The following is a 230,686-nucleotide window of genomic DNA, read 5'->3' as shown; positions in this document are numbered from 1 at the left end:
GGGCGGGTGTCGCCCAGGTCGGCCAGCAGCTCACGGAAGCGCCGGGGGCCGCCCTCACCGTGGACGTGCAGATTTCCCACGTACCCCGCGACGAGGTCGGGGCGGCCGGTCCGCCGTGCGCGCAGGTCGAGCGTCTCGCCGGCGTCGCCGCGGGACCCCTCGACCAGGATCGCGCCGGACACCGCGGTGCCCGCCGCCGACGCTTCCAGGTCCTCGACGCGGAACGCCCGGTGATGCGGGCTTCCCGGGCGGATCCACGGGAATCCGCGCGCGGGGTCCCACAGGTGCACATGGCAGTCGATCACGGCCGGGATCCTCCTGAGGTGCCGTTCCCGAGTATTGACAGGCCGACTCGTGCCGGTGAGTCTAACCATCGGCTATCGATGGTCGATTGTGAAGGGCGGATGTTCTTGATGTCCAGGGACCGACGGACCAGTGGCTCGAACTCGGACGGAGAGGTGGGGCGATGACAGCCGTCACCGTGCCCGGTCCCGGTCTCCGGGCGACCCGCACCCTTGCCGAAGTGCCCCTCTGGGCTTCTCTCCAGCGGGAGTTGTTCGCACGTCAGGACAGAGCGTGGCGGCTCTTCTCCGACCGCTACACCGAGGGCGACGGCCGCCTCGTCTTCCGGGACACGCTCGGCGTGGGCCCGGACGGCCGCGACGGCGTGGACGACTTCTACGAGCCGTTCTTCAACTGGCCCACGCTGTACGTACTCGGCGGCAGCCCCGATCTCCTGGCGGCGGCACGGCGGCACTGGAGCGGCGTGTCCGCGCAGCTCACCGAAATGGGCATGCTCCAAGGCGGGTTGGAGCGCGGCTACGACTGGTTCCACCAGGGCGAAGGCCTGTTGCTCTTCTACGGCCTGTGCCTGGCCGACCCCGGCGACCGCCGGCTGCGGCAACTGGCGAACGTCTTCGCCGACTTCTATCTGCCCGGCGGACCGAACTACGACCCTCGGCACCGGGTCGTACGCGCACCGCACAACGGATCGGCGGGTCCACGCGAGGGGTTCAGCGACGAGGAGCCGTACTTCCCGTGGAGCCTCGCCCTGCGCCCGTACGGGCTGCCGCTCGACGCGATGGACGACGTCACGTCCTTCGACCGGCTCGCGGCCGACCCCGAGCGCGCCCGCTCCTACGGCCGTGCGATGTGGGACCGGATGGGCCGCGGTGACACGATCGTCAACCTGGCCGCGACGGGGCTGGCCACGAACGCCTTCCTCCTCGGCGGCGAGCAGCGCTACGCGGACTGGGTGGCCGAGTATGTCGGCGCCTGGCGGGAGCGGCTCGACGGACACGACGTCGTGCCGGACAACGCGGGCCTCAGCGGCAAGGTGGGCGAGTACCTGGGCGGCCGGTGGTACGGCGCGCACTACGGCTGGTCCTGGCCGCACGGCCTCTCCCCGGTGGGCAGCGCCACCCTCGTCGGAGCCTCGAACGCGGCCCTGCTGACCGGCGACCCGGCCTACCTCGACCTGGCCCGCAACCCGCTCGACGCCGTCCTGCGGCAGGGCGAGCAGCGCGGCGCCGACGGCCGGGGCACTCTGGGCGAACGCTGGGATCCGCATCTGGACGCGATGGACGCCGACCGCACGCTGATGGTCCCGCAGCGGCACAACGACGAGGGCTGGTTCGACTTCACGGTGATGCCCGGCCAACTGCCTCTCGCCCTATGGCACTTCAGCCGGGAGGACGCGGATCAGGAACGTATCGAGCGGCTGCGCGCCGGCGCCAACTGGGACTGGACGGCGGTGCACACCCAGCGCATCAAGGACGAGGCAGGCCACGAGGAACCGTGGTACGAGTTCCTGCAGGGCCGGAATCCGGGCTTCCCCGAGCGCATGCTGCGCAGCGCCCTCGACTCCTGCGCCGCACGCGTCGAGGCCATCGAGAACGACCCGGTGGACCCGGCGGTGGGCCCCGGCGTCCTCGACATCCACCACTGGCAGAACCTCAACCCCGTGGTCACCGAGGCGCTGCTGCAGCTGACCACCGGCTCCCCCCAGGTGCTCTACAACGGGGGCCTCACCCACATGCACCTGCGTTACTGGGACGCGGCCGGACAGCGCCCCGGCCTTCCCGAGGAGGTGGCGGCCCTCGTCTCCGACATCCGCCCCGAGCGCACCGTCGTGGACCTGGTCAACCTCGGTGGTACCGCGCGCTCGCTGGTGGTGCAGGCGGGCTCCTTCGCCGAACACACCGTGCACACCGCGCAGGTCGACGACGGTCCCGTCGAGGAGGTGGGCGGCCCCCACTGCCGCGTGGAACTGCCCGGAGGCACCCAGGTGAGGCTGACGCTGACGATGACCCTGCGCGGCGCCCGGCCCACCTGCGGCACTCCGTTCCGTCAGGAGGCGCGATGACCGTCCGGCTGCCCTTCGACCTGCCCCGCCTGGGCATCGGAACCGCTCCGCTGGGAGGCCTGTTCGAGGAGGTGTCCGAGGCGGACGCGGCGGCCGTGCTGGAGGCCGCAGCCCGCGAAGGAATCACCTACTTCGACACGGCACCGCGCTACGGGCATGGCCAGGCGGAGGACCGGCTCGGCCGCCTGCTGGCTCCGGCGGGCGTCACGGCGCCGCTGATCTCCACGAAGACGGGCTGGCTGCTGCGGCCGAACCCCGACGGTTCGCCGGGCGAGGTCGTCACGGACTGGACGGAGGCCGGTATCCGCGCCTCCCTGGAGTCGAGCCTGGACCGCCTGGGCCGTTCGTCGGTCGACGTGCTCTATCTGCACGACCCCGACGCCTTCCCGGACGAGGTCCGGCGCACGGCCTACCCGGCGCTGCGCCGTCTGCGGGACGAAGGACTGGTACGGGCGATCGGGTTCGGCATGAACAACAGTGCGCCGCTCGCCGCGTACGTGACGGAGTTCGAGGTGGACGTCGTCCTCGTCGCGGGCCGGTTCTCGCTCCTGGATCACGACGCGCTGGGAACACTGTTGCCGCTGTGTCTGAGGACCGGCACCTCGGTGGTGGTCGGCGGGGTTTTCAACACCGGTCTCCTCGCCGACCCCTCCCCCGGCGCGATGTTCAACTACCGTCCCGTTCCGGAGCCGGACCTGGCCCGTGCGCGGCGGTGCCGCGACCTGTGCGCGGAGTACGGGGTGCCGCTGGCCGCGGCCGCGGTCCAGTTCCCCTTCCTGCATCCGGCCGTCGCGTCGGTCGTCGTCGGCTGCCGGTCGGCCGCCGAGGTCACGGCGAACGCGGCGGCGTCGCGGTTCCGGGTCCCGGACGCGCTGTGGCGGCGGTTGGGTGAAGCAGGTTTCGTTCCGCCGGAGTTGGTGCCCGACGGGGAGTGAACCGTATCGGCGCGGCACCGCGGCGGAGGATTGCCAGGCCGACGCCCTTCCGGAAGGTTTCCGACCGCTTTCCTGATGGCTCCCCTAACCCTTCCTTAAGAGAGTCGTAAGCATGTTCCAGAGAACGGCTCCGGCCCCGGAATCGGCTTTCCGGGCGGCTAGTTTGCTGCTCACGGCGCCGGGCCCGCCCCGCTGGTACATCCCCGCGAACAGGGCCGGCCGCGTACCGACCGGGCCTCGTGCCCTCCCCCCTGTTCGAGGAGAACTGCCACCATGGGTTTCATCCCGACCGCCGCCCGCGCACTCACCCCCACGTTCGCCCGCCGGGTCGCGCCCGTTCTCGCTCTCGGCGTCGCCCCCGTCACCCTGACGGTGCTCCTGGCCGGCCCCGCCGCCGCGCACGGCACACTCACGGACCCGGTCAGCCGGGTCTCCGCGTGCTACGCGGAGGGGCCGGAGAACCCGAAGTCCGCCGCCTGCAAGGCCGCCGTCGCGGCCGGTGGGACGCAGGCGCTGTACGACTGGAACGGCGTGAACCTGGCCGCGGTGGGGGGCAGGCACCGGGAGGTGATTCCCGACGGGAAGCTGTGCAGCGCCGGCAACGAGAAGTTCAAGGGGCTCGATCTGCCGCGCGCCGACTGGCCTTCCTCGCCGATGAGTTCCGGCAAGCACACCTTCGCGTTCCGGGCCACCGCGCCGCACAAGGGCACCTTCTCGCTCTACCTCACCAAGCCAGGTTACGACCCGACCAAGCCGTTGACCTGGGCGGACCTTCAGGACAAGCCGTTCGCCACCGCGACCGACCCGCAGTTGACGGACGGTTCGTACCTCTTCGACGGGACCGTGCCGCAGGCGTCCGGGCGGCAGTTGATCTACACCATCTGGCAGCGCTCGGACTCCACCGAAGCGTTCTACGCCTGCTCGGACGTGGTGTTCGGCGGGGAGAGTTCCAGCGGTGGCGCCGCCGCCCCGGCCGCCTCCGCCCCGTCGGAGGCGGAGATCGAGGCCGGCGCCGAGCACTCGTCCGTGGAGCACCAGGGCCACGGGGACGACGACGCGGCCACCAACGCGGAGGCGACCGGGGCGCAGCCGGCCGCAGGCACGGGAACCGGTACCGACACCGGTGCCGTTGCGCACCATGGTGGGAGCACGCCCGCGGCGACCGCCGCCGCGGCGAGCCCGGCCACCGACGCCACGGCCTCCGAGGCCGCCGCAGCCCCCTCCGGTTCCGGTCCGGCCGGGGGGTCGGTCGCCGGCGAGGCACTCGCCTCGACCGGTGGGGACAGCCGTACCCCGTACCTGGCGATCGGCGGGGCGGCGGCCGTGGCCGTCGGCACCAGCGCGTTGTTCGCCTCTCTGCGCCGCCGCTCGAACCGTGCCTCGTTCGGGCGCTGAACCTCGGGCGCTGAATTTCGGTCGCTGAACTTCGGGCGATGAACGAGGCGTTGAAAAAGGCGTTGAAAAAGGCGCTGAACGAGGCGCTGAACCGGGCACTGATCCGGCTCCTTGAGGGGCCGTGCGGTCGCCGGTGACGGACGGGCCCCGGCCGGGTGTCCAGCACCACCTGGCCGGGGCCGCTGGGCTCTGCGCTCCTGTGACGGGGCGCAGAGCCCGGACTTTTCCCGGCGGTTCACTCCGCCGAGGGCCGCGGGCGCGGGTCAGTAGGTTCCGACGTCCACCGACGGCGGTCCGTCGTGCCAGGTGCAGATCACCGATACGTGTTCGGCGCCGGAGGTGAATTCCACCCGGATCCAGTCGGCCGTTTTCCAGACCTGCATCGACCAGCCCGTCCGGGGAGCCGCGGACACGAGCGTCGCGGAGGTCGTACCGAGGTCGAAGACCGCCCGGCCACCGGCCGTTTCGTATCCCTTGATCCGCCCGTCGGCGGAACCGGCCGACGGGGTGGGCGCGGTGACGGGAGGTGTCACGTCGGCCGGCTCGGGCGTGGTGGTCCGCCGTGGCGTCGCGGAGACCCGCGGGGAGGCCGGGGCGGAGGCGGGCGCGGAGACCGGCGGGAGGGTCCGGGGCGGCGGGGGCACGGTCGTGGCCGCCGGACTCGGGCTCGGACTCGCCGACAGGAACGGCAGGGCTCGCGGGGGTGCGAGGGCCGGCTCCGTCATGACCGAGTGCACCCCCCACCATGACAGCGTGACCGCGCCCCCGGTGCCGACGATCCAGACCAGAGCGTGCAGAAGTGCCTTGTGCATGGCGGGTCATGATGCCCCACCAGGACGCCTGGCGTACCACGGACAGGCGTTGCATCCGTATTGTCCGGCAATATCTCCTGCCGAGCGGCGGCGATGACGGTTCGTCGACTACGGTGCCGCCCATGGCACGTGTGCTCGTCGTCGAGGACGACCCCTTCGTCCGTTCGGCCCTCATCCGGCATCTGACCGACGCCTCCCACACCGTACGCAGCGTGGGGACGGCCCTTGAGGCGCTGCGCGAAGCCGCACACCAGCCCTTCGATCTGGTCATCCTCGATCTGGGACTGCCGGACCTGGACGGCGGGGAGGCGCTGAAGATGCTGCGGGGCATCACCGACGTACCGGTGATCATCGCGACCGCGCTGGACGACGAGGCCGAGGTCGTACGCCTGCTGCACGCGGGGGCCAACGACTACCTGACGAAACCGTTCTCCTTCGAGCACCTCTCGGCCCGGATGACCGCCGTTCTGCGGCGCGCCAGGCCGGCCGGCGGGGACGGCCCGGAGCCGGGCCCCCTCCGGGTCGGCGGCCTGAGCGTCGATCCCCCGCGCCGGGTGGCGCAGCTCGACGGCGTACCGCTGGACCTGGCCCGCCGGGAGTTCGACCTGCTGGCCTACCTCGCCCGGATGCCGGGGGTCGTGGTGTCGCGCAGGCAGCTCCTCGCCGAGGTGTGGCAGCAGGGGTACGGCGACGACCAGACCGTCGACGTGCACCTGTCGTGGCTGCGCAGGAAGCTGGGCGAGACCGCCGCACGGCCCCGCTATCTCCACACGCTGCGCGGGGTCGGCGTGAAACTGGAGGCGCCCGGCGCGCAGCAGCCGGGGTGAGGTGGGCACTGGCGAAGGTGGCACTCGCCGTCACGACCATGGTGGCGGTGGCGTTCGCGGTGCCGCTCGGCCTCGTCGTACGGGAGATGGCACGCGACCGTGCCTTCTCTGCCGCGGAACGCGAGGCGGCGGCCGTGGCCCCCGCGCTCTCCATCACCACCGAACCCGACCAGCTCCGCCGGGTCGTCGCCGCCGCCGCTCCGCGCTCCGCGGTCGCGGTGCACCTGCCGCACCGTGCGGGGAGCGTGCCCGCGGTCATCGGCGACGGACAGGCGGTGGACGCCGCCGTCGAGGCGACCCGCAGGATCGGCCGGGCGTCCACGACGACGGTCCCCGGTGGATTCGCCCTGCTCCAGCCGGTGGCGGTCAGCACCGGAGAGATCGCCGTCATCGAGGTGTACGTCTCCGCTTCCGACGTCGGCAGAGGGGTCACCAGGGCATGGGTGGTGCTCGCCGCGGTCGGCGTGGGGCTCGTCGCCGGCTCCGTGGTGGCCGCCGACCGGCTGGGGGTGCGTACGGTGCGTCCCGCGCGCAGGCTCGCCGAGGGCGCCCGGGGACTGGGCGCGGGTGACTTGGACATCCGTATTCCGGAGGAAGGGCCGGGCGAACTGCGCCTGGCGGCCGCCGCGTTCAACTCGATGGCCGGGCAGCTGACACAGTTGCTGGCCGGGGAGCGGGAGCGCGCCGCCGACCTGTCCCACCGGCTCCGTACGCCCCTGACCGTGCTGCGGCTGAACGCCGCTTCGCTGGGCGAGGGCCCGGCCGCCGAGCAGACCCGGGCGGCGGTGGCGCAGCTGGAACGGGAGGTGGACACCATCATCCGTACCGCCCGGCAGGCCGCCGCCGCGCCGCGTCGGCCGGCCGGGCAGGCAGCGGGGTGCGACGCGGCCGACGTGGTCAGCGAGCGGATGGCGTTCTGGTCGGCCCTGGCGGAGGACCAGGGCCGTACCGCGAGCGTCGCCGGAATCGGCCTGCCGGTGCCCGTCCCGGTGTCCCGCGCCGACCTGGCCGCCGCCCTCGACGCGCTGCTCGGCAACGTCTTCCGGCACACGCCGGAGGGCACCCCGTTCGCCGTCGACGTGCACAGCGGGGACGACGCGGTGCTCGTCCTGGTCTCCGACGCCGGCCCCGGCATCCTCGACCCGGCGGCGGCGCTGGAACGCGGCAAGGGGTCGGGCAGTGCGGGCTCGACCGGCCTGGGCCTGGACATCGCGCGGCGCCTCGCCGAGTCGACGGGCGGCGACATCCGGGTCGGGACGAGTGTGCTGGGCGGGGCCGAGATGCGGTTGCGCATACAGCGGAGCGGCACGGGGACCGGGCACGGGGGCCGGAGCAGCGGAAGGGGCAGGCGGCGCTCGTCGGCCGGGCGGGGTGCGGGTTCCCGCTGGGGCGTCGTCTCCCGCCGGGTGTCCGGCAGGACCGTCCCGAAATCCCGGTGACGGCACGCGAGGACGCCCCACACCGGCCCGCACCCGCACCCTCCAGCCGCGCCCGCACGCACGGTCGACGGCCGCTCGGATCAGGTGTTCTGGCCGCGTGCTCGGGTCAGCTGCTTCAGTTCGACGATGGTCGCGACGGCGCGCAGCCAGGTCGCCGCGGTGTCGTCGGCGGTGATCCCGCCCGCGAGTTCGGCGCCGGTGCGCAGCCACTCGTGTACGAGGACGGCCGCCTCCCGGCCGGGCACGGGCTCGGGCAGCTCCGCGGCGCGGGCGAGTCCCCCGGCGCGCACGGTGTCGGCGAGGAAGGCGACCGAGCGCGGCTCGGTGCCGAGGCGGTCCAGGACGACGGCCGCGGCCGCGGCGCCGTCGCCGATCAGGGCGGTGCGCCGGGGACCGGGCCCGGCGGTGAGGCCGTAGCGGAGCAGGACGGTGATGTCGAGCCGGGCCAGCTCGTCGTCGTCAAGGTTCGGCGGGTGCGGTGCGTCGTTCATGGCGGGGCCTCGGCTATCTCGTCCCAGCTGGCTGGTCCGCTGCGGTTCAGTTGACGGTGACGGTGTAGGTGATGCGTTCGGGAGCCGGGGAGGGGGACGAGGAAGGAGAGGCCGTCCCCGCGGTCGGGGTGGCGGAGGGGCCGGCCGACTCCGGCGGCTGCGTGGAGGTGTTGCCCCGGCACGTGGTGAACGTGCAGTGCAGCAGCGTGAACCGGGTGGTCCCCCTGGCCTTGGCCTCGAAGGTGAAGGTGAGCTTGCCGCCCGCGCCGGCCGTGGCCCCGTCGCCGGAGTCCGACGTGTACTCCTTGCCGCGGTCGGCCAGCACCGCGCTGTCGGGCCCGGGGTCGACCAGGTACCAGTACTCGCGGGTGGAGGCGTTCTGGTCGACGGTGAGCGAGAAGCGCTCCCCCGGCTCGGCCGTGATGCTGGTGTCCTTCACCGAGTGGCTCGTGACGCCCGAGGAGCCGCCGCCCGTTTGGTCGCCGCCCGAGTCGCATCCCGAGGCGGCGAGGGCGAGGAGCGCGACGGCCGCGACCGCGGCACCGCCCCGGTCACCGCGGAAGATAGACGCTGTACGCATTGGGGAGATCACTGTTGGAAGCCTTGCCCATGTGGCCGTTGATGAAGTCGTCCTCGCTGACCCAAGTGGTCTCGCCCCAAGGGTTGTACACCTGAAGCATGTCACCTTCCTGGGCGATGATGGTCATCGCGTGGGCGCCCTCCTTGCCCGAAACGTCGACCGGCACCGGCCGGCCCTGCGCAACCGACTTCTCGACTTCGGTGAGGGCCGCTCTGCGGTCGGTGGCGTTGTCCAGGTCCTCGCGCTGGTAGTCGGTGCCGGTGGCCCGGCCGACGGTGGAGTCGTTGATCCGCTCCTGCCCCTCGGGCCCCATGCCGCCCCATTTCTCGCCGCCGTCGCCCTCGGTGTGCAGCCGGTGCTGTTCCTCCACCAGCCGTTGCCGGAAGGCGTCGGGGTCGTCCTGCTGCCCGTCGGGGCCGCCGGTGAGTTCGAGCGCGTACAGGGGGTCGACCATGGCGCGGGAGGTGACGGTGGACGAGGCCACGCAGGTGCCCTCGGAGCCGTCGCCGCCCTGGATCCACAGCTGGCCGTCGAACGCGACGGAGTCCTTGTTGTTGTTCGAACCGTCAGGTGCCAGGCCCTCGTCGTCCATGCTGTCCCCGGCGGTGACCACCGGAGTGAGGTGGCGGCGCATCCAGTCGGGGTCCTTGCCGTGGATCTTGTCCTGGAACCTCTCGATCTCGTCGACGCTGTGGCCCGCGGCCAGGGCCTTCATCAGATAGGCCCGTTCCTGCGGGCTGTCCGAGTTCGCCAGCATCCGTTCCATGGCGGTCTCGTCGTCGAGGCTCAGCTGGTCCATCCGGGTCGACGCGCGCTCCAGGTCGCCGGCCGTGAGGATCTCGTTCAGCTCGGTGTCGGCGCCGGCGACACCGGTGTCGGCGAGCATCAGCTTGTCGACGGCGGTGAGTTCGCTGGTCCCCATCTTCCCGGCCCGTGCCTCGGCGGCCCACTTGTTCAGGTCCCGGGCCGCGACGCGGGTGGCCTCCTGCGCCTCGGAGACGGCGGCGTGCATCAGGTCGACCGCGTAGGAGCCGAAGTGGGCGGCGTTCTTGCGGTCCCACTCCTCGTCGTCGTTCTCGTGCAGGTTGTCGAAGAACCCGTCCTTGCCGCCGAGTATCCGCTTCTGTTCCAGCAGCTGCCCGCGGCCCTGCTCGTCCTTGCGCTGCGCGGCGCCGATCGCGTCGGCCAGCGTCAGCAGGATCGTCGCGCAGCCGTGGAACGCCTCGCTCATCTGGGTCACGGCCCGCCCGGCGGCGTTCACCGCGTCGGAGGCGAGGACGCTCGTGTCGCCGACCCAGACCTCCGGTATGCCTTTGCGGCCCACCCGGTCGACCCGGTCGAAAACACTGCTGAGGGGCCCCACTTGGCCGCGGTAGAGGTTCGCCAGTCCCTCCAGCGTGCCCGGGTCTCCGCCCGGCTCGGGCACCGAGAGGGCCTGGCCGATCAGGTCGAGGACCTCGTTCTTGCTCCCGGCGGCGAGCAGCTTCTTGGACAGGCCGGCCAGCGTCGCGAGGCGGACCGAAGGGGAGTCGAAAGGAGAGGGGAAGAGAGACACCGGCCCGACCTCAGTAGCTCGACAGGGACGAGGCGTGGCCGCCCTGCGCAGAGGGGCCGGTCGTGCCGGTCGCGCCGTCGGCGGGGACGCTGTCCATGCGCGTCTTCACCAGGCCTTCGGCACCGTTGTAGGACTTCTTGGCCAGCTGCACCTTGCCACCGAGCTCGTGCAACGCCGACGCCAGGTTCTTGGACTCCGCCTCCCACGCCTTGGCGAACGCGTTGAGCGCCGACGCGGCGTCATTGCCGCCCGCGTCGTCGTACGCGTACGTCGTGCGGGCCTTGACGGCCGAGCTGACGCCGTCCATGTCCGTACCGGCCAGGTCGAGTTGCTGCGCCTGGCCGGTCATCCCCGCTGTGACCTGGTAGCCGTCGAACCCCACCGCGTCTCCCCCGTACATGTTCGATTGTGACCCGCAGGCAGGCTAACACCCGCCGTGCGGGGGAAGGCCGCCTCCATCCCCCGCACACAGCTCCTCGACATCACCCACTCCGCGGCATACGTGGGTGGAAGGGGCGGGACAGCCCTCAGCACGCCTTCCGCCACACCCCCAGTTCGAGCTTCTTCTCCATCGAGGACAGGCCCAGTCGGCGCGAGTCGGCGCAGAATTCCGCCGCGGGCACCTCGTACTCGACGTGGAACACCGCCTTGCCCGCCCGGACGAACGGCGTCAGCTCGGCGCACTCGTCGAACTCGGCGCACTCCTCGTTGACCGCGAAGTCGAAGTCCTTGAGCAGCGCCGGGATCTGCGGCAGATCGTTCTTCAGGCCCACGGCCATGCCGCGTTCGTGCGCCAGCTTCGCGATCATCCTGTTGTACGCGAGCTGGTCGCCGGCGGTGAGGTCGAAGCCGCTGTCGTTGTTGTACGCCTCGACGAGGTCCGGTTCCACCGCGTCGAACCCCTTGGCACGGCACATGTCGAACCGCTTGGCCATGATCGGCCGCAGCACCGCGATCTGCCGGACGTCCAGCCAGCGTTCGCCGTCCCAGTCGTCGCCGGAGCCCAGCACCGACGCGGGGAAGGCGGCCTTGTCCGGCCGGAAGTCCTCCCAGGCGCCGACGTTGATGTAGCAGATCACCTTGCGGCCGGCCCGGTGCAGGCGGTCCACGTCGGCGGCGGAGTTCTCGAAGCCGTCGATGTCGTAGACGGCCACGTCCACCGACTGGTCCGCCCGGCCGTCGAGCTGCCACTGCCAGTCCAGTCCCGGCTTCGGACGCCACCAGCCGGCGGGCCGGGCGGAGCCGGTGGAGCCGCCCTTCCCGGACGCCGAAGGGGTGGGCCGTCCGGGCTTCGGGGAGGCCGAGGGCGGCGCGGGCGACGGCCGGTGGGTCGCGGTCGTCGTGGGTGTCCGGGAGGCGTGCGGGGCCTGCTCGGACGCGTCCGTACCGGATGAGCCGGGCCGGTCGCCCTCTCCCCCGGCCCGGTCCTCGTCCGTCGATCCGCCGCACGCCGTGAGCGCCGCCGCCGTCAGCAGCGCCACGAGGGCCGCCCGCCAGGTCGCCGTGGTGGTGTGTCTCATCGTTCCTTCCCGGTCAGTGCGGGCGACAAAGCTGCCCAGGGGTTGGGCAGTTCGCCCGTTACGGGCCCGCACACCGTGGCCCCCCGCTCGGTGGCGGTGCGTACCGCGAGGGGCACCAGGGCCTCCGGTACCCCGTAGACCAGATGACAGAGCCGGTCCGTGGTTTCCTTGCCCGCCCTGGGCGGCCGGGTGAAGGCCGAGACGTACGTCGACCATGGCCCCTCGAAGGTGACGGTGAGGTCGGCGAGCCGGGTGTAGCCGGGGGCCGGCTGGACCCCCGGGTTCAGCACCACCGTCCGCGCCCCGGCCCGTCTGACCCGGCGCACCAGCCGGCGGCACGCCGACAGGTCCTCCGAGGTGGAGGTCACCTGGTCCAGGAAGCAGCCGTCGACCCCGTACCACTCGCGGTGGAGGTCGAAGTCGGCGAGGATCAGGTCCGGTTCGCGGGTGCCGTAGTCGGTGTCGACATAGCCGAGGAGCAGTGCGCCCGCCGCGCGCAGCGCCTCGGCGGCGGCGGCGAACGCGGGGTCCGGCGCGGTCCCGGGGCCGCTCGCCGGGTTGAGCACCACGCCGTAGGTGCGGTCGGCGGCCGTGATCAGCCGGTGCCAGGCGCCGGGGTCCTCGGCGGGGTGCACGTACAGGGGGACGAGAAGGCTCACGGCGCGCTGTCGCCCTCGCCGTGCGGCGCGGTGGCCGCCCACAGGTCGGCCAGCGAATCGCCGAGTGAGTGTGCGGGCCGCCAGTCCAGTGCCGAGGCGGCCAGGGAGATGTCGGAGCACTGCCAGGACACCGCCGCGGAGCGCGTGGATCCGTCGGAGCTCTCCTCCGTACGCCCCTGGAATCCGGCCAGTTCGGCCAGTCGGCACACCAAGGACCGTACCGGCACGGCCCGTCCGCCGCCGATGTTCAGCACCGGCGGCAGCGGCCCCTCGGCGATCACCGCGAGGCCGACGGCCCGTGCCACGTCCCGGGCGTCCACGAAGTCGCGGTACGCCGACAGGTCGCCCAGCGGCAGCACCGCGCCCCGGTCGCCCTCGGCCGCCCGCAGCAGGGCGGCGATCCGGCCGGGGAGTCCGGCCAGCGGGGCGCGGGCGCCCACCGGGTTGCCCACCCGCAGGACCACCGCGTCGAGCCCCGAAGTGGCCACGGTGACGGTGGCGGCGAGCTTGGTGGCGCCGTACGGGGAGAGCGGGTGGGTGGGGGCGGATTCGGTGACGGAGACGTCCGGCGTGCCGGGTCCGTACTCCGCGGCCGATCCGAGGTGTACCAGCCGGGCGGTCGGGGCGGCGAGCTGCATCGCCGCGCACAGGGCGGCGGTGCCACGGGAGTTGACCTCCGCGAGGGTGACCGCGTCGCCGCCGGTGGCTCCGGCGCAGTTGATCACGGCGTCCGGTGCCGCCGCTTCCAGGGTCTTCGCCAACCGCTTGACGCTGTCGCCGGCCAGGTCGAGATCGAACTCCGCGGCCTCGGAGCGGCCCGCGCCGAACACCCGCACACCCGGGAGGGTGCGCAGGTGCTCGACGACGTGGCCGCCCAGGAAGCCGGTGAAGCCCAGGACGAGAATGCGCATGGCGGGGGTCAGGCTCCCTTGAGCAGCAGCGACTTGCGGGTGGTGAATTCGGCGTTGGCCCGGTCGTAGTCGTCCGGGCGGCCGATGTCCAGCCAGTATCCGTCGAACTCGTAGGCGTGCGGCGGATTTCCGGCCTTCAGCAGGTCGAGGACGAGTTCGTCGAAGCCGAGCGGCAGGCCGGCGGTGTAGGTGTCGAGGGTCGACCGGGACACGCCGTAGACACCCATCGAGACCCGGTAGTCCATGCTGGGCTTCTCGGTGAAGGCGACGACCCTGCTGTCGTCCGTGGTCAGGACACCGAAGTCGATGTGCACCTTGCGGGCGTAGGTGGCGATGGTCAGCGGGGCGCCGGCGGAGCGGTGGGTGGAGAGCACCTCCGCGTAGTCGAGGTCGGTGAGGACGTCGCCGTTCATCACCAGGAACGTCTCGGGCAGCCGGTCGCGCAGGTTGAGGAGCGGGCCGATGGTGCCCAGCGGGCTCTCCTCGGTCGCGTAGTCGATCCGCAGGCCCCACTGGGAGCCGTCGCCGACATAGGCGCGGATGATCTCGCCGAGGTGGCCGATGGCCAGGGTGCAGGAGGTGAAGCCGGCGTTGGCGAGCTGACGCAGCACGATCTCCAGGATCGTGTGCTGGTCGCCTATGGGTACCAGCGGTTTGGGCAGCGCGGTCGTGTAGGGCCGCAGCCGTACACCCTTGCCACCGGCCAGGATCACGACGTGCATGGTGTTCCCCCTCATTCTCTTTGTCGGACGTTCTTGTCGTCGGACGCGTGCTCTCCGTCGGACGCGTTCACGTCGTCGGAGGCGCGTTCACGCCTTCGGACCTGACGATGAGTCAGATGTTGTAGATGCCGGTCTTGTAGCGGGCCAGGTTGGCCGGTTCGCGGAAGAACTCGACGGTCTGCGCGATCCCTTCCTCCAGGGTGTGCGCGGGCCGCCAGCCGGTGGCCTCGCCGAGCCGGCTCGCGTCGGCGACCAGGCGCATCACCTCGGAGTTGGCCGGCCGGATACGGGCGGCGTCCTCGCGGACGTCGAGCGGGACGTCCATCACCTTGCCGATCAGGCCGACCAGGTCGCCGACCGAGATCTCCCCGCCGGTACCGGCGTTCAGGGTGCGGCCGACGACCTTCTCGGCGGGGGCGGTGCCCACTGCCAGGAACGCCTGGGCGGTGTCCTTGACGAAGGTGAAGTCGCGGGTGGGACGCAGGTCGCCCAGCGTGATGGTGGTCTCGCCGGCGGCGACCTGGCCGATCACGGTGGGGATGACCGCGCGCATCGACTGGCGCGGGCCGAAGGTGTTGAACGGGCGCAGCGTCACCACGGGGGTGTCGAAGCTCGCGTAGTAGCTGTCGGCGAGACGGTCGCCGCCCGCCTTCGACGCGGCGTACGGGGACTGGGTGTTGATGGGGTGGTCCTCGGTGATCGGCACGGTCTGCGCGGTGCCGTAGGTCTCGCTGGTGGAGGTGTGCACCAGGCGGGGCGTACCGAGGGCGCGGACCGCCTCCAGCACGTTGAGCGTGCCGGTGACGTTGGTGTCCACGTAACTGTGCGGCGCCCGGTAGGAGTACGGGATCGCGATGAGCGCCGCGAGGTGGAAGGCGAGGTCGGCGCCCTCCAGGAGGCCGCGGACCGAACCGGGGTCGCGGACGTCGCCGAGGACGATCTCGACCTGGTCGAGCACGTCGGCGGGGAGGGTCTCCAGCCAGCCGTACGAGGAGAAGGAGTTGTACTGCGCCATGGCTCTCACCCGGTACCCCCGGGCGACCAGCGCCTCGGTGAGGTGGGAGCCGATGAATCCTTCGGCGCCGGTGACGGCGGCGAGTGGTGCGGAGGTCAACTGAGTGTTCCTTCCGGTGTGTCGGGTCGAGGTGTCGGTGGTGGTGCGTCGTGGCGGTACGTCGTAGTGGTGCGCTCGCCGGTGGTGCGCCACGGTGGTGCGCTGCGCGGTGGCGGCACGGGTCGTACGGACGTGCCGGACCGGCCGACGGGCCGGCCCCGGCGGCAGTGGGGTGAGGCGGGCCGTCAGGCGTGGGGCGACGGGCGGCCGAGCATGCGCAGGACGCACACGATCAGCAGGAGCGCGGCCGCGCTACAGCTCAGTGGCAGGATCGCCGCGCCGGGCGACAGTCCGAGCCGGGTGACGAACGCCGCGGTGGCGGCCGCGAGGACGCAGATCGTCGCGGCCGGCCAGGCCGCGCCGAACGCCTGCAGCAGCAGGGCGGTCCACAGCGTGGCCGCGAGCGTGAGCAGCGTGGCCGGATCCGCGTGGCTGAGGAGCGCGGCCGGGTACAGCGGCCCCAGGTAGACGAGCAGGCACACGCCGAGCACGCCGGTGGAGCGGAGCAGGAATCCGGCGGGCGTGGCCGCGGCGCGCAGCGCGTTCACCGACATGCCCCGGTAGCGGTACAGCAGCCACTCCGCCGGGCCCATGCTCACCGTCAGCACGATCACGGCGTACGCGTTGACCGTGCCCTCCAGCAGCACCAGCGTGCCCGCCGCCAGGCCGAGCAGACCGTACGGCAGCGACCACACCAGCTTCGGACGGCGCCCCGTCGGCTCCGGCGGTGTGCGCAGGCAGCCCCGCAGCGCCACCCCGCACACCACCAGCGTGGCCAGCAGCGCCAGCAGCGGCAGCCCGGCCCGCAGTTCTCGCCCCGGTTCCCACCAGGGCAGGGCGACCGCTCCCGCGATCAGCGGGCTCAGCGCGGCCAGCAGCAGCCGCTCCCGGCCCAGCACCAGCAGCACTCCGGCGGCGGCGAGGTACACCGACTGCGCCCCCGCCACCAGCGTCACCGGGCCGAAGCCGTCCGGAACACCGGCCGCGGCCGTGGCCAGTACGGCCCCCAGAGGCGCGCCGAGCAGCAGGGTGCGGCCCGCCTCGCGGCGGCCGGTCGCCATCCGCAGATGCGCCCGGTGGCCGAGCGCCTGGCCCCAGGCCCAGGAGAGCAGACCCGCGACCACCAGGACCGCGGTGTGCCCGCCCGCGTCCCACAGCGGCGCGGTCAGCAGGAACGCCAGACCGGGCAGCGCGAAGAGCGCGCCGCGCAGCAGACACCGCAGGGTGTCGGGCCGCCACGGGTCGTCCGGCAGGGCCGGCTGCGGGAACGTGCGCGGGACCCGTTCGTACAGCGCGGTGGCCAGCGAGAACAGGTTGGGATGGCCGTAGCGTTCGTGGATCAGCGAGGCGGTCAGCCCCTCGGACTCCAGCAGCGCGGCGACCTCGTAGGGGTGCACCGCGGGCCCGATCCGGTCCGCGAGGTCGGCCGCGAGCATGCTGACGGCCTCCTCGTCGGGCTCGAAGGAGAGGATCCGCAGGGCCATCGTGCGGTCGTGCGAGACGCGCCGGGCGATCCGGCGGGTGTCGAGGAGCATCGTGTGGTCGTCCGACACCTTGCGGGCGCTTCGGCGGGTGTCGGCCAGCCGCAGGGCGAGGGTCTCCTGCTCGGAGCCGCCCGGTTCGAGGGATATCGGCCCGCTCATCCGGCCATGCTCCTCGGTCCGGCGGGGACGGCGGCGTGGCTGCCCGTCGCGGTACGGCGGTGCGCGCCCCGCGCGCCCTTCGGCCGGGCTGCGACGGCCTCGCCGGCGTCCCGCTGGTGCCGGCCGAGGGTCGGCAGCTCCAGGTAGATCGCGCGGAAGGTGTCGACGGTCTGCCGCAGGGTGAACTGTTCGACGACCCGGAGCCGGGCCGCCTCCCCCATCGTGCGGCGCCGGCCGGGGTCGCCCAGCAGTTCCAGTGCGGCCGCGGCCATCGCGGCGGGGTCGCGCGGCGGCACCACGAGTCCGGTGTCGCCGACCGCCTCCCGTACGCCGCCCACGTCCGTGGAGACGGTCGCCCGCCCGCAGGACATGGCCTCGATCAGGGTGAAGGGGAAGCCCTCGCTGATGCTGGAGAGCATGACGACGTTCCCGGCCGCGTAGGCGTCCGTGATGTCGTCGACGCGGCCCTCGAACACCACCGCGTCGCCCTGGCCGAGTTCGGCGGCGAGCGCCTGGCACCGTTCCCGGTACGCCTCGCCGCCGCGCGGGGTGCCGCCGAACAGCCGCAGCCGGGCGTCCGGCATCCGCTCGCGGACCAGGGCGAAGGCGCGGATCAGCGTCTCCAGGTCCTTGATCGGGTCGACTCGTCCGGCCCAGCTCAGCGTGGGCTCCAGGGGCTCCGGTCCGGCCATCGGGAACGCGGCCGGGTCGACCCCGTTGTAGACGGTACGGATGGACTCGGGGGCCGCGCCGCCCTGTTCCTCCCAGAGGCGGTTGTACCGGTTGCCGGGCGTCACGAGGGAGGCCCGCCGGTAGGTCTCCTCGGCGAGCAGCCGGAAGAAGCCCAGCACGACGGCCTTCACCGGCCAGCGGTAGGGGGCGGTGCGGTAGCCGAGGTAGCGCTCGCGCAGATAGACGCCGTGCTCGGTCAGCAGCAGCGGGACGCCGTGCCGTTCGAGGGCGGCGAGGCCGGGCAGGACCGCCACTCCGCCGCTGACCGCGTGGGCCACCCCGTGCTCGGGGGGCTTCGCGGACAGCGGGCGCAGCGCGTGTTCCAGGAGCGACACGGCGGTCAGGGCGTCGTGCACGCTCGGTTCGGCTTCGCGGATGGTGAGCCCCGGGCGTTTCCACACCGACGTCAGGACGCCGATGGCGGTGTCCCCGCGCAGGAACGGGCTGAGCATGCCGGCCGAAGCGGCCCGCGCCATGGTGTAGAGGGCGGGTGCGAACCCGCTCTCGGCGGACGGGTCGACGAGCGCGGTCAGGAACCGCTCCCATGCCTCGGAGAGCCGGGCCCGGGCCCGGCCGCGCGGGGCCTGTCCCTGCGGCGGCTCTCCCCACATCGGGACGGAGTCGACCCGCGCCACCTGGGTGGGCAGGTCCCACACCAGCGGTTCGCGTCCGGTGCCGGTGACGGCTATGACGTCGAAGTCGATGTCGGGCATTCCTTGGACGAGCTGGTCGCACCAGACACTGACGCCGCCGTGACTGTGCGGATAGGTGCCTTCGGTGAGCAGGGTGACGTGCGTCGCGCCGGTGCGGCGCCTGCCCTGTTGTACGTGCATCGCTGGGGCTCCACGGCCGAAGAGTGGGGTGGGGCCGGTGCCGGATCGCACCGGCCCCACCGGGGACGTACGCGATCTATTCGGTGACACCCGGGGGGATCGTCGTGTCGGGGGCGGTGGACGTGGTGTCCGCCGGACCGGCCGGGGTGGGCGCCGTGACGGCCGTGGAGGGCAGGGCCAGGGCGAGCGCGGTGCCCGTCGACGCCGTCCAGCCGGAGCGCTCGCCGGCGTAGGCCGTCCCGTACGCGGAGCCGTCGAGGGTGGTGCCGGTCGGCACGGTGACGGGGACCCGGGTGCCCGAGGGCGCCTCGACGGTCACGTCGTCACCGATGCGGTACGCGGTCACCGTGTCGGCGGACAGGGCGCTCTTCCAGGCGGCGCGGCGCTGGAGCTCGGCGCCGATGTCCTTCTGACGCAGGTTCACGACCGGTGCGCTGTCCGCGTAGAGCGCCCGGTACTGGGAGAGCACGGAGGTCAGGACGGGGTAGAGCAGCCGGTCCTCGGTGAGGTTGGACTGGTGCACGTAGTGCGGCCGGGGGTCGTTGCCCAGGACGTGGCCGAGGGCCTGGCGGCTCTCCAGCGGCACGATGTAGTCGTCGAAACCGGTGGTGGTGGACAGCGGGGACGCGAGGCAGCTGGTGGTGGCGGGGTTGTCGTCGCAGATGCCGCTGCCGCCCTGGGCCCGGCTGCCGTAGATGTAGTTGTACTCGTCGACCTCGTCGGCCTTGGTGCCCGCGTTGTAGTAGATGTTCAGCGGGTAGCGGGGCACGGTGAGCGCGGAGCCGACCTGGCGCTGCTGCGGGTCGCGGGAGTTGTCGGAGCCGGCCCACTGGATGCCGTTGGCCGTGAAGGCGGGGGCGAGGTTCGGGTTGTCGACCGGCTGCTGCGGGGTGACGAAGAAGCCGGAGTGCTCACCGGTGATCAGCTCGGAGGTGTCGATGGGCAGGCCCTTCGCCTGTCCCCAGGCCGCGTTGGTCGAGATCTCGCTGGAGATCTGTGCCTGGGAGACCCACTTGGTGGAGCCGTCCCAGTTGGTCGCGCACACCCAGGGGACGACGGTGGTGTTCTGCACGCAGCCGAGGAACTCGTGCGAGTAGGTGTGGTTGACCCACCGGAAGTCGTTCTTGTCGGCGACCAGGGAGGTGAGCAGCGGATCCTGGCCGTCGTGCTCTTCCTTGTAGTCCTCGCTGCCGAGGGCGTTGTAGGCGAGGTCGAGGGTGAAGCCGTTCGTCTCCTGCCAGGACGTGGCGTAGTCCACGTCCGCGGGGGTCATGCGGATCGTCGACTCGGTGGCGCCGGGGACGGAGCAGTCGACGTCGCCGGGCGTGCAGTTGTACGTGCTGTTCCAGCGGTCGTCGGAAGCGAAGATGTCGTCGACGTGGACCGCGAAGTAGTTGTGGGACGCGCCGAGGTGGACGCCGTCCGTCATCCAGTCCACGATGCCTCGGGCCAGCAGCTTGAACTGCTGCTGGTACTGGTTGTAGACGAAGCCGACGACCAGTTCGCGCCGTCCGTCGTGCCGGTACTCGCCCACCAGGGAGGCGCGGCCCGTCGAGCCGGGCACGGGGGCGTCCACGTAGGTGGTGAAGTCGGCGCCCTCGACGGGAACCGCGAGGTATCCGTAACTCTCGCTCACCGAGGCGTCGTTGTCCTCGAACGGGACCGATCCGTCGAGGTAGCCGAACGGGCCGTCGCCGCCCGCGTCGGTCACCCCGGCGGTGACACCGTCGAGGCTGCCGGCGTAGCCGCCGTAGACGTAGTACTGCAGGCCGACCTCGGGGCGCGCGTAGGTGTAGGCGTCCACCTGGGGGATCGCGTAGGTCTGCTCGTACGTGGTCAGCGCGGCCATCTCCGCCGAACCCGTGGCGAACGGGTTGTCGTTGGGCAGCACGACTGCCTGGAATTTGGCCCGCGGGCGGCCGTCCACCGTGTCCGAGAGGAACGCGGCGTCGATGACCGGACGGGACGCGGAGTTCAGGTCGACCTCGGTGTACGGCGTTCCCTCGCCGTCGAGTTCGGCCTCGATGGCCTCGGCCGCCGGGCCGCCGTCGGTGACCACGAGCACCCTCAGGTCCACGCGGGGTGTGGCCGTGTCGGCCTGCGCGACTCCGGCCGGCAGGCCGAGCGCGGCAATGAGCGCGCCGGCCGTGAACGCGGCCGTGCGTATGGTCCGCTTCATGCGGTTGTGTTTCCCCTCCTCGTGCAGGGGTGGATACGGCTCCGGGCACAGCCGTGGAGCGGACGCACCCCCTGCCGCGACGCCGGCGTCCCCCTCAGAGGCCGGTCGTCACGCATCCGTCGCACTAATGGTGAGGGATGTGTGTAGCTTTCGTGACCATGCTGCGGCACTTGGCGGAAAAATGCCGACACCCGCACGCCCGCAATCGCCCCCTTCAACCCCTTCCACGGCCACCCGGGAGACAGTTCCCGCTGCCCGTGAAAGCGCTGTCGGCCGTGCAGGGCAGGGGTCGGCCGCCATACGGAAGACATCAGTCCGCCTACGCCACCGCCAGTGGACTAGACCTGTACGGAACGACGGGTCGTCGATTTTCGGCCAGCCTCAAAACTGCCTCCAGAAACGGAAGTTACTATTCCGCGCCGGGCAGGCGTTCTCCAGGGGTACGAAATCGCACGCCCGAGGGCTACGCCTCCCGCGCGCGGCGGAGGAAGCCGCCGGGGTGGCCGAAGCCTTTCGGCCACCCGCGCGGTGACTCACCCCGCACCCTTCGGCGCCGCCCCTCCGGCGCCGCCCCCTCCGGCACCGCCGCGAGGTGTGCCCCGTATACGCCGGAACCCACGCCGGGGCGGCCCTTGCGGGCGAAACGATCAAAGGCGCCGCGGGACCTTGACACCCGGGTGCGGCAGGAGGAGCATCCTCCCGTCGTTGACAACGTTGTCGGGACAGGTTGGCCCGTGCAGGCAACGGTGCTCCCGCTCCCGCCCGTTGACCGTCCGTCACACACGAAGGGCAGGATCGGTGTCAGACACGCACAACCGTCGGACGCACCCCGGGCTCAGAGCTTCTCGCTGCGTCGCGGTGACCGCCATGGCCGCTCTGGGGCTGGCCGTCACAGCCATCCCCGCATCGGCGGCCTCCTCGTACGACACCGTCAAGGACCCGGTGTCGTACGTCCACCCGCTGATCGGCACCGCGAACGCGGGCAACACCTATCCGGGCGCCGTGCAGCCGTTCGGCATGCTGGCCTGGAGCCCGCAGAACTCGCGGGGCAAGCAGGTCTCGACACCCGCTCCCGGCGGTTACCAGTACGACGCGACGAAGATCCGCGGCTTCAGCCTGACCCACCTGAACGGCGTCGGGTGCTCCGGGGCGAACGGCGACATCCCGATCATGCCGTACGTGGGTGACGTGGACACCTCTCCCACCTCGGACGCCACCGACGCGAAGTACGCGAGCAACTTCTCGCACGCCGACGAGACTTCCACCCCCGGCTACTACAAGGTCGGTCTGGCCAGCGGCGCTTCGGCGGCGCTCACCACGACCGCCCGTACCGGCACGGGGCAGTTCGGCTTCCCGGCGGACAAGCCCGCCACCATGCTCTTCCGCACCTCGAACTCGGAGAGCGGCAGCACCGCGGCCACGGTGAAGATCGACAAGGCCGGGCGGACGGTGACGGGCTCCGTCACCGCGGGCAACTTCTGCGGCCCGCAGAGCGCGAACAACCGCAAGGACCTCTACACGCTCTACTTCACCGCCCACTTCGACAAGGACTTCGCGAAGGTCGGCACCTGGACGGACGACACCGTCCAGCCGGGCTCCACCTCGGCGTCCGGCGGTACAGGGTACAGCTCCTCCGGCAACCCGGTGGCGGGCAAGGGATCCGGTGCGTACGTCACCTTCGCCGACGGGACCACCGAGGCCGAGGCCAAGGTCGCCGTCTCCTACGTCAGTCCGCAGAACGCGGAGGACAACCTGCGCGCGGAGAACGGGCGTCACAAGACGTTCGACTCCGTCAGGAAGCAGGCCGCCAAGACCTGGAACAAGGCGCTGAAGACGATCGAGGTGGGCGGCGGCACCGACGCCCAGCGGTCCACCTTCTACACCGCGCTCTACCACTCGATGCTGGAACCCACCCTGACCAGCGACGTGGACGGCCGCTACCTCGGCGCCGACCTCAAGCCGCACAAGCTCGCCAAGGGGCAGAAGGCTCAGTACGGCACCTTCTCGGGCTGGGACCAGTACCGCGCGCAGGTCCAGCTGATGACCCTGATCAACCCGCGGGCCGGCAGCGACTACGCCCAGTCCCTCTACAACTACGCGAGCCAGCGCGGGGGCGAGTGGGACCGCTGGCTGCTGGAGAACGGCAAGACCAGCGTGATGTCGGGTGACCCCTCCGCCGCGGCGGTCGCCGGGATCTACGCCTTCGGCGGCCGTGACTTCGACGTCAAGGGGGCGCTGAAGTCGCTGGTGACGGCGGCCACCGTGCCGACGGCGAACGACTCCGACAGCTCGGGCTGCAACGTCGAGTGCGTCGGCCAGCGGCCCGCGCTCGACAAGTACCTGGAGCTCGGCTACGTACCGGCGGACGGCTGCCACTGCTGGGGCGGCGCCGCCGAGACGCTGGAGGACGCGGCGGCCGACTACGGCCTGTCCGAGCTGTCCCGGCAGACCGGGAAGAACGCGGACGCGAAGAAGTTCCTGGCGCGCTCCGGCAGCTGGTCGTACGTCTTCGACGCCAACGCCACCCCCGCGGGCGGCTACATCCGTGACCGCAAGGCCGACGGCACCTGGGTCGGCACCTTCACCCCGGGCACCGGCACCGGCTTCGTCGAGGGATCCAGCGCGCGGTACACCTGGATGGTCTACTCGGACATCGCGGGTCTCTCCGCCGCGATGGGCGGCAACGACACGACGGTGAAGCGGCTGGACGCCTTCTTCCGTACGCCGGACGGGAAGTTCGACTTCACGGCGAAGGACGCCACCCGGTACGACCCGACCAACGAGCCCGACATCAACGCCCCGTACCTGTACAACTACCTCGGCACCCCGTACAAGACGCAGGAGACGGTCCGCGCCGAGGTGGACCAGCTGTGGACCGACACCCCGGGCGGCATACCCGGCAACGACGACGCCGGCACCATGTCGTCCTGGTACGTGTTCTCGGCGCTGGGCATGTACCCGCAGAACCCCAGCCGCGCCGACCTGGTCCTCACCGCTCCGCTGTTCCCGCACGCGGTGGTGCACACCGGCCACGGGAAGACCATCACGATCAAGGCACCGGCCGCCTCGTCGGCCAACTCCTACATCCACGGCCTGAAGGTCGACGGCAAGAAGACCGAGAAGACCTGGGTCCCGGCCTCCTTCGTCACCCGCGGCGGCACGCTGGACTACACGCTCGGCGCCACCGCGGACACCTCCTGGGGCAGCGCGGCGGCCGACGCCCCGCCGTCCTTCCCGGGCGGCGGCGTGAAGTACTTCACCGGCGCGACTCCGGAGCAGGTGAAGATCGAGCCCGGCTCGGGCAGCGCGGAGACCACCGTCAAGGTGCAGACCCTGGAGACCAAGGCCACCTCGGTCCACTGGACGGCGACGGCTCCGGCCGGTGTCACCGTCACGCCCTCGGCAGGGAACTTCACCGTCCCGGCGGGCGGTTCGGTGAGCGCGAAGCTCTCCGTGTCGGCCGCGGCGGGCGCGACCGAAGGTCACTACACGATCCCGGTGACGCTGAAGTCGTCCGACGGCGCCGAGCTCCCGAAGACCTCGGTCGCGGTGACCGTCGCCGAGAAGAACGGGGTGCTGTGGAACCGCAACAGCACCGGCATCTCCACCGACGACACGAACCCGCAGGCCAACTTCGACGGTGAGGGCTGGAGTTACTCGGCCGCCGCGCTCGCCGCCGCGGGCACGACGCCGGGCGGTACGGTCTCGTCCAACGGCTTCGACTTCACCTGGCCCAAGGCGGGCGCCGGCGATCCCGACAACATCGAGGTCACCAGCACCACCCCGCAGGTGCTGAACGTCCCCTCCGCCGAGGGCGACACGAAGCTGAGCCTTCTGGGCAGCGCGGCCGAGGGTGCGGCCACCGGCAAGCTGACGCTGACGTACACCGACGGCACCACGCAGCAGGCCGACATCGGCTTCAGCGACTGGACGCTGGGCGGCGGCTCCCAGCAGCCTTCCTACGGCAACACGGTCGCGGTCCACACCGCGTACCGCGACGTCCAGGGCGGCGGCAAGGACCCGGTGGGCACGGAGGTCTTCTCCTCCGCGCCGATCGCGCTCCAGGCGGGCAAGCGGCTGGCGAGCGTGACGCTGCCCTCCACCACCAACGGCGGCATCATCCACATCTTCGCGGTGGCCACCGCCTGACCCGTCCGTCCTGAAGGACCGACCACGCCCCCGGGGCCGGTCCCGCCGCTCGCGCGGTGGGACCGGCCCCGGGGTGCGTCGAAGGGCTGGGCGACACACGGCCCGGCGGACGGACCGGCAGGCGCGGGCCGCGCACGACGTCGCCGGTCCCCGCGAACCACGAGCTCAGCAGAACACCTCCCAGGCGTTGTTCGCGTCCGTCCCCGTGGAGGCGAGAGGTTGTCCCGCGGCGTCGCGGACGACGGCCATCACCGTGATGCAGGTGGCTCCCGGAGCGAAGACCTGCATGCCGAACGAGCTTCCGGCGGCCGGGTCGTACTCGTAGTTCTCGTAGAACCCGAGCCAGCCGCCCTGCCCGTCCGGCTGGCTGGAGAAGCGCCGGATTCCCTTGGTGACCGTGTTCGCGCTGCTCGTGGCGGTCATGACGGCCCGCACCCAGTTGGTCTGGCAGCTCGGCGAGTAGCGCACCTCCATGGTGCCGAACACGGCCTGCGGGCTTCTTATCTGACGTGTGCCGATGGTGATCGCGTCGGCCGCGCATCCGGTGGTGTACGGATTCGACCCTGTGTAGGGGTCGTACGGCGCCGCGGTGGCCTGCGTGGCCGTCAGCAGGGCGGCGCTCATGACGAGCGCGGATACGACCAGGGCGCGCTGTCCGGTTCTTCCCATGGACCCTCGATTCGGTAGGCGGTGCCCGTTTTGGTTCGAGCCAGACAACAGCGAACCCCGCACGGCGGGAAAGGGCTTTTCAGGCCGTATGCCAGAACTGGGGCGAACAGCCCGTACGGGTCACCGCACCGGTTTCCGTTCGCCGCGCCCCCGTCCCGGCCGGGCCCCGCCCCCGCACCCGCGCGCACGCGGCACGTCCTCGGCGTTTCGGCCAACTCCGCTCCGCACAAGGCCCCTTGCCGCGTACGGGTGGATGTAACCGGCACGCTCGTACCACCCCCGCGCCCCGGGAACCGGGCTCGACCGAAATACACGCGTTCGAAGTTCCACCCCTGTCGTTAGGGCGTGTGTCGAACGTGGCGCCGTCCGCCCGGAGGGCGGGCGGGACTTTCGACACGAACCCGGCCGGACGACCACCGAAGGGGACTCCCATGACCCTCGCACGGCATCGCCACCCACTGCCCTCGGCTTTCGAGCACACCCCGCCCGCCGCCCCCGGACAGCTTCCCGGCACGGGGGCGCACCGCACCGCCCCCGGTTCCGTACGCGTGGACACGAGGTGGGCCGCATGAGCGAGTCTGCCGACGCGTCGAACGACGGCGTCCCGGGGCCGCGTACCACCCACCGGGCCCCTACCGCACCACCGCCCCCGGCGGCCGACGCCCCCGCGAGCACGGCGGTCGCCGAGGAACCGCAGATGCGGTACGTCGACCTCACCGGCAGCCGCGAGGCGGCCGGGCGCTCCATCCGGATGCGCGACATGGCCAGACGCCTCCCCCAGCTGGTGCGCCGCTCGCTGGCCCTCGCCTGGCGGGTGGACCGGCGGGCGACCACGGGCCTCCTGCTCTGCCAGGCCGCCGCCGGAGTGCTCCAGGCCCTCGGCCTGGTCGCCATCAGCGGCACCCTCACCGCGCTGCTCACCGGCGGGGACGTCTACGACAGGCTCGTCGAGGCGTGGCCGTCCGTCGTCCTGCTGGCCGGTACGGCGGGGGCCCGCGCCCTCCTGGGGATCACCGTCGCCTGGCTGTCCTCGCGCCTCGGCCCGCTCATGTCGCGCGAGGCGGAACAGATGCTGCTCACCGGGTGCGCCGAGGTGGAGCTCCGCGCCTACGACGAACCCGACTTCAACCGCGACCGCGAGGCAGCCGACCGGGGGGCGCAGGTCACCGGCGACCTGATCGACGAGGGCCAGGACCTCATCGCCTCGGCCGCCAGCTTCCTCGCCGGGGCGATCGTCCTGGCCGGGGTGCACTGGATCCTGCTGCCGCTCCTCGTCGCGGCGAGCCTCCCCCAGGCCCTGGCCCAGGTCAGCGCCGCCCGCGTGCGTTACCTCGCCAACCTCCGCAGCAACGGCGACCAGCGGATGCTGTCGGTGCTGCGCTGGCACATCTACACCAAGGACGCCGCCGATCAGATCCGGGCCGGCACCATGGGCGGCTTCCTCTCAGGCCGCTACCGCCACACGGTCGCCCGGATCAACCGCGAGGACCGGGCGGCGGCCGACCAGGGCGCCCGTATGTCCCTGGTCGGCGCGGTGTGCGGCGGGCTCGGATCGGCGGTCGTGTGGGCGGCGGTCGGCTGGCTGCTGACCGCGGGCCACATCACCGTGGGGCACGCCGGAACGGCCGTCTTCGCCCTGCAGACCGTGGGCCAGTCGGTACGCGGCCTGGTGGCCGTCGGCGCGCGTGCCGTACGCACGGGTCTGTACATGGACGACTGGAGCGGCTTCCTGGACAAGGCGGGCGGCTACCGCATGCGCCGGGGCTCCCACCGCCCGGAACCGCCGAAGACGATCGAGATCTCCTCGGTCACCCACCGCTACGCGGGCAAGGACCGCGACGCGCTGTCCGGGGTCTCCCTCACCCTGCGGCGCGGCGAGGTCACCGCACTGGTCGGGTTCAACGGATCGGGGAAGTCGACGCTGTCGAAGCTGGTCAGCGGGTTGTATCTGCCGACCGACGGACAGGTGCTGTGGGACGGTACCCCCACCGACGACGCCGATCCCCAGGCGCTGTGGCAGCAGGTCGCCCTGGTGCCACAGGACTACGCGCACTGGCCGCTGACGGTGCGGGAGAACGTGAATCAGGGGCAGCCCACCGCACGGGGCGACGCGGCGGTGCGCGAGGCGTGCGAGGCCGCCGGCGCCGACGAGGTCGTCGACAGACTCGGCGCGGGCCTGGACACCCTCCTCGCCCGCGAGTGGCTCAACGGGGAGGAGCTGAGCGGCGGCCAGTGGCAGCGCATCGCCCTCGCCCGGGCCTTCTTCCGCGAGGCCGGGCTGCTGGTCCTCGACGAGCCGACCGCGAACCTCGACCCCCGGGCCGAGTACCGGATCTTCCAGCGGCTGCGGGACCTCGCCCGGGACCGGGTGGTGCTGCTGGTCACCCACCGCATCACCAACGTGGCCGTGGCCGACCGGATCGTGGTGCTCGACGAGGGCCGGATCGTCCAGGAGGGTACGTACTCCGAACTGGCCGGACAGCCCGGCCTGTTCCAGCAGTTGCTCTCCTACCAGGTCACCTCGGAGGCGGACGGCGAGAAGAGCGGTACAGGCGTGTGAGCCCCGGGTCCGGTGCCGGAATCCCCCGCCGGTGCGGCTGAGCCCCTCCGCCGCGGAACATGGCACCGGAGGGCACCGGCTCGACGCCGTCGAGGTCCGCCCCGACGCGTCCCGGCACCCCCGGCGCGTCCCCGACCCGGCCTGCCCCGGCGCGCGGACGGCCCTCCCCCCGCCCCGTCACTCGTTCGTGTGACGGGGCGGGGGCGTACGCCACGACCGCGCTCGGCACCGGTCCGCTGCGACCGACACGCCGGAGGTGGCCGCCACCGACCGCATTTCGGCCACAAACGGGCTCCGGCCAAACGGAGTCGGCGCCACCGGCAGGTGATCCCGGTGCCGGCCGTACAACCCGGTGCCCCTCGGCGGCCGAGGGGCGCCCCATCCTGGGCGGCACACCGGACGGGCGCCGTCGTCGACCCGGCGGGCGGGCGGCACACCGGGTGCGGAAACCAGCCCCCGTGGTGTCCGCAGGTTCGCTCCACGGACCCGCTTCAGGCGACAGAACTGGACAAAAACCCTTGGACCCGGTGACGACGGCTGCGGGAGACTCCGCTCTGCTCATTCACCACAGGACGAAACGGGTCGCGATGGGATCAAACAATTCGGGCGAAGGCCTACCGAGCAAGGGCTCGGTACTCCTCGCCCTCCGCTACTACACCCGGGAGCTCTCCCGGCTGCGACGGGTGGCCGCACCGGCCCTGCTGCTGCCGGCTCTGGGCAACATCGGCCTCTACTACATCGCCCCGCTGATCGTCGCCAAGCTCGTGGGCCACGTGGCGGGGAAGGACGGGGGCGACGTCGGCGTCGGCCCGATGCTGCCGTACGTCCTCGGGTTCGCCGGGGTCCTGCTGTTCTCGGAGACGCTGTGGCGGATCGGACTCCACTGCCTGAACCGGGTCGAAGGCCGGGGCATCGCACGCCTCTACGTCACCGGTATGGATGAGATCTTCGTCAAGGACTCCGCGTTCTTCCACGACAACTTCGCCGGATCGCTGACCAAGCGGGTCCTGAGTTTCGCCACCCGCTTCGAGGAGTTCGTCGACACGCTGACGTTCTCCATCATGGGAAACCTCGTGCCGCTGGCGTTCGCCTCGGTGGTGCTGTGGAGTTACGACCCGCTGCTGGTGGTCGGGCTTCTGACGCTCATCGCGCTCACCGCGCTGATCGTGACGCCCCTGATCCGGCGCCGTCAGGCGATCGTCGCCGAACGCGAGCAGGCGATCGCCCGGGTGTCGGGCCACGTCGCCGACAGCCTGACGAACATGGAGACGGTCCAGTCCTTCGCCGCCGAGGACCGCGAGGCCGCCGAACACCGCTCCCGGGTCGGCGAGTTGCGCCGTCTCATGGTGCGTTCGTGGGACTACGGCAACCTGCGCATCGACACCCTGGTGGCGCCGCTCTCCGTACTGACCAACGTGGTGGGCCTGATGCTCGCCATCACTCTCGCGGGCGGGGACCTCGGGGTGGAGGCGATCATCGTCGCCTTCACCTACTACGCCAACGCCACCCGGATCATGTTCGAGTTCAACCAGATCTACCGCCGTCTGGAGAGCTCGATGACGGAGGCCGCACAGTTCACCGAACTGCTGATGGAACCACCGACCGTCCTCGACCCCCCGTCCCCCGAACCGCTGCGGAACGACGGATCGGACGTCCGCTTCGAGAAGGTGACCTTCGCCCACTCGGGCGGGAAGCCGCTCTTCGACGGCCTCGACCTGGACGTCGCCGGAGGGACGAAGATCGGTCTCGTCGGCCGGTCCGGCGGCGGCAAGACCACGCTCACCCGGCTCCTGCTGCGCATGGCGGACATCGAAGGGGGCCGCATCCTGATCGGCGGTCAGGACATCAGCAAGCTGCGCCGGGCCGACCTGCGCAGCAGGATCGCGTACGTCCCGCAGGACCCGGCGATGTTCCACCGCACGCTGCGGGAGAACATCGCCTTCGCCCGGCCCGGCGCCACCGAGGCCGAGATCCGCGTGGCGGCCGAGGCGGCGCACGTCACGGAGTTCGCGGACGCGCTTCCGGACGGTTTCGACACCATGGTGGGCGAGCGCGGGGTGAAGCTCTCGGGCGGCCAGCGCCAGCGGGTCGCTCTCGCCCGGGCGATCCTCCGCGACGCGCCGATCCTGCTGCTCGACGAGGCGACCAGCGCGCTGGACTCGGAGAGCGAGATCCTGGTGCAGGACGCCCTGTGGCGGCTCATGGAGGGACGGACCGCTCTTGTGGTGGCACACCGCCTGAGCACCGTCGCCACCATGGACCGGCTGGTGGTCCTCGACCGGGGCCGGATCGTCGAACAGGGCACGCACCAGCAGCTGCTGACCGCGGAAGGCGCCTACGCCAAGCTGTGGCAGCACCAGTCCGGTGGGTTCCTCGACGAGTCCGCCGTCACGGAACCGGGCGCGGAAGCCACCGGGGAATCCCTCGCCGGAGCCGCCGTGGAGGCTTAGGCGGTGTCCGACCATTCCCGTCGGGCGGGGACGGCTGCCTGTTACCGGCGCCGCCCCCGGACCGCCCGATCCGCCCGGAATCGGGCACGGCCGCTGCCCCCGGACCGCCCGATCCGCCCGGGATCGGGCACGGCCGCCGGGCCTCCGCCCGGCTGATCACCGCTGCCGCCTGCGTGTACAGCGGGAGTCGCGGACCGTGCGCGTTCTACCGTTCACCGATGCGATATGTCCCCTGGTGGGTCCTCTTCTCCTCGGTGTGCGCCCCGATCCTGCTCGTCGGCGGCTGGTCGGTCTCGGCGGAGCTGGAGGGACCCCGTTACGACCCTGCCTCGACCACCATCAGCATCCTCGCCGCCGACGGGACGCGCGGGTACTGGGTGATGACGACGGCCCTGGTCGCGCTGGGCGTCTGCCATGTGGTCACCGCCTGCGGGCTGCGGCCCGCCGCGCCCTTCGGCCGGCTGGCCCTGGCGGGCGGCGGGCTCTCCGCGATGCTGCTGGCGTTCTTCCCCGCACCGGTCAGCGGCGGATCCTTCGCGCACGGGGTCGTGGTGACGGTGGGGTTCTCGCTGCTGGCGCTGTGGCCGGTACTGGCGGCGCGACGGGAGGCGCAGCGCCCGCCGGGCCGGCTGGTCCCGGTCTCCGGAGGAACCGTGCCGTGGGGCCTGCGGCCCGGTCCCTCCGTGGGTGCGACCACCTTGATGTGGCTGGGCGGGGGGTGGTTCCTGCTCGCCCTCTTCGTACTCGACATCGCGGGGGCGGCCGAGCGTGTCATCACGTTCGTCCAGTCGTTCTGGCCCCTGGTCGTGGTCCTCTCCTGCGCCCGGCGGATCGGCGGCCAGGAGCCCGGCCGTTGACCTGGGGCGCGGCGGTCGCCGCGGGTGTCCGGAACCCCTCCGCCCGAACAGAGGGTGAATCGATTCAACGTGCGGCGGGGCACGGCCCCGGGCCGTGTCCGGCTCCCCGCGCCGACCCGGCAACGCCCGCTCCGCCCGCTCCGCCCGCTCCGCCCCTGGTCAGCGCGGGATGAGGGTCGACTGACGCACGACCAACTCCGGTTGGAGGACGACGTGTTCGTGCCGGTGGGCGAAGGCCTCCTCGGCCGACTCCCGGAGCAGCAGCTCGGTGGCCCGCGCGCCGATGGTCAGTGCGGGCTGGCGCACCGAGGTGAGCGGGACCGTCGCCGCCGCGGCGAACTCGATGTCGTCGTACCCGACGATCGCCAGGTCTTCGGGGACCCGGACCCCGGCCGTGTACAGGGACTGCAGCACCCCCAGCGCCAGCAGGTCGTTGGCGCAGAAGACACCGGTGGGACGCTGGGCGAGGCCCAGCAGCCGGGCTCCGGCGTCGCGTCCCGCCGCGACGTCGAGACGCGCGGCGGGGACCTCCCGCATCGCCTCGGGAGGGAGGCCGGCCTCGGCGAGCGCGGCGAGGGCTCCGGTGCGCCGGTCCCGTACCTGGTTCAGGTGGTCCGGCCCGCTGACGTAGGCGAGGGACCGGTGTCCCGCCGCCGTCAGGTGACGGACCGCCAGGGCGCCGCCCGCGACGTCGTCGACGGAGACGGAGCAGCCGTCGTCGTCCCCGGCCACGCGGTCCACGAGGACGAAGGGGATGCCGTGGCGCCGGAACTCCCGGAGGTTGCTTCCGTCGGAGTCGGCCGGAGTCACCAGCACTCCGCGGACGCGCTGTTCGGCGAAGAGGCCGAGGTAATCCGCCTCGTCCTTCGGGTTCTGGTCGCTGTTGCAGACCATGACCCCCAGGCCGGCGGCCCGGGCCGCGCGTTCGGCTCCCCGGGCGATGTCGACGAAGAAGGGGTTGCCCATGTCGAGGACGAGCAGCGCCATGATGCGGCTTCGGCCGGCCCGGAGTTGCCGGGCGTGCTCGCTGCGTACGTATCCCAGGTCCGCGATGACCCGTTTCACGTGCTTCCGGGTCTCCTCGGACACGCGTTCCGGCTGGTTGATCACGTTGGAGACGGTGCCCACCGAGACGCCCGCCTCGCGTGCCACGTCCTTGATGCTCACCGCTCTTGCGGCTGCCGCCACCGGTCCCACCCGATCCTTCGTTTCGCGTTCTCCCCTCCTGGCGGTGTCCCGCCGGGAGGGCCACCCGGTCCTCAGACGAGGTGGAAGACCTCCGTGAGCGGCCGCATGGCCGCGTCGGGTGCCTGTCCGTCAAGTGCCTCGAAGAAGTCCGCCATCTCCGCCTGCCAGCGGGCGTTCACCTCGGTGGCGTCCATGGCGGCGCGGGCCTTCTCGAAGTCGGGGGTCTCCAGGTAGCCGACCAGCAGCCCGTCCTCGCGCAGGAAGAGCGAGTAGTTGTGCCAGCCCGCCCCGGTGAGAGCGGCCCGCATCTCGGCCCAGACGGGCTGGTGCCGGCGGCGGTACTCCTCGATCCGCTCGGCCCGGACCTTCAGCAGGAAGCAGACGCGCTGCACGGTGACGCCTTTCTCGGACGGGGGTGGGGCCGCCCCGACGGACGGTCGCGGCCCCACGGTCGGTGCGGGGATCAGAACTGGAACTGGTCGATGTTGTCCTTGGTGAAGACGGTCGGCGCGCCGAGCGAGACGACGCCGTCCTTGCCGATGGTGAACGACCCGAGGTCGCCGGCCTTGAAGGTCTCGCCCTCCGCGCCGGTGATCTGCCCCGACTGCAGGGCGACGGCCGTGTGGGCGGCGAGAGCGCCGAGCTTCGCCGGGTCCCACAGCTCGAAGCCGTCGACGGTGCCGTTCTTGACGTACGCGCGCATGTCGTTGGGCGTGCCCAGGCCGGTCAGCTTGACCTTGCCCTTGTACTTGGAGCCGGACAGGTACTGGGCGGCGGCCTTGATGCCGACGGTGGTGGGCGAGACGATGCCCTTGAGGTTCGGGTGCTCCTGGAGGAGGCCCTGGGTCTGCTGGAAGGACTTCTGCGCGTCGTCGTCGCCGTAGGCGGTCTTGACGAGCTTGATGTCCTTGTACTCCGGCTTCTTCAGCTCGTCCTTCATGAAGTCGATCCAGGTGTTCTGGTTGGTGGCCGTCTGGGCCGCCGAGAGGATCGCGATCTCGCCCTTGCCGCCGATCTGCTTCGCCAGCAGCTGGATCTGGGTGCGGCCGAGGTCCTCGGCGCTGGCCTGGGAGACGAAGACCTGGCGGCAGTCGGCCTGCGTGTCGGAGTCGTACGTGACGACGCTGACGCCGTTCTTCATGGCCTGCTTGAGGGAGGTGCACAGGGCGCCCGGGTCCTGGGCGGACACGGCGATGGCGTTGACCTGCTGCTGGGTGAGGGTGTTGACGTAGCTCACCTGGCCGGAGGTGTCGGTGCCGCTGCTGGTGCCGACCTCCTTGTACGTGGAGCCGAGCTCTTCCAGGGCCTTCTTGCCGCCGTTGTCCGAGGTGGTGAAGTAGGGGTTGTTGACCTGCTTGGGCAGGAAGGCGACCGTGAGGCCCTTCTTGGTGGCGCTGTTGGGGTCGGCCTTGCCGGTGGCGGCGGCCGGGCCGGCCTCCTTGCTCGCGGAGTCCTTGGTGGTGCCCGAGCAGGCGGCGGCGCCGAGGGCGAGGGCGGCGGCGGTGGCGAGGGCGGCGGTCAGCCGGACGCTTCTGGCGGTGGCGGAGAACATGGCGGTTTCCTTTCGCTGCCGCGAGCGGCAGGGGATGCCGGGCGGTTGCCCGACGGTGACGGGGTGCGCAGGGCTGAGTACGCCCGGGACGGCGAGGGCGTATGGACGTGCGTGGGTGAGGTGCGGGAGGGTCAGGAGGTGCCGGGCGCGGGCGTGGCGGCCGTTCTCCTGCGGGCCCGCGCCTGGGCGACCTGGCGGCCGACCCGGGGAGCCAGGACGGAGATCACCAGCAGGACGCCGGTGACGACGATCTGGGACTGGGCGGAGACGTTGACCAGGCTCATGACGTTCTGCAGGGTGCCGAGCAGCAGCACACCGGCGATGGCGCCGCCGAGCGTGCCCTTGCCGCCGTCGAAGTCGATGCCGCCGAGCAGCACGGCGGCGATGACGGAGAGTTCGAGCCCGGTGGCGTTGTCGTAGCGGGCGCTGGCGTAGTGCAGGGCCCAGAACACGCCGGTGAGCGAGGAGATCACGCCGGTGGTCACGAACATCGAGAGCTTGAGGCGCTTGACGCGGATGCCGGCGAACCGGGCCGCGTCCTCGCTGGAGCCGGTGGCGAAGAGCGAGCGGCCGACCGGTGTGGCGTGCAGGACGAGTACGGCCACGACGAGGAGGACGACGAAGGGGATGGCGGCGTACGGGACGAAGGTGTCGCCGATCCGGCCGGCGCCGAAGTCGAGGTACTGGGTGGGGAAGTCGGTGACCGAGTCGGAGCCGAGGATGATCTGCGCGATGCCCCGGTAGGCCGCCATGGTGCCGATGGTCACGGCGAGCGAGGGCAGTCCGAGCCGGGTGACGAGCAGTCCGTTGACCAGGCCGCAGACGACGCCGAGCACCAGGCAGAGCGGGATGATCGTCTCGATCGCCATGCCGTTGTTCCAGAGCGCCCCCATCACGGCCCCCGAGAGACCCGCGGTGGAGCCGACGGAGAGGTCGACCTCGCCGGAGACGACCAGCATGGTCATGGGCAGGGCGATGAGCGCGATCGGCAGGGTGTTGCCGATGAGGAACGACAGGTTCAGCGCGTTGCCGAAGTTGTCGACGAACGAGAACGAACAGATCAGCAGGGTCAGCAGCAGCGCACCGACCGCGGTGTCCCAGCGGACCGCCTGGCCGAGGCGGGCGAGGGCCGGGGGCTGGGCCGAGGCGTTCTTGATGGTGTCAGACATGGCGGGCGCTCCTCATCTGTGCGGCCTTCTTGCGCAGCCCGGCGGCTACCCGCAGGGCCAGGATGCGGTCTGCGGCGATCGCGAGCAGCAGCAGGATGCCGTTGATCGCGGTGACCCAGACGGAGCTGACGCCGATGGCCGGGAGCACGCTGTTGATGGAGGTGAGCAGGAGGGCGCCGAGGGCGGCTCCGTAGACCGTGCCGGATCCCCCGGTGAAGGCGACGCCGCCGACGACGACGGCGCTGACGACGGTGAGTTCGTACCCGTTGCCGGTGGCGGAGTCGACGTTGCCGAAGCGGGCGAGGTAGAGCGCGCCGGCGAGTCCGGCGAGCGCGCCGCAGAGCACGTACGCCGTCATGATCCGGGCCCGGACCGGGATGCCGGCGAGCCGGGCGGCCTCGGGGCTGGAGCCGAGCGCGTAGAGGTCGCGTCCGCTGTGGTAGCTGCGCAGGTAGTAGGCGACCGCGACCAGCACGACGACGGCGAGCAGGGCGAGGTAGGGCAGCACCCAGATCCCGTCGTGCCCGAAGCCGACGAAGCCGTCGGGCAGGGCGTCGGCGGTGATCTGGCGGGAGCCGACCCAGATGGAGTCGATGCCGCGGACGATGTAGAGGGTGCCGAGGGTGACGACGAGTGCGGGCACCTTGCCGAGGCTGACCAGGGCGCCGTTGAGGACGCCGAAGAGCACGCCGAGGGCGATCGCGATCAGGACCGCGATCAGGGGGCTGCCGCCGTCCTGGAGGTAGAGGCCCGCACCGAAGGCGGAGATGCCGAGGACCGAACCGACGGAGAGGTCCACGTTGCGGGTGATGACCACCACCGCCTGGCCGACCGCGACGAGGACCAGGATGGTCGCGTTCAGCATCAGGTCCTTGATGCCCTGTTCGGACAGGAACTCGGTGTTGGTCAGCTGGGTAACGCCGAGCATCACGACGAGGACGAGGGCGACGGCCAGTTCGCGGGCCTTGAACACCTTGTCGACAAGTCGTCGCGAGGCGACGGACTGGGGTGCGGGCTCGTGCCGCACCGGCTCTGCAGCCATGGTCATGCCGCGTTCCTTCCTCGGGCGGCGCGGCCGGTCGCCGCCGCCATCACGGTCTCCTCGGTCGCCTCGGACCGGGGGATCTCGGCGGTCAGCCGTCCTTCGTGCATCACCAGCACCCGGTCGGCCATGCCGAGGATCTCCGGGAGGTCGGAGGAGATCATCAGCACCGCCACGCCCTCGGCCGCCAGGGAGGAGAGCAGCCGGTGCACCTCGGCCTTGGTGCCGACGTCGATGCCCCGGGTGGGTTCGTCCACGATCAGCACCTGCGGGCGGGTCGCCAGCCACTTGGCGAGGACGACCTTCTGCTGGTTGCCGCCGGAGAGGGTCCCGACGACGTCGGCGAGGCGGGCGTACTTGACCTGGAGCTTGACCGCCCAGTCGACCGCCCGGTCGCGTTCGGCGCCGCGGTTCATCAGTCCGGCGCGGGTGGTCTCGGCGAAGCCGGTGAGGCCGATGTTGCGTTCGATGGACATGTCCATCACCAGGCCCTGGGCCCGGCGGTCCTCGGGTACGAGGGCGAGGCCGGCGGCCATCGCCAGGCTCGGGGCTCCGGGGTTCAGCTTCTTGCCGAGGACCTCGACCTCGCCGCCGTCGAAGCGGTCGACGCCGAACACGGCGCGGGCCACCTCGCTGCGTCCGGCGCCGACCAGTCCCGCGAGGCCGACGATCTCGCCGCGGCGCACGTCGAAGGAGACATCGGTGAAGACGCCTTCGCGGGTCAGCCGACGCACGCTGAGGGCGACTTCGCCGATCTCGGTGACCTGCTTCGGGTAGAGCTCGTCCAGATCGCGGCCGACCATGCGGCGGACCAGGTCGTCCTCGCTCAGACCGTCGAGCGGTTCGCTGGAGATCCAGGCGCCGTCGCGAAGGGTCGTGACACGCTGGCAGAGCGCGAAGATCTCTTCGAGGCGGTGCGAGATGAACAGCACCGCGGCGCCCTGCGCGCGGAGCGCCCCTACGACGCCGAACAGCCGGGCGACCTCGCTGCCGGTGAGCGCGGCGGTCGGTTCGTCCATGATCAGGACGCGGGCGTCGAAGGACAACGCCTTGGCGATCTCGACCAGTTGCTGGTCGGCGATGGAGAGGCCGCGGGCCGGCTGGTCGGGGTCGAGGTCGACGCCGAGGCGGGCGAAGAGGTCGGCCGCCGCCTGCTTGACCGCACGGTGGTCGACCCGGCCGAGGGAGCGGCGGGGCTGGCGGCCCACGAAGATGTTCTCCGCGACGGACAGGTCCGGGAAGAGAGTCGGCTCCTGATAGATCACCGCGACTCCCGCGTCGCGGGCGTCGGCCGGACCGTGGAACTCGACGGGCTCGCCGTCCAGCAGGACGGTGCCCGCGTCGGGGCGGTGCACGCCGGCGAGTGCCTTGATCAGGGTCGACTTTCCGGCGCCGTTCTCGCCGGCGAGGGCGTGCGCCTCTCCGGCGTACAGCCGCAGCGACACGCCACGCAGGGCCCGGACGGCACCGAAGGACTTGCTCACCCCCTCCAGTGCGAGCACCGGAGTCGTCTCCGGTTCGGGGTGCGTCATGGATTTCTCCCGTGCTTGTGTCGGACGGCAGGCCCGACATGAAATGTTTCAGTGGAGTTGCCGGGAAGCTAGCCCCGCCCCGTCGAACACGTCAAGGGGTGTTCCGCGCCGAACACCACGAAACATCCCGCACAGTCGGTGGCTCCACCAACCCTCGGGCCTGCACTGCGCATGCGGGAGCAGCGAGGCAGTTGCGGCCAGAGCGAAGACACGATCCGGTAACGCGCCGGCCACCTCGCCGGAACTCTTGACGACCCTCACGCGGGCGACTAACTTCTCCCACACAATGAATCGATTCATTGCATTCTTCCCGGCGGCTGCTGCTCGGGCCGCCCGCACATCCCGAGGTGGACATGCCTGACATCGCCGCAGTGAAGGCCGCACTCACCAGCCAGCGGATCGAGACACCGTCCTGGGGCTACGGCAACTCAGGTACGCGTTTCAAGGTGTTCGCGCAGGCCGGCGTGCCCCGGAACCCGTACGAGAAGCTCGACGACGCGGCGAAGGTCCACGAGTTCACCGGGATCGCGCCCGTGGTGTCCCTGCACATTCCGTGGGACCGGGTCGACGACTTCGGCGCCCTGGCCGCGTACGCCGAGGAGCGCGGCCTGGAGCTGGGTGCGATCAACTCCAACACCTTCCAGGACGACGACTACAAGCTCGGCAGCGTCTGCCACCCGGACGCGAAGGTCCGCGCCAAGGCCCTGGGCCATCTGCTGGAGTGCGTCGACATCATGGACGCGACCGGCTCGAAGGATCTGAAGCTCTGGTTCGCGGACGGCACCAACTACCCCGGCCAGGACGACATCGCGGGCCGTCAGGACCGGCTGGCCGAGTCGCTGGCCGCGGTGTACGAACGCCTCGGCGACGACCAGCGGCTGCTGCTGGAGTACAAGTTCTTCGAGCCCGCCTTCTACACGACGGACGTTCCCGACTGGGGCACCGCGTACGCGCACTGCCTCAAGCTGGGACCGAAGGCGCAGGTCGTCGTGGACACCGGGCACCACGCCCCGGGCACCAACATCGAGTTCATCGTCGCGACGCTGCTGCGCGAGAGGAAGCTCGGCGCCTTCGACTTCAACTCCCGCTTCTACGCCGATGACGATCTGATGGTCGGCTCGGCGGACCCCTTCCAGCTCTTCCGGATCATGCACGAGGTGGTCAAGAACGGCGGGCTGGATCCCGAGACCAACGTCAACTTCATGCTCGACCAGTGCCACAACATCGAGGCGAAGATCCCGGCCGTCATCCGCTCGGTGACGAACGTCCAGGAGGCGACGGCCAAGGCCCTGCTCGTCGACACGGACGCGCTGACCGCCGCCCAGCGCGCCGGGGACGTACTCGGCTCCAACGAGGTACTGATGGACGCCTACAACACCGATGTACGCCCCCTCCTGCGCGAACTCCGTGAGGAGCAGGGCCTCGCACCCGACCCGGTCGCCGCCTACCGCACGTCCGGCTGGCAGGAGAAGGTCGCGGCCGACCGCGTCGGCGGCGATCAGGCCGGCTGGGGAGCCTGACACACGCCGCAAGGCCGTGTCCGACCAACCCCTCCCGCTGTCCCGCACCCCCAGATCCCGAAGGATTCCTGCCATGGCCTCCGCCATCCACACCACGGCCGCCGCGCTGATCGCACGTTCCCGCCGTCTCGGCTCCGACCCGCGCAACACCAACTACGCGGGCGGCAACACCTCCGCGAAGGGCACCGGGACCGACCCGGCGACCGGCGCCGACGTCGAACTCCTCTGGGTCAAGGGGTCCGGCGGCGACCTCGGCACCCTCACCGAATCCGGCCTGGCCGCGCTCCGGCTGGACCGGCTGCTCTCCCTCAAGGACGTCTACCCGGGGGTCGAGCGCGAGGACGAGATGGTCGCCGCCTTCGACTACTGCCTGCACGGCAGGGGCGGTGCGGCCCCCTCCATCGACACCGCCATGCACGGCCTGGTCGACGCCGCGCACGTGGACCACCTCCACCCGGACTCGGGCATCGCCCTGGCCTGCGCCTCGGACGGCGAAAAGCTGACCGCCGACTGCTTCGGCGACAAGGTCGTCTGGGTGCCCTGGCGCCGCCCCGGTTTCCAGCTCGGACTGGACATCGCCGCGATCAAGGAAGCGAACCCGCGGGCCGTCGGCTGTATCCTCGGCGGCCACGGCATCACCGCCTGGGGCGACACCTCCGAGGAGTGCGAGGCCAACTCGCTCTTCATCATCCGCACCGCCGAGGAGTACCTCGCGCGCAAGGGCAAGGCCGAACCCTTCGGCCCGGTACTCCCCGGGTACGAGCCGCTGCCCGAGGCCGAGCGCCGGGAGCGCGCCGCCGCCCTGGCCCCGGTGATCCGCGGCCTGGCCTCCCAGGACCGCCCGCAGGTCGGCCACTTCGACGACACCGGGGCCGTACTGGACTTCGTGTCCCGGGCCGAACACCCCCGGCTCGCCGCATTCGGCACCTCCTGCCCCGACCACTTCCTCCGTACCAAGGTGCGCCCGCTGGTCCTGGACCTGCCGGCCGACGCCCCGCTGGACGAGGCGGTCGCACGGCTGAAGGAACTGCACCAGGAGTACCGGGCGGAGTACCGCGCCTACTACGACCGGCACGCCACCGCCGACTCCCCCGCCCTGCGCGGTGCCGACCCGGCGATCGTGCTGGTGCCGGGCGTCGGCATGTTCTCCTTCGGGAAGGACAAGCAGACCGCCCGGGTGGCCGGGGAGTTCTATCTCAACGCCGTCAACGTGATGCGCGGCGCCGAGGCGGTCTCCACCTACGCCCCCATCGAGGAGTCGGAGAAGTTCCGCATCGAGTACTGGGCGCTGGAGGAGGCCAAGCTCCAGCGGATGCCGAAGCCGAAGCCGCTCGCCACCCGGGTCGCGCTCGTCACGGGTGCCGGCAGCGGCATCGGCAAGGCCGTCGCGCACCGTCTCGTCGCCGAGGGCGCCTGCGTCGTCGTCGCCGACCTGAACGCGGAGACCGCCGCGGCCGTCGCCGAGGAACTGGGCGGCCCCGACAAGGCGGTCGCCGTCACGGTGAACGTCACCTCCGAGGAGGAGATCACCGAGGCGTTCAAGGCCGCCGCGCTCGCCTTCGGCGGCGTGGACCTGGTCGTCAACAACGCCGGGATCTCCATCTCCAAGCCGCTCCTGGAGACCACGGCCAAGGACTGGGACCTCCAGCACGACATCATGGCCCGCGGCTCGTTCCTCGTCTCGCGCGAAGCCGCCCGGGTGATGACCGCGCAAGGGCTCGGCGGCGACATCGTGTACATCGCTTCCAAGAACGCCGTCTTCGCCGGACCGAACAACATCGCCTACTCCGCCACCAAGGCGGACCAGGCCCACCAGGTCCGGCTGCTCGCGGCCGAACTCGGCGAACACGGCATCCGCGTCAACGGCGTCAACCCCGACGGGGTCGTCCGGGGCTCGGGCATCTTCGCCGCGGGCTGGGGCGCCCAGCGTGCCGCGACCTACGGCATCGAGGAGGAGAAGCTCGGCGAGTTCTACGCCCAGCGCACCCTCCTCAAGCGCGAGGTGCTTCCCGAGCACGTCGCCAACGCGGTCTTCGCGCTCACCGGCGGCGACCTCACCCACACCACCGGGCTCCACGTCCCGGTCGACGCGGGAGTGGCAGCGGCTTTCCTGCGCTGACGAGCGGCCGGGGGTGTCCGCCGGGCTCCGGCCGGACATCCCCGGCATCCGTCCCCTGCTCCCCACACGCTTCCTGCTCGTTTCCCCTCGCTCACCTGATCCACGATCAGCCGTTCGCCGCGGAGGCAATTCCCGTGACCACGACACCGCCCTCCTCGGCCTTCCGTTCCGCGTTCGCCGCGGTCGACCTCGGCGCCACCAGCGGACGGGTGATCCTGGGCCGGGTCGGCCCGGACAATCTCGACCTCACCGAGGTGCACCGCTTCCCCAACACTCCGGTGCATCTGCCGGACGGACTGCGCTGGGACGTCCTCGCCCTCTTCCAGGGCGTGCTCGACGGGCTGCGCGAGGCGGCCAGGTCCGGCGGCATCAGCTCCATCGGCGTGGACACCTGGGCCGTGGACTACGGGCTCCTCGACGCGGACGGCGCCCTCCTCGGCTCGCCCCACCACTACCGGGACACCCGCACCGACGGTGTGGCAGAGCGGGTGTGGGCCACGGTCGGGCCCGAGGAGCTGTACCGGATCACGGGGCTCCAGCACCTGCCGTTCAACACCGTGTTCCAGCTCGCCTCCGCCGCCGGGAGCGCCCAGCTGGGGGCCGCGCGCACGCTGCTCCTCGTGCCCGACCTGCTCGTCCACTGGCTGACCGGCTCCGTGGGCGCCGAGGAGACCAACGCCTCCACCACCGGGCTCCTCGACGCCCGCACCGGCGGCTGGTCCGAGGACATCCTCGAACCGCTCGGGATCGACCCCGCTCTGCTGCCCGTGCTGCGGGCGCCCGGCGACCCGGCCGGCACGCTCCTGCCGCATGTCGCCGCGTACACCGGTCTGGACCCGCGTACCCCGGTGACCACCGTCGCCTCGCACGACACCGCGTCCGCCGTCGCCGCCGTCCCGGCCACCGGGCCGGACTTCGCGTACATCTCCTGCGGCACCTGGTCGCTCGCGGGCCTCGAACTCGACGCGCCGGTACTGACGGAGGCGTCCCGGGCCGCCAACTTCACCAACGAGCGCGGTATCGACGGCACCATCCGCTATCTGCGGAACATCATGGGCATGTGGCTGTTCGAGGAGTGCCGGCGCACCTGGGAGCAGCAGGGGCTGCCCACGCACATCCCCACCCTGCTCGCCGAGGCCGCCCGCGCGACGCCGTTCGCCTCGCTCATCGACCCGGACGCCCCCGCGTTCATGGCCCCCGGCGACATGCCCGGCCGTATCCAGGAGTACTGCCGCCGCACCGGCCAGCCCGTCCCCGACGGCCAGGGGCCGCTGGTCCGCTGCATCCTGGAGAGCCTCGCGCTGGCCCACCGGCGTACGCTGCGTCAGGCCGCCGAGCTGGCCGGCCGCGACCTCACCCGTGTCCACCTCGTCGGCGGGGGCTCGCGCAACGACCTGCTCTGCCAGCTCACCGCCGACGCCACCGGACTTCCCGTCGTCGCCGGGCCCACCGAGGCCACCGCGCTCGGCAACATCCTCGTCCAGGCCAGGTCCGCCGGACTCGTCGGAGACCTCGCGTCGATGCGCCGCCTCGTCGCCGCCACCCAGCATCTGCGGCACTACCGCCCCCGGGGCGACGCGGCCGCCTGGGACGCGGCCGCCGCCCGGCTGGACGGCGGCGGCGCCGGCGTGTGACCCCTCGTCCCACGCCGTGCACGGCGGAGTCGGCGCAGGCCGGCCGGAGCGCGGGGCCGCCGGGCAGTTCGCCTTCCGGGCGACGGCCTCGCAGCGGGACCGCTCAGCCGATCCGGGCGGCCAGGATCGCGATGTCGTCCGTCTTGCCCTTGCCGAAGGTGTCCAGCAGGGTGTCGCAGAGCTCTTCCAGCTCCGGCGAGGAGGCCGCGAGGGTGCGGTCCAGCGCGGCCATGCTGTCGTCGAGGTCTTCGCCCGGGACTTCGATCAGCCCGTCCGTCAGCAACAGCAGCGTCGATCCCGCGGGCACCTCATGGGGTACGGCAGGGGCGTGCGGAAGGCTGAGTCCGAGCAGCGGGCCGTGTTCTGTGAGGTAGCGGGTGGAGCCGTCGGGGTGTCGCAACAGCGGTGGGATGTGGCCCGCGTTGGCGATGTGCACCCGCCGGCCGCCCGGCTCCACCAGCACCAGGCAGACGGTGACGGTGATGGACGGCCTCAGGCGGACGAGCAGGGCGTCCAGCCGGGTGAGCAGGGTCTGCGGATCGTGGCCCTCGATGGCGTACGCGCGCAGGGCGTGGCGTACCTCGCCCATGATCATGGCGGCCTTGAGGGAGTGTCCGGCCACGTCTCCGATGGCCAGGAGCAGACCGGCCGGGGTCTCGATGGCCTCGTAGAAGTCGCCGCCGATCTCCGCGAGGTCGGCGGCCGGTTCGTAGCGGACGGCCATGTCCACACCCGGCACGTCGGGCAGCCGGTCCGGCAGGAACGTGCGCTGGAGCGCCAGTACGAGGGCGTGTTCCTCGCTGTGGCTGCGCAGCGCCTCCAGGGCCAGGGCACACGCCTGGGCCAGCTGGGAGAGCAGCTCGCGGTCGTCGGCGCCGACGAGTGTCGAGGCGTCGACGGCGAGCGCGACCGGCGGGCGGCCCCGCTTGGTGCGGGCCAGGACCAGCGCCACCCGGTCGGGGAAGACGTCGGAGTGGCTGTTTCCGTCCCGGCAGGCGGCTTCCTTCCACTCGGCGCCCGACAGGACGGCGATCTCCGTGCCGGTGCCGTCACCGAGGGCTTTCTCCGACAGGAGGTCCAGCAGGCGGAGGTCGCCGTGCGCGAGGGCGGCCGGCGGCTCTCCGGCGCCTCGGGGGCGGCCGGTCTGCCGCGGCACCAGGTAGACGGTCTGGCCGTCGGGGCTGAGGGCGACGGCCACGGCGGGCGAGTACATCAGCGCGGCGGCTCCGGCCGCCGCCGCGTGGGTGAAGGACTCGCCGTCCCTCGCCGCGTACACGGCGAGGGTGCTGCTGTTCAGCGCGGCGACCCGGGTCGCGAGCCGCTCGGCACGGCGGCGGGCGCGGGCGTACCGGAGCGCGGCGGTGACGGTCGCCAGGAGTTCGTCCGGGGCGATCGGTTCGGTGAGGTAGGCGTCGGCGCCCCGGTGCAGCCCCTGGGTGCGGTCGCTCACCTCGATCGCCGTGGCGGAGACGTGGATGACGGGCAGATGGGCGGTCCGGGGGTCGGCCTTGATCTGCTCGCACACCTCGAATCCGCTCATGTCCGGCAGTTTCACGTCGACGATCGCGAGTTCGGGCAGCAGTGCGTCGGGGGACTTCGCGAGCAGCGCGAGGCCTTCGGTACCGTCGGCGGCCTCCACGACCGTGTGTCCGGCGCGGCGCAGCCAACTTCCCACGATGTAACGATTGGTGTCGTTGTCGTCGAGGACCATGACCGTGGCGACCGCGCTGTCCGCGTGGGGAAAGGGACTCATCCCGTGCCGCTCCCTTCGGCCCCGTGGGGAAGTTCGTCCGGGGCCGGGGTCTGCTCCGGGAAGGTCCCGAACGCGTCGGCCAGCCGGGCCAGGTCCAGCGTCGACTTGTCGAGGACGGCCCGTGCGTGGCTCAGACGTTCGTGGTCGAGCGTCTCGTCGGCGGCCGAGGTGATGACGGTCACCGGGATGCCGGACAGGTCGCTGTCGCCCGCGAGTTCCGCCAGTACGTCGTAGCCGTCCATGTCGGGCATGTGCAGGTCGAGCAGGACCGCGTCCGGGTGTTCGCGGCGGATCGTGTCGGCCGCCCGGCCGCCCTCGCCCACCTCGACGACGCGGTCGGCGAGTCGCGCGAGTACGGGACGCAGGGTGCTGCGGAAGACCTCGTCGTCGTCGACGGTGACGAGGAGCGCCAGCTGTGCGGGGGCGAGGTGCCCGGCGTGCGCGGTACGGGCTCCGGGCGGAGCGGCGGGAAGCCGCACGGTGACCTCGGTGCCCTGTCCCGGGGTGCTGACGAGGACGAGGCTGCCGCCGAGGAGCTCGGTGAGGCGCCGCGCGTAGGGCAGCCCGAGTCCGGTCCCGGAGCGGCCGCGCTGGTGCGCTCCGCGCACCTGGTAGAACTCCTCGAACACCTGGTGCTGTTCCTCCGCCGGGATGCCGACACCGGTGTCGGTCACGGTGAACACGACCTCCGCGCCGTTTTCGCCGTTACCGGCCGCCACGTCGAGCCGGACGGTTCCCTCCTCGGTGAACTTGAGCGCGTTGGTCAGCAGGTTGCGCAGAACGCGGGTGAGCATGACCTCGTCGCTGACGAGGGTGGCGCCCGGGTGGGGGTCGGCCACCGAGAGCGTGACGCCTTCCCCGGTCGCGTACCCCCGCAGGGTGCCGTGGAGTTGACCGAGGGTGGCACGCAGGTCGACGGGCTCCCAGTGGGGTTCCAGGCGTCCGGATTCGGCCTTGGCGACGTCGAGCAGTTCGTCGACGAGGGCGAGGAGGGTGGCACCGGAGGCCGAGATCATCGAGATCCGCCTGCGCTGCTCCTCGTCGAGGCTCTCCCCGTCGATGTCGAGGAGCAGTCGGGCCAGGCCGACCACGGAGTTCACCGGGGCGCGCAGTTCGTGGCTGACGTTGGCCCAGAACCGGGTCTTCGCCTCGCTCGCGTCGCGCAGCTGACTCGACTTCTCTTCGAGTTCGGCATAGAGCGCCACCACGCCGCGGTTGGTCTCCTCGAGTTCCTCGGACAGTTCGGAGTAGAGGGCCACCACGCCCCGGTTGGTCTCCTCCAGCTCTTCGTTGAGGCGGCGGAGATCCTCGCGCTGGGCCCGTGACTCCTCCAGCGCGGCGATCAGGTCGATGGTCTGCGCACGGGCGTCCTCCAGCTCCGTCGGTCCCCGGTGCGCGACGAGAACGTCCTGGGCCCGCCGGAGGCTGTCGGGGGTGGTGGCGCCGGCCGAGAGCTGCTGCTCGATCGTCACCGCCCGTCCCACCGGGTCGTGCAGGGTCGGTACGAGCCGGGAGGCGGCCTCGATCGACTCGCGCCCCGGGCCCGGCCCGTCCCGCCAGAGAACGGCGACCCGCAGCACCGGGGACGCCCCCGGTACCGTGCCGAACGTGACCCTGAGTCCGGACGAGCCCAGGACGTCCCGGCCCAGTTCGCTGAGGGCGGTGGCGAGGCGTATCTGGTCCTGCCGTTCGACCCCCAGCGCTTCGGCGACCGCCTTGCCGCCGCGCCGGAGCACGAAGATGTCCTGCTCGGTGACGAGCGTGATGGTGGCCAGAGGGACGGCACCTCCGGCGGTGGGAAGCGTCACCACGCCCCCTTCGCGACCGCTACTCCGGCGTCGTCGCGGCGTACTCCGGCCTCGCGCAGCAGTTGGGCCGCGGCGACGAGCGGGGAGTGTGCCAGCAGGCCGGGCAGGGACGCCGGCTGCCAGCGCTCGGTCAGCCCGTCGGAGTGCATGATCACGCCGCTGCCGCGGGGCAGTTCCTGGCTGACCGTACGCAGGGTGGGGAGCTGGTGGCCGACGATGCCGGGCGCGGACAGCAGGGAGCGGCGGGTGTTCGTGGCCGGGTCGACGACGAAGGTACTGACGTTCCCCACCCCGCAGAAGGACAGGGTGCGCGCACCGGGTTCGATGCGCACGACGGCGACCGCTCCCCCGCGTCCGCCGCGCAGCGCCGTGTGGATCTCCCGGATCACGCCGTCCGGGGTCTGCGCGCGGCCGTCCCTGAAAGCGGTGACGGCGGCGTCGGCCGCACGGCCGGCCAGCGGCCCGTGGCCGAGGCCGTCGCAGAACATGAGCAGCAGCGCGGGATCGTCCGGCGACGGGTCGTCCCGCTGCTCCGCGCCCTTCGGTACGCGTGGCATCGCGGGCGCCGCCGGGGCGTCGGTGCGGGACCTGCCGAATCCGGTCAGCGCGGACCAGTCCAGGGCGTCGGGCATCTCCCGTGCGGCGGTTCGCCGTGCCGGCCGCGGCTCCGGGACCAGGACTCCGACGGGCCGGGCCGCCCAGGCGTCCCCGCATGCTTCTTCGCCGGTGATGGGCCGGGTGAGCCCCGCGACGACGGGCTCCCCCGCGGTCGCGGCCCGCCCGGCCGCCTCCTTCGTCCAGAAGCGGGCGGCCAGCACGGTTCCGCGTCCTGGCACGGAGTGGATGTCCACGGAGTCGGCGAGGCGTGTGATCGCGCCGAGACCGATGCCGAGCGTGCCGGCCGAGGACACGCCGTCGGTCAGCGAGTGGCTCACGTCGGCCATGCCCGGGCCCGCGTCGATGGTGACGACCTCGACGCCCGCGTCGTTCGCCGTACGTACCGCGCGCAGCAGCAGGGTGCCGTCCACGGCGTGCCTGTCCAGGTTGGTCGCCGCCTCGCTCACCGCGAGGGCGACCTCGGCGCAGCGCTGCTCGTCGAAGCCGAGCCGCCGCGCCAGGGTGGACGCGGCTCCTCTCGCGGCGGCCGGCAGGGAGTGGGGGTCGCGGAACCAGGCGATGTCCTGCGAGTCCAGCATGGGCAGGGTCAGCGGGCCCATTTGGTCACCGCGATCTGCGTGCCGCGGCCGACCTCGGTGTCCAGGGTGAAGTCGTCCACCAGCCGGCGTGCTCCGCTGAGGCCGAGGCCGAGACCGCCGCCGGAGGTCCATCCGTCGGTGAGCGCGAGGTCCAGGTCGGGAATGCCCGGCCCGGAGTCCTCGAATACGGCGGTCACGCCGAGGCGGCCGTTGCGGCGGACGAGTCCGGTGCGCATGACTCCGCCACCGCCGTACACCAGAGTGTTGCGGGCGAGTTCACTGGCGGCCGTGACCAGCTTCGTCTGGTCGACCAGCGACAGCTTGCACCGCTGGGCGAGGATGCGCACGAGTTGGCGGGCGCGGACCACGTCGTCGTTCGACGCGACCGGGACCGTCTCGTGCTCGCCCTCCGGGACGGACGGGAGCCCGCTCACGGCCGTGCCGGACGGCGGTGGTCCGAGCGGGCCAGGATGTCCAGCCCCTTCTCCAGGGTCAGGGCCGTGCGTACGCCGCCGAGTGACAGTCCCAGCTCGACCAGGGTGATGGCGACGGCCGGCCGCATGCCCACGACGACGGTCTCCGCGTCGAGCATCCGCGAGATGGCCGCCGTGGTGGCCAGCATCCTGCCCACGAAGGAGTCGACGATCTCCACCGCGGTGATGTCGATGACCACGCCGCTCGCGCCCGTGGCGACGATGCGGGCGGCGAGGTCGTCCTGCAGATCGAGGACGGTCTGGTCCTCCAGGTCCACCTGGATGGACACCAGGAGGACCTCGCCGATCTTCAGTACGGGTACGCGCTCGCTCACGCCCGGCCGCCCGAGGTGGCGAGGCCGTTGTCGGCCCGGCGCAGCGCGTGCTTCAGCGCGTCCGCGAGGGTCGCCTTGGTGACGATGTCGCCGAACTGGATGCCCAGCGCCACGATGGTCTGGGCGATCTGCGGGCGGATGCCGGAGATGGTGCACTCCGCGCCCATGAGCCGGGCGGCGACCACCGTCTTGAGCAGGTGCTGGGCGACCTCGGTGTCCACCGCGGGGACCCCGGTGATGTCGATGATGGCCTGGTCGGAGCCGGTGTCGACGAGCGTCTGCAGCAGCTTCTCCATCACCACCTGGGTGCGCGCCGAGTCGAGGGTGCCCACGAGCGGAACGGCGACGACGCCGTCCCACAGCTTGACGACCGGGGTGGAGAGTTCCATCAGCTGTTCGGACTGGGCGCTGATGATCTCCTCGCGCGCCTTGGCGTAGACCTCGATCGTGTACAGGCCGAGGGCGTCCAGGAGTTTGCCGAACCGCAGGTAGGCGTGAATGTCGGCGGCCGACGTGTCCACGGTCGGTGCGAGGAGCTCCTTGCAGGCGAAGACGCTGGTAGCCGTCTCCGTCGGGGTGAACCCCTGGCGGGCGCGGTTGCGCGACAGCTCGCCCAGGAGCGCGCGGACCTCGGCGAACTCCTCCGCGTGCGCGTCCAGACCGCCCCCGCGCATCGCCTCCACCAGAGCGGTGTACAGCTCGCGCAGTTCACGGTCCAGCTCGGCCAGCGAGACGCGCCCGCGCAGCGTGCGCGAGACCGACTCCACCCAGGCGGCCTCCAGCGATTCACGCTGCTCGGTGAGAAGCGTGACGATCCTCGCCGATATGTCTTGTTCCGCCACCACGGCGATCCCCTCCAGTTCCGTCCCGTCGATACGGGTCGTTCTTCGCAGCGTAAGCCATCGTTCCGCCGCTCCGGGCGTCGCCCGGCTTGCGCCAATTGCCACATTGCGGCTGCTCGTACGAGCACCGCTCGACGGAGGCTCGAACCGCCCTCCGCCCGATCGGGACCCGACGGGAAACATGCCAGGGGCACGCACCCGGAAGCCCGGGAGGCCGCACCCCGCCGGCCCCTCCGTCGCAGGGCCGGCGCAGCCTTCACGCGGCACGGGCTCACGACCCACCGCGCAGACCCCGCCTGCCCGCCATCGCCGACCCCAATCCTCCATAACCCGCCGAAGTCCTTCACACGAGGAGTCCGCAGCCCGGGCGACGGGAACGGTGCCGCCGTCACCACGACGCACCCCCATGTGATTAGGTTAGGCATACCTAAGTTCACGTCCGCTCGAATTCACCGCTCTGGAGTTCCGGTATGCGTACACACAGCAGCCACCCCACCCGGCCGACCCCTGCCGAGCGCATGCGGTCCATCCTCCGGGCCGCCCAGTCGATGACGGTGGTGAGCGACGGCAGGCACCACGAGGTCCACCGGCTCGACGAGGACGGCGGCGCCATGGGGGCCGTCCATCTGCACGCACCCGACGACGGCACCCTCTCCCCTTCGGCTCCGCGCATCCCCGTACGCCTGGAACTCACCGACATCGCCCCCACCTCCGTACGCGAGCGACTGCGGGCCCGGGTCACCCTCACCGGCCTCGTGGACGCCCCCTACGACGACGAGTCACCCGCGTCGGCCTGCATGGAGTTCGGGCAGGCCGTCCTGGAGTGCGACGGGGACCGGCACTTCGTGACGATGGAGGAGCTCGAAGAGGCGGCGGTGGATCCGACCGCCACCAGCGAGGCGGGCATGCTGGTGCACCTCGTGGACAGCCACCAGGAGTTGATCCCCCTCCTGGTGCGCCTGGTACGCCCCCGCCCCGAGCGCGGGATGCTCCGAGCGGTCCCACTGGCGATGGACCGCTACGGCATGACACTGCGGCTGGAGTTCCCCGGCGGCCACCAGGACGAGCGGCTGCCGTTCGCCACCCCGATCACCGACCTCGAACAGGCCGGCCCCCAGATCCACGCCCTCCTGTCCGCCGCCCGCCGCGCGTCCCACCTCGGCCCGCTGCTCACCTGACATCACTGTCGCACTCACACCAACCCGGGCGTAGCGGGTGGGAACTGACGAGCCATCACATCTTTGCGGGGTGTACATCTCCAGGATCGGGTTATCCGGATGTCACACGGAGGAGTACCCCGGACTCCTGACAGAAGGAGACAGCGATGCCGCTCACCTTTCGGAAGAGTTTCCAGATCCTGCCCGGCGTGCGTCTCAACATCAACCGCCACTCCTGGTCCGTCACCACGGGCGGCAAGCACGGCCCGAAGCGCACCAGGAGCAGCTCCGGACGCCGCACCACGTCCATGAACCTGCCCGGCCCCTTCGGCTGGCGCAAGACCCGGCAGGCACACCGGGGCTGACCGCCGCCGCACGGAAGCGGGGACCCGATTCATCACCGGGCCCCCGCTTTCGTGCGTGCGCAGGAGACTCTCGGCCGCCCGCCGGGGAGTCCCGAGGTTCCCGCCGGAGTGGCTGCCACCGTTCGCTCTTCGCGCAAGCAACGCATCGGAAGCCGCTCGCACCCCGACCGGCGCCACCCCCCGCGCCGCACCGGTCACCGCGCATCCGCACCGCCGGGCCGACGGAACGTCAGCAGGCGCCGCACCGGCCGCCGTGGTCGCCGCACCCCGTCCGCTGCGGCGACCCGGCCCCCTCCCCCGGCCGCCCCGCCGAACTGCCCAGCGACCCGCCCGTCGACCCCTTCGGGCGCGCCCCGCGGGGCGATGCGGCACCGAGGACTCCGCATCGCACACCGAGTTGTCCCGAATGCCGCCGATTCGCCACGCGACTCTTCTGTAACACCCTTGACACACAGCACCATTTGCCTCCCTACTGGTCTCCGCATCCCACTTTGACAACGTTGTCCAACCATCGTCCGGGGAGGAATGGCTCGGTATGCAGCCACCACTTGATCTTCGTTTCCACGCGGGTTCGCGTCGGAGACACAGCGTCGCGGCTCTTGCGGCGGCCCTCGTACTGGCCGGTGCGAGCCCCTCACTCGCCGCCGTGCCGCAGAACGGCTCCCACGGTTCCTCGGGCGACCAGACGTTCAGCTCGTCCTTCGAGGCCGACCAGACGCAGCCCGACTGGCGCAGCACCGTGGAGACCGGCCCGGACGGCAAGGACCTCTCGCAGGGCGTCGACGGCGGATTCTCCGGCGGCATCGCGGGCAACGTCACCGACCGGGTGACGGATGTTCGTGCCAGCAACGAGAACACGGGCGGCGGCGAGGTCAAGGAGAACCTGGTCGACGTCTCCTCCGCCACCAAGTGGCTGGCTTTCCAGCCCACCGGCTGGGTCGAGTTCGACCTCAGCGAGGCCACCAAGGTGACGACGTACGCGCTGACGTCCGCCAACGACCACGACGAGCGCGACCCGCAGGACTGGGTCCTCAAGGGGTCGGCCGACGGCCAGACGTGGACGACGCTCGACACGCGCACGGGTGAGAAGTTCGGCGAGCGTTTCCAGACCCGCTCGTTCGACATCGCCGAGCCGGCCGCGTACCAGCACTTCCGCCTGGAGTTCACCAAGAACAACGGCGCCCCGGACGCGACCCAGCTCGCCGACGTCCAGTTCTCCGACGGCAACACCTCCGCCCCGGTGCCGGACGAGATGCGCACCATCGTGGACAAGGGTCCGTCCGGCTCGCCGACGGCGAAGTCGGGTGCGGGCTTCACCGGCACCAAGGCGCTGCGTTACGCGGGTACCCACAAGGACAAGGGCCGCGCGTACTCGTACAACAAGGTCTTCGACGTCAACACGCCGGTGACCCGGACGACCCAGCTGTCGTACCTGGTCTACCCGCAGATGACGAAGACGGACCTGGCCTACCCGGCCACGCACGTCTCGGTGGACCTCGCCTTCACCGACGGCACCTACCTGAGCAAGCTGGGTGCGACGGACACCAACGGCGGCGCGCTGACCCCGCAGGGCCAGGCGGACGCCAAGCGGCTGTACGTCAACCAGTGGAACAAGGTCGCCTCGGACATCGGCACGGTCGCCGCGGGCAAGACCATCGACCGGATCCTCGTCGCGTACGACTCGAACAGCGGCCCCTCGCAGTTCCAGGGCTGGCTGGACGACATATCGATCGCCCCGAAGGCTCCCGCGAAGCCCAAGGCGCACCTGTCGGACTACGCGCTGACGACCCGCGGCACGAACTCCAGCGGCAGCTTCTCGCGCGGCAACAACATTCCGGCGACCGCTGTCCCGGAGGGCTTCAACTTCTGGACCCCGGTGACCAACGCCGGTTCCACGGACTGGATCTACGACTACGCGCGCGGCAACAACGCGGACAACCTGCCCACCCTGCAGGCGTTCAGCGCGAGCCACGAGCCGAGCCCGTGGATGGGTGACCGGCAGACGTTCCAGCTGATGCCGTCCGTCGCCTCCGGTACTCCGGACGCGTCCCGGACCGCCCGTGCGCTGCCGTTCCGTCACGAGAACGAGACGGCGACGCCGCAGTACTACGGTGTGAAGTTCGAGAACGGCCTCAAGGCCGAGATGACGCCGACCGACCACGCGGCCCGCATGCGGTTCACCTACCCCGGTGACGACGCGAGCATCGTCTTCGACAACGTCAACAACCTGGGCGGCCTGACGCTGGACCCGGCCACCAGCTCCTTCACCGGCTACTCCGACGTGAAGAGCGGCGGCTCCACGGGCGCCACCCGGCTGTTCGTGTACGGCGTCTTCGACTCCAAGGTCACCGCGAGCGGCAAGCTCTCCGGTGGCGGCGGTGACAACGTGACCGGGTACTTCCGGTTCGACGCGGGCAAGGACAAGCAGGTCGGGCTCCGTCTGGCCACCTCGCTGATCAGCGTCGACCAGGCGAAGGACAACCTCGCCCAGGAGATCCCGGCGTCGACCTCCTTCGAGCAGGTCCAGAAGAAGGCCCAGCGCGCCTGGGACGACATCCTGGGCAAGGTCGAGGTCGAGGGTGCCACCGAGGACCAGCTGACCACGCTGTACTCCAGCATGTACCGGCTGTACCTGTACCCGAACTCCGGCTTCGAGCAGGTCAAGGGCGTGAGCACCTACGCCAGCCCGTTCGTCTCCAAGACCGGCACGGACACCGCGACGAACACCGGCGCGAAGCTCGTCAAGGGCAAGGTGTACGTCAACAACGGCTTCTGGGACACCTACCGCACCACGTGGCCCGCGTACTCCTTCCTGACGCCGAAGAAGGCCGGCGAGATGGTGGACGGGTTCGTGCAGCAGTACAAGGACGGCGGCTGGATCTCCCGCTGGTCGTCCCCGGGTTACTCGGACCTGATGACCGGCACCAGCTCGGACGTGGCGTTCGCGGACGCGTACGTCAAGGGCGTGGACTTCGACGCGGAAGCGGCTTACGACGCGGCCGTGAAGAACGCCACCGTCGCCCCGCCGTCCTCGGGCGTCGGCCGCAAGGGGATGGAGACATCGGTCTTCACCGGTTACGCCAACACGTCGACGCACGAGGGTCTCTCCTGGTCGCTGGAGGGTTACCTCAACGACTACGGCATCGGCCAGATGGGCAAGGCGCTCTACGCGAAGACGAAGAACAAGCGCTACAAGGAGGAGTCCGAGTACTTCCTCAACCGCGCGCAGAACTACGTGAAGCTCTTCGACAAGGACGCCGGCTTCTTCCAGGGCAAGAACGCGGACGGCAGCTGGCGTGTCCCGTCCGCGGACTACGACCCGCGCATCTGGGGCAACGACTACACGGAGACCGACGGCTGGGGCTACGCCTTCACCGCGGTCCAGGACACCCGCGGCCTCGCCAACCTGTACGGCGGCCAGGACGGCCTCGCCCAGAAGCTCGACTCGTACTTCTCCACCCCGGAGACCGCGGCCCAGGAGTTCACCGGCTCGTACGGCGGCGTCATCCACGAGATGACCGAGGCGCGTGACGTGCGCATGGGCCAGTACGGCCACAGCAACCAGGTCGCGCACCACGTGACCTACATGTACGACGCCGCGGGTCAGCCGTCCAAGACGCAGGAGAAGGTCCGCGAGGTTCTGGGCCGCCTGTACGGGGGCAGCGAGATCGGCCAGGGTTACCACGGCGACGAGGACAACGGCGAGCAGTCCGGCTGGTTCCTCTTCTCCTCCCTCGGCTTCTACCCGCTGGTCATGGGCAGTGGCGAGTACGCGATCGGTTCGCCGCTCTTCACCAAGGCCACCGTGCACCTGGAGAACGGCCGCACCCTCACGGTGAAGGCCCCGAAGAACAGCACGAAGAACATCTACATCCAGGGCCTGAAGGTCAACGGCAAGAAGTGGACCTCCACGAGCCTGCCGAGCGACCTCCTCGCCAAGGGCGGCGTGCTCGACTTCGACATGGGATCCAAGCCCTCCTCGTGGGGCACCGGCAAGAAGGCCGGCCCTGTCTCCCTCACCAAGGACGACAAGGTGCCCGCGCCGAAGCAGGACGTGCTGAAGGGTGCCGGCGCGCTGTTCGACGACACCTCCGCCACGTCGGCCGAGGCCACCGGCACGGTCGAGCTGCCCGTCGCCGAGGCGACGAAGGCCGCCCAGTACACCCTGACGTCGGCGAAGACCGGCGCGGCCCCGAAGGGCTGGGTGCTCCAGGGCTCCTCGGACGGCAAGAAGTGGAAGGACCTCGACAAGCGGTCCGGCCAGACCTTCGCCTACGGGCAGCAGACCCGGGTGTTCTCGGTGGATCGACCGGGCGACTACCAGCACTACCGCCTGGTGCTCGACGGCACGTCGACCCTCTCCGAGATCGAACTGATCTCCTGAGCCGGGGCGGGTCCGTGGGCGGCGGCCCACGGACCCGCGCACGACAGCCTTGAGCGCACGCCGGCGGCCGGCATCCCGAACCCGGGGTGCCGGCCGCCGGTTTTCCGCGTCCTCACGAGACGAGCGGGCGCGTTTCACACGCCGAGGCGCGTCGCGTCGGTGTTCCCGGCGTGCACCTCGGGGGTGATGCCGTGCTGCTCGTCCTCGGGGCGCCCCTTCGCGGGCAGCAGGAACGTGATCGCCAGGAAGGCCGCCAACAGGCCCGCCTGGACGATCAACGCGTGGTGGAAACCGGCGGTGAAGTCGCCGGTCCCGGCCCGGTCGAAGAACACCGACCCGAAGACCGCGACGCCGACCGAGCCGCCGACCGCCTGGACCGCCGACAGGACGCCGGAGGCGGATCCGATCTCGTCGTCGGAGACCGCGGCGAGGACGAAGCTGAACAGGGCCGCGATCACCATTCCGGCGCCGATGCCCGCCACCGCCACACCGGGGGCGATGTCCCACACGGAGAACGAGGCGGCGTCGAGGCCGTCGAGTTCGAACCACAGCAGCGCCGCTCCGGCGAGCTGGACGACCGGCCCGATCTGCAGCACCTTGCGGCCGATCCGGTCGGCGAGGAACGCGCCGCTGACGGCGCCGCCGATCGCGGTGCCCACCGCGAGCGGCAGGTTGCCGAGTCCCGCCTCCCCGGCGGTGAAGTGCCGGCCGATCTGGAGGTAGAGGGTCAGCACGAGCTGGGTGCCGACCAGCCCGCCGAAGAACAGAGCGATGCCGCCGAGTCCGACGGTGAAGGCGGGCTTGCGCAGCAGTGCCGGGGTCACCAGAGGTTCGCGCCCAGTGGCCGCCGCCCTGCGCTGCTCCAGGGCGAACAGGGCGAACCCGATCACCGCGGCGGCCATGGACAGCCAGGTCCACAGCGGCCAGCCGCTCTCCTGCCCCTGGTTCAGCGGCAGGACGAGCAGGGCGCAGGACGCCGCCACCAGGACCGCGCCCGCCGTGTCGACCCGCACGGCGCGATCGCCCGCCTTCTTCGGTACGAACCTCGCGGCGACGACCAGTGCCGCGATGCCGATGGGCAGGTTGACCAGGAACACCGCCCGCCAGCCCAGGCCGAAGAAGTCGCCCTCGATGAGGAAGCCGCCGAGGACCGGGCCGATGATGCCGCCCAGGCCGAGGACGGGTCCGAAGATCCCGAAGACCTTGGTGAGCTCGGGGCCGGAGAAGTTCTCCCGCAGCAGGCCCAGGCCCTGGGGCAGGAGCATGGCCCCGGCGGCGCCCTGCAGCAGCCGGAAGGCGATCAGCGACCCGATGTCCGGTGCGACGGCGCACAGCAGCGAGCTCGCGGTGAAGGCGGTCAGGCCGATCAGGAACATCCGGCGCCGACCGTAACGGTCGCCGAGCCGGCCGCCGAGGATCAGCCCGGCGCCCAGGGTGAGGGCGTAGCCGCCGATCACCCACTGGAGGCCGACGGAGCCGGCGCCGAGGGACCTCTCCAGGTCCGGTCCGGCGACGTTGACGATCGAGGCGTCGAGGAGGTCCATGATCTCCGCGACGAGCATCGCCACCAGGATCAGCCATCGCCACCGGTAGGGCTCGGCCGTCCCGTCGGGGGTCGTCCCGTGAGGGGTGGTGCGGGGATTGCCCATGCCAGATACCTCCATGGTGAAGTAATTCCATGGTGAAGGTAAAGTGAGGGCGGTAGGTTGTCAAAAGCGGGCGACCCCGCGGGCCGCACGGGCAAGGAAGAAAGGCGGAGGGCAGACATGGAGGAAGCCGTGAACGACGGCGTCGCGGAGCGGCGCGAGCGGCTGATGGAATCGCTGCGGGTCTACGGCGGCCACTACACCGAGCTCGGCCGCCGTTTCGCCGCCCGGCTGGGCCTGCACTCCACCGACGCGACCGCGGTCCTGGCGATCGCCGCCGCCGAGGAACGTGGCACCCCCCTCTCCCCCGCCCGCCTGAGTGAACGGATCTCCCTCTCCACGGGGGCCACCACCGCGCTGCTGAACCGCCTCGAAGCGGCGGGGCACATCACCCGTGCCCGCGAGCACTCCGACCGCCGTATCGTCACCCTGCGCAGCGGCGGGCACATCCAGGAGCGCGCGGACGAGTTCTTCGGCCCGCTCGCCGACCGCCTCGACACCACGATGGCGCACTACCCGCCGCAACTCCTGGAGCGATTCGAGGAGTTCATGGCCGACCTGAACGCGACCATGGACACGCACCTCGCACACCAGGACACGGAACCGCCCGGCGCCTCCACCCCCGGGCGCCGGACCTCCTGAGGTCAGGCCGAGGCCCCGGACGGTGCCGTCGCCGGCGATGGGGGCCTCGCCCGCCGCGGTATCGAACCGCCCGGCCGACGGGGGGCGGCTCTGTCGAGCGGTCGAGCGGTTGAGCGCCTGACGTCCCGGCTGAACGGCCGCCGCCTGCACCGAAGCCACGACTGGATCCGCGGGGGCCTGGACGTTCATTCATCGTGGTGCTTCGCACTTCGTTCTTTTCAGTTCTCGCATCGCTCGTGCACGCGGATCAGTCGGGCTCCACAGACGTAGTGGGCATCCCTGCCGGTTGCCGTGCGGGGCCCCGCCACTGTGCCGCGAAGGCGTGGGCGGGGTTCTCGACGAAGATCTTGTGGGCCACGTCGGTACCGATCTCTTGGGCGATCCGAGGGGAGACCCCTTCCAGCAGGTGGCGCATCCCTGGCCCGTCCGCCGACGAGCGGGCCGACGCCACCACGGTGTCGCCGCCGATCAGCACGCGGTCGGTGTGCCCGGCGACGACGAGTGCCGCCACGCATTCCAGCAGGCGGTAGTCGCCGGCGTGATGGGCCCGCGAAGGGCCGTCGAACGCCAGGTACGCCCCTGCCTCCGCGATGCGCAGGTGGACAGCGGGATCGGGGAAGCGGAGGAGGTGGCCCAGGATCACCCGGTGGGCCGGTACCCCGTGGTCCCCGCAGAGGAGTTGGAGGGTTTCCAGGGCTGCGGTGCCGCCCTCGAGGTGAACGCCGATTGGTGCGCCCGTGGCGTGATGGGCGGCCGCCGCTGCGGCCATCGTCCGGCGAGCGTGCTCGTCCAGGCGATGGAAGGCTCCGGCGACTTTGATCAGGCCCGCCCTCACCGGCCCCTGAGTGAGTTCGCGGACGAAGAGGTCGGTCAACTCGTCGACGTCGTGGGGGAACCGGTCGCCTTCGTAGTGTTTCGCCTGATGCAGGCCGGTCGCCGCGATCAGGTGGACGCCGCTGTCGCGGGAGAGCGCGGGAAGGGCTGACAGCCGCCGCCCCATGCCCCAGGGCGTCCACTGCACCATGGCCTGTCCCCCGGCCTGAGCGAAGGAGTCCAGCTCCGACCGTGCCGCTGCGATGTCGTCGAGTTCCTCTCCCGGGAGGCGGGGGCTTCGCAGGAACAGGTGGTCGTGGGCGTCGCAGACGCCCAGATCGCCGGGGGCGATGTCGCCGAGTACGGTTCTGACCGCCCGCTCCGTCATGCGGCCTGCCCCGTCGCTCGCTGGAGGTCGCTCCGGTCCGGTTCGTGCGGGGCCGCGTTCGCCAGCGCCGCGGCGGCGACCCGCAGGCCGGCCAGCGCCTTGGGTACGCCGACGTAGGGAGCCAGATGGACGAAGACTTCGACCACCTCCTCGGGCGTCAGGCCCACCCGCAGCGAGGTGACAACCTGCCCGGACAGCTGCGGATCGACGCCGCCGAGCGCCGTAAGTGCCGCCAGGTTCGCCAACTGACGGTCGCGCGGGGAGAGTCCGGGGCGTTGATAGGTACCGCCGAAGAGGGTGGTGATCAGCAAATCGGGAAAGCCCGGAGCCACATCCTCCAGCCAGGGGAGTGTCGACTGGGTCGCAGGGTCCTGGAGGGCGTCCAGCATCCGATAGCCCTCCTCCCGGTCGAGAACGGCAGCGGTCAGCCTCTCGGAGAGGGGCACGGGGTCGACAGGTCCGGTACCGGCCATGGTCGGTCTCCTCATCAGCGCGTAACGGTCAGGGCGTTACGACGCTATCAGACGTAACGCTTGAGGCGTTACACTCGACCCATGGCAACCGGTGACCTGTACAACTTCCGCTTCGACTGTGGCGCCACTTGGCTCAACCTGCTCGCCACTCGGGGCCGCACCTTCAGCAGCCACCCGGTCGAACGCCTCGACTCTGCGGAACGGCTGGCGGAATGGCTCAGGGAAAGTGAGCTGGCGCCGCGGCTCAAGCCCACGCACGCCGACCTGGAACGCACGTGGCAGCTGCGGGAGTGCCTACGCGCCCTGGCCCTTGCCACCACCGGGAACCGGACACCTCCGGACGAAAAGGTCGCGGAGTTGGGTGACTTCCTCGCCGCCGACGACCCGGTGGCACTCACCGGCGGCGACCGCCTGCGCCGTAACTCGCCGAGCACGGTCGACGAAGCCCTCGTCCGTATCGCCCGGCAGGCCGCGGATCACCTGACCGGCGCGGACCGGGCCGGGCTGAAGGTGTGCCCCGAGGATGACTGCCGTGGCGTCTTCACCGATCCCGCGGGCCGTCGCCGGTGGTGCCCCTCCCCGTCGTGTGCCAGCCGCGGACGGGTCCGCGCGCACCGCGCCCGGCGAGCGACGCCCTGACCCCGGGCGCAGACCCTGCTGAACCGCCACCGACCCCACACTCGGCGTGGGAGCGGCGGAGGCGCCATGGGTCCGGGCCGCGGTCGAGTCGTGCACGGACCCGGCAGTGCGTCCGAGGCCCGAATCAGACAGCTGGACCCGCAAGGATCCGCACGTTCATACCGTGGCGCTCCTTCTTCCCCGAGAGAAGGGGATGGGCGTATGGCACCTTGCCCCAGCAAGAACCTGGGCTGGGCGTCAAGCCGTGCTTTCATGCTGAAATTGGCAAGGTGTTTCGTGAGAACCTCACCGAGCTGCGTACCGTACGGAACTCCACCGCCCGGAAAAGAAGTACGCCCCCCGATCGATGGCCCGGCCCGCGCATTTCCCTCAAAGAGGCGGCTCGGCAAGCAGTTCCCGCAGCCACCGGGCGCTGTGCTCACCTCCTAGGTCTCCCACCGCTCCAGACGTCCCGGGGAAAAGACAGCCCCAGGAGCGGGCCCGGCCGATCGCTCCGAGTCGCCACGCCAGCGCGACGGCACGGCGCAGCTCGGCGGCAGTACGGCCGCCTCCCGTCCACGGTTCGAGGTAGGCGTCACGGAGGCGGGGCAGTGCCTCGGGGCCGAATCTCGCACAGGCCGCACGAACGGAGACCAGCAGGCTGCAAAAAGGGTGCGAGAGCGCCGCGTCGCCCCAGTCGAAGAAGGTAAACCGGCCCGGCTCGGGGATGAACAACTGGCCTTCATGCAAGTCGGAATGGTCGAGGGAGTCGGCGATTCCCACGCCCGCGAGCTCCGCGCACCACTCCGTCAGCCGGGGGCGGAGTTCGCGCAACACCGCGCGGTCGTCCCGCCCCAGAACAGTGTTCTCCTCCACCATCCGGTCGAAAGTCCCCGGAAGGACGGCCAAGCGCCCGTCCGGAACTCCTAGTGCTTCCATTTCTCCGGCGAAGGGCATCAACTCCCGCTGCATTACGGCGTACTGGCGCAGCATGTCCTCCCAATCCGACATGCCCGATGCACCCCGGTCCAGGGCATCCCGGAAGAGCGGCCCTCCGTCCGGCAGGAGCGCCCATCCCCGTTCGGCTTTCACAGCGACAGGCTTCAGCACGTGGCCGGGTACCCAGCGCGCAAGAGCTTCGGCCAGCCCCGCTTCGAACGTGCCCGCCGGCGGACTCGCCTTGAACCACACGGTGCCGTGGTCGTGCACAGGTATCCGTACCACGACGGACCAGGGTCGCAGCCGCACCGTGCGTCGGCCCGTCCCCCGGAGCCCGTGGGCCGCCAACTCGCCCTCGGCCCAAGCGAGGGCGCTCTCCCGCCATGCAGGGGTCTCCCAGGGTGTCACCGCGTCCTGGTAGGAGCCCCGCTCCACCGTCGTCGAGTCGTCGTGCCGCATCACCCCATCCCATCACGGTGCACTCCGTCCGTTCCATGTGATAGCTCCGACCCTGGTGGCAGGGTGCTCCCGCACCAACCGCTGCGCGATCTCTGGACACCGGCTTGTGGTCGTGCTGTCATACCGCCGACATCAATTTTTCCAACGTTGCATAGAAGTTGTCGCACCACCGCACCGGAACGCGACAGCCTCCTTCGCCATGCGCCGGAGCCGTAGTACCAGAGCGCGGAACGAGGCTGCCGCAGAGCAGAAGTGGAGCTTCCACATGCCCCTGAACCGTCGGCACTTCATGACCAGCGCCCTGGTCACCGCCGCCTCGACCGCCGCCATGGGCCGCTGGGCCACCACCGCGACCGCGGCGGGTCACGTGGCGCCGGTGGCGCGCGGCGGCCACTACGCCCCGAACGCCGCCCCGCTGCACCCGACCGCGTTCCTGAAGCTGCCGCCCGGCCAGGTCAAGGCACGGGGCTGGCTCGCCGGCCAGCTCCAGCTCCAACTGGACGGGCTCTGCGGGCGGTACGAGGAGTTCTCGCACTTCCTCGACTTCGACACGTCCGGCTGGGTGCACACCGACCAGGGCGGCTGGGAGGAAGTCCCGTACTGGCTGCGGGGATACACCGACCTGGCGATCGTCACCGGCGACGCGAAGGCGCTCGCCGCCACCCGGCGCTGGATCGACGCGATCCTCACCACACAGCAGTCGGACGGGTTCTTCGGCCCCAAGGCGCTGCGCACCTCGCTCAACGGCGGCCCGGACTTCTGGCCTTTCCTCCCGCTGGTCCAGGCGCTGCGCTCCTGGCAGGAGTACAGCGGCGACACCCGGGTGATCCCCTTCCTCAGCCGGTTCTTCCGGTACATGAACGCCCAGGGGCCGGGCGCCTTCAACACCAGCTGGATCGCGCTGCGTTGGGGCGACGGCCTGGACAGCGTCTTCTGGCTGTTCAACCGGACCGGCGACACCTTCCTGCTCGACCTCGCCGACAAGATCCACCAGAACGGCGCCGACTGGGGCGACAACCTGGTCAACCCGCACAACGTCAACATCGCGCAGGGCTTCCGCGAGCCCGCCCAGTACGCGCTGCGCAGCGGCTCGGCGCAGGACACCAAGGACACGTACGGTACGTACGCCAAGGCGATGGACCAGTACGGGCAGTTCCCCGGCGGCGGGATCGCCGGCGACGAGAACGCCCGCGCCGGGCACGGCGATCCCCGGCAGGGGTTCGAGACCTGCGGCATCGTGGAGTTCATGGCGAGCCACCAGCTGCTCACCCGGATCACGGGCGACCCGCTGTGGGCGGACCGCTGTGAGGACCTGGCGTTCAACTCGCTGCCCGCCTCGCTCGATCCCTCGGGCAAGGCGATCCACTACATCACCAGCGCCAACAGCGTCGACCTGGACAACGAGCCCAAGCGGGACCGGCAGTTCCAGAACGGTTTCGCGATGCAGGCGTACCTCCCCGGCGTGGACCAGTACCGCTGCTGCCCGCACAACTACGGCATGGGCTGGCCGTACTTCCTCGAAGAGCTCTGGCTCGCCACCCCCGACGGCGGTCTGGCGGCGGCGATGTACGCGGCCAGCGAGGTGACGGCGACGGTCGCGGACGGCACCCAGGTCACCATCACCGAGGAGACCGACTACCCCTTCACGGACACGGTCACCCTGACCCTCAAGACCCCCAAGCAGCTGAAGTTCCCGCTGGTGCTGCGCGTCCCGGCCTGGTGCACCGCGCCGGAGATCCGGGTCAACGGGCAGCGTGTCACCGCTCCCGCCGGTCCGGCCTTCACCCGCGTCGACCGCACCTGGAAGAACGGCGACCAGGTCACGCTGCGCTTCCCGCAGCAGACGACCGTACGCACCTGGGCGGCGAACCACGGTTCGGTGAGCATCGACCGCGGGCCGCTCACGTATTCGCTCCGGATCGGCGAGAGCTACGAACGCATCGGCGGCACCGACCAGTTCCCGGAGTACGCGGTGCACGCGACCACCCCGTGGAACTACGGGCTCGTGCTGGACGGGGCGCTGCCCCAGGCGACCGCGGCCCCGCGCGCCCGTGCGCGTGAGCGGTCCGCCCGGCTGGCGGCCGACTCGAACCCCTTCACCCTGGAGGGCACCCCGCTGACGCTGACCGCGCGCGCCCGGCGCATCCCCGAGTGGAGCGCGGACGACGAGCACGTGGTGGCGCCGCTCCAGCAGAGCCCGGCGCGCAGCAGCGAGCCGGTCGAGCAGGTCACCCTGGTCCCGATGGGTGCGGCGCGGCTGCGGATCACGTCCTTCCCGACGGCGGCACCGGACGCGGCGCCCTGGCTGGCGGACCGCTGGTACCGGATCGCCAACAAGAACTCGGGCAAGGTGCTCGGCGTCGACGGGATGTCGACCGCGAACAGCGCCCATGTGGTGCAGTTCGGCGACACCGGCACCGACGACCACCTGTGGCGGCTGGTCGCCAACGGCGACGGCTGGTACCGCATCCGCAACCAGCACTCCGGCAAGGTGCTCGGCGTCGACCTGATGTCCACGGCCAACAGCGCCCACGTCGTCCAGTTCGACGACAGCGACACAGACGACCACCTCTGGCAGCTCGTGCCGAACGGCGACGGCTGGTACCGGATCCGCAACCGGCACTCGGACAAGGTGCTCGGCGTGGATCTGATGTCCCTCGCCGACAGCGCCCATGTCGTGCAGTTCGACGACAACGGCACCGACGACCACCTCTGGCAGCTGCTCTGACGAGCAGCACCGCCGGATCTCCCCTGCACCACTCCGCGCACCACTCCGCGCGCCGGTCCCGGCGCGCGGAGCCCCCACGTGAAGGAGGTCTCAGGATGAAGTCCGCACCCGCACCGCGCCACAGAGCCTGGTGGAGACGGCTGACCGCAGGCACCGGCCTGCTGGCTCTGATGGCCGGCGCACTGGTCGGAGCCGGTACGGCTCCGGCCTCGGCGGCGGCCACCGCCTGGTCGCCGAAGACGGCGCCCATGACGACGCCCTGGACCAACCAGGTCCCGGTCGACCAGCCGCTGCCCGAGTACCCGCGCCCGCAGCTCACCCGCCCGGACTGGGCCAACCTCAACGGCATCTGGGACTTCGCGGTCACCGGTAAGGACGCCGGTCAGCCCGCGTCGTTCACCGAGCAGATCCGGGTGCCGTTCGTGGCGGAGTCCGCGCTCTCCGGCATCCAGCGCAAGATCACCGAGAACGACAAGCTCTGGTACAAGCGGACGTTCACCGTTCCGTCGAACTGGAGCGGCCGGCGGGTGCAGCTCAACTTCGGCGCCTCCGACTGGCAGACCACGGTCTGGGTCAACGGCACCCAGGTGGGCGCGCACAAGGGCGGGTACGACGGGTTCTCGTACGACATCACCCCGCAGCTGAACGGCGGGACGAACACCGTGGTGGTGTCGGTCTACGACCCGACGCAGACCGGCGGCCAGGCCGTCGGCAAGCAGCGGATCAACGACGTGGCCCCGCACTCGGGCGGCGGGATCTTCTACACCGCCGCCTCGGGCATCTGGCAGACCGTCTGGCTGGAGCCGGTGGCCGCCGCGCACGTCACCCGGCTGGACATGACCCCGAACCTCGGTGACAGCACCCTGCGGGTCAAGGTGCAGGCGGCAGGGGCCTCGGGCCGCAGCGCCCGGGTGACCGTCTCCACCGGCGGTACGACGGTGGGTACGGCGACGGGCACGGTGGGCGCCGAGATCTCCGTGCCGGTGCCGAACGCGCACCTGTGGTCCCCCGAGGACCCGTTCCTGTACGACGTGAAGACGGAGCTGCTCGACGGGACGGCGGTCACCGACACGGTGGGCGGCTACACCGGCATGCGGTCCATCGCCGTCGCCAAGGTGGGCAACGTCCTGCGCCCGGTCCTCAACGGGAAGTTCGTCTTCCAGACCGGCACGCTGGACCAGGGCTACTGGCCGGACGGCATCTACACCGCGCCGACCGACGCGGCGCTCAAGTCCGACCTCCAGGCGCACAAGGACCTGGGGTTCAACATGGTCCGCAAGCACATCAAGGTCGAGCCGCAGCGCTGGTTCTACTGGGCGGACAAGCTCGGGCTCCTCGTCTGGCAGGACATGCCCGCGATGGACACCGGCAAGTCGCCGGACAGCGCGGCGCGGACCCAGTGGGAGGCGGAGTACCACGCGATCATCGACCAGCACCGCAGCTCGCCGTCGCTGGTGATGTGGGTGAACGAGAACGAGGGCTGGGGCCAGTACGACCAGGCCAGGATCGCCAACGACGTCAAGGCGTACGACCCGTCCCGGCTGGTCGACAACATGAGCGGGGTCAACTGCTGCGGAGCGGTGGACGGCGGCAACGGTGACGTCGTCGACAACCACAACTACGTCGGCCCCGGCAACACCGCGGCCACCTCGACACGGGCCGCCGTCCTCGGCGAGTTCGGCGGGCTGGGGTACAAGGTCGCGGGCCACGAGTGGTACCCGGGCGGCGGCTTCAGCTACGAGGACCAGGCGAGCCTGTCGGCCCTCAACAACCGGTTCGTGGGGCTGATCGACAGCATCCGGGTCGGTCAGATGCCGGCGGGTCTGTCGGCCTCGGTCTACACGGAGATCACCGACGTGGAGAACGAGGCGAACGGCCTCCTGACCTACGACCGCCAAGTGGTGAAGGTGGACACCGCGCGGGTGAAGGCCGCCAACCAGGCCCTCATCGCGGCCTCGAAGGCGACGACGACCGCGGTGACACTGCCGACGGGGCAGTACAAGTCGCTGCGGGTCACCACGCCCGGCTACACCAACAAGTACCTGCGCCACTCGGAAGGGCTCGCGTACACGGAGGTGGTCGACGCCAACAGCAGCGCGCTACTGAAGAGCGATGCCACTTGGAAGGTGGTCGCCGGTCTGGCGAACAGCAACTGCTACTCCTTCGAGTCCCGCAACTACCCCGGCGAGTACCTCCGGCACGCGAACTTCCGGGTCCGCCGGGACGCGAACGACGGCTCGGCGCTCTACAAGGCGGACGCCACCTGGTGCGCGGTCGCGGGGAGCGGCGGGGTGCGGCTGACCAGCGCCAACCTGCCCGGCAGCTTCATGCGCCACATCAACTCCGAGGTGTGGCTGGCCACTCCGGGCGGCACCAACGCCTGGGACAACGCGGCGTCCTTCACCGAGGACACCACGTGGTCGGTGGACGCGCCCTGGGCGCCGTGAGCTGACCGTGTGAGGTCCGCCTTTCGGTGGCCGGTCCGTCGGAGCACTTCCGGCGGGCCGGCCACCGGTGTGTCCGGGGTGCCCGTGCTCAGGCCGGGCGGGGCCGCGCGCCGTCGAGCACCAGATCGACCAGCCGCTCGGCCAGCTCTTCGTCGAGAGGCGCGTCGCTCACCAGGACGCGGGCGAAGAGGGGGCCGCTGACCGCCTCCACCAGCAGGCGCGGATCGGTGCCCCCGGCGAGTTCCCCCCGCTCGATGCCGCGCCTGACCATGACGGTCCCGCGTTCCAGCCGGTCCTTCCAGTACGGGCCGCGGCGGTCTTCCAGCGTGTCGTCCCGTTCGACACTCAGCCGCAGCAGCGCCTGGCCGTAGGGGGTGCGCAGCAGCCGGACGAGGGAGACGAAGAATGTCGTGAGGTCCTCCCGTACGTCTCCCGTGTCGGGGACGGGTACGGCGGCGTCGAGTTCGGCGACGAGCGCCTCGGCGATCAGGTTCTCGCGGGTCTTCCAGCGCCGGTAGATCGACGTCTCGTGCACTCCGGCGGACCGGGCGACGGCGGAGACGGTCGCACCCGCCAGTCCGTCGGCCGCCAGGATCTCGACGACGGCGGCCAGTACGGCTCTGCGCATGTTCTCCCCGCGTCGGCGCAGCGGCGGGGCGGAGGGGCGGGGCGTGGTCATGCGACCGGCCTGAAGGTCATGCGGCCAGCGTAAAGCAACTCCACTTGCGCAGTGCGTCCGGATCGCCGTACCGTTTAACGCAAGACGACCTGCGTTAGACGGCGGCCGTCGAGGGAACACCGCTTTTGGAGGTCACGTCATGGAGCAGATGCTCGCCGCACGCCTGCACGTCCCGAGCCGCACCCTGCGCGTCGAGGAGGTACCCCGGCCGCAGCCCGGCCCGGGGCAGGTGCTCGTGAAGGTGGAGGCGGCCGGGGTGTGCCTCTCCGACGTGCACCTGATCGGCGGCAGCCTCACCCCGCAGCTGCTGGAGGGCGACACCGTCACCCTCGGTCACGAGGTGTCCGGCACGATCGCCGCGACGGGCGAGGGCGTCACGTCCTGGGCACCCGGTCAGCGGGTGGTGCTCTACGCGGGCGAGACCCGCGACGGCGTCACGTACACCCGGGGCGTCGACTACGACGGCGGCTGGGCCGAGTACGCCCTGTCCGCCGAGGACGCGCTGACGCTGCTGCCCGACGCCATCCCGTTCGACCAGGGCGCGATCATCCCGGACGCGGTGTCGACCCCGTGGGGCGCGATCACCGCGACCGCCGGGGTCCGGCCCGCCGAGGCGGTGGGCGTGTGGGGCGCGGGCGGTCTGGGGGTGCACGCGGTACAGCTGCTGCGCACCGTGGGCGCGTACCCGATCGTCGCCGTCGACCCGAACCCGACCGCCCGGCGGCGCGCGCTCGCCGCCGGCGCGGATCTGGCGCTCGACCCGGCCGCCCCGGACCTCGCGGAGCAGGTGGGCGCGGTCACCGCCGGAGCCGGACTGGCCGCCGCCTTCGACTTCGCCGGGGTGCCCGCCGTGCGCGAGCAGGCGCTGACCGCCCTCGCGAAGGGGGGACGGCTCGTGCTGGTCGGCCTCACCGACAAGCCGCTGACGGTCACGCAGGGCACCCGCTTCAGCTACCTCCAGCAGCGCATCCTGGGGCACTACGGCTCCGACATGCCCGTCGCTCTTCCCCAGCTGCTCGGACTGGTCGAAGGCGGGCGGCTGGACTTCTCCGGCTCGATCAGCGGGACCCTGCCCCTGGCGGAAGCGGCCGAGGCCGTGGCCCGGCTGGAACGCAAGGAGGGTGACCCCATCCGTCTGATCCTGCGTCCCTGACGGACCCTCGGGCCGGGGCCGCGCATGCGGCGCACCCCCCGGATGTGCGGGCGGAATCTCTCCGACCGCACATCCGGGGGGTGTCGTCCGGGCGTCGCTCCGGTGCTGTGAAAATGGGGGCCATGACCTGGGACGAAAGTGCCACCGTGCGGGTGGCGAGAGCGCCGGACGTGTTCGTGATCGGCGTCACCGGCGCGGTCGACCAGGCGGAGCGGGATCTCCTCTCCGCGGCCTGGGAGGAGGCGGCGGAGGCGAACCTGCCCGCCACGGTGGTCGACCTGTCGGGTGTCACCTTCGGGGACAGCGGGCTGCTCAACGAACTGCTGATGGCGGAGCGCGGACACCGGCTCCGGGGGCGGGCGTTCATCATCGCAGGGCCGCTCCGCCCGCAGGTGCGGCGGTTGTTCACCGTGACCGGAACGCTGGACCACTTCGTCATGGTGGGCAACGCCGGGGACGCCCCCGAGCACCGCACGGGCTGACGCGAGCACCGCACTGGCTGACGCTACGTCAACATGCCCTCAGGTGAGCATGGTTGATGCTCATTCCGCCGAGCCGCGCACGACGGGCCCGGCGAACATCCGATGGGCCACCGGGCGGCCGCCCAGTGCGTCCCGCAGCCCGGTGAGCCCCTGGGCCAGCTCCGCGCGCTGCCCGGCGGGCATGCTGTCGATCGCGGTGGTCAGCACCTCGCCCCGCTTCCTGCGCACCTCGGCGAGGTGTGCGTGCCCCCGCGTCGTCAGACTCAGCGTCACCTCGCGTCCGCTGTCGGGGCTGGGCCGCCGCTCGACGAAGCCCACGGACTGGAGCCGGTCGCACAGCCGGCTGAGCGAGGGCGCGGACACGTTCAGTACGGCGCCGAGCGCCCGCATCCTGATGCCGTCCTCGCGGTCGACGGCGTACATCAGGCGGAGCTGGGCCAGGGACGCGGGGGCCGCCCAGCCCCGGTCGCGGGTCCGTTCCCACAGCAGGTCGAGCAGTTCCACGATGTCGCCCGCCGCGGACGCCACGTCGTCGGGGCCCTGAGGCGCGACCTCGGCGTCGGACGTCATGACGTTCCCCCTCTGTTCCCGGTGTCCCGGGGCGGGCCGGGCGCACGGCGTGCGTCAGGCTGTGCCGTCCGGGCCGGCGGGTCGGGCCGAGCGGTGTCGTACGCCCTCGACGGCCGAGGGGACCTCGTGCGCGGACGTGGAGGTGGTCCGCATGCTCTGCCCCGGGGTCCGCTCCGCGTGCGCGGGAGGCGTGGTGAGGTACTCCAGCGTACCCGTGACCTCCAGCAGCCGGTCGAGCGCGGCTCGGCGCCCGTCCAGCACCAGTCGGACGCCCGCCTGGTCGGCCCGTCTGCGGATCATGATCAACGCGGCCAGCCCGGAGGAGTCGATCGTGTCCAACGGGGCACAGTCGAGCCGGAGTTCGCGTACGCCCTGGTGCCCGGCCAACTGCTCCACGACGGTGTCGAGCAGCGTGTCGGCATGGGTGTGGTCGAGGTCTCCGCGCAACTCCACCAGGACCGCGCCCGGTGCGTCGTACCGCGTGCTGAGCCGGAAGGCGTCGGAGGGCGTGGTCGTCATGCGTGCTTCCCGTGGGGGGTGTTCGGACGGAGGCGGGCGGCCGCGAGGCGGAGGTGGTGGGTGGCCCGGGGGAAGTCCCTGAGCTCCTCGCCCAGCACCTCCAGCGCCGGTACGAGGGAGAGCGCGGGTACTCCGCGGGCCGTCAGGATGTCCCCGGTCCAGTCGAGGAATCCGGTGAAGAGCTCCGGGTCGTCGGTGTAGAGGGCGGCGGCGAGGAAGTCGGTGATGTGCGCCACGTCCTCGGCCGTCCGCTCGCGCTGCTCCTCGGAGTAGTCGCGCGCCCCGGGGAAGCGCTCGTCGAGCCCGACGAGCACCGCTTTCACCAGCTGCGCCTTGCTGCGCACCACCAGGGTGTACTCCTGGTCGCCGAGGTGGGGCAGGTCGTCGATGGGCTGGTGGACGCGCGGCGTACGGGGGGTGATGCCCGCCGCCAGGAGACCGGCGGCGGCGCGGGCGTCGGGGGCCCAGGCGTCCGCCCCGAGCAGGCGTGCGTACCTGCCGTCCGCGCCGAACGCCGCGCCTCCGGCGAGGACCGGGGTGCCGGTCGCCTGGCAGGCGGTGATCGCGGCGTGGGCGACGGGCAGCCGGGTGGCGAGGGAGGCGGACAGGGCCACCGCGTCGGCACCGGTGCGGTGCAGATGGGCGATCAGGTGGGCGGTGGGGACCTGGGCGCCGAGGAAGTCGACCCGCAGGCCTCGCAGGGTCAGCACCTCGGCGAGGATGCGGGCCGGCAGGGCGTGCCACTCGCCGTCGACGCAGGCGACGGTGACCCGCCCGGACACGCCGGTGGTACGGGTCCCGCTCGTCGCGTGGCTCCGGGAGAGGGCGCCGACGACCCGGTCGTTGATCGCGGTGGCCGCGTGTTCCTGGGCGACGGTGATGCGATGGGCGGCCCACTCGACGCCGACCATGCCCTGCACGGGCGCGATGACGTCCAGCAGGAGGCTCTCGGCGTCCGCACCGTCGTGGTGGGCGTCCAGCACGAGGCCGGTGGCCGTGTACTCGTCCCCTTCCAGGACGGCGTCCCACAGTGCGTCCCGGAGCTGCGACAGCGAGTGGTCCGGTGCCAGGGTGTGCGTCGTGGTCATGCGGTGAACCTGCCCCGGGTGTGGCCGTCCACCGCACTGAGGTGGTGGGTGCGCGGAGCGGCGATGACCACGACGGCCATGTCGTCGTGGCGTCCCGCACCGACCCACTGGGCCGCGAGCATCTGGATGTGCTCGACGATGGCCTCGGCGGGCATTCCTCCGCACCGCGACAGCGCGCTCCGCAGCCGCTCCTCGCCGAAGAGGGAGTCCCCGAGGGGTCCGCCCCTGGCCTCGGTGATCCCGTCGGTGAACATCACGCAGCTCTCCCCCGGCGCGAGGACGGCCTCCACCGTCTCGGCCCTCGCCTCGGGGAGCGCGCCCACCAGGGTGCCCCGGGTGGCGGCCTCCTCCACCGTCCCGTCCGCGCGGACGATCAGCGGAGCGGCGTGCCCGGCACTGGTCAGCCGCAGCCGGACCGAGGCCGACTCGCGTACCGCGGAGGCGAGTACGAGGGTGGCGAACCGGGCGTGGTGGGAGTTGAGGAGCGCGCCGTTGAGGAGGTCGATCATCCGCTGGTGGTCGTCGGCCATCGGCAGCAGCGCGTGCAGGGTGTTGCGGATCTTCCCCGTGAGGACGGCGGCGTTCAGGCCCTTGCCGCACACGTCCCCGAGCACGGCGAGGGAGGGTTCGCCCTCGACCGCCGCGGGGTGCACGTCGTAGAAGTCGCCGCCCACGCGCTCGGTGTCGCGCGAGGCGCGGTACCCGCCGGCGAACTCCACTCCGGAGACCTGGTGGAGGACCGGGGGCAGGAGTTCGCGCATCAGCGTCTCGGTGATCGACGCCTGCTCGGCGTACATGCGGGCGGCGGACATCGCAGCTCCGGCCCGGGCGGCGAACAGCCGGGCGAAGGTCTCCTCGCTCTGGCTGAACGCATGGTGCTCGCCCCGGCGCAGCAGGATGAGCGCGCCGGCCGGGACGCCGTGGCCGGGCAGCGGGGTGACGACGATGGAGCCCACGTCGTCCGCCATGTCCCTCGGCACCACCCACGACGGGGCGAGGGCCGGGTCCATCCACCGCGACGGCACGGGCGGGAACCCCTGGAGCGCCTCGGCGAGGCCGGGCACCGCTTCGGGGTCGACGCGTTCCCGGGTGAGCGTGGGGGTGCCGTCGCCGGAGCAGCGGGCGATCAGCGTGCCGCCGGTGGACGGGGCGACCACCAGGGCGGCGTCCGCGAGGTGCGCGGCGGCCAGTTGGGCGGTCGCCTCGGCGCACTTGTCGAGGTTGAGCGACGACAGCAGCCGGTTGGACGCCTCGGTCAGGAAGGCGGTGCGTTCGCGTTCCCCGCGCAGCGCCTCGGTGGCGCGCCGCCGGTCGGTGTCGTCCACCAGCCACCACACCACGCCGCCGTCCTCCCGACCGGCCGGGTGCGCCTCGAAGCTGCGGTCGCCGACGGGGCCGGCGGCCGTGGCCGGGCCTTCTCCGGTCCGGCGCACCAGGTGCGCGTCCGCCAGCCAGGACGGGACGGCGTCCGTCAGGGGCGTGCCGGGGCGGGCCTCGGGGAAGAGGGCGGCCGCGGCGTCATTGGCCCGCTCGACCGCTCCCCTCGGCCCCACGACCAGGGCGGGGCAGGGAGCGGTGTCCCAGACCGGTTCGGCCTGAGTGCTCGCACGGGCGGCGGGCGCCCGGTTCGCGGAAGTCACCAAACGAAGAAGGCCCGCTGCGCGAACCCCTCACCTCATCAACTCGACGACAGAATCATTGCCCCCCGGCAACACTCCTCCACCGGAGGCACTCCTGGCAACCCGTCATGGCCCGGGGCACCCCGGCGCGCGGGTGCGACGGGGCGCCCCTCGCGCGCGCGATGTCTTCCTGTGTGAGTTCCGGCACTCGGGGAAAGCGGTCGTGGAGACCCACGCGAAGCCGCGTGCGGGAGGAAAGGCGAGAACATGAGAAATGTCTGGTGCGGCCCTGTCGCGATCGATGTCCTGGCCGGGACGGATCCGACCGAGTTCTCGGTCGAGGCTTCCGACGACACTCTGGGAACGGTGGACCGGCGTTCCCTCGTCCCCGAATTCGACCACCTGGTCGTCGACACCGGTCTGTGGAAATTCGGTCGCAGTACCGCCATTCCCATGGGTATGGTCGCGCGGGTGGATGCCGAACACCGGGTGATCACCCTGCTCTGCACGAAGGAGCAGGTGAAGGGTGCCCCTCGGTTCGCCCGCGACCAGGACACCAATGACCCGGCCTATTTGACGCGCCTCGGCGCCTATTACGCCGGAATCCTGACACCGTGACGCAGATCTCTTCCGTCCGGGCCGCGTACGGACGACCGTCGCCGGCCCGGTACGGCATTCCTCGTCCGTCCTCTCGTACGACTCCGGGGTGAAGCGCCATCAGTGAAATGACCGGGCGGAAGAGACCGGCCAGGGGGACGGCGTTCCTGGTCCGGACGGACGGGTTCACGCTTGTCCGGGTACGGGGCGAGGCCGACGAGAATTCCGGAGCGCCCGAGTTGGCCGAGGCCCTCGGGGCGGCGTTGCGCGAGGGAAAAGAACGTACTGTGGTGGACCTGTCGGAGACGGAATTCGCGGACTCCGCGGTACTGCACACCCTGCTCGACGCCCGCGCACGTCATGAAGCGGCCGGCGTGGGACTGGTGCTCGCGGGCCCTTTCCGCACCGCCGTACGTCGCTTGTTCGACGTCACCGGCACGGCGGGCGCCTTCACCATGGCCACGAGCGTGGAAGAGGCGGCCACATGCTGAAGCCGGCACGACACGCACGGCCCGTCACCGCGACGGGGCCGTGTTCCAGGGGGCGGAGGAGCACGTGAGCAGGGAACATCCGGTGGGCCGCGACGACGGGGGACCCGTCGGCACGGAGCTCGCCCTGCCCGGCGACGCCGCCGCCGCACGCGCCATCGTGCGCGAGTTGCTGGACGAGCAGTTCTGCACGCTGGGGGGCATGGACCCGGACGACGTGGTCATCTCGGACGCGCTGCTGGTGACGTCGGAGCTCGTCACGAACGCCATCCGCCACGGGGGCGGGCTCACCGGGTTCAGTGCCCGGCTCAGCGGTGAGGGGCTGCTGCTGGACGTGGCGGACGCCAGTCCGGCGGAGCCGCGGACCGTGGTTCCGGTTCCCGACACCGTACGGGTCGGGGGCTACGGCTGGCCGCTGGTGCGGCGGCTCTCGAAGCGGGTCACCATCACCCGGCAGGCGCGCGGCAAGCGGATCAGCGTGCTCATCACCTTGTTCTGAGGCGGCCCGTTCCGAAGCGGTGCCTCGCGGCCCCGCCGTCGCGGCCTCCCCGTCCACCGGGCGCACCGGTGGCTTCCGGCGGTTCAGCAGCGGTGGGTGACCCGGGCCACCAGGTCCTTCCAGCCGTCCTCGATGCGTTCGGCCGAGAAACATCGGCCGTTGCGGTGGTGGTTGAGGAACGAGGGGTCCAGGTAGGCGAGCAGCACCTGGGTCAGCATCTCCAGGTCGCCGGTCGCGCCGGCCCGCCGGAGCAGGTCGGTGACGTGGGAGGCACGCACCGTGCGGGCGGGCGCGCTGTAGCGGCGGGTCGGGCAGTTGTCCGCCTCCACGTACAGATCGACGTACTTCATCATGTGGCGGATGGTGTGGACACCGAAGGCCTCCAGCCGCGCCAGCGGCGGTGCGCCGGGGCCCAGCGGCGGCGGTCCGCAGATGACCGCGTTCTGGAATTCCTTCTCGGCGTGGTCGATGAGCGCGTTCATCAGGCCGACCCGGTCGCCGAAGCGCCGGAAGACGGTGCCCTTGCCGACGCAGGCCGCGGTGGCGACGGCTTCCATCGTGACGTGCTCGGCCCCCACCTCCCGGACCAGCCGGGATGCGGCTTCCAGCAGGCGGATACGGTTGCGGGCGGCGTCGGCGCGCTCCTGGGGCTCATGACCGGCCAGGGGCAGCAGCGTGACAGGGCGGGCGGAGGAAGCCTCTTCGGATCCGGTCTGCGCGGTCATCGCACCAGGGTAACGCCCTCCACGCGAAGTGGACCCCGGTCCGCTTGGCGTGCTATACCCATTACCGGACCACGGTCCGGTTACTTTTTCCGCCGCCGAGCCCGGCGCTTTTCACAGGAGTCCCCCATGTCCACTCGCATCGTCGCTCTCGTCGGAAGCCTCCGCTCCGGTTCGCACAACCGTCAGCTGGCCGAGGCCGCTGTGAAGCTCGCTCCCGAGGGCGTGGAGGTCGTGATCCAGGACGAGATCGCCGACCTGCCCTTCTACAACGAGGACATCGACGTCGAGGGCAAGCTCCCGGCCGTGGCCGCGAAGCTCCGCGAGACCGCCAACAGCGCCGACGCGTTCCTCCTCTTCTCCCCCGAGTACAACGGCACCATCCCGGCCGTCCTGAAGAACGCGATCGACTGGTACTCCCGCCCGTTCGGCGCCGGCTCGTTCACCGGCAAGCCGGTCGCCGTCGTCGGCACCGCCTACGGCCAGTTCGGTGGCGTGTGGGCCCAGGACGACGCCCGCAAGGCCGTCGGCATCGCCGGTGGTTCCGTGCTGGAAGAGGTCAAGCTCTCCGTGCCCGGCTCGGTCGTCCGTTTCGCCGAGACGCACCCGGCGGACGACGAAGAGGTCGCGCAGCAGCTCACCGCCGTCCTGGCCGAGCTGGCGAAGGCGGCCACCGCCGAGCCGCAGACCGTCTGAGCACACTAGGCCGTGTGTCGGAAGTCCCGCCTGTCCTGCGACGCCCGGCACGCACGCTCGCCGCGTTGTCGGGATCACCCCGATACATCCAGTATCGGGGTGACCCTCCGCCTTGCGATCGCACGCACCGGACGCCGCAGGACCCGCCCTCCGGGCGGACGGCGCCACTTTCGACACACGCCCTGATACGCCCGTGAGGCGCCGTCCCGTTCCGGCGGGGCGGCGCCTCACGTCGTCATGTCCGGCGCGCAGGGTCAGACCCCGCCCAGGGCCGCGCCGAATGCCCCGTCCTCCTGCGCGACGCCGCTGCAGGAGTCGTCCGCCGCGGTCGTACCGCCTCCGGCGCAGGCCCGGTCGCGGAAGGTGGCCCACAGCGACAGTGCGCCCACTCCGTGTCGCTCGGCGAAGGTCCGCAGCGAGGCCGCGTCGGCCAGGGTGAAGGTCTCCCCCGCCACGTCGTTGACTCCGGCCATCACGGTGAGGTGCAGGGCGTTCCACGCCTGCCCGGAGCCGAGGTCCAGCGCCTTCGCGAGCTGCGTGTGCGCGGCGCGGGCCGCCTGCTCCGCGTACTCCCCCATGTCTCCGTCGTGGGACGTGCTGTAGTTCATCGCCATGATGTCGACCGCCGAGAGCGCGACGCCCTCGGTGACCGCGTCGTCCAGCAACGCCAGCCCGCTCGCCTCCAGGCCGTCCGGCATCACCGGAAGCGTGTACGTGACGTCCAGGTTCCGGGACTTCTGGAGCAGCCGGATCGCCCGGTCCCGGCGCACCACGGACGCCCGGTCGGTGAGCGCGGTCCCCTCGATGTCGAAGTCCGCCTTGTCCGCGCCGACCGCGTCCAGCACCTCCGCGTACGCGTCCGCGAGGTCCTGTGCGCTGTCGCAGGCGAGCGCCAGCTCCGTGCCGGCGGCGCCGCCGAAGGAGACCCGCACGTCCGCCCCCGAGGCGGTGAGTGCGGCGACCCGTGCGGCCACCGCCGCGTCGTCGGCCGCCGCGCTGCCGCCCCAGCTCGGGGTGCAGCCGCCGTCCGCGACGACGAAGGCCAGGTTGTACGTGTCGGGCGAACCCGCCCGGTCGGTGTCCGAGGCCGTGGTCGCGCTGACGTACGGGGTGTACGCGGGCCCCTCGGCCGTGCCGGACGAACCGCTGGGCGGTGCGGGCACGTTGCCGCTCTGGTCGGCGACCGTACCGGTGGCGCATCCGCCGCAGGCCAGCGCGAGGGCGGCCAGCCCGGCGAGCGCCGGACCGACGCGTTTCGACACTTCGCGCACGGATGGTGTTCCAGGCATGGGCACTTGCTCTCTCGTCCGAAGTCCGAAGTCCGAAGTGCGAAGTGTCGCGGGACGGGGGACGGGGACGGGGGACGGGGGCGAAAAGGGGCGGCATTCACCGCAAAGCTCTCACGGTCCGGAGCTCCGCCGAACCGGCGCATCTCACATCCGGGGCTCCGCCGCGGCCGCCGGACGCGCCGGTTTCCGTACGCACAGTGCGAGTTGACCGGCCGTACGGCGCCGCCCGCCGGACCGGACTCTCAGTGGTCCGACAGCTTGGGGGCCCTTCCACAGGGCGCGCCCAGGGTTCTGCCACGGTGCGCACATCGCCGCCCGCCACCATGCGCTCATGCATGCCGACACCGCTCCCCAGAAACCCCCGACGCCGCACGGCCGCCGCCGCAGGCACGCCGGTCCCGCGCGGCCGGAGCCCGGCGAGGGGCCCGTGTTCGTCGACGCCTCGGGGCGCCGGGCCCGGCTGCTGCGGCGCGCCGGGGCCGTGCTCGGGCTCGCCGTCGTCGGGTACGCGGTGGTGCTCGGCCTCGCCTTCATGGGCGGCCTCTCCCTGTCGCCCACACAGCTGCTGCCCTTCGGCACCGGCCGGCCGGCACAGGCCGCCCCCGATGGCGCCGCGCCCCCGGACGGTTCCCCGCGGCCCACCGGCGCGGCGACACCGCCCACCGGCGTGGCCACGCAGTCCGCCGGTGTCGCCGCGGATGCCCGGTGAGCGCCGCCGCACGGCGGCGCCGGGGTTCGGGCCGGGGTGCGCGGCACGCGACTCCGGGCCGGATGGAACGCGTCCGCCGCCAGGCCGTCCCCCGTCCCCGCGCGGTGCTGGCGCTCCTGCTGCTGCTCGGGCTGGTGAGCACCCTCCTGCTGGACGGCTATCTGCGCTCCGAGGTCGGCGGCGACCAGCGGGTGCGCTCGGGAGCCGCCTCGGACGAGGTGCCGCAGAGCGTGCTGGACGGTGGCCCCTTCCTGAGCTTCCGGGACGGGAAGGCGCGCTCGGAGTCCGTACCGGACAAGACGATTGTCCTGACCTTCGACGACGGACCCGACCCGGAGTGGACCGAGCGGGTGCTCGACGTCCTGGACGCCAACGACGTGCCCGGCACGTTCTTCCTGGTCGGTTCCATGATCGCGCGCCATCCGGACGTGGTGCGCAAGATGGTCGCGGACGGGGACGAGGTGGGCATCCACACCTTCACGCACGTCGACCTGTCCTACCAGAGCGCGGGGCGCGTGAAGCGCGAGATCGCCCAGACCCAGCTCGCGCTGGCCGGGGCCGCGGGTATCACCACCAACCTGTTCCGCGCCCCCTACTCCTCCACCCCCGACGCCGTGGACAACTACAGCTGGCCGGTGTACGAGAAGCTGGGGGCGCTGGGGTACACCAGCGTCTTCGTCGACACCGACAGCGAGGACTGGAAGACGCCGGGCGTCGACGCGATCGTGCGGGGCGCCACCCCCGCGAGCGGCAAGGGCGCCTCGGTCCTCTTCCACGACGCCGGCGGCGACCGCTCGCAGACCCTGAAGGCGCTGCCCGCGTACATCAAGAAGATGAAGGCCGCCGGGTACACCTTCACCACGGTCAGCGGCGCCCAGCAGCGGGCCGCACAGGCCTCCGGCACGGCAACGCCGTCCGGCGGCCCCGCCGGCACGTCCGATCCGGCGCAGGCCGTGCACCACACCGCGGACGCGGCCTCCGTCTGGGAGGGGCGCGGGCTGCTCGTGGCCGTCGCCGTGGCGGAGTGGACCGTACCGGCGCTGGCGACGCTCCTCGCGGTGGTCGGTGTCGCCGTCCTCGGCAGGTTCGGGCTCATGTTCTTCTTCGCCGGGCGCCACTACCGGCGGCGGAACCGGCGGCGGTTCTCCTGGGGGCCCGACGTGGTCCGCCCGGTGAGTGTCGTCGTGCCGGCCTACAACGAGAAGGAGTGCATCGCGGGCACGCTCACCTCACTGGCGGCGAGCACCCATCCCATCGAGATCGTCGTGGTCGACGACGGATCGACGGACGGGACGGCGGAGATCGCCGAGTCGCTCGGGCTGCCGCAGGTACGGGTGGTCCGCCAGGAGAACGCCGGCAAGTCCGCGGCGCTCAACAACGGTGTCCGCGCGGCCCGTCACGACCTGGTGGTGATGATGGACGGCGACACCGTCTTCGAACCCGACACCGTGGCGCGGCTGGTCCAGCCGTTCGCCGACCCCGGGGTCGGAGCGGTGGCCGGCAACGCCAAGGTCGGCAACCGCTCCACCCTGATCGGGGCGTGGCAGCACATCGAGTACGTCATGGGCTTCAACCTCGACCGGCGCATGTACGACCTGCTCGGCTGCATGCCCACGATCCCCGGCGCGATCGGGGCGTTCCGCCGCGAGGCGGTGCTCCAGGCCGGCGGGATGAGCGAGGACACGCTCGCCGAGGACACGGACATCACCATCGCCCTGCACCGGGCGGGATGGCGGGTCGTCTACGCCGAGCACGCCCGGGCGTGGACCGAAGCGCCCTCCTCCTTCGGCCAGTTGTGGCGTCAGCGCTACCGCTGGAGCTACGGCACCATGCAGGCGCTCTGGAAGCACCGCCGCTCGGTCACCGACCGTGGACCCTCCGGCCGGTTCGGCCGGATCGGAATGCCGCTGGTGGTGCTCTTCCAGATCCTGACCCCGCTCCTCGCCCCGCTCATAGACGTGTTCACGCTCTACGCGATGCTCTTCGTCGACTTCACGGGCTCGCTGCTGGCATGGCTGGCCGTACTCGGCGTCCAACTGGTCTGCGCGGCCTACGCGTTCCGGCTGGACCGGGAGAAGTACCGCTACCTGCTGATGCTGCCGCTCCAGCAACTCGCCTACCGGCAGATGATGTACCTGGTGCTGATCCACTCCGCCCTGACCGCGCTCACCGGCGGGCGGCTGCGCTGGCAGAAGCTGAAACGCACCGGTGCGGTGGGCGTCCCGGTCTCCCCCACGGAGGCGGGCCGGTGACCGGCACACACCGCAGGACGGCAACAGCGCCCCGGCCCACGGCGGATGCCCCGGCTTCCGGGGGACGTACGGCACGTCGGGCGGCGCGGAACGGGGGACGCGACCCGTACTTCGACGCCCTGCGCGCCCTGGCGCTCGTCCGGGTGGTCACCTACCACACCTTCGGATGGCCCTGGCTGGGGTTCGCCTTCCCGTCCATGGGCGTGATGTTCGCGCTCGCCGGTTCGCTGATGGCGCGCTCGCTGGAGCGGCCCGCATGGTCGGTGATCCGCGGCAGGATGCGCCGACTCCTGGTGCCGGTATGGGTGTTCGGGCTCCTGTTCGGCGCGGCGATGGTGTTGCACGGGTGGGCGCCGGGCCCGGACGCGCTGTACTGGGTGCTGCCGGTGGGCGACCCGCCGGGCAACGCCTGGGGCGAGCAGGGGTGGGCGGTGCTCTGGTACCTGCGGACCTATCTGTGGTTCGTGCTGCTCTCCCCCGTACTGCTGCGCCTCTTCTCCCGGTGGCCCCTGCCGGCCCTCGCCCTGTCGCTCGTCCCGGCGGTACTGCTGGGGACGGTGTGGCAGGTGCCGGACGACCGGCTGGGCAGCGGGATCAGCGATCTGTCGGTCTTCCTCTTCTGCTGGCTGCTGGGCTTCGCGCACCGCGACGGCACCCTGGACCGGCTCCGGCCCGGACGGGTCGCCGTGGTGGCGGCGGGGCTGATGGCCGCGGGCGCCTGGTGGGCGCTGACCCACCGGGCCGACGGGAGCTACGACCTGGACGACATCCCGCTCGCCCAGGCGCTCTGGTCGGGCGGATCGGTCGCGCTGCTGCTCCGGTTCCGCCCCGGCACCTCGGCCGCACCCGGGCGGGGCCGGTTCCTCGGGCGGGTGGTGCGCATCTTCAACTCCCGTGCCGTGACGATCTATCTGTGGCACGAGGTCGCACTGATGCTGAGCGTGGTGGTGATCGACCTGATGTGGCGGGTGCCGTCGATGGAGAAGCATCTTCCGCTGGGGAGCACGTGGTTCCAGTACGCGGTCGCCTGGCCGCTGATCGCCGCCGCCGTCGCCGTGTTCGGCTGGGTGGAGGACGTGGCGGCCAGGCGGTCGCCGAGGCTGCTTCCGTGAGAGCGCGGCCGCTGCCGGGTGAGCACGATCCCTGCCGTGACGGGCGGCCGCTTCCACGAAAGGTGGTCGCTTCCGTGAGAGCGCGGCCGCTGCCGGGGAAAGGCGGTCGCGCGGATCAGTGTGGCGTCGGCGCGGGCTCCAGGACGAAGACGGGGATCACCCGGTCCGTCTTCTTCTGGTAGTCGGCGTAGTCGGGGAACGCCTCGACCGCGCGCTCCCACCACAGGGCCTTCTCGTCCCCCGTCACCTCACGGGCGATCATGTCCTGCCGGACCGGCCCGTCCTGGAGCTCGACCCGGGGGTCGGCGGTGACGTTGTGGTACCAGACCGGGTGCTTCGGAGCCCCGCCGAGTGAGGCGACCACGGCATAGATGCCGTCGTGCTCGACGCGCATCAGCGCGGACTTGCGGATCTTCCCGCTGCGCGCGCCCTTGGTGGTGAGCACGACGACCGGCATGTCGCGCATCGTGGTGCCCTGCGTCCCGCCGGAGCTCTCGTACAACTCGACCTGGTCACGCACCCACTGGGTGGGGCTGGGCTCGTACTCGCCCTTGAGCGGCATGGTGTGTCCCGTCGTCGTTCGGTGCGGCCGTGCCGAACCTTCACCGTGCACGGCCGCGTCCATCATGCAGCGCCGACGCCCCGGCCGCCGCCCGGGAGCCGGTGTCCGGCGCGGCGCGCCACGCCACGCCGCGAGGTGCCGTGCCGGACACCGCCCGCCCGACAGGAATGGTCAGACACGGCCGAGCGCCGACAGGAGGGCGAGTGCCTCGGCCAGGCTGGTGGGGCGCAGCACGCCGTCCGGCTGATGGCCCGCCCAGCCGGGTCCTGCGAGCAGCACGGCCGGGGCGGTGCGGGCGCCGCGTACACCCCATTCGATGGAGGCGATCCGTTGGGCCAGCGGCCGGCTCGCCGTCGAACGGCCTTGCGACCAGAGGACGATGCTGGCCGGACCGGTGCGCCGGGCAGCCTCCTCCAGCGCCTCGACCGGCAGGGCCGCACCGAACATCCTTACGGGCAGGCCGCGTTGCATCAGTCCGGCGGTGAGCGCCTCCAGCGGCAGCGTGTGGTTCTCGTCCGGTGCACAGGCGAGCAGGGTGACGGCGGTGCCGCGTGCGGGAGTCGGGCCCATGGCGACGCGCCGGAGCGCGGTGGAGACGTGCCAGGAGAGCAGGTGCTCCACCTCGACGTACCGCTCGCCGGAGCTCTCCCATCTGCGGCCCACGGCGTTCAGGGTCGGCATGATGACCTCGTCCCAGGCGGCCACGAGCCCGTGCCGGTCCAGAGCGCGGGCGAGCAGCTCCTCCACCGCGCGCGCGTCCAGGCGGACGGCCGCCCGCGCGAGTCCCCGGGCTTCCGTGCGCCCGCGGCCGACCGGGAGGGCGCCGGGGGCGGTGGACGGGCGGGCCGGGGCGGGCCGCGACTGCCCGGCGATAGCCCCCGGGGGTGTACCCGCGGCACCCTGCGCGGCGGCGAGCGCGGCCCGGGCGGCCTCGGCCGGCGGCAGCCCGGAGCTGGTGAAGTCGCACATGCGCATGAGGAGTTCGACGTCGGCCGAGGTCCAGCGCCGGTGCCGGCCGCCTTCGCGTTCGGCCGGCCCGATGCCGTAGCGGCGCTCCCAGGAACGGAGGGTGGTGGGGGCGACGCCCAGCAGCCGCGCGACGGCTCCGGTGGTCAGTCCTCCGTCGTACCCGGCCGGGCGGGGGGCGCCGGCGCCGGGTACGTCCGCGCCCCCGGGGTCCGGCAGGTCCGCGCTCCCGGCTCCCGTCACGTCCGCGCTCCCCGGGTCCGGTGTTTCCGTACGCCCACGACTCGTTGCGTCCATGACCCCACGATACGACGCAGAAACGACGCATGTTGCCGCACCGGTGGGGAGTTGGGTTGTCTGGAACCACGGAACACCTCGGCACCGGCGGGCCGTTGGCGTTCCGGACCGGGTGGCGGTGCGGCCTTGGGGGCCCTCTGCCGCCCGGGCCCTGGGGCTTCCCGGGCTCGGAACCTCCCCGGTCCTGGGCTCCCGGGCTTCCGGGTTCCCGACGAGGAGGGACACCGATGACCGCAGTCGACGTACCGGTGGGGCAGCGCGCGGCGCAGGCGCCGGTCCGCACGCCCGCGCAGGAGCGTAGCGAGGACGAGGACCGCGCCGCAGCAGAACTGGCGGATGGGCTCCTCAGAGGTGACGCCGACTCATTCGCCCGGATCTTCCAGCGGTGGGGCACCCTGGTCCACACGCTGGCCGCGCGCTCCCTCGGCGACGCCCGCGAGGCCGAGGACGTCACCCAGCAGGTGTTCCTGGCGGCGTGGCGGGGGCGCGCGGGGTACCGCCCGGAGCGCGGGCCGCTGCCCGGGTGGCTGGTCGGCATCACCCGGCGCAAGGTCGCCGATGCCCTGGCAGCGCGCACCCGGCGCGGCGAGCTGGCCGCCGCGTCCGCCGCGCGGGAACAGGTGCGCGGCACCGAGGGGGCCGGGCCGGAGACCGCCGTGCTCGACCGGGTGCTGGTCGTCCAGGAGTTGTGCAAACTCCCCGCGGTGCAGCGGCACATCCTCTGCATGGCCTTCTTCGACGACCTCACCCAGGTGCAGATCGCCGAACGGACCGGCCTTCCGCTGGGGACCGTCAAGAGCCACGCCCGCCGGGCCCTGGTGCGGATGCGCCGGTCGCTCACGGCCGCCGCCCCGGAGGCGCGCTGACAAGGCGCCACCCGCCCGGTGTCGTGTCCGCCTTCGCGGAACGGCCGCGGGTGCGTCCGGCGGGCGGTCCCGGGGGGAAGCAGGTCCTGAGGGAGGTGCACATGGCGCACCATGTCCACGAGGACGACCTGACGGAGCTGGCTCTCGGCCACCGGTGCGCACGCGACGGCCCCGCGGTGGAGCACCTTCGCCGGTGCGCGGACTGCCGTGCCGAGTTCGAGGCGCTCGGTGCCGTGGTGGCGGCCGCCCGCGCGGTGACCGCGGCAGACCTTCCCCTCCCGCCGCCGCAGGGGGTGTGGGAGGCGATCACCGCCGAGATCGGCCGCTGAGGGGAAGGGCCGGCGTGCCACGGACGGACCGGGAAGCGGTGTCGCGCGGCCCCACGCCCCTGAGCGCATCCGACGCGCGACACCCGCGCGTCGGATGCGTCCGGGGGGCCTCCGGCTGCGGAAGTATCGGCGGCAGCACCGGCTCGGCCTCGGACGACGGCCCGTACGGCCGGTGCGCCGTGCCGCCACCCGACCGCGGACGGCCCGAGAACACCCGCCCGTCCGTCCCTGCCGGAGGAGGAGAGCGTCCCCCTTGCCGTACGCCGACGTGGTCATCGTGGGCGCCGGAGCGGCCGGCCTGTCGCTCGCGTACCGCCTGTGCGCACCGGGCGCGCGGGTGCCGCTCTCCGTCCTCTTGGTCGACGCCCCGCCGGGGCCGCTCCGGCCGCCGCCCCGCACCTGGTGCTTCTGGGAACCGCCGGGCGGCGAGTTCGACGCGGCGGTGTCCGCGTCGTGGCAGCGGCTCCGGGTGCGCGCCGCCGACGGCTCGGCCACGGTGGCGGTGGCGTCCCCGCTCCGGTACAAGATGCTCCGGTCCGACGCCTTCACGGGGCTGGTGGACCGGAGGCTGGAATCGGCCGGGGACTTCGGGCGCGTGGAGCTGGCCGTACGGGCGGTGCGCGACGCGGCCGGGGGCGGCGGTGAGGTGGTCGGCGAGGACGCCCGGGGCCGCCGTACCGTCGTGACCGGGCGGTACGTCTTCGACTCTCGCCCGCCCGGCCGTATGCCGGCCGCCAGGACCACGCTCCTCCAGCACTTCACCGGCTGGTTCGTGCACACCGGGCGACCGGTGTTCGAGCCGGACACCGCCGATCTCATGGACTTCCGGACCCCGCAGCCGCGCCACGGCCTGTCCTTCGCGTACGTGCTCCCGCTGGACGCGCGCTCGGCCCTGGTGGAGTACACGGAGTTCTCCCGCGCCCCGCTCGAACCGGCCGCGTACGCAAGGGCGTTGGACCATCATCTCCGCGAGGTCATCGGCGCGTCGCCCTACCGCGTGTCCGCCACCGAGCACGGTGTCATCCCCATGACGGACGGGCGCTTCCCGCCACGCGCCGGACGGTCGGTGTTCCGCGTCGGTACGGCGGGCGGTGCCACCCGGCCCTCCACCGGCTACACGTTCAGCGCCGTGCAGCGCCAGACCCGGTCGCTGGCGGCGGCGCTGCGGGCGGGAGAGCCGCCGCGGACGCCGTCCCCCTACCGCGCCCGGTCCCTTGCCATGGACGCGGTCATGCTGCGGGCCCTGGACACCGGGCGGGTGGACGGTGCCGCCTTCTTCACCGGTCTCTTCCGCTCGGTTCCCCCCGCGCGACTGCTCCGCTTCCTGGACGGATCGGCCCCGCTGCGCGAGGAGTTGCTCGTCGGGCTCCGCACTCCGGTTGTCCCGATGCTCCGGACCGTCGCCGAACTCCCCTTCCGTACACGCCGGTTCTCCCCCGAGCCCACCGTCCCCGCCTCCCCCGTCCCCCCGCCTGCCCGATGAGGAATGACCACGCCATGACCCTGCTGCACGACGCCGAGCTGTCCTCCGCGTTCGACCACGCCTCCCTCGCCTACGACCGCCTGGTGGCCGCCAACCCCGGCTACCACGCCCATCTGCGCCGCTCGGCCCGCCGGCTCGGGCTGCCGCACGGCGGGGCGGGGCTCCGGGTGCTCGACCTGGGATGCGGCACGGGCGCCTCCACCGCGGCCCTGCTGGCCGCCGCTCCGTACGCGGAGATCGTGGCTGTCGACGCGTCGGCGGGCATGCTCGCGCAGGCGGCCGCGAAGGAGTGGCCCGCCCACGTCAGGTTCGTGCACTCCCCGGTGGAGGCGCTGGCGGACGGTGCGGGAGCGGGCCCCGGGGGTGCGGTCGGCGGGGATACGGTCGGCGGCGGTGCGGTCGGCGGCCGTTTCGACGCGGTGTTCGCCGCCTATCTCTTCCGCAACGTCACCGATCCGGACGCCGTGCTCCTCTCGGTCCGCGAACTCCTCTCCCCGGGAGGCCGGTTGGCGGTGCACGAGTACGCCCTGTCGGAGGGCCGGACGCACCGGTCGCTGTGGAGCGCGGTCTGCCGCTCGGTGGTGATGCCGCTGGGCCGGGCGGCCGGGGACGGGGAGCTCTACCGCCATCTGTGGCGCAGCGTGCTCGACTTCGACACGGCGCCGGCCTTCGCCGAGCGGATCGGCCGGGCCGGTTTCGAGGGAGCGCGGGTGCTGCCGCTGCCCGGCTGGCAGACCGGCATCACCCACACCTTCGTCGCCCGGGCGCCCCGCCGGTCCGAGGACGCCGCGTGAGGCGGCCGGGAGCCGGGGTGCCGGACGGCCGCCGTGCGCCGGACCCCCGGCGGCACGGCCGTGACCGGCGGGCGGAGGTGCTCCGGGCCCCGGAGGGCCGCGCGCGGTTCGACGGCGGGGCCCCGTCGGTCGCGGTCGTCGGCGGCGGCATCGCGGGGCTCGCGGCGGCGACCCTGCTGGCCGAACGCGGCGCGCGGGTCACGCTCCACGAACGGGAGGCGATGCTCGGCGGCCGGCTCGCGGGGTGGTCCACCGAGCTGGCGGACGGTTCCTCGGTCACCATGAGCCGGGGCTTCCACGCCTTCTTCCGCCAGTACTACAACCTGCGCGGGCTGCTCCGCCGGGTCGATCCCGGGCTGGAGTCGCTCACCGCCGTGCCGGACTATCCGCTGCGGCACAGCGGCGGGATGTACGACAGCTTCGCGCGGGTACCGCGCACGCCTCCGCTCAGCGCGATGGGGTTCGTCGCCCTCAGCCCCTCCTTCGGGGCGCGCGATCTGCTGCGGATGAACCCGCGCGCCGCGCTGCCGCTGCTCGACGTACGGGTACCCCAGGTGTACGAGCGGCTGGACGGGGTCAGCGCCCGCGACTTCCTGGCCCGGGTCCGCTTCCCCGAAGCCGCGCACCACCTGGCCTTCGAGGTGTTCTCCCGGAGCTTCTTCGCCGATCCGGGCGACCTCTCCGCCGCCGAGCTCGTGCTGATGTTCCACATCTACTTCCTCGGCTCCAGTGAGGGGCTGCTCTTCGACGTACCGGCCGAACCGTTCCCGCAGGCGCTCTGGGACCCGCTCCACGGATACCTGGAGAAGCACGGGGTACGGGTGCGGACCGGGTCGGCGGTGGAGAGCGTGACCCCCTCCGCCGACGGCGGGCTCGACGTCACGGCGGACGGCCGGACGGCCCACCGGGACGCGGTGGTGCTGGCGCTCGACTCCGGCGGGCTGCGCCGGCTGGTCGCGGCCTCGCCCGGGCTCGGCGACGGCCGGTGGCGCGGCCGGCTGGCGAGGCTGCGTACCGCCCCGCCGTTCCTGGTGTCACGGCTCTGGCTGGAGCGGCCCGTGGCGGCGGACCGCCCGGGCTTCCTCGGCACCAGCGGGTACGGTCCGCTGGACAACGTGAGCGTCCTCGAACGCTGGGAGGGCGAGGCCCTGCGCTGGTCCCGCCGCACCGGCGGTTCGGTGGTGGAGCTGCACGCGTACGCGGTGGCACCGGACGCCGACCGGGAGTCCGTACAGGCCGAGGTGGTACGCCAGTTGCACCGGATCTACCCGGAGACCTCGGGGGTGCGGGTGGTGGACTCCCGGCACGAATGGCGGGCGGACTGCCCGCACTTCCCGGTGGGCGGCTACCGCGACCGTCCCGCCGTACGCACCCCCGACCCGGCCGTCGTGGTCGCCGGCGACCTGGTCCGTACCGAGCTGCCGGTCGCCCTGATGGAACGGGCCGCCACCAGCGGGTTCATGGCCGCGAACGCCCTGTTGGCCGACTGGGGGGTGCGGGGCCAGACCCTGTGGACGGTGCCGCGCGGCGGGCGATCCGCCCTGCTGCGGCAACTCGCGCGGCTGGGAACGGCGTAGGCCGTGTCCCGCCGGGCGGCCTGCGCCTGCGCCTGGCGGGAATCCGCGGACACCGCCCGGGGAGCAGCCCTCAGGACATTCGGCTGGATCAGGCCGGTCGCAATCGGTTCATGGACGCCCAATGCGGGTCGTCGAAATGCCTTCCGGGACGAACCGTCCCGGAACGTGGGAATCGTGCACCACTTCCCGGACCCACTGCCATCTCCCTCTGGGGACAAACCACTTTGTCGTTAGGATTCGGCAATGACTACCGACTTTCCCCTCTCCCGGACGACGAATCCCACCCCTGAGGCCGAGCGCGCGAACATCCTCGCCGCACCGGGATTCGGCCGTTTCTTCACCGACCACATGGCCTCGGCGGTGTGGACCCCGGCGAGCGGTTGGCAGGACCACAAGATCGGCCCGCTGGTGCCGTTCTCCCTGCACCCCAGCGCGGCGGTGCTGCACTACGCGCAGGAGATCTTCGAAGGCATGAAGGCCTACCGCCACGCCGACGGCAGCGTCTGGCTGTTCCGTCCGGACGCCAACGCGCGCCGTTTCGCCCGCTCCGCCGCTCGGTTGGCGCTGCCTCAGCTGCCCGAGGAGGACTTCCTCGCCAGCGTCGAGGAGCTGGTGCGTGCGGACGAGGCCTGGGTCCCGACGGCCACCGGTGAAGAGAGCCTCTACATCAGGCCGTTCATGTTCGCCTCGGAGGCGTTCCTGGGCGTGCGGCCCGCCGCCCAGGTGACCTACTCGGTCATCGCCAGCCCCGCCGGCCCCTACTTCTCCTCGGGTGTCACCGGCGTCACGCTGTGGATCAGCAGCGAGTACACCCGCGCCGCCAAGGGTGGTACCGGAACGGCCAAGTGCGGCGGCAACTACGCCGCGAGCCTGGCCGCGCAGATCGAGGCGCAGGAGCACGGCTGCGACCAGGTCATGTACCTGGACAGCGCGGGTGAGGACAACCTGGAGGAGTCCGGCACCATGAACGTGTGCCTGATCACCGCGGACGGCCGCCTCGTCACCCCCGCGCTCGGCACGATCCTGGAGGGCGTCACCCGGGACACCGTGCTGAGCCTGGCCGCGGACTTCGGGCTGACCCCCGAGGAGCGGTCGATCAGCCTGGGCGAGCTGAGGTCGGGGGCCGCGGACGGCAGCATCACCGAGGTCTTCGCGGCCGGCACGGCCGCGGTGATCACGCCGATGGTCGGATTCAAGGGCGAGGGTTACGAGTTCACCGTCGGGGACGGCACTCCCGGCAAGCACACCATGGCGCTGCGCGACCATGTCCTGGACATCCAGTACGGTCGCGCCGAGGACAAGCACGGCTGGATGCGGCGCGTGGTCTGAGCCCCCGCACCGGGTGGCGGCCGAGGAGCCCGGACCGGCTCCCCAAGGGCTGTCCCGCAATTCCCGCGATTCCCGACGGGCGCGGAATCACGGGACAGCCCTCAGGAAACGAAGGAGATGGCACCGTTGACCTCGGCCACTCAGGTCGCCCGCACCGCCAGGAGGTTCACGGGACGGGTGTCCGGGGCTCTCGGGCACCCGTCGGCCGCGGAAGGGCCACATCTCTGGTCCCTGAGCGCCGATGACGGACTGATCGACGAAAGCGTGCTGGACGGCGCCGAGTTGGCGCGGGCGGCGGGCATGAAAGGGACGCGGCGGCGGGAGTACCTCGCGGCCCACACGGCCCTTCGCCTCCTGCTGGGCGGGTACTTGTCCATGGAGCCGGAGGACGTCCGGTTCGTCCGGCACAGCTGTCCGTGCTGCGACGGGCCGCACGGCAGGCCCGCGGTACCGGGGGACCCGGTGCACTTCTCGCTGAGCCACAGCTGCGGAGAGGTGTTGCTGGCGTTCGCCGCCGCTCCGGTGGGTGTGGACGTCCAGAAGGTGCCCGGCCTCAGGACGGCCGACCGGACGGCGGATCTGCTGACCCCGCTGGAACAACGCGAGCTGGCCGCTCACGACGCGGCGACCCGCCCGACGGCCTTCGCCCGGGTGTGGGCGCGCAAGGAGGCATATCTCAAAGGACTGGGCACCGGATTCGGCCGCGAGGCGTCGTCGGATCACGTCGGAGCCGGCGAAAGGGCTGTTCCCCCCTTCGGCTGGGCGCTCCATGACATCACGTCAAAAACGGGATATGCCGCTGCGGTCGCCGTGAAACTCTGAGTTCCCCCGGTGAAGGGAACAAGCGGCAAGAACTACTGCTCACCCATGCCTCGACAAGATCGCGCAAGCGCTCCAGGATAGAACCCCGGTGGCGATTCGCCTTCCTGGGAGGGACATTGGACGACATCCGTACTGATCACGTCGCGATCGTCGGCATGGCCGGCAGATTCCCGCAGGCTCCGGATCTGCACTCGTTCTGGGATCTGCTGATCAACGGCCGTGACGCGGTGGGGCAGGTACCGGCGGACCGCTGGGACCCGGCGGACGTGGTCGATCCGACCCGGGAGATCCAGAGCGTCGGCGGCTTCCTCGACGGGGTGGACCTGTTCGACGCGGAGTTCTTCGGGATCTCGCCGCGCGAGGCCGAAGTGCTCGACCCGCAGCAGCGGCTGATGCTCGAAACGGTGTGGCGGGCCCTGGAGGACGCGGGTGAGCCGGCCTCCGGGCTGCGCGGTTCGCGCACCGGGGTGTACATGGGCGGCCTGTGGCACGACTACGAGCTGCTCCGCAAGGATGCCGGGGCGGGTGCGACCCAGCACAGCATCGTCGGCAGTTCGCTCGACATCCTCTCCTCCCGGGTGTCCTACGTGCTCGGACTGACCGGGCCCAGCCTCACCGTCGAGAGCAGTTGTTCGTCCTCGCTGGTGGCCCTGCACCAGGCGTGCCAGGCGCTCCGGTACGGCGAGGTCGACGCGGCGTTCGTCGGTGGGTCCAATCTGATGCTGACGCCGGAAGTGACCGTCGGGCTCACGCACTTCGGCGGCTTGTCGCCGACCGGTCGCTGCCACGCCTTCGGTGCGGGGGCGGACGGCTTCGTCCGTGGCGAGGGCGTGGCCGCGGTGTATCTGAAGACGCTGGACCGGGCGCTGCGCGACGGCGACCGGGTACGTGCCGTGATCGTCGCCAGCGCGGTGAACAACGACGGCGGCGGGGACAGTCTGGTGACGCCGAATCCGGCGGCTCAGCGCGATCTCCTGCGCCGGGCGTACGGCTCCGGAGCGGTACCCCTCGACAAGCTCGCGTACGTCGAGGCGCACGGTACCGGCACGGTGCGGGGCGACACGGCCGAGGCGTCCGCGCTGGGCGAGGTGCTGGGCAGGGCCCGTGAGGCCGGCCCGCTGCACATCGGATCGGTCAAGACCAACATCGGCCACCTCGAACCGGCCGCGGGCCTGGCCGGGGTGATCAAGTCGGTGCTGGCGCTGGAGCACGGCGTCGTACCCGCCAGCCTGCACGCCGAGGAGCTGAACCCGGCCATCGACTTCGAGGGACTGGGCCTCGCCGTCGCCAGGAAGCCCCTGCCGCTCGCCCCGGACAGTCACATCGGGGTCAACTCCTTCGGCTGGGGCGGCACCAACGCCCACGCGGTCCTGACCGGCCCGCCGCCGGCGGCGCGCACCGGACCCGGCCAGTCGTCCGGAGCCGCCGCGTCGTCCGAGCAGGCCCAGCCGTCCGAGCAGGCCCCGTCCTCCGGACCGGCCCCGTCGTCCGAGCCGTTCCTGGTGCCCCTCAGCGCCCACACCGAGTCCGCTCTGGTCCGACGGGCCGAGGACGTGCGCGAGCGGATCGACGCGGGCGTGTCCGCCCGGGAGCTGGCCGGGACGCTGGCATGGCACCGCGACCACTTCGCCGAGCGGCGCGCCCTGATCGGCCCCGAGCTGTTCGAGGCCGCCGCGGGCCGGGCACGGGAGGTCGGGAAGGTCGCGTTCGTCTTCCCGGGACAGGGCGCCCAGTGGGCCGGGATGGGCGCGGGCCTCTACGGGCACGACACCGCGTTCACCCGTGCCATGGACCGGTGCGCCGAGGCGCTCGCCCGGCACGTCGACTGGGACGTACGCGCCCTGGTGACCGGCGCCGACCTCTCGTCGGCGGTGGACCGGGTACAGCCGGCGCTGTGGGCCATGTCGGTCTCGCTCGCCGCCGCGTGGACCGACACCGGGGTGCGGCCCGATCTCGTACTGGGCCACAGCCAGGGCGAGATCGCCGCGGCCACGGTGGCCGGGGCGCTCTCCCTGGAGGACGGCGCCCTGGTCGTCAGTCGGCGCAGTGAACTCCTGCGGCGGGTCGCCGGGCAGGGCCGGATGCTGGCGGTGGACCTGAGCGCCGCCGAAGCGCTGGCCGCACTGGAGGGCTTCGAGGGCCTGGTCGAACTGGCCGTGCACAACGGCCCCCGTTCCTGTGTGCTGTCCGGGGACGCGGACTCCGTCCTGCTGCTCAAGGAGATCCTTGAGGCCGACGAGGTGTTCTGCCGCCTGGTGGATGTCGACTACGGCTCGCACAGCCCGCAGATCGACTCCCTGACCGAGGTGATCCGGTCGGCGCTGGCACCGGTACGCCCCCGCCGCGGGCACCTGCCGATGATGTCGACCGTGGATCTCGCCGACCTCGACGGCACCGAGGTGGACGCCGGGTACTGGGCGAGGAACCTGCGGAGCCGGGTCCGGCTCGCCGAGGCGGTGGAGCGGCTGCTCGACCACGGCGTGACGCACTTCGTCGAGGTCAGCCCCCACCCCGGACTCGGGACGGCGCTGCGGCAGATCGGCGGGGCCCGTGCCGAGCCGCCGGTCGTGCTCGGCACCCTGCGCCGCCGCGAGGGCGGCCACCGGGACCTGCTCCGTGCCTTCGGCGAGGCGTACGTCTCGGGGCTGGACGCCCGCGGGCCGCGGCCCGTGGGCCGTCCGTCGGAGGCCGTACCGCCGTACCCGTTCCAGAGCGTGCGGCACTGGGTGAAGCCGGCCAGGGGGCGTGGCGCGGCGAACGGCCGGCTGGCGCTGTCGCTCGCGCCGTCGACGGCGCACGGCGTGTGGGAGAGCACCGTCCCGCTCGCCGTGGAGGCACACCCCTGGCTGGCCGATCACCGCGTGCACGACCTGGTCCTCTTCCCGGCCGGCGGCTGTCTGGCGCTGCTCCAGCACGCGTTGGCCGGCCAGGCGGACGGACCGGTCCTGCTGCGGGACGTCGAGCTGCCCTCGGCGCTGGTGCTGGGTGACGAGCCCGCCGGGCTCGCCGTCACCTGGCGGCGCGGAGCCGGTGACGCGGGCGTGCTGACGGTGGCGTCCGCCCACGAGACGGGGTGGACCCGGCACTGCCGGTCCCGCGCTTCCTGGGGGGCACCGGCGGAGTTCCGGGCCTTCCCGGAGCATCTGCTCGACGTGGCGGCCCTGGACGCCGACGCGTTCTACCTGCGCTGCGCCCGGCGGGGTCTGGACTACGGACCGGCGTTCCGGTCGGTGACACGGGCGTACGCCGGAGACGGCGAGGCGCTGGTCGAGCTGGAACTTCCGGCGGGAAGCCGTTCCGGAGATCTCGTGGGGGCGCTGCACCCAGTGCTGTGGGACGGTGTCCTCCAGGCTGCCCTCGCGGCCGGTGACGGGCCGTCGGTCCCGGTGGCGATCGGTTCGGCGCTGGTGTCCGCCACCGGCGCGAGCCGGTTGTGGGTGCACGCGCGCCGTCGGGGGGACGGCTTCGACCTCGACGTGTTCGACGCGGACCGCACTCCGGTCGGCCGCGTCGGCGGGCTGGTGCTCGCCGAACTGCCGGTCGAATCCGGGCAGGACGACATCGCCGCGGACATCTACCGGATGGTCTTCGAACCGTGCGAGCGCCGGGAGAGGGACGCACCCGTCGGGACGGTCGCCTGCCGGCGGACGGATCTGCTGCCGGACGCGGTGGGGCTCGACGCCTTGGCCGAGGCCGGCACGGTGGTGTTCGTCGCACCGGAGGACGGGCCGGCGGGCCTCGTCGAGCTGACCGCTCTCATCCGGAGGTGCCTCGACGAGAACCCGTCGGTCCGGCTGGTCGCCGTGGTGCGCGAGGGCGATCCCGGAGCCGGTCTCTACCCGGGCTTCCTCGCCGTCGTCCAGGCCGAGTACCCGCAGCTGGGCGCCCGGTTGATCGAGGTGGACCAGTTGTCGCCGGACTCGGCGGACGAGCTGGCGGAGGAGTTGGCGGCGACCGAGGACAGGGTGCGCCTGCGCAAGGGCGAGCGGCTGGTCGGACGGCGTTCGCAGGGCGGCCCGCCGGAGACCCCCGCGCCCTGGCGCACCGGTACGGGTACCCAGGCGTTCCGTCTGGAGGTGGCCAGGCCGGGGAGCCTCGACACGCTCCAGCGCCGGCCCCTGGACCGGTCGGCCCCGGCCGCCGGGCAGGTCGAGATCGCGGTGGAGGCGGCCTCGGTCAACTTCATCGACGTGATGAAGGCGATGGGCGTCTACCCGGACGAGTCCGCCGACCGCGAACTGCTGGGGCTCGACTGCGCGGGCACCGTGACGGCCGTCGGCCCTGAGGTGACCGGGATCCTGGTCGGTGACCGGGTCGTCGCGGGCGGCTTCGGTTCGCTGGCCAGCCACGCCACGGTGGACGCACGGCACGTGGTGCCGCTGCCCCCGGGGCTGAGCCCCGTACAGGCGGCGGCGCTGCCGATGGTGATGGTGACGGCCTGGCACGCGCTGATCGACGTGGCGCGGATCGAGGCCGGGGAGACCGTGCTGATCCACTCGGCCACAGGCGGGCTCGGCCTCGCCGCCCTGCAGGTCGCTCGGTCGGCCGGAGCCACCGTGATCGCCACGGCGGGGACCGAGGAGAAACGCGCCCGCCTGCGTGGACTGGGCGTCGAGCACGTCTTCGACTCCCGGGGGCTCGACTGGGCCGACGGGGTGCGTGCCGCCACCGGTGGCCGGGGCGTGGACGTCGTCCTCAACTCGCTGGCGGGGGCCGCCATCGCGGTCGGGCTGGAAGTCCTGGCGGAGGACGGCAGGTTCGTGGAGGTCGGCAAGCGCGACATCTACGCGGACACCTCCGTCGATCTGGGCGCGTTCGCCAAGTCGCTCGCTTTCACCGCCGTGGACATCGCCGGAATGCTGCGCCGGCGTCCCGAGCGGTTCGCCCGTGTGCTGCGGGCCGTGTGGGACCGGGTGGAGAGCGGTGTGCTGGCGCCGCCCGAGGTCCGGGAGTGGAGCTTCGCCGAAGCGGAGACGGCTTTCCGGACCATGTCTCGGGGCGAGCACATCGGCAAGGTCGTGCTCACCGCTCCCGGCGAGTGCTCCACCGTGGTTCCGAAGCCGCTGCCGGGCGGCCGTTTCCGGGCCCGGGGAAGCTACCTGATCACCGGCGGCCTCGGCTCGCTCGGTCTCTCCCTGGCGGAGTACCTGGCGGAGAACGGCGCGGGCGCGATCGCCCTGCTGGGCCGGTCCGCGCCCCGTGACCCGGACCGGATCGACGCCCTGCGCGCCCGTGGCGTCCACGTCGGCGTGTGGTCGGGCGACGTGGCCGACCGGGAGCGCATGCGTGCGGTGCTGGACGAGATCCGGGAGACGCTGCCTCCGCTGCGCGGTGTCTTCCACGCCGCGGGCGTCCTCGACGACGCCACCCTGGGCAGTCTCGACGCCGCGCGGATCGAACGGGTGCTGCGCCCGAAGACCGACGGCGCCCGGGTGCTGCACGAGCTCACCGCCGCCGACGGGCTGGACCTCTTCGTGCTCTTCTCGTCGGCCGCCGCCTTCGTCGGTACCGCCGGCCAGGCGGCCTACGCCGCGGCCAACAGCGGCCTGGACGCGCTGGCCGCCGAGCGCCGGGCGGTGGGCCTGCCCGGTCTGAGCGTGCAGTGGGGGCCGGTGGCCGACGTGGGCCTCGCGGCCCGCGCGGCCGGTCGCGGTGACCGTCTCGCCGACCGCGGTATGGGCAGCCTCCCCGTCGATGCCTGCTGGCGGGCACTGCGGTCGTTCATCGAGAGCGACGAGGCGGTGGTGGCCCATGTCGCGCTCGACGCGCGGCGGTGGCTGGAGACGTATCCCGCGGCCGCCGCACTGGCCAGCTGGCAGTCGCTCGCGACGGCCGAGCGGGCCGCGGTGGAGGGCGGGCTGCGCGAGGTGCCGCCCGAGCAGCGGCGGCCCCTGCTGGAAGAGGCGGTGCGCGGTGAGGCGGCGCAGGTGCTGCGCGTCGATCCCGGCCGGCTGGACCGGGAGGTACCGCTGAAGGCGCTCGGCCTGGACTCCCTGATGTCTCTGGAGCTCCGCAACAGGCTGGAGACCTCGCTCGGGCTGCGGCTCAGCCCGACGCTGCTGTTCAAGTACGGCACGGTGGCCCGTCTGGGTGTGGCCCTGTCGGAGCTGTTCGACACGATGGAGGCGGAGACCCATGGATGACCGGCCGATCCTCACCACGGCGGAGGTCCGCGCGCTGCTGAGGGAGTTCATGCCGGACCGGCAGGGCATCGATGTCGCCGAGGTGACACCGGACGGGGTGCTGTTCACCACCGACGCGGAGAGCCTGTCGGTCCGGCCCGGAGGTACGGTCTCCGGACCCGCCATCTTCGCCTTCGCGGACGTGTCGGCGTACCTGACCGTGAGCGCCTACCTGGGCAGGACGCCGGCGGCGGTGCTGAGTTCGAGCAGTATCAGCTTTCTGGAGGCCGTCGAGCCGGGTCCGCTGCGCGCCAGGATCGAGCCGGTGCGCATCGGCAGGCGGACCGGGGTCTTCACGGCGTGGGTCGAGGACGAGCAGGCGCGCCGGGTCGCCATGGCGACGCTGCACTTCTCCTTCCCCGGTCGCCGGGGAAGGAGCGGCACAGTCGGCGCGGTGGGCGCGGTGGGCGCGGTGGGCGCGGTGGGCGCGGTGGGCGCGGTCGGCGCGGTCGGCTGACGTCGCGTCACACCGGGAAGTGGGAGCGGATCGCTCCGGGCGTCACACCGGACGTACGGAGTACGAGATCCGCTCCCACGGATAGGCCGGCAGGGAGACGACCGCGCGCCCGGTCCTCTCGTCCTGAGGCGGCGTCCCGTCCGCGTCCAGGGTCCGTACGCGGGGGTCGTCGTCGCCCTTCGCCAGTGCGGTCAGCGCGGCGCGGGCGTCGTCCGTACTGTCCGCGCTGATCCAGACCGCGTGGCGGAGCCGGGTGCGGCCGTACGTGACGGTGTGGGCGAACGCGGGATAGGGGTGGTCCGCCACCTCGTCCGCCCAGCGGGCGGCCAGGACGCGCAGGGCCGGGACGGTGTGCGCGCTCACGAGGAAGCCGTCGAGGAAGCCGTCCGCTTCGTCCCCGTCCGGGAGCTGTCCGCCGTGGGTGGCGGTGCGTGGGGCGGCGTCGATGCCGGTGCGTAGGGCCGTGTCGGTGTCGGTGTCGGCCGAGAGGACGACATGGGCGTTGGTTCCGCTCATGCCGAACGAACTGACGGCCGCGCAACGGCCCGACGACGCCTCCCAGGGAACCGTCCCGGTCGGCACGGTCATGCCGCTGTCGCCGAGGTCGATCCGCGGGTTCAGGGTCTCGAACTGTGCCTGGCGCGGAATCTGCCGCCGTTCCAGGCACAGGACGGCCTTGATCAGTCCCAGTACCCCCGCGGCCGCCTCGGTGTGCCCCAGGTTCGCCTTCACGGATCCCACGTGCCACCGCTGCCCGGTGCGGCCGAGCGCCATCCGGGCGGCTTCCAGCTCGATCGGGTCGCCCAGCGGGGTGCCGGTGCCGTGTGCCTCCAGATACCCGATGTCGGCGGCGGTCAGCCCGGCGCCGGCCAGCACCGATTCGATCAGCCGGCTCTGCGCCAGTACGTTGGGCGCGGTGAAGCCGGAGGAGCGGCCGTCCTGGTTGACGCCGGTGCCCTCGATCACGGCGAGGATCCGGTCGCCGTCCTTCCGCGCGTCGGACAGCCGCTTGAGCACCACCGCCCCGCACCCTTCACCGCGTACGAAACCGTTGGCGCGTGCGTCGAACGGACGGCACCGGCCGTCCGGGGACAGCGCCTCGGTGCGCCCGATCTCAGCTGTGGAGCGGGGCGCGAGAACCAGGTTGACTCCGCCTGCCACCGCCACGTCGCAGTCGCCCGCCACCAGGGCACGGGCCGCCGTGTGCACGGCGACCAGGGAGGACGAGCAGGCGGTGTCGATCGCCATGGCCGGACCCTGGAAGCCGAGGGTGTAGGCGATGCGGCCGGCGGCGAAGCAGTGGCCGTTGCCGATCAGCCAGGAGGAGCTGGGCTCGCTCTCCGCCCAATGGCGGTAGTCCTGGCCGGTGATGCCGACGAATACGCCGGTCGACTCCGCGGCCCGCGCGGGCGGAATCGCCGCGTCCTCGAAGGCTTCCCAGACCACTTCGAGGAGCAGGCGGTGCTGCGGGTCGAGATTCCTCGCTTCCCGGGGGGAGATGCCGAAGAACTTCGCGTCAAAACCCAGCACGTCGTCCAGATATCCGCCGCGGGTGAGAAGTCCGTCCCACCCTCCCGGAAATGCGCGGCGGCGCTGTTCCGGCAATTCTCCGGTCAGATCCCGGCCGTCGGCCAAGGAATCCCAGTACGTTCTTCGATCGGTGATTCCGCCGGGTGCGCGAAGCCCCGTGCCCACGATGGCGACGCGTCGCTCTTCTCGCCGGCCGTCGAGTTGTTCGCGCAGGGTACGGATGGTTTCCATGGCCCGACGCAGTGGGCCGGAAGCGGTACCGGGATCAGGAGTTGAGGACATCGCCCGAGACGTTAGCAGCCGACCCGGCAGCTTGATAAGGGCTGTTCCGCGATCTTCGTCGGTCGGTTCGCGACGTCCGCATTCCGGATGCGCGCGTTCGCTCCGACACCGCGGAGAGATCACAGGACGGCCCTTAAATGCCCGTACCATCTGTCTGCCGACGAGAAAGAGAGGAAAGGGACCTCATCGGCGAGAAAGAGCGAAGTGGGAACAATTGACGCACCGTCCGCGGAGCCCGGACGTTGATCGTCTACGGACTCTGGCCCCGACAGCTCTCGGTGTGGCAGGGTGCTCGAGCGAGCTCGGGGGGCAATCCTCTGTGGGCTGAGATCGCATGACACATCGTCAGCGCACTGCCCGCACCTCCCGCCAACGACCTGCGAAGGGGTGAGGACGCTTGACGACTGCAATTCTGGACGACGAGGAAGTCGTGGTGCGCACGCCGGAGGAATTCCACCGGATGCCCCGCGATTACCAGAAGATGCTGATCAGTCAGATCACCATCAACACCGAGGGTGAGCTCTCGGGCGGCGACGACTACGCGCTGATGTTCCTGCCGCTCGCGCCCTCTTCTGAGGAGCGCCAGGTCTGCGCCGAGCGCGCCGCCGAGGAATACGACCACTACAAGATCGGCAAGCGGATTCTCGCCGATCTCGGCGTCGACACCTCCTACATGGAGTCCCAGAGCATCTCCGAGCGGATGCTGTTCGCCGACGACCGGATGCACACCTGCTCGACCTGGGCGGAACGCGGGGTCTACTCCTACATCGGGGAGGAGACCGCGATGGTGATGCTGCGCGAGTTCGCCGAGAGCAGCTACAAGCCCTGGGCCGAAGCGGTCCGCACGATCATCCAGGACGAGAAGATCCACATCGCTCACGGCGCCAGGGTCTGCCGCAACCTCGCCGAGACCGAAGAGGGCCGGGAGCAGCTCCAGGCGGCCCTCGACCGCCTGTGGCCGATGTTCGTCGGGATCCTGGGCAGCCCCAACACCAAGCGCTCCCAGGCGGTCGTGCGGTACGGCCTGCGAAAGACCACCAACGCCGAAGCCATCGAGTTGTGGCGCGAGAAGGTTCTGCCGCGCATAGCCAATCTCGGCCTGCGCGTACCCGAGTAGGTTGCGGAGACTGCCATGGCCATACCTGTAGCGATCACTCCCCGCCCGCCGTCGCGTGCGGAATCCAAGGCGCGTCTGCGCGAACTGCTCGCCGATCGGCCTGACTTCGCGGAGCGGCTCAAGGCGCTGCGCACCATGGGCATCCGTGTACGCGGGTGCGAGGTGCACCTCACCACCGCCTGCAACATCCGGTGCAAGGGCTGTTGGTACTTCGAGGGCGGTTTCGACACCGCCGTCCGGGAGACCTCGGACCCGGGCGTGATCCGGGAGTTCGCGCGGAAGCTCGCCGCGGACGGCGTCACCCAGGCCACCTTGATCGGCGGAGAGCCGACCATCGTCCTCGACCGGGTGCAGCCGTTCGTGGAGGAACTCCCCTACATCACCATCTCCTCCAACGGGCTGCGCCCGCTGCCGCGGGAGGGGTTCGAGAACGTCGCGATCGGCATCAGTCTGTTCGGCGGCGGTCCGCTCGACGACGAGCTGCGCGCGCACCGGCCGAACGGCTCCTCGTTCACCGGCCTGTTCGAGAAGGGGCTCAAGCACTACAAGGACGATCCCCGGGTGACGTTCGTCTTCGCGCTGACCGAAGAGGGACTGCCGTACGTGGAGCCCACGGTGCGGGCGATCCGTGACAACGGCAACGTGGTGACGTTCAACTTCTACAGCGCGCACGGCTCGGACCACCCGCTGCGGATCGACAACGAGCAGCGCACGCTGGGCGAGGCGCTCCGGGTCAAGGAGCTGTACCCCGACACGGTCGTCAGCCATCCGTACTTCATCGAGGCGCTGATCACCGGACGCGGCCACTGGGGCGCGCAGTTCGGCTACGACGTCTGCCCGAGCATCAGCGTCGACATGCCCGAGCACGAGCTGCGGGTGAGCAACGGCAACCCGGTGCTCGACGGATTCGCCGTCTACGGCGCGGACTACAAGACCCTGCAGTTCTGCTGCACTTCGGGCGACTGCGGCGGTTGCCGCGACAGTCAGGCCGTCTACAGCTGGTTGATGGTCAGCCTCAACCACTTCCTCGACAGCCCCCAGCGGCTGGAGACCTGGCTGGACCTGGCCGAGAGCTACTGGCGCCAGTGGGCCTGGTCCCAGGGCCAGTCCCCGCGTTTCAACCGCTGAGCATCACCGAACAGCATCACCGAGCATCAGAGAGAGAGCGACCATGTCCGCACCTGCAACCGCCGAGTCCGTACTCGACCTCATCCGCACCGAGCTCATCGAGTCGGGCGTCGAGGAGGAGACCATCTCCCCCGATGCCAAGTTCGACGACCTGGACATCGACTCCCTGGACGTGGGCGAACTGATGGCGACCGTCAAGCGCACGTACGGGGTCAGCATCCCGCGTGCCGAGCTCGCCGACGTGACCGTGGGTCAGCTGGCTGCCAAGATCACTGAACAGGCCGCCAGTTGACATCTGCGGTCGCGGTCACCGGCGTCGGCGCGGTCACCCCGCTCGGCGTCGGTGCCGCTGTACTGATCGACCGTCTCGCCGCCGGCGAGACCGGTCTGGGGGCGGGTGAGGGCCGCTGCGCGGAGTTCGACGCGGGGGATTTCCTGAGCCGCCGTGAGCGCAAGCGGAACGCCCGGTTCTCCCAGCTCGCGCTCGTCGCCGCCGAGGAGGCCCTGGAGCAGGCGGGCTGGCTCGCGGGGCTGCCGTATCCGGCCGAGCGCGTCCGCTGTGTCGTCGGCACCGGCCTCGGCGGCGTTCCGGAGGGAGCCCAGGGCGGTACCGCGTCCCCGTTGACGGTCCCGCTGATGATGTCCAACAGCGCGGCGGCCGCCCTGAGCACCCGCTACGGTCTGGGCGGCGAGTCCTTCGCCACCTCGGGCGCCTGTGCGGCCGGGGCGCAGGCCATCGGGGTGGCCCTGGGGGCGATCCGTCGCGGTGAGGCCGCGGCGGCGGTCGTCGGTGGCGCGGAGGCGGTGCTGCTGCCGCTCGTGCGGGACTCCTTCGCCGAGGCCGGGGCGCTGTCGCCGACGGGTCGCTGCGTGCCGTTCGACGCGGGACGCGACGGTTTCGTCATGGGCGAGGGCGCCGGAATCCTCGTGCTGGAGAGCGTCGAGGGAGCCCGGGCCAGGGGCGCCACGATCCTCGGACTGGTGCTGGGTTACGGCGCCAGTTCCGACGCCCACCACCTCACCGCGCCGGCCCCGGACGGGGTTCCGGCCGCCCGGGCGATCCGGCGGGCGCTGAGCGACGCGGGCGTCACCCCCGCGGAGCTCTGCTACATCAACGCCCACGGCACGGGCACCCTGCTGAACGACGAGGCGGAGATCCGCGCGTTGCGCCTCGCGCTCGGAGAGGCACTCGCGTCCGTGCCCCTCTCCTCCACCAAGGCCGCCACCGGGCACCTCTTCGGTGCCGGCGGGGCGGTGGAGGCCATCGCCACCCTCGGTGCGCTGCGCACCGGGATCGCTCCCCCGACCTACGGCCTGAGCGAGCCGGACGTCCGGCTGGGGGCGGTGGACCACCTCATGTCCGCCCGTCCGCTGAGTCCGGGTCCGAACCGCGCGGTCGGGCTCTCGGACTCGCTGGGCTTCGGCGGGCACAACGCCGTCCTCGTACTGGGAGCGCCATGAGCGGATTCGACTTCACCGGCCGCCGCTATCTGATCACCGGGGTGACCAACCAGGAATCGATCGCCTGGCACGTCGCGGCCGGACTCCAGCGGCAGGGCGCCGAGATCGTGCTCAGCTCCTTCGGACGTGCCGCCCGGATCACCCGGAAGGCCGCCCTGCGGCTGCCCGCCCCGCCGGACGTCATCGAACTCGATGTCACCGACGAGGCGGCCTACGCCACCGTGGCGAAGGAACTCACCGATCGGTGGGGCCGGTTGGACGGGGTGCTGCACAGCATCGCCTACGCCCCCGCCGACGCCGTCAGCGGCGCGTTCCTGGGTACGCCGGCGGCCAGCGCGCTGGCCGGTTTCCAGGTCTCCGCGTACTCGTTGCAACGGCTCACCGCCGCCCTCACTCCCCTGCTGACGGCGGGTGGCCGCGGCGGCAGCGTGGTGGGGATCACCGTGGACAGCGCCCGCGCGCTGCCCGGTTACGACTGGATGGGGGTGTTCAAGGCGTCGCTGGAGGCGGTCGCCCGCTACTTGGCGCTGCATCTGGGGCCCGACGGGGTGCGGGTCAACCTGGTCGCCTCCGGACCGCTGGAGACCCTGTCGGCGAAGGGTGTGGGGAGCTTCGACGCGCTGGCCGACCACTACGAGACCTGGGCGCCGCTCGGCTGGGACCGCTCGGACCCCGGACAGGTGGTCGGCGCGGTGCTGTTCCTCCTCTCCGACCTCGCCGGGCGCACGACCGGACAGGTGCTCCACGCCGACGGCGGTCTGCACGCCGTCTCCGCCGGCATCGGTGACCCCCCGCACCGTCCCGGGCCCGCTTCCGCGTAAGCCCGTTCGCCCTTCGTGCCCCACGGACCCGGTCAGCCGGGCCCGTGGGGCGCGAAGGGCGACGGACCCGGTCAGCCCGGGAACCGCCCGCTGCTGCGCAGCTCCCAGCGGCGTTCGGCGTACGCCAGGTCGTCGCGCCAGAGCCGCCCGGCGGAGGCCCTCATCAGCGGGCGCAGCAGCGGGGCCGCCGCGCGGGCGAGCGCGAAGCCGCGCCGGTCGGACGCGGCGACGACGGCCTCCACCACGGCGGTGCGCGGCCGCCCCGAGGGGTCGGTGCCGAGCGGCGTGGCGTGGCTCTCGACCACGGAGCCCCGGCCCTCGCCCCCGGTGATGTGCATGACGACGGTACGGGGTTCGGGTGCGGTGAACACGGCGCGTACGGGCACCACGACGCGGCCCGCCACCTTGAAGGAGACGTCGACCGCGAACCCGTCCCGGCCGTCCCCCGCTTCGCCGCCGGGGACGTCGAGGACGGTCAGGTCCACGAAGGAGTACGGGTGGAACCAGGCGCCGTGCCAGGGGTCGAGGCGGTTGGCGACGACGTCCTCGGGTTCGCAGGTGCCGAATCCCTCGTACACCGCGTCGACCGCCGTGGACGGGACCGGCCGTTCGGGGAGGACGGGCCGGTCCAGTGGTGTCTCGCCGCCCACCGCGTCCAGCCGCACCCAGGCGAGGACTCCGTCGTCGAAGGCCGGGTAGGGCTCCCAGCCGGCGAACGGCTCGCCGCTCAGGGCGAGTCCGTGCCAGTGGCAGACGAGGGTCCCGCAGCGGACCGGGCTGTCCTTCAGGGGTGCGCCCAGGTGCGGGCAGGCTCCGGGCCCCGCCCGCAGGCGGCCCGAGGCGTCGCGCCAGGCGACGACCTCGGTGCCCCGGACGGTCCGGCCGAAGGAGCGGCCGGGGGTGATGCGGCGGGAAGAGCCGATGACGTACCAGTTGCCGGAGGGGCGGCCGAGCGCGTGCTCGAGGGCGCCCGCGATGAGGGCGGGACGGGCGTCGCGCCAGGTGGGGCGCTGCCGCTCCCACGGCACGGGGTCGCGGCGCAGCCGCAGCGGGATACGGCCGCGACGGGCGGGCCGGCCGGTTCCTGGGTGCGTCATGCCACGTCCTCGTGTGCGGTCTCGGCGGTGGCCCGGGTGCGGCGCGGCTGCCCCGCCGGTGGGGCGCCCGCCGCCGGGAGGGAGCGGCCCGGACCCGTCGGTCGCGGTGCGGCAGCGGCGGCGTTGCGGGGCGCCGGGCGGGCGGCGAGGGCGCGTACCAGGCCGTCCAGGGCGACCGTGGCGCGGCGGGCGCGGGAGACGACCGCGCGCCGGTGGAGCACGGCGTAGCCGTCCGCCTCGATGGCGTCGAGGATGCCTCCGTACAGCACGAACGCGGTACGGATGCAGGGGCGTGACTCGGGGGCGAGCAGGGCGATGCCGGGCAGGGCCCGCCGGTAGATCTCCCGGGTGTGCGCGGCGGCGGCCCGCAGCGCTGAGGTGATGCGTGGGTCGCGGAGGCCGGTCGCCCGGCTGTGCAGCAGGAGTTCGCGGTCCACGCCGTGCGCGGTGAGCAGGTCGGCCGGGAGGTAGACGCGGCCCCGGTCGAGGTCCTCGCCCACGTCCCGGAGGAAGTTGGTCAGCTGGAAGGCGACGCCGAGGTCGGCGGCGTACGGGGCGGCCTCCTCGCGGGGGACGACCGTGCCGAGGACGGGCAGCATCTGGAGGCCGATGACGGCGGCCGATCCGTGGGTGTAGCCGCCGAGTTCCTCCCAGGAGGCGTACCCGGTCACCGTGAGGTCGCTGCGCATGGAGGCCATGAAGTCGGTGAAGTGGCGGTGGCCGATGCCGTACACGGACGCGGTGTGGACCAGCGCCCGGATCACCGGTTCGTCGGCGGTGCCGTGCGTGAGGCCCTCGGCGAGCCGCAGTTCGAAGGCGAGCAGCGCCCGCGCGCGTTCCCCGGGGCCGGCGTCGGCGTCCAGGTCGTCCACGATGTCGTCGGCCCGGCGGGCGAAGCCGTAGAGGGCGTGCACGGCGGGGCGGCGGTCGGCGGGGAGCAGCCGGGTGGCGAGGAAGTACGTCCTGCCGTGGCGTGCGTTGAGCCTCCGGCAGGTGGCGTACGCGGCGCGCAGGGCGGGGTCGTGGATGGCGGCCGCGTCGAGTTCACGGGCGGTCATACGGAGGTGCCTTTCGGTACGGGGCGCGGGGTGGTCGCGGGGGCCGTTCGGGGCCGGTGCGCACCGGTGATCCGGGCGGCGGCGAGCTTTCCGGAGACGATCACGGTCGGCACACCGACGCCGGGGGTGGTGCCGCAGCCGGCGAGGACGGCGTTGGTGGTGCCCCTCACGAGGTTGCGGGGGCGGAAGGGACCGGTCTGCGGGAAGGTGTGGGCGGCCGAGAAGGGGGTGCCCGCGGCGTGCCCCTGGGCGGTCCAGTCGACCGGGGTGACCAGGCATTCCTCCTCGATGGCGGCACCGAGCCCGGCGAGTCCCCGGCGTTCGAGTTCGGTGAGCAGGCGGTCCCGGTAGCGGGGGGCGAGCTCGTCCCAGGTGCGGGCGGAGGGGCCGATGTCGGTGTTGGGGCAGGGAGCGAGCACGTAGTGGAGGTGCTTGCCGGGCGGCGCGAGCGCGGGGTCCCCGGCGGTGGGCCGGGTGATGAGCAGCGAGGGGTCGGTCATCAGCGAGCCGGTGCGGGTGAGTTCGTGGAAGGTGCCCTTCCAGGCCCGGCCGAACGAGAGGGTGTGGTGGGCGAGTCCGGGCCAGGTGCGGTCCGTTCCGGCGTGCAGGACGACGGCGGACGGCGAGTGCCGGATACCGCCCGGGCGGCGGGGGGTGCGGCCGAGCAGCCGGTAGCTGACGGGCAGGTCCGGGGTGAGGACGACCGCGTCGCAGGGGATGCGGCCCCGGTCGGTGACGACGGCGGTGACCCGGTCCCCGGAGCGCTCCAGCCGGCTGACGGTCTCGCCGTAGCGGAACGCGGCTCCGGCCTCGGCGGCCGAGTCCGCGAGCGCCTTCGGCAGGGCGTGCATCCCGCCGCGCGGGAAGTACACCCCGGCGACCGTGTCCATGTAGGCGATGACGGCGTACGCGGCGAGCGCCCGGGCCGGGGGCACCCCGGCGTACAGGGCCTGGAAGGAGAAGACGCGGCGCAGCCGTTCGTCGCTCAGGTAGCGGCCGATCCGGGCGTCGAGCCGGCCGAAGCCGCCGAGCGCGGCGAGCCGGGCCAGGTCGGGGTGGAGGAGCTGGAGCGGGGAGTCGAAGTTGGCGTCGATGAAGCGGCGCATCTGGACGGCGTATAGGCGTTCCAACCACTGCCGCAGACGGCGGTAGCCGAGCGCCTCGTGCCCGCCGGCGAACTCCTCGACGGCGGCCTCCATCGCCGCCGGTTCGGTGTGCACGTCGAGGGTGGAGCCGTCGGCGAACCAGGCGCGGTAGGCGGGGTGGAGCGGGATCAGGTCGAGCCGGTCGGCGAGCCGGTGACCGACGGCGGCGAAGGCCTCCTCGACGAGGTCGGGCATGGTCAGCACGGTGGGACCGGTGTCGATGCGGTAGCCGCCGCGCTCCAGCAGTCCGGCGCGTCCGCCCGGCGTGGGGTCGCGCTCGACGACGGTGACCCGCCGGCCCGCGCCGAGCAGGTGGAGCGTGGCGGACAGGCCGGCGAGGCCGGCGCCGATCACCACGACGTGGTCGGTGCGCCCGGGGACGGTCCTCATCGGGTGGTGTCTCCTTCGGGGGCGGTGCCGGGCGCGTGTCCGGATGCGGACGCCGGGGGCGACGGGGTGCGCCCGCCCGCGGCTTCCCGCAGCAGGAGGCGCAGCTGCCGGGCGCCCGCCGGGGCGAGTCCGGCGAGGTCGAGGCGGGCCTCCGCCTCGGCGGCGAGGCGGTCCGCCCGCTGTTCGACGGCGGCGCGCGCCCCGCTGAGGGTGAGTGCCTCCCGTACCCGGGCGAGTCCCTCGTCGGTGAGGCCGGGGTTGCCCACGCCCGCGTCCAGGACTGCGAGTACGGCGGTGTCGCCCGCCGCCTCGGCGCGTTCCCGGGCGACGGCCACCAGGTAGGTGGGCTTCCCGTCGCGGAGGTCGCCGCCGGAGGGCTTCCCGGTGACGGCGGGATCGCCGAACGCGCCGAGCAGGTCGTCGCGGAGCTGGAAGGCGGTGCCCGCGCTGCGGCCCGCGGCGCGCAGGGCGGCGGCCGTACGGTCGTCGGCGCCCGCGAGCGCGGCGCCGAGGGCGAGCGGGCGCTCCACGGAGTAGAGGGCGCTCTTGAGGCAGGCGGTCCGCAGGGCGTGCGCGGCGGTACGGGTCGCGGCGGCCTGTCCGTGCAGGTCGAGATATTGGCCGGCCACCATTTCGGTGCGCATCGCCCGCCAGATCGCCAGGACCCGGCTCCGGGGTGCGGGGTCCATGGGTACGGCCGAGACGGTGTCGTCCGCCCAGGCGAGGGCGAGGTCGCCGACGAGGACGGCGGCCGAGGTGCCGAACGCGGTGTCCGGCGGTCCGCCGGTCAGGCCCGCCAGCTCCACGTGGACGGCGGGGCGGCCCCGGCGCAGCGCGGAGCCGTCCATCACGTCGTCGTGGACCAGGGCGCACGTCTGGATGAGTTCGAGGGCGACGCCGAGGCGCAGTGCCGCGTCCACCGCGTCCGCGCCACCGCCGCAGGCCCGCATCGCCCACCAGAGGAAGCGGGGCCGGGCGCGCTTCCCGCCGCCGAGGGTGAAGTCCGCGACCCGCCGGGCCACGTCCCGGGCGAAGACGGCGTCGATGGCGGCGGCCTCGGCGAGGTGCTCCCGGAGCACCGTGCGGGCGGTGCGCAGGACGGCACCGGCCACGTCCGCGTCGACGGATTCAGCGCTTTCCACTGACTCGGTGCCTTCGGCGGCGGGCGCCTTCGGCCGGGGCGGGCCGGCCGGGTCGCGGTCCCCGCGGGTGGCGTCCGGGCCCGGCTCCTGCCGGGGCCCGTCGTGCGCCCGGTCGTGCCGGCCCTCCGCCGGGTCGCCGCCGGCCGGGGCGCCGTGCGCGTGGGCCGCCGCGGTGTGCGGCTCCCGCGCGGCCGGACCGGCCGGGGTCCCCTCGGCGGGGCGGCCGGGCCGGTCGGGCGGCTGCGCGCCCCCGTGGGACCGCTCCGACCGCCGGTGGTCGGCAGAGGCGGAAACCGCTGCCCGGGTGAGGCGCATCGCAGGTCCTTCTGGTCGCATCGGTCTCCGTACCGCTCGGGCCGGCCCCGCACCGCCGGGCCGGCGCGCCGGCGGTACGGGGCTCGTCACGGACCCCGGTCCTCCGGGCCCGTCGCGTCTCTTCCGGCGTCCCCCGTCCGGCGGATGCGGGCAGGCCCCGATCCGTACCGGTCGGGGCACGAGGCACTGACTCCCGAGGGGATCACGCCGACCGGCCGGGCGGTGGCTGCCGGGGCCGGTGGCGAGGACCCGGGGGCGGCCCCGCGACCCATTCGGCCGTCCCGGAGGTGGCAGGGTGCGTCCGGCCGGGCCCCACCGGGCGGAATGCGGTAAGGGCGGGGACGGTGGATACAGGAGACCGGAATCGACCCCGAGGCGGAGGCGCCATGGAGAGGGCCAAGGAGACGGCCGAGGAGACCGCGGACGAAGGCGAGGGCCTGCACTGCCTGGTCACGGGGGCCACCGGCTACATCGGGGGCCGCCTGGTGCCGGAACTGCTGGCGGCCGGCCACCGGGTGCGCTGTCTGGCGAGGACCCCCGAGAAGCTGCGCGACTACCCTTGGGCCGCCGGGGCGGAGGTGGTGCGCGGGGACGTCACCGATCCGGAGTCGCTGGCGGAGGCCATGCGGGACATCGACGTCGCGTACTACCTGGTGCACGCGCTGGGCACGGGTTCCGGCTTCGAGGAGACCGACCGCAGGGCGGCCCGGACCTTCGGCGAACAGGCCCGCGCGGCGGGGGTGGGACGCATCGTGTACCTGGGGGGCCTGACGCCCGGCGACGTACCGGAGGAGGAGCTCTCCCCGCATCTGCGGTCCCGCGCGGAGGTCGGCCGCATCCTGCTGGATTCGGGGGTGCCGACGGCCGTCCTGCGGGCCGCCGTGATCATCGGTTCGGGTTCGGCGTCCTTCGAGATGCTCCGCTACCTCACCGAACGGCTGCCGGTCATGGTCACCCCGAGCTGGGTGTCCACCCGGATCCAGCCGATCGGCGTCCGGGACGTACTGCGCTATCTCGTCGGCAGTGCCCGGATGCCCCGGGACGTCCACCGCACCTTCGACATCGGCGGCCCCGACGTCCTGACGTACCGGGTGATGATGGAGCGGTACGCCGAGGTCGGGCACCTGCCGAAACGGCTGATCCTGCCCGTCCCGATGCTCACCCCCCGGCTGTCCAGCCACTGGATCGGACTGGTCACACCGGTGCCCCGGTCCATCGCCCGGCCGCTCGCGGAGTCGCTGAGGTACGAGGTGGTCTGCCGCGAGCACGACATCGCGGAGTACGTCCCGGACGGGCCCGGTCAGCCCTTCCCGTTCGACAAGGCGCTCGGTCTGGCCCTCCAGCGGGTCAGGGAGGCGAAGGTGACCACCCGCTGGTCCTCCGCCTCGCTCCCGGGCGCGCCCAGCGACCCGCTGCCCACGGATCCGGACTGGGCGGGCGGCAGCCTGTACGAGGACCTCCGGGAGCGGGACGTGGACGCTCCCCCGGCCGCGCTGTGGCGGGTGGTGGAGGGGATCGGGGGCGACAACGGCTGGTACTCGTTCCCGCTGGCGTGGGCGGTGCGGGGGTGGCTGGACCGGGCGATGGGCGGGGTGGGGCTGCGGCGGGGCCGCCGCGACGCCGACCGGCTGCGGGTCGGGGACTCGCTGGACTTCTGGCGCGTGGAGGAGATCGAGCCCGGCAGGCTGCTGCGGCTGCGGGCCGAGATGCGGGTGCCGGGGCTGGCCTGGCTGGAGATGTACGTGGAGGAGCGGGACGGCGGGCGCTCCCACTACCGCCAGCGCGCGCTCTTCCATCCGCGCGGGCTGCTCGGCCACGCCTACTGGTGGAGCGTCTCGCCCTTCCACGCGATCGTGTTCGGCGGGATGGCCCGCAACATCGCCCGCGCCGCCTCCCGGACCCCCGGCTCGGCCCGGTCCCGGGCGGAGACCGCGTCGGCGCGTCCCCGTCCTCAGGAGCAGAACTGAACGACGTCCTCAGCAGAGCTGAACGACACGGACGGCCGAAGCGGTACCGCCGTGCGGTGGCGGCGGCGCATCCGGACCGTGCCGCCGCACGGAAGCACGGACGCACACCAGAAGCTCCCCATGCCCTCGTTCCGGTTCCGATCCGCCCAGGAGTAGCGCCATGACCGTCTCGGTCGTCCTGTTCACCTCCGATCTGCGGCTGCACGACCATCCACCGCTGCGGGCCGCGTCGGCCGCGAGCGACGAGATCGTGCCGCTCTTCGTCTTCGACCGGCGCGTGGAGGAGGCGGGTTTCGCGGTACCCAACCGGCGGGCCTTCCTCGCCGACTGCCTGCGGGACCTGGACGCGGGGCTGCGCGAGCGGGGCGGGAGGCTGGTGATCCGTACCGGGGACGTGTCCGAGGAGGTCTGCCGGGTCGCCGCCGGGACCGGGGCCCGGGACGTCCACATGTCCGGCGGGGTCAGCGCTTACGCGCACGCCCGCGAGGAGCGGCTGCGCGAGGAACTGGAGTCGCAGGGCGCGAAGTTGCACGTGCACGACGCGGTGGTGACCGCCGTCGCGCCGGGTACGGTACGGCCGACGGGCTCGGGGTCGGACCACTTCGCCGTGTTCACCCCGTACTTCCGGCGCTGGTCCCAGGAACGCCTGCGGGATCCCCTGGGCCCGCCGCGCGAGGTCCGGGTGCCGGACACCGCGCGCTCCGGCGAACTGCCGTCCCGGGCCGGGGTGTCCGGGGTCTCGCCCGGCCTGGCGGAGGGCGGCGAGAAGGCGGGCCGGGCCCTGTTCGCCGCGTGGCGCAGATCCGGACTGGGCTCGTACGAGGACATGCACGACGACCTCGCGGGCGACGCGACCTCGCGGCTCTCGCCGCACCTGCACTTCGGCACCGTCTCACCGGTGGAGCTGGTGGGGCGGGCCCGCAGCGCGGGCGGCGCGGGCGCGGAGGCGTTCGTACGGCAGGTGTGCTGGCGCGACTTCCACCACCAGGTCCTCGCCGCCCGTCCGTCCGCCTCGCACGACAACTACCGTACGCAGCACGACGACTGGCGGGGCGAGGAGGAGGCGGGGGACGAGATCGAGGCGTGGCGGCAGGGGCGCACCGGGTATCCGGTCGTGGACGCCGCGATGCGTCAACTGCGCCACGAGGGCTGGATGCACAACCGGGGCCGGCTGCTCACGGCGAGCTTCCTGGCGAAGACGCTGTACGTCGACTGGCGCGTCGGCGCCCGCCACTTCCTGGATCTGCTGGTGGACGGCGACATCGCCAACAACCAGCTCAACTGGCAGTGGGTGGCGGGCACCGGGACGGACAGCCGTCCCAACCGGGTGCTCAACCCGGTGCGTCAGGGCCACCGTTACGACCCGGACGGGGCGTACGTACGCCGCTGGGTACCGGAGTTGGCGGGCGTCGGGGGCGGGGCGGTGCACGAGCCGTGGAAGCTTCCGGAGCCGGAGCGCGCCGCGTTGGACTATCCGGCTCCGCTGATCGGGCTGACGGACGCGCTGGCCCGTTTCAAGCAGGCGCGCGACCTGCGCTGAGGGCTCGGCCGTGTCCGGCCGTTCCCGTCGGGCGGGCGCGAATCGCCGGACGCGGCCCAGGTTCCCGGACGCGGGACGGCCCCGCCGGTGGGTGGGGTTGCCCGGCGGGGCCGTGTCTGTGGGTGGGAGGCGGTGTCAGACCTTGCGCCAGCGGGCGTTGGCCCAGGAGAAGAGGCCGAAGGCGGCCAGTCCGAGGGCGATGAGCGCGAGCAGCCAGGGTCCGGCGGGGGTGTCGGTGAAGGAGCGGAGGGTGTCGTCCATGCCCTTGGCCTGTCCGGGCTCGTGCTGGACGGCCGCGGCGATGGCGAACCCGCCGGCCGTGCCGAAGACGACACCCCGGGCCGCGCCTCCGAACACGCCGACCACGTCGACGGCGCGTCGGGCCTTCTCCCCGCTGCCGGACATGTCGAGGTGCTTGCGGAACTTCAGGGTCACCGCCCGGAAGGCCATCCAGAGCCCGACGCCCACGACGACGGCTCCGGCGATTCCCACGATCCACTGGCCGCCGGGCCAGTCGAGGGCCTTGGCGGTGATGTCGTCGGTCTTCTTGTCGCTCGATCCGCTGCCGCTGCCCTTGTCCCCGGCCGCGTACGAGAGCACGGAGTAGGCGACGAAGGCGTAGAAGACGCAGCGTCCCGCAGCGACGATCCGCTTGGTGGGCTTGTGGCCGTCGGGGCCTGCCTGGCCGAACAGTGCCTCGGAGAGCCTCCAGAGGGCCATGCCGACGACGCCGATGCCGAGCAGCCACAGGAGGGCCACTCCCAGGGGCTGCTCGGCCACTTCCTTGAGCGCGCCGCCCCGGTCGGCCTGCTTTCCACCGCCGCCGCCGGAGAAGGCGACGCGCAGGGCGAGCACCCCGATCAGCAGGTAGATCACCCCTCGCGCGACGAATCCGGCGCGTGCGGCCGTCTCGACCGCTTTTCCGTTGGCCGCACTCCGGGCCCGGTCTCGTCCGCGTTCCGCTGTCGCACTGGTCATGGACCGACGGGTGCCCCTGAACGGCGGATCAATGCCCGGGGCCCCGAAACCCGGGGCCGAGGGGATCGGGGCTTCAGACCGCTTGCGGCTCCTCCGGCGGGGCGCCCTGTGCCTTCGCACGCTTGCCGACGACGGCGGCGGCTGCCGCGGCGGTGCCGAGGAAGGCCAGCGCGACCACCCACGGCTTGTCGAGCGCGTGGTCGGTGGCGTGGTCCAGGGAGTAGCGTCCGGCGCCGGTGATGCCGATCGCCGCGGCGGTGAACCCGAGGAACGCCGGGTACTCGTAACCGCCGCCCTGCGCGAAGAATCCGGCGGGGGCGTGCACCGCGACCGCCCCGGCCATCGCTCCGGCGGCGGCGGCGCCGGCCGCCGGGGTGGCGAGGCCGAGCGCGAGCAGCACGCCGCCGCCCGCCTCGCCGAGCCCGGCGGCCACGGCGCTGTGCTTGGGGGGATGGAAGCCCATGGCCTCCATGGCGGCGGTGGTGCCCTCGACCCCTCCGCCGCCGAACCAGCCCAGGAGCTTCTGGGAACCGTGGGCGGCGAGGACGGCGCCGGTGCCGGCGCGCAGGACGAGCAGGCCGAGGTCACGCCGGTTGAGGCAGGCCATGGAAGCTCCCGGGGACGAGGAGGACGGGGTACGGCTCCACTGTCGCCCGGCACCGTTGCGGGGGCGCGGCCGGTTACGCCGTACGGGGGATGCACCGGGGCCGTCTCCCGTGGCGCCTCGGGGATGCCTCCTGTGGTGCGCGACGGGTAGCCGAATGCGACGTACGTCATTGTGCAACTTGTTGCACAAAGCCGCCCCGGTCCTTTAGAACTGGCGGGACGACACCGCGCGAGGAGACCCCCATGAGCCCCTACCCCACGCTGCTGAGCCCGCTGGACCTCGGATTCACCACCCTCCCCAACCGGGTGGTCATGGGGTCGATGCACACGGGTCTCGAAGAGGCCGAGAACGGCTTCGAGCGGATGGCCGCGTTCTACGCCGAGCGCGCCCGCGGCGGCGTGGGCCTCATCGTCACGGGCGGCATCGCGCCCAGCGAGCGCGGCTGTTCCGCGCCCGGCGGCGCCAAGCTGACCACGGAGGCGGAGGCCGAGGAGCACACCCGGATCACCTCGGCGGTGCACGCGGCGGGCGGCCGGATCGCGCTGCAGATCCTGCACTTCGGCCGGTACGCGCACCACCCGGACCTGGTGGCGCCGAGCGCCCTCAAGGCCCCCATCAGCGGCTTCACCCCGCACGCGCTGACGGACGAGGAGGTCGAGGAGACGATCGAGGAGTTCGTCCGCGCCGCCGTCCTCGCCCGGCGTGCCGGGTACGACGGGGTCGAGATCATGGGCTCCGAGGGCTACCTCATCAACGAGTTCATCGTGGCGGAGACCAACCACCGCACCGACCGCTGGGGCGGCTCGTACGAGAACCGTGTGCGCTTCCCGGTCGAGATCGTGCGCCGGGTGCGCGAGGCCGTGGGCGACGACTTCATCCTGATCTACCGTCTCTCCATGCTGGACCTGGTGCCGGACGGTTCGACGCTGGAGGAGGTCGTGCACCTCGCCCGCGCGGTCGAGGCGGCCGGGGCGACCATCATCAACACCGGTATCGGCTGGCACGAGGCCCGCATTCCCACCATCGCGACCTCGGTGCCGCGCGGCGCGTTCACCTGGGTGACCGAGAAGGTGCGCGGCGCGGTCTCCGTACCGCTGGTGACGAGCAACCGGGTCAACACCCCCGAGGTCGCCGAGGAGATCCTCGCCTCGGGCCGCGCGGACATGGTGTCGATGGCCCGGCCCTTCCTCGCCGACCCGGATTTCGTGGCGAAGGCCGCGGCCGGCCGCTCCGACGCCATCAACACCTGCATCGGCTGCAACCAGGCCTGCCTGGACCACGTGTTCAGCCTCAAGATCACGTCCTGCCTGGTCAACCCCCGGGCCTGCCACGAGACCGAGCTGGTCCTCTCCCCCACCCGGGCCCGCAAGAGCGTCGCGGTCGTCGGCGCGGGACCGGCCGGGCTCGCCTGCGCGGTCACGGCGGCCGAACGCGGTCACGCGGTCACCCTCTTCGACGCGGCCGACGAGATCGGCGGCCAGCTCAACGTGGCGCGCCAGGTGCCGGGCAAGGAGGAGTTCGACGAGACGCTGCGCTACTTCCGTACCCGGCTGCGCGAGCTGGAGGTGGACGTGCGGCTCTCCACCCGTGCCGGGGCGGACACCCTCGACGGGTACGACGAAGTGGTCCTCGCCACCGGCGTGGAGCCGCGCACCCCGCCCATCGAGGGGGCCGAGCACCCCAGCGTGGTCGGCTATCTGGACGTACTGCGCGACAAGGCGCCGGTCGGCGACCGGGTCGCGGTCGTCGGGGCGGGCGGCATCGGCTTCGACGTCGCCGCGTTCCTCACCGACTCCGGGGAGGGTACGAGCCAGGACCCCGAGGCTTTCCTGCGCAGCTGGGGCGTGGACACCACCTACGCGCACCGGGGCGGGCTCCGTCTGCCGGAGCGCCCGAGGCCGCCGCGCACGGTCCATCTGATCCAGCGCAAGGCGACGAAGGTGGGCGCGGGACTGGGCAAGACCACGGGGTGGATCCACCGCACCGAGCTCCGCCACCGGGGCGTCACCATGATCGCGGGCGCCACCTACGACCGGATCGACGACGCCGGGCTGCACCTGACCGTGAACGGCGAGCAGCACGTGCTGCCGGTCGACACGGTCGTGCTCTGCGCGGGCCAGGAACCGCGCCGGGAGCTGTACGAGGAGCTGCGCGCGGCGGGCCGGCCGGTGCATCTGATCGGCGGTGCCGACGTGGCGGCCGAACTCGACGCCAAGCGGGCCGTCCGGCAGGGCACGGAGCTGGCCGCCTCGCTCTGAGCCCCCCCGTCGGCGTTCATAGGATGCACCCCATGTCACTGCCGCACGCGATCCTCACCGCTCTGCTGGAGAAGCCGTCGTCCGGGCTGGAACTGACCCGCCGGTTCGACCGGTCGATCGGCTACTTCTGGTCGTCGACGCACCAGCAGATCTACCGCGAGCTGGGCAGGCTGGAGCAGGCCGGGCGGATCAGGGCCCTGCGGCCCGGTCAGCCGGCGAGGGGCAGCAAGAAGGAGTACGAGGTGCTGCCGGCGGGCCGCGAGGAGCTGGCGGCCTGGGTGGCGCTTCCCGAGGACCCGAAACCGGTCCGCGATCCGCTGCTGCTGCGGATGCGGGCGGCGGCGGTCGTCGGGGCGCCCGGGCTCGGCGAGGAGCTCCGCCGCCATCTGGAGCTGCACCGGCGGCAGCTGGCGGAGTACCTGGAGATCGAGGAGCGGGACTTCCCGCCGGAGCGGAGAGCGGGCCAGGACGACCGGCTCCGCCACCTGGTGCTGCGCGGCGGCATCGACCTGGAGAGCTTCTGGATCACCTGGCTGACCGGGGCGATCGAGGGGCTCGACGGCCCGGAGGGAGCCGTGCCGGACGGAGCCGCGCCCCGCGACACCCGGTGACCGCCCCCGGCGGGCGGGGGCCCGGTCCACCGGTCCGACATGCGCTCCCCCGTCCCGCACGCCCGCGTGCGGGGTCCCGGCGGCTCCGCCCGGTAGCGGCCTTCACGCCCTCCCGCACGCGCCGCGGACCGTCCTAACCTGGGCCGACGCGGCCGTCGGACCGGCCCAGCCCGAGGGGAGGCGCGTGTGAGCGCGTACGACGAACTGATCGAAGCCGAAGACCCCGTGCTGTACCTCCGGCTGGGCGGCGCCGGTACGGAGCTGTCCCCGGGCGGCCCGCGCGCCGTGTTCCACGGCTCGCCGTCCCACAGCCATCTGCCCAACGGTGACAGCGCCACCCTCTTCGACGGAACCCCCGACCAGTACGTCGAAGTCCCCGACGACCGCTCCCTCTCGGTGTCGACGACCGGAGCGCTGACGGTGGAAGCCTGGTTCCGTCCCGACACCCTCGTCTTCCCGGCGAGCGAAGGCACCGGATACGTGCACTGGCTGGGGAAGCTCACCTACGCCACGGTCAACCAGGCCGAGTGGACGGCGCGGATCTACAGTGCCGACAACACCGAGGGCCGTGCCAACCGCGTCTCCGGATACGCCTTCAACCCCGCCGGCGGCCTGGGCGCCGGTTCCTACTTCCAGGACACCCTGTATCCCGGGGAGTGGATCCACTACGCCCTGGTGATCAACACCAGTCCCGCCGGACCCTCCTACCCGACCGGCTGCACGAAGATCTACCGCGACGGGAGGCTGCGCGACCAGGACGCGCTCGCCGACTACTCGATCGTGCCGGGCGACACCCCGTCCCCCGTGCGCATCGGTACGGCGAGCCTGCGGTCCTTCTTCCTGGGTGCCGTCGGCAAGGTCGCCGTCTACCCTCGCGAGCTGACAGCCGAACGGCTCCTGGCCCACCACGCCGTCATGACCGGTACCTGACTGAGGCGCCCCCGGGCCGGGGTCGGGGCGGCGCCTGAGGGCGTCTCAGGAGCGGGCGGGCCGTGTGAAATTCTGTCGTCATGGATACGTTCACGGCCCGGCTGGAGGGCGCCTGGGAGTGGTGGGAGGCCGCCATCGACGCGGCGCAGGAGGGACGCTGGGTCCGCGACGCCGTGGAGCGGCAGGTGGTGTCGGACATCATGGCCGCGACCAACGCCCTGCACGGTGGCCGCCCGGCACCGTTCACCGGGGACTCGTGGCACGTACGGATCGGGCGGATCGCCAACTGGGCGGGGGTGCTCAGGCTCGCCGCACGGGCAGGAGGGTGGGAACTCCGGCCGGTCGTGGGGCACCGTCCGCACCACCCCGGCGGTATGGCCGAGCTGCTCTCCGGCGTCTACGCGATCGGCGAGCAGGGCGAGATGTGGATGACGCGGCTGCTCCGGGACGGCCAGGTGCCGCCGGAGAAGGAGATCCTGCGGGCCGAGCGGTTCCTGACCGGCCCAGGGTCCGTCGAGGACCTCGAACTGTTCTTCTACGACAGCTGAGGGTGCGGCTCTGCGACCCGGCCGGTCGCAGGCGCGGGCGCACGCCTCCGGTGCCCGGTCAGCTTCCGGCGGCGGCAGCGGGTTCAGGGCTGTCGGCCGCTGGCCGCTCCAGGGTCCTGGGGCTCCCGATGACCGTGCGCCGCCAGACTCCGGCCCTCCGGCGGATGCCCGGGGCGGCGGGCACGGGAGAGGCCGGATGGCGGCCCCGTACGGCGACGGGAGCGGGCACGGCTGCGGCTGCGGCTGCGGCTGCGGGAAGGGGGCCCACCGGACCGTCCACGTCGGGTGCCGGTGCGGGCTCCGGCTCCCCGGCCGGGCGCTGCGCCCCTGTCTGCGCCCCGGTCTGCGTGGCGGACCGCGTCCCGGTCCGCCCGGCGGACTCGGTCTCGGACTGCGTCTGGGACTGCGCCTTGCTGAGCAGGATCACTCCGCACGCCGAGAACGCGATGCCCGCGACCGCCGGGATCAGGCTGAGGGGGCCGCCCTGGAGGCGCTCGCCGAGCAGCACCATCCCGATCACGGCGGCGGCCACCGGGTTGGCCAGGGTCAGTACGGCGAGCGGCGCTCCCAGACCGTCGCGGTACGCGGTCTGGGAGAAGAGCAGCCCGCCCATGGAGAAGGCGGCGACCAGCAGGGCCACGACCACGGTGCGCGGGGTCAGCAGGGCGTCCGAGGAGTGCGCGGTGAGGGCGACCGTCAGGGTCTGGGTCAGCGCGGAGGCGACCCCGGAGGTGATCCCCGAGGCGGCCGCGTGACGCAGACCGGGGCGGGCTCCGGGCCGGCCGAGGCCGGACACCACGGCCAGCGTGACCGCCCCGACGCCGAGGGCTTCCCCGAGGTTGAGGGTCTCGTGCGGGGCGGCGCCGCCCGCCGCCATCAGCAGGGCGGCCAGTCCGACGAGGGTGAGGGCGGTGCCCCGCCACTCGGTGCCGCTGACCTTGCGTCCCGCGGTGCGGGCGCCGAGCGGTACGGCGGCCACCAGGGTGAGCGCGCCGAGCGGCTGGACCAGGGTGAGCGGCCCGTACTTCAGGGCGGCGACGTGCAGCAGGGCCCCGGTGGCGTTGAGCCCGACCGACGCCCACCAGGCGCCGCGTCCGAGCAGACGGAGTCCGCCGGTGCCGGGTTCGGTGCGTCCGGCGAGCCGGGACTGGGCCACGGCAGCGGCCGCGTACGCCACGGCGGAGACGAGGCAGAAGAGGATGGCGACGAGCATGGCGTTCACCGTCCGGCTCCGGGTGAGGTGAGGGTCCGCTGCGGGGCGGACGCGCCACCGGAGTACGTGGAGCTCCCGGCGTACGCGGAGCTCCCGGCGGGGGCGGGGAGACCGGCGGCGTAGGCCGCGGGGGCCTCAGCGGCGAATCCGGCCGCGGCGGCGGAGGGCCACGGGCCTCGGAGCCGTACCGCCCGGGAGGGCAGGTGCAGCGGGATCGCGGCCAGCGCGAGGGCGAGGAGGGCCGAGACGACGAGGGAGTCGAGCCAGTAGTGGTTGGCGGTGCCGACGATCACCAGCAGGGTGACGAGCGGGTGCGCCAGCCACAGCCAGCGCCACCTGGAGCGGCCTGCGGCGACGAGTCCGATGGCGACCATGAGGGCCCAGCCGAAGTGCAGCGAGGGCATCGCGGCGAACTGGTTGGCCATGGTGTCGGTGGTGGGCGTGGCGCCGTAGACCGTGGGTCCGTACACCTGGCCGGTGTCGACCAGTCCCGCGGCGGCCAGCATGCGCGGCGGGGCCAGCGGGAAGAGGAGGTGGAGCGCGAGGGCAGCGCCGGTGAGCGCCGCGAGTATTCGGCGGGACCAGACGTAGTGGTGGGGGCGGCGCCAGTACAGCCAGACCAGGAAGAGCACGGTGGCCGGGAAGTGGACCACCGCGTAGTAGGTGTTCGCCAGGTGGATCAGCGTCTCGCTGTGCAGCAGGGCTCCCTGGACATCACCCTCTCCGGGCAGACCGAGCGCCCGTTCGAGGTTCCAGACGTGTCCGGCGTTGCTGAAGGCCTCGTCGACATGGCCGTTGGCCGCCTGGCGGCCGAGCTTGTAGACGAGGAAGAGCCCGACGACGAGCAGGAGTTCGCGGACGAGGGGCGGGCGGGCCGACGCTTCCGGCTCCCGTTCCACAGGCGTTCTGCGGGCGTACATCACCCGTGCCCCTTTACTGACGTTGCGATGGTGCCTGGGTGTGGTCCAGTCCATACCCGATCGATACGCCAGTGTACCGATACGCAAACGTATCGGTACACTGGCGTATCGAAGCGCTGTACCGCCGAGCCCCAGGAGGAACGAACCGTGCCAACCCTGGACTCTGCACAGGAAACACACAACAAGCAGGAGCAACAGGAGAATTCGGACCGCGGGACACAGGAGACGGCGACGCCCTCACCCCGGTCCCCTAGGTCGAAAATCACACCGGAGCGGGCCCAGGAGCTGTACGCAGCGGTGCTGGAGCTGCTCCGCGAGAGCGGGTACGAATCCCTCACCATGGAGGGCGTCGCGGCGCGGACCCGCTGCGGCAAGTCGACGCTCTACCGGCAGTGGGGGTCGAAGCCCGAGCTGGTCGTCGCGGCGCTCCACAGCACCCGGCGCTGTTCGCTCACCCACATCGACACCGGATCCCTGGCGGGCGACCTGCTGGCGGTGGCGCGCGCGATCGGCGCGCGCTCCGGCCTCGACACCACCCTGGTGCACGCCCTGAGCCACGCCGCCCTGCAGAGCCCGGAGCTGCTCCGCGCGATGCGCGAGTCCCTCGTACTGCCGGAGATCGCGGCGATCGAGGCCATGGTCCGCCGGGGTCGCGAGCGCGGCGAGATCGCTCCCGACTGCGCGACCGCCGAGTACGTCGCGGCCCAGCTCTTCGGCATGGTGCGCGTACGGCCACTGCTCGACAGTCGGCACGCGGACGCGGAGTACCTCGTGCGGTTCACGGAGAAGGCCATCCTGCCCGGGCTCGGACTGGAGACACCCCCCAGCGAGCCCTGACCCGATCGTGGGCCGTCCATCCCAGCGGAGGGAACGGCCCGCTCGCGTCGCACCGTGGGGACGGGGGCGACGCACCCCGACGGCCGGCGACTTCCACCGAAGACGCCGGCCGTTCGCGTACCCCGGAACGCCCCGGGACCCTCCCCCTCGATCGTTTTCGTCCCCTTGACGATATCCCTCCGGCCCCCTATCGTCATCCTTTGTCGTCACCCTGACGAGAAACGGAAGGGGTCGTTCTCATGGCCGACATCACCCGGCGCTTCGGCTGGCGCCATCTGCGCTCCGCGCCCACCGCCCACATCCGCCACCACAAGCGCGGAGTGCTCACCCACGACGGCCCCGGGCTGAGCTTCTGGTACCGCTCGCTGAGCGCCGCGCTCTCCGAGGTACCGGTGGACGACCGGGAGCTGGCGATGGCGTTCCACGCCCGTACCGCCGACTTCCAGGACGTGACCGTGCAGGCCACCGTCACCTACCGGGTCAGCGACCCCGCGCTGGCGGCGGCCCGCCTGGACTTCTCGGTGGACCCGGACACCGGTGTGTGGCGCGGCTCCCCGCTCGACCAGATCGCGACCCTCCTGACCGAGACCGCGCAGCAGCACACCCTGGACGCGCTGGCCCGTACCCCGCTCGCCACCGCCCTCGTCGACGGGGTGGCCCTGGTGCGCGAGCGGGTCTCGGCCGGTCTCGCCGCCGAGCCCCGGCTGCCCGCGACGGGCATCGACGTGGTGGCGACCCGGGTCGTGGCGATCCGCCCCGAGGCGGAGGTGGAACGCGCCCTGCGCACGCCCGCCCGCGAGCAGATCCAGCAGGAGGCCGACCGGGCCACCTACGAACGCCGCGCCGTGGCGGTCGAGCGGGAACGGGCCATCGCCGAGAACGAGCTGGCCAGCCAGATCGAACTCGCCCGCCGGGAGGAGCAGCTGGTCGACCAGCGCGGCACCAACGCCCGCCGCGAGGCCGAGGAGAAGGCGGCGGCCGACGACGTCCGGGCCCGCGCCGAGGCGTCCCGCGCGGTGCGTCTGGCCAAGGCGGAGGCGGAGTCCGTACGGGAGACGGGCGCGGCCCGGGCCGACGCGCAGGCGGCCTGGCTGCGCGTCCACGGCGAGGTCGACGCGGCCACCCTGCACGCCCTCGCGGCGACCAGGCTGGCCGAGAACCTGCCGCACATCGACAGCCTCACCCTCTCCCCCGACGTGCTGACCGGGCTGCTCGCCCGCCTCGGCCGCCCCGGCGGCGGGACCCCGGCGTGAGCCTCGCCCCCCGGGCGGTCCTCGTGCACCGGACCACGGAGTACGAGGAGCTGCTCGCCCGGCACGGTACGCACGGCCAGGCGGCGTTCTTCCTCTCCACCCGCGGCCGCTCCCTGGACGAGGTGGCGGCCCGCCACCACCGGACGCGGCGGGCGCTGGCCGACGTGGCGTCCGCCGTGCCGCTCACCTGGCGGCGCTCCCGGGTGGAGCGCGCCGATCTGGACCGCTTCCTCTTCGGGCCGGAGGACGTGGTGATCGTGGCCGGGCAGGACGGGCTGGTCGCCAACGCGGCGAAGTACCTCGCCGGCCAGCCGGTGATCGGCATCGACACCGAACCCGGGCGCAATCCCGGGGTCCTCGTGCGCCACCGCGTACGCGACACCGGAGCCCTGCTCCGCGCGGCGACCGCGCCCGGGGCCGGTGGCCGGGCGGACGAGCTGACGATGGTGGAGGCGGTGGCGGACGACGGCGAGCGGCTGGTGGCCCTCAACGAGATCTACCTCGGCCCCCCGGGCCACCAGACCGCCCGCTACCGGATCGGCCAGGACACCGAGGGCGGCGCTCCCTCCGGTGCCGGTGCTCCCTCCGGTGGCGGTGAGGCGCAGGCGTCCTCCGGCGTGCTGGTCGGCACGGGCACCGGCGCCACCGGCTGGCTCCGATCCCTCTGGCAGGAGCGCGGCAGCACCCTGCGGCTGCCCGCGCCCACGGACCCCCGGCTGCTCTGGTTCGTCCGGGAAGCGTGGCCGTCGCCCGTGACGGGGACCTCCCTGGTCGCCGGGGAGCTGGGGCGCGGCCAGGGGCTGCGGCTGACGGTGGAGTCGGACCGGATGGTGGTGTTCGGCGACGGGATGGAGTCCGACGCGCTGGAACTGACCTGGGGCCAGGCGGTGCGGCTCGGCGTCTCCGCGACCTCGCTGCGGCTGGTCGGCTGAGGGCCGTCGTCGGCCGAGGGCTGTTCGTACGGGGTGTTCCGCACCGGTCGGCGGAGTGGCCCGTCAATGCGCCGTTCCCCAACTCCGTTCGGCCGAGGGGAAATAGGGTGCGGGATGCCGTGGCGGGTTCGTCGAGGGGACGTCATTCATGGTCTGGGGCCCGGCCGGGGTGCTGAAAGACCGCAACGCCCGTATCTATCTGGCGGGAGTGCTCGTCTCCGGGTTCGGTGACTCCGCCATGTCCCTGGCCGCCGGTGTCTGGGTGAAGGAATTGACCGGTTCCGACGCCCTCGGTGGTGTCCGGCGGATCATGGCCGGGGTCGCGGCGCCCGGAACGGCACCTCGCGGCGTTGCCCAAACGTCCGAATCGCTCCGCGATGAGGACGTTTCGGCGCCTTGCGATGCACCGCCCCGGACGCCGCGCCCTGTCCGACCTTGATCCGCCGGACACCACCTAACCGCCCTCGTCACCTTCTGCGCCTGGGCCCCGGCCATGGCTGGGCCGCCTCCAGCCTGAGCAGTTCCGCCAACTACGCCCTCGTCGACCACGGCCTGCACCGGCCCGCCGCCTTCGTGGGCGTGCTCGCCACGGTCCAGGGGCTCGGGTCGGTCGCGGGCGGACTGTCGACCGGCCCCCTGCTGCGTCGGCTGTCCTTCCGTACGGTGTCCGCCCTGGGACTCGTACTCTTCGCCGCCGGGGTGTCGGCACGGGCGACCGGCTTCCTGCCGCTGGTCCTGGCCGGGGGCCTGCTGGTCGGTCTCGGGCTGCCCTGGCCTCTCATCAGCGCCATGACGTCGGTCCAGAAGGAGACCCCGGGCGCGCTGCTCGGCAGGGTCGCCGGTACCGCCGGGACGCTGGTCTTCGGCCCCACCGGCCCGGCCCTCCTGCTGGGCACGTTCATGGTCACCGTCTTCGACCACCGGGTGCAGCTCTTCGCGGCGACCGCCCTCGCGCTGACCGCGGCGGTGGCGCTCGCCATCAAAGGCCGGGCCACGGGGGCCTCGCGGGCGGAGGCGGATCCCGTCGGCGTCGACCCGGCCCTCCCGTCGCAGCGGTCCGATGCTCCGGCAGCGGCGGAGCAGGACACGGATCGCACCTGACGGGTCCCACCGACGCGCCGGACCACACGACCCGGTTTCGGCCCCGCCGCACTGGCAGCGGGGCCGAAACCGGGTCGTGGCAGGTCAGGCACGTCAAGAGGCGGTCCCACGTCCGTGGTGGGTGGTGCGTGCGTCCCGCACGAGCAGAGCAGGGTGCGGGGAGCGTGGGAGAGACGCAGGACGCTTCGTCAGGTCTGAGGCCTCTTGCCGTGGTTCGCGGGATGCTTGCGACGAGCCTTCTTCTTGCGTCGACGCTTCGAGGACATGGTCACCTCCAGCAGGATCGGGACCGTCGGGAAGCTGCTTTTCCGACCGCTCCATGGTCCCAGGGCCGGGCGCGCGGCGCGATTCGAAGCCGCCGGAGCCGGTATCCGAACGCCCCGGACGAGCCCCGGATTCCTGCGGCTCCGCCCGTATCCGCCCGCATCCGTACGTCCCCGTATCTCCTCGTACGGAAGACGTACGTCCTCGTACGGGGGCGTACGGTTCCTGTCGTTCCTTCCCGTTCCGGTCCCGATTCCGGACCTGTTCGGCGACGGAGAGGTTCGGAGGGCGCGGAACCGAGCAGGCGAAGAACATGGACTCTCTTCCGCGTACCACCACAGCGTCCGCCCTCCGCTCCCCGGCCACGGGGCCCCGCTCGCGTGCGCCGCGTTCCGGCGGGTTCCGCAGGTTCGGCGTCGTCCCCGTGCTGGCCGCTTCGATCACGCTCGCGGCGGCCGGTTGCGGTTCCGGAGACTCCACGTCGGCCGATCCGGTCGCCGCGAGTCACTCGGTGGCGGCCGGAGCAACCACGCCCGAAGCGCCCGGCCCCTCGGGCGAACCCGCGGCGGACAGCCCCTCGGCACCGGCCGCCGACCCCATTCCCTCCGGACCCTCCGAGCCCGCCGAACCTTCCGCGTCGTCCGGAGCCGGTGGGGCGAGTGCCGCTCAGCGGTGCGCCGCCGAGACGCTGACCATGAGTCTGGCTCCCGCGGACGCCGGTGCGGGCCAGGTCTACTACCGGCTCACGTTCACCAACACGTCCAAGAAGACGTGCGCGTTGAAGGGTTACCCGGGTGTCTCGCTGATCCGGCGCGACGGCAGTGCGGTCGGCGTGCCTGCCACGCATGAGGGAACGGCCGGTACGAGTACGGCACTCGGCCCCGGCAGGACGGCCGAGGTCACCCTGCACACCAACAACCAGGGAGTCTCCGACTCTCCGTGCTGGAGCCGTCCCGACTACCTCAAGGTGTACCCGCCGGGCTCCACCCGGGCGCTCACCCTGCGGACCACCGAGCCTCTCGTCTGCGGCGACCGGTTCACGACCACCGCGGTGGCGGGCCACTGACATCGGCAGGGCGCCGGGCAGCGCGTACCCGGGTGGTCAATTCGCCGTGCGTGTCCCGCTGTTCGGCTCATCCCTTCTCCTTCGCCACCTCCGCCACGGGCCTCGCGTACAGCCGGGCCCGAGGCGCCTGTTCCCGGTACGGCATCGGTCGGCTCCTCGATCCACAGGCCAGGCGCCCGCCGATCCGGCGGCCGGCGCTGTCGCGGGTGGCGGCCGGCGGGCGTTCGGTGATGCACCCGGGGAGCTGAGGACGGTGCGGATCTCACGGACCGTTCAGCCTTCGGACATCAACGGGTCAGACCGTGTCCGCCGGCCCTGTTCGCGGCCTTCCTACTGTCCGAACCATGAAGAGATCGCTTGTGAACCGCTCCGCCGCCATCGCCGTCTCCCTCGTACTGGTCGCGGCCGGTGCCGCGTTCGCCGCCGACCGCCTGCCTGGCGACGCCGGGCCTGCCGCCGACCGGGGCGGGAACTCCCCGGCGTACGTCTTCGGAGGCACGGGCAGCTCCGGCGGGAACGCGGCGACGCGCGCGTACCGCGACCTGCTGGACCACGGGTCCGACGCGAAGATCCTCACCGCGGCGCACCGGGGACAGTGGCGCGACGCTCCCGAGAACTCGCTGCCGGCGTTCCGGGCCGCCTTCGACCGTGGTGCGGAACTCGTCGAGACCGACATCCAGTTGACCAAGGACGGCGTTCCCGTGCTGATGCACGACACCACGGTCGACCGCACCACGAACGGGACCGGCGCGGTGGCCGACCTGACGCTCGCCCAGATCCGGCAACTCCGTCTCAAGGAAGGGCTGGGAGGCGCGCAGGCGGCCATCACCGACGAGCGGGTGCCGACGCTGGAGGAGGCGATGGAGCTCGCCAAGGACCGGGGTCTGGTCAACCTGGACAAGGGCTGGTCGAGCCGGGAGGCGGTCTGGGACGTCCTCACCCGCACCGGCACGGTCCGCAACGGCCTCTTCAAGAGCGACGCCCCGGTCTCCGAGGTCCAGGACTTCCTCGCGGCACACCCGGACGCCGTCTACATGCACATGATCACCGACGCGAACATCGGCGACGTCGACCGGTTCGGCGACGACCAGCCGGTGGCGTACGAGGTCAACTTCGACAGCGCTCAGGACGCCGTGGCCCGCAGGCCGTTCCTCGACGCCCTGGCGAAGCACAGCCGGGTCTGGAGCAACACCATGTGGAACGGCCTCTCCGACCACATGACCGACGAGGCCTCGCTGACCGACCCGCTGCGGGGGTGGGAGGCGCTGGTACGCGGCTTCCACACCTCGGTCTTCCAGACGGACGACGTGGCGAAGGTCGAGTCCTGGCTGCGGACCGGGGAGGGCGACCCGCTGCCGCGCGGAGGCGTACGCGTGCAGGCGGAGGACTTCCGTCCCGGTGAGGGCACCGGCTACCACGACAACGACACCGCGAACGCCGGCGGACTGGGCATGCGGCCCGGCGAGGGCGTCGACGTCAGCGACGCCGACGGCAACGTCCGGGTCAGCTGGATGCGTGGTGGCGAGTGGCTGACGTACGACGTGGACGTTCCGCGCACGGGGACGTACGCGCTCTCCGCGCGGGTGTCCTCGCCGTACTCCCCGGCGGGTACGTACACCGTCTCCTTCGACGGCGGCGCGGAGAGCGCACGGGTCTCCGTACGCGACACCACCAGCCACAACAAGGAGGTGCTCCAGGCCGGCGGGGTGGAGCAGCGGCTCACCGCCGGACACCACGTCCTGCGGATCAGCCTCCCCGCCGACGCGTACCAGAACTGGAACCTCGACTACCTCCAGCTCTCCCCGGTCCGCCGCTGACCGCCCCCGGCCGGGCTAGGTCAGGCGCACTTCATGTCAGGGTTGAGGAGGGCGAGGCCACTGACCTTGTCCCCGTCGATGGTGAACTCGTATACCCAGCCCTGCTTTCCGTCGACGGGCACGCGGTACCGGCCGTTCTCGTCCAGGGCGAGGCCGTGGGAGCCGTAGGCCTCCTTCAACTCCGCGAGGGTGGACCCGGCACCGATGCCCGCCGCCGTCCGTGCGGCGGCCGGAACCGCGAGTTCGCGCAGCCCGGCTGCACCGAAGGAGACCCGGCCCTGCGCCAGGAACGCCTTGTCCATTGCCTCGCGCAGCTTCATGACGTCGGCCTGGGCCTGGGCCGCGGCCGCGAGGGCCTCCGTGCTGGCCTGAAGTTGCCCGGCCGCCTCCGACGCGCGCTTGGCGAACTCCGCGGACTCCGCCGCGGAGGCGTTCGGCGCCAGGGTCGGCAGCGGGTCCGGCTCGGCTGCCTGGTCGGCCTTCGCGTCGAGGTCCTTGAGCTTCGCCTCGGCCGCGGCCTCCGCCTCCATCCGGGAACTGTCCTGAGCGGGCCGACGGGCGGCCGACCCGGTGAAGGTGAAGTCGGTACAACCGCCGAGCAGCGAGATCGCCGTCGTCTCCAGTGCGCCGCCGGCCAGCGCGTCGTCCTTGCTCATGCCCGGCGTCAGGCCGCGGTAGCCGTTCTCCGTGAGCACCTCGACCTTCGGGGAAGCCCCCGCCGCGGGCCGGCTGTTCCCGTCGTCCGAGGAACAGGCAGCCGTGCCGGCGGCCATCACGAGGGCCGCCAGTCCGGCGCCGGCCATCCGGGTGGCGCGGGTGCCGGTGGGCAGGAATCTGGTCACGTTCGTCATCTCTCTCCAAGTGGGGCCTGCCGTCGGCCGCGCAGCGGTCCGAGTGCACAGCGGTCCGGTCGACATGGCGACTGGCGTGGAGGGACGACGGATCGACTCCCTCGCAGCACGTGCGATCGGTGCGGTGGGGGTCGACGTACCGTCAGGTGGTCATTCATGCACGGCGCAAGCAATCTACCAGAGACCATGATCATGACCCGCTGATCGGTCCGTACGCCCCCTCAGTCCGTGCGTCCCCTCAGTCCGTGCGTCCCGACAGCTCGTCGGCGCGGGCGGTGATCAGGCGGCGTACGACGATGGAGGAGCGGGACGGCTGACTGTCGGTGCGCTGTACCAGGCTGACCTGGACCGGCTCGGCGTCGGCGAGCGGCAGCCAGGTCAGCCCGCCCGGGGGGCGACGGGTGTCGAAGCGGGCGAGGAGGCCGATCCCGGCACCCCGGGTGACCATGGTCTGCACCGTGCGCGCCGACATCGCCTCGACCATCACCTGGGCCTTCGGAAGGTGTTTGCGCAGCCGCTGGTGCAGGACGGTGCCGGGTCTCATGGTGACGATCGGCCAGTGTTCCAGGTCCGCCCAGGTGACTTCGCCGCGCCGGGCCAGCGGGTGGTCCGGCCCGGTGTGGACGCCGAGCGGCGCCGTCATGAGCCGTCGCCGGACGAGTCCGCCGGGTGCGGGTTCGTCGGGCGTGGTGACCACGCCGAGGTCCAGGTCGCCGCTGAGCACCGCGCTCTCGATGTCACCCGAGGGCCCCTCGCGCACGGAGAACCGCAGGCCCGGGTGGTCCGCGAGCAGCCGCCCGACGACCGGCGCGACGATCGTCTCGACGGTCACCGAACCGCCCCCGATGGACACCCTGCCCTGATATGTCCCGTTGGAGGCCAGCGCCGCCTCGCGCACCGCGTCCTCGGCCGCCACGAGGCGGGTGAACGGGCCGACCAGCGCTTCACCGGCCGGTGTGGCACGCACGCCTCCCGGACTCCGCGTCAGCAGGACGACATCCAACTCTTCTTCCAGCACCGTGAGTTGCTGTCCGATCGTGGGCTGACTGACACCGCAGGCCGCCGCCGCCGACCGGAGGGACCCGGTGCGCAGCGCGGCGAGGAAGTACCGGGCGCGTTCGACTCGCATCAACCCATGTTATTGCCATTGGCTTTCACCGGATCCAGAGGACGGCATCTTCCCGCAGCGTTCGCACCACGACATCGTGACGCGGGTCACGCATCGCCGTGACGTGCTGATTGCTCGTGAAAGGATTTTCCGTGCCCGGACCCCTCAATGGCGTGCGTGTCCTGGACATCTCGACCGTCCTCGCCGGCCCTCTGGCCTCCTCCCTCCTCGCCGAGTTCGGAGCCGAGGTGATCAAGGTCGAACAGCCCGGTACCGGTGACCCCGCGCGCGGCTATCCGCCGCTCGACGACGACGGTGTCTCCGCGGGCTGGGCGGTCGTCGGCCGCAACAAGTCCAGCGTGACGATCGACCTGCACCATCCGGAGGCCGCCGCCCTCGTCGGACAACTCGCCGCGACGGCCGACGTGGTGGTGACCAACTTCCGGCCGGCGACCCTGCGCCGCTTCTCCATCGACTTCGACGACCTCGTCGCCCACCGGCCCGACCTCGTCATGGTTCACGTGAGCGCGTTCGGGCGCACCGGTCCGTACGCGGAGCGCCCCGGCTTCGCCCGTGTCGCGGAGGCCTTCGCCGGGCTGACCCACCGCACGGGGTTCCCCGACGGTCCGCCGGTGTTCGCGGGTTATCCGGTCGCCGACGGCGTCACCGGAATCTACGCGGCCTTCGCGGCGATGCTCGCGCTGCGCCAGCGTGACCTGACGGGCGAGCCGCAGCTGGCCGACATCGGTCTGTACGAGCCGCTGTTGCGGATGATGGAGGACTTCATCGTCGACTACGGCGAGACCGGCGAGGTCCGCGAACGCCAGGGCAACGAGAATCCCCACATCAGCCCCAACAACCTCTACCGGACGCGCGACGGGCGCTGGCTGGCCCTCCCGGCGTCGACGGAGCAGATGTGGCGCCGGCTGGTCGTCGCGATGGACGCGCCGGACCTGGCCGTGTACGGGACGATGTCGGCCCGGATCGAGCACCGGGCGGAGATCGAGGGCCGGGTGGCCGCCTGGGTGGCCGATCACGACCTCGCCCCCCTGACGAAGTTGCTGGACGACGCGGGCGTAGCCTGCGGGCCGGTGAACTCCGCCTCAGACATCTGCGCCGACCCGCATGTGCGGGCGCGTGGATCGGTGGTCGAGGTGACCGACGAGCACGACGGGCGTACCCGCCTCGTGCAGGGATCCGCCGGACGGTTCTCCGGATTCGGCCAGATCGTGGACCGCAGCGCACCGCACCTGGGCGAGCACACCCGTGCCGTGCTCGGCGAACTCGGCCTCGGCCCCGCCGCCATCGACGACCTCGCCGTCCGCGGCGTCATCTGATCCAGGGGGACTCACACATGTCCATGGCCGACGTCTCCATCGTCGTTCTCGTCGCCCTCTTCCTGGCGACGCTCGTCCCGAGGTTCAACATCGGGCTCGCGGCCCTGCCGGCCGCGTTCCTCGTCGGTCTCGCCGCGGACCGCACCGCGGACCAGGTGACCGCGTTCTTCCCGGGCGACTTCTTCGTCCTGCTGGTCGGGATCACGGCGCTGTTCGCCGTCGCCCAGATCAACGGCACGCTCGACTGGCTCCTGGACGGCGTGCTCCGCCTGGTCGGCGGGCGTGCGCTGCTGGTCGCCCTGGTGCCGTTCCTGATCGGGGCCGTGCTGACGGCGGTCGGCACCCTTCCGGCCGCCGCCACCGCCATCGTCGCGCCCATCGCGCTGGGGCTCGCCGCCCGGTACGGGATACCTCCGTTCATCGCCGCCGTCCTCGGGATCACCGGCATCATCAGCGGACTCCTCTCGCCCCTGGCCGTGTTCGGCACCAGCGCCAACCGGCTGGGCGACAAGATGGGGCTCGACCTGCCCGGTTCCGCACCGGTCAGCTTCTTCCTCGGCGGACTGCTGGCGGGCCTCGTCATCTGCGCCGGATGCCTCGTGGTCGGGTTCCGTACCGGCACCATGCCGCGCGGCCGGCTCACCCCGGTCGGCGAGCCGGACACCGAGGGGACCGCCGCCGGAGAGACCACCGGCGCCGGAGCCACCGGGCGCACCCAGCAGCCTGCCTGGGGCCGTTACCTCACGCTCGGGTGTCTGCTGGCGGTGGTGGTGCTGTCGGTCGGCTTCGACATCAACATCGGGTACCTGGGGCTCACCGCAGCGGTCGTCCAGCAGCTGGCGCTCCGGCTGGAGCCGAGCGAGATCATCTCCCGGATCCCGTGGAACATCGTGCTGCTCATCGGTGGACTGCTCACCTACGTCGGCCTGATGCAGGACCTGGGCGCCTTCACCCGGATCAGCGATCTGCTGCGGGTGGACGGCTCCCCGATGCTGAGCCTGCTCGTGCTCTGCTACATCGCCGGTGTCACGTCCTTCGCCGCGAGCTCCATCGCGGTCTTCGCGACCACCATCCCGCTGGTACCCGCCGTGGTCGCCGAGGGCGCCTCGCCGGTCGGCGCCGTCCTGGCGGTCGCCCTGGCCTCGATCCTGGTCGACATCAACCCGCTGGGCATCACCGGCGGCCTGATCCTCGGTGCCGCGAAGCCCGAGGACCGTACGCCGCTCTTCCGCCAACTGCTGCGGTGCGGGCTGGTGTCCGTGGTCGTCGGCCCCGCGCTGGCGTGCTTCGCCTTCGGGTGGTGGTGACGCGGTAGCGCCACCCCGGCCCTCGGTGCGGCCCGGACGCCCGTAGCCCGGTCCGCCGTGCCCGTCCTCAGTTGGTCTCCCGCACTCTCGCAGCGGTCCGCTCGGCGAGCTCGCTGACGCCGTTGGCGGCGTTCTCCGAGAGCTCGCCGAGTATGGCGTCGGCCGCCGTGAGGAGAGCGCGGGCCTCCTCGGGGAGGCCCGCGTCGGCCAGGGCGAGGGTGAGCCGGTAGTGCTCCTCGGCGATGTAGCGGCCGAGGTTGATCTGCTGCCAGTGGTGCAGTGAGCCGTCGCCCGGGGTGGCCAGGGCGTCGCGCACGGCGGCCAGGCCGGCCACCGCCTGCGGCAACCGGTCCGCCTCCCGCTCCAGGCGGGCCAGGGTGAGCCGGGCCGAGGCCCGGTCCCGAGCCGTCTCCTGAAGGGCGGCGTACAGGTGCTGGGCGCGTAGCGCCTGGTGGAGGTCGCCGAGTTCCTCGAAGTCCCGGGCGAGCCCACTGAGCGGAGCCGTGGCCAGGGTGCGGGGCGCCTCGGGGCGGCGGAGTCTGCTCCGGTCCATGAAGATGTCGTCGAGTGCGCGGATCAGCGTCACCCGAGCGAGCCCCGTCATCCCCTGGTCCCGTGCCAGGTCGGTCCATGTGGAGACCGGCTCGTCCGACGGGTCCGTCCCGAACATCGACTCGTCGAGCGCCCGCGCCCACTGGTACAACTCGTCCGCGCTCGCACCCGGTTCCGGCATCCCGCCCAGGCCGCACGCCGTGTCGAAGTCCGTCTCCCGGATCTCGAGCAGCAGCGGGAGATCTCCGGTGTTCCCGCGCAGCCCCACCAGTACGGCCGCGAGCCGCAGTTCGTCGGTCATCGATGACCGGGTCTCGTGCCGCAGCAGATGCCGCAGCAGTTCCGGATCGTTCTCGGCGCGGTCGAACTGCGCGGCCCGCAGGGTGATCCGGCGCCGCACCGGGTCCTCGGCGACTTCACGCCATGCCGTGCGGTCGCCCGCCCGCAGCAGGGCGAGATCGGCGCGGCCCGCCGCGAGCACCTTCTCCCACAGCGGGGGACCGGCCGGGCCCATCCGGTCGTACGCGCACCCCTCTTCCGCGTTGAGCAGGACGAAGTCCGGCTCGGTGCGCAGCAGCGCGGCGCTCAGCCTGGCCACCAGCTCGACCGGGGAGCGCTTCGGGAAACCCAGCGCCGCACGGAGTTCGGCCCGCTCCTCGTCGATTCCGTAGCACTCGCGGATCTCGTCCTCGGTCTCCGCGACGCACGCCAGGATCTTCTCCTCGCCGTCGTCCGGCGACAGGTCTGTGTAGCCGCGCCAGCCGGGCAGGCCGATCACGAGCTCCAGGGCCTCGTCGGCGCTTGAGCCGATGATCCCCGCGGCCCCCTCCGAGTCGGCGTAGAGCACCGAGCCGTCCGCGCACACGAAGTACGTGCCGCCGGTATCGTCCCCGGCCACCACCTCCAACGGCCCGCCCGAGGCGAGGCGGACTTCCTCCACATGGCCGTGGGCGGCGCGGTCCAGGTCGAAGTCGAAGGGAAAGGCGGCCAGTTCGGCCAGGCGACGGTCCTGGCGCAGCAGCCGTAGCGCGTGATCGGTCATGTCACGGAACGTAACACCGCCCACTGACAACGGACTCGTGGCCTCTGCGGTAAGCGGTGCGGACAGTGGTGCGCCGCCCGGGGCGGCGGGACCGGGCGGCGGTCGCGACGGGGGCGGGCGGCCCGGGGCCGTCAGGCCCTCTCCGCGAGTTCCTTCGGGCCGTAGAGTGCCGCGTCCTCACCCGACATCAGGGCCCAGTACCGGTCGCCGAAGGACCAGTGCCACCACTCGGTGGGGTAGTTCACCAGTCCTGCGGAGGTGAGCACGGAGCCCAGCAGTTCCCGGTTGGCGCGGGCCTCCGTGCCGATGTTGGCGGCGTGGGTGTAACAGGCGCCCTCGCTCTCCTCGGGGTCGGCGTTCATCCGGGTGCCCAGGTCCAGCTCGCGGCCCCCGGTGTCCGCCAGGGTGAGGTCGACGGCGGCGCCGGCGCTGTGCGGGGCGATGTCGGGCGGGGAGACGTACCGGCTGGCCGCCGAGCGGATCCGCCCGGCGGACCAGTCGGGGTTCGCGGCCCGCAATTGGTCGGCGTACTCCTCGAAGTACGCGCTCTGGAGCGAGGGCGGCCGGTAGCCCTCGACGAACAGCAGGCGCAGTCCCTGCGGGAGCAGCAGTGCCTGCGCCTTCACCAGCCGCTCCAGCACGCCCTCCCGCAGATGTGCGAAGGCGTCCGCCGGGTCCTGCTTGCGGGTGTCGACCAGCAGCCGGCCGTCCCGGCGGACGTCCACGAGAGGTTCCCCGCATTCCGCGACGGGTATGGCGGCCACCGACGGATCAGACATCAGGACGATCTCATTCATGCGGTGATCATCTCGCGCCGTGTCCCGCCTCGGCCACATCCGGGATCGTTCGCGGAACGCCGCGCGAACATCACCGCGTGCCGCGTGATCCTCCGCGCCGTTCCGCGAGCTGGAAGACGATCCAGTAGACGAGCGCCGCCGGCGGCCAGCAGCAGAGCAGGATGATCATCAGGCGGGAGTCGATCCCCGGAGCCGGCCGGCTGGACTCCGCAGCCTCGCTGGGCAAGTCCCGCAGGAGGGAGTCGAGTTGTGCACGCGTACGCGCTACGCAGGCCGCGCCCACGCGCTCTTCGAGTTCGGGCAGTGTCAGCCGGCCGACCGCGTAGTGGTGTTTCAGCCGCGCCTCGGTCCGGTCGCGCTCGGCGTCGGAAGCGCGTACCAGCGGGTCGGGTAAGTGCTCCTCGGGTTCCTTCATGACTTCTCCTCAGGCAGGGTCGTGGTACTGGAGACCGGGCGGTCCTGCAGGTCGACGAGCGAGACGACCACCCGCGTCCAGACCCCGGGAGCCTCGCGGTCCCCGAACCTGGCGGCGAGGTGCTCGATGTGTGCGCGGAGTTCGTCGAGAGCCTCGTCGGTCAGCCGCACCGCACCGCGGTGCAGGTCGACCTCCCGTCGGCCACCGGCCCGCCTCGACCGGTAGGCGGCGTTGATGTCGGCCCGGGTGGCGTCCAGCATCGAGCCGAGGAACTCGGCCATCTCCTCCGGACTCGCGGCGTCACCGGGGGGTTCCGTGACCGCGGGGGTGTAGACCCGCTCGACCTTGCCACGGGCCAGCGGCCGGTACTCGGCGATCTCGATCAGCCCGGCCCGTTCGAGTCGGCCCAGGTGGTAGTAGAGCCGGTCGGCCGGGAGATCCGCACCGTCGGCGAGCTCACGTGCGGACTGCGGCCTCTCCCAGAGCGCCTCCAGCAGCCGGATGCGCAGCGGGTCGGCCAGCGCCTTGTGCACCCCGTGCCACCGCCGGTGCGACGCACCTGGCCCCTGCGTGCCCATCGGAACGCCCCCGTTCGCCGGACCAATCTCCATTGGTTGGAAAATTCTACAACGAGTGGGCAGGTATTGTCCGTTGGATTGCGCGCACGCTCTTACCCGACCGCTCCCGGCCGACAGGGCCGGTCGGTGCGGGTGATCGGCCGACCCGACCGCGCCCCGTACGTACGTCACCTCGGGGCGGGTGGTCCGGCGCCCGACGAACCGGTGGCGTCCCGCGGCGAAATGCCGTCGGAACGCCACCGGGGTACGGAAGGAGGTCAGGCGCCCTGCTGGACCGGGCCGACGAGGGTGCCGACGGCCACCGTGTACGCGCCCTCGGCGAAGGAGGTGCCGGGGATCTCGCCGCCCGGAGCCTGGAGCGTGAACGCCGCCTCGTCGGCGGGCACGCCTCGGCCGCCGCTCGGTACCTGGATGTCGAAGTGCACCGGGTGCCCCGGGCCGAAGGTGACCGCGGTGTCCTGGTCGCCGTAGCTGCCGGCGGTGATCCCACTGTCCGAGCCGTGGTTCAGGAACCGCGCCTCGGTGGGCGAACCCGCCAGCTCGCACGGCTCGTATCCACGCGGCGCGGTCAGTGTGACGCGGTAGTGGCTGTGCCCGGCGGTGTTGTCCGCCCGGGTGATCGTCGCCGTGTGATTGGCCGGCCGGCAGGCCGAGGGAGCACTGCCGCCACCTGTCGCCGGTGAAGCCTGTACGGCCACCGCGCCGGCCCCGCCCGCCAGCACGGTGGCGGCGAGAACGACGGTGATCCTCTGGTCGATACGCATCAGACACGCTCCTTGCCCTGGGGCTGCCCCGGCGCCTCTGGCGGCCGCGCGACGGCGGCTACGCCACCCGGAGCCTTTCGGGAGGATTCGCGGCGTCGTCGCCGTTCGGCAACCAGCGGTTACGGGACAGCCCGTCGTTCGATGGCCTGCGGCTGTTCCCAGCCAGAGCCATGGTCGACGCCATTCCTGCCCGCTTTCCCTCGCGATGTATGTCCCGGAATCGCCACAGTGGCCTCTGGCGCCACGCGTTCGGCACCTGCGCCCTGGAGCGGACCGGACCCGGCGGGCCCGGCCCCGCCCCATGCCAGGGCCGGACGACCGGACCGGATCAGCGAGGGGCCGTGTCGGCGCGGACGCCGATGGTCAGCAGCAGGTTGGCGTACGTACGGGTGTCGGCGGTGACGATCGCCAGGGCCAGATCCGGGGAGCGGGCCGCGTCGTAGAAGGCGAACCGGTCGAGCGACTCCACCGGCACCGTGCCGAGCCGGGCACGGTAGTCGGCGATGGCCGGCGGCTCCGGTTCGCCCTCCGGCGGCACCATCACCTGTGCCGATTCGACCGGGATGGCCCGCAACAGGACATCGAGCACGGACGGGACGTCGAGCAGGCCGGGGGCGACGTTGAGGTGGACGACCCTGGCGCGCGGTCCGACGGCCGTGCTCGCGGGGTAATGCCCGTCGGTGAGCAGCACGCTGGCGCCGTGCCCGGCTCCGGCCAGGGCTTCGAGCATGCCGGGGTGCAGCAGATCGGTCAGGAGCACGAGAATTCCTCCGAAGCAGGGACAGGCGTGAGCCGATACGAGTCGGACACGGGCCTGGCGGCGGCAGACCAAGCGGTTCGGAGCTTCACGGGTGTGTCCTCGCGCTTGTCCCGGAGCGAGTGGAAGAGGTTCTTCGGGATCCGCAGCCGGGTGAAACTACCGCTAGAGATAGGACGTATGTAAGACGATGGGCAATCATTTGTCCAACCATGCTCAATACGTCTTCGATTCAAAGACTATGAGCGGTTCGGTATCGCACTTTCCATGCATGGATAAGAAATCCATCCCATCAATGACCGTCCAACAACTCAGGGATGGCCAGCTGCGGGAGGGGCAACCACCGATCACACCGGCCTACGCGTCGAGGAGCGTGCCGGGGACCCGGCGAACACCCCGTTCCAGCTCGTCGTCGGCTCGAAGAGGCCCGCCGGCGGCGAACTCGGCGTGTACGAGGGGGCGCCAAGGTCGCACCGCTGACGAGAAACGATGCCGTCGGCGGCCCCGGCCGGCCGCTCTCCCTCGCCGGCCGGGGCCGCCACCGGGTCCCGTCAGGCGGCCTCGTACTTGAGGGCGGGGCCGAGCAGCAGGCCGCCGTCGATGACGAACTCCGATCCGGTCGCGAAGGACGCCTCGTCGGAGCTGAGGAAGAGCAGCGCGCGGGTGATGTCGGCGGGCTCGCCCAGTCGCGGTACCGCGAACGGCTCGGGGGCGTAGAAGTCCGAGATCGGGGCGTCGCTGCCGACGGCGGGCTCGGTGATGAACGGCGTGGCGACGACGCCGGGGTGGATGGCGTTGACGCGGATGCCGTCGCGGCCGAGTTCCAGGGCGGCGGTCTTCGTCAGGCCCCGGACCGCCCACTTGCTCGCCACGTAGGGGGCGTAGAAGGCCGTGCCGCCCATGCCGGAGGTGGAGGCGATGTTGACGATGACACCGCCGCCGTTGCGGCGCAGTGAGGGGACGGCCGCCTTGATGCCGAGGAAGGTGCCGGTGAGGTTGGTGTCGAGGATGCGGTCCCACACGCGACGGTCGGTCGATTCGACCGGCGCCGCGGGGTTCTGGACCCCGGCGTTGTTGACCAGGACGGCGAGCGGGCCGAAGCGCTCCTCGGTCGCCTCGATCGCGGCTCGCCACGAGTCCTCCTCGGTGACGTCGAGGCGGACGGACAGCGCGCGGCCGCCGAGTTCGGCGGCGAGGGCGCTCCCCCGGTCCTCCGCGAGACCGGCGATCACGACGTCGGCACCCTCGGCGTGGTAGGCGCGGACGTGGCTGGCGCCCTGACCGCCGGAGCCGCCGGTCACGAGCACGGTGCGGTTGTCGAAGCGTCCCATGGGTGGTTCCTTTCAAAGTAGCGAGTCGAGCGACTCGCCTCACCATCGACCGTAGAGGGCCCGCCAAGGTGAGTCAAGTGACTCACCTTGCCTAGGATGGGGGTATGAGCACCGAGCCTTCGGCCTACCACCAGCGGGTCGCCGAGCAGAAGCGGGCGGCGATCCTGCGCGCGGCCACCCGCCTGTTCCTGGATTCCGGCTACGACCGGACCTCCCTCGCCAAGATCGCCCAGGCGGCGGAGGTGTCGAAGGCGACCCTGTTCAAGCAGTTCCCGACCAAGGCCGCGCTCTTCGACGCGATCGTCACCGCGTCCTGGCAGGCGGGCGACGGCGACGAGGACTCCCCGCCGCCGGGCGACCCGCGCGCCGGACTCACGCTGATCGGGCGGCGCTACGTGGATCTGCTCACCCGTCCGGACATGGCCGACCTGTTCCGTATCGTCATCGCCGAACTGCCGCGCTTCCCCGAACTGGGGGAGTTGCAGTTCAGCCGGGGCAAGCTGCCCTACTTCGATTCGGTGCGCCGTTATCTGGAGGCCGAGCGCGAGGCCGGCACCGTCGTCCTCGACGACGCGGAACTGGCGGCCACTCAGTTCCTCGGCATGATCTCCAACTACGTGTTCTGGCCCCGCATGCTCCTGCCGCACTGGTCTCCGGACGACTCGGCCATGGAGCGCGTCGTCGACGAGGCCGTTCTGATGATGGATGCCAGGTACGCCGTACCCTCCGGCGGCTGACGGTCACGGCCGTCCCGCTCCGGCCCCGAGCCGGACGAGCAGTCGCCGCGGCGCGAGGCCGCCCGGCCCGCTCCCGCCTTCCGCCACCGGGCCCTGGTGGCGAAAGGCGGGAAGCGGCGTCCGTCAGCGGCCGGCGAGCGCCCGGATCTCGGCGGCGATCATCTTCGGGTCCTCCTCGGCCATGAAGTGGCCGCAGGAGACCGTGCGGTGCCGCAGGTCGTCGGCCCAGGCGCTCCAGAGCCCCTGGGCGTGGTAGCCGAGCGCGGCACCCCAGTCCTGCTGGAGGACGGTGACCGGCATGGCCAGCCGGTTGCCCGCCTCGCGGTCGGCGGTGTCGTGCTCGACGTCCACGGTGGCGGAGGCGCGGTAGTCGGCGACGATGGAGGGCACGGCCGCCGCGGAGGCGTCGAGGTAGTGGTGGCGGACCTCGGCGGGAATCGCCTCCGGATCGTTGGTCCAGGCGTCGAGGAAGTAGGCGAAGAAGGTGTCGGCGGACGCCTGGATCATCTCCTCCGGCAGACCGGGTGCCTGGGCCATCAGATAGAGGTGGAAGCCGACCGCGCCGGACACCCCGCCGAGGGCGTCCCACATGTCGAGGGTCGGCAGGACGTCGAGGAAGAGCGCCCCGGACACCGCGTCGGGGTGGTCCATCGCGGCACGGAAGGCGACCAGTGCGCCGCGGTCGTGGCCGGCCAGGGTGAACCGGTCGTGCCCCAGATCGGCGGCGAGGCGGACGACGTCCCGGGCCATGGTCCGCTTGGCATAGGTACCGGGGCCGGCCTCGGCGGGCTTGTCGCTGGAGCCGTAGCCGCGCAGGTCGGGGCAGATGACGGTGTGGTCGGCGGCCAGATCGGCGGCGACGTGCCGCCACATCAGGTGCGTCTGGGGAAAGCCGTGCAGCAGGACGACCGGGCTGCCGGTGCCGCCGACGGCGGCGTTCAGCGTCACGCCTTCGTCGACCTGTACGCGGTGCTCGGTGAAACCGGGGATGCTCAGGTGTGTCACAGCGACTCCTGTGGTTCGTGGCAGAGTGGACGTTCCGGGCCTCGCGGTACGGTCGTCCGGGGACGTCACCCAGGTTGCGGCCCCCGGATCAGCGATCGATGAGTGAGCACGCGGCACCCGCGGGGAAGGCGCCGCCCGCGAAGGGACTGTGCCGTGGGCGTGGAGTTCGGACTGCTGGGACCCGTGGCCGCCTGGGACTCCGACGGCGCACCGCTCCCCCTCGGTGCCCCGCGCCACCGCGAGGTGCTCGGACGGCTGCTGATCGCCCGCAACCGCGTGGTGCCGGTCGGCCGGCTCGTCGCGGATCTGTGGGGGGACGAACCACCGGCCGGAGCGGTCGGCGCGGTCCGCACCTTCGTGGCCGCGCTGCGCCGTGCGCTGGAGCCCGGCCGGCCTCCGCGCCACCCGTCACGCGTACTGATCACCGACGGCCCCGGCTACGTCCTGCGCGCCGGGCGCGACGCGGTCGACGCCTGGCTGTTCGAGGACACCGCGGGGCGGGCCGCGGCGGCACCACCGCACGCCGCGGTCGCCCTCTGGGACGAAGCGCTCGCGCGGTGGCGGGGACCGGTCCTGGCGGACTTCCCCGACGCCCCGTGGGCCGCAGCCGAACAGGCCCGCCTGGAGGCGCTGCGCCTCGACGCGGTCGAGCGGCGCGCCGACGCCCTGCTGGCGACCGGCGCCGCCCGCGACGCCGTCGCCGACCTGCGGGCCCATGTCGCCGCGCACCCGGGACGGGAGGACGGCTGGGTTCTGCTGGCGACGGCGCTGGACCGGTCCGGGCGGCGCGGCGAGGCCCTGGAGACCCTGCGCCATGCCCGGGACGGCCTCGCGGGCGGGCCCGGCGGCCACGGCCCGGGGCCCGCGCTGGCCCGTACCGAGGCACGCATCCTCAGCGGTACGGACGACTCCGCGGCCGAACCGGCCGGGACCACGGACGGCGTCTGGGACCGGGCGGCGGCCGCGTGGGAGCGCTCGGTCCCGGCCAGGTCCCGGGCCCGGCTGCACGCCACCGCCGGGCTGCTGCGGGACCTCGCGGTCACCGGCGCGGACGGGCTGGAGGAGGCACGGGAGCACCGCCGCGACCTGGTGGCGGCGGCGGAGACCACGGGCGACACCGAGCTGGCGGCCCGGATCATCGGCTCGTACGACGTACCGGCGGTGTGGACCCGCGCCGACGACCCGGCGGACGCCGGTGAACTGTCCCGGGCCGCCGCCCGTACCGCCGCGCGGCTCGGCCCCGACGGACCGCCCGCGCTGCGCGCCCGTCTGCTCTCGGTCGTCGCCGTCGAGTCACGCGGCGACGCCGCCGCCGACGCGCCACTGCCCCGGGCGGCCGACTCCCCCACCGACGAACCGTGGCGGCTGCGCGCCGGACGCGCCTCCGAGGAGGCGGTCCGCCTCGCCCGGCGCCTCGGCGACCCCGCCCTGCTCGCGTTCGCTCTCAACGGCGCCTTCATGCAGTCCTTCAACACCTGCGGATCGGCGGCCCGCCGGGAAACACTCGGCGGTGAACTGACCCGGCTCGCCGTCGACCACCAGTTGCCCGGCCACGAGGTCCTGGGGCGCCTGATCCGCCTCCAGGCGTGCGCGGGCCTCGGCGACTTCGCGGCGGCGGACACCGAGGCCGCGGAGATCGACCGGCTCGCGCACCGCAACGAACGGCCGCTCGCCGGGGTGTTCACCTCCTGGTACCGGGCCCTGCGGATCTGCGAGACCGACGGCTGGGCGGCGGCCCGCCCCCAGTACACGGAGCTCCTCGGCAGTACGGCGAACAGCGGTATGCCCGGCCTCACCCGGGGAGCGGCCGTCCTCGTCGCCCTGGTCCCGGTCATGCGGGGCGACACCCTGCCCGGGCCCGACGCCTTCGCCGGTCTCGACGCCGGGCCCTACCAGCCGTGGCTCGCCCCCCTGACGCTGGCCGCTTCCGGTGCCGTGGAGCAGGCCAGGCAGGCGCTCACCACCGTTCCCCGCCCTCCGCACGACCTCCTCCAGGAGGCCCTCTGGTGCGTACTCGCCCGGGCGGCGGCGGCCGTGGGACACGAGCCGGTCCTGCGCCGGGCCCACGACGAACTCGGCGCTGCGGCGGGCGAGTCGGCGGGAGCGGGCAGCGGTCTCGTCTCCTTCGGCCCGGTCGCGCACCACCTCCGGGTCGTCCGGAACGCGCTCGACGCGGCCGGTCGGCCCTCCGCCTGACCGGCCGAACTGCCGACCGGACGACCGCCCTGACGACCCACCACCCAACCGGCCGACCGCCCTGACGACCTCGCGCCCGCCCGGCCGACGGACCCACCGCGCGACTGGCCGACCCGTCTGACCGGAAGGTCCGCCCGAGCGCGACCGGGCACTTTCGAGCACTTTCGAGCAGCGGACGAGCGCCGCCCGGCGGGTTCCTGAACAGGCGAGCGGCCCAGGATGGGCTGAGCCGCCGACTCCCGGCGCGCTTCCCGACCCTTCCTCCGAGGAACCATGCGCATCCTGTTCTCCTGCACGCCCGCGATGGGCCACCTGCTGCCCCTGCTCCCCATGGAACGGGCCGCCCGCCGGGCCGGCCACGTCACCGCCGTGATGACCCACGCCTCCCTCGCCCGGGCCGCGGCACCGGCGTCCTTCCTGCCGGCCGGCCCCACCCTGGCGGAGGCGCTCGCGGAGACCGCCGCCCGCACCGGCCTCGACGCGACCGCCGTCATGAGCCCCGCCACCGTGGGCGAGTTCTTCGGCGGAGTACGCGTCGACCTCGCCCTGCCCGAAGCGCTGCCCCTCGCACGGGACTTCGCCCCGGACCTCGTCATCGCCGAAGCCGCGGACCAGGTCGGTCCGGTCCTGGCGGGGGCGCTGGGCGTCGCGTGGGCGTCCCACGCGGTGGGCATCGAGATCGCACCCGAGCTGAAGGAGGCCATGCGGAACGCCGCCGGTACGAGGGCTGCCGCCGTCGGCGCGGCCTGGTCCGCGCCGGTGGCCGAGATCGACCCGTGGCCGGACTTCCTCCAGCTCCCCGGCTGGACCCCATCGGTCGCGCGGGTCCCCGTCCGGCCCGAGATCCACGAGGCCGAGGACGGTCCCGCAGGTCCGCCACACGACCGGCCGTCCGCACGGCGGCCGAAAATCCTGATCTCCCTGGGAACCGTGGTGGACGCACCCGGTCTTGTCGAGGACCTGATCGCCGCCATGCCCGAGGACGTGGACGTGGTGGCCGCGCTGAATCCCGGCTCGTCCGCACGCCCCCACGTCGACGAGCGCAGGGTGCGGCTCACCGGATTCGTGCCGATGCGCGAGCTGTTGGAGGGCGTCGACGCCGTGGTCTGCTCGGGCGGAGCCGGGACGGTCACCGCCGCACTCCGCTCGGGCCTGCCCCTGGTCGTTCTTCCGATGGGGCTGGACAAGCCGCTCAACGCCGAGCGGGTACAGGCGTTCGATGCCGGCCTCACCGTCTCCACGGCCGCCGAGGCCGCCGTCGCGGTACGCCGCGTACTCGCCGAGAGCCGGTTCTCGGCGGCCGCCCGTGACGCCTCCGCCCGCCTGGCAGCCCTTCCGTCCGCGGCCCAGGTCCTCGACCGGCTGCTGCCCGCCGCGGCGCGCCACGGCTGCGCCGTCTGAGTACCGGCCGACGGCCACGGCCGCGCGCCGTTCGCACCCCCGTGCCGCACGGGCCCGGACCGTCGCCGAGAGGCGGAGGCCGGGGCCGGTGACGGCCGTCCGCGATCACCCGTTCCGGGGCTCCTATGCTGGTGGGGGACGGGGCGGACGGAGAGAACAGGCGCGGGCGACCGATGAGCGGGAACGGCAGGGCGAGGCTCGGCGACCGGTTGCGGCAGGCACGCGAGCGGTTGTTCGTCGGCCGGGAAGCCGAACTGAACCGGTTCGCGCACGCCTTGCGGGGTGACGGCGACGCGCCGCAGGTGGTCTTCCTGCACGGCCCCGGAGGATCGGGCAAGTCGGCACTGCTCCGCAGGTACGCCTCCGAGGCGCAACGCGCGGGCCGGAGCGTCGTGCACGTCGACGGGCGCACCACCCCCGCCGACCCGGACAGCTTCGGTGCCGCGGTGCGCCCCGCCACCGACGGGAAGGCGACGGTGCTCCTCATCGACACCTTCGAGAACTGCGGTTCTCTCGAAGGGTGGCTCTTCGAGGAGTGTCTGCCGCAACTGCCGGCGGACGCCGTCGCGGTGATCGCCGGACGCCGTGCCCCGGACCCGGTCCGGATCGCCGACCCGGCGTGGGCGGAGCTGATCGAAGTGGTTCCGCTCGGCCCGCTCGCCACCGCGGACAGCGAGCGTCTCCTGACGGCCCGCGGTGTCCCGGGCCACCTGCACCAGGACGTCCTGGACTTCACCGGCGGCCACCCGCTGGCCCTCGCCCTGGCCGCCGCCGTGGTCGAGCGGACCGGCACCCGGGAGGCCGGGCCCGGTGCGGGTCCCGACTGGACGCCGGGCCGGGAGGTCGTCACCACTCTGCTGCGGCACCTGATCGGTGAACCGCCCAGCAGGGCGCACCAGGCCGCGCTGGAGGTGTGCGCCCACGCCCATGTCACCACCGAACCGCTGCTGCGGGCGATGCTGGGCGACCAGGGCAGGGAGCTGTTCGCCTGGCTGTGCGCCCAGCCGTACGTCGAGACCGCCGGCACCGGGGTCTTCCCGCACGACGTGGTCAGGGAGGCGCTGGAGTCCGACCTGCGCTGGCGGGACCCGGAAGGTTTCGAGGACCTCCACAACGCGCTCAGACGCCATCTCCTGGACCGGGTGCGTACGGGTCCGTCGCACCGGTTCCTCCACGCGGTCGGCGAACTCCAGTACCTGTACCGGTCCGACGGGTTCATGGCGGACACCCACGGCTGGCACCCGTACGGCCTGGTCCGCGACCTGCCGTACCACCCGGCCCGGAAGGCGGACGTCCTGGACCTCGTCGAGCTCCGGGAAGGCCCCGAGTCGGCCGGGATCGCCGCCCACTGGCTGGCCCGGCAGCCGGACGGCTTCCACCTCCAGCAGGTGCCGCCCGGCGAAGAGGCCGCGTCCTGTTCGGCATGGCTCAGGATCGATCCGTACGACGGACAGGCCGAGGACCCGGTCGTCGCAGCCGCCTGGGCGCATGTGCGCGAGCACGAACCGCTGCGTGCCGGGGAGCACATCGCGGTCGGGCGGTTCCACGTCGGTCGCGGCACCTACCAGCGGCCCTCGCCCGTCATGGATTTGGTGCTCTGGCGCATGCTGGGAGAGATCGTCCGCGACGACCAGCTCGCCTGGTCCTTCATCGTCATGCGCGACGACGGCTTCTGGGACCGGCACCTGCTGCACTGCGACATGCTTCCGGTGGAACCTTCTGTGGAGGTCGGAGGTGTGCGCCACCGCCTCTTCGCCCACGACTGGCGTCCCCGGCCCGCGGCGCACTGGCTGGCGGACAAGACCGACGCCATGCTCGGTGGTACCCCCGTCACCGGCGGCGGGAACACCACCCTCGGCGAGACGCCAGTCCTGGACCGTACCGCCTTCGACAACGCGGTACGGGCCGCGCTGCGAGCCCTGCGCCGGCCCGACGAACTCGCTCTCAACCCGCTCCAGCGCAGCCGCGCGGTGCTCGGTCACGAGACGTCCCTGCACGACGTCGTCCTCGCCGCCATCCACTCCCTGCCGCTGGAACGCGGTGGCGAAAAGGCGTACCGGGCCGCCATGACGGCCTTCGTGGAGGGCGCTTCGACCCAGCAGGCCGCAGCGCGACGCCTCGGCCTCCCCTTCAGCACCTACCGCCGCCACCTCACGGCATCGGTGCAGCGGATCGCCGACATCATGTGGCGGCACGAGGCCGACGGCACACCCGTCGTCGGCCCCTCGGACGCGGACACACGGTCGCGGCCGAGACCGTCGTAGCGAGGCAGCCGGGACCGAGAGACTGCCCACGTGGTGCCCGTGCAGTCGAGGAACTCGGCGACGGTGGGGACACCTCGGTGGCTTCGCAGTTTCCGGCGGAGGTCGTCCAGGGTGCTGCTGCCTCGTGCGGACGTGACACCGCCCATGCGGGCGACGGCGATGTTGGCGATGTCCACGGCAGCGTCGACGTCGCCGGGCGAGAGGTGTGCTTCGGCGAGGTGTGCGAGGTAGATGTCGTGGCCGCGCGGGAAGGCGTCGCCGTTGTACGCCTCGCCCTCCACGTCGTGGGCGGTGGGGGCGTCCTCGAAGTGCCGGAGCGCTTGCCGGGGGTCGCGTCGTACACCTCTCGCGATCCCAGCGTGTCGTCGAGGTGGCGCAGGTCGTCGAGACGGCGCTCGAAGTGCTCTGGCACGCCGGCGTCGATACGGCGACCCCCCGGTGGAGGAGGCGAGGACGGGGGCCGCGTCGGACCACTGGGTGAGAGTGCTGGTGAGGGTGACGGATGTGGTGATCAGGAATTTCCTGCGGTCCACCGGACCTCCTGCGATCTCCAGTGCGTGCACGGGCGCCGTTGTGGTCCACGGGCCCGTGAGAACGGCGTGGTCGTCGGGCACGGTGCTGCTCGGCGACCCGGAACAGGTACGCCTCGTGGGTCATCTCGCGCTGGGACAGCAGGTAGGCGAGCGGGTGCTGTTCGGCGGTGGTCTCCACGGCCACGGCGGTTCCCCTTCGCGGGCACACGGGTCACCCACCGGTGTTCCGGATGCGAACGGTGCGGGGAAGGGGCACCGGCCTGGCCGCAACGCCACAGCTCTGGGACTCGTCCCGCGAACGGGGTGTTCTTGTCCGGCGGCCCGACCGGACCGCGTCCGACGAGGCGTCAGGAGATAGACATGACGACGTTCGCCGCGCCGACGCGGCCACCAGGGACACGAGCGGCCCGGGGCGGGAGGGGACAACGTGGTCACCAGGCTCGGCTACGAGCATCTGCGCCGCCACGACCTTTGACGCACCTCACTGACCTGGTTCGCCGACGCAGGGGTCCAGGTACACATCCTTCGCAGGATCGCCGGCCACGGCTCACCGACCACCACCCGGCGCTACCCGCACCCGGACGTCCACAAGATCACAGCGGCCGGAGCCGCACTCTCAGCCCACTTCACGGCGCTGCGCGCACCGCGCTCACTGCCGAGCCCCATCGTCATGACCCGCTGACGCGGCCAAGGACGCCCAAGCCCCCGTTGGCCCCCGACTGGTCCCCAGAAAAGATCAGGGCCGGTTTCGGATTGCTCCGAAACCGGCCCTGATCTTCGACTGTCTCCAGTCGGGACGACAGGATTTGAACCTGCGACCCCTTGACCCCCAGTCAAGTGCGCTACCAAGCTGCGCCACGTCCCGCTGCGTTTCCTCCCGGTGTTCCCGGTCGGCCGCGCAGGGAAAACATTACCTCACTCCGAGGGTCGAATTGACGCGCGTGCCTGCTGGGCGCGATGGGCGAGTGTGTCGGCGCCGCAGGCGACGGCCAGTTTGTGGGCGTGGGCGAGCTCCCGGGTGCTGCGGATCGCCATGCCGTACTCGTACCGGGCGAGGGCGTGCTCGTACTCGGAGGAGGACGCTTCCAGGTGGCGTACGGCGTCGGCCAGCAGCTTCTCGGCCTCTTCGGCGGGTGCGAACACGGCGAGGCACCGCAGGGCCTCACCGATCGCGGTGTCCGTCCCGAAGCGCTCCGCGTGCTTCCTGGCCTCGGCCGCGATCTCGGCGCCCTTGGCCGGGTCGGTGTCGGCGAGCGCACGGGCCAGGTCGAATGCCCAGGGCGCCCAGACTCCGTTGTGCCGCTCGCGCGCCTCCAGTGCGAGTCCCGCCGCTTCGAGCTCGGCGATGGCCTCCACGGTCCGGCCTTCGGCCAGCAGCAGTCGTCCACTGATGCACGGGGCGTCGGGGAGGACCATGGCGCTGGGATACGGGTACGGAGCACCGAACTCGTACTGGTCCGCGATCGCCCGGGCTTCGGCCGTACGGCCCCTCGCGAGCAGGGTGTCGATGAGGAGGCACGCCGCGTCCCAGTGGACGGGAAGGCCGGTGCCGACACGGTCGGCGAGGCGCAGGCCCTCGCGCAGGAAGCCCTCGGCCTCCGCGAGCCTTCCGCGGCGGCGGGCGACGAGGCCGAGCAGGGTGTGGGCGAAGGCGAGATGCGCGCCGCTCCAGCCGGAGATCTCGAAGGCCCGCACCGCTTCCCCGAAGAGGCTCTGGGCCCGCGTGTACTGGTCGGTGAAGGCATAGGTGATGCCGACCATGGCGGGGAATTCGAAGCCCCACTCCGGGTCCGTCCAGCCGAGTCCCCGGGCCGGGCTGCCGTCGACGAGGGCGCGTTCGCAGAACTCGACGACGAGCTCGGCGCTCTCGCCCCGCATCATGGCGTCGAACGCGCGCAGGGTGATCAGGGCGCGCTCGGGGTTGTCCCGGCCATCGAGATGGTCCGCGTTGTTGACGAGCCGGCGCGAGCGGGCGGCACCGTCGTCCTCCTCCCGCTGCATCCCCTCCCACTGGAAGTGCGCGGCCTGCAGACGCATCAGGCCCGGTCCCGGAGCGGTACGCGCCGCCTCCGCCGCGAGGGTGTCGGCCGCCTCCTTGAGCTCGTTGTTGTGGGCGAGCGCGGCGGCGAGCCGGAAGGTCGCGTCGACCCGCTGGCGGTCGTCCAGACCCGGAGTGTCGAGCGAGTTCCGCAGATGGCGCACCGTGGTCGCGGGCGAGCTGAGGAGCGTGGCACAGCCCAGTTCGTAGAGGATCAGCGCGCGGTCCTCGGGCCGGGGCGGCTCCTCGACGGCGCGTTCCAGACAGCGCCGGGCGGCTTCCGGGGCGCCGACCGCGAGGTGATGGGCGGCCGCCTCGCGGAGCTGCCTCACCACCTCCTGGTCGTCGTCCGCGTGCACTTCGAGAAGGTGGCGTGAGGCTGCGGCGACGCCGTGTCCGGCGTCGGTGAGGGCCCAGGCCGCCCGGCCGTGCGGGTGGCCCCGGGGATCGATTCGTAGATGGTCGTGGCGATGAGCGGGTGGACGAACTCGAGCGGGTCGAAGCCGGTGATGATGCGGGCCTCGCGGAGCTTGCCGGTGCAGTCGGCGGCCTCCGCCGCGCTCATCCCGGCCAGGTTGGCCGCGATGACCGGCGAGATCTCCGTGCCCAGTACGGCGGCGGCCCAGGCGAACCGGTTGGCGTTGGTCCCCAGCCGCTCAAGACGGGCGACGAGCCCGCGGCCCCGGGCGGAGGCGCCGAGTGGGCGCAGCTGACCCGCGGAGTCCTCCACCGGAGGCATCTCCTCGTCCTGCACCTTGGCGACCAGTTCGACCGCTTCGTACGGGTTTCCTCCGGTCACCGCCCAGACCTCGCGGCAGAACGGGTCGTCCGCGTGCTCCCCGAGGCTCTCGCGGACCAGATGAGCGGTCGCGTCCGGGGTGAGCGCGCGCAGCGGGATGCGGACGAGTTTGGCGGGGTCGTTCGCCGCGTTCGGGTCGAAGGCCCCGAACCTGCCCCGATCGGCCATTTCTTGTGGACGGTAGGCCGGCACGGCGAGTAAAGGCAGATCGCCGAGGTTCTCGGTGAACGAGGAGAGCCAGTCGAGGGATTCGCCGTCCGCCCAGTGCGCGTCGTCGACGATGAGCAGCAGCGGCCGGTGGCTGTGGCGGACCGCGAGTTGACGGACGACGTGGTCGAGGCCGTCCCGGACACCTTGGGGCTCGGGCTGCGGTCCGCTGGGCTGCGCGAGTCCGAGTGCGGGCGCGGTGGTGTCGTACCAGTCGCCGAACAGCTCGCGGAGCTGGTCGGGCGCGATCTGGACGAGCGCGGGCTGGAGCAGTTGGCGTACGACGTGGAACGGGACCGACGTGACGGTCTCACCGCCACGCGCCGACCAGACGGTGCAGCGTTCGGCGGCCATGGCCTGGACCTCCGCCAGCAGCGCGGTCTTGCCGAGTCCCGCCTCCCCGCTGTAGACCAGCAGGCCTCCGACGGCCTGCGCGCCACAGAGCGCCTCCACCGCGTCTGCTGCGGCGGCGAGTTCGGGATCGCGCTCGTACAACGGCCGGGACGGCTTCATGCCTCCCCTTCCCCAAGGTGATGCGGACAAGGGCCGAGCGTAGCCGTGCGCGGGACGGCGCGGGCGGTGGTTCGAACACTTCGCCGCAGGTAAGGGCCGCTCAGGGGCACAATCAAGCCGTGGACGAGACGCACAGGGACCGCGACGACGAAGGCCGGGCGCGCAACGCGCGCCCCAGGGACGGGCTCGGACGCCCCCTGCCCTACGGAGCCGAGGGAGTGGGGCGCCAGCCCGAGGGGGTGGTGCGCTCCCCCGAGGAGACACTGCGGGAAGCGCAGCGCCTGCTGGACGCGGGCATGCCGTTCCACGCGCACGAGGTCTTCGAGGACGCGTGGAAGTCCGGCCCCGAGGAGGACCGTGACCTCTGGCGCGCCATGGCCCAGTTGGCGGTGGGTCTGACGCACGCGGCGCGCGGCAACGCGGTGGGAGGGGCCCGGTTGCTGCGCCGGGGAGCGGGCGTACTTGGCGCATATCGCACCCTCGAACCGTACGGAATCGGGATCGACGGGCTGATCGACTGGGCCCGGGAGTTGGCGGCGCGGGTGGAGCGCCGAGGAGCGATGGCGGCTCCCCCGGCGGACGCGGCGGACCAGGCGGACGCGGCGGACCAGGCGGACGCGGCGGACCAGGCGGACCAGGCGGATACGACGACCGGCGGCGGTCTGGACGCGGCCACGGAGGCGCCTCGGCTCTGTCCGGTACGCCCGTAGAAGGCGCCTTCGATGTGGCGTGAAGGGCACTCTTCCCGGGCTCGCCGTACCCCCTGCCGCGGACAGCCGTTACGATCCGGCTCCATGAGCACTGCTGACCAGGAACAGGTTCGGGAACAGGTCCGGGTCGAGGACGAGGAAACCGGCCAGGAGCGGAACGAGACCCAGGACCGAACCCTGAAGGACGACACCGAGGGCGCGCGCCCTGCGGGAACGGCCCCCGAGGCGGTGGCCTCGGAGGAAGGCGCCTCGGCGGAAGGGAAAGATGCCTCGGACGAGGGCGCCTTCGACGAGGAGGCAGGCGTGGAGGCCATGGGAGAGCGGCGCCTGACGCCTCGCCAGGCGAGACGGCTGCGCATCGCGCTGTCCTCGGCGGGCATGGCCGTGATGGCGGTGGTCCTGTGGATGCGCATCGCCAGCCGCTCGTCGGTGCTGGTCGTCGGCGTCTACGGGCTCGCCCTCATCCTCTGCGGCGTGGTAATGGAGCTCAGCCGCAACGGACGTACACGCCTGGCGAGTTGGCTGCTCGGTATCGGTCTGCTCGCGGCCGTCGGGACGGACTGGCTACTGCTTCCCTGAGGACCGTGGCACGCGCGGCACGGTCCACGGACCGGGCCCGCCCCTCAGAGCAGCAGCAGCTGGAGTCCGCCCACCACCGTCGCCACGAGCACGATCCGCTCGAAGAGCCGCTGGTTGATCCGGTCCACGAGGCGGCGGCCCAGCCAGGCGCCGGGGAGGACGAAGAGGACCAGGACCGCGTCGAGGAGCAGGGAGCGCCCGTCGATCAGGCCGAGTCCGACGCTGAACGGCACCTTGGTGACGTTGACGATGAGGAAGAACCAGGCGGAGGTGCCGAGGAAGCCGAGCTTGCGCATCCCGGAGGAGAGCAGGTAGAGCGACATGACGGGGCCGGCCGCGTTGGCCACCATGGTGGTGAAGCCGCCGAGCACCCCGTACGTTCCCGCCTGAGCGCGTGCGGCGTTCCGGGCCCTGCGGCCGGAGGGCCGCGACTCCGTCGCCGCCGCCCTGTTCGTCCCCTCGGTCCGCGCCCCGCCTTCCGCCGCCGCCCCGCCTTCCGCCGCTGCCGCGACCGACGCGACGGGCGCGCGCTCCCCCGCCTCCGCTCGCTCCTCGCCCTCCAGAGGCCCGGTCCGCCGCCGTCGCCAGAGCGTGACGCCGACCATGACCAGCAGGATGGCCCCGATCGACGTGCGTACGGCGCCGTCGCCCGCGTACTTCAGGAAGAGCGTTCCGGCCACCAGGCCGACCGCGACGGCGGGGAAGAGCCGGAGCAGCGTCGGCCAGTGCGCGTGCCGCCGGTAGACGAAGACGGCGAGGACGTCACCGGCGATCAGGAGCGGGAGGAGAACTCCGGTGGACTCGCGGGCCGGAAGCACTGCCGCGAAGACCGCGAGGCTGATCGTGTTGGCGCCGTTGACCGAGGTCTTCGAGAAGCCGACGAGGGCGGATGCCGCGGCGAGCACGGCCAGCTGTACGAGCGTGAGGGTATCCATTGCGGATCGAATGCTAAGCACATCGATTCCGGTGCCGTGCACCGCCCACCGGGCCACACCCTCTGGCGTCCGGCCGGGACGATCTGCCTATGCTGCGCCCGCGAGCGCTCACGGAAACGCTCAAACGAACACCATGCGGCAGTACGGGGTAAGGGGCCAACAGCATGCGGGAGCCGGTGGAACTGAGGCGGCAGCGAATCCTCGCGGTGGTGGGGTCGCGGGGGGCGGTGAAGGTGAGCGCGCTCGCCGAGGAACTCGACGTCTCCGTGGTCACGGTACGCCGGGACGTGGAGGAGCTGGCCCGTGCGGGACGGCTGAGGCGGGGGCACGGGGTGGCCCGGTCGGCCTCCTTGGCGCAGGATCCGGCCCCCGCGCCGGCGGCGGAGCGGACCGGGCCGGCCGGAGAGGGCGGGCCGGTCGCGCTCGTGGTGCCGGAGCGGCATTCGTACCTGTACGAGACGCTGCACGGCGCTCGTTCGGTGCTGGACGAGCACGGCATCCGGGTCGCGCTGCACATCGCTCCGCAGGCCCGGGGGACCGAGCGGCCCCTGGTGGAGCAGGCGCTCGCGGGGGGCGCTCGCGGGCTGTTAATCGCGCCGCGCTGGCGCAGCGCCGGGTGGGAGGAGTCCGACGGCGAGTGGCTCGCCGAGGTGGGGGTGCCGACCGTGCTGATGGAGCGCAGGCCGCGCCCGGGCAGTGCGCTGCACGCCCTGGACTCGGTCTGTTCCGATCACTGGTACGGGGTCCATCTCGCGGTGGACCACCTGGTGTCGCTGGGGCACCGCCGTATCGTGCTGGCCGCCCGGGACGACAGCCCGACCGCCCGGAGCATCCGGTCCGCCTTCGCGGAGATCGCCGCCGGGCGGCCCGAGGTGGAGGACTGGTGCGTGGTGCTCAGTTCGCCGGACGCGGTCCCCTCGGAGGGGCCGTACGAAGGCGAGGGCCCTGCTGCCCGGGGTGGCTCCGGAGCACCGCTGGACCTGGCGGCGGTACTGCGGGAGCGGCGGGCCACCGGCGCCGTGCTGCACGGTGACGTCGACGCGTTGATGCTGGTGCAGCGGTTGACGGAGAGCGGGGTGCGGGTGCCCCAGGACTGTTCGGTGGTGGCGTACGACGACGTCGTGGCGGGGCTGGGCACCACGCCGTTGACCGCGGTGTCGCCGCCGAAGGCCGAGATCGGACGGGCCGCCGCCGAGCTGCTGCTGTACCGGCTGGGGGGCTCCGGAGGGGCGACGGGGCCGGTGCGGCGTACGGAGTTGCTGCCGGAGTTGAAGGTGCGTGGTTCGGCGCAGGCCCTCATCTCCTCACAGTGACCGATCGTTTGACCGCTTTAGATTTCTTCTGATCGATCTATTGACCGTATCCGGTCAGGCGATCAGGATTCCCGTTGTCCCGAACAGGAGCCGCGGGAGGCGCGCATGCCTGATCGACAGAGTCGTCGGTCCGTGCTGGCCACGATCGCCTCGCTGCCGTTGGCAGGTGCGCTCAGCGCCTGCTCCGGTGGCGGGGCGTCCGGGCAGAGCACGAGCAGTACAGACACCACCAGCAGCACGAGCAGTACCAGCAGCACCGGCAAGGGCGGAAAGGTCCGCATCACCTTCTGGTCCGCCCTGCGGGGCAGTCAGGAGGTGGTGGACGCCTTCAACCGCGGTCACCGCACCATCGAGGTCGAGTTCCAGCAGATCCCCTCGGGCGGTCAGGGCGGCTACGCGAAACTCAGCAACGCCGCCCGGGCCGGGAACGCCCCGGACGTGGCGACCCTGGAGTACCCGCAGGTGCCGGGGTTCGCCATCGACGGCGTCGCCCGGGACCTGACCGGTCTGGTCAGCGACACGCTCCGGGCCAAGCTGCTGCCGCAGGCGCTGGGGCTCACCACGTTCGACAAGAAGATCTTCTCCGTCCCGCTCGACATCGAACCGATGGTGATGCACTACCGCACCGATCTGTTCGAGGAGTACGGCCTGCATGTGCCGCGCACCTGGGACGAGTTCGAGGAGGCGGCGGCGACCGTACGGCGCAAGGGCGGTGAGCGGCGGCTCGCCCTCTTCCCCACCGACGGGGCGACGCAGATGGCCGCGTACGCCTGGCAGGCGGGCGCCCAGTGGTTCTCCACCGCCGGCGGCACCTGGAACGTCTCGCTCGGCGACGCCCCGACCCGCCGCGTCGCCGCGTACTGGCAGCGGCTCATCGACCGGGACCAGGTGTTCATGAACGCCGTGGAGAGCCGGCAGAGCGACGCGCAGATCGGCAACGGTCTGGTGCTCGCCCGGCTCATGGGCGCCTGGGACGCGGGTGCCCAGATGAAGGCCCGGCCCGGCCAGAAGGGGCAGTGGGCCATCGCTCCGTTCCCGCAGTGGGACACGGCGAATCCGTCCAACGGGACGCACGGCGGGTCCACCTTCGCGGTGACGAAGGACTGCGCGCACCCGGAGGCCGCGATGGAGTTCATCGAGTGGCAGGTCTCGCACCCCGACGCGCTGCGGGCCCGCCTCTCCAGCGGGGCGAGCAGCCAGTACCCGGCCGCGCCCGGCCTCGTCTCCGTGGGCAGCCAGGCGTTCGACCGCTCGTACTACTCGGGCCAGGACATCTACCGGGTCTTCGAGGAGCAGGCGCGGATCGTCAGGGACGGCTGGGTCTGGGGTCCCCGGATGACCGCCACCGGCAAGGTGATGCAGGACGGGTTCGCCCGGGCGAGCGGCGGCAAGGGCTCGCTGCTGAGCTCGATCGAGGCCGCCCAGGAGGGCACCATGCCCGACCTGCGGGCGCTCGGTCTCGCCACCAGCGAGCGTTCCACGTGAGCCGCGCCCGGGTGCCCCTGCACCACCACCCCGCCGGTCCTTCCCCACGCCGTACCGGTGCCCCTTCGCAGCAGAGAGGCAGGTGACCCCCATGGCCAGCACCAGCACCACCCGGCCCGTCGCCCCCGTGAGCGGTGCGGGGCGGACCGCGCGTCCTGCCGCCCCCACCCGCGCGGGGACCGGCCGCGTGACGGCCCGCCGCCGTGAACTCGGCGCGGCCGGCGCGCTGATGACGCCGTTCTTCGTCCTTCTGGTGACCGTCTTCCTGATACCGGTCGGCACCGCGATCTGGCTGAGCTTCTTCAGCGACGACCAGCCCGGTCTCGGCTTCGGACCGGAGAAGACCGTCTTCGTCGGTGTCCGCAGTTACGTGGCCGTCCTCACCGACCCCACCTTCCTCGGCGGTCTCGGGATCGTCGCGCTGTACTGCCTGATCTACATACCGCTGATCGTGGTCGGCGCCCTCGCGCTGGCCCTGCTGCTGGACTCGGGCGTGGTGCGGCTGCGCGCCACCGCGCAGCTCGCGCTCTTCCTGCCGCACGCGGTGCCGGGCATCATCGCCGCGATCATCTGGCTGTACCTGTACACCCCCGGGCTCAGCCCGGTGATCGACGTCCTCGGCAGGGCCGACATCACGGTGGACTTCCTCGGGGTGCACACCGTGGTGCCCTCGATCGTGAACATCGCGCTGTGGAGCAATCTCGGCTACAACATGGTCGTCTTCTACGCCGCGTTGCAGGCCGTCCCGCGCGAGGTGATCGAGGCGTCCGTCGTGGACGGCGCGGGTCCGGTGCGTACCGCGCTCCGGATCAAGGCGCCGCTGGTGCGCTCCTCCATCGTGATGGTGGCGATGTTCACCCTCATCTTCGCGCTCCAGCTCTTCACCGAGCCCATGCTGCTCGGCCAGTCCACCCCGATGATCAACTCCCGGTTCTCCCCCAGCATGTACATCTACGACGCCGCGTTCACCCGCAACAACTACGGTCTGGCGGCCGCCGCTTCGGTGATCCTGCTGGTCTTCACGGTCGCGCTGTCCTACGGCGTCACCCGGTGGACGAACCGCGCCGACGCAGCCGAGGAGGACGTCCGATGAGCGCGCCTGCCCTGCCCCGTACCCCCCACCGTTCCGCCTCCGCCGCCCGGCGGCCCGGGCTGACCGGACGCGCCGTCGTCAACCTCGTGGTGGGCGTCTCGGTGCTGTACACCCTGCTGCCGGTGCTGTGGCTGGTGCTGGCCTCCACCAAGGACCGCGACGCGCTCTTCCAGAGCAACGTCCTTTCCCTGAAGGGCTTTTCACTCGTCCAGAACCTGAAGGACGTGTTCTCCATGGACGCGGGGCTGTACGGGCGCTGGTACGCCAACAGCCTGTTGTACGCGGTGCTGGGCGCGGCCCTGGGGGCGCTGATCAGCATCGCCTGCGGCTACGCCTTCGACAAGTACCGCTTCCGCCACAAGGAGAAGATGTTCGGTCTGGTGCTCGCGGCCGTCATGGTGCCGCAGACCGTCCTGGCGCTCCCGCTCTATCTGATGGCGTCCAAGGCCGGGCTCGTGAACACCTTCTGGGCCGTCTTCATCCCGGTGCTCTTCAACCCGTTCGGGGTGTACCTGGGCCGCATCTTCAGCCAGGGGTACGTACCGAACGAGGTGCTGGAGGCCGCCCGGGTCGACGGGGCGGGCGAACTGGCCACCTACTTCAAGGTGGCGATGCGGATGCTGGGGCCGGGTCTGGTCACCGTCTTCCTCTTCCAGCTCACCGCCATCTGGAACAACTTCTTCCTGCCGATGGTGATGCTCTCGAACCAGGACCTGTATCCGGTCAGCCTCGGCCTGTACACCTGGAACAGTTCGGCGTCGGTCTCCCCCGAGTACTACCCCGTCGTCGTCATGGGCTCGTTGCTCGCCATCGTCCCGCTCATCCTCGCGTTCGCCCTGCTCCAGCGCTTCTGGCGGTCGGGGCTCACCGCGGGCGCCGTGAAGTAGCGCGGCCGGCGCGGCCGCTCCCGGGCGGTCCGCACCGGCCGCACCGTACCGGCGGCCGTCGCGGACCGCCCCGTACCAGGAGAGACATGCACAGTTCCGCTGCCACCAGCCCACCGAGCACGCCCCGCCGGCCGCGTGCCGTGCTCGCCATGAAAGCGGACGCGGCGGCGGCGGTGCTTCCGCCGGAGGCGCTCGCCGCGCTCGGCGAGGTCTGCGACCTCGCGCCGACGCCCGCCCTCGACGACTTCACCACCGACCGGGCCCGAGCGGCGCTGGCCGACGCGGAGATCCTGGTCACCGGCTGGGGCTGCCCGCCGATCGACGAGGACGTACTCGCGGCGGCGCCGAAGCTGCGGGCCGTCGTCCACACGGCCGGTTCGGTACGCGGCCTCGTCACCGACGCCTGCTGGGCGCGCGGGATCGCGGTGTCCTCGGCCGCCGCGGCGAACGCGCTGCCGGTGGCGGAGTACACCATCGCCATGATCCTGCTCTCCGGGAAGCGGGTACTGGAGCGCGCCCGGGAGTTCCGCCTCACCCGCGACCGGAGCGACTGGCTGCGGGTCCCGGACGAGGTGGGCAACTACCGCCGTACCGTGGGCATCCTCTCCGCCTCCCTCATCGGCCGACGGGTGATCGAGCTGCTGCGCCCCTACGACCTGCGGGTGCTGCTGCACGATCCGTACGTGTCGGCCGAGGAGGCGGCGTCGCTCGGCGTCGAGGGAACCGGGCTCGCCGAACTCTTCGCCGACAGCGACGTGGTGAGCGTCCACACCCCTCTGCTCACCGGCACGCGCGGGCTCGTCAGCCGCGAACTGCTCACCTCGATGCGGCCGGACGCCACGCTGGTCAACACCTCGCGCGGCGCGGTCGTCGACCAGGACGCCCTCACCGACGTCCTGCGCCAGAACCGCATCCGGGCCGTCGTCGACGTCACCGACCCGGAGCCGCTGCCCGCCGACCACCCGCTGTGGGAGTGCGAGAACGCGCTGATCACCCCGCATCTCGCCGGGTCCCAGGGCAACGAGTGGCGGCGGCTGGCCGATCTGGCGACCGGTGAGGTCGCGCGCTGGGCCGCGGGCGACGGCTTCGCCCATCCCGTACGACCGGAAAGGCTGGCCTTCCTCGCATGACCACCACCCCTTCCTCCGTCCCCTTCTCCCTCCCCTCCGACGACCGCGCGCTCAGCCCCTTCACCGGTTACACCCGGGCGCACTGGGAGGCCGCCGCCGACGGCCTGCTGCACGCGGCCTGGCAGTGGGCCACCCCCGGCCGGGCCCTGCTCGACCTGCCCGGCCGCCCCTCGGGCTCCGGGGTCCGCTCCGACGGGCTGGAGGGGTACGCACGCACCTTCCTGGCCGCCGCGTTCCGGGTCGCGGGCGCCGACGGCAAGGACCCGCACGGCTGGCTGGACCGGTACGCGGACGGTCTCGCCGCCGGTACGCGCACCCCCGGGCGCGACGACGCCGAGTCCTGGCCGCTCATCCGCGACCACACGGTCTTCGGCCAGCCCATGGTGGAGTCGGCGTCCGTCGCCCTCGGTCTGCGGCTGACCCGCCCGTGGCTCTGGGACCGGCTCGACGGCCCCGTCCAGGACCGCGCCGAGGAGTGGCTGCGCGGGGCGCTGCGGCACACCCCCGCGCCCAACAACTGGTACCTCTTCCCCTTCACCGTCGCCGGTTTCCTGGAGTCCGTGGGCCGGGGCGACGCGGAGACGGCGCGGGTACGGGCCCGCGCGCTGGACCTGCTGGAGGGCTGGTACCGGGGCGACGGCTGGTACGCCGACGGCGACGGGCGCGCCTTCGACCACTACAACGGCTGGGCGCTGCACCTCTATCCGGTGCTGGACGCCCATCTCTCCGGCGACCGGGAGCTCCTCGCCCACTACGGCGGGCGGCTGCGCGAGCACCTGGAGAGCTTCTCGCTGATGTTCGGCGCGGACGGGGCGCCGCTGCACTTCGGGCGCTCTCTCGCGTACCGGTTCGCGGCGGGTGCGGCGGTCGGCATGGGCGCGGTCTCCGGGCACACCCCGCTCTCCCCGGGCACCTCCCGGCGGCTGGTCAGCGGCTCGCTCCGGTACTTCCTGGAGCGCGGCGCCACCGGCGACGACGGGCTGCTGAGCCTGGGGTGGCACGGCCCGCACGAGGCGACGCTCCAGCACTATTCGGGTCCGGCGTCGCCGTACTGGGCGTCGAAGGCGTTCGTCTCACTGCTCGCCCCGGCGGACCACCCGCTGTGGTCGGCACCGGAGGAGGCAGCGCCGAGCGAGGGCCCGGACCGGGTGCTGTCGCTGCCCGCGCCGGGACTGCTGGTGCAGTCGACCCGGGCGGACGGGATCGTACGGCTGCACAACCACGGCAGCGACCATGTCCGGCCGCACGAGGGCGAGTCGGCGGCGGAGGCGGACCCGCACTACGGGCGGTTCGCGTACTCCACGGCGACCGGTCCCTCGTCGGCGGTGAACGTCGCGGACAACCATCTCTCCGTCCGGGTCGGCGGGGCCCGCAGCGTCCGCCGCCGGATCCGTCCGCTGGGCGCCGGGCACGGGGACGGCTGGGGCTGGGCGGCCTCCTGGCACATGCCGGTCTTCCCCGGTCAGCCGCCGGCCGTCCCGGGGCTGCGGGTGGAGAGCGTCACCTTCGTACGGGGCCGTTACGAACTCCGGGTCCACCGGCTGCTCGGCGTCCCGGCGGGTGCCCGCGTCGAGCAGACCGGCTGGGCGACGGCCCCCGGCGCCTCGCCGCGTTCCGTACTGCACGGGCTGTACGGCTGGGAGTCGGAGGAGGAGGTACGCGCACCGCAGGGCACGGCGTACACCCGCTGGGCGGTCGTGCCCCGGCTGGCCGCCGACGCCGAGGGCACGGTGGTCCTGGTGGCCCTGGCCTCGCTGACCGGCGAGGCGGACCCGGCCCCGGTGGGGACGGCGGTGAGCGGGGTGAACGTGGCCGCGGATGCCGATGGTTCCGGGGACACGGTGGAGGTGGCCTGGGCCGAGGACGGGACGGTCACCCGGATCGCCTTCGGCCCGGGGGCCTTCGCCGCCTCCGCCGTGTCGGTGGAGCACGGCACCCGCTGACCGGGAACGGCCGGGCGCGGCAGACGGCTCCCCTCCGTCCGCCGCGCCCGGCCGTTCGCGTGCGTTCGCGTGCGGGTGTTCGCGTGCGTTCGCGCCCGGGTGTCAGACGTCGGTGCGGATGACGACCACCAGCGTCCGGGGGCCGTGCACCCCTTCGACCCGCTCCAGTTCGATGTCGGAGGTGGCCGAGGGCCCGCTGATCAGGGTCGTCGGCCGCTCCGGGACCAGCCGCGCGACCGCCTCCGGCACGCCGACCTCCACCGTGGAGAGGTCGACCACGCACACGTGCAGGTCGGGGACGAGGGAGAGCGCGCGGCGCCCCTGGTCCTCGGAGCCGTCCAGGAAGATCGTTCCGGTCTCCGCGCAGCTGACGGCGGACGCCGTGACGACGCCGTCGAGCTCCCCGAGCGTGGGCGCCGGGATGTCGGCGGAGTCCCGCTGGACCTCCCCGTCCCAGGCCGCCAGCCACCCGGCGTCGAGCCCGGCCGGGACGCCGATCCGGCGGGCGCCGCGCTCCCGCAGCACGGTCGCGATCACCTCGGCGGTCCGGTCGGCGGTGCAGGGGTGGACGTGCGCCTTGTAGTCGACCAGCCGGTCGGTGAGGAGGTCGAGCCGTTCGGCGTCGGGGAGGGTCCGTCCGGTGCGGTAGTCGCGCGGGACGGTGACCGGGCGGGCCGGGGCGAGGGCCAGGGCGTCGCGCACCCGGCCCAGGACGGTGTCGCGTGCGGTCGTCACTTCTCGTCCTCCGTGGAGTCTTCCGGGTGTGCGGCCACCGGGTGTGTGGCCACGCCCTCCTCGGCCGCGGCCTTCATCGTGGCGGCGCCTTCGGCGGAGGCCAGCCAGGAGCGGAACGTCTGCTTCGGCGGTGCCGGGGTGTCCCGGCTGTCGCTCCAGCCGTCGAAGGGCGCGGGCACCCGTCCGATGGTGCCGTCCTTGCCGGCGACGACCCGGCCGAGGCCGGCCGCCTTCTGGGCCGCCGTGAACAGCTTCGGGCTCTTCATCACCGCGGCGGCGGCCTTCATGGCCAGCTTCTCCGCCGTCGTACCGGACTGCTCGGTGTTCTGGTGCCGGAGTTCGACCAGCAGCGACGGGATGTCGATCTTGACCGGGCAGGCGTCGAAGCAGGCGCCGCAGAGGCTGGAGGCGTACGGCAGCGAGCTGTTCGGATCGTCCTTCGCCGCGTGCATCCCGGCGAGCTGCGGGGTGAGGACCGCGCCGATCGGGCCGGGGTAGGTCGATCCGTAGGCGTGTCCGCCGGCGCGTTCGTAGACCGGGCAGACGTTGAGGCAGGCGGAGCAGCGGATGCAGTTCAGGGCCTCGCGTCCGACCTTGTCGGCGAGCGCGGCGGTCCGCCCGTTGTCGAGCAGCACGAGGTGGAACGACTGCGGGCCGTCGCCGGGGGTCACCCCGGTCCACATCGAGGTGTACGGGTTCATCCGCTCGCCGGTGGAGGAGCGCGGCAGGAGTTGGAGGAAGACTTCGAGGTCGGCGTAGCGCGGCAGCACCTTCTCGATGCCCATCACCGTGATCAGGGTGTCGGGCAGAGTGAGGCACATCCGGCCGTTGCCCTCGGACTCCACGACGGAGAGGGTGCCGGTCTCGGCGATGCCGAAGTTGGCGCCGGAGACGGCCACCTTGGTCGTCATGAACTTCTCGCGCAGATAGGCGCGCGCGGCGGCGGCGAGGTGCGCGGGCACGTTGTCGAGGTCCGGGTCGACGCCGGGGATCTCCTTGAGGAAGATCTCCCGGATCTCGTCGCGGTTGCGGTGGATCGCGGGGACCAGGATGTGCGAGGGCTTGTCGTGGGCGAGCTGCACGATGAGTTCGGCGAGGTCGGTCTCGTACGGCGTGATGCCGACGGATTCGAGGTGCTCGTTGAGGCCGATCTCCTGCGTGGCCATCGACTTGATCTTGATGACGTCGCTGCTGCCGGTCGCCCTGATCAGCCGGGTGACGATCTCGTTGGCCTCGGCGCCGTCGCGCGCCCAGTGGACCGTACCGCCGTGTTCGGTGACCTTCGCCTCCAGCTGCTCCAGGAGTTCGGGCAGCCGGTTCATGGTGTCGGTCTTGATCGCCGCTCCGGCGTCGCGCAGCCGCTCCCAGTCGGGGAGTTCGCCGGTGACGTTGAGGCGCTTGGTGCGGATGGTGCGGGTGGCCTTGCCGAGGTTGCGGCGGAGCTGGTCGTTGCGCAGCTCGTCGTGGGCGGCGGCGGGGAACTTCCGTTCGCCGCGCAGGTTGCCCGTCCCGTACGGGGAGCGGGGCGGGGCGGCGGGCATGCCGAGGAAGGTGCTCATACGGCGGCGGCCTCCGTCATGGCGTAGGGCGCGGTACGGGTCGAGGCGAGGATCTGCGCGAGGTGCAGGGTGCGGGTGCCGGACTTGATGCGGTGGAGCCCGCCGCCGATGTGCATCAGGCAGGAGGAGTCGCCGGCCGTGCAGACGTCGGCGCCGGTGGAGCCGATGTTGCGCATCTTGTCCTGGAGCATCGCGGAGGAGGTCTCGGCGTTCTTCACCGCGAAGGTGCCGCCGAATCCGCAGCAGGAGTCGGCCTCGGGCAGCTCGACGAGGTCGATGGAGTCGACGGCCCGCAGCAGCCGCAGCGGCTTCTCGCCGACGCGGAGCATCCGCAGCGAGTGGCAGGTGGGGTGGTACGTGACGCGGTGCGGGAAGTACGCACCGACCGCGGTGACGTCGAGGACGTCCACGAGGAACTCGGACAGCTCGTACGTCTTGGCCTTCACCGTGGCGACCCCGGCGCGCAGCGCGGCGTCGCCGTACCGCTCGGCGACGAGTCCGTGCTGGTGGCGGACCGAGCCCGCGCAGGAGCCGGACGGCATGACGACCGCCTCGATCGAGGTGTCGCCGAACTGCTCGGCGAAGTTGCGGACCAGCGGTACGGGCTCGCGCTGGTAGCCGGTGTTGACGTGCATCTGTCCGCAGCAGGTCTGTCCCGGCGGGAACACCACCTCGTGGCCCAGGCGGGCGAGCAGCACCGCGGTGGATTTCACCGCCTCGGGAAACAGGGTGTCTCCCAGACAGGTGGCGAAGAGTCCGACGCGCATGGAGCCTCCTCGATCGTTTTCTACGTCCTTTGTATGGTCGGACCATACTCCTCGTGGGTCTCCGAGTGAAGTTCCCCGGACGAGGAGGGACGCGCGCCTCGGGCGGAAGGCCGCCTATTCCTTGTCGTCGACGAGCGTGCCGTGCAGGCTGCGGATGTGGCGCTCGGCCAGGTCGGCCGCCTCCACACCCCGTCCGGCGCGTACCAGCCGGAGCAGTTCGATGTGCTCGGCGTTGAGCGCGGCGGCGGTGGCCGGCCAGTCCTCGGCCTCCTCCAGCGCCCGCAGGATCAGCGGCCGTACGGATTCGCGTACGGCGGAGGTGAGGGTGGAGGTCAGGGCGTTGCCCGAGCAGCGGGCGATCTGCACGTGGAAGCGGGTGTCCAGGTCGTTGAAGGCGGTGACGCCGACGCCCGGCTCCGCCATCCCGGCGACCAGGGCCTCGGCCTCGTCGAGGTCCTCGTCGCGGGCGTGGGTGACGGCGGCCTCGAAGCCGGACCGCTCCAGGACGACCCGCGCCTCCATGACGTCCTCCAGGCTGTAGCTGCCCAGGGCGAAGTGCAGCCGGAGCAGCCGCCCGAGCGCGTCGTCCGGGTTGCGCACGATCCGCGCCCCCGAGTCGGGTCCCCGGCCGGGCTGGGCCACCAGGACGCCGATGGTCTCCAGCACGCGCAGCGCCTCACGCAGGGCGGACCGGCTGACACCCAGCACCGGGGCGAGCTCGCGCTCGGGCGGCAGGCGGTCGCCCGCCTTGAGCTCCCCGGCGAACACCCGCTCCTCGATGCTGCGCAGGACGAGTTCATGAGTACGGGACTGCCGTACGGGCTCCCATTCGACGGGCATCCGCCACTCCCTGCTCGGGCCGGTCGCACCGGCGGTCCGTGTCCGCCCCCAGGTCGGCCGTCGCCGCCCGGGCCCCCCGGATCACTTGGCCCGACTATGTCACACACGCACTGTGGTCGGACCAAAGAGCGGGAGTGATCGGTCACGCCTTGTGCGGCGGGGCCCACGCTCCATAACGTTGCGTGTATGCAACACCGAAAATCGTCGGCCCGCGCCGCCCTCCGCACCGCCCGCCTCCGCACCGTCGGCGGCCCCCTCCGTCCCGTCGGCGGCCGCCGATGACCGGCGTTCTGGAGGGATTCGGTGTCATCGCGAGCATCATCGCCGTCGGCTATCTGATCGGACGGTCCGGCCTGCTGGGCGAGCACGGGCAGCCCGTACTCACCCGGCTCTCCTTCCACGTGGCCTCGCCCGCCCTGCTGTTCACCACGATGACCAAGGCCGACCTGTCGGTCATGGTGTCGCTCCCCCTGCTGGTGACCGCGCTCTCCACCCTGGTGGTGGCGGGCGCCTTCGTCGCCGTCGGAGCCGTACGCGGCTGGAGCGTGGGCCGCACGACGATAGGCGCCCTCTGTTCCTCTTACGTCAATGCCGGAAATCTCGGCATCCCCATCGCCGTGTACGTACTGGGGGACGCCACCCTCATCGCGCCGATCCTGCTCTTCCAGCAGCTGGTCGTCTCCCCCGTCGCCCTCACCGTCATCGAGACCTCGCGCCCCGGCGAACGGGACTCCCTGGTCCGGCTGCTCACCACCCCGTTCCGCAACCCGATCGTCCTGGCCTCGGTCGCCGGGGTCCTGGTCAGCGTCCTGGGATGGCGCGTCCCCGGGCCCGTACTGGAACCGGTGACGCTGATCGCCGGCATCGCGGTGCCGGGTGTGCTGCTCGCCTTCGGCATCTCGCTGCGCGGCAGCGAGATGCCCGGTCGCGGCAAGGACCGGGGGCCGGTGCTGCTCTCGGTGGCGCTGAAGAGTTTCGCCCAGCCGCTCACCGCCTGGGCGCTCGCCGCCGGGGTGTTCGGGCTGGAGGGCGCGCCCCTGTTCGCGGTGGTGGTGACCAGCGGCCTTCCGGCCGCCCAGAACCTCTTCACGTACGCCTCGCACTACGGGACGGGCGTGCGGCTGGCCCGGGAGTCGATCCTGCTCTCGACGGTGCTCGCGGCGCCGGTCACGGTCACCACGGCGGCGCTGCTGGGCTGAGCGGGCGGAGGGTTCCGCGGAAGCGCCGCCCGATGCTGAGAGAAAGAACACCAGCCATTTCATGTGATTCTCACTCAGTCCGCATACGGTACGCGTGTGAACCAGACGAGCCCGCCCGGCTGGCATCCAGACCCCGGGTATTCAGGAATAGGCCCCGCGCAGGAGCGCTGGTGGGACGGCACCCAGTGGACCGACCAGCTCCGTGTGGCACCCGCCGCAGTCCGTAGCCGCCGTATCCGCATCGGCGTCGGCATCACCGTCGGTGTGGTGGTTCTCGCCGCCGTCGGCGGTGGCGCGTACGCGCTGGGGCACGGCGACGGAAAGCAGTCCGCCTCGTCGGTCGCCCGGTCCGACGGCCCGCCGTCCGGCGGCAACGGCCGCCAGGGCGCGCCGGGCGGATCCGGCGGCAGCGGATCCGGCGGCAGCGGCGAGAGCGGCGGCGGCTTGGGCGGCGGCTTCGGCGGCCAGAACGGCGGCAGCGACGGCGGCAGCGGCCAGAACGGCGGCGGCAGCGACGGCAGCGGCGGCCAGGACCAGGCGCCCGAGTCGCCGCAGATCCCGACCGAGGACGGCTACGCGACCGACATCGCCAGCGGCATCAGCCTGCCGGTGCCGGACGGCTGGACCGGCGAGTCCGGCACGGTCGGCGCGAACGTGACGACCGGCGAGTACGCCTGCCCCGGCGACGCCAGCAAGCAGTGCGTGCGCGGAGGGGTGTTCTCGGCCCCCGCGGCCGCCCTGAAGAACACGGAGAAGACCGCCGAGGCGGCCGCGAAGAAGGACATCTCGGCCAACGCCGAGGAGTCCTACGGGACGGACATCTACGAGGGCATCACCTCCCACCAGCAGCTCAAGTCCGAGGCCGTCACCGTGGCGGGCCAGAAGGGCTACCTGGTGCGCTGGAAGGTGGTCACGAAGAAGGGCGACGACGGGTACGTCGAATCGCTCGCCTTCCCCTCCCCGAACAGCAAGGACCTGATGGTGGTCGTCCGCTCCGGGTTCGACATCAACGCCCAGGCACCGAAGCTCTCCCTGCTGGACACCATCACCAAGGGCATCAAGGCCGCGTCGGTGAGCGGCTCGGGGACCGGGCAGACCGCGTAGGCGCGGCTCCTCACTGACGGCGCCCCCGGGGCCGGGTACAGGTGCTCCCCCGCACCGGTGTCCGGCCCCGCCCATGGCACCGCCGGGCCGGCTCCACGACGTCCCCACGGCTCCGGCGTCCGCGCGGACGCGGCATCACGTGGGAGGGCTTTCATCGACGGACGGGACGGCAGCACGCCCGGCGTAGTGGGCCAGCAGCTCCCGGCCGTCCGGGGCGAGCCGCGCGCCGCCCCTCGCCAGCAGCGACATCAGTTCGTCCCAGGGCAGCCACCAGCCGTCGGCCACCTCCGTCTCCTGATGCACGATCGGTCCGTGCGACTCCGGGTCGTGGACCGTCTCGTAGGTGTACGCCAGGAAATTGGTGTGCGCATCCGTGTACCACTGGCAGGTCAGCGGACGCAGCACATGGTCGCGCAGCCCGAGTTCCTCGGCGAGCTCCCGTACGGCTGCGGTGACCGGCTCCTCGCCCGCCGTGATCACCCCGCCGATCCAGGGGTCGTCCAAGCCGGGAAAGAGGTCCTTGGTGTCGGAACGGCGGTGCACGTACACCTGCCCCCCGACGTCCCGGACCAGGATCTTCACCGCCGCGTGCGGCAGGTTGCGTGCCCTCGTCCGGCTGCGGGGCGCAGTTCCGACGACCCGGCCGGGGACCTCGTCCTGGGCGTAGAGGGCTACGGTTTCCTCCACGTCTGGCTCCCTTTCGTCGTGTGGGCCGACAGGACCGTGTTCCTCATGTGTGCTCCACGAGGACCGTGCCGAGATAGCGTCCTGCCAGCAGGTCGGCCAGCGCGCCAGGCGCGCGGTCGAGCCCGGACAGCCGCACGTGCGGAAAGCTCACCGTGCCGGCGCGCAGGGCGGCGCTGAACTCCGTCTCCCAACGGGCCGCCGAAGCCTGGTGGTCGGTGGCGGACAGGCCGGTGACGCTGATGCCCTTCGACACCAGCGCGAGGGTGTCGACGGTCGCCTCGGCCCGGGTGCCTCCGGCCGCCTGCCGGCCGGAGGCACCCACCACCACGCAACGGGCTCCGCGGCGGGCGGCGGCCAGCCCGGCCTCGAACTGCTCACCGCCGACCGTGTCGACCAGCACGTCCACCCCCTCCGGCGCAGCCGTCCGCAGCTGCTCCCTGATCGGGCCCTCACCGCGGACCAGTACCGCGTCGAAGCCCAGCTCGCGGCAGAGCCGTTCGTCCTTCCAGCGCGATCCGGCCGTGCCGATCACACGGCGCGCCCCGCGCAGCCGCGCGAACTGGCCCGCGATCACTCCGACTCCGCCCGCGGCCCCGGTCACCAGGACCGTGTCCCCCGAGCGCACCGCGCTGTTCCAGGTGACCGCCAGCCAGCCGGCGAAGCCCTGGGACAGGCAGGCCGCCGGGTCGGGCCACAGCCCGGCGTCGACCCGGCGCACCGAATCCGCCGGGAGCACCGCGTACTCCTGCCATCCCCGATCGTGCCGCACCAGGTCGCCGGGGCGCAGTTCGGTGCCCGGCGCCGCCACCACCTCGCCCAGAGCCGTGCCGCGCAGTGCCTGGCCGAGCTCGTAGGGCGCCATCGGCAGGGCCCCGGCGCCGGTCATCAGCGTGCGGGTGGCGGCACCGACGCGCAGCAGGACATTGCGTACGAGTGCCTCGCCCGCGAGCGGAGGGCGCAACGGGACCCGCGCCGTCTCGAAGTCCGTCGGACGCAGCCGTGCCCCCGGGCGGCCGGCCAGCCAGATCTCCCGGTGGACGGCGGGCGGCACGATCGGGGCCGGCGCCGTCCTCCTGGCTGCTCCCGCCGCCCCGGCCACCTCCGTCTTCCCGGCCGTTTCCGGCACCGCTGGCGTCCCGGCCACCTCCACCGTCCGGCCCGTTTCCGCTGCCCCGGCGGCCGTCATGTGCCGAACCCCGGCCGCACCACGGCCAGCACCGCGACGAAGACCCCGAGATACGTCCAGGCCAGATAGCCCATGGCCGGCGGGGACGGCCAGGTCGGCGGGCGCAGGGACACGAACCGCTCCGCACCGCTCCACAGGAACCCGAGTGCGGTCAGCGGCAGCCAGCCAGCCGGCAGAGCCGCTCCGTGCAGGTGCCAGGGACGGATCAGCACGAGGGCCAGAACAGTCCCGGCGATCGCACAGCCCGCGGTCAGCGCCACCGCGCCACGCGTCCCGACGACGTTCGAGTACAGCGTCGCGCCGGGAACGGCCCGGGAGCCGGTCTTGCGGGCGAACTCGTAGTGCAGGAAGACACATGCGCAGAAGAGGGCCCCCAGCACGGCGTGCGACACCGGAGCAGCGCCCGCCGCTTCGCGGTACGACAGCCAGATGTGCACACTGAGCATGGCCTGCACGGGGTAGCTCACCAGCAGGTTGACGAAGATCGAGTCGCGGACCGTCGCCGACCACCGCTCCAGCCGCACCAGGAAGCAGATGTAGCCGAGGTCCAGCAGCAGCCACCCGGCCGCCAACGGCCCGCGCCACCAGGTGAGAGCCAGCTCCGCGACGACGACCAGCGCCATCGCGATCCGCAGCTCCTTGACGTCGATCGCACCGCGCGGCAGCGGGCGGTCCGGGTTGTGCACCCGGTCGTACTCCAGGTCCTTCTGCTCGTCGACGATGCGGATGAACAGCAGCGCCAGGTACACGGTCGCGATCTCGGCGAGGAGGGAGCCGTCGAGTCTCCAGGCCCGCTCCGGGTCGAGCAGTGCGAGGGCGCCCTGGAGAGCGAGCACCCACAGGACTGCGTAGACGACGTAGACACGGGCGGGGGCGCGTTCGGCGAAGAAGGCGCGCAGTCGACGGGTGGTCGAGTGCTTCGCACCCGTCGCCGGGCGGGCGATGTCGGTGACGGTCACACCTCGTCCTCTCCGAGAATTCTGACAGTGCCGGCCGCGCCGTCCATCTCCACCCGGGCTCCGTCGGGGATACGGGTGGTGGCCTGCGGGAGCGCCACGATGGTCGGGATCCCGAACTTGCGGCCGGAGATGGCGGTGTGCGACAGCAGGGTGCCTCGTTCGACGACGATGCCGCGTGCGGACAGCATGAGGAACAGCCATCCCGGGTCGGTCTCGCGGGCGATCAGGATCATGTCGTCCGAGGGCTCGCCCATGTCGTGCGGGTCGATCACGACGCGCGCGGTGCCGCGTACGACGCCGCCGCTGGAACCCAGCCCCAGCAGGGTTCCCGATGCGGCCGTGCCGCGGTCGAGGTCCGGGAGCCCGTCCCGTACCGGGCCCATGGTGACGAAGTCCATGGGGAGTTCGGCTCCCCGTGCGTGGAACTCGGCGCGGCGTACGGCGGCCAGGCCCCGCAGGTCGTCGGTGACGGCGGTGCCGTCGTAGGTGCCGAGTATCTCCTCCTCCGTAAGGTGCACCACGTCCTCGGCGCGGTCGAGCAGACCGCGCGCGGCCAGGTCGTCGCCGAGCCTCCGGTACACCTGGCGGCCGAAGCCGTACAGCTCGCTGCGGCGGTAGCGGGTGTTCTCACGCATGTTGACGTACCGGCGCTGTCCGGCGAGCGCGGCGCGCAGTGCGCGGCGGCGCAGCGGGTGTCCGGCGAGCAGCTCGGCCAGGCGCCGCTCGCCGGTCCGCCGGGCTTCGGCGTCGCGCTTGCGCAGCAGCGCCCGGGTGAGATCGCCGCGCGCGTATTCGGCGGTGATGCGCAGGAGTTGAGCGGGCTGGTCGCGCGGGACCGGCACCTCCAGCTTCAGCTCCTGCAAACCGCGGTCACCGTGAAGGTGGGCATGGGCGCGCATCCGGTCGGCGAGGTCGCTTCCGTGGGCGTGGCGGTCGATGTCGCCCCACACCTCCTCGACGGGCTTCACGGCGAGCGCCTCAAGGACGCCCGGAGCGTCACGCATCCGTTCGGCGATGTCGACGATCGACATCAGGATGACGACGCTGCGGTTCTCCTCACCGCCGCACAGCAGGTCGCTGTGGAGCCCGGGGCCCGCCTGCGGCACCCAGTGGTCGAGCATCTTCATGACCAGCGTCTCGTGCATCTGCAACAGGAGGTCGTTGACCAGAGTGATGCCCCATCGATCGCCGGCTTCCGTCCACAACGACCGCATCAGGTCGGCAAGTTGCAGTGGATCCGCTGTCTTCGCGGCCTCCCGGTGCGCGGTGAGGGTCCGCTCCCACCATGCCTCGAAGTCCTTGACCGCCGCGCCGTGCCTCAGCAGCCGCCAGCCCATCCTGGTCAGGGCCGCCGCGGTGGCGGGCAGCAGGGCCGGGTCGGTGAGCGGCGGGGTGGGCCGTACGTGGGTGACGGACGGGGACATGCCCATCATGCGTTCGAAGCTGTTCCGCCACAGCGGGAAGGTGCGGCTCAGCCCGTGCAGGGTGTACCAGGTGCTGAGGGAGTAGTAGACGCGCCCGCGCAGCAGGCCGATCATGCCGCGCAGTTCGCCCTCGTGCCGGTCGAGGGTCTTGCGGGGCACGCCGAGCAGCCGGTAGAGGTCGTGGAAGTCCTCGCGGTAGAAGCGCTGGGCGAAGGAGTAGGTCAGCGCGGTGGTGACATCCGGGTAGGACTCGGTGATGTTGGCGTTGCTCCACAGTCGCTGCCGGTCGAGTTCCAGTACCACCGGGCGGGCCTGGAGGATGTGCAGCCGGCCGTCCTCGGTGAAGGCTCCCTCGATGTCCTGCGGGCAGCCGAAGAGCTTCTCGATCCGGTCGCCGACCGCGACCACCCGCTGGATCTGCTGGTCCGTCAGTGCCGGTGAGTGGCGCAGTTCCTCGGGCGCGGGCACGATGCGGGGGCCCTCGTCGAGCTGGGCGGGGTTCTCCTCCATCATCTGCGTCTTGTCCGCGGGAACGGACCGGACGGTGTTGTCCCGGCGGCTGACGAAGTAGTGGTCGACGGGGACCTTCTCCTGGACGACGCCCTCGCCGATGCCGAGGCCGGCCGCGAGCACCATGTCGCGGGCGCCGGTCAGCGGGTCGCAGGTGAACAGAACGAAGGAGCGTCGGCCGAACTCCATGCGCTGGACGCCGACAGCCACCGCGAAGCCGTGCTGGCTACCGCCGCGGGCCGCCCGGTACAGCAGTGCCTGCGGCCCGAACCCGGACGCCCAGCACTGCCGTACGCGGTCCACCAACTGGTCGCGGGTCACGTACAGGAAGCTGTCGCTGATACCCGCGAAGGCGTCGTGCGACGAGTCCTCCCCGGCTTCGGTGCCGGTGCCGACGACGGAGGAGCGCACCGAGACCACTCCGTCGGGCCCGAAGACCCTGTCGAAGGCGTCGTACAACCGCCGTTCGACGGACGCCGGTACGGGAGCGGAGAGCACCGTCTCACGCAGTGCCGCCGCCTTCTTCTCCAGGGTCTCGGCGTCCGCGGTGTCCAGGTCGGCGAGCAGGGCGTCCACGGTGCCACGTACGGGGCGCAGCACCTCGGTGAACACGTGGGCCGCCACGCAGAAGAAGTGGGGCACCGGGAAGCCGGCCGCGGCCATCCGCGCCTGCCGGGAGAATTTGGGGCCTACCTCCGCCTCGTTCAGCAGGGCCCGCCCGCGCAGGACGGGCCGCCTGCCCGACCGGGAGGAGAGCGTACGGAAGGGGGACGAAGGAGTGCGTGGTGCGCGGAGGCTGGCCATCGGACCGCCTTTCACCAGATCCAGGGGATGACACGGCGGTGGGTCGCCGCGTACTCGGAATAGCCGGGCAGCGTGAAAAGGGTCCGTTCCTCGACAACGATGCGTACCGCCAGGGTCGCCAGCAGGATCATCAGGGCGGCGGTGCTCCAGGTGTTGAGGAAGAACAGCACGAACACGATGTGGGCGACGGCCATGCCGACGTAGGCCGGATGCCTCACCCATCGGTACGGGCCGCTCCGTACGACCTGATGGTCGCCGAGCACCCGGACCCGGTGCGAGTAGAAGCGGCCGAGGGTGCGGATGCCCCAGAGCCGGAACCCGACGGCCGCCCCGAACAGCACGGGCAGGGCCGCCGTCCAGGGGTGGTACGTCCGGTCGTCGGGGGCGAGCAGGCAGGCGGTCGCGACGGTGGTGGCGCGCGCGGTGGCGTACACGTAGATCGTGCCGCGGTCGGTGGCCGTGTCGGTCGAGGTCGAACTGCGGACCGTCGTCCATGTCTCCGCGAGCAGCCACAGAAGATGGAGTCCGGCGAGCGTCGCGGCGACCCGCTGCCAGGGGTCGGCGAGGTCGAACAGACCGCGGACAAGGGCCGTGCCGGTCGCGGCGACACAGACACCGAGCACGATCAAGGGGTATTTGCGCAGAAGCAGCATGAGGCGTCTCCACGGGAGGGCGGGTCCGGTGTACGGAGGGCCGAAGGGCCCCTGACGGCCGGGGCGGTGGGAGCGGGCCCGGACCGTCAGAACGCGGCAGGGCTGAGGACCGGTCGCGGCGACACCCCGATTTCCTCCGAGTGACACCGCGCCAGCGCGCTGGTCGTCTGACGGATGTGGTCGGCCTCGATCCGGTCGGCGCGCTTCTCGTCCATCACCACGATGTCGATGGAGCCCGACGCGGCGAGGACGTCCGCCTGGAACAGGTCGCACGTGCCGGTGAAGCGCAGCCGGTCCGGGCCCTTGCGCACCACCTCGTCCAGCCGGTACTCCAGCCGGGCAGGCAGCGGGAGGAGGAACCGGTGGAAGCTGGTCCGGAGGGAGTTCAGGATGAAACGACGGGCCGTTCGGGACGGCGTCAGCAGATACCGCTCCCCGACGGCGAGCGAGATCTGGCGTACCGCCTCGGTGATCACCATGCCGGTCACATGCGTTCCGGAGGTGTGGTCGAGAATCATCTCCTGCTGGTCCGAGATGCTCAGCGCCGCTCGGAAGCGGTCCTCTCCGACCTTGTGCAATCCCGCGACCAGGACGTTCTCGGGACGGCGCTTGTGCACCTCGCGAGGGAGCAGCGGTACTGGCGCCGGCACGTCCATGAGCATCGTCTCGGCCAGTCCGTGCCGACGGAGCGCCGTACGGACGGTCTCCCGTTCGCACTCTCCCATTCCCTGTCCGGGTACGAGCATCGGGAGCGGGCCGGACAGCACCCGCTCCAGGAGGCGGTCGAGTCCGGACAACGGCACCAGGTCCGCCGACTCCGACGTACCTGCCAGATTCTCGCCCACGACGAACACGATCTCTCCGTGCATGGCTCTCCGCCCTCCACTTGTAGCGATACGGGAAACGTCCGATGTGCGATCTCGGCCTACGAGGCTGTGGAACAGGTGCGGTCGGTCAGTTCGGGGGCGCCAGCAGGATCTTGCCCCGGGTGCCGCCCGCTTCGAGGAGGGCGTGGGCACGCGGCGCCTCCTCGAAGGAAAGGACGTGGGCGATCCGCAGCGTCAGTCCGCCCGCTTCGACGTGGCGGGCCAGCGTGTCCAGTTGGGCTCCGTCGGTCCGCACGCCGTAGACCTCCACGTCGATGTCCCTCTCGGCCTGCGGTACAGCGAACGGCGTGAGGGAGATGAAGCGTCCCCCGTCCCGCACCGCCGCGACGGTCTCCGGCCGGCCCGCCGCGTCGATGACGGCGTCGAACGAGCCGTCCTTCGGAGGGTGCGCGTCCGAGAAGACCTCGGCGGCGCCCAGCGCACCCACCGTCCGCGTGTCGGAGGCGCGGCTCAGACCCGCGGGCCCCGGGCCGCGCAGCGCGGCGAGTTGCACGAGGTATCCGCCGACCGCTCCCGCGGCGCCGCTCACCAGGAGGCGTCCGCTGAATTCGGCGCCGAGCCGCGCGAGCGCCTGCCCGGCCGTGAGAGCGGCCAGCGGCAGGGCCGCGGCGTCCGCCAGCGCGGTGTTCCCGGGTGCGTGTGCGGCGAGGGTCTCGTCCAGGGCGACGTACTCGGCGCTGACGCCCGCTCCGGTGGCGAGCGGGGAGCGGGAGGCGATCACGCGGTCGCCCTCGCGGAACCGGGTGGCTCCGGAGCCCACCCCGACCACGGTCCCGGAGACGTCCCATCCGACGACCGCCGGCAGTACCGGGGAGGGGATGTCGCCCCGGCGCACCGCCAGGTCGACCGGGTTCACGGCGGCTGCCGCCACCCGGATCAGGATCTCGCCCGGTCCGGGCCGGGGCTCCGCCAGGTCGGCCACGGTGAGGACCTCGGGCGGTCCGTAGCGGTCGATGGTCACCGCTTTCATGCTGCCGTCTTCCGGGGTCGTCCCAGCCAGCGCATGGCCGGTTTCTCCACCGCCGCGTACAGCAGCCACGCCGCGCCGAGCGTCGCCGCCATCTCCGCGAGCAGCACGCCGATCCCGGCCGCGGTGCCGAAGTACCGGTCCGGACCCAGGGCGTCGCGGACCACGTTGAGCAGGATGAGATGGACCATGTAGAAGGCGAAGGAGACCTCGCCGAGCCACACCATCGGCCGGCTGCGCAGCACGCTGGGCCGTCCCGAGGTGTCCACGCGGGCGACCGCCGGGATCAGCAGGGCCATCGGTACGACGAAGACCGCGTCCAGGGCGTAGAGCCACGGTACGTAGAGCGACAGGGCGTACGCGGCCACGCAGGCGAGCGCGGCGGGCAGCACTCCGACGGTGAACCGGCGGCCGGTGAGCAGGATGCGCGCCATCAGCATGCCGAGCACGAAGTCGAGGGCGCGTACCGGCGGAAGCATGTACACGCTCCAGTACTGCCAGACGGACGCCGGGGACCCCTCGGGCATCGGAGGGTTCGAGGGCAGCAGCAGATAGGCGAGCGTGGGAACGGCGATGACCGTCACCGCCACCGCGGCGGCCCAGCGCCACAGACGCGCCGCCGGGATCTTCTTGATCCAGCGCAGGAACAGCGGGAAGCACAGGTAGAAGAAGAGCTCGCAGGCGAGCGACCAACTGGGCGGATTCACCCCGAGGAAGACCGTGAAATCCGGTATCCAGGCGTGTATCAGGACGAGGTTCGGCACTGCCTGCCACCATTGGGTGGCGGCCCCGGAGAGCAGGGCCAGGGCCAGGACCCAGGTGACGAGATGGTTCGGGTAGATCTTGAAGAACCGGCGGCGCCAGAAGTGCCGGGGACGGTCCCCCTCGCGGGCGGACCAGGTCAGAACGAAGCCGCTGAGGATGAAGAAGAAGCTCACTCCCGCCCAGCCGCCGTTGCTGGACAGCCACCGGTAGCCGTCCGAGACGTCGGTCGAGGCGAACGGGTTGAGGGCGGGCAGGGCGAGCGACGAGTGGTAGCAGAAGACCAGCAGCGCGGCGATGAAGCGCAGCCCGGTCAGAGAGGGGAGCCGGCCGTGCACGACCGGCTCGGACCGGGAGGTGGGCGGTATGGATATCGGCTCGGGGCGGGCGGACGCTGGTATCGCGTCGGGCTGGGCGGATGCGGATATGGACAAGGTGGCTCTCCGGATGAGGGCGGGGCGGGCGGGGCGGGCGGGGCGGGCAGGACCCGCCCCGACCGTCCGCTGACCGGGGTCAGTCCCGGTCGAGGAACTCGCTGATGAGCTCGACCAGTTCGGCAGGCTTCTCAAACACGACCATGTGGCCGCTTTCCAGTTCGGCGTACTCGCTGTCCTTGATGGACCGGTGGATCTCGCGGGAGTGCTCCACGGGGATCAGCAGGTCCCGGGTCGATCCGACGACGAGGGTGCGGGCGCCGACGTCGGGCAGAAGGCCGGCGATGTCGACCCGGTGGTCGAGCTCGATCTGGCGCAGGGTGCCGACCTCGGCCGTGATGCCGGCCACGGTGTTCTTGACGCCCTCACTGCCGAATCCGGCCAGGAACGGCGGCGAGAAGATCAGCAGCGCGCTGTACGCGGCGAATGCCTCCTGGTCGATGTCCGGCAGCCGCCGCCAGAGGTCGACGGCGAGCTGCTGGCGCGGATCGTCGTTACGGGCCCAGCCGTTGATGACGATCAGACGGCGGACCAGCTCCGGGTACTTGGTCGTCGCGGCGACGGCGACCACGGCGCCGAGCGAGAAGCCGACGACGTCGAAGGGCTCGTCGGTCACTGCTCGGGCCGCGCCGATGACCTGGTCGGCCAGCTCGTGCACGCTCAGGTCGTCGGCGTGCAGCGGGGTCTTGCCGCTGCCCGAGTAGTCGGGGGTGATGACGGTGTGGCGCCCGGTGAAGTGCTCACGCAGGTGGCCCCAGTTGCTCTCACCGTCGGCCGCCGTGCCGTGGATGAACAGGAGTCCAGGCCCTTGGCCCTCGGCGGTGTAGTGGACGGGGGTGCCGTTGACGTCGATCGTGGGCACTGCAATCTCCTCGTTCGTGCTGGATTCAGGGGGTGTTCGGAAGAAGGGACGATGGTGGGTGGAAGGGAGTGGAACGGGACGGGCGGCCGGGGCCGGTCAGCCCAGGGCGGGAGCGGGGCTCGGCTCGTCCTCACGTGGGGCCGGGCGCGGGGCCGGTCTGCCCCAGCGCCGCATGACCGGGCGTTCGACGAACACCAGGAGCGCCCAGCCGACCAGGAGGGTCACGATGAAGAAGCCGACGAGGACGAGGACGCCCACGGCAGGGCTGAAGAGCCGTGCGTGCATCAGCTCCGTGCGGCCGTAGTACATGACCACGTACTGGGCGAGGTAGAAGCCGAAGGACACCTCGCCGAGCCACTGCATCACGGGACCGCGCAGCACTGTTCTGGTGCCCTCGACGTCGGCGCGGGCCACCGCGCAGATCAGCAGCGAGATCGGGACGACGGTCATCAGGTTGAGCCCGTACAGGAACGGCACCACCATCGCCGCGGCGTAGCCGACCAGGCAGAGCAGGGAGGACGGGATGATTCCGATACGGGGAGCGGTTCCGCTCATCACGAGCCGGGCCAGGATCATGCCGAGCACGAACTCGAACATCCGCACCGGCGGGAAGTTGTAGCCGAACCAGAACTGCCACAGGGAGATCCCGAAACCCTCCGGCGTCGGCGGGTTCTCCGGCACCAGGAAGTCGGTGACCAGTTGCACCGCCAGCATGCCGACGACCATGCCCCCCGCCCACAGCAACAGGGCGCGCTCCTTGATCCGCATGATCGGCCGCAGCAGGAGCGGGAACAGTACGTAGAAGAGAAGCTCGCTGCAGAGCGACCAGCTCGGCGGGTTCACGCTGATGAAGGTCTCGTGCTGCGGGAACCACGAGTGGATCAGGAGGAGGTTCGGCAGCCACGCGGACACGGGCGTCGTCGCGCCGGCAAACAGCACCATGGCGAGAACCCACATGACGACGTGGTTGGGGAAGATCTTCAGCAGGCGGCGCCGCCAGAAACCGGTGACCGTGTCACCGGGCCGGACCGCCCAGGTCAGCACGAAACCACTGAGGACGAAGAAGAACGACACCCCCATCCAGCCCGCCTTGCTGAACAGCCATCGGAAGCCCTCCTCCCAGCCCTGGTCGGCGAACGGGTTCTGGGGAGGGTCGCTGAAGGTGGCGTGGAAGAAGAAGACCAGGGCGGCGGCGACGAAACGCAACCCGGTCAGTGAAGGAAGCTTGGATCGTCGGCTTCCGGACGTGCCGCTGTCGGCGACAGCGATGGACGGCGAGGCCATGGGTTCCCTTTCCCTCAGGAGGCGGCGGTGAGCTGCGGTGGCGTGGTGGGCTCGGCCGGTTCCACGGGCCGCGTGGCGGGCTCGGCCGGTTCCACCGGCTGCCTGCGGGGCCGGGCCCAGCGGCGCATGACGGGGCGTTCGACGCAGACCAGGAGCAACCAGCCGACGGCGAGTGCCCCGGCGAACTCGGCGACCAGGAGGGCGATGCCCGCGGGGGTCTCCACGGTCCGGTTGTCCATGAGCCGCGTCCGAACGAACGAGAGCACGATCTGCTGGGCGAGGTAGAAGCCGAAGGAGACCTCGCCGAGCCACTGCATCACGCGACCGCGCAGCACTGTTCTGGCGCCCTCGACGTCGGCGCGGGCCACCGCGCAGATCAGCAGCGAGATCGGGACGACGGTCATCAGGTTGAGCCCGTACAGGAACGGCACCACCATCGCCGCGCCGTATCCGGCCACACACAGCAGGGCTGCCGGGACGATCCTGACGCGGGGGAAGGCGCCCGCGAGCACGAGCCGGGCCAGGATCATGCCGAGCACGAACTCGAACATCCGCACCGGCGGGAAGTTGTAGCCGAACCAGAACTGCCAGACCGTCACGTCGGTGCCGGGCGCCGGCGGGCTGCTGGGTGCCAGGAAATCGGTGACCAGTTGCACCGCCAGCATGCCGACAACCATGCCCGCCGCCCACAGCCACAGGGCGCGTTCCTTGATCCGGAGTATCGGCCGCAGCAGGAACGGGAACAGCAGGTAGAAGAGGACCTCACTGCAGAGCGACCAGGCGGGGGCGTTGAGGCTCAGGTGGACGGCCGGGTCGGGGAACCACGAGTGCACCAGGAAGAGATTCGGCAGCCACACGCTCAGCGGCGTGGCCGCCCCGGCGACCACGACCAGGGCCAGGGCCCAGGTGGCTATGTGGTTGGGGAAGATCTTCAGCAGGCGGCGCCGCCAGAAACCGGTGACCGTGTCACCGGGCCGGGCCGCCCAGGTCAGCACGAAACCACTGAGGATGAAGAAGAACGACACTCCCATCCAGCCCGCCTTGCTGAACAGCCATCGGTATCCATCGGCCGTGTCCGGGTCGGCGAAGGGGTTCATCGATATGAATATCAGCGAGGAGTGGAAGCAGAAGACCAGGGCGGCGGCGACGAAACGCAACCCGGTCAGCGAGGGGAGCCTGGATCTGGTGGTGGGCGCGGAGCTGCTCGGCATGGGAGTGGCTTTCTGGTGGAGTTCCGGCCAGGAGGTCAGGTTCATGAGGCGGGCGTTGTGGTGACTCCGGGGTCGGCGGGCTGCCCCTTCGCAGCCTCGTCGCGGGTCCTGTCGTCGACGGAGCTCCGGCGGCGCCTGCCGCTGTGGACCGTCTGGGCGATCAGCAGAGAGCCCAGCGCGGTGAACGCGGCGGCGCCGACCGTCACCGCGCGGACACCGAGACCCTGGTCGATGATCTGCCCCCCGGCCCAGGAGCCGAGAGCGGCACCGAGCCCGAAGGCGGACATGTTGGCGGTCAGCGAGAGCGTCGGCGCGTCGGCGGCGGCGGCGAGCACCTTGGCCTGGAGTCCGGGAATGAGGGCGAAGGTCGCCATGGAGAAGAGGATGAGGAAGACGGCCGCGCCGACCGGTGTGGGGGCGGCGATCCAGTACAGGAGGCAGACGGCGGCGAGAGCGGCGGAGAGGGCGAGCACCGCCGCGTCGACGGACCTGTCGGCAAACCTGCCGCCGATGGCGTTGCCTGCGAGGGAGCCCAGACCGTAGGCGACGAGGACGGCAGGCACCCAGGCGGCCGGGAAGCCGCCGACGTCGGTCAGCAGCGGCACCATGTAGGTGATCAGCGTGAACATGCCGCCCGAGCACAGGACGGTGGCCAGGACGGTTCCCATCACCTGCCACGTGCCGAAGGCGCGCAGCTCGTGGGCCGCCGATGTGGGGGTGCTGCTGCCCGTGTCCGGGATGACCAGCAGGATCAGGACGGTGGCGAGCAGCGCGAGGACGGCGACGCTGCCGAACGTGGCCCGCCAGTTCAGGTGTTGGGCCACGAGGGTGCCGAGGGGCACCCCGAGCACGGTGGCCAGGTTGATGCCCATCTGAGTGCCGGCGATCGCCGACCCTTCCTTGCCCTCGTCGGCCATTCCGCCCGCGATGACGACGCACACGGCGAGGAAGGTGCCGTGGATGACAGCGGTCAGTACACGGCCCACGATCAGGAGGCCGAAGGTCGGGGCGAGGCTGGAGACGATGTTGCCCGCGACGGATACCAGCAGCAGTCCCACGAGGAGCCGCTTGCGGCCGACCCGGGTGGTGGCGGCGGTGACGAGCGGGCCTCCGACCACCACGGTCAGCGCGTAGACGGTCACCAGGAGCCCCGCCGTGGGGATGGTCACCGACAGGTCCCGGGACAGGTCACCCAGCATGCCGCTCGGCGCGAGCTCGGCCGTGCCGACGCAGAAGATCGCCAGGATCAGTACAGCCATACGGGACCGCATGCGGTGCCTCTCATGTGTGACGGGCCTCGAACAGGGGCCGGATACCGGGAGCGGGGGAGTCGGCCCGGTGGGCGCTTCACCCGGGCCGGTTCACCGTCCGGGACACCCGCGAGGGATGGAGAGTACTTTAGTGGCTTCTTGTTCACTATACAAGCAGGATGCTTTTGGCTTGTACATCCGGGCAGTCAGAAATCCGGTACAGGACGCCAGATCAGCACGGCGGCCAGGACCGCCGCGGCAAGCACGGCCGACACCAGCGGGAGCGCGCCGACCGCGTGGCCGAGCAGTACGGCTCCGAGACCGGACCCGCCCGCGATGCCGACCTGGAAGGCGGTGACGTACACCGAGGACGCCCGGTCGGCCTCCGAGCCCGCCAGACGCATCACTCCGGTCTGGAAGACAGGCCCCGCCGCGGCGAACGCCGCTCCCCACACCGAGACCGCGACGGCCACCGCTGCCCAGGTCACCGCCGGCGGAACAGGAGCGAAGGAAAGGGCCAGCAGACCGACACCCACCGCGAAACCAGCCATGGTCACCGTCGCCGCGCGCCTGGGGGCCCGGTCGTTGTGACGGCCGATGAGGTACGTCCCCACCGCCCCCGCGACGCCGAAGACGGTCAGCAGCCCGATCACCGAACCGGACGCCCCGGTGGCGTCGGCGACGACGAGGGCGAAGTAGGTGTAGCTGAGGAAGTGCGCGACGACCAGCACCACCGCGACGCCGCAGAGGGTCAGGACCGCGGGCCAGTCCACCGTCGTGGAAACGCCGGCCCGCCTCGGCCGCCGGGCCTTCGCGCCGGACGGGTCGGACGGGTCGGACGGGTCGGACGGGTCGGACGGGTCGGGCGGGTCGGACGAGGACGGCGGGCTCGTCGACGGCCGCGGTCGCAGGGCCCACCCCAGGGCGAGGGTCACCGCCGCCGTGGCCACCGCGAGCAGCAGGGAGGTGGCCCGCCATCCGATGAGTTCACCGACGAACGTCGTACCGGGGCTGCCCGCGATCGCCGCCAGCGAGGAGCCGCCGAACACCACGGCAGTCGCGGTCCCCACCCGCCCGCGGGGCACCATGGCGGCGGCCGCGGGAGCGACCAACGACCAGAGCACCCCGTGGGTCAGTGCCGCGGCGACCCTGCCGGCCACCATCGTGCCGAAGTCGGTGGCGTACGCCGTGAGGAGTTCCGCGACGACCAGGACGACCAGCGAGACCACCAGCGCCGAAGCGCGGGAGACGCGGGCGGCGAGGGCGACGGTCGGGATGGTGACGGCACCGGCGACGACGGCGTAACCGCTGACGAGCAGTCCGACCCGGCCGACGCCGACCTGCAGGTCGGCGGCGATGTCGTCGATGAGCCCCACCGGGAAGACCTCGAAGGTGACGTAGACGAAGGTCGCGGCGGCGAGCACCGCCAGGCGGACGGCGGTCGGCGCGTCGATCCGGTCCGGCGCTGCCGTCTGCGCGGGCGCGCTCACCGGCGCTCTCCGGCTCCGGCGTACCTCGCGGCCGGCGGGTTGTCGGCGGCGTCCTCGCGTGCCGGACCGATCCGGACCATGACCTTCGGGCGGGCGCGCCCGCCGTCCGACAGACGGGCGAAGGCGGCGTCGAGGTCGTCGACGGGAAAGACCCGGTCGACGAGCGGGTCCAGGTTCACGACCCCCGATTCCACCAGAGCGACCAGCCGGTCCCAGTAGCCGATGCCGGACAGCACACCGTGCAGTGTGACGTCCCGGATGACCAGGCCCGCCGCGTCGAATCCGTCGACGGCGCGGTGAGGGGTGCCCAGTTGAGCCATCCGCCCGCCGGATGCGACCAGCCCGACCGCGGAACGGACCGCCGCCACGCTGCCGGACGCCTCGATCACGGCGTCGTACGCCTCCGTGTCGTCCTCCGAGGGCGACGCCTCGGCGGTGAGGCCGAGGCGGTGGGCCAGCTCCCGCGCCGTGGGCTGGGGGTCGAAGAGGACGACGGAGGCGCCGAGGGCGCGTACGACCTGAGCCGCCGCGAGCCCGAGCGTGCCCGCGCCGAGGACCGCGACCCGGTCCTGACGGGTGACGGCGAGCCGGTCCACCGCGTGGACCGCGGCGGCGGTCGGCTCCAGCAGCGCGGCTGCCTCGTCGGACAGGGCGTCGGGAATCCGGGTCAGGGTGCTCACCGGTGCCGTGATCAGCTGTGCGCCCGCACCGGATCGCGGGCCGAGAACCCCGATCTCACTGCGGTCGGGGCAGTACCTGACGCGGCCGGCCCGGCAGTGCGGGCACCGGCCGCAGACCCGGAAGTTATGGCCTGCGACCCGTTGCCCATCCAGCGCGGGGTCGGCTCCGGGACCCAGCCCGACCACCGTGCCCACCCACTCGTGGCCCGGCACGAAGGGGTAGCTCTTGAGACCGTCGCAGAGGTAGTTGCTGCTCCCGTCGTAGAAGCCGAGGTCCGTGGCGCACAGACCGAGCAGACGCACCTGGATCAGCACCTCGTCCGGACCGGGCTCGGGCGGATCGATCTCGGTGATCGTCACCGCGCGGGGGCCGGTGAACAGAATGGCTTTCATCGTTCGTCCTTGGTGTGGCTGAGTCCGACCGCGGCACGCGACAACGCGATGTCCGCCCGCAGACGGGTCGGTGAGTTCCGGTAGTCGTTCTCGACGAGTACCGAGCGAGCGGCCGTGTGCCGCAACAACACGGGCAGGCCGTCGAACGAGGTGGCGGGCGGCGGACCGGCTCCGTCGCCGGCCGGACCGGTGCGCGTGGTGGGCGAGGGCTCCTTGACGTGCAGGTCCGGCAGGAGCAGCCCCGCGCCGCCGACGAGGCGGGCGAAGCACTCGGGGTCCTCACCCGCGTCCAGCAGGTTGCCGACGTCCAGCACCAGGCGCAGGGCCGGGTGGTCGACGGACCGGGCGAGGGCGAGGGATTCGACAGGGCCCAGCGCCGATTCGTAGGCGAGTGTCAGACCCGCCTCCGCGACGCGTCGGCACAGGACGCGCAGCGCGTCGGCGGTGCCCTCCCGCAACCCCTGAGTGACCGGCGAGCTCCGCCGGAATCCGGGAACGTGCAGTACCCGCACGCCCAGGCTCCGCGCGCAGTCCAGGGCGCTCTCCAGCAGGTCGAGGGCGGCCGGATTGGCCACACCGTGCTCGTGGGCCAGACCGATGTCGTTCACGTGGTTGACCGCGAGGACGGGGACCGGGATTGCCCGGGTGACCGCCACCGCCCGGCGCAGTTCGACGGGATCGCTCAGGGGCGGCCCGCGATGGGCACCACCGAAGTCCAGGTGGAGTTGGTCGGCTCCCGCCGCGAGTGCGGTCCTGGCCGCCTCCGGCCGGTCCGTGCCGATCCGCCACTGGGGGGCTGCCACGGCGACCGGCCCCGCTGCGGACGGCGGTACCGACCCCGTGCCGGCAGCGGATTCACGCGTCACGGCCGCCTCCCGTACGGATCGCCGTCTTGAGCACACGCCGCCCGTCGGCCACCCTGCGGTCCGCGTCCAGTACGGAGTTGACCAGGGCCGCCGCGCCGGTCAGGCCGACCACATGGGTCAGTACCCGGCCGCCCCGCGGTTCGTCCGGCCGGGCCAGGAGGAGGTCGACCGCCTGGAGCAGATGCCGGTTCGACACCCCCCGGTGTCCGTACAGGAACAGGGGACCGGCGGGCCGGTCGAAGCGGTGCACCAGTGGCGGACTGGGCTCGCCGCCGCAGTTCGCGGCCCGCACCGCCGCCACGTCGACGGCACCCGCGCTCAGCGGGACGGATCCCAACGGCAGACCGGCGTGCACGTCGACCGTGAGCGGACCCCGCACATGGCGGTCCACGACGCTCAGCCCTTCCACGGTGCCGGTGCGCGGCGTCGCGATCAGCGCGCCGACCGGCGCGGGCAGGCCGGCGAGCAGCTCGGGCAGGCCGGGATCGCTCGGGTCGATCGCGTCGTCGCCGTGGCCCACCAGCAGGCAGCGCAGTCCGGGCAGCCGGTGCTTCCAGGCTTCGAGAGCGAGACGTCCCACGATCCCGTCGCCCCACACGACCAGGGCGGCCGGACGCGTCAGACCGAGGGCGGTCTCCAGCCCGTACAGCACCGAGGCGAGCGGCTCGGCCAGAGCGGCCACCTCCGGGCGGTCCGCCTCCTCGGGCACCGGCAGGACCAGGCCGGCGCGTACGGCCGCGGCAGGTATGCGGGCGCGCTCGGCCCACAGACCCGGCAGGTTGTGCCCCAGCAGGAACGAGGGGTCGTCGGGGTGGGTGGGGTTCACCGTGACCAGGGAGCCGGCGGGCAGACCGCTGCCGCCGGGCTCGACGACCCGGGCCACTCCCTCGTGGCCCAGCACGAGGCTCGGGTCGGCACGCAGCCCGCGCAGGATCTGCCAGTCGGTACCGCAGATCCCCACGGTCACCGGGGCCAGGAGCACGTCCCCGGGACCGAGTCGGGGCGTCGGTACCTCGGCGACCTCGACGCGGGTGCGGCCACGGGCGTCGGCCGGGAGGCGCACCAGGGCCCGGTGCGTCGCGGCGCTCACGGCACGATCCCGGGCAGCCACCTGTCGACGCGTTCCGCCCCGCGCAAGGGGTCGACCGCACCGGGAGCGCACCACACCAGCCGGTCGGCGAGCCAGGCCGGCGACCGGCCCCGGTCGGCGTAGGAGGTGGCGAGGCCGAGTTGCCGGCGCAGCTCGCAGGCGTAGTGGTCGCCGAGCCCCTCGATGACGCCGCCGCCGAGTCCCAGGAGATCGAGATGCGGATCGAGGCACCACACGGTCCGCAGCAGGTGCGCCAGCGGTTCGACGCACAGCTCCAGCAGTCGGCTCGCCCGGGGGTCACCCGCCGCGAGCGCTTCGGGCAACCACGCGTCGATCGTCGGCTTCGCGTCGATGCCCAGGACTCCGGCCACCCGCAGGATGCCCGGCCCGGACGAGATCGAGGCGAGGTGGTTCGTTCCCCCGCACTCGCAGGGCAGTCCCGCACGCCGGAGTTCCGGGTCGGCGATCATGGCCGGGAGATGGCCGATCTCGCCTTGGAGGCCCAGGTCGTCGACCGGGATGCGCATCCGTTCGAGGTCGGCGACGCGCATCGCGATGCCACTGCTGACGGTCAGATATCCGATGCGGCGGACGCCGGGGCGGGCGTGCGTCCCGGCGAAGTCCACCAGCGCGGCGGTGACGTCGTTGACCAGCCGCCAGGTGACGTCGGGCCGGCGCTCCCGCAACACGGCTCCCAGGTCGAACGGTTCCGCTGCCGCGCCCCACAGCGGTGCCGACCCCAGGACCTCACCGGTGAGGTGGTCGATGGCCGCGCCGAAGGAGAGCGCGGCCCGTGCGCCGGGCGGGGCCGCCCGACACAGCAGTTCCGCCATGTCCTCGCGCAGGCGCGTGAGGGACCGGTCGGGGTGGTTGAGCCGGCTGGGAGAGCGGAGCCGTTCCACGGGGGCACCCGCTCCGCCGGTCCGCAGACGCACCCAGGTGCCGCCGACGTCCGCCGCGAAGGCGGTCGTCGTGCGGGACGCGTCGGCGGGCGCCGCCGACGTGCTGCTCATCGCGGCTCCCCGGCCCGGCCGGCGACCGGCTCGGGCGCCGCCACCGACACCCCGCCGGCCGCGGCCCGCTCCGGAGTGACGTGGAAGCCGCGGAAGTCGGCGTAGCGCTCCGCCACTCCGTCGTACTCGTCGAGGCCGCCGATGACCACGGTGCGGGCGCCGCTGGCCAGGCCGGCGCGCACGCCCGCGCCGGAGTCCTCGAAGACGATGGTGTCGCTCGGCTCGACGCCGAACAGGGCGGCCGCGCGCAGATAGCCCTCGGGGTGGGGCTTGCCGCGGGCCACGTCGTCGGCGCTCACCAGGACCTCGGGCAGGGGCAGGCCGGCGGCGGCGAGCCGGACCTCGGCGAGCTTCCGGTCGGCCGAGGTGACGATTCCCCAGGTGCCGGGCGGCAGGGTCGCGAGGAACTCCCCCGCGCCGGGCACCTCGGTGATGCCGGTGGTTTCCGACTGCTCGTGCGCGACGAGCCGTCGTGTTTCCGAAGCCGCCAGCTCCGGGTCGGCGACGAAGTGGGCGACCGTCTCCCGGGTGGGACGGCCGTGCGCGTACGCGAGTACCTCGGTGAGGTCGGTCCGGTGCCGCGCGCTGAAGCCGGCCCACGTGGACTCGACGAGAGCGGTGGAGTCCACGAGCGTGCCGTCCATGTCGAAGAGCAGCACCGACGCCCGGAGGCGGGGCGAAGAGATGCCGGGGGCGGCCGACCGGGCCACTGCCATGTTCGTTCCTGACTGTCGGAGTGAGCCGTTCAGCGCCCGGGACTGGGACACCGGCAGATCGGAGGCGACGGACGACCACGTCGTGTCGTCGTGCACGACGAGGGCGTCGCCCGTGTACGGCACGCCGCGGGTCCGGGCGAGTTCGACAGCCAGGGGCGCGAACGCGTCCGGGGGCATGTAGCCGCTGTAGTCGAACTCCGGTGACCTGCGGGCGCGGATACCCGGGCTGTCGACCATTCCTGCGGGCAGCGCCTCGACGAACGTCACCTCCTCCGGGTCGGTCTCCTGCGAGACGGACCGGATCAGCGAGCTCGCCGCTGCCTTGGTGGCGGCGTATCCGGACCGGTTCGGGCCGGCGTTGTACACGACCTCGGACGAGATGTGCAGGAACAGTCCGGGGGCGGCGGAGCGCAGCAGCGGCAGTGCCGCCCTCAGCGTCCAGGCCAGACCGTGCACGTTGATGGCGAACTGGTCCAGCCAGTCGGTCTCGCCGGTCTCCAGGAAGGGCTCGCGCCGGGCGGTGAAGTAGATCGCCGAGTAGCAGACCAGGGAGACGTCGGTGGGCAAGTGGGTGCGCAGAGCCTGCTTGGCCTGCTCGGGATCACGGAAGTCGAGCCGGTGCCACACCAGTCGATCGGCGCCGGGGCCGTCCGGTCTGCTGCGGCTGAAGACATGCGTCTCGATGCCCTCGGCCGCCCAGGCGTCGGCGACGCCCCGTCCGACCCCGGTCGATCCACCGATCACGGCCGCTTTCATGGCGCCGTCCCCCCTGCGGCTCACGCGCCGACCTGCTCGGGCACGAGCGAGGCGGCCGCGGGGGTACGGTCGCGCAACAGCGCCGCGGCGTCCCGAAGTTCCGCGGGTGTGACATCGTTGACGAACCGGTGCCGCCCGATGCCGATCGGCAGCGGCAGCCGCTGCTGTCCGTCGCGGTGGCGCACGGTGTCCCGCAGAGCCTCCTGGAGCAGCGTCGGGTCTTCGAGGACCTCGTTCCACACGGGCAGGCCGAGCCGACGCATGACCTCGTAGATACGGTCGGCCTGGGCCTCGGTCACGAAGCCCCGCAGGGTCGCCAGCGCGGTCGTCAACGCCATGTCGATGACCACGGCCTCGCCGTGGAGCAGTTCGGGTAGGGCGTGCATCTCCAGCGTCGGGCTGAAGGTGTGGCCGTAGTCCACGCAGCGCTCCAGCGCGGATTCCCACAGGTTGGGCTGTAGCTCTTCCAGCATGAGGTGGATGGATTCGGCGATGATGGCGTCCGCCGAGCCGGCGAGGTCCTGGGTCGTCCCTTGGAACCGGTCGGCGCGGACGGCCGCGCCCCGCGATTCCAGCAGGGCGAACAGGTCCTCCGAGCGGATGAGCGCCATCTTCAGGATCTCGGCGAGACCGTTGCTGATGTGCCGCAGGGGCAGGCTGCGCAGGAAGGACCGGTCGAGGAAGGTGGCCGTCGCCGGGGCGTAGGTGCCCAGCCGGTTCTTGCCGCGCTCGTAGTTGACCCCGGTCTTGACCCCGACTCCGGCGTCGACGAGCCCGATCAGCGTCGTGGGGACGCGGATGTACGGGGTTCCGCGCCGGTACAGGCTCGCCGCGAAGCCGACGATGTCGGTCAGGACCCCTCCGCCCACGGCGAGTACCGGCTCGCGGCGCCGGTCGATCCCGAAGTCGTTCATCGCGTCGACGACCCGCGACACCGCGTCCCACTGCTTCACCGACTCGTCGGCACGCAGGGGTATGACCGTCGCGTCGATCCCGTTGGCCGTGAACCAGGCGCGTACGTCGCCGCCGTAGATCGCGTCGACGTTCTGGTCGATGACGACGAGCCGCCGGTCGCCCGGGGTCATCGGGGCGTCCGGGCACCCGGTCAGCAGCGCGCTGTTGCCGGGTTCGAACAGACCGTTGGAGCTGACTACGTGGTACCGAACCTGACGAACAGCCTCGACCGTCCAGAACGGGTCGCCCCCGAGACCGTGACGAAGCCCTTGAGTGAAGACCGTACCGCTACGCATATCCCCTCCAGCGTGAGCTGCCATTGGATGAGCATCATAGAATCTTTATCGGCTCGCTGTCGACTATATTAGCACCACGACGCTCATCATGTCGGCCGTGTTACAGTTGGCTCAAGCGCCGATATAAAGGCGACGCGAGCACTCAAAAGGACGCCCGGCAGCGCCGCGCATTCGACTCTGATACAGAGACCACCGAGTCGCCGAAGTCCACGGAGGTCGACACCCATGACTACGCTGGCGGAACGCCTCAACTCCTGGTTCGCCGATGCCGCCACCCCGGATGCCGTGGGCCGCCTGCGTGAGCCGTCCACGTCGGAGGTCGCCAAGGCGATCTCCGACGACGCGCGACACGACGTGACGATCTCCCGGAGCTATCTGACGGCCCTGCGCAACGGTTCGCAGACCAACCCGACGGTCAGCGTCCTTTCCGCGATCGTCACGTACTTCCAGTCGCGGAACATGACCCTGCAGGTGTCGGTGAGCGCACTCATCAACGAGACCCCGCCGGACAGCCCGGCGAAGTCCAAGGACGGATGGGCGGAGGCACTCGGCGACCGGCAGGTGCAGTCCATCGCGATGCGGGCCGGCCGGCTGACGCCCGAGCTGCGCGAGCAGCTGCTGTCGATCATGGATGTGCTCGACGGCTCGCCGAAACCGCCCGCCGCCGGAGAATCCGGCGACGGCAGGGCGTAAGGGGCTCAAGCGTGCCCACCCACCGGCGACGGCACGGCCCGGGCGGCACGGGCTGCATCGCGCGCAGTTCACGCGAGAGCCGCACGAGGGTGCCCAGGTCTTCTTCGTAGTCATGGCCGTCACCCCTGCGCGGAGCGAAGACGAAGACCGCTTCCGTCGGCGGGCCGCCGCCCCGCCCTCGCTCGCTCCGGAGCCGCAGGGCGAGTTCGACCAAGCGGGCGGATGCCCTCACATCCACGTCGCCCGCCCCGGAGTCCGCTCCCCCTTCGGCCGCGAGCCGCAAATAGGGCCCGAGCCGGGTCAGTCCGTCCCGGCACTCCACGTAACGCCGGTAGACCGACGCGGAATCCTTGAAGAGCGCACGCCAACGACGGGTACGCCGCTCCAGCACGAGCTCGGGGTATGCCTCCACCAGCCGGCGCCACAGTTCTTCCAGCCCATTGAACTGGCGGCGATGATCGAGAATCTCCCGCACCGCACTCACCACGCTGAAGAAGAACGGCAGGCCCAGGCCCACGCAGACCACGATGGCGGCGATCTGGCCGAAGAGGAAGACATCGGGGTAGTCGATCAGCCGGCCAGGCTCGCGCAGCGAGGGCAGATTCACCCAGAGGAAGCGAAAAATGCAGGTGAGGGCCAGCCCTCCCAGGCCGACAGCGACGATGCGCAGCGACGTCCGCCGCAACTGACCGCCGCGCCTGGAATGCCGCCAGGCCAGATAGGCACTGGAAGCATATCCGAACAACAGATAGAAATTGCCGAAGTTGTAGAAAGTGCGCACGCGCCAGTCGACGAGGTAGGCCGACGTCAAAGCGTGATCACGCAACGGCGCGGGCAGGAACGCCGACACGGCGAACATCGCCGCCAGACAGACGAGACAAGCGCCTATTTCCCAGGGCCACGGCGGCGTCAGACGCTCCAATGGACGTTCACGCAGAAATCCGACCATGAAGGCAAGACCGGTCAGGACCTCCGCGTTGTACGTGACCTTGGAAAAGCCCTCGAAGGTGAACCCGTCCACGAAGTGAGGGATGGGCGCCTGCGCCAGCACGTTTCCGGCACCCATCAGCAGCAGTGCCAGACAGAGATGCAGCCGCATGGGATCGCGCAGCCGCCGCTGGATCAGACCGGGCATCGTCCACAACGTGCCGCCGAGCAGTGTGATGATGGCGACGAGATTGAGTGCGCTCACAGGGCTCCGTCGGTAAGCACCAGGCTGTTGTACACCGAGTGCCTCCATGGCTCGTCGAGCCCCTGACTCCGCATGCGCCGACTCATCGAAATCGCCCGGTACATGATCGTCGAGGCGATGATCTCGGCGTCCCGCTCGTCCCGGTCGGAATAACTGGTCCGCTCCACCACTCCCGAAGGCCGCTCACCCGCGAGGTCGAACGCGATGATGTGTCCGACCTCGTGGAGAATGATGTGCGCCTGGTGCGCTTTCGTGGTCTTGGCCTGATAAACGATGACATCCTCGTGGTCACGGGATATCAGCACTCCGAACGGCCCGTCAGTCGACAGGTCCCACTCCATGAGCCTGATGGGCCTGTCGCGCATTCCGCCGAGCTCCTCGCACAACGCGGTTACGCTCAACGGCAGGCGCGGCGTGAGCCGACGCATCAACTGGTGGCTGCGACTGCGCAATCGGGCGTCACGCAGCCGGTCCTCCCGCGTACTGAGCGGCCGTTTCAAGAGCCCCCTCTTCCCTCGGTCCGACACTTGGTCCCCTTCATGCGACAAATTTCGATTCCTGTTTCGCACGTCACCCCGTGGACAAGCCCAAGAACCTGATCACGGAGAATCTAGGGCACCCGCCGCCGTCGGCCAACGAAAAGAGATCCACTTCACTCCATCGTAACGACTGGTTAACCACCGGTAGCGACCTCCGGACGGTCATCCTCCGCCAGGCGGGGTGGATCCACATCATCCCCTCCGGCCCCGCCCGACTCCCCTACAGGGAGTTGGGAGTTGTTCGTCGCGTTCTGTCGAAAACGGCTGGATATGCACGACCTGAGACGCAATTCGCGCGGCCGAATGCTCGACGCGACATCGGTCTGTCGTAAAAGAAACCGAGACAGGCCGAAAAGTTGGCCGGAATGCGATTTTCTCCACTCGGACGCATTGGAAACGACACACGGCTCGACGGATCGCCACTCTCCGCAGCCCCGGCCTGTGCCAGAATCACGCCGTTCGAGGCGCCGTCGGTCCGCCGGGCACGTCGGTCCGGGGGCTCACCAGGTGCAGGTGATCCCCGCCGCAGCCGCCGGACGGCGTGCGGGTTACGGTGCGGACGCCCCACCCGTCGAACTCCAGGATCACCATGAGCACCCGCCACGACACGCGTCCGCCCGCCGCCCCCGACATCCGGCTCATCGTCACGGACATGGACGGCACCCTGCTGGACGCCGAAGGCAACGTACCGGCGGGCCTGTGGCCCCTGCTGGAGGAACTGGGCCGTCGCTCCATCGTCTTCAGCCCGGCCAGCGGCCGCCAGTACGCCACGCTGGCCCACCTGTTCGAGGGCGCGGACGAGGGCATGGTCTACATCGCGGAGAACGGCGCCCTCGTCGTACGCGACGGTGTCGAGCTGTCGTCCGACCCCGTCGACCCGGCGGTCTCCGCCCGGCTGGTCTCCTGCGTCCGGCAGCTGGCGGAGGACGGCCGGAACGTCGGCGTGGTGGTCTGCGGGAAGCGCGCGGCGTATACCGAACGCGGCGACGAGGCGTTCCTGGCCGAAGTCACCAAGTACTACCGGTCGCACCGCGTCGTGGACGACGCGACCGCGGTGGACGACGAGATCATCAAGATCGCCGTCCTCGACTTCGACGGGGCCGAACACGGCTCCGCCCGCGCCCTGGAGGCGTTCTCCGACACCCACCAGGTGGTCGTCTCGGGCGAGCTCTGGATCGACGTCATGAACCGCACCGCCGACAAGGGCGCGGCCGTGCGCCGCCTCCAGCAGCGCCTGGGCATCGGACCGGAGCAGACCATGGTGTTCGGGGACTACCTCAACGACCTGGAGATGCTCGACACCGCCGACTGGTCGTTCGCCATGGCCAACGCCCACCCGGACATCCTCCGCCGCGCCCGCCACACGGCCCCGGCCCACACCGACGAGGGTGTGCTGCGCACCATCAAGAACGTGCTCGGGATCTGACCGTCCCGCCGGCGGGGGGCTCGCGGAACGTGCGGGCTGACGGCGGGTGGCAGGCGGGGCAACGACGGGTGGCCGGTTCCGGCGGCCGGTGACGGCCACCGGAAGCATCGGTGAACACCTCCCCGTCCCCCTTCTCACGCCGTCGGCCGGTCAGCACACTCGCGTCATGATCAACTTCACGGCTGCGCGCCTGCGCGCCCTCGCTCCCGCCCTGCTGGCGTTCGCCGCGGTGCTGGCATCGCCCACCACCGCCTCGGCCGCCGGACACCCGTCCGGCCCGTCGCACGCCTCGCACGCCTCGCACGCCTCGCACGCCTCGCACGCCTCGCACGCCTCGCACGCCTCGCATACCTCACCCGGCTCGCACGCCTCCGCGCACGGCGGACGGGACGACCGGGCGGCATTCTCGCTGCTCCAGATGAACCTCTGCTCCAGCGGATACGCGGGCTGTTACGCCCGGACCGAGTACCCGAAGATCCTCGACGAGGTCGTCGACCGCGTCCAGGCCCACCGCGTCGACGCCGTCACCCTCAACGAGGCGTGCAGCGCCGACGTCGCCGAGATCGCCGCGCGCACCGGGTACCAGTACCGGTTCGCCACGGTCATCTACCGGGGCGCGCCGCTGGACTGCAAGACGCCCACCGGGCGCGGTGTCTTCGGCAACGCGGTCCTCACCAGGGACGCCGTCCGCTCCTCCGAGGACGCCGCGTACTCCGTGTTCAGCGGGGTCGAGGAGCGTCGCTGGCTGTGCGTCACCACGGCTCGCGGGGTGAACGTGTGCGGCAGCCACCTGTCGACCGACGGTGAGGCCGCCGACAGCACCAACTCGGTCCAGTGCGCCGAACTCGCCGCGGTCCTCGCCGACCGGGGCCGCCGGACGATCTTCGCCGGTGACGTCAACCGCCACGCCTCCTGCGCCCCCGAGGGCATGTGGACGCTGACGGACGACACCGCCACCCAGTCCCCGGGCATCCAGCACGTGTACGGCAACCTCGCCGCGCCGAAGGTGACGGTCGAGCCCGCCACGTACACGGACCACGACGCGGTTCTCGTACGGGCCCGCCTGCGCCGCTGAGCCGGCGGCACCGCCACGGTCCACGTCCCCGAACGGCACGGTCCCCGCGCACCGGGCGGGTCGCGTCCGTCAGACGTCCTGGTCCGCCCCCAGGGCGTACAGGCGCGGCAGGTTGACCACGATCGCCTCCTGGGTGCTCCGCGCGATGACGACCACGGCCTCCTCGGTGGGGTCCGGGTTCTCCTCGCGGTGCGGCACGAACGGGGGGACGAAGATGTAGTCGCCCGGCGAGGTGCGCAGCCGCACCTCATCCGGCTCCTCGCCCGAGTCGTCCAGGAAGACGAACTCCGGGTGTCCGCTGACCACATGGATGGCGGTCTCGGACTCTCCGTGGTGGTGGTCGGAGGAGGCGGTCGCGGGGGCCACGTGGGTCTGGCCCATCCACAGCTTCTCGGAGCCGACGGTCTTGCCGCTGACGGCGCTGAACCTGCGCATGCCGCCGGTCTGCGCGGTGTCCCCGTCGAGGCCGTCCGCACGGATGTGGTGGAGGCGGCTGCGCAGGGGGGCCGTCGGGCCGCTCTGCGGCGCGTGGAGATGAGGGTGGAACCCCTCACCGGGGGTCGTCAGCGGCTCGCTCATGGCTGGGACGCTAGGGCGCCCCGGAAAAGGATGTCAAGAGGTGTCCTTTCCCCTTCACCTGCGGCAATGTTCCCGCAACATAAGAACCGAGTGGACGGAGTACGTCGCCTGCGGCCCGCTTCCGGGGGCATGATGTGGCCATGCATATCTCCGCGAAGGCGGACTACGCCACGCGCGCCCTTCTCGAGCTCGCGAGTGATCCCGGCCGTCCGCTCTCCTGTGAAGCCATCGCGTCCGCGCAGCACATTCCGTTCCGCTTCCTCAAGTCCGTGGTGGGTGAGTTGCGCCGGGCCGGCCTGGTGCGCAGCCAGCGTGGCTGCGAAGGCGGTTACTGGCTCGGCAGACCCGCCGACGAGATCGCCCTGCTCGACGTCGTGCGCGCTGTCGACGGCGAACTGATCACCCTGCGGGGCGAGTCGTTGGACGGACTCGACTATCCCGGCCCCGCCGTGGGCCTGCCCGGTGTGTGGCGACGGGTCGAGTCGGACGCCGCCGCGACGCTCGGCGGGCTGAGCCTCGCCTCGCTGCTGCCCTCCGACGCGCGCGAGCGGCCGTCCGCGATCGGTGCGGCGTGACGGCGGGGGGACGGGACACGCCCTTGGTGGAGGTGGTGGAGTACACCGACCCCATGTGCCCGTGGGCCTGGGGTTCGGAGCCGGTCTTCCGGCGGCTGCGGACGGCACTGGAGGGCAGGGTCCGCTGGCGGCGGGCGTACGCCGTGCTCTTCGACGACGAGGTGGACGACCCGGCGCCGGATCCGTCGGCCGAGACGGCCTGGTACGCGCGTTACGTCGAGGAGATCAGCGCGCACACCGGTGCACCCCGGGCGGCCCGGCTCAGGCGGGTGGCGGCAAGCTCCTGGCCTTCCTCGCTGGTTGCCGTGGCCGCCGAACTCCAGGGCGCCGACGTGGCGGAGGGCGTGCTGCGGCGGTTGCGGGAGACCGTCTTCGTGCTGGGCGACCCGGCGGACACCCTCGAACGCGCGGTGGCCGCCGCTCGGGGTGTCCCGGGAGCGGACACCCACCGGCTGCGGTCCGACGCGGCGTCCGCCGCGGCACGCGAACGGGTGGAGCGCGACCGTGCGGAGGCGCGGCGGCCGGTCGCCGAAGTGCGGTCCGTACGCTACGACTCGCCGCACCCCGGTTCGGCCAAGGAGACCTCGGACGGCGGCTTCCGTTACGCGCTGCCGACGCTGCTCGTACGTACCCCGTCGGACCGTCGCACCGTCCCCGGCTGGCGGCCGTACGCGGCGTATGCGGCGGCCTTCGAGGAGCTGGTCCCCGGCCTGCTCGACGCGTCCGCCCCGCTCTCGCCGGCCGAGGCGCTGAAGCGTCACCGGAGCCTGACCGGGCCGGAGCGCGGGCTCCTGGCACCGGGGATCTGGCCGCCGCCCGGCGCGGTGCCGGTGGACGGGCCCAACGGCCTTATCTGGCTGCATCCTGACGAGGCGTCAGCACGCTCGGGCTCCCCCTTCCAGCTTCCCGCAGGGCCCTGAGCTGCCATTGCGGCAACGTCCCGCCCAATGAGACACCAATGGGTGTCCATTGACAGAGGCGGATGGCCGCGGCCAGGATGAGGCCATGCTCACGACGCACCCCGGTGTGGTTTGCCGCTACGTGGACCTGCGGCGCACCTCCAGCGCACTCTGTCGCTGACCGTCCCCGCACCTCCACTCCACAGGCGACGCCCGACCTCCGTCGGCAGCCCCGGCCGTTCACCGGCCCGCTGATCCACTGATCCGCGCCTGTCCGTTCGCGTCAGCTCCTCGTCTTCCGTCGTACCTCCTCGCCGTACCCCCGTGCGGGTCGTGAGTTCCCGGCGCCCACCCAGGGCCCCGCTCCCGCCCCGTCGTGCGCCGACGCATCCCCGCGACGCACGCCCGCACCCCCGGCGACGGTTCCGTGCGAGTGCCGCGCTGCTCCCTTCACGCTCCTCCGCTTCCTCCTGCCCTTTTCCGGGCCGGGACTCAATCAGAGAGAACGAGATGCTCGCACGACTCACGCTCCGACACCGACCGGACGTCCGGTCGGCCCGAAAGGCGGGCGGCCTGAGGGCCGCGGCCCTCGGAACCGCCGCCGTCGCCCTGCTCGTCCCGGGCCTGAGCGCTTGCGGCGGCAGTGGCTCCGCGTCGGCCGGCGCCGCGACCCTCAAGTGGGCCTCGTCCTACTTCCCCGGCCACTGGGACCCCGTGGTGTCGGGCAGCGGCGCCCAGTTCCGCGAACTTGCTCTGGTCTACGCCTCGTTGACCCGTACCGATGAAGAAGGCAAGGCCGTCCCCGACCTCGCCGAGAGCTGGGAGTACAACGAGAAGGGCGACCGCATCACCTTCCACCTGCGGCCCGGCCTGAAATTCAGCGACGGCGAGCCGGTCGACGCCGCAGCCGTGAAGGCGGCCATCGAACGGGCACAGAAGCAGAAGAACTCCGCGCTCTTCGGTGACCTGACCTCGATCGGCTCGGTGCGGGCCCACGGCCTCGACGCGACGCTCGAACTCACGCAAGTCGATTACCAGATACCTCAGTTGCTCGGCGAGCGCGTCCTGCAGATCGCCAGCCCGAAGGCCGCCGCGAACCCCGCGAAGCTGGATCAGAACCCGGTCGGCGCCGGTCCGTTCGTCATCGACCAGCTGATCCCGGGCACCAAGGCGGTCCTGCGGAAGAACCCCGACTACTGGGACGCGAAGAACATCCACATCGACAACGTCGAGCTGGTGTCCGCCCCCGACGCCTCCACCGTCGTACCGGGCCTGCAGACCGGTGTCTACAACTTCGCGGACATAGAGCCGAGTCAGGCCGACGCCGCCGGAAAGGCGGGGCTGGACGTCTTCTCCCAGCCCGGATTCAACGCCTCCAACATCAGCCTGAACATCAACAAGGCGCCGTTCGACGACGACAGGGTCGTCGATGCCTTCCGCTACGCGGTCAACCGCGAGGAGTTCGTCGACAAGCTGACCTTCGGTCACGGGGAAGCGACCGACCAGCCGTTCCCCAAGGGCTATGTGGCGTACGACGCCGAGTCGGAGAACGCCTACCCCTACGATCCCGCGAAGGCGAAGAAGCTCCTGGCCGAGGCGGGCCACCGTCCGGGGGAGCTCAAGCTCGACCTGGTCATCCCCGCCGAGGACCCCCAGGCGGAGATCGTCCAGTCGCAACTGGCCGCCGTGGGCGTCAAGGTCACCATCAAGATCGACAAGAACTGGGCCACCCCGTTCTTCGCGAAAAACCTCGCCTTCTCGCTCTACTCGACCACGGGGCGCGACTCGGCGGTACAGACCCTCACCGCCCACTTCGGCCCCAACGGCCCGCTCAATCTCAGCTCCCCCTATGAGCCGGAGGGCTTCGAGAAGGCCGTCGCCAAGGTCCGTCAGACGCCCCTGGACGCGCCCGACTACACACGGGTCCTCCAGGAGGCGACGCGCGCGGGCCTCGCGAGCAAGGCGCTGATCTTCACCTTCTCCTCCCCCAACCTCTTCGCGAAGAGCAAGTCCGTCTCCGGTCTGCCGAAGAACCCCGCGCACATCGACTGGACCGGCGTGACGGTCTCCAGCGGTTCCTGACCGTCCGGCCACTCCACCCACTCCATCACTCCACTCACTCCATCCACTCCATCCACTGCAGAGAGGAGGCAACCCCATGACGACGACCACGGCGGAGGCGACTCCCGAGCGCCGCCGCGGGATCGCCGGGGCGAGGGCGCGGCACGCCGCAGGACGCATGGCCTCCGCCCTGGGCCGGTCGGTCGCGATCTTCGTACCGGTGTTCCTGGTCGCGACCTTCGTGACGTTCGCGCTGCGGGCCATGAGCGGACTCAGCCCCGCACGCATCCAGCTGGGCGAGGACGCCACCCCGGACGCGATCCATCGCATCGAGGCCGAATGGGGGCTCGACCAGCCCTTCCTGACCCAGTACTGGCACTGGTTCACCGATGTCCTGCACGGAGAGCTGGGCTCCAGCTGGGTCAACGGGGCCGACATCTCGACGCTGATCGGCCTCGGTCTCGGCGTCAGCCTCTCGGTCGCGACGTTCGCACTGATCATCGGCGTGGTCGTCGGCTTCCTCCTCGGCACGGTGGCTGCGCTCCGGCGCACCACCCTCCTCGACCGCGCGATCACGGGCTTCGTCACCGTGATCTCGGTGATGCCGGCCTTCGTCGTCGGCATCGTGCTGGTCTCGGTCCTGGCCGTCCAGCTCAAGTTGTTCCCTTCGGCCGGATACATCCCGGCCGAGCAGGGCTTCGGTCCCTGGATCGCGCACATCACGCTCCCCGCACTCGCGCTGAGCTTCGACGTCATCGCCGACGTGGCGCGTCAGCTGCGGTCCAGCCTCGTCGCGGCGTACGGCGAGAACTACGTGACGGGTGCGGTCGTACGGGGCCTGAGTCCGCGGCGGATCTTCTTCGGCCACGTCCTGCGCAACGGGATCGGGCCCGCTCTCGCCACGGTCGGGCAGAAGTTCCCGGCGCTGGTCGGCGCCTCCGTGATCACCGAGTGGATCTTCGGCCTCCAGGGCTTCGGCCGGTTCGCCAACGACTCCGCACAGGCCGGCGACGTGCCCGCGGTGCAGGGCGTCCTCGTGGTGTCGATCGTGCTGGTCGTCTCCTTCAACCTGATCATCAATCTGGTGCTGGCCCGTGTGATGCCGGCATCCCGACGGGGGGTCTGACGATGGTGCGCCGCGTCCTTACACTCACGTCCGGCCGCATCGCCGTGGCCGTTCTCGTCCTGATCGCCCTCCTCACGGTGTGCGGGCCGTGGCTCGCTCCCCAGGACCCCCTCGCCGTCAGCGGCAACACGCTCGCTCCGGCGTCGGGCGCCCACTGGCTCGGGACGGACTATCTGGGCCGTGACGTCTTCAGCCGCCTCCTGGACGGCTCGCGCGTCAGCGTCCTCGGTTCGCTGGAGGTCGCGCTGACGGCCCTGGTCGTCGGGGCGGTCCCCGGCATCCTGTCGGTCTACTCGGGCCGGGTCTTCGAGTGGCTGACCCTCCGCCTGGCCGACACGCTGGTCGCCCTGCCCTTCCTGCTGTTCGCCATCGCGGTGATCGCTCTGCTGGGCAACGGCATCACGCAGGCCATGCTCGTCACCGGCGCGCTGGTCTCGCCCCTCTTCTACCGGGTGGCCCGGGCGGCCACCCTGGCCGTGGCCCGCTCGCCGTACGTGGAGGCGGCGATCGTCTCCGGTGCCTCCATCGGCTGGATCGTGCGCCGCCACGTCTGGGTCAAGGTGTTGCCGCCGATCGCCGTGGCGCTCGCCCAGACCATCGGCGTCGGCTTCGTCATCGTCTCCAGCCTGACCTTCCTCGGCATCGGAGTGCAGCCACCCGCTCCCACCTGGGGCGGTCTGCTCGCCTCCGACCTGAGTTACCTCAGCCACCAGCCGTGGGCACCGGCTGCACCCGCCCTACTGATCATGATCACGGTCTGGGCCTGCAATCTGCTCGCCGACGCCATCCGCGACGTGTCCGGTGAGGCGGGCCGCGCGCTGGTCGCCGGCCGCGGGGCCAAGTCCGGCCGCACCGGCTCGTCCGCCCCCGTCCCCGCCCCCGTGGGAGGTTCCCGATGAGCACTCTGTCCCAGCACGCTCATTCCCAGCAGGCCCTTCCCGACAACGCGCTTCCCGCCGACACCCTTCCCGACAACACCCGTACCGCCAACGCCTCTCCCGCCGATACCCGGCAGTCCGGCACCGACGTCGCGTCCGCTCCCCCGACGCAGACCCAGGCGCAGGCGCAGGCGCAGGCGCAGACGCAGACCGCACCCGTGATCGCCGTCCGCGACGTACGCATCGACGACCGCGCCACGGGCCGGGAGATCGTCCACGGGGTGAACTTCGAGCTCACCCCGGGAAAGTCGGTCGGCATCGTCGGCGAGTCCGGCAGCGGCAAGACCCTCACCTGCCGTGCGGTGCTCGGCATCCTCCCCCCGCACTTCGAGGTCTCCGGCGGATCGGTCGAGATCGACGGCACCGACATCGCGACCCTGACACCCCGTCGGTGGACGGCCCTGCGCGGCACCACGATCGGCGCCGTCTTCCAGGACCCGGCCTCCTACCTCAATCCGTCGATCCGGGTGGGCGCCCAGATAGCCGAGGTCATCCGGGTGAAGACGGGGGTGAAGCGCCGCGAGGCACGACGGCGGGCCCTCGCACTCCTCGGCGCGGTACGGCTGCGGGACCCGGAGCTGGTCTACGGCCAGTACACCTACGAGTTGTCTGGCGGCATGCTCCAGCGCGTCCTGATCGCCGCGGCGATCGCCGTCGAGCCGCGGGCCCTCATCGCGGACGAGGCCACGACGGCGCTGGACGTCACGGTCCAGGCCGAGATCCTCGATCTCCTCGCCGAACTGCGCGAGCGCACCGGGCTGGCCCTCGTCGTGGTCTCCCACGACCTGGCCGTCGTCGCCCAGTTGTGCGACGAGGTCCTCGTGATGCGGCAGGGCACCGTGGTGGAGCAGGGCCCGACGCACTCCGTACTGCACGCGCCGCGGCACGAGTACACCCGGCTCCTCATCGCCGAGCACGAAAGCTACGGCCTCGACAAGTTCCTCACCGCGAAGGAGGCGTCATGACCACCACGGCACCCGGAGCGGAGACGTACGCCCCTCAGGAGAAGCCCCCCGCCCCGGTCCTGGACATCAGAGGCCTGGAGGTCCGCTACGGAAGGGGCCGACGGGGCCGGAACGCGCTGCACGGGGTGTCGTTGAGCGTGGAGCCCGGCGAGACCGTCGGCGTCATCGGCGAGACCGGGTCGGGGAAGTCCACCCTCGCCCGCGCCGTCCTCGGACTGGTGCGCGCGTCGGCCGGCTCGATCCTCGTCGGCGGTGAGGACGTGACCGGGTTCAGCGCCCGCCGGTGGCGCTCGCTGCGGCGGCGGGGCGTCGTCCAGTACGTCTTCCAGGACCCCCTGCGCAGCCTGGACCCGGACCTCACCATCGAGGCCTCGCTGACCGAGCCCCTGCTCATCCAGGGTGTGGGGCGCGCGGAGGCGGTGGGGAGGGCACGCGCGTTCCTCGACCGGGTGCACCTGTCCGCAGAACTGCTCCAGCGGCTGCCCGGAGAACTCTCCGGAGGCCAGCGCCAGCGGGTCGCCGTGGCCCGCGCGCTGATCACCGAGCCCGCCCTGGTCATCCTCGACGAACCGGTCAGCGCCCTGGACTCCGCCAACCGCGTTCAAGTACTGGAGATCCTCAAGGAGCTCCGCGCCGGCGGGACGTCCCTGGTCTTCATCTCCCACGACCTCGGCTCCGTCGCCGGGGTCGCCGACCGCATCGCCGTGCTCTACCGGGGCGAACTCGTCGAGGTCGGCACGGCCCGTGAGGTCATCGGCCGGCCGCGGCACGCGTACACCCGGCTGCTCGTCGGCTCCGCGCCCACACTGCACACGCGCACCGCCGACCGCGCCGAACGCGAGTCCCTGCGCGCGCAGTTGAGCGGCTGAGCGGCTCTCAACGGACAACGGCTCGACGGCTGACCACCGCACTCGACGACACCTGCCCCCTTCCGCACCATCGAGAGGAACACCCATGTCCCGCAGGCTCCACCTCGCTCTGCATCCGTACGGCGTCGGCGGCCCCGGCCAGCACGGCCTCTGGAAGGACCCGGGCGTCGCCAAGAACGCCAGCATCGACATCAATTACTACATCCAGCAGGCCAAGGCCGCCGAACACGCGCTCTTCGACGCGCTGTTCGTCGTCGACAGCCAGTTCATCAACGCCACCTATCCCTCGCACTACCTGAACCGGCTGGAGCCGCTGACCCTGCTGTCCGCGGTCGCCACCCACACCAAGCACATCGGCCTGGTCGGCACGGCGAGTTCCACGTACAACTCGCCGTTCAACCTGGCCCGGCGCTTCGCCTCCCTCGACCACATCAGCGGCGGACGGGCCGGCTGGAACGTGGTGACCAGCTTCGACACCGGTACGTCCCGGAACTACGGGCTGGACGAGCACCTCGACTACACCACCCGTTACGGCCGCGCCCTGGAGTCCGTACAGGTCGCCCGTGGCCTGTGGGACTCCTACGAGGACGATGCCTTCCCCGCGGACGTGGAGCGCGGCGTCTTCCTCGACCCGTCCAGGCTGCACGCCCTGGAGCACGTCGGGGAGCACTTCAAGGTCGCCGGGCCGCTCAACCTCTCGCGCTCGCCGCAGGGCCAGCCGGTCATCTTCCAGGCCGGGGTGTCCCCCGAGGGCCGCGACCTCGCCGCGCGCGTCGCGGAGGGCATCTACGCGCCCGGCGGCACGCTGGAGCAGGCGCGGGAGTACTACGCCGACATCAAGAAGCGCACGGCGGCCTACGGGCGCGACCCCGACCACATCAAGGTCTTCATCCACGGCGGCCCGGTCGTCGGTGCGACCGACGAGGCGGCCAGGCGCCGGGAGCGGGAGATCTTCGAGGAGGACAACGACTTCGCGAGCAACCTCGCACTCCTCGGCCGCTCCTTCGGCGCGTACGACTTCAGCGTGCACGACCTGGACGCGCCGTTCCCGGACGTCGCGCACCTCGCCGAGAAGGGCGGCCGGACGGGCGCCGCGAAGATCATCGAGCGTGCGAAGGCGGAGAACCTGTCGCTGCGCCAGGTCGCCGAATCGGTGAACGCCTTCCGCCGCTCCCCCTTCGTCGGCGCGCCCGAGACCGTCGCCGACACCATCGAGACGTGGTACGACGCCGGCACCCTGGACGGCATCAACCTGGCCTTCCGCAACAACGACGACCTCGACCGCTTCGTGGACGGTGTGGTTCCGCTCCTGCAGAAGCGCGGTCTGTTCCGCACGGAGTACGAGGCGGACACCCTGCGCGGCAACCTCGGGCTGCCCGTCCCCGCCAACCGCCACACCGCCGAGCGCGAGGGCGTGACCGGCTGATGCCCGACGCACCCGCGCCGACCCGGTCGGACGCACCCGACTCCCCGCACCCTCCGCACCACCCGCACCACCCGCACCACCCACACCACCCGCACCACCCGCACCACCCGCACCACCCGCACCACCCGCACCACCCGCACCCGTTGAACGTACGCACCGCCACCCGCAGGAGCCTCGTATGACCGAGTACACCGACTACTTCGGGCCGGAGGGCCTTCGCACCCGCGGCACCGTCGTCGTCGTGCCCGGCCGGGGCGAGTCCCGGGCGGCGTACGCCCGGCTCGGCCGGCGGCTGGCCGCCGACGCCTACCGCGTGCGCGTCGTCGACGCCCCCGGCATCGACCCGGACGACCCCGCGGGTTCGCTGCACCGTATCGGCGGCCGACTGGCCGAAGCCGCCGAGGGCGCGTCGCCCGGCGAGGGCGGGGTGGTCCGGCCGCTCGTGCTGCTGGGCGCCGACTCGGGCGCCGTCGCCGTCGCGGCACTCGTCGGCGGGGACGGCGCGCCGTCCGCCGTACGCCCGGACGCCGTCGTCCTCGCCGGGATCCCGTCCCGCACCGCCACGGCCGTCGGCGGCTGGGAGGACGAGCTCGACGCCCGCACCGCCTGCCCCGCCCACCGCGGAACGCTCACCGAGGACACCGGAACGCGGCGGGGCGCGCTCGACGAGGCGATCCCGGCGTCCCTGCTCGCAGCCGCGTACGAGGGCGAAGCGGGCGTCCCCGCGCTGCTCCTCGTCGGCGACCACGACCCGCTCGCGGACCGCGAGGCGCTCGCCCGTACGGCGAAGACGCTGGGCCGTGCCCGCCTGTCGGTCGTCCGCGACGCACACCACGACGTCCTGAACGACCTGCAGCACCGTTCGGTCGCCGCGGAGATCGTCACCTTCCTGGAGACCCTGCGCAACGAACTGGTGCCGGTCGTCACGGTCGATACGAGTGCCTGGTGAACGCCGTCACACCCGGCCGCACCCGGCACTCCTGACCCACCTGACCTTTTGATCCGCCTGCCCCGAAGAGAAAGGCCCGCCCGATGGCTACCATCCTGTCCGTCTCCGGAAGTCCTTCCGCCACCTCCCGCACCGCACGGCTCCTGCGCCATCTGGACGACCGGCTCAGGGAGCAGGGCCACGACGTGACCCCGCTGGACGTCCGCACGCTGCCCGCCGAGGCGCTGCTGGGCGCCGACTTCGGTCACCCGGCGGTCGTCGGGGCCACGGCCCTGTTCGAAAAGGCGGACGGCGTGGTGATCGGCACCCCCGTCTACAAGGCCGCCTACTCGGGGCTGTTGAAGACGCTGCTGGACCTGCTTCCGCAGTACGCCCTGGCCGGCAAGACCGTGCTGCCCCTCGCCACCGGCGGCAGCCCCGCCCACGTGCTGGCCATCGACTACGCGTTGCGGCCCGTCCTGAGCTCGATGGGTGCGGCACACATCGTCCCGGGCTGGTTCACCGTGGACAAGGACATCGCCGTCGGTGAGGACGGCGCCCTCACCGTCGCCCCCGGTACGGCCGAGGCCCTGGCCCAGGTCACCGACACGTTCTCCCGGGTGCTCGGCGGGCGCACGGCGGTACTCGCGGCCACGGCCTGATCAGCGTTTGAGGAACGATCGGGGGCTGGTGTCGGAAACGTCCGGCACCAGCCCCCGGCTCTTTTGGACCGGGACGGCAGGGTCCGAACCCGCGCCCCTTGGCCCCCGCGATCGAAGTGCTCGCTGCGAAGGTCACCGCGAGGGACTCCGTCCACCCCGGCGGGCTGCGTCCACACGCCTGCTCCGAAGAGACTTCTCCATCGGCGTGTGCACCACGGTCGCGGCCGGAACGGCGCCTGCCGAGCCCGGAGATCGGCCGCCTCCGGCGGGAAAGGTGGTGGCCCTCGACTCGGGCCGACGTGTCAACACCTCGTGGAGCCAGGCATGATGGGGCCGTCGGCACCCTGCCAGGGGCGATCGGCGCCGTGAGTCTGCGAGAGATGGAGAACGCGTGTCACGCCAGGTACTGACGGTCCGCCCCGACGGAACCGGCGGCTTCCGCACGATCGGTGAGGCGCTCGTGGGGGCGCGCAGCGGCGCGGTGATCAGCGTGGGTCCCGGGACGTACGAGGAGAGCCTCGTCGTCGGCATACGGGTGACCATCGTCGCCGAACAGTCGCGCGGGACGGTGGAGATACGCCCCCGGCGCGGCAGCGTGATCAGTCTGCGCGCCGACGCCGTGATGCTCACCGATCTGGTGCTGCGCGGCGGGGACGAGGACGTGCCCGCCGTGGACGCGGTCCGCGGCCAGGTGGCCATGGACGGCTGCGAGGTCACCGGGTCCGCGTGGACGGCCGTCCTTGCCCGAGAGGCCGGTTCGCTCGCGATGCGCGACTGCCGGATCAGTAACAGCGTGGGGGCCGGGGTGGTTGTCACTTCCGCCGTGGAGAGCTCCCTGGAGTCCTGCACCGTCGAGCATCTGGGCACGTCCGGCGTGGTGATCGGGGAACGCGGCCGGGTCTCGGTGCGCGGCTGCACCGTGCGCGACGCGCGGGCCAACGGGATCCTGGCCAACGGCGACGCCCAGGGATCCGTCGAGGACTGCGACATCTCCTCCACCGACCAGCCCGCCATCGCGTTGGAGGGCCGCTCCACCACGCGGGTCCTGCGCACGGTGGTCCACGACGTCGCGATCGGCGTACATCTGACCAGTGCCTCCCGCACCGTGCTGGAGGACATCAGGGTCACCGCGACCACCGGTCCGGCCTTCGTCGTCTCGCAGGGCAGCGACCCGTTGCTGCGCCGCTGCCGTACGGCCCGCACCGGGGGCAACGGCCTGCTGATCACCGACCGGGGCCGCGGCACCTACGAGGACTGCTGGCTGGACTCCTCCCAGGCGCCCGCCCTGCGGGTGACCGGGTCCGGATCGCCGTCGCTGACCTCACTGACCGTGCGGGACTGCGCGGCCGCGTCCGGGCTGCTGCTGGAGGAGGAGTCCACCGCCGAACTCGACCGGGTCGAGGTGGTCGACACCGCCGGCGCCGGTGTCCGGATCGCGACCGGCGCCAACCCGATGATCCGCCGCGCCCGGATCAGCGGCTCGGGCGGCAACGGCGTCGAGGTCGCCAAGGACGGCCGGGGACGGCTGGAGGACAGCGAGATCGCCAGGTCCGGCGCGGCGGGCGTCCATGTGGAGAGCGCGGGCAACCTCTACGTCGGGGGCACCACCGTGCTCGCGCCGACCGCCGCGGGCCTGTCCGTGGGCACCGACGGCACCCTCACGGCCCGCGACTGCGAGATTCGCGAGGCCGGAGCGGACGGCGTGATCGTCGAGGCGGAGGGCGAACTGACCGGCACCAGGCTCCAGGTGGTCGGAGCGCCGGAGTGCGGCGCCGTGATCCGACAGGGCGGGCGCGCGTCGCTCAACGGGTGCACCCTGGCCGGCAGCGGCAAGGACGGACTGCGGGTGGAGACCACCCTGCCGGTGTCCGTCGTCAACTGCACGGTCCGCGACAACGCGGGCGGCGGCCTGGTCCAGTCCCAGCCCGGCGACCGGCTGGCCGTCGAAGGCCTCACCAGCAGTGGCAACGGCCGCCGGGACGCCTGGGGTTACGGCGAAGCCGAGGGCACCGACCCGGCCGGAACCGCGCCGGGCGGCGTGGACGCGCCCGGGGAGAGCGGCCCGCTCGCCGAGCTGGAAGCGCTGATCGGTCTCGCCAACGTCAAGCAGCAGGTCCGCACACTCGTCAATCTCACGCAACTGGCACAACGCAGAGCACAGTTGGGCATGTCAGCACCGCCGATGAGTCGGCACCTGGTTTTCGCGGGCCCGCCCGGCACCGGCAAGACCACCGTCGCGCGCCTCTACGGCACCGTGCTGGCCCAGTTGGGCGCGCTGCGCTCCGGGCACCTGGTCGAGGTCTCACGGGCCGATCTGGTCGCCCAGGTCATCGGTGGCACCGCCATCAAGACCACCGAGACCTTCAACAGGGCTCTGGGAGGTGTTCTGTTCATCGACGAGGCGTACACCCTGACCTCCGACAGCGGGCGTTCGGGGCCCGACTTCGGGCGGGAGGCCGTGGACACCCTCCTGAAGCTGATGGAGGACCACCGCGAGGACGTGGTGGTCGTCGCCGCCGGCTACTCCGGGGAGATGCAGTCCTTCCTCGGCAGCAACCCCGGTCTGGCTTCCCGCTTCTCGCGGACCGTGGAGTTCGAGAACTACGCGGTGCACGAGTTGGTGGCCATCATGGAGAGCATGTGTGCCCGGCACCAGTACGAGCTCGGCGAGGGCACCAGTGCGGCACTCGCCGTTCACTTCGAGCGCATGCCCAAGGACGCCACGTTCGGCAACGGCCGTGCCGCCCGCCAGGTGTTCGAGGAGATGGTCGACCGGCAGGCCGTACGACTGGCCGCGCAGCCCGAGGTGAGCGAACGGGACCTGAGTCTGCTGGTCCCCGAGGACGTGGGGATGGCGGTTCCGGCCGGACCGCACGGGGAGGCGGGCGAGCCGGACCGCGGTGACGCCCTGTCCCGGCTCGGCGACATGGTGGGGCTGGCGGCCGTCAAACGCGATGTCACCGATCTGGTCAACCTGCTGTCGACCGCCCGCCGACGGGAGGCGGCCGGGCTGCCGAGTCCCCGTGTCAGCCACCATCTGGTCTTCACCGGCCCGCCCGGCACCGGCAAGACCACCGTCGCCCGCCTCTACGGCGAACTGCTCGTCTCGCTCGGCGTGCTGCCCCAGGGGCAGCTCGTCGAGGTGGCGCGGGCAGACCTGGTGGGCCGGTTCGTCGGCCACACCGCGCAGTTGACCCGAGATGTCTTCGAACGGGCCCGCGGGGGCCTGCTGTTCATCGACGAGGCCTACACGCTGACGCCGGGAAACGGCTCCTCCAGTTCCGACTTCGGCCAAGAGGCCGTGGACACCTTGTTGAAGCTGATGGAGGACCACCGCGACGAGGTGGTCGTCATCGTGGCCGGCTACACCCGGGAGATGGAGTCCTTCCTGGCGTCCAACCCGGGCCTGTCGTCCCGGTTCTCGCGGCGTGTGGAATTCGCCGACTACACCTCCGACGAGCTGGTCACGATCGTCCGCATGCACGCGGACGGTTCGGGATACGAGTGCGGACCCGGCGTCGGCGGGCTGCTGCGGGAGTACTTCGACTCCCTGCCGCGCGACCGCTTCTTCGGCAACGGACGGCTGGCCCGGCAGGTTCTGGAGTCCATGGTGACCAGGCAGGCGGGCCGGGTCAGCGCCATGGCCTCGCCGGGACTGGACGACCTGCGGCTCCTGCTGCCCGACGACGTACCCGGAGTGCGGACGCCGACGCCGGAGGGGTGAGGGGACGGCCGCTCGCGTCCGGCGGCTGCCCGTAGGATGCGGGACATGTCTCAGCGCCCCCCTCTGGCTCGACTCCCCCACACGGCGCGGATGTTGACCGTGTCCCTGTGTCTGGGAACCCTGCTGCCGCTGGTCTGCGGGCCCGAGGCGTCCGCGGCGGACGGCACCCCGGTGCGGCTGCCCGTGATGCCCGCGCGGCTGGACGCCGACGCGGTCTGCACCGGCGCGTCCGCCCAGCGGGCCACGACCGTTCCCTGGGAGCAGCGGAGTCTCCAGCTGACGCGCACCTGGCCGTTCTCGGACGGTTCCGGGGTGACGGTGGCGGTGGTCGACACCGGAGTGTCCACGACGGCGTCCGCCCTGTCCGGCCGGGTGACCGCGGTGGGTCCTGCGGGTCAGGACTGCGTGGGGCACGGGAGTTTCGTCGCGGGGCTGGTCGCCGCGGCGCCCGTCGACGGGGTGCGGTTCGCGGGGGTCGCCCAGCGGGCGGAGATCCTCGCGGTGCGCGGCACGGACGAACGGGGTGTGGCCACCGCACAGAGCGTCGCGTCGGCCATCGCCGCGGCGACGGCGGCGGGCGCCGACGTGATCACCGTCTCGCCGGCTCTGGTGCAGGGGTCGGACGGGCTGACGAAGGCCGTCGAGGCGGCCCTCGCCAGGGACGTTCTGGTGATCGCGGCGGCCGTGCCGGACCCGCCGGCCAAGTCCTCGGCGCAGGACGGGGTGCCGGCCCCGCGGGACTACTGGCCCGCCTCGCAGCCCGGTGTGCTGTCGGTGCTGGACGTCGACACGCAGGGGCAGCGTCCGGACGACGCCCTGCTGCCGGGCTCCGCCGACCTGGCGGCGCCCGGTGACGGAGTGGTCGGGATCGGCGCGCGCGGCACCGGGCACTACATCGGCTCGGGTGCCTCCTTCGCCGCCGCGTACGTGGCCGGGGCGGCGGCTCTGGTGCGTTCCTCCCACCCCGGCCTCACCGGCGCGGAGACCGCCGCCCGCCTCACCGCGAGCGCCTATCCCGACGTCGTCCCCCGGCTCGATCCGTTCGCTGCCGTGACGCAGGTGGCGCCGGGGAACGCCGCCGGCGCCGCGGCCCCGGCGCCGGGGAACGCCGTGCGGCTGCCCGATGACGATGCGGCCCAGCCGGTCCGCCGGGCCACGCTGTTCGCCGGGGCGGGCGCGGCGCTGATCCTCCTCGTGGCCTGGGCCGCCCTGACGCTCCCCCGGGCCCGCACCCGCCGGTGGCGGCCTGCGGGCGGCCCGGTCGCCGACGAGGGCGGCGCCGGGAGCTGACGGGCGGCCGGCAGCCGCCCGTACCCGTCCGGACACCGCGTCGGACCTGGCCGGGCACGCCCTCCCCGGTCGGACGCGCGCCGGGTCAGGCCCCGTCCCCTCCTCCGGAGGGCTCCGCCGCCTCCGCGAGAGCCGTCTGGATCAACGTCGCCTTGCGCCTGGCGATGTACTGCGCACGTCCCGCGGGCAGGTTGCGCGGCTTGATGTTGCCGAAGACATAGCCCTCCGACGGCGGGCAGGACAGCAGTACGCCCGGGGTGTTGGCCTCGTCGAGACGGCGGAGCAACTGGTCGTTGAGGCCGCGGCCGGCGCCGGTGGCGGAGCGGACCGCGATGACGTGCAGCCCCAGTTCGTGCCCCAGGGCCAGGTGGTCGAAGAGCGGGGCGAAGGGGTGGTCGAAGTTGTTGCTGCCGACCACCATGTCGTAGTCGTCGACGAGCACGAACAGCCTGGGTCCGTGCCACCAGTCGGCGAGCCGCATCCGGGCGGGGGTGATGTCCGGCCCCGGCAGCCGGGTCTTGAGCGCGCGCGCCGAGCCGCCGACGAGTTCCTTGAGAGCGTCGAGGGAGACGGCGTGCCCGAGCTGGTACTCCGGCGGAACGGCGTCCACGAGTTCGCGCCGGTAGTCGACGACCAGGATCCGCGCCTCGGTCGGGGCGTAACGGGCGGTGACCGCCTGCGCGACGAGCCGCAGCAGGTTGGTCTTGCCGCTCTCGGTGTCGCCGACCGCCACCAGGTGCGGGGTACGGCTGAAGTCGTGCCACACCGTGGAGAGTTGCGCCTCGTCCTGGCCCAGCGGCAGCCGCAGTCCGTCGCCCAGCTCCGGGGCGGGCAGCGTGGAGGCGGACAGCTGGTGCGGCAGCATCCGTACGGCGGGCGCGGGTTTACCCGACCAGTGCTCGGCGATTCTCTCCACCAGGGCGGTGACACCCTCGCTGAGGTCCTCCGGGGTGGTGACGCCGTCGAGACGGGGCAGGGCGGTCAGGAAGTGCAGTTTCCCGTCGACCGTGAGCCCGCGTCCGGGCAGCCGGGGCACGGCGGCCGCCTTGCGTACGTCCACCACGGAGTCCATGGGGTCACCGAGCCGCAGTTCCAGCCGGGTCGCGCTCTGGTCACGTACCTGCGCGCTCAGTTCCACCCAGCGGGTGGTGGTGGTGATCAGGTGGATGCCGTAGTTGAGACCGCCGGTGGCGAGCTGGTTGAACGTGGGCAGCAGGTGGTCGAAGTTCTGCTTGGCCTGAGCCCAGCCGTCCACCACGAGGAAGACGTCCCCGTGTGCCTCGTCGGCGAACTCCCCGGCCGCGCGCCGGCGCCGGTAGGTGGCCATGGAGTCGATCCCCTGGTCGAGGAAGAACTGCTCACGGTGGTTGAGCACGGTGGTGACCTCGGCCACCGTACGACTGATCCGCTCGCTGTCGAGGCGGGAGGCGACCCCGGCGACGTGCGGCATCCCGGTGAGCGAGGAGAGCGTGCCGCCGCCGAAGTCGAGGCAGTAGAACTGCACTTCGGCCGGAGTGTGGGTGAGGGCGAGGGAGGCGAGGAGGGATCGCAGCACGGTGGACTTGCCGCTCTGCGAGCCACCGGCGATGGCGACGTGGCCGCCCCCCGAGGACAGGTCGAGCACCAGCGGCTCGCGCCGCTGGTCGAAGGGCTTGTCGACCAGGCCGACGGGGACCCGGAGCCGTCCGGTACCGGGCCAGCGTGTGGCGCTGAGGCCACGGTCGGCGGTGGGTTCGATGCCGGGGAGCAGAGCGTCCAGGGTCGGCGGTACGTCGAGCGGCGGCAGCCACACCCGGTGCGCGCCGGGGCCGGAGTCGCGCAGCCGGTCGACGGCCACGGCCAGCAGGCTCTCGGCGGACTCCGTCTCCTCCTCCGCCGGGCCGGGGGCGGGGGCGGAGGAGGCCCGCGGCACCACCCAGCCGGCCGTCCAGGGTACGACCTGGCTGGCGACCCTGGCCTGGACGGCGGCACCGCGACGGTGCCGGTAGGGCCCGGAGACGTACGCGGCACGGAAGCGGGTGAGCGCCTCCACCCCGCTCTTGAGGTAGCCGGCGCCGGGCTGCGAGGGCAGTTGGTAGGCGTCGGGCACACCGAGCACCCCGCGGCTCTCCATGGCCGAGAAGGTGCGCAGGCCGATCCGGTAGGAGAGATGGCTCTCCAGTTGGTGCATACGCCCTTCGTCCAGGCGCTGGGAGGCGAGCAGCAGGTGTACGCCCAGCGACCGGCCGAGCCTGCCGATCATCACGAACAGATCCATGAACTCCCGGTGTGCAGCCAGGAGTTCGCTGAACTCGTCGACGACGACGAAGAGGCTGGGCAGTGGGTCGAGCGGCGTGCCGGAGGCGCGGGCCCTCTCGTACTCCAGGGCGGAGGTGTAGTTACCCGCAGCGCGCAGAAGCTCCTGGCGGCGCATGAGTTCACCGTGCAGGGCGTCCTGCATGCGTTCCACCAGTGCGACTTCGTCGGCGAGGTTGGTGATGACGGCGGAGGTGTGCGGGAGTTCGTCCAGGCCGAGGAAGGTCGCGCCGCCCTTGAAGTCGACCAGGATGAAGTTCAGCGTCTCGGAGGAGTTGGTGAGGGCGAGTCCGAGGACCAGGGTGCGCAGCAGTTCGCTCTTGCCGGAGCCGGTGGCGCCGATCAGCATGCCGTGCGGGCCCATTCCGCCCTGCGCCGACTCCTTGATGTCGAGTTCCACGGGTGTGCCGTCCGCACCGACGGCCACTGGGACCCGCAGCCGGGCGGCGCCGGTGTGGCGCTTCCAGAGGGTGTCGGGAATGTGCCGGAAGAGATCGGGGATGCCCAGCAGCGTGGTCAGCTGCACGTCGGAGCTGAGGGGTTCGGCGATGTCCGCGGCCAGGCTCATGCGGTACGGGGCGATCAGCCGGGCAAGTGCCTCGGCGGCGACGGGTCCGACCTGGTCGGGGCGGCCGAGGAGGGTGGCCTGCTCCTTGCGGCTGCGGTCGGTGCGCACCAGGCGGACGGCGTCGGGGGCCACGTCGAGGCGCAGGGTGGTGCGGCCGGGGCGCCATGCGAGGGCTTCGGAGAGGTCCAGCACGACGGTGTTGCGGAAGCCGGGGCCGTCCAGCCGGTGGCCGGAGGGCACGGTAACGCCGTCGACCACGATCACGGTGTAGGGCTCGTCACGTCCCGGCGCCGCGTCCGGGTCGAAGGCCGGGCGCTCGGTGAACTCGGCGCCGAGCAGATCCTCCAGGTCGTTGAAGGTGCCGGCCACCATGCGGGCGGATCCGGCACCGTCCTGCTCCTGCGGATGCAGGTTGTGCGGCAGCCACTTGACCCACTCCCAGTCCGCGCGCCGCTCGTCGGAGACGCACAGGGCGATCCACAGCTCCTCGGGCGGGTGGAACACGGCCAGCTGGCTCAGTGCGGCGCGGACCATGGCGCGAGCGGCGGCGTCGTCGCCGCGGGTCAGTACCCGTGACCAGGAACGCAGATAGAGCGCGATGGGCTGGCCGGGCACGGTGCTGTAGGCGCGGATGAAGCGGCGCAGGGCGTGTGCGCTGAGCGGCTCCAGGTCCTCGACGGGTTTGGTGGCCAGCGGATTGAGCCGCATCGCGAACTGCTGGTCGCCGACGGCGATCCGGACCTCGCCGAAGTCCTCGTCCTTGACCCGCCGTTCCCACAACCTGGTGGTGCGGACCATCGAGCGCAGTGTCCGGGGGTGCGGATTCCTCCAAGCCAGGGCCAGTTGCTGTTCGACGACCGTCCGGTGGACCTGGCGTCGGATCTGGGTGAGATAGCGCAGATAGTCCCGGCGCTCTCCGCGCAGCCGCTGCTTGCGCTCACCCGCCTTGCGCATCACCTGGCCGACCATCATGGCGCCGGAGGCCATCACCATCGTGCCCAGCGCGATGTAGGTGAACGAACTGTTACCGCCACCCGGCTTGATGAAGATCAGCATCATGGACACGGACATCATGGCCATCGGCAGGTACGTCCACACCGCCGAGCTGTCCGGCACGGTCTCCGGAAGCGTCGGGGGTTCCTGCAGGCTCAGCTCGCCCTCGGGCATGTCGGGGCCACGGCGGCGGGCCGGTCTGCGAAAGAGAACCACGCTCAACGCAACTGCTCCTTAGGAAAATCGGGGTTCCGCGCCGCACAAAGGGTCGCTGATGCCCCGGCGTTGTGAAACGCCGTCGGTAGGGGCCCATAATTCTGTTCGCCCACCGATCAGTAGTCTGCATTGCGACGACACGTACGTCCAAGCAGGCACTTGCTCAAATCCCGTCGGCACCACCCCAGTTCTCGCCCCGCCCTCCGGCCTCTCCCGGCCCGACTCATGGAGACGTGAGACCCACGATGACCGACAGCTCCGTTGCGGGCCTCTGCCGCCTCACCGTCAGGGCCCCGGCCAGGACCATCGACCTGGCGGTGCCCTCCGACGTACCCGTCGCCGATCTGCTGCCCACCGTCCTGCACTACGCGGGCGAGAAGGTCGAGGAGGACGGCCTGGAGCACGACGGGTGGGTGCTGCAACGCCTCGGCGGCGCGGCGCTGGACGACGAGAGCACCTTGGACGCGGCGGACCTCAAGGACGGCGAGGTCCTGTACCTGCGGCCGCACACCGAGTCGCTGCCGGAAGTACGGCTCGACGACCTGGTGGACGGTATGGCGACGGTGACCCGGGACCGGCTGCACAGCTGGGACGCGGCGGCCGGCCGGCGCCTGCTGCTCGGCATGGCGGTGGCGGCCTTGATGCTCGGACTGGCGGTGCTGGCCTGGCCCGGCGGTCCGACCGGACCTCGGATGGCCGCCGCCGGTGTGGCGGGACTGCTGCTGCTGGCCGGGGCCGCCTCCGCGAGCCGTGCGGTGGGCGACGCGGCCGCCGCCACCGCGCTCGGGCTCATGGCCGGACCGTTCCTCGCCCTGGCCGGCTGGTTGCAGCCGGGCGGTGAGATCGCGGGCCCCCAGGCCAACCAGGTGCTGGGCGCCCGGCTGCTGGCCGCCGCGGCCGCCTGCGCGGGCGGCGCGGTGCTCGCCCTCGCCCTGACCGCCGTACGCACGCCGCTGTTCGTGGCCTCGGCACTGGTGTCGCTGGCCGGGGTGCTGGCGGGTGTCCTGATGAGCCTGTTCGACCTGAGCGTGGACGGTGCGGCGGCAGCCGTGGCGTCGCTGGCCGTGCTGCTGGGCGGCTTCGTGCCCGCTCTGTCCTTCCGGCTGGCCGGGATGCGGATGCCGGCCCTGCCGACCAACCCGCAGCAGCTCCAGGAGGGCATCGAGCCCTACGACGGCGCGGACGTGACGACCCGCACCGAGCTGGCGAGCGGCTGGATGACCAGCCTCTACGGCGCCTCCGGCATCCTGTGCGCGGGCAGCCTGGTGCCGTTGAGCCGCAACCCGGCGCTCCCCGAGGTCCTGACCGCGGCGGTGCTCGCCGTGCTCCTGCTGGTGCACGGCCGGGGCATGGTCAACGTGTGGCAGCGGCTGGCGCTGGTCCTGCCGGGCGCCTGGGGCCTGACCCTGCTGGTGCTCGCCCTCGCGGCGGACACCGCCGCGGCCGACCGGCCGCTGGTGGTGGGCGGGCTGCTGGCGTCGGCCACCGCGCTGGCCGTCGCCTCCTGGACCGTTCCCGGCAGGAGGATGCTGCCCTACTGGGGCAGGGCGTCGGAGCTGGCGCAGTCGCTGCTGGCGATCGCCCTGCTGCCACTGACGCTGTGGGTGCTCGGCGTCTTCGCCGCGCTGCGTGCCGTCAACGGCTGACCCCGGTCACGGACACGACGTGAACGACCACTTCGACGCGAACGGCCCCGTACCGCGGGAGCCGGTGCGGACCGGCTGACCGGAAGGACCGCGGTTCATGCAATCCAAGCGCGACCAGGTGCAGGCGCACGCCTTCGTCATGGGCCGCCTCACCTCGGGCATGCTGCTCGCCGACCCCGACGCCCCCGAGAGCCCGCTGGGGCGCACCACCCGCGGGGCGGGCATCGGCGTGCTGGTCACGGTGCTCATCGCCGCGGGGGCGTTGGTGTTCGGGCTGGTCTCGCCGGGCGGCAACGACTCGTGGCGCAGCGGCAAGAACCTGATCGTCAACCGTGACACCGGGGCCCGCTACCTCTATCTCGACGGCCGGCTGCACCCGGTGCCCAACTACTCCTCCGCGCTGCTCATCGGCGGTGCGGACCTGGAGACGACGGACGTGGGGGCGGCCTCACTGCGGGACACCCCGGTGGGAGCCGCGGTCGGCATCCCGGGAGCGCCGGACGGGGTGCCCTCCTCGGGCGACCTGGAGTCGGATGCCTGGGCCGTCTGCTCGGTGACGACGGACGGCACGGCGGGGGCCGGGAAGGGGACGACGCGGACGGTGACCGCGGTGACGGCGGGCGCCCCCCTGGACTCGACCGCGCTGGGGGCCGGCGAGGCGGTGCTGGTGAGCGGTCCCGACCAGGAGAAGTACCTGATCTGGCAGGGAAGTCGGCTGCGGCTCGACACCAGGTCCGGCGCGCTGCTGTCGCTGGGCTACAGCTCGGTGACGCCCCGCCCGGTGTCGGCCGCGTTCCTGGACTCGTTCGTGCCCGGCCCGGCCCTGGCTCCGCCGTCGGTGAAGGGACTGGGCTCGAAGGGCCCCTCCTTCGACGGTACGGCGACCAGAATCGGCCAGGTCTTCCGGGTGACGGTGCCCGGTGGTACGGCGACGGGCTCCGGTGAACAGACCGGCACCCAGTACTTCCTCCTGGGGGATTCCGGCCTGTCCCCGTTGACCTCGACCGCCGTGGCGCTCCTGCTGGGCGATCCCGCCGTACGGTCGAAGGCGTACGACGGCGACTCTCCGACAGCGCTGCCCATCGGGGCCGACGTGCTGAAGGACCACCAGGCACCCGGCACCACCGGCCGCGACCCGTCGGTGGCCGGGCTGCCGGACACCCCGCCCCGGGCCGCCCGGGTGCCGGACGGCCGTGCGGTCTGCGCACGGGTGCTGCCCGGCGACGACGGTGTGCGGATCAGCTCGGTGCTGGTGCCCACCGGCGCGCTGGGCCCGGTCGCCCAGCGCAGCGGTGACGCGGTGGTGGACGCCTGCCTGCCGGTGGACGCGGTGGTCGTGCGGCCCGGTCACGGTGTGCTGGCGCGGGCGCTCGGCGCCGGTGGCGGGACGGTCGGAGCCACCACCTACTTCGTGGCCGACGACGGCGTGAAGTACCGGGTCGGCTCGAAGGAGGCGCTCACGGCGCTCGGTTGGACGGAGTCCGACGCACGCGGGCTGCCGTCCCCGCTGCTGGCGATGTTGCCGACCGGCCCCGACCTGAGTCCACAGGCGGCGACCGGGCAGGTACCGTCGTCGACAGCACGGGCCTGCGCCGAGGGCTCCGCGGACGCTCCCGGCGGGCCCGCCGCGCGGGTCGGGACATCCGTTGCAGCTGGCGACAAGTTGCAGACACGTAAGGATAGTTGACGATTCGCCAAATATCTGGCGGCATCACACCGTTCCCCGTTGCACCCTGCTCTCCGGCGTGCTTAGGCTCACCGGCGCCGCAGCTGCGACAGCACCCCATCGAAAGGCGGACCCATGGCAGGGACCGGACAGCAGTCGAACGAGCAGGCGACCCGTAACGGGATCCAGGCCCTTGAGAGCGCCTTCAGCGGCATCCTCAAGTCCCGGCAGGACGTGGACAACACCCGTGCGGGCCTGTCCTCGGGCTACCAGGGCAGCGACGGAGGCCAGTTCGGCGCCCTCCTCAAGCAGTGGGACGAGCAGTGCAACGGCATCCTGCGCGGCCTTGAGGACATGGTCGACAAGCTGAACCAGAGCCTCGTCCAGCACGGCAAGACCCAGGGCTCCTCGAACGAGGCGATCAACTCGGCCTACAACCAGTCGCAGGCCGCGTACGACCAACTCGCAGGCTGAGCAGGCCGCTTCCCGGAGTCCGGACCCCACCGCGCACTCCCCACCGATCAGGAGGCTCCCATGCCCGACAACTTGACCGACGGCTACATCTACGTCGACTACAACCACATGAACAACGCCGCCGACGACATGGTCCAGCAGACCAAGGCGATAGCGAACACGCTCGCGTCGCTGGAGGCGGAGCTGAACGAGCTGATCAAGTCCTGGTACGGCGACGACGCCAACATGTACCGCCAGAAGCAGGCGGCCTGGGACCAGGCGGTGAAGAACATGGAGACGCTGCTGACCTCGCACTCCAGCCTGCTGACGGACATCTCCGACAACTACCGCTACAGCGAGAACTCGCTGTCCCAGATGTGGTCCGAGGTACGCGTCAGCCGCTGACGGCGGACGGTCGCGGTGCGGTACCCGGCCGAACCGGGCGGACGGTCACCAGCGCGATCGCCGTCCGGTTCCCGTACCTCTCCGCGCCCCGTCGCCCGGCCTCCCCTTCCCGACCCCTGCCCTCTCGCCGACCGAGCACCCACGAGGACCACGCCATGGCGGATTTGACCCATCTGAACGGACAGAAGCTCAAGCAGTTCCGTGATCACGATCTCGCCACGTTCATCACCGATCTGAAGAGCGTCGTGAAGGACGATCCGAACGGCGTCCTCGCACTGCACAGCATCGTCAGGGGCACGACCCCCGCGCAGTACATCGGGGAGAACCCGGTGCTCGGCATCGGTCTGATGACGGCTGACGACACGGTCTACGGCAAGACGCTGACCGACGTCGCGCTCAAGTCGGCGAAGTCGATCGACGACGTCCTCGGCGACCAGGGTGTTCTCTTCGGCGACATCGACGACAGCCTGGAGACCACCATCACCACACTGCTCAACACCCAGGGCGCCTCCCTGGAGAGCATCAACGGGGAGAAGTTCCTGGACGTCTGGTCCGGGGTCGACGAAGACCTCGAAGGGCCGGACACCGAGGACTGACCCTCAGCCTCCCCCCGGCACCCCGCCGTTTCCCGTGTTCGTCCTCCTCCACCCAGCGGAGTCCCGTCATGCCAGTCACCTCCGATCCCGGCGACTACTGGGGTCAGGCGGTCACCCTCTACACCGGGTACAACGTCCCCAGCCGCAAGAAGCTGTTCGACACCCTCAAGAGCAGCGAGGGCGTACCGCTGATGCGGCTGGGATTCGAGGTCCTGGCGTCGACCGAGCTGACCGCCCAGAACTTCACCGCCCTGGTGGGCTGGCACACCCAGCACGGTGAGGACTACGACCTGGCGTTCGTCGAGGCGGGCGGTGACGGCAAGCACTACGGCGGCACCCTGTACCAGGCGACCATCGTGTTCATCGGCATCCCCACCACCGACGGCACGGGGCGGCTGCTGGACGCGGGCGAGATCTGGAGCGCCGGAAAGTTCACCGGCGTACTGGGCAACGAGTGGGACCTCAGCCTGCTCCAGCAGTACCAGAGCGGGTCGAAGGCGGCGATCGACAAGCTGCGTGCCGACCACACCACCCGGGGCTTCGAGTTCAGCGGTCTGAGCGTCCAGGACACCGAGGCCGTCGATGCCAACTCCTTCGACCGCACCGCGCAGGCCTACGACCGGACTCTGAAGTTCTTCGAGGACCATGCGGCGACCCTGGAGCAGTGGGAGAACTCCCTCGGGGAGGAGAACGCCGCCTGGCACGGCCAGGCGGCGGGCCTGTTCTGGCAGTTGATCCATCAGCTGCACAAGAACTACGACAGTTACGTCGACCAGCTCACCGCGGACGCCACCGGCACCGCGGCGGCCATGCTGGGCGGCCATGTGCCGCGGTCAAAGCTCAGCCGGGCGCTGGCGACCGCCCAGACGGCTCTCATGACGGAGGCCAAGGCGCTCAGCGACGCCTGGGACACCTGGGCGGCCGGAGGCCGGCACGACGCGCACAGGATCCTGATGGAGGTCCTCCAGGAGGTCTCCGTATGGGTGCTGGAGAACCAGATCAAACACACCCGTGTGACGACCAACAATTCGGCGAAGGACTACAACACCGACGCCGGGTTCGTGCAGCACTCCCCCTGGGGCAACCTCCACGACATGGCCACCTGGGTGAAGATCGGCGAAGAGGCCGTGACCCGGTGGAACAAGCACGTCGAGGAGGTCCTGGTCGAAAAGGCGAAGACCTCGCTCACCACGCTCAAGACGGCGTGGAGCGACGTGTCGGACGCCTTCAGCGAGATCCGCACCAAGGACACCTCCTCGCTGACGGAGACGTACGAGGACGACAAGCGCCAGCTCGCCGAGGACGAGGCGAACCGGCAGCAGGAGGAGTACAACAACGCGCTGAACAACCTCGGCGACAACCTCAACAACCTCGGGGACGGCCTCGGCGACGGCCTGAACAACCTCGGGAACAGCCTGGGCGACGGCCTGAACAATCTGGGTGACGGGCTCGGCGACAACTTCGACAACCTCGGCGACGGGCTCGGGGACAGCCTCAGCAACCTCGGCGACGGGCTCGGGGACAGCTTCAGCAACCTCGGGGACGGGCTCGGCAACAGCCTCAGCAACCTGGGCGGCGGGCTCGGCGACGGGCTCGGCGACAGCCTGGGTGACGGGCTCGGTGACGGCCTGGGTGACGGCATCGACGCTCCCGGCGGCGTCACTTCCAACCTGGGTGCCGGTCTCGGCAACCTGCTGAACGGGAGCGACGACGGCAACGACAAGACGAAGGGGACGACGCTCACCAACCCCGACGGCAGCACCACCACGCTCAACCCGGACGGCACCCTCACGACCAGGTACCCGGACGGCACCACTCAGCTCCTCGACCCGGAGACGGGGATCATCACGACGACGTCCCCCGACGGAAAGGTCACCACGGGCGACCTGACCATCCCCGGCGGCCACGTCAACCCCGACGGCAGCACGACGACGCTCAACCCGGACGGCACCCTCACCACCACGTTCCCCGACGGTACGACCACCACGATCGACCCGGAGACCGGGGCGCTGACCACCCGCGACCCCGACGGCAACGTCACCACCGGGAACATCGGCAGCGGCCTCGGCGACTCCCTGAGCGGCCTCGATCTCGCCAACCCCTCCCTGACACCGACGACGAGCAGCAGCAGCCTGGACCTGGACGGCCTGGAGTCGGGCCTCACCACGAACACCGGTCTCGGTGACGGCCTCACGCTGAATGGCGGCTCGTCCCTCCTCGACGGCGGGTACGGCGGCGGGTACGGCGGCGGCGGGTACGGCGACGCCGGCTACGCCGACTACGACGACGCCACTTCGGCGGAGCTGCTGTCGGGCGGGGCGCTGCGCGCTCCCGGTGACGACGCTCTCTCGGCCGCCGCGACCGGTGAGGCGGGCACGGCGGACGGCGGGGCGGGCAGCCCGCTGTTCCCGGGCATGGGCGGCATGGGCGGAGGCATGGGTGGCATGGGATCGGGCGGGGGTGGTGGCGGCGGCAACAGCGGGGAGCGCGTCCGCAACGTGCTGACCGACGCCGGGCCCGCGGCGGCCGGCCGCGGACGGTCACGGTCCCGCAGAACCGCGGACGAGGACGAGGACGTGGTGGTGACCCGGCGCCGGACGGCGACGACCGGCGCCGCCTCGGGGGCGCTCGTCCCGGGCCCCGGAGGCGCCGGCCAGAACGGCCGGTCCACCGAGAGCGGCGACCGGGCCCGGGTGAGCTGGACGGAAGAGGACGAGGACGTGTGGGGAACCGACGAGGGCGGCGCACCCGCCGTGATCGGGCGCTGAGCACGGTGCGGGACACCAGAGGGACGGCACAGGCATGAGCGACATGAAGGAGACCATCGAGCAGCGGCTCGCCCGCGCCATGGCCGACCTGGAGACCACCACGGCCGCGGTGGCGGAGGCGGAGGCGGAACTGAGCCACGCCAGCTGCACGATCCGCTCCCAGGACCGCTCGGTCGAGGTGACCGTCAGCGCGCAGGGCGATCTGACCGACCTGCGATTCCTGGACGGCAAGTACCGCACCATGCCTGCCGGGCAGCTGGCCGCCAGTGTCCTGGAGGCCACCCAGGAGGCCCGGGCAGTGATGGCCCGTCAGGTGATGGCGGCCTTCGAGCCGTTCACCCGGCCGCACGACTCCGTGCCCGAACTTCCGGGTGTGAACATCGACTGGAACAAGATCTTCGGCCCGGGGGTCCTCGACGGACCCTCGGGCGGGGACCGCCACTCCTCGTCGCGCCGACTGCTCGACGAGATCCACGAGGACCAGGAGGACTGATCAGCGATGCCCGAGGGAAACGCGTACTACGCCGAGCCCGAACGACTGGCCGCCGGTGTGCGCCAGATCGACCAGATCAGCACGCTCGCCCACGAGATGCTCCGCGACTTCACCATGGGCCTCAACAGCACGGTCGGCTGGCCGGGCCACGACGACAGCTTCGCCGAGGAAGTGATCCCGCAGGAGAAGCGCGAGCGCACGATGGCGGTGGAGACCGGAACCTCGCTCGTCGAGGCGGTTTCCGGAGTCGCCGACGGCACCCTGGCCAACCTGGACAACATCCGTACCACCCAGAGTGGCGTGATCGACTCGATCAACTCGGCCCGCCGCGGAAAGCACTGACACTCCGATGAGCATCATCGTCTCGCCCCAACTCAACAACCTGCTCTTCGTTCTCATCGGCGAGAAGATGCTGCAAGCGGACGAGGACCTGGCGTACCGGAGCCACCAGCCCTACCGGCGGCTCGGCAAGAACGTCCGGGAACTGTCCGACCTGATCGAGCAGTCGGTCTTCGGCGTGGGCCAGGCGCTGCCCCCGCAGGTGGGCCGGCAGTACGTCCGGGCCATGCGCCTGTTCGTGGACAACGGCGGGACGAACTATCTGCGTGAGTTCGCCCGGCAGTTGGACGACGTAGGCAACGGCCGGATCAAGATCTCCATGGACATCATGGAGGCCAAGTGGTCGATCATCGCCGAACTGGTGCGTCTGCTCATCGAGTTGGCGATCATCACGGCGCTGTCGTTCTTCACCGGCGGCGCCTCCGCGAGTCAGACCGCGACCGCCAAGGCCCGCAGCAGGGTGGCCATCCTCGCCTCCCTGGACCAGCTGCTCAAGCGGACGCACCTGCTGCCCAGCCTGTCCGAGGCGTTCGACGAGGCGTTCCAGACCTTCGTGGTCCGGCTCGCCATGATGACGATGGCCCCGCCCGGCCGCAGGCCCGACGGCTTCGACTGGAAGCAGATCGTCGAGGACGGCCTCTTCGGCGCCGTCACCGGCATGTTCCACGGCGCCTTCGAATCCCTGACCAAGAACCTCGGCAAGGGCTTCCGCAACATCCTGGACGGGCCGAACGGCGCCCAGTTCAGCAAGACCAACACCAAGAACATCACCGACGACATCACCTCCAAGGTCGACAAGCCGCCGCGGTCCGTCGGCGACCGGTTCGTCCGGGGGACCGGCAGCGGCGCCAACGAGTTCCTGGTGGCGGGCGGTTCGGAGGCCCTGGCCGAGATCGTCGTCACCGGTGTCCTGCACGGCAAGTGGGAAGGCAACCTGGACACGTTCGTCGGGGCGGGCGTCAGCTCGGTGGTCGGTTCGGCGCTGTTCGGGGCGGCGGCGAAGTTCGGCGGCGCGTTCGGGTCCGGATTCGACTTCAGCAGCGTCAACGTCCTGCCGGTCACCGGTGAGGACGGCGCCTCGGCGGACGGGCGGAACACCGGGCACGACGACGTCCGCGCACCGGAGGCGGTGCCGACCACGTCCTCCACCGGTCCGACGCGCACGGGCACGACGGACCTCTCGGCCTCGGGGAGCACTCCCCACGGCATCGACGCCGGCCTCGGGGACGGGCTCGACGTCGTGGGCTCGCCCGGCGTCGGCGGCGGTGGCTCCGGTACGGTACCCACCTCGTCCTCCAGCGGAACGCCCGCGTCGTCCGGCAGCGGAACGCCCCGGAGCGGCGGCAACGGCCGGTCCGCTCCGTCTCCCGGCACCCATCAGCGGAGCGACGACTCCGAGGGCGTACAGGAGAATCCGGCGGCCTCCGACACGGACGGGGACGCGACTCGGACAACGGACGACGGCACGGACGGGGACGCGACTCGGACAACGGACGACGGCACGGACGGGGACGCGACTCGGGCGACGGACGACGGCACGGACACGACCGCCCCGAGGACGGGGACAGCCGGCCAGGGTACGTACTCCGCCCCTCGGTCCGCCGCGACCCGGGAGTCCGCTTCCGGGGAGGCGGACGAGGAGACCTCGGCAGGAAGCGAGGGGGCGGTACCGACGATCGGTACGACCGGCTCCGCGCCCTTCCCGGCCTCGACCACCGGGGCCCCGGCCGGCCTCGCCCCGAACGCCGGCTCGCCCGCCAACACGGGCTCGGCGCAGGGCCAGACGCCCGCGCAGGGAAATCAGGCAAACGGCACGGGCTCGCCGCAGCGCGCGAACAAGGGGACGCCGGACGCCGCCGATCCCGGTTCGGCGGACGGGTCCACGCCCGAGTCCTCCGCCGAGTCCGCGAGCCGGCCCGGGACTTCGTCCACGGCCACGCTGCTGCCGGGAGACGGTGGGGCCGACACCGTCGGGGGCGCGGAACCAGGCGCGGATGCCGGCACGAACGCGGGTACCGACGTCGATCCGGACGTCCGTCCCGGTGTCGCCCAGGGCACGGAGGTCGGCACGGCTCCCGTGTCGCCGACGACCGGTACCGGGGGCCGGGACACGGCCCGATCGGCCCCGCCCTCGCCGGAGCCGCCCCGGGCCGCGCAACCGCCCGTACGCCCCGGCGCAGAGAAGCGCCGTACCGCCGAGGTCGATGCGGACACCGCCCCCACCCCCATCAGCACCCGGTCCGAGGGGAGTTCACCGACGACGCCCGGGGAGAACCCGCCCCCGGACACCGTGGCATCCCCTACACCGACGACATCCGCCGCCACCGACCCGGTGACGGAGCCGGCCCCGGCGATACCCACGGTCACGACGTCCGCACCCGCCGAGCCCGATCCCGCGCCCCCCACGGCCACGGAGCCGGCCCCGACGGTACCCACGGTCACCACCTCCGTTCCGGCGGAACCCGACGCGGCAGCCTCCGTAGCCACCACGTCAGCTGCCGAAGTGCCCGGCTGGGATGCCGCGCGGTCCGTCGTACCGCCCGTCACCCGTAGCCACACCTGGACAGACCCGGTCTCCATGCCGAGGACCGCCGAGGGCAGACCCACCCGCTACACCGTCGACTCCTCCTTCGACGTACGCCGCTTCACGCACGACGGTGAGGCGGTCGTGGACCTCACCGTCGAGGTCGCCCTGGGCGGCACCGGCACGGTCAGCGACACCGACCGTCAAGCCCTGTGGGACCGGATGGCGGCCGGGGTGCGGCAGACGTTCAACGATCCCGGTCACCGGCTCTCCACCGGGGAGCGGTTGCACGTCACCGTCGTGCCCGCGGTCGCGGGCCGACAGCCGCATCTGACGGTGGAGTTGACGGGTACCGGTTCGGGCCGACGCACTTCGCAGCACACGTGGCGATCCGACGCCACCGCGCAGGACCTCGCCCACGAGATCGGCCACCAACTCGGCCTGCGCGACGAGAACCGGGACGCCACGGCCCCGCAGCGCCCCCAGGTCGACGGCAGCCTGATGGGCACCTATCAACGCCCGGTCGCCGAGGACATCCCCGAAGAACAGCAGGGCAGTTACGCCCGGGGCGGTCTGCGTCCCCGCCATCTCTCCCTGCTCGGCGCGCTCGTCGGCGGCCCGGACGACACGGTCGGGTCCATGCCACCGGCCACCCGGTCGAAGGGCGCCGACCCTCTCGCGCCGCTCGCCCCGTCGCCGTACGTCCAGAGCTTCGGCGGTCGGCGCGACGGCAACGTGGGCCTGGTGCAGGTGGAACCGCTGCCGCCGCGGATCGCCGAGGGCCTCCACCGGCATGTGATGAACCTGCTGGGGATTCCGGCGGACCAACAGGACACGCACCCCGTACGTGAGCAGCTGCGCCGTGAACTCGGCGGCGAGCACTTGGTGATCAACCTGCCCTATCTGCTCAGCAGCATGGGGCACCGCGTCACCGTGGACGCCGGAGGCAGGCGGCGGACCGTCGACGTACGGCTGTCCCTGCACGACCCGGTGTCGTCGCTCCGCCAGGGCACGCGTGACCCCTCGGACCCGGCGGTGAACGTCGAGCGGCGTGGGCTCGGCACCCAGGAGTCGGGCGACACCGAGTCGTCCGGCAACATCCGGACTCTGTTGGTGCCGTGGTCGGCGACGTTGCCGATCCCGGCCGCCGGGCCGGTGCGCGGGGTGGACTTCGGACCGTCCCTGACCTTGACGCACAATCAGCTCTCACTGTCGACGTCGGTCACCCAGACCGTGCAGACGACGACGGCACAGCGCAGCAACGAGTCTTCGCACGCCTTCAGTTACGGTTCGACCTGGCAGGCTCGGGTCGACACGCCCCGTATGGCGCCGATGGACAACTGGGGCTCCGGGTCCGAGCTCGGGCCGGTCACGATCTGGTTCCCGGAGCATCTGACCGAGGAGCGGCCGGCCGACGCCGAGCCGCTGCCGGAACCCGCCGACCTGGACGAACTGCCACTGTGGGGCGTGGACAGCGTCAAGGAACCGCACCAACTCCTGGAGATGGTCAACGGCGAGTTCCGCGGCGATCTCGCCGGCCTCTCCGACTCGTCCGCGGAGGCGCTGCAGGCGTTCCTCTCCGAACCGGTGCTGCGCGGCACACTGCCCATGCAGCGGGCGGGCGGTATCTTCTCGCCGCTGCTGCTGGACGCGAGTGGGCGTGCGATCGGCATGCTGAAGCTGATGACGGAGGTCACGCCGGGCAAGCCCACGCATCAGAGCCAGGACAGCAAGATCAACTTGGAGAGCCATCTCCTCAACACCGTGAAGGTGGACGGGCAGGCCAAGGTCACCAACGCCGTGGGCGTGGACCTGGGCGTCGGGCCGACCTTCACCGCCAGCCACGCCAAGGGGCATCCCGACGCCGCGGGCAAGGTCGCGGGATCCGTCCTCGGCAAGGGCGGGGTTCGCTGGCAGACCAGCGACACCCTCAGCAACGGGGGCAGCGCGACCATCTCGCACTCCCTGCGCAGCAGCCGCAGTCATCTGCTGACGCCCGCGAGCGTGAGGCACACCGTCACCCTCGTGCGCCCCGGCGGAGGGGAGACCGCGCGGAGGTTCGGACCCTGGGACGACGGCATGCAGCTGCGTGTGCTGAGCAGGTCCGACGCCGCGGGGAAGGTCCCCGAGGGCGATGAACTCCGTTACCTCCCGATGGAGTTGGAGAATCTCCGGAGCATCGGCACCACCGCGGCCCCGCTGGCCGTGGAGGGTCCGGAGCAGCTCTTCGCCCACGCCGAGGTCTGGTTGCGGGTCAACGGGTTCCTGCCGGCTTCCGCGACCACGACGAGCCGCACCACGGTGTTGCCCGACGAGGCTCTGGTGCAGGCCCAGTTGAACAACCTGCGCAAGTTCGAGCAGGCCCGCTCGGACGTCGGGCTACGAGCCGCCGTGGACGCGATGGTCGACGGCGGTCACGCCCTGTGGCTGGAGAAGCCCACCACGGGCGGCGGCACCCGCCGCATCCGGCTGAACCTGAGCGCCACCCGTGACACGACCCCGGTACCCGTCACAGCGACCCCGGTACCCGTCACCACGACCCCCGACACGGCACCGGCACCGGCACCGGCACCGGCGGGTCCGCCTCCGACGCGGCACGTGCGTACACTGCCCGGCCTGCACCTCATCGGCCTGACCTCGTTCGTCATGAGCGGATCGGAGCAGCAGTCCTCCGGCTACGGCTGGACGGCCGGATTCGGGGGCAGCGTCAGCGGCCCCGTGGGTCCTCCCGGCGGCTCCGGCACCCTCGGCACGGCCGCCGATTACGCCTACACCGGCCAGATCTCCCACGCGGGCAACGCCGGTTCGGGGCTGAGCCAGGACCAGCAGTTCGTCGGTGTGAACCAGGGCGGCGAGGTCTTCGACATCCCCGCGCGGTTCACTCTCGACCTGCACGACGGTTCGGGCACCGAGCCCGCCGTCCGCTTCGCCGAGCACACCGCCGCCACGCCGTACGTCGGACCGGGCGCCACCCCGCCCCCGGCCGGTCCGCCGCCGACGGCAGTCACCGGCAGCATCAGGGTCGCCGTACCGCACCACCGGACCCTCGCGGCCGCCCCGGACCCCGCCCCTCGCCCGCGGAACGGACGGATCCGGGAAGTGACGGAGGAGGACCGCAAGGCGCTCGCGACGACGGGCCCCGACGGCCGCCCGTTGGAGGGGATCACCAAGCTTCCGGACGACGCGGTCCTGGACGTGTTCCACGGCTCCGGCGAACTCCAGGAGGCGATACGTCGGATAGCGGCCGGCACGTATCCAGGTCGTCCGCAGCCGGGTTGGGCGGCCGGGCTGGGCACCGCCCTCAGTGGCATGAGCCCGGAGGTCGTGAAGTCGGCGGCATCACTGGTGGCGACGTCCGCGGCCGGACAGAGCGCCACCGACCCGACCACCCTCGCCGCCGAGGTACAACAGGCGGCCCTCTCGCCGGCGAACCTCACCGCGCGAGGGCACCAGATTTTCAAGGGCAGCTATGTGATCGAGGGGGTCACCCTGCCCGGCCTCGGCGCCGACCAGGAGTACTCCCTGGAGATCAGCGGGGTACTGCGCAACCCCCGTCTGATGCGGAGCGCCACGCAGCAGGTGGAATCCGGCGTCTCCTCCTCCGACACCGCGTCCCAGCAGAAGTCCGCCTCCGGCACCCATCAGAGCGGGGTCGCGGTGACCGGCACCAGGGCGCCCGCGGTGGCCAAGTCGACCGATCCCTCCGTCGCACCGCCGAAGCGGCCGGACACCTTCGGGCCGTCCGCCAAGTACTCCTACACCGCGAAGTCGGAGGGCTCGGCCACCCTTTCCACCACGACCGCCGTGAACCGCAACCCGACCGAGAAGTCCGAGGGCCACCGTATCGGCGCCGACGCGTTGATCCTGGTCACCGTGCGCGGGGGCACACGCAACGTGGTCGGCAACACCCTGGGTCTGGGCAGCGGGCAACCGGTGACCATCGCCGTGGAGCTCCCGGATGCCGTGCAGTTCCTGATGACGGACGCGCAACTGGCCCGGCATCAGGAGTGGTTCACCGGCGTCGAGGGCCTGACCCCGCCTCAGCAGGTGCCGCTGGACCTCCCGCTGCCCGGCCGCTTCGCCCGTACGGGAGAGCCGGGCCTGGCGGGCGTGCTGTCCGTCACCCAGCTCGACACCCCGCGCGGCGATCCGGAGACCGGGCGTGCGGACTCCGGGCACGTGGTCGCGGACACGACCGCGCCGCCCCCCTCCGACGTCCCCGAGGGCGCGTCCCCGCCCCCGGCCTCCAGCACCTCCGAGGACACGACCGCGACCCCCGGTACTCCCACCGATCCGGCGGACCCCGTTCCGGTGGAGCGCCGGAACCGGCTCTACGACGAGTTGATCGCGCTGGTCGAGTCGGAGGCCCCGGGCGTCACGCAGCCGGGGCACGCCGCCTACCTTCCCGGCGTGGCTTCCCGGATCGCCGACTACACCTCACCCACCGGTCTGCGTGCCCTGCCCGGACGCGGTCCGAGGGGCGTGCAGCGCTTCCACTTCCGCCATCTGGCCAAGGGCGGCGCCCGACTGGTCGAGGTCACCCTGAACGCGAGACCGCGTGCCGATGCCGAGGAACGACGCACCATCCGCGGACGGAAGGCCGGTGCGGGCGGCGGCATCGAGCAGTACCACGCGCATCAGCCCGCGGGAGTCTCCACCGGGACGACGGACACCACGCAGCACGGTCTCACCTTCAACCCCACCACGCGCTATCCACAGCCCGGCAACGACACCCGTACCGACCGCAGCGGCCCGGTGCTGAGCGCGACGACCACGCGCGCGCACGGCACGAAGGCCGCCACCACCGCCGAGGACCGGTTCTGGCTGCGCACCGACAGTGTGGCCGACTTCGACCTGGAGTACGACTACGAGGTGGGCGTCCGCTCCGAGCTGGTCGCGGACTGGCCGCCGAACGTACTGGGCGGCATGGTGCAGGGCTGGTTCCTGCCGACGGCCGGCGCGCCGCAGGACGGCTCCGGGGTTGCCGGCTGGATCAGCCGTACGCTGGGCGGCCGTCCCAGCCGCTCGGCCGTCGTGCCCGCCCGCGTGACGCTCAGATTCACCGGCAGCGAGGCCGCCGAGGGCCAGGAGGTGGATCCGCCGCTGCCGCCCGAGGTCTCGGACACCCCGCCCGTCCTGAAGGGCAACCGCTTCGTCCCGACCGGGCCGGCCCCGGTCTTCGAGTTCAACGCCTGGCCGGAGCTGACCAGCGCGTTGAACACCGTCGCACCGAGCCAGAACCGCGACTGGCGTTCCCTGGACACCTCAACGTCCGCCGAGAGCACCGCGGTCCGCATCGGCGAGCTGATCCAGGCGGGCGAGATCGGTCTGGACCACCCGCGCACCGCGGCCGGGCTGACCGAGACCATGCCCGGCGCCTATCCGTTCGAGTCGGCGCCCGACACCCCGCCGTCCCTGTCCGTGACGCTGCACAACCCGCGCCGGGTCACCGAGGCCTCGGACGTGACCCTGGACCGGCTCAGTTTCAGCAACACCGTGGGCGGCTCGTCGTCCAACGGTGGCGTGACCGGCGGGATCAGCTTCCAGGGCATCTACAGTCACGACGACGCCAACCAGGCGTCCGGCGGTGCCACCATCCCGGTCCTGGCCCGTCAGCCCCAAACGACGGGCGGCACGGCCGGTACGTCCGGGGGGCGCCGCGAATGGCTCAAGACCGGAGGGACGTCGGCCCCCAAGGACGGCTCGCACGGCACCCGGACCTACGAGGCACTGGTCGACACCCACGTGACCGTACGAGGGCCGGAGGGAACCCGGCACGTCACCGGCACCGCCACCGTGCGCGTCGCCGAGCGGGACGTACTCGGTCACGGCATCACCCCACCTCGTACCCATCCGCAGGTGTACGACCTGGCGTCCATGGTGCGGGCGGGCGCGGACCTGTCGGTGTCGACCGCCGGGGCCGCCGCGGACCTGAGGGACTGGCGGACGCATCCGCTGGACTCCCTGCCCGATCTCCTGGCGTCGCAGATCGACCCCGCCGACCAGGAAGCCCAACTGTGGCTCGCGGTCGGCACCGACCCGGCGACCGGGGACGGGACTCCCGCCCGGCCCGATCCGCGGGAGCTGGGGCGTGCCCTGTTCGCCGCCTCGCAGACGGCGGTGACGGCCGGGAAACCGGTCGAGTTGGTCGTGCGGTACGAGGACGGCACGCTCGGGCTCTGGAACTTCGACTCCGACGGCGAGCCCTCGGGACTCGATCCGGACGCGACGGCCGCGTGGCAGCGGTTCGACGCGGAGGCTTCGGACCTCACCAGGGCGGCGCGGGAGGAACAGGAGAGCCGCCAGGAGGAGTTCGAACTCCGGGAAGCCCTGGAGCAGCAGGCCGCCGTCCTCGCCGACGCCCTCCGGGAGGTCGACCTCGCCCTTGCGGAGACGCAGCCCGCTCCCGCCGGGACCGGGCCCGCCGATGCCGGGCCCGTCCCGCGGCCCCGGATGCGGCTGGACCGCACCCCGCGCTTCACCGTCCCCTCCCGCTTCGACGTCCGCCGCATCCGGCACGACAACGACACGGTCACCGACCTCACCATCACCGTCGCCTTCAACGGCGGCAACAGTGGGACCGCCTGGAACAAACTCCGCCAAGGAGTCGACGAGTACTACAACACTCCCGCCCACCGCCTGCCCAACGGCGACCTCCTCCACATCACCGTCGAACCCGCCCCACCCGGCACCACACCCCACCTCACCGTCGACCTCGTCGGCCAGG

Annotated in this window: 179 protein-coding genes, 1 tRNA gene and 5 pseudogenes (1 of these 185 cut by a window edge); 96 read left to right on the top strand and 89 right to left on the bottom strand. The window is 72.0% G+C overall.

Translation table 11 applies throughout. The features are described from left to right. Positions 1 to 305, bottom strand: partial view of an amidohydrolase family protein gene (locus ACWCWD_RS00925; protein ID WP_450769170.1) — the start only. The gene continues 571 nt to the left of window position 1, outside the view; 305 of the gene's 876 nt are visible here — the first part of the coding sequence; its start codon is at positions 303 to 305; the stop codon falls past the left edge of the window. A gap of 161 nt (positions 306 to 466) precedes the next feature. Here ACWCWD_RS00925 and ACWCWD_RS00920 point away from each other — a divergent pair, with 161 nt between their 5' ends. From ACWCWD_RS00920 to ACWCWD_RS00910, 3 genes are all read left to right on the top strand, one after another. Continuing rightward, complete coding sequence (locus tag ACWCWD_RS00920) at positions 467 to 2,365, top strand: hypothetical protein (protein WP_450769168.1); 1,899 nt, start codon at positions 467 to 469, stop codon at positions 2,363 to 2,365. Then, positions 2,362 to 3,300, top strand: coding sequence for an aldo/keto reductase (locus ACWCWD_RS00915; protein WP_450769166.1), 939 nt, complete (start codon positions 2,362 to 2,364; stop codon positions 3,298 to 3,300). Before ACWCWD_RS00920 ends, ACWCWD_RS00915 begins: the two co-directional genes overlap by 4 nt. A 273-nt stretch (positions 3,301 to 3,573) precedes the next feature. Beyond that, positions 3,574 to 4,695 carry a lytic polysaccharide monooxygenase auxiliary activity family 9 protein gene (locus tag ACWCWD_RS00910; protein ID WP_450769164.1) on the top strand — a complete coding sequence of 374 codons (1,122 nt, stop codon included), beginning with the start codon at positions 3,574 to 3,576 and terminating at the stop codon, positions 4,693 to 4,695. A 263-nt stretch (positions 4,696 to 4,958) separates the two neighbouring features. Here the strand turns inward: ACWCWD_RS00910 and ACWCWD_RS00905 are convergent, their stop codons facing one another. Then, entirely contained in the window at positions 4,959 to 5,507 is a 549-nt protein-coding gene (locus ACWCWD_RS00905; protein WP_450769162.1) for a hypothetical protein, read from the bottom strand. A gap of 122 nt (positions 5,508 to 5,629) precedes the next feature. Between ACWCWD_RS00905 and ACWCWD_RS00900 the strand changes: the two genes are divergently transcribed. Both ACWCWD_RS00900 and ACWCWD_RS00895 read left to right on the top strand, forming a co-directional pair. Then, positions 5,630 to 6,334, top strand: coding sequence for a response regulator transcription factor (locus ACWCWD_RS00900; RefSeq protein WP_450769160.1), 705 nt, complete (start codon positions 5,630 to 5,632; stop codon positions 6,332 to 6,334). Continuing rightward, a complete protein-coding gene (locus ACWCWD_RS00895) occupies positions 6,331 to 7,773 on the top strand; it encodes a sensor histidine kinase (protein WP_450769158.1) in 1,443 nt (480 codons plus the stop codon). Before ACWCWD_RS00900 ends, ACWCWD_RS00895 begins: the two co-directional genes overlap by 4 nt. Positions 7,774 to 7,853: 80 nt before the next feature. Here the strand turns inward: ACWCWD_RS00895 and ACWCWD_RS00890 are convergent, their stop codons facing one another. The 12 genes from ACWCWD_RS00890 to ACWCWD_RS00835 all read right to left on the bottom strand — a co-directional run bounded on the left by ACWCWD_RS00890 (position 7,854) and on the right by ACWCWD_RS00835 (position 20,712). Continuing rightward, positions 7,854 to 8,264: a hypothetical protein gene (locus tag ACWCWD_RS00890; protein WP_450769156.1), complete on the bottom strand. Its 411-nt coding sequence runs from the start codon at positions 8,262 to 8,264 to the stop codon at positions 7,854 to 7,856. Between the two features lie 46 nt (positions 8,265 to 8,310). Then, positions 8,311 to 8,844 (bottom strand): protease inhibitor I42 family protein, encoded by a 534-nt coding sequence (locus ACWCWD_RS00885; RefSeq protein WP_450769154.1) that lies wholly within the window; start codon positions 8,842 to 8,844, stop codon positions 8,311 to 8,313. Further along, positions 8,816 to 10,399 carry a peptidoglycan-binding protein gene (locus tag ACWCWD_RS00880; protein WP_450769152.1) on the bottom strand — a complete coding sequence of 528 codons (1,584 nt, stop codon included), beginning with the start codon at positions 10,397 to 10,399 and terminating at the stop codon, positions 8,816 to 8,818. Before ACWCWD_RS00880 ends, ACWCWD_RS00885 begins: the two co-directional genes overlap by 29 nt. Positions 10,400 to 10,409: 10 nt before the next feature. Next, positions 10,410 to 10,799 carry a hypothetical protein gene (locus ACWCWD_RS00875; RefSeq protein ID WP_450769150.1) on the bottom strand — a complete coding sequence of 130 codons (390 nt, stop codon included), beginning with the start codon at positions 10,797 to 10,799 and terminating at the stop codon, positions 10,410 to 10,412. Positions 10,800 to 10,926: 127 nt separating this feature from the next. Beyond that, positions 10,927 to 11,919 carry an endo alpha-1,4 polygalactosaminidase gene (locus ACWCWD_RS00870; RefSeq protein WP_450769148.1) on the bottom strand — a complete coding sequence of 331 codons (993 nt, stop codon included), beginning with the start codon at positions 11,917 to 11,919 and terminating at the stop codon, positions 10,927 to 10,929. Continuing rightward, on the bottom strand, positions 11,916 to 12,578 hold the full coding sequence (locus tag ACWCWD_RS00865) for a spherulation-specific family 4 protein (RefSeq protein ID WP_450769146.1): 663 nt from the start codon (positions 12,576 to 12,578) through the stop codon (positions 11,916 to 11,918). Before ACWCWD_RS00865 ends, ACWCWD_RS00870 begins: the two co-directional genes overlap by 4 nt. After that, on the bottom strand, positions 12,575 to 13,489 hold the full coding sequence (locus tag ACWCWD_RS00860) for an NAD-dependent epimerase/dehydratase family protein (RefSeq protein WP_450769144.1): 915 nt from the start codon (positions 13,487 to 13,489) through the stop codon (positions 12,575 to 12,577). The genes ACWCWD_RS00865 and ACWCWD_RS00860 overlap by 4 nt, the downstream gene beginning before the upstream one ends. An 8-nt stretch (positions 13,490 to 13,497) precedes the next feature. Continuing rightward, positions 13,498 to 14,211, bottom strand: coding sequence for a nucleotidyltransferase family protein (locus ACWCWD_RS00855; RefSeq protein ID WP_450769142.1), 714 nt, complete (start codon positions 14,209 to 14,211; stop codon positions 13,498 to 13,500). Between the two features lie 112 nt (positions 14,212 to 14,323). Then, on the bottom strand, positions 14,324 to 15,325 hold the full coding sequence (locus tag ACWCWD_RS00850; protein ID WP_450769140.1) for a GDP-mannose 4,6-dehydratase: 1,002 nt from the start codon (positions 15,323 to 15,325) through the stop codon (positions 14,324 to 14,326). Positions 15,326 to 15,510: 185 nt separating this feature from the next. Beyond that, positions 15,511 to 16,968: a hypothetical protein gene (locus tag ACWCWD_RS00845; RefSeq protein ID WP_450769138.1), complete on the bottom strand. Its 1,458-nt coding sequence runs from the start codon at positions 16,966 to 16,968 to the stop codon at positions 15,511 to 15,513. Continuing rightward, positions 16,965 to 18,533 carry a GT4 family glycosyltransferase PelF gene (gene pelF, locus ACWCWD_RS00840; RefSeq protein WP_450769137.1) on the bottom strand — a complete coding sequence of 523 codons (1,569 nt, stop codon included), beginning with the start codon at positions 18,531 to 18,533 and terminating at the stop codon, positions 16,965 to 16,967. The genes ACWCWD_RS00845 and pelF overlap by 4 nt, the downstream gene beginning before the upstream one ends. A 76-nt stretch (positions 18,534 to 18,609) precedes the next feature. Beyond that, positions 18,610 to 20,712 carry a hypothetical protein gene (locus tag ACWCWD_RS00835; protein WP_450769136.1) on the bottom strand — a complete coding sequence of 701 codons (2,103 nt, stop codon included), beginning with the start codon at positions 20,710 to 20,712 and terminating at the stop codon, positions 18,610 to 18,612. A gap of 867 nt (positions 20,713 to 21,579) precedes the next feature. Here ACWCWD_RS00835 and ACWCWD_RS00830 point away from each other — a divergent pair. Continuing rightward, positions 21,580 to 24,861, top strand: coding sequence for a GH92 family glycosyl hydrolase (locus ACWCWD_RS00830; protein ID WP_450769135.1), 3,282 nt, complete (start codon positions 21,580 to 21,582; stop codon positions 24,859 to 24,861). A gap of 165 nt (positions 24,862 to 25,026) precedes the next feature. Here the strand turns inward: ACWCWD_RS00830 and ACWCWD_RS00825 are convergent, their stop codons facing one another. After that, positions 25,027 to 25,530, bottom strand: coding sequence for a DUF2690 domain-containing protein (locus ACWCWD_RS00825; protein WP_450769133.1), 504 nt, complete (start codon positions 25,528 to 25,530; stop codon positions 25,027 to 25,029). Between the two features lie 697 nt (positions 25,531 to 26,227). On the opposite strand from ACWCWD_RS00825, the gene ACWCWD_RS00820 reads away from it, so the two are divergent. The 3 genes from ACWCWD_RS00820 to ACWCWD_RS00810 all read left to right on the top strand — a co-directional run bounded on the left by ACWCWD_RS00820 (position 26,228) and on the right by ACWCWD_RS00810 (position 31,397). Continuing rightward, positions 26,228 to 28,090: an ABC transporter ATP-binding protein gene (locus ACWCWD_RS00820; protein WP_450769658.1), complete on the top strand. Its 1,863-nt coding sequence runs from the start codon at positions 26,228 to 26,230 to the stop codon at positions 28,088 to 28,090. Between the two features lie 587 nt (positions 28,091 to 28,677). Then, the gene (locus tag ACWCWD_RS00815) at positions 28,678 to 30,540 is read left to right on the top strand and encodes an ABC transporter ATP-binding protein (protein WP_450769132.1); all 1,863 of its coding nucleotides are present in this window, start codon (positions 28,678 to 28,680) and stop codon (positions 30,538 to 30,540) included. A 218-nt stretch (positions 30,541 to 30,758) separates the two neighbouring features. After that, a complete protein-coding gene (locus tag ACWCWD_RS00810; RefSeq protein WP_450769130.1) occupies positions 30,759 to 31,397 on the top strand; it encodes a DUF998 domain-containing protein in 639 nt (212 codons plus the stop codon). A 159-nt stretch (positions 31,398 to 31,556) separates the two neighbouring features. Here ACWCWD_RS00810 and ACWCWD_RS00805 read toward each other — a convergent pair whose 3' ends face one another. The 6 genes from ACWCWD_RS00805 to ACWCWD_RS00780 form a co-directional block, all read right to left on the bottom strand. After that, positions 31,557 to 32,585 carry a LacI family DNA-binding transcriptional regulator gene (locus ACWCWD_RS00805; protein ID WP_450769128.1) on the bottom strand — a complete coding sequence of 343 codons (1,029 nt, stop codon included), beginning with the start codon at positions 32,583 to 32,585 and terminating at the stop codon, positions 31,557 to 31,559. A gap of 71 nt (positions 32,586 to 32,656) precedes the next feature. After that, positions 32,657 to 32,977 carry an L-rhamnose mutarotase gene (locus ACWCWD_RS00800; protein WP_450769126.1) on the bottom strand — a complete coding sequence of 107 codons (321 nt, stop codon included), beginning with the start codon at positions 32,975 to 32,977 and terminating at the stop codon, positions 32,657 to 32,659. Positions 32,978 to 33,048: 71 nt separating this feature from the next. Continuing rightward, positions 33,049 to 34,137: a rhamnose ABC transporter substrate-binding protein gene (rhaS, locus tag ACWCWD_RS00795; protein ID WP_450769125.1), complete on the bottom strand. Its 1,089-nt coding sequence runs from the start codon at positions 34,135 to 34,137 to the stop codon at positions 33,049 to 33,051. A gap of 131 nt (positions 34,138 to 34,268) precedes the next feature. Continuing rightward, complete coding sequence (locus ACWCWD_RS00790; RefSeq protein WP_450769123.1) at positions 34,269 to 35,306, bottom strand: ABC transporter permease; 1,038 nt, start codon at positions 35,304 to 35,306, stop codon at positions 34,269 to 34,271. Further along, positions 35,299 to 36,348, bottom strand: a complete 1,050-nt coding sequence (locus ACWCWD_RS00785; protein ID WP_450769656.1) for an ABC transporter permease — start codon at positions 36,346 to 36,348, stop codon at positions 35,299 to 35,301. Before ACWCWD_RS00785 ends, ACWCWD_RS00790 begins: the two co-directional genes overlap by 8 nt. Before the next feature lie 2 nt (positions 36,349 to 36,350). Continuing rightward, positions 36,351 to 37,880 carry a sugar ABC transporter ATP-binding protein gene (locus ACWCWD_RS00780; RefSeq protein ID WP_450769121.1) on the bottom strand — a complete coding sequence of 510 codons (1,530 nt, stop codon included), beginning with the start codon at positions 37,878 to 37,880 and terminating at the stop codon, positions 36,351 to 36,353. 353 nt (positions 37,881 to 38,233) lie between these two features. Here ACWCWD_RS00780 and rhaI point away from each other — a divergent pair, with 353 nt between their 5' ends. The 3 genes from rhaI (at position 38,234) to ACWCWD_RS00765 (ending at position 43,153) form a co-directional block, all read left to right on the top strand. Beyond that, the gene (gene rhaI, locus ACWCWD_RS00775; protein ID WP_450769120.1) at positions 38,234 to 39,400 is read left to right on the top strand and encodes an L-rhamnose isomerase; all 1,167 of its coding nucleotides are present in this window, start codon (positions 38,234 to 38,236) and stop codon (positions 39,398 to 39,400) included. A gap of 73 nt (positions 39,401 to 39,473) precedes the next feature. Continuing rightward, complete coding sequence (locus tag ACWCWD_RS00770) at positions 39,474 to 41,519, top strand: bifunctional aldolase/short-chain dehydrogenase (RefSeq protein ID WP_450769118.1); 2,046 nt, start codon at positions 39,474 to 39,476, stop codon at positions 41,517 to 41,519. Between the two features lie 134 nt (positions 41,520 to 41,653). Next, positions 41,654 to 43,153 (top strand): rhamnulokinase, encoded by a 1,500-nt coding sequence (locus tag ACWCWD_RS00765; protein WP_450769117.1) that lies wholly within the window; start codon positions 41,654 to 41,656, stop codon positions 43,151 to 43,153. 103 nt (positions 43,154 to 43,256) lie between these two features. Here ACWCWD_RS00765 and ACWCWD_RS00760 read toward each other — a convergent pair whose 3' ends face one another. From ACWCWD_RS00760 to ACWCWD_RS00735, 6 genes are read right to left on the bottom strand one after another with little or no spacing between them, the layout of a single operon-like run. After that, positions 43,257 to 44,906, bottom strand: a complete 1,650-nt coding sequence (locus ACWCWD_RS00760) for a SpoIIE family protein phosphatase (protein ID WP_450769115.1) — start codon at positions 44,904 to 44,906, stop codon at positions 43,257 to 43,259. After that, entirely contained in the window at positions 44,903 to 46,714 is a 1,812-nt protein-coding gene (locus tag ACWCWD_RS00755; RefSeq protein ID WP_450769113.1) for a hybrid sensor histidine kinase/response regulator, read from the bottom strand. The genes ACWCWD_RS00760 and ACWCWD_RS00755 overlap by 4 nt, the downstream gene beginning before the upstream one ends. Continuing rightward, positions 46,711 to 47,931: an ATP-binding SpoIIE family protein phosphatase gene (locus tag ACWCWD_RS00750; RefSeq protein ID WP_450769111.1), complete on the bottom strand. Its 1,221-nt coding sequence runs from the start codon at positions 47,929 to 47,931 to the stop codon at positions 46,711 to 46,713. Before ACWCWD_RS00750 ends, ACWCWD_RS00755 begins: the two co-directional genes overlap by 4 nt. After that, positions 47,919 to 48,344: an anti-sigma regulatory factor gene (locus tag ACWCWD_RS00745; protein ID WP_450769110.1), complete on the bottom strand. Its 426-nt coding sequence runs from the start codon at positions 48,342 to 48,344 to the stop codon at positions 47,919 to 47,921. The genes ACWCWD_RS00750 and ACWCWD_RS00745 overlap by 13 nt, the downstream gene beginning before the upstream one ends. Continuing rightward, positions 48,341 to 48,718, bottom strand: a complete 378-nt coding sequence (locus ACWCWD_RS00740) for an STAS domain-containing protein (RefSeq protein ID WP_266714805.1) — start codon at positions 48,716 to 48,718, stop codon at positions 48,341 to 48,343. Before ACWCWD_RS00740 ends, ACWCWD_RS00745 begins: the two co-directional genes overlap by 4 nt. After that, positions 48,715 to 49,560 (bottom strand): STAS domain-containing protein, encoded by an 846-nt coding sequence (locus ACWCWD_RS00735; RefSeq protein WP_450769654.1) that lies wholly within the window; start codon positions 49,558 to 49,560, stop codon positions 48,715 to 48,717. Before ACWCWD_RS00735 ends, ACWCWD_RS00740 begins: the two co-directional genes overlap by 4 nt. Before the next feature lie 470 nt (positions 49,561 to 50,030). Here ACWCWD_RS00735 and ACWCWD_RS00730 point away from each other — a divergent pair, with 470 nt between their 5' ends. From ACWCWD_RS00730 to ACWCWD_RS00720, 3 genes are all read left to right on the top strand, one after another. Continuing rightward, positions 50,031 to 50,738 (top strand): DUF2470 domain-containing protein, encoded by a 708-nt coding sequence (locus ACWCWD_RS00730; protein ID WP_450769108.1) that lies wholly within the window; start codon positions 50,031 to 50,033, stop codon positions 50,736 to 50,738. Positions 50,739 to 50,884: 146 nt separating this feature from the next. After that, positions 50,885 to 51,082 carry a DUF4236 domain-containing protein gene (locus ACWCWD_RS00725; RefSeq protein ID WP_327179324.1) on the top strand — a complete coding sequence of 66 codons (198 nt, stop codon included), beginning with the start codon at positions 50,885 to 50,887 and terminating at the stop codon, positions 51,080 to 51,082. Positions 51,083 to 51,617: 535 nt separating this feature from the next. Further along, on the top strand, positions 51,618 to 55,466 hold the full coding sequence (locus ACWCWD_RS00720) for a GH92 family glycosyl hydrolase (protein ID WP_450769105.1): 3,849 nt from the start codon (positions 51,618 to 51,620) through the stop codon (positions 55,464 to 55,466). A 134-nt stretch (positions 55,467 to 55,600) separates the two neighbouring features. Here the strand turns inward: ACWCWD_RS00720 and ACWCWD_RS00715 are convergent, their stop codons facing one another. Then, positions 55,601 to 57,115, bottom strand: coding sequence for an MFS transporter (locus tag ACWCWD_RS00715; RefSeq protein ID WP_450769104.1), 1,515 nt, complete (start codon positions 57,113 to 57,115; stop codon positions 55,601 to 55,603). A 117-nt stretch (positions 57,116 to 57,232) separates the two neighbouring features. Between ACWCWD_RS00715 and ACWCWD_RS00710 the strand changes: the two genes are divergently transcribed. Continuing rightward, the gene (locus tag ACWCWD_RS00710; protein WP_450769102.1) at positions 57,233 to 57,754 is read left to right on the top strand and encodes a MarR family winged helix-turn-helix transcriptional regulator; all 522 of its coding nucleotides are present in this window, start codon (positions 57,233 to 57,235) and stop codon (positions 57,752 to 57,754) included. A 247-nt stretch (positions 57,755 to 58,001) separates the two neighbouring features. Here ACWCWD_RS00710 and ACWCWD_RS00705 read toward each other — a convergent pair whose 3' ends face one another. Continuing rightward, entirely contained in the window at positions 58,002 to 58,955 is a 954-nt protein-coding gene (locus ACWCWD_RS00705; RefSeq protein ID WP_450769100.1) for a phosphotriesterase family protein, read from the bottom strand. Then, positions 58,952 to 59,428 (bottom strand): carboxymuconolactone decarboxylase family protein, encoded by a 477-nt coding sequence (locus tag ACWCWD_RS00700; protein ID WP_450769099.1) that lies wholly within the window; start codon positions 59,426 to 59,428, stop codon positions 58,952 to 58,954. The genes ACWCWD_RS00705 and ACWCWD_RS00700 overlap by 4 nt, the downstream gene beginning before the upstream one ends. Positions 59,429 to 59,509: 81 nt before the next feature. On the opposite strand from ACWCWD_RS00700, the gene ACWCWD_RS00695 reads away from it, so the two are divergent. After that, positions 59,510 to 60,067: a CGNR zinc finger domain-containing protein gene (locus ACWCWD_RS00695; protein ID WP_450769097.1), complete on the top strand. Its 558-nt coding sequence runs from the start codon at positions 59,510 to 59,512 to the stop codon at positions 60,065 to 60,067. Positions 60,068 to 60,436: 369 nt separating this feature from the next. Here ACWCWD_RS00695 and ACWCWD_RS00690 read toward each other — a convergent pair whose 3' ends face one another. Then, positions 60,437 to 61,444 carry a phosphotransferase gene (locus ACWCWD_RS00690; protein ID WP_450769095.1) on the bottom strand — a complete coding sequence of 336 codons (1,008 nt, stop codon included), beginning with the start codon at positions 61,442 to 61,444 and terminating at the stop codon, positions 60,437 to 60,439. Between the two features lie 265 nt (positions 61,445 to 61,709). Between ACWCWD_RS00690 and ACWCWD_RS00685 the strand changes: the two genes are divergently transcribed. Next, a complete protein-coding gene (locus ACWCWD_RS00685; protein WP_450769094.1) occupies positions 61,710 to 64,172 on the top strand; it encodes an RICIN domain-containing protein in 2,463 nt (820 codons plus the stop codon). Between the two features lie 95 nt (positions 64,173 to 64,267). Further along, positions 64,268 to 66,619 carry an AbfB domain-containing protein gene (locus tag ACWCWD_RS00680; protein ID WP_450769092.1) on the top strand — a complete coding sequence of 784 codons (2,352 nt, stop codon included), beginning with the start codon at positions 64,268 to 64,270 and terminating at the stop codon, positions 66,617 to 66,619. Between the two features lie 88 nt (positions 66,620 to 66,707). On the opposite strand, the gene ACWCWD_RS00675 is transcribed toward ACWCWD_RS00680, so the two are convergent. Then, on the bottom strand, positions 66,708 to 67,298 hold the full coding sequence (locus ACWCWD_RS00675) for a TetR/AcrR family transcriptional regulator (protein WP_450769090.1): 591 nt from the start codon (positions 67,296 to 67,298) through the stop codon (positions 66,708 to 66,710). A 139-nt stretch (positions 67,299 to 67,437) separates the two neighbouring features. Between ACWCWD_RS00675 and ACWCWD_RS00670 the strand changes: the two genes are divergently transcribed. Next, complete coding sequence (locus tag ACWCWD_RS00670) at positions 67,438 to 68,451, top strand: zinc-binding dehydrogenase (RefSeq protein WP_450769089.1); 1,014 nt, start codon at positions 67,438 to 67,440, stop codon at positions 68,449 to 68,451. A 122-nt stretch (positions 68,452 to 68,573) separates the two neighbouring features. After that, positions 68,574 to 68,933 carry an STAS domain-containing protein gene (locus tag ACWCWD_RS00665; RefSeq protein WP_450769087.1) on the top strand — a complete coding sequence of 120 codons (360 nt, stop codon included), beginning with the start codon at positions 68,574 to 68,576 and terminating at the stop codon, positions 68,931 to 68,933. Positions 68,934 to 68,993: 60 nt separating this feature from the next. Here the strand turns inward: ACWCWD_RS00665 and ACWCWD_RS00660 are convergent, their stop codons facing one another. From ACWCWD_RS00660 to ACWCWD_RS00645, 4 genes are read right to left on the bottom strand one after another with little or no spacing between them, the layout of a single operon-like run. Next, the gene (locus ACWCWD_RS00660) at positions 68,994 to 69,503 is read right to left on the bottom strand and encodes a MarR family winged helix-turn-helix transcriptional regulator (RefSeq protein WP_450769086.1); all 510 of its coding nucleotides are present in this window, start codon (positions 69,501 to 69,503) and stop codon (positions 68,994 to 68,996) included. Positions 69,504 to 69,557: 54 nt separating this feature from the next. After that, a complete protein-coding gene (locus ACWCWD_RS00655; protein WP_450769085.1) occupies positions 69,558 to 70,022 on the bottom strand; it encodes an STAS domain-containing protein in 465 nt (154 codons plus the stop codon). Next, positions 70,019 to 71,110, bottom strand: coding sequence for a cobalamin B12-binding domain-containing protein (locus ACWCWD_RS00650; RefSeq protein WP_450769084.1), 1,092 nt, complete (start codon positions 71,108 to 71,110; stop codon positions 70,019 to 70,021). Before ACWCWD_RS00650 ends, ACWCWD_RS00655 begins: the two co-directional genes overlap by 4 nt. After that, positions 71,107 to 72,750 (bottom strand): PP2C family protein-serine/threonine phosphatase, encoded by a 1,644-nt coding sequence (locus tag ACWCWD_RS00645; protein ID WP_450769082.1) that lies wholly within the window; start codon positions 72,748 to 72,750, stop codon positions 71,107 to 71,109. The genes ACWCWD_RS00650 and ACWCWD_RS00645 overlap by 4 nt, the downstream gene beginning before the upstream one ends. Positions 72,751 to 72,996: 246 nt before the next feature. On the opposite strand from ACWCWD_RS00645, the gene ACWCWD_RS00640 reads away from it, so the two are divergent. From ACWCWD_RS00640 to ACWCWD_RS00630, 3 genes are all read left to right on the top strand, one after another. Next, the gene (locus ACWCWD_RS00640) at positions 72,997 to 73,347 is read left to right on the top strand and encodes a PRC-barrel domain containing protein (protein WP_450769081.1); all 351 of its coding nucleotides are present in this window, start codon (positions 72,997 to 72,999) and stop codon (positions 73,345 to 73,347) included. A gap of 107 nt (positions 73,348 to 73,454) precedes the next feature. Then, complete coding sequence (locus ACWCWD_RS00635) at positions 73,455 to 73,817, top strand: STAS domain-containing protein (protein WP_450769079.1); 363 nt, start codon at positions 73,455 to 73,457, stop codon at positions 73,815 to 73,817. A 64-nt stretch (positions 73,818 to 73,881) separates the two neighbouring features. Further along, the gene (locus ACWCWD_RS00630; protein ID WP_450769078.1) at positions 73,882 to 74,313 is read left to right on the top strand and encodes an ATP-binding protein; all 432 of its coding nucleotides are present in this window, start codon (positions 73,882 to 73,884) and stop codon (positions 74,311 to 74,313) included. An 83-nt stretch (positions 74,314 to 74,396) separates the two neighbouring features. On the opposite strand, the gene ACWCWD_RS00625 is transcribed toward ACWCWD_RS00630, so the two are convergent. Next, on the bottom strand, positions 74,397 to 75,038 hold the full coding sequence (locus ACWCWD_RS00625) for a TetR/AcrR family transcriptional regulator (RefSeq protein WP_450769076.1): 642 nt from the start codon (positions 75,036 to 75,038) through the stop codon (positions 74,397 to 74,399). Positions 75,039 to 75,164: 126 nt separating this feature from the next. Between ACWCWD_RS00625 and ACWCWD_RS00620 the strand changes: the two genes are divergently transcribed. Then, positions 75,165 to 75,731: an NADPH-dependent FMN reductase gene (locus ACWCWD_RS00620; protein ID WP_450769075.1), complete on the top strand. Its 567-nt coding sequence runs from the start codon at positions 75,165 to 75,167 to the stop codon at positions 75,729 to 75,731. 254 nt (positions 75,732 to 75,985) lie between these two features. Here ACWCWD_RS00620 and ACWCWD_RS00615 read toward each other — a convergent pair whose 3' ends face one another. Then, complete coding sequence (locus ACWCWD_RS00615) at positions 75,986 to 77,020, bottom strand: chitinase (protein ID WP_450769074.1); 1,035 nt, start codon at positions 77,018 to 77,020, stop codon at positions 75,986 to 75,988. Between the two features lie 331 nt (positions 77,021 to 77,351). On the opposite strand from ACWCWD_RS00615, the gene ACWCWD_RS00610 reads away from it, so the two are divergent. The 3 genes from ACWCWD_RS00610 (at position 77,352) to ACWCWD_RS00600 (ending at position 81,093) form a co-directional block, all read left to right on the top strand. Then, positions 77,352 to 77,729 (top strand): hypothetical protein, encoded by a 378-nt coding sequence (locus ACWCWD_RS00610; protein WP_450769072.1) that lies wholly within the window; start codon positions 77,352 to 77,354, stop codon positions 77,727 to 77,729. Positions 77,730 to 77,791: 62 nt separating this feature from the next. After that, on the top strand, positions 77,792 to 79,981 hold the full coding sequence (locus tag ACWCWD_RS00605) for a bifunctional polysaccharide deacetylase/glycosyltransferase family 2 protein (protein ID WP_450769652.1): 2,190 nt from the start codon (positions 77,792 to 77,794) through the stop codon (positions 79,979 to 79,981). Then, positions 79,978 to 81,093, top strand: a complete 1,116-nt coding sequence (locus ACWCWD_RS00600; protein ID WP_450769071.1) for an acyltransferase family protein — start codon at positions 79,978 to 79,980, stop codon at positions 81,091 to 81,093. The genes ACWCWD_RS00605 and ACWCWD_RS00600 overlap by 4 nt, the downstream gene beginning before the upstream one ends. 115 nt (positions 81,094 to 81,208) lie before the next feature. Here ACWCWD_RS00600 and ACWCWD_RS00595 read toward each other — a convergent pair whose 3' ends face one another. Together ACWCWD_RS00595 and ACWCWD_RS00590 are read right to left on the bottom strand one after the other, a co-directional pair. Beyond that, complete coding sequence (locus ACWCWD_RS00595) at positions 81,209 to 81,655, bottom strand: nitroreductase family deazaflavin-dependent oxidoreductase (RefSeq protein WP_450769069.1); 447 nt, start codon at positions 81,653 to 81,655, stop codon at positions 81,209 to 81,211. Positions 81,656 to 81,826: 171 nt separating this feature from the next. Next, positions 81,827 to 82,918, bottom strand: coding sequence for a MerR family transcriptional regulator (locus tag ACWCWD_RS00590; RefSeq protein WP_450769067.1), 1,092 nt, complete (start codon positions 82,916 to 82,918; stop codon positions 81,827 to 81,829). A gap of 227 nt (positions 82,919 to 83,145) precedes the next feature. Between ACWCWD_RS00590 and ACWCWD_RS00585 the strand changes: the two genes are divergently transcribed. From ACWCWD_RS00585 to ACWCWD_RS00545, 9 genes are all read left to right on the top strand, one after another. Beyond that, entirely contained in the window at positions 83,146 to 83,784 is a 639-nt protein-coding gene (locus ACWCWD_RS00585) for a sigma-70 family RNA polymerase sigma factor (RefSeq protein WP_450769066.1), read from the top strand. A gap of 101 nt (positions 83,785 to 83,885) precedes the next feature. Beyond that, on the top strand, positions 83,886 to 84,113 hold the full coding sequence (locus ACWCWD_RS00580) for a hypothetical protein (protein ID WP_450769064.1): 228 nt from the start codon (positions 83,886 to 83,888) through the stop codon (positions 84,111 to 84,113). Positions 84,114 to 84,366: 253 nt separating this feature from the next. Further along, entirely contained in the window at positions 84,367 to 85,596 is a 1,230-nt protein-coding gene (locus ACWCWD_RS00575) for a lycopene cyclase family protein (protein ID WP_450769063.1), read from the top strand. Positions 85,597 to 85,610: 14 nt separating this feature from the next. Next, on the top strand, positions 85,611 to 86,390 hold the full coding sequence (locus ACWCWD_RS00570; RefSeq protein ID WP_450769061.1) for a methyltransferase: 780 nt from the start codon (positions 85,611 to 85,613) through the stop codon (positions 86,388 to 86,390). Beyond that, on the top strand, positions 86,387 to 87,967 hold the full coding sequence (locus tag ACWCWD_RS00565; protein WP_450769060.1) for an FAD-dependent oxidoreductase: 1,581 nt from the start codon (positions 86,387 to 86,389) through the stop codon (positions 87,965 to 87,967). The genes ACWCWD_RS00570 and ACWCWD_RS00565 overlap by 4 nt, the downstream gene beginning before the upstream one ends. Positions 87,968 to 88,210: 243 nt before the next feature. Continuing rightward, a complete protein-coding gene (locus ACWCWD_RS00560; protein ID WP_450769058.1) occupies positions 88,211 to 89,296 on the top strand; it encodes a branched-chain amino acid aminotransferase in 1,086 nt (361 codons plus the stop codon). A gap of 126 nt (positions 89,297 to 89,422) precedes the next feature. Beyond that, entirely contained in the window at positions 89,423 to 90,118 is a 696-nt protein-coding gene (locus tag ACWCWD_RS00555; RefSeq protein WP_450769057.1) for a 4'-phosphopantetheinyl transferase family protein, read from the top strand. A 116-nt stretch (positions 90,119 to 90,234) separates the two neighbouring features. Next, positions 90,235 to 96,261, top strand: a complete 6,027-nt coding sequence (locus ACWCWD_RS00550; RefSeq protein ID WP_450769055.1) for a type I polyketide synthase — start codon at positions 90,235 to 90,237, stop codon at positions 96,259 to 96,261. Further along, complete coding sequence (locus ACWCWD_RS00545) at positions 96,254 to 96,757, top strand: PaaI family thioesterase (protein WP_450769054.1); 504 nt, start codon at positions 96,254 to 96,256, stop codon at positions 96,755 to 96,757. Before ACWCWD_RS00550 ends, ACWCWD_RS00545 begins: the two co-directional genes overlap by 8 nt. Positions 96,758 to 96,799: 42 nt before the next feature. Here the strand turns inward: ACWCWD_RS00545 and ACWCWD_RS00540 are convergent, their stop codons facing one another. Beyond that, positions 96,800 to 98,518: a beta-ketoacyl synthase N-terminal-like domain-containing protein gene (locus tag ACWCWD_RS00540; RefSeq protein ID WP_450769052.1), complete on the bottom strand. Its 1,719-nt coding sequence runs from the start codon at positions 98,516 to 98,518 to the stop codon at positions 96,800 to 96,802. 448 nt (positions 98,519 to 98,966) lie between these two features. Here ACWCWD_RS00540 and ACWCWD_RS00535 point away from each other — a divergent pair, with 448 nt between their 5' ends. Genes ACWCWD_RS00535 through fabI form a run of 5 tightly spaced genes read left to right on the top strand, consistent with a single transcriptional unit; the run spans position 98,967 to position 103,096 of the window. After that, positions 98,967 to 99,686, top strand: a complete 720-nt coding sequence (locus ACWCWD_RS00535; protein WP_450769050.1) for a Phenylacetic acid catabolic protein — start codon at positions 98,967 to 98,969, stop codon at positions 99,684 to 99,686. Between the two features lie 15 nt (positions 99,687 to 99,701). Further along, positions 99,702 to 100,814: a 4Fe-4S cluster-binding domain-containing protein gene (locus tag ACWCWD_RS00530; RefSeq protein ID WP_450769049.1), complete on the top strand. Its 1,113-nt coding sequence runs from the start codon at positions 99,702 to 99,704 to the stop codon at positions 100,812 to 100,814. A gap of 43 nt (positions 100,815 to 100,857) precedes the next feature. After that, complete coding sequence (locus ACWCWD_RS00525; RefSeq protein WP_386887327.1) at positions 100,858 to 101,106, top strand: acyl carrier protein; 249 nt, start codon at positions 100,858 to 100,860, stop codon at positions 101,104 to 101,106. Further along, a complete protein-coding gene (locus ACWCWD_RS00520; protein WP_450769048.1) occupies positions 101,103 to 102,275 on the top strand; it encodes a beta-ketoacyl-[acyl-carrier-protein] synthase family protein in 1,173 nt (390 codons plus the stop codon). Before ACWCWD_RS00525 ends, ACWCWD_RS00520 begins: the two co-directional genes overlap by 4 nt. Continuing rightward, complete coding sequence (gene fabI / locus ACWCWD_RS00515; RefSeq protein WP_450769047.1) at positions 102,272 to 103,096, top strand: enoyl-ACP reductase FabI; 825 nt, start codon at positions 102,272 to 102,274, stop codon at positions 103,094 to 103,096. The genes ACWCWD_RS00520 and fabI overlap by 4 nt, the downstream gene beginning before the upstream one ends. A 71-nt stretch (positions 103,097 to 103,167) precedes the next feature. Here the strand turns inward: fabI and ACWCWD_RS00510 are convergent, their stop codons facing one another. The 4 genes from ACWCWD_RS00510 to ACWCWD_RS00495 are packed head-to-tail and all read right to left on the bottom strand — an operon-like array spanning position 103,168 to position 108,243. After that, on the bottom strand, positions 103,168 to 104,193 hold the full coding sequence (locus tag ACWCWD_RS00510) for a DUF5914 domain-containing protein (protein ID WP_450769045.1): 1,026 nt from the start codon (positions 104,191 to 104,193) through the stop codon (positions 103,168 to 103,170). Continuing rightward, positions 104,190 to 105,251 carry a phytoene/squalene synthase family protein gene (locus tag ACWCWD_RS00505; protein ID WP_450769043.1) on the bottom strand — a complete coding sequence of 354 codons (1,062 nt, stop codon included), beginning with the start codon at positions 105,249 to 105,251 and terminating at the stop codon, positions 104,190 to 104,192. The genes ACWCWD_RS00510 and ACWCWD_RS00505 overlap by 4 nt, the downstream gene beginning before the upstream one ends. Beyond that, the gene (locus tag ACWCWD_RS00500; protein ID WP_450769042.1) at positions 105,248 to 106,786 is read right to left on the bottom strand and encodes a phytoene desaturase; all 1,539 of its coding nucleotides are present in this window, start codon (positions 106,784 to 106,786) and stop codon (positions 105,248 to 105,250) included. Before ACWCWD_RS00500 ends, ACWCWD_RS00505 begins: the two co-directional genes overlap by 4 nt. Then, positions 106,783 to 108,243, bottom strand: coding sequence for a polyprenyl synthetase family protein (locus tag ACWCWD_RS00495; RefSeq protein WP_450769041.1), 1,461 nt, complete (start codon positions 108,241 to 108,243; stop codon positions 106,783 to 106,785). Before ACWCWD_RS00495 ends, ACWCWD_RS00500 begins: the two co-directional genes overlap by 4 nt. Positions 108,244 to 108,629: 386 nt before the next feature. Here ACWCWD_RS00495 and ACWCWD_RS00490 point away from each other — a divergent pair, with 386 nt between their 5' ends. Together ACWCWD_RS00490 and ACWCWD_RS00485 are read left to right on the top strand one after the other, a co-directional pair. Then, positions 108,630 to 110,210, top strand: a complete 1,581-nt coding sequence (locus ACWCWD_RS00490) for an SDR family oxidoreductase (RefSeq protein WP_450769040.1) — start codon at positions 108,630 to 108,632, stop codon at positions 110,208 to 110,210. Positions 110,211 to 110,370: 160 nt separating this feature from the next. Beyond that, positions 110,371 to 111,750: a cryptochrome/photolyase family protein gene (locus tag ACWCWD_RS00485; RefSeq protein WP_450769038.1), complete on the top strand. Its 1,380-nt coding sequence runs from the start codon at positions 110,371 to 110,373 to the stop codon at positions 111,748 to 111,750. Between the two features lie 135 nt (positions 111,751 to 111,885). Here ACWCWD_RS00485 and ACWCWD_RS00480 read toward each other — a convergent pair whose 3' ends face one another. Further along, a complete protein-coding gene (locus ACWCWD_RS00480; protein WP_450769036.1) occupies positions 111,886 to 112,728 on the bottom strand; it encodes a DUF1206 domain-containing protein in 843 nt (280 codons plus the stop codon). A gap of 73 nt (positions 112,729 to 112,801) precedes the next feature. Next, a complete protein-coding gene (locus tag ACWCWD_RS00475; protein WP_450769034.1) occupies positions 112,802 to 113,335 on the bottom strand; it encodes a DoxX family protein in 534 nt (177 codons plus the stop codon). 242 nt (positions 113,336 to 113,577) lie between these two features. On the opposite strand from ACWCWD_RS00475, the gene ACWCWD_RS00470 reads away from it, so the two are divergent. From ACWCWD_RS00470 to ACWCWD_RS00455, 4 genes are all read left to right on the top strand, one after another. Next, positions 113,578 to 115,593, top strand: a complete 2,016-nt coding sequence (locus ACWCWD_RS00470) for an oxidoreductase (RefSeq protein WP_450769032.1) — start codon at positions 113,578 to 113,580, stop codon at positions 115,591 to 115,593. A gap of 32 nt (positions 115,594 to 115,625) precedes the next feature. After that, positions 115,626 to 116,204: a PadR family transcriptional regulator gene (locus ACWCWD_RS00465; RefSeq protein ID WP_450769031.1), complete on the top strand. Its 579-nt coding sequence runs from the start codon at positions 115,626 to 115,628 to the stop codon at positions 116,202 to 116,204. Between the two features lie 186 nt (positions 116,205 to 116,390). After that, positions 116,391 to 117,134 carry a LamG-like jellyroll fold domain-containing protein gene (locus ACWCWD_RS00460; RefSeq protein WP_450769030.1) on the top strand — a complete coding sequence of 248 codons (744 nt, stop codon included), beginning with the start codon at positions 116,391 to 116,393 and terminating at the stop codon, positions 117,132 to 117,134. Positions 117,135 to 117,214: 80 nt separating this feature from the next. Beyond that, positions 117,215 to 117,682 carry a hypothetical protein gene (locus ACWCWD_RS00455; protein ID WP_450769028.1) on the top strand — a complete coding sequence of 156 codons (468 nt, stop codon included), beginning with the start codon at positions 117,215 to 117,217 and terminating at the stop codon, positions 117,680 to 117,682. A gap of 58 nt (positions 117,683 to 117,740) precedes the next feature. On the opposite strand, the gene ACWCWD_RS00450 is transcribed toward ACWCWD_RS00455, so the two are convergent. Further along, positions 117,741 to 118,904 carry a DMT family transporter gene (locus tag ACWCWD_RS00450; protein WP_450769026.1) on the bottom strand — a complete coding sequence of 388 codons (1,164 nt, stop codon included), beginning with the start codon at positions 118,902 to 118,904 and terminating at the stop codon, positions 117,741 to 117,743. Next, the gene (locus tag ACWCWD_RS00445; RefSeq protein WP_450769651.1) at positions 118,901 to 119,818 is read right to left on the bottom strand and encodes a phosphatase PAP2 family protein; all 918 of its coding nucleotides are present in this window, start codon (positions 119,816 to 119,818) and stop codon (positions 118,901 to 118,903) included. Before ACWCWD_RS00445 ends, ACWCWD_RS00450 begins: the two co-directional genes overlap by 4 nt. Before the next feature lie 258 nt (positions 119,819 to 120,076). On the opposite strand from ACWCWD_RS00445, the gene ACWCWD_RS00440 reads away from it, so the two are divergent. From ACWCWD_RS00440 to ACWCWD_RS00410, 7 genes and pseudogenes are all read left to right on the top strand, one after another. Continuing rightward, entirely contained in the window at positions 120,077 to 120,652 is a 576-nt protein-coding gene (locus ACWCWD_RS00440; RefSeq protein ID WP_450769649.1) for a TetR/AcrR family transcriptional regulator, read from the top strand. A 239-nt stretch (positions 120,653 to 120,891) separates the two neighbouring features. After that, on the top strand, positions 120,892 to 121,905 hold the full coding sequence (locus tag ACWCWD_RS00435) for an SPFH domain-containing protein (RefSeq protein WP_450769025.1): 1,014 nt from the start codon (positions 120,892 to 120,894) through the stop codon (positions 121,903 to 121,905). Then, positions 121,902 to 122,837, top strand: a complete 936-nt coding sequence (locus tag ACWCWD_RS00430) for a hypothetical protein (protein ID WP_450769024.1) — start codon at positions 121,902 to 121,904, stop codon at positions 122,835 to 122,837. The genes ACWCWD_RS00435 and ACWCWD_RS00430 overlap by 4 nt, the downstream gene beginning before the upstream one ends. A 148-nt stretch (positions 122,838 to 122,985) precedes the next feature. After that, positions 122,986 to 123,130 (top strand): annotated as a pseudogene (locus ACWCWD_RS00425) (MFS transporter); the annotation flags it as partial. A 142-nt stretch (positions 123,131 to 123,272) separates the two neighbouring features. Then, positions 123,273 to 123,938, top strand: coding sequence for an MFS transporter permease (locus ACWCWD_RS00420; protein ID WP_450769022.1), 666 nt, complete (start codon positions 123,273 to 123,275; stop codon positions 123,936 to 123,938). A gap of 577 nt (positions 123,939 to 124,515) precedes the next feature. Then, positions 124,516 to 125,268, top strand: coding sequence for a DUF4232 domain-containing protein (locus ACWCWD_RS00415; RefSeq protein ID WP_450769020.1), 753 nt, complete (start codon positions 124,516 to 124,518; stop codon positions 125,266 to 125,268). Between the two features lie 344 nt (positions 125,269 to 125,612). Beyond that, complete coding sequence (locus ACWCWD_RS00410; protein WP_450769019.1) at positions 125,613 to 127,085, top strand: glycerophosphodiester phosphodiesterase family protein; 1,473 nt, start codon at positions 125,613 to 125,615, stop codon at positions 127,083 to 127,085. Positions 127,086 to 127,105: 20 nt separating this feature from the next. On the opposite strand, the gene ACWCWD_RS00405 is transcribed toward ACWCWD_RS00410, so the two are convergent. Continuing rightward, positions 127,106 to 127,927: a hypothetical protein gene (locus ACWCWD_RS00405; RefSeq protein ID WP_450769018.1), complete on the bottom strand. Its 822-nt coding sequence runs from the start codon at positions 127,925 to 127,927 to the stop codon at positions 127,106 to 127,108. A gap of 247 nt (positions 127,928 to 128,174) precedes the next feature. Then, the gene (locus ACWCWD_RS00400) at positions 128,175 to 129,065 is read right to left on the bottom strand and encodes a LysR family transcriptional regulator (RefSeq protein ID WP_450769016.1); all 891 of its coding nucleotides are present in this window, start codon (positions 129,063 to 129,065) and stop codon (positions 128,175 to 128,177) included. A 131-nt stretch (positions 129,066 to 129,196) separates the two neighbouring features. Between ACWCWD_RS00400 and ACWCWD_RS00395 the strand changes: the two genes are divergently transcribed. Both ACWCWD_RS00395 and ACWCWD_RS00390 read left to right on the top strand, forming a co-directional pair. Next, positions 129,197 to 130,381 (top strand): CaiB/BaiF CoA transferase family protein, encoded by a 1,185-nt coding sequence (locus ACWCWD_RS00395; RefSeq protein WP_450769015.1) that lies wholly within the window; start codon positions 129,197 to 129,199, stop codon positions 130,379 to 130,381. A 17-nt stretch (positions 130,382 to 130,398) separates the two neighbouring features. Further along, positions 130,399 to 131,688, top strand: a complete 1,290-nt coding sequence (locus tag ACWCWD_RS00390) for an SLC13 family permease (RefSeq protein WP_450769013.1) — start codon at positions 130,399 to 130,401, stop codon at positions 131,686 to 131,688. A 67-nt stretch (positions 131,689 to 131,755) separates the two neighbouring features. Here ACWCWD_RS00390 and ACWCWD_RS00385 read toward each other — a convergent pair whose 3' ends face one another. From ACWCWD_RS00385 to ACWCWD_RS00355, 7 genes are all read right to left on the bottom strand, one after another. Then, positions 131,756 to 133,282: a hypothetical protein gene (locus ACWCWD_RS00385; RefSeq protein WP_450769012.1), complete on the bottom strand. Its 1,527-nt coding sequence runs from the start codon at positions 133,280 to 133,282 to the stop codon at positions 131,756 to 131,758. A 131-nt stretch (positions 133,283 to 133,413) separates the two neighbouring features. Continuing rightward, positions 133,414 to 134,079, bottom strand: coding sequence for a M15 family metallopeptidase (locus ACWCWD_RS00380; RefSeq protein WP_450769010.1), 666 nt, complete (start codon positions 134,077 to 134,079; stop codon positions 133,414 to 133,416). A gap of 70 nt (positions 134,080 to 134,149) precedes the next feature. Continuing rightward, entirely contained in the window at positions 134,150 to 134,494 is a 345-nt protein-coding gene (locus ACWCWD_RS00375; RefSeq protein WP_450769009.1) for a DUF1707 SHOCT-like domain-containing protein, read from the bottom strand. After that, positions 134,491 to 135,027 carry an ArsR/SmtB family transcription factor gene (locus ACWCWD_RS00370; protein ID WP_450769008.1) on the bottom strand — a complete coding sequence of 179 codons (537 nt, stop codon included), beginning with the start codon at positions 135,025 to 135,027 and terminating at the stop codon, positions 134,491 to 134,493. Before ACWCWD_RS00370 ends, ACWCWD_RS00375 begins: the two co-directional genes overlap by 4 nt. A gap of 302 nt (positions 135,028 to 135,329) precedes the next feature. Next, positions 135,330 to 135,836: a DUF4232 domain-containing protein gene (locus tag ACWCWD_RS00365; RefSeq protein WP_450769006.1), complete on the bottom strand. Its 507-nt coding sequence runs from the start codon at positions 135,834 to 135,836 to the stop codon at positions 135,330 to 135,332. A gap of 328 nt (positions 135,837 to 136,164) precedes the next feature. After that, on the bottom strand, positions 136,165 to 136,596 hold the full coding sequence (locus tag ACWCWD_RS00360) for an RbsD/FucU domain-containing protein (RefSeq protein WP_450769005.1): 432 nt from the start codon (positions 136,594 to 136,596) through the stop codon (positions 136,165 to 136,167). A 548-nt stretch (positions 136,597 to 137,144) separates the two neighbouring features. Continuing rightward, a complete protein-coding gene (locus tag ACWCWD_RS00355) occupies positions 137,145 to 137,924 on the bottom strand; it encodes an SDR family NAD(P)-dependent oxidoreductase (RefSeq protein ID WP_450769003.1) in 780 nt (259 codons plus the stop codon). Between the two features lie 104 nt (positions 137,925 to 138,028). On the opposite strand from ACWCWD_RS00355, the gene ACWCWD_RS00350 reads away from it, so the two are divergent. Further along, positions 138,029 to 138,661: a TetR/AcrR family transcriptional regulator gene (locus ACWCWD_RS00350; RefSeq protein ID WP_450769002.1), complete on the top strand. Its 633-nt coding sequence runs from the start codon at positions 138,029 to 138,031 to the stop codon at positions 138,659 to 138,661. Positions 138,662 to 138,784: 123 nt separating this feature from the next. Here the strand turns inward: ACWCWD_RS00350 and ACWCWD_RS00345 are convergent, their stop codons facing one another. Continuing rightward, entirely contained in the window at positions 138,785 to 139,666 is an 882-nt protein-coding gene (locus ACWCWD_RS00345) for an alpha/beta hydrolase (RefSeq protein WP_450769000.1), read from the bottom strand. A 153-nt stretch (positions 139,667 to 139,819) separates the two neighbouring features. Between ACWCWD_RS00345 and ACWCWD_RS00340 the strand changes: the two genes are divergently transcribed. From ACWCWD_RS00340 to ACWCWD_RS00325, 4 genes and pseudogenes are all read left to right on the top strand, one after another. Beyond that, positions 139,820 to 141,862, top strand: coding sequence for a BTAD domain-containing putative transcriptional regulator (locus ACWCWD_RS00340; RefSeq protein WP_450768998.1), 2,043 nt, complete (start codon positions 139,820 to 139,822; stop codon positions 141,860 to 141,862). Between the two features lie 273 nt (positions 141,863 to 142,135). Further along, on the top strand, positions 142,136 to 143,263 hold the full coding sequence (locus ACWCWD_RS00335) for a glycosyltransferase (RefSeq protein WP_450768996.1): 1,128 nt from the start codon (positions 142,136 to 142,138) through the stop codon (positions 143,261 to 143,263). A gap of 173 nt (positions 143,264 to 143,436) precedes the next feature. Next, positions 143,437 to 145,527, top strand: coding sequence for an ATP-binding protein (locus ACWCWD_RS00330; protein ID WP_450768995.1), 2,091 nt, complete (start codon positions 143,437 to 143,439; stop codon positions 145,525 to 145,527). Between the two features lie 954 nt (positions 145,528 to 146,481). Beyond that, positions 146,482 to 146,742 (top strand): annotated as a pseudogene (locus ACWCWD_RS00325) (site-specific integrase); the annotation flags it as partial. 109 nt (positions 146,743 to 146,851) lie between these two features. Here ACWCWD_RS00325 and ACWCWD_RS00320 read toward each other — a convergent pair. Both ACWCWD_RS00320 and ACWCWD_RS00315 read right to left on the bottom strand, forming a co-directional pair. Continuing rightward, positions 146,852 to 146,925 (bottom strand) — tRNA-Pro (locus tag ACWCWD_RS00320). 50 nt (positions 146,926 to 146,975) lie between these two features. Then, a pseudogene (locus tag ACWCWD_RS00315) lies at positions 146,976 to 149,617 on the bottom strand (ATP-binding protein). 119 nt (positions 149,618 to 149,736) lie between these two features. On the opposite strand from ACWCWD_RS00315, the pseudogene ACWCWD_RS00310 reads away from it, so the two are divergent. Together ACWCWD_RS00310 and ACWCWD_RS00305 are read left to right on the top strand one after the other, a co-directional pair. Then, positions 149,737 to 150,213 (top strand): annotated as a pseudogene (locus ACWCWD_RS00310) (DUF309 domain-containing protein); the annotation flags it as partial. Positions 150,214 to 150,411: 198 nt separating this feature from the next. Then, positions 150,412 to 150,906: a hypothetical protein gene (locus ACWCWD_RS00305; protein ID WP_450768993.1), complete on the top strand. Its 495-nt coding sequence runs from the start codon at positions 150,412 to 150,414 to the stop codon at positions 150,904 to 150,906. 44 nt (positions 150,907 to 150,950) lie between these two features. Here ACWCWD_RS00305 and ACWCWD_RS00300 read toward each other — a convergent pair whose 3' ends face one another. Then, positions 150,951 to 151,841 carry a sulfite exporter TauE/SafE family protein gene (locus ACWCWD_RS00300; RefSeq protein WP_450768991.1) on the bottom strand — a complete coding sequence of 297 codons (891 nt, stop codon included), beginning with the start codon at positions 151,839 to 151,841 and terminating at the stop codon, positions 150,951 to 150,953. 164 nt (positions 151,842 to 152,005) lie between these two features. Here ACWCWD_RS00300 and ACWCWD_RS00295 point away from each other — a divergent pair, with 164 nt between their 5' ends. The 6 genes from ACWCWD_RS00295 (at position 152,006) to ACWCWD_RS00270 (ending at position 159,692) form a co-directional block, all read left to right on the top strand. Next, positions 152,006 to 153,154 carry a substrate-binding domain-containing protein gene (locus ACWCWD_RS00295; protein WP_450768990.1) on the top strand — a complete coding sequence of 383 codons (1,149 nt, stop codon included), beginning with the start codon at positions 152,006 to 152,008 and terminating at the stop codon, positions 153,152 to 153,154. Positions 153,155 to 153,259: 105 nt separating this feature from the next. Further along, a complete protein-coding gene (locus tag ACWCWD_RS00290) occupies positions 153,260 to 154,639 on the top strand; it encodes an ABC transporter substrate-binding protein (protein ID WP_450768989.1) in 1,380 nt (459 codons plus the stop codon). A gap of 91 nt (positions 154,640 to 154,730) precedes the next feature. Next, positions 154,731 to 155,732 (top strand): carbohydrate ABC transporter permease, encoded by a 1,002-nt coding sequence (locus tag ACWCWD_RS00285; RefSeq protein ID WP_450768988.1) that lies wholly within the window; start codon positions 154,731 to 154,733, stop codon positions 155,730 to 155,732. After that, on the top strand, positions 155,729 to 156,619 hold the full coding sequence (locus ACWCWD_RS00280) for a carbohydrate ABC transporter permease (RefSeq protein ID WP_450768986.1): 891 nt from the start codon (positions 155,729 to 155,731) through the stop codon (positions 156,617 to 156,619). Before ACWCWD_RS00285 ends, ACWCWD_RS00280 begins: the two co-directional genes overlap by 4 nt. A gap of 86 nt (positions 156,620 to 156,705) precedes the next feature. Continuing rightward, positions 156,706 to 157,749 carry a hydroxyacid dehydrogenase gene (locus tag ACWCWD_RS00275; protein ID WP_450768985.1) on the top strand — a complete coding sequence of 348 codons (1,044 nt, stop codon included), beginning with the start codon at positions 156,706 to 156,708 and terminating at the stop codon, positions 157,747 to 157,749. After that, positions 157,746 to 159,692, top strand: a complete 1,947-nt coding sequence (locus ACWCWD_RS00270) for a DUF2264 domain-containing protein (protein ID WP_450768983.1) — start codon at positions 157,746 to 157,748, stop codon at positions 159,690 to 159,692. Before ACWCWD_RS00275 ends, ACWCWD_RS00270 begins: the two co-directional genes overlap by 4 nt. Before the next feature lie 102 nt (positions 159,693 to 159,794). On the opposite strand, the gene ACWCWD_RS00265 is transcribed toward ACWCWD_RS00270, so the two are convergent. From ACWCWD_RS00265 to ACWCWD_RS00250, 4 genes are all read right to left on the bottom strand, one after another. After that, a complete protein-coding gene (locus ACWCWD_RS00265) occupies positions 159,795 to 160,427 on the bottom strand; it encodes a LutC/YkgG family protein (protein ID WP_450768981.1) in 633 nt (210 codons plus the stop codon). Further along, positions 160,424 to 161,986, bottom strand: a complete 1,563-nt coding sequence (locus ACWCWD_RS00260; protein WP_450768980.1) for a lactate utilization protein B — start codon at positions 161,984 to 161,986, stop codon at positions 160,424 to 160,426. Before ACWCWD_RS00260 ends, ACWCWD_RS00265 begins: the two co-directional genes overlap by 4 nt. Continuing rightward, on the bottom strand, positions 161,983 to 162,753 hold the full coding sequence (locus tag ACWCWD_RS00255; RefSeq protein ID WP_450768979.1) for a (Fe-S)-binding protein: 771 nt from the start codon (positions 162,751 to 162,753) through the stop codon (positions 161,983 to 161,985). The genes ACWCWD_RS00260 and ACWCWD_RS00255 overlap by 4 nt, the downstream gene beginning before the upstream one ends. Before the next feature lie 114 nt (positions 162,754 to 162,867). Next, positions 162,868 to 163,593: a FadR/GntR family transcriptional regulator gene (locus ACWCWD_RS00250; protein ID WP_450768977.1), complete on the bottom strand. Its 726-nt coding sequence runs from the start codon at positions 163,591 to 163,593 to the stop codon at positions 162,868 to 162,870. 278 nt (positions 163,594 to 163,871) lie between these two features. Between ACWCWD_RS00250 and ACWCWD_RS00245 the strand changes: the two genes are divergently transcribed. After that, the gene (locus ACWCWD_RS00245; RefSeq protein ID WP_450768976.1) at positions 163,872 to 164,792 is read left to right on the top strand and encodes an AEC family transporter; all 921 of its coding nucleotides are present in this window, start codon (positions 163,872 to 163,874) and stop codon (positions 164,790 to 164,792) included. 96 nt (positions 164,793 to 164,888) lie between these two features. Continuing rightward, entirely contained in the window at positions 164,889 to 165,896 is a 1,008-nt protein-coding gene (locus ACWCWD_RS00240) for a DUF2510 domain-containing protein (protein WP_450768974.1), read from the top strand. Between the two features lie 135 nt (positions 165,897 to 166,031). Here the strand turns inward: ACWCWD_RS00240 and ACWCWD_RS00235 are convergent, their stop codons facing one another. From ACWCWD_RS00235 to ACWCWD_RS00145, 19 genes are all read right to left on the bottom strand, one after another. After that, the gene (locus ACWCWD_RS00235; protein WP_450768972.1) at positions 166,032 to 166,583 is read right to left on the bottom strand and encodes an NUDIX domain-containing protein; all 552 of its coding nucleotides are present in this window, start codon (positions 166,581 to 166,583) and stop codon (positions 166,032 to 166,034) included. A gap of 43 nt (positions 166,584 to 166,626) precedes the next feature. Continuing rightward, positions 166,627 to 167,709, bottom strand: coding sequence for a zinc-binding dehydrogenase (locus tag ACWCWD_RS00230; protein ID WP_450768971.1), 1,083 nt, complete (start codon positions 167,707 to 167,709; stop codon positions 166,627 to 166,629). Positions 167,710 to 167,765: 56 nt separating this feature from the next. Continuing rightward, positions 167,766 to 168,728, bottom strand: a complete 963-nt coding sequence (locus ACWCWD_RS00225; protein ID WP_450768970.1) for a hypothetical protein — start codon at positions 168,726 to 168,728, stop codon at positions 167,766 to 167,768. Beyond that, positions 168,725 to 171,466, bottom strand: coding sequence for a PEP/pyruvate-binding domain-containing protein (locus ACWCWD_RS00220; protein WP_450768968.1), 2,742 nt, complete (start codon positions 171,464 to 171,466; stop codon positions 168,725 to 168,727). Before ACWCWD_RS00220 ends, ACWCWD_RS00225 begins: the two co-directional genes overlap by 4 nt. A gap of 11 nt (positions 171,467 to 171,477) precedes the next feature. Next, on the bottom strand, positions 171,478 to 172,119 hold the full coding sequence (locus ACWCWD_RS00215) for a methyltransferase family protein (RefSeq protein WP_450768967.1): 642 nt from the start codon (positions 172,117 to 172,119) through the stop codon (positions 171,478 to 171,480). Positions 172,120 to 172,205: 86 nt separating this feature from the next. Then, a complete protein-coding gene (locus ACWCWD_RS00210; protein WP_450768965.1) occupies positions 172,206 to 172,988 on the bottom strand; it encodes an AfsA-related hotdog domain-containing protein in 783 nt (260 codons plus the stop codon). Between the two features lie 85 nt (positions 172,989 to 173,073). After that, a complete protein-coding gene (locus tag ACWCWD_RS00205; RefSeq protein ID WP_450768964.1) occupies positions 173,074 to 173,967 on the bottom strand; it encodes an NADP-dependent oxidoreductase in 894 nt (297 codons plus the stop codon). Between the two features lie 5 nt (positions 173,968 to 173,972). Beyond that, positions 173,973 to 175,169 (bottom strand): acyltransferase family protein, encoded by a 1,197-nt coding sequence (locus ACWCWD_RS00200; protein WP_450768963.1) that lies wholly within the window; start codon positions 175,167 to 175,169, stop codon positions 173,973 to 173,975. Positions 175,170 to 175,248: 79 nt separating this feature from the next. Then, the gene (locus tag ACWCWD_RS00195; RefSeq protein ID WP_450768961.1) at positions 175,249 to 176,031 is read right to left on the bottom strand and encodes an alpha/beta fold hydrolase; all 783 of its coding nucleotides are present in this window, start codon (positions 176,029 to 176,031) and stop codon (positions 175,249 to 175,251) included. Positions 176,032 to 176,127: 96 nt separating this feature from the next. Beyond that, positions 176,128 to 177,315, bottom strand: a complete 1,188-nt coding sequence (locus tag ACWCWD_RS00190; protein ID WP_450768959.1) for an acyltransferase family protein — start codon at positions 177,313 to 177,315, stop codon at positions 176,128 to 176,130. Between the two features lie 14 nt (positions 177,316 to 177,329). Further along, entirely contained in the window at positions 177,330 to 178,571 is a 1,242-nt protein-coding gene (locus ACWCWD_RS00185; protein ID WP_450768957.1) for an acyltransferase family protein, read from the bottom strand. Next, positions 178,568 to 179,785, bottom strand: a complete 1,218-nt coding sequence (locus ACWCWD_RS00180) for an MFS transporter (protein ID WP_450768955.1) — start codon at positions 179,783 to 179,785, stop codon at positions 178,568 to 178,570. The genes ACWCWD_RS00185 and ACWCWD_RS00180 overlap by 4 nt, the downstream gene beginning before the upstream one ends. Positions 179,786 to 179,982: 197 nt before the next feature. After that, positions 179,983 to 181,266, bottom strand: coding sequence for an MFS transporter (locus ACWCWD_RS00175; protein ID WP_450768953.1), 1,284 nt, complete (start codon positions 181,264 to 181,266; stop codon positions 179,983 to 179,985). Then, positions 181,263 to 182,339, bottom strand: a complete 1,077-nt coding sequence (locus ACWCWD_RS00170; protein WP_450768951.1) for a zinc-dependent alcohol dehydrogenase — start codon at positions 182,337 to 182,339, stop codon at positions 181,263 to 181,265. Before ACWCWD_RS00170 ends, ACWCWD_RS00175 begins: the two co-directional genes overlap by 4 nt. Next, entirely contained in the window at positions 182,336 to 183,142 is an 807-nt protein-coding gene (locus ACWCWD_RS00165) for a sugar phosphate isomerase/epimerase family protein (protein WP_450768950.1), read from the bottom strand. Before ACWCWD_RS00165 ends, ACWCWD_RS00170 begins: the two co-directional genes overlap by 4 nt. A 52-nt stretch (positions 183,143 to 183,194) precedes the next feature. Next, entirely contained in the window at positions 183,195 to 184,295 is a 1,101-nt protein-coding gene (locus tag ACWCWD_RS00160) for an alcohol dehydrogenase catalytic domain-containing protein (RefSeq protein ID WP_450768948.1), read from the bottom strand. Then, positions 184,292 to 185,308 carry an ROK family protein gene (locus ACWCWD_RS00155; protein WP_450768946.1) on the bottom strand — a complete coding sequence of 339 codons (1,017 nt, stop codon included), beginning with the start codon at positions 185,306 to 185,308 and terminating at the stop codon, positions 184,292 to 184,294. Before ACWCWD_RS00155 ends, ACWCWD_RS00160 begins: the two co-directional genes overlap by 4 nt. Next, positions 185,305 to 186,780 (bottom strand): HAD-IA family hydrolase, encoded by a 1,476-nt coding sequence (locus ACWCWD_RS00150; RefSeq protein ID WP_450768944.1) that lies wholly within the window; start codon positions 186,778 to 186,780, stop codon positions 185,305 to 185,307. The genes ACWCWD_RS00155 and ACWCWD_RS00150 overlap by 4 nt, the downstream gene beginning before the upstream one ends. Before the next feature lie 20 nt (positions 186,781 to 186,800). Then, positions 186,801 to 188,030, bottom strand: coding sequence for a sedoheptulose 7-phosphate cyclase (locus ACWCWD_RS00145; protein ID WP_450768943.1), 1,230 nt, complete (start codon positions 188,028 to 188,030; stop codon positions 186,801 to 186,803). Between the two features lie 225 nt (positions 188,031 to 188,255). Between ACWCWD_RS00145 and ACWCWD_RS00140 the strand changes: the two genes are divergently transcribed. Then, on the top strand, positions 188,256 to 188,723 hold the full coding sequence (locus ACWCWD_RS00140; RefSeq protein ID WP_450768941.1) for a hypothetical protein: 468 nt from the start codon (positions 188,256 to 188,258) through the stop codon (positions 188,721 to 188,723). Here the strand turns inward: ACWCWD_RS00140 and ACWCWD_RS00135 are convergent. Together ACWCWD_RS00135 and ACWCWD_RS00130 are read right to left on the bottom strand one after the other, a co-directional pair. Continuing rightward, entirely contained in the window at positions 188,656 to 189,915 is a 1,260-nt protein-coding gene (locus tag ACWCWD_RS00135) for an MAB_1171c family putative transporter (protein WP_450768940.1), read from the bottom strand. The genes ACWCWD_RS00140 and ACWCWD_RS00135 overlap by 68 nt on opposite strands. After that, positions 189,912 to 190,415 carry a hypothetical protein gene (locus ACWCWD_RS00130; RefSeq protein WP_450768938.1) on the bottom strand — a complete coding sequence of 168 codons (504 nt, stop codon included), beginning with the start codon at positions 190,413 to 190,415 and terminating at the stop codon, positions 189,912 to 189,914. The genes ACWCWD_RS00135 and ACWCWD_RS00130 overlap by 4 nt, the downstream gene beginning before the upstream one ends. 628 nt (positions 190,416 to 191,043) lie before the next feature. Here ACWCWD_RS00130 and ACWCWD_RS00125 point away from each other — a divergent pair. Together ACWCWD_RS00125 and ACWCWD_RS00120 are read left to right on the top strand one after the other, a co-directional pair. Continuing rightward, entirely contained in the window at positions 191,044 to 191,880 is an 837-nt protein-coding gene (locus ACWCWD_RS00125; RefSeq protein ID WP_450768937.1) for a Cof-type HAD-IIB family hydrolase, read from the top strand. 166 nt (positions 191,881 to 192,046) lie between these two features. Further along, positions 192,047 to 192,955, top strand: coding sequence for an endonuclease/exonuclease/phosphatase family protein (locus tag ACWCWD_RS00120; protein ID WP_450768935.1), 909 nt, complete (start codon positions 192,047 to 192,049; stop codon positions 192,953 to 192,955). Positions 192,956 to 193,024: 69 nt separating this feature from the next. On the opposite strand, the gene ACWCWD_RS00115 is transcribed toward ACWCWD_RS00120, so the two are convergent. Next, on the bottom strand, positions 193,025 to 193,534 hold the full coding sequence (locus tag ACWCWD_RS00115; protein ID WP_450768933.1) for a cupin domain-containing protein: 510 nt from the start codon (positions 193,532 to 193,534) through the stop codon (positions 193,025 to 193,027). A 140-nt stretch (positions 193,535 to 193,674) separates the two neighbouring features. On the opposite strand from ACWCWD_RS00115, the gene ACWCWD_RS00110 reads away from it, so the two are divergent. The 12 genes from ACWCWD_RS00110 to ACWCWD_RS00055 all read left to right on the top strand — a co-directional run bounded on the left by ACWCWD_RS00110 (position 193,675) and on the right by ACWCWD_RS00055 (position 208,997). Next, positions 193,675 to 194,109 carry an RrF2 family transcriptional regulator gene (locus ACWCWD_RS00110; protein ID WP_450768931.1) on the top strand — a complete coding sequence of 145 codons (435 nt, stop codon included), beginning with the start codon at positions 193,675 to 193,677 and terminating at the stop codon, positions 194,107 to 194,109. 53 nt (positions 194,110 to 194,162) lie between these two features. Then, positions 194,163 to 195,029, top strand: a complete 867-nt coding sequence (locus tag ACWCWD_RS00105; RefSeq protein ID WP_450769648.1) for a DsbA family oxidoreductase — start codon at positions 194,163 to 194,165, stop codon at positions 195,027 to 195,029. Positions 195,030 to 195,518: 489 nt separating this feature from the next. Next, positions 195,519 to 197,090, top strand: coding sequence for an ABC transporter substrate-binding protein (locus ACWCWD_RS00100; protein ID WP_450768929.1), 1,572 nt, complete (start codon positions 195,519 to 195,521; stop codon positions 197,088 to 197,090). Between the two features lie 76 nt (positions 197,091 to 197,166). Next, a complete protein-coding gene (locus ACWCWD_RS00095; RefSeq protein WP_450768927.1) occupies positions 197,167 to 198,195 on the top strand; it encodes an ABC transporter permease in 1,029 nt (342 codons plus the stop codon). Positions 198,196 to 198,197: 2 nt separating this feature from the next. Next, complete coding sequence (locus ACWCWD_RS00090) at positions 198,198 to 199,094, top strand: ABC transporter permease (RefSeq protein WP_450768925.1); 897 nt, start codon at positions 198,198 to 198,200, stop codon at positions 199,092 to 199,094. Next, entirely contained in the window at positions 199,091 to 200,098 is a 1,008-nt protein-coding gene (locus ACWCWD_RS00085) for an ABC transporter ATP-binding protein (protein WP_450768924.1), read from the top strand. The genes ACWCWD_RS00090 and ACWCWD_RS00085 overlap by 4 nt, the downstream gene beginning before the upstream one ends. Beyond that, positions 200,095 to 200,967 carry an ABC transporter ATP-binding protein gene (locus ACWCWD_RS00080; protein WP_450768922.1) on the top strand — a complete coding sequence of 291 codons (873 nt, stop codon included), beginning with the start codon at positions 200,095 to 200,097 and terminating at the stop codon, positions 200,965 to 200,967. The genes ACWCWD_RS00085 and ACWCWD_RS00080 overlap by 4 nt, the downstream gene beginning before the upstream one ends. Positions 200,968 to 201,052: 85 nt before the next feature. Next, on the top strand, positions 201,053 to 202,393 hold the full coding sequence (locus tag ACWCWD_RS00075; protein WP_450768921.1) for an NtaA/DmoA family FMN-dependent monooxygenase: 1,341 nt from the start codon (positions 201,053 to 201,055) through the stop codon (positions 202,391 to 202,393). A gap of 178 nt (positions 202,394 to 202,571) precedes the next feature. After that, positions 202,572 to 203,342, top strand: coding sequence for an alpha/beta hydrolase (locus tag ACWCWD_RS00070; protein ID WP_450768920.1), 771 nt, complete (start codon positions 202,572 to 202,574; stop codon positions 203,340 to 203,342). 83 nt (positions 203,343 to 203,425) lie between these two features. Beyond that, entirely contained in the window at positions 203,426 to 203,983 is a 558-nt protein-coding gene (gene ssuE, locus ACWCWD_RS00065) for an NADPH-dependent FMN reductase (RefSeq protein WP_450768918.1), read from the top strand. A gap of 391 nt (positions 203,984 to 204,374) precedes the next feature. Continuing rightward, the gene (locus tag ACWCWD_RS00060) at positions 204,375 to 207,707 is read left to right on the top strand and encodes a right-handed parallel beta-helix repeat-containing protein (protein ID WP_450768916.1); all 3,333 of its coding nucleotides are present in this window, start codon (positions 204,375 to 204,377) and stop codon (positions 207,705 to 207,707) included. A gap of 90 nt (positions 207,708 to 207,797) precedes the next feature. Further along, positions 207,798 to 208,997 carry a S8 family serine peptidase gene (locus ACWCWD_RS00055; protein WP_450768915.1) on the top strand — a complete coding sequence of 400 codons (1,200 nt, stop codon included), beginning with the start codon at positions 207,798 to 207,800 and terminating at the stop codon, positions 208,995 to 208,997. Positions 208,998 to 209,082: 85 nt separating this feature from the next. On the opposite strand, the gene eccCa is transcribed toward ACWCWD_RS00055, so the two are convergent. After that, entirely contained in the window at positions 209,083 to 213,027 is a 3,945-nt protein-coding gene (gene eccCa, locus ACWCWD_RS00050; RefSeq protein ID WP_450769646.1) for a type VII secretion protein EccCa, read from the bottom strand. A gap of 287 nt (positions 213,028 to 213,314) precedes the next feature. Here eccCa and eccD point away from each other — a divergent pair, with 287 nt between their 5' ends. From eccD to ACWCWD_RS00005, 9 genes and pseudogenes are all read left to right on the top strand, one after another. After that, positions 213,315 to 214,715 (top strand): type VII secretion integral membrane protein EccD, encoded by a 1,401-nt coding sequence (gene eccD, locus ACWCWD_RS00045; protein WP_450768913.1) that lies wholly within the window; start codon positions 213,315 to 213,317, stop codon positions 214,713 to 214,715. 97 nt (positions 214,716 to 214,812) lie between these two features. Continuing rightward, a complete protein-coding gene (eccB, locus tag ACWCWD_RS00040) occupies positions 214,813 to 216,402 on the top strand; it encodes a type VII secretion protein EccB (RefSeq protein ID WP_450768911.1) in 1,590 nt (529 codons plus the stop codon). 114 nt (positions 216,403 to 216,516) lie between these two features. Further along, positions 216,517 to 216,855, top strand: coding sequence for a hypothetical protein (locus ACWCWD_RS00035; protein WP_450768910.1), 339 nt, complete (start codon positions 216,517 to 216,519; stop codon positions 216,853 to 216,855). A gap of 60 nt (positions 216,856 to 216,915) precedes the next feature. Next, the gene (locus ACWCWD_RS00030; protein ID WP_266712168.1) at positions 216,916 to 217,239 is read left to right on the top strand and encodes a WXG100 family type VII secretion target; all 324 of its coding nucleotides are present in this window, start codon (positions 216,916 to 216,918) and stop codon (positions 217,237 to 217,239) included. Between the two features lie 155 nt (positions 217,240 to 217,394). After that, positions 217,395 to 217,835: a type VII secretion system-associated protein gene (locus ACWCWD_RS00025; protein WP_450768909.1), complete on the top strand. Its 441-nt coding sequence runs from the start codon at positions 217,395 to 217,397 to the stop codon at positions 217,833 to 217,835. A gap of 68 nt (positions 217,836 to 217,903) precedes the next feature. Continuing rightward, complete coding sequence (locus ACWCWD_RS00020; protein WP_450768908.1) at positions 217,904 to 220,603, top strand: AAWKG family protein; 2,700 nt, start codon at positions 217,904 to 217,906, stop codon at positions 220,601 to 220,603. Positions 220,604 to 220,637: 34 nt separating this feature from the next. Beyond that, complete coding sequence (locus ACWCWD_RS00015) at positions 220,638 to 221,096, top strand: YbaB/EbfC family nucleoid-associated protein (RefSeq protein ID WP_450768906.1); 459 nt, start codon at positions 220,638 to 220,640, stop codon at positions 221,094 to 221,096. Between the two features lie 6 nt (positions 221,097 to 221,102). Further along, on the top strand, positions 221,103 to 221,438 hold the full coding sequence (locus ACWCWD_RS00010) for a hypothetical protein (protein ID WP_266712160.1): 336 nt from the start codon (positions 221,103 to 221,105) through the stop codon (positions 221,436 to 221,438). A gap of 7 nt (positions 221,439 to 221,445) precedes the next feature. Beyond that, a pseudogene (locus ACWCWD_RS00005) lies at positions 221,446 to 230,686 on the top strand (hypothetical protein); the annotation flags it as partial.

It is taken from the genome of Streptomyces sp. NPDC001493 (assembly GCF_053597235.1).
The sequence above is the reverse complement of the archived record's forward strand: the minus strand, read 5'-3'. Positions and strand labels throughout refer to the sequence as shown.

Excerpts from the sequence above, each read along its gene's own strand:
- ACWCWD_RS00750 (WP_450769111.1), bottom strand. The coding sequence starts at position 47,931 with ATGGGCCCGCTGACCCTGCCCATGCTGGACTCGCAGGACATCGCCTGG.
- ACWCWD_RS00455 (WP_450769028.1), top strand. The coding sequence starts at position 117,215 with ATGGATACGTTCACGGCCCGGCTGGAGGGCGCCTGGGAGTGGTGGGAG.
- ACWCWD_RS00100 (WP_450768929.1), top strand. The coding sequence starts at position 195,519 with ATGCTCGCACGACTCACGCTCCGACACCGACCGGACGTCCGGTCGGCC.
- ACWCWD_RS00830 (WP_450769135.1), top strand. The coding sequence starts at position 21,580 with ATGGCCGCTCTGGGGCTGGCCGTCACAGCCATCCCCGCATCGGCGGCC.
- ACWCWD_RS00900 (WP_450769160.1), top strand. The coding sequence starts at position 5,630 with ATGGCACGTGTGCTCGTCGTCGAGGACGACCCCTTCGTCCGTTCGGCC.
- ACWCWD_RS00610 (WP_450769072.1), top strand. The coding sequence starts at position 77,352 with ATGCATGCCGACACCGCTCCCCAGAAACCCCCGACGCCGCACGGCCGC.
- ACWCWD_RS00615 (WP_450769074.1), bottom strand. The coding sequence starts at position 77,020 with ATGCCTGGAACACCATCCGTGCGCGAAGTGTCGAAACGCGTCGGTCCG.
- ACWCWD_RS00115 (WP_450768933.1), bottom strand. The coding sequence starts at position 193,534 with ATGAGCGAGCCGCTGACGACCCCCGGTGAGGGGTTCCACCCTCATCTC.
- rhaI (WP_450769120.1), top strand. The coding sequence starts at position 38,234 with ATGCCTGACATCGCCGCAGTGAAGGCCGCACTCACCAGCCAGCGGATC.
- eccCa (WP_450769646.1), bottom strand. The coding sequence starts at position 213,027 with ATGCCCGAGGGCGAGCTGAGCCTGCAGGAACCCCCGACGCTTCCGGAG.
- ACWCWD_RS00330 (WP_450768995.1), top strand. The coding sequence starts at position 143,437 with ATGAGCGGGAACGGCAGGGCGAGGCTCGGCGACCGGTTGCGGCAGGCA.
- ACWCWD_RS00110 (WP_450768931.1), top strand. The coding sequence starts at position 193,675 with ATGCATATCTCCGCGAAGGCGGACTACGCCACGCGCGCCCTTCTCGAG.
- ACWCWD_RS00300 (WP_450768991.1), bottom strand. The coding sequence starts at position 151,841 with ATGGATACCCTCACGCTCGTACAGCTGGCCGTGCTCGCCGCGGCATCC.
- ACWCWD_RS00870 (WP_450769148.1), bottom strand. The coding sequence starts at position 11,919 with ATGAGACACACCACCACGGCGACCTGGCGGGCGGCCCTCGTGGCGCTG.
- ACWCWD_RS00020 (WP_450768908.1), top strand. The coding sequence starts at position 217,904 with ATGCCAGTCACCTCCGATCCCGGCGACTACTGGGGTCAGGCGGTCACC.
- ACWCWD_RS00820 (WP_450769658.1), top strand. The coding sequence starts at position 26,228 with ATGCGGTACGTCGACCTCACCGGCAGCCGCGAGGCGGCCGGGCGCTCC.
- ACWCWD_RS00530 (WP_450769049.1), top strand. The coding sequence starts at position 99,702 with ATGGCCATACCTGTAGCGATCACTCCCCGCCCGCCGTCGCGTGCGGAA.
- ACWCWD_RS00705 (WP_450769100.1), bottom strand. The coding sequence starts at position 58,955 with ATGACGGAGCGGGCGGTCAGAACCGTACTCGGCGACATCGCCCCCGGC.
- pelF (WP_450769137.1), bottom strand. The coding sequence starts at position 18,533 with ATGCACGTACAACAGGGCAGGCGCCGCACCGGCGCGACGCACGTCACC.
- ACWCWD_RS00665 (WP_450769087.1), top strand. The coding sequence starts at position 68,574 with ATGACCTGGGACGAAAGTGCCACCGTGCGGGTGGCGAGAGCGCCGGAC.
- ACWCWD_RS00350 (WP_450769002.1), top strand. The coding sequence starts at position 138,029 with ATGAGCACCGAGCCTTCGGCCTACCACCAGCGGGTCGCCGAGCAGAAG.
- ACWCWD_RS00710 (WP_450769102.1), top strand. The coding sequence starts at position 57,233 with ATGGAGGAAGCCGTGAACGACGGCGTCGCGGAGCGGCGCGAGCGGCTG.
- ACWCWD_RS00545 (WP_450769054.1), top strand. The coding sequence starts at position 96,254 with ATGGATGACCGGCCGATCCTCACCACGGCGGAGGTCCGCGCGCTGCTG.
- eccB (WP_450768911.1), top strand. The coding sequence starts at position 214,813 with ATGCAATCCAAGCGCGACCAGGTGCAGGCGCACGCCTTCGTCATGGGC.
- ACWCWD_RS00210 (WP_450768965.1), bottom strand. The coding sequence starts at position 172,988 with ATGCACGGAGAGATCGTGTTCGTCGTGGGCGAGAATCTGGCAGGTACG.
- ACWCWD_RS00860 (WP_450769144.1), bottom strand. The coding sequence starts at position 13,489 with ATGCGCATTCTCGTCCTGGGCTTCACCGGCTTCCTGGGCGGCCACGTC.
- ACWCWD_RS00835 (WP_450769136.1), bottom strand. The coding sequence starts at position 20,712 with ATGAAGCGGACCATACGCACGGCCGCGTTCACGGCCGGCGCGCTCATT.
- ACWCWD_RS00485 (WP_450769038.1), top strand. The coding sequence starts at position 110,371 with ATGACCGTCTCGGTCGTCCTGTTCACCTCCGATCTGCGGCTGCACGAC.
- ACWCWD_RS00285 (WP_450768988.1), top strand. The coding sequence starts at position 154,731 with ATGGCCAGCACCAGCACCACCCGGCCCGTCGCCCCCGTGAGCGGTGCG.
- ACWCWD_RS00495 (WP_450769041.1), bottom strand. The coding sequence starts at position 108,243 with ATGCGCCTCACCCGGGCAGCGGTTTCCGCCTCTGCCGACCACCGGCGG.
- ACWCWD_RS00150 (WP_450768944.1), bottom strand. The coding sequence starts at position 186,780 with ATGAAAGCGGCCGTGATCGGTGGATCGACCGGGGTCGGACGGGGCGTC.
- ACWCWD_RS00660 (WP_450769086.1), bottom strand. The coding sequence starts at position 69,503 with ATGACGTCCGACGCCGAGGTCGCGCCTCAGGGCCCCGACGACGTGGCG.
- ACWCWD_RS00910 (WP_450769164.1), top strand. The coding sequence starts at position 3,574 with ATGGGTTTCATCCCGACCGCCGCCCGCGCACTCACCCCCACGTTCGCC.
- ACWCWD_RS00595 (WP_450769069.1), bottom strand. The coding sequence starts at position 81,655 with ATGCCGCTCAAGGGCGAGTACGAGCCCAGCCCCACCCAGTGGGTGCGT.
- ACWCWD_RS00875 (WP_450769150.1), bottom strand. The coding sequence starts at position 10,799 with ATGTACGGGGGAGACGCGGTGGGGTTCGACGGCTACCAGGTCACAGCG.
- ACWCWD_RS00620 (WP_450769075.1), top strand. The coding sequence starts at position 75,165 with ATGTCCACTCGCATCGTCGCTCTCGTCGGAAGCCTCCGCTCCGGTTCG.
- ACWCWD_RS00385 (WP_450769012.1), bottom strand. The coding sequence starts at position 133,282 with ATGACCGATCACGCGCTACGGCTGCTGCGCCAGGACCGTCGCCTGGCC.
- ACWCWD_RS00505 (WP_450769043.1), bottom strand. The coding sequence starts at position 105,251 with ATGACCGCCCGTGAACTCGACGCGGCCGCCATCCACGACCCCGCCCTG.
- ACWCWD_RS00120 (WP_450768935.1), top strand. The coding sequence starts at position 192,047 with ATGATCAACTTCACGGCTGCGCGCCTGCGCGCCCTCGCTCCCGCCCTG.
- ACWCWD_RS00170 (WP_450768951.1), bottom strand. The coding sequence starts at position 182,339 with ATGAAAGCCATTCTGTTCACCGGCCCCCGCGCGGTGACGATCACCGAG.
- ACWCWD_RS00920 (WP_450769168.1), top strand. The coding sequence starts at position 467 with ATGACAGCCGTCACCGTGCCCGGTCCCGGTCTCCGGGCGACCCGCACC.
- ACWCWD_RS00635 (WP_450769079.1), top strand. The coding sequence starts at position 73,455 with ATGACCGGGCGGAAGAGACCGGCCAGGGGGACGGCGTTCCTGGTCCGG.
- ACWCWD_RS00270 (WP_450768983.1), top strand. The coding sequence starts at position 157,746 with ATGACCACCACCCCTTCCTCCGTCCCCTTCTCCCTCCCCTCCGACGAC.
- ACWCWD_RS00180 (WP_450768955.1), bottom strand. The coding sequence starts at position 179,785 with ATGGCTGTACTGATCCTGGCGATCTTCTGCGTCGGCACGGCCGAGCTC.
- ACWCWD_RS00055 (WP_450768915.1), top strand. The coding sequence starts at position 207,798 with ATGTTGACCGTGTCCCTGTGTCTGGGAACCCTGCTGCCGCTGGTCTGC.
- ACWCWD_RS00770 (WP_450769118.1), top strand. The coding sequence starts at position 39,474 with ATGGCCTCCGCCATCCACACCACGGCCGCCGCGCTGATCGCACGTTCC.
- ACWCWD_RS00035 (WP_450768910.1), top strand. The coding sequence starts at position 216,517 with ATGGCAGGGACCGGACAGCAGTCGAACGAGCAGGCGACCCGTAACGGG.
- ACWCWD_RS00525 (WP_386887327.1), top strand. The coding sequence starts at position 100,858 with ATGTCCGCACCTGCAACCGCCGAGTCCGTACTCGACCTCATCCGCACC.
- ACWCWD_RS00355 (WP_450769003.1), bottom strand. The coding sequence starts at position 137,924 with ATGGGACGCTTCGACAACCGCACCGTGCTCGTGACCGGCGGCTCCGGC.
- ACWCWD_RS00090 (WP_450768925.1), top strand. The coding sequence starts at position 198,198 with ATGGTGCGCCGCGTCCTTACACTCACGTCCGGCCGCATCGCCGTGGCC.
- ACWCWD_RS00785 (WP_450769656.1), bottom strand. The coding sequence starts at position 36,348 with ATGGCTGCAGAGCCGGTGCGGCACGAGCCCGCACCCCAGTCCGTCGCC.
- ACWCWD_RS00510 (WP_450769045.1), bottom strand. The coding sequence starts at position 104,193 with ATGACGCACCCAGGAACCGGCCGGCCCGCCCGTCGCGGCCGTATCCCG.
- ACWCWD_RS00590 (WP_450769067.1), bottom strand. The coding sequence starts at position 82,918 with ATGGACGCAACGAGTCGTGGGCGTACGGAAACACCGGACCCGGGGAGC.
- ACWCWD_RS00670 (WP_450769089.1), top strand. The coding sequence starts at position 67,438 with ATGGAGCAGATGCTCGCCGCACGCCTGCACGTCCCGAGCCGCACCCTG.
- ACWCWD_RS00760 (WP_450769115.1), bottom strand. The coding sequence starts at position 44,906 with ATGAGTCCCTTTCCCCACGCGGACAGCGCGGTCGCCACGGTCATGGTC.
- ACWCWD_RS00275 (WP_450768985.1), top strand. The coding sequence starts at position 156,706 with ATGCACAGTTCCGCTGCCACCAGCCCACCGAGCACGCCCCGCCGGCCG.
- ACWCWD_RS00815 (WP_450769132.1), top strand. The coding sequence starts at position 28,678 with ATGGGATCAAACAATTCGGGCGAAGGCCTACCGAGCAAGGGCTCGGTA.
- ACWCWD_RS00295 (WP_450768990.1), top strand. The coding sequence starts at position 152,006 with ATGCGGGAGCCGGTGGAACTGAGGCGGCAGCGAATCCTCGCGGTGGTG.
- ACWCWD_RS00695 (WP_450769097.1), top strand. The coding sequence starts at position 59,510 with ATGGCAACCGGTGACCTGTACAACTTCCGCTTCGACTGTGGCGCCACT.
- ACWCWD_RS00070 (WP_450768920.1), top strand. The coding sequence starts at position 202,572 with ATGACCGAGTACACCGACTACTTCGGGCCGGAGGGCCTTCGCACCCGC.
- ACWCWD_RS00825 (WP_450769133.1), bottom strand. The coding sequence starts at position 25,530 with ATGGGAAGAACCGGACAGCGCGCCCTGGTCGTATCCGCGCTCGTCATG.
- ACWCWD_RS00375 (WP_450769009.1), bottom strand. The coding sequence starts at position 134,494 with ATGAAGGAACCCGAGGAGCACTTACCCGACCCGCTGGTACGCGCTTCC.
- ACWCWD_RS00810 (WP_450769130.1), top strand. The coding sequence starts at position 30,759 with ATGCGATATGTCCCCTGGTGGGTCCTCTTCTCCTCGGTGTGCGCCCCG.
- ACWCWD_RS00400 (WP_450769016.1), bottom strand. The coding sequence starts at position 129,065 with ATGCGAGTCGAACGCGCCCGGTACTTCCTCGCCGCGCTGCGCACCGGG.
- ACWCWD_RS00415 (WP_450769020.1), top strand. The coding sequence starts at position 124,516 with ATGGACTCTCTTCCGCGTACCACCACAGCGTCCGCCCTCCGCTCCCCG.
- ACWCWD_RS00125 (WP_450768937.1), top strand. The coding sequence starts at position 191,044 with ATGAGCACCCGCCACGACACGCGTCCGCCCGCCGCCCCCGACATCCGG.
- ACWCWD_RS00885 (WP_450769154.1), bottom strand. The coding sequence starts at position 8,844 with ATGCGTACAGCGTCTATCTTCCGCGGTGACCGGGGCGGTGCCGCGGTC.
- ACWCWD_RS00845 (WP_450769138.1), bottom strand. The coding sequence starts at position 16,968 with ATGAGCGGGCCGATATCCCTCGAACCGGGCGGCTCCGAGCAGGAGACC.
- ACWCWD_RS00650 (WP_450769084.1), bottom strand. The coding sequence starts at position 71,110 with ATGACCACGACGCACACCCTGGCACCGGACCACTCGCTGTCGCAGCTC.
- ACWCWD_RS00365 (WP_450769006.1), bottom strand. The coding sequence starts at position 135,836 with ATGCGTATCGACCAGAGGATCACCGTCGTTCTCGCCGCCACCGTGCTG.
- ACWCWD_RS00730 (WP_450769108.1), top strand. The coding sequence starts at position 50,031 with ATGCGTACACACAGCAGCCACCCCACCCGGCCGACCCCTGCCGAGCGC.
- ACWCWD_RS00255 (WP_450768979.1), bottom strand. The coding sequence starts at position 162,753 with ATGCGCGTCGGACTCTTCGCCACCTGTCTGGGAGACACCCTGTTTCCC.
- ACWCWD_RS00480 (WP_450769036.1), bottom strand. The coding sequence starts at position 112,728 with ATGACCAGTGCGACAGCGGAACGCGGACGAGACCGGGCCCGGAGTGCG.
- ACWCWD_RS00725 (WP_327179324.1), top strand. The coding sequence starts at position 50,885 with ATGCCGCTCACCTTTCGGAAGAGTTTCCAGATCCTGCCCGGCGTGCGT.
- ACWCWD_RS00095 (WP_450768927.1), top strand. The coding sequence starts at position 197,167 with ATGACGACGACCACGGCGGAGGCGACTCCCGAGCGCCGCCGCGGGATC.
- ACWCWD_RS00080 (WP_450768922.1), top strand. The coding sequence starts at position 200,095 with ATGACCACCACGGCACCCGGAGCGGAGACGTACGCCCCTCAGGAGAAG.
- ACWCWD_RS00390 (WP_450769013.1), top strand. The coding sequence starts at position 130,399 with ATGTCCATGGCCGACGTCTCCATCGTCGTTCTCGTCGCCCTCTTCCTG.
- ACWCWD_RS00500 (WP_450769042.1), bottom strand. The coding sequence starts at position 106,786 with ATGAGGACCGTCCCCGGGCGCACCGACCACGTCGTGGTGATCGGCGCC.
- ACWCWD_RS00790 (WP_450769123.1), bottom strand. The coding sequence starts at position 35,306 with ATGTCTGACACCATCAAGAACGCCTCGGCCCAGCCCCCGGCCCTCGCC.
- ACWCWD_RS00905 (WP_450769162.1), bottom strand. The coding sequence starts at position 5,507 with ATGCACAAGGCACTTCTGCACGCTCTGGTCTGGATCGTCGGCACCGGG.
- ACWCWD_RS00475 (WP_450769034.1), bottom strand. The coding sequence starts at position 113,335 with ATGGCCTGCCTCAACCGGCGTGACCTCGGCCTGCTCGTCCTGCGCGCC.
- ACWCWD_RS00855 (WP_450769142.1), bottom strand. The coding sequence starts at position 14,211 with ATGCACGTCGTGATCCTGGCCGGTGGCAAGGGTGTACGGCTGCGGCCC.
- ACWCWD_RS00030 (WP_266712168.1), top strand. The coding sequence starts at position 216,916 with ATGCCCGACAACTTGACCGACGGCTACATCTACGTCGACTACAACCAC.
- ACWCWD_RS00560 (WP_450769058.1), top strand. The coding sequence starts at position 88,211 with ATGACTACCGACTTTCCCCTCTCCCGGACGACGAATCCCACCCCTGAG.
- ACWCWD_RS00720 (WP_450769105.1), top strand. The coding sequence starts at position 51,618 with ATGCAGCCACCACTTGATCTTCGTTTCCACGCGGGTTCGCGTCGGAGA.
- ACWCWD_RS00250 (WP_450768977.1), bottom strand. The coding sequence starts at position 163,593 with ATGCCCGTCGAATGGGAGCCCGTACGGCAGTCCCGTACTCATGAACTC.
- ACWCWD_RS00570 (WP_450769061.1), top strand. The coding sequence starts at position 85,611 with ATGACCCTGCTGCACGACGCCGAGCTGTCCTCCGCGTTCGACCACGCC.
- ACWCWD_RS00540 (WP_450769052.1), bottom strand. The coding sequence starts at position 98,518 with ATGGAAACCATCCGTACCCTGCGCGAACAACTCGACGGCCGGCGAGAA.
- ACWCWD_RS00715 (WP_450769104.1), bottom strand. The coding sequence starts at position 57,115 with ATGGGCAATCCCCGCACCACCCCTCACGGGACGACCCCCGACGGGACG.
- ACWCWD_RS00335 (WP_450768996.1), top strand. The coding sequence starts at position 142,136 with ATGCGCATCCTGTTCTCCTGCACGCCCGCGATGGGCCACCTGCTGCCC.
- ACWCWD_RS00025 (WP_450768909.1), top strand. The coding sequence starts at position 217,395 with ATGGCGGATTTGACCCATCTGAACGGACAGAAGCTCAAGCAGTTCCGT.
- ACWCWD_RS00585 (WP_450769066.1), top strand. The coding sequence starts at position 83,146 with ATGACCGCAGTCGACGTACCGGTGGGGCAGCGCGCGGCGCAGGCGCCG.
- ACWCWD_RS00015 (WP_450768906.1), top strand. The coding sequence starts at position 220,638 with ATGAGCGACATGAAGGAGACCATCGAGCAGCGGCTCGCCCGCGCCATG.
- ACWCWD_RS00915 (WP_450769166.1), top strand. The coding sequence starts at position 2,362 with ATGACCGTCCGGCTGCCCTTCGACCTGCCCCGCCTGGGCATCGGAACC.
- ACWCWD_RS00290 (WP_450768989.1), top strand. The coding sequence starts at position 153,260 with ATGCCTGATCGACAGAGTCGTCGGTCCGTGCTGGCCACGATCGCCTCG.
- ACWCWD_RS00435 (WP_450769025.1), top strand. The coding sequence starts at position 120,892 with ATGGCCGACATCACCCGGCGCTTCGGCTGGCGCCATCTGCGCTCCGCG.
- ACWCWD_RS00465 (WP_450769031.1), top strand. The coding sequence starts at position 115,626 with ATGTCACTGCCGCACGCGATCCTCACCGCTCTGCTGGAGAAGCCGTCG.
- ACWCWD_RS00010 (WP_266712160.1), top strand. The coding sequence starts at position 221,103 with ATGCCCGAGGGAAACGCGTACTACGCCGAGCCCGAACGACTGGCCGCC.
- ACWCWD_RS00605 (WP_450769652.1), top strand. The coding sequence starts at position 77,792 with ATGGAACGCGTCCGCCGCCAGGCCGTCCCCCGTCCCCGCGCGGTGCTG.
- ACWCWD_RS00155 (WP_450768946.1), bottom strand. The coding sequence starts at position 185,308 with ATGAGCAGCACGTCGGCGGCGCCCGCCGACGCGTCCCGCACGACGACC.
- ACWCWD_RS00685 (WP_450769094.1), top strand. The coding sequence starts at position 61,710 with ATGCCCCTGAACCGTCGGCACTTCATGACCAGCGCCCTGGTCACCGCC.
- ACWCWD_RS00470 (WP_450769032.1), top strand. The coding sequence starts at position 113,578 with ATGAGCCCCTACCCCACGCTGCTGAGCCCGCTGGACCTCGGATTCACC.
- ACWCWD_RS00410 (WP_450769019.1), top strand. The coding sequence starts at position 125,613 with ATGAAGAGATCGCTTGTGAACCGCTCCGCCGCCATCGCCGTCTCCCTC.
- fabI (WP_450769047.1), top strand. The coding sequence starts at position 102,272 with ATGAGCGGATTCGACTTCACCGGCCGCCGCTATCTGATCACCGGGGTG.
- ACWCWD_RS00890 (WP_450769156.1), bottom strand. The coding sequence starts at position 8,264 with ATGAACGACGCACCGCACCCGCCGAACCTTGACGACGACGAGCTGGCC.
- ACWCWD_RS00625 (WP_450769076.1), bottom strand. The coding sequence starts at position 75,038 with ATGACCGCGCAGACCGGATCCGAAGAGGCTTCCTCCGCCCGCCCTGTC.
- ACWCWD_RS00305 (WP_450768993.1), top strand. The coding sequence starts at position 150,412 with ATGAGCACTGCTGACCAGGAACAGGTTCGGGAACAGGTCCGGGTCGAG.
- ACWCWD_RS00640 (WP_450769081.1), top strand. The coding sequence starts at position 72,997 with ATGAGAAATGTCTGGTGCGGCCCTGTCGCGATCGATGTCCTGGCCGGG.
- ACWCWD_RS00215 (WP_450768967.1), bottom strand. The coding sequence starts at position 172,119 with ATGCTGCTTCTGCGCAAATACCCCTTGATCGTGCTCGGTGTCTGTGTC.
- ACWCWD_RS00105 (WP_450769648.1), top strand. The coding sequence starts at position 194,163 with ATGTGCCCGTGGGCCTGGGGTTCGGAGCCGGTCTTCCGGCGGCTGCGG.
- ACWCWD_RS00700 (WP_450769099.1), bottom strand. The coding sequence starts at position 59,428 with ATGGCCGGTACCGGACCTGTCGACCCCGTGCCCCTCTCCGAGAGGCTG.
- ssuE (WP_450768918.1), top strand. The coding sequence starts at position 203,426 with ATGGCTACCATCCTGTCCGTCTCCGGAAGTCCTTCCGCCACCTCCCGC.
- ACWCWD_RS00085 (WP_450768924.1), top strand. The coding sequence starts at position 199,091 with ATGAGCACTCTGTCCCAGCACGCTCATTCCCAGCAGGCCCTTCCCGAC.
- ACWCWD_RS00280 (WP_450768986.1), top strand. The coding sequence starts at position 155,729 with ATGAGCGCGCCTGCCCTGCCCCGTACCCCCCACCGTTCCGCCTCCGCC.
- ACWCWD_RS00780 (WP_450769121.1), bottom strand. The coding sequence starts at position 37,880 with ATGACGCACCCCGAACCGGAGACGACTCCGGTGCTCGCACTGGAGGGG.
- ACWCWD_RS00655 (WP_450769085.1), bottom strand. The coding sequence starts at position 70,022 with ATGACGACCACGCCCTCCGACGCCTTCCGGCTCAGCACGCGGTACGAC.
- eccD (WP_450768913.1), top strand. The coding sequence starts at position 213,315 with ATGACCGACAGCTCCGTTGCGGGCCTCTGCCGCCTCACCGTCAGGGCC.
- ACWCWD_RS00380 (WP_450769010.1), bottom strand. The coding sequence starts at position 134,079 with ATGAATGAGATCGTCCTGATGTCTGATCCGTCGGTGGCCGCCATACCC.
- ACWCWD_RS00690 (WP_450769095.1), bottom strand. The coding sequence starts at position 61,444 with ATGCGGCACGACGACTCGACGACGGTGGAGCGGGGCTCCTACCAGGAC.
- ACWCWD_RS00580 (WP_450769064.1), top strand. The coding sequence starts at position 83,886 with ATGGCGCACCATGTCCACGAGGACGACCTGACGGAGCTGGCTCTCGGC.
- ACWCWD_RS00245 (WP_450768976.1), top strand. The coding sequence starts at position 163,872 with ATGACCGGCGTTCTGGAGGGATTCGGTGTCATCGCGAGCATCATCGCC.
- ACWCWD_RS00190 (WP_450768959.1), bottom strand. The coding sequence starts at position 177,315 with ATGGCCTCGCCGTCCATCGCTGTCGCCGACAGCGGCACGTCCGGAAGC.
- ACWCWD_RS00260 (WP_450768980.1), bottom strand. The coding sequence starts at position 161,986 with ATGAGCACCTTCCTCGGCATGCCCGCCGCCCCGCCCCGCTCCCCGTAC.
- ACWCWD_RS00140 (WP_450768941.1), top strand. The coding sequence starts at position 188,256 with ATGACTACGCTGGCGGAACGCCTCAACTCCTGGTTCGCCGATGCCGCC.
- ACWCWD_RS00220 (WP_450768968.1), bottom strand. The coding sequence starts at position 171,466 with ATGGCCAGCCTCCGCGCACCACGCACTCCTTCGTCCCCCTTCCGTACG.
- ACWCWD_RS00490 (WP_450769040.1), top strand. The coding sequence starts at position 108,630 with ATGGAGAGGGCCAAGGAGACGGCCGAGGAGACCGCGGACGAAGGCGAG.
- ACWCWD_RS00680 (WP_450769092.1), top strand. The coding sequence starts at position 64,268 with ATGAAGTCCGCACCCGCACCGCGCCACAGAGCCTGGTGGAGACGGCTG.
- ACWCWD_RS00185 (WP_450768957.1), bottom strand. The coding sequence starts at position 178,571 with ATGAACCTGACCTCCTGGCCGGAACTCCACCAGAAAGCCACTCCCATG.
- rhaS (WP_450769125.1), bottom strand. The coding sequence starts at position 34,137 with ATGTTCTCCGCCACCGCCAGAAGCGTCCGGCTGACCGCCGCCCTCGCC.
- ACWCWD_RS00675 (WP_450769090.1), bottom strand. The coding sequence starts at position 67,298 with ATGACCACGCCCCGCCCCTCCGCCCCGCCGCTGCGCCGACGCGGGGAG.
- ACWCWD_RS00145 (WP_450768943.1), bottom strand. The coding sequence starts at position 188,030 with ATGCGTAGCGGTACGGTCTTCACTCAAGGGCTTCGTCACGGTCTCGGG.
- ACWCWD_RS00075 (WP_450768921.1), top strand. The coding sequence starts at position 201,053 with ATGTCCCGCAGGCTCCACCTCGCTCTGCATCCGTACGGCGTCGGCGGC.